Source organism: Thermomonas carbonis (genome assembly GCF_014396975.1).
Lineage (GTDB): Bacteria > Pseudomonadota > Gammaproteobacteria > Xanthomonadales > Xanthomonadaceae > Thermomonas > Thermomonas carbonis.
Genome location: NZ_CP060719.1, coordinates 1243017 through 1473702 on the forward strand (window position 1 = coordinate 1243017; position 230686 = coordinate 1473702).

Annotated in this window: 191 protein-coding genes, 1 tRNA gene and 7 pseudogenes (2 of these 199 only partly in view); 126 read left to right on the plus strand and 73 right to left on the minus strand. The window is 67.1% G+C overall.

What is annotated here, in order from left to right:
• The 11 genes and pseudogenes from H9L16_RS05710 to H9L16_RS05755 form a co-directional block, all read left to right on the plus strand.
• Nucleotides 1-1393 carry the 3' portion of a beta-N-acetylhexosaminidase gene (locus H9L16_RS05710; RefSeq protein WP_187553580.1) on the plus strand. The gene continues 971 nt to the left of window position 1, outside the view, so 1393 of the gene's 2364 nt are visible here — the last part of the coding sequence; its start codon lies off the left edge, out of view; its stop codon occupies nucleotides 1391-1393.
• 96 nt (nucleotides 1394-1489) lie between these two features.
• Nucleotides 1490-2686, plus strand: coding sequence for an EAL domain-containing response regulator (locus tag H9L16_RS05715; RefSeq protein ID WP_187553581.1), 1197 nt, complete (start codon nucleotides 1490-1492; stop codon nucleotides 2684-2686).
• A 45-nt stretch (nucleotides 2687-2731) separates the two neighbouring features.
• The gene (locus H9L16_RS05720) at nucleotides 2732-5650 is read left to right on the plus strand and encodes an ATP-binding protein (RefSeq protein WP_187553582.1); all 2919 of its coding nucleotides are present in this window, start codon (nucleotides 2732-2734) and stop codon (nucleotides 5648-5650) included.
• Nucleotides 5651-5715: 65 nt separating this feature from the next.
• A complete protein-coding gene (locus H9L16_RS05725) occupies nucleotides 5716-6345 on the plus strand; it encodes a ParA family protein (protein ID WP_187553583.1) in 630 nt (209 codons plus the stop codon).
• A gap of 28 nt (nucleotides 6346-6373) precedes the next feature.
• Complete coding sequence (locus H9L16_RS05730; RefSeq protein ID WP_187553584.1) at nucleotides 6374-6847, plus strand: SixA phosphatase family protein; 474 nt, start codon at nucleotides 6374-6376, stop codon at nucleotides 6845-6847.
• Nucleotides 6848-6851: 4 nt separating this feature from the next.
• The gene (locus H9L16_RS16135) at nucleotides 6852-7256 is read left to right on the plus strand and encodes a phospholipase D-like domain-containing protein (protein ID WP_233449415.1); all 405 of its coding nucleotides are present in this window, start codon (nucleotides 6852-6854) and stop codon (nucleotides 7254-7256) included.
• Nucleotides 7250-8797 (plus strand): phospholipase D-like domain-containing protein, encoded by a 1548-nt coding sequence (locus tag H9L16_RS05735; protein ID WP_233449416.1) that lies wholly within the window; start codon nucleotides 7250-7252, stop codon nucleotides 8795-8797. Before H9L16_RS16135 ends, H9L16_RS05735 begins: the two co-directional genes overlap by 7 nt.
• Nucleotides 8798-9631: 834 nt before the next feature.
• The gene (locus H9L16_RS16145; RefSeq protein ID WP_189375890.1) at nucleotides 9632-10006 is read left to right on the plus strand and encodes a hotdog fold thioesterase; all 375 of its coding nucleotides are present in this window, start codon (nucleotides 9632-9634) and stop codon (nucleotides 10004-10006) included.
• Between the two features lie 50 nt (nucleotides 10007-10056).
• Nucleotides 10057-10832 (plus strand): annotated as a pseudogene (locus H9L16_RS05745) (lysophospholipid acyltransferase family protein).
• Nucleotides 10829-11878: a YheT family hydrolase gene (locus H9L16_RS05750; RefSeq protein WP_187553586.1), complete on the plus strand. Its 1050-nt coding sequence runs from the start codon at nucleotides 10829-10831 to the stop codon at nucleotides 11876-11878. The pseudogene H9L16_RS05745 and the gene H9L16_RS05750 overlap by 4 nt, the downstream one beginning before the upstream one ends.
• Complete coding sequence (locus H9L16_RS05755) at nucleotides 11875-12483, plus strand: YbhB/YbcL family Raf kinase inhibitor-like protein (protein ID WP_187553587.1); 609 nt, start codon at nucleotides 11875-11877, stop codon at nucleotides 12481-12483. The genes H9L16_RS05750 and H9L16_RS05755 overlap by 4 nt, the downstream gene beginning before the upstream one ends.
• An 86-nt stretch (nucleotides 12484-12569) precedes the next feature.
• Here H9L16_RS05755 and H9L16_RS05760 read toward each other — a convergent pair whose 3' ends face one another.
• The gene (locus H9L16_RS05760) at nucleotides 12570-13445 is read right to left on the minus strand and encodes an META and DUF4377 domain-containing protein (RefSeq protein WP_187553588.1); all 876 of its coding nucleotides are present in this window, start codon (nucleotides 13443-13445) and stop codon (nucleotides 12570-12572) included.
• 44 nt (nucleotides 13446-13489) lie between these two features.
• Complete coding sequence (locus tag H9L16_RS05765; protein ID WP_187553589.1) at nucleotides 13490-14344, minus strand: undecaprenyl-diphosphate phosphatase; 855 nt, start codon at nucleotides 14342-14344, stop codon at nucleotides 13490-13492.
• Between the two features lie 200 nt (nucleotides 14345-14544).
• On the opposite strand from H9L16_RS05765, the gene glnA reads away from it, so the two are divergent.
• The 8 genes from glnA (at nucleotide 14545) to H9L16_RS05810 (ending at nucleotide 24024) form a co-directional block, all read left to right on the plus strand.
• Nucleotides 14545-15954 (plus strand): type I glutamate--ammonia ligase, encoded by a 1410-nt coding sequence (gene glnA / locus H9L16_RS05770; protein WP_187553590.1) that lies wholly within the window; start codon nucleotides 14545-14547, stop codon nucleotides 15952-15954.
• A gap of 322 nt (nucleotides 15955-16276) precedes the next feature.
• Entirely contained in the window at nucleotides 16277-17059 is a 783-nt protein-coding gene (locus tag H9L16_RS05775) for a TorF family putative porin (RefSeq protein WP_187553591.1), read from the plus strand.
• 21 nt (nucleotides 17060-17080) lie between these two features.
• Nucleotides 17081-17419, plus strand: coding sequence for a P-II family nitrogen regulator (locus tag H9L16_RS05780; RefSeq protein WP_187553592.1), 339 nt, complete (start codon nucleotides 17081-17083; stop codon nucleotides 17417-17419).
• A 19-nt stretch (nucleotides 17420-17438) separates the two neighbouring features.
• Complete coding sequence (locus H9L16_RS05785) at nucleotides 17439-19043, plus strand: ammonium transporter (RefSeq protein WP_187553593.1); 1605 nt, start codon at nucleotides 17439-17441, stop codon at nucleotides 19041-19043.
• A 140-nt stretch (nucleotides 19044-19183) separates the two neighbouring features.
• On the plus strand, nucleotides 19184-20641 hold the full coding sequence (locus H9L16_RS05790; protein WP_187553594.1) for a hypothetical protein: 1458 nt from the start codon (nucleotides 19184-19186) through the stop codon (nucleotides 20639-20641).
• A 212-nt stretch (nucleotides 20642-20853) separates the two neighbouring features.
• Nucleotides 20854-22317, plus strand: coding sequence for a putative Ig domain-containing protein (locus H9L16_RS05800; RefSeq protein WP_187553595.1), 1464 nt, complete (start codon nucleotides 20854-20856; stop codon nucleotides 22315-22317).
• Between the two features lie 152 nt (nucleotides 22318-22469).
• The gene (locus H9L16_RS05805; protein WP_187553596.1) at nucleotides 22470-23240 is read left to right on the plus strand and encodes an N-acetylmuramoyl-L-alanine amidase; all 771 of its coding nucleotides are present in this window, start codon (nucleotides 22470-22472) and stop codon (nucleotides 23238-23240) included.
• A 37-nt stretch (nucleotides 23241-23277) separates the two neighbouring features.
• Complete coding sequence (locus H9L16_RS05810; protein WP_229796670.1) at nucleotides 23278-24024, plus strand: sulfotransferase; 747 nt, start codon at nucleotides 23278-23280, stop codon at nucleotides 24022-24024.
• 4 nt (nucleotides 24025-24028) lie between these two features.
• On the opposite strand, the gene H9L16_RS05815 is transcribed toward H9L16_RS05810, so the two are convergent.
• Both H9L16_RS05815 and H9L16_RS05820 read right to left on the minus strand, forming a co-directional pair.
• Nucleotides 24029-24742 carry a M23 family metallopeptidase gene (locus H9L16_RS05815; protein ID WP_425507256.1) on the minus strand — a complete coding sequence of 238 codons (714 nt, stop codon included), beginning with the start codon at nucleotides 24740-24742 and terminating at the stop codon, nucleotides 24029-24031.
• Nucleotides 24743-24775: 33 nt separating this feature from the next.
• Entirely contained in the window at nucleotides 24776-25774 is a 999-nt protein-coding gene (locus H9L16_RS05820) for a L,D-transpeptidase family protein (RefSeq protein WP_187553598.1), read from the minus strand.
• Nucleotides 25775-25886: 112 nt separating this feature from the next.
• Between H9L16_RS05820 and H9L16_RS05825 the strand changes: the two genes are divergently transcribed.
• The 6 genes from H9L16_RS05825 to H9L16_RS05850 all read left to right on the plus strand — a co-directional run bounded on the left by H9L16_RS05825 (nucleotide 25887) and on the right by H9L16_RS05850 (nucleotide 30950).
• Nucleotides 25887-26912: a two-component system sensor histidine kinase NtrB gene (locus tag H9L16_RS05825; protein ID WP_187553599.1), complete on the plus strand. Its 1026-nt coding sequence runs from the start codon at nucleotides 25887-25889 to the stop codon at nucleotides 26910-26912.
• A gap of 68 nt (nucleotides 26913-26980) precedes the next feature.
• A complete protein-coding gene (gene ntrC, locus H9L16_RS05830) occupies nucleotides 26981-28399 on the plus strand; it encodes a nitrogen regulation protein NR(I) (RefSeq protein ID WP_229796668.1) in 1419 nt (472 codons plus the stop codon).
• A gap of 76 nt (nucleotides 28400-28475) precedes the next feature.
• Nucleotides 28476-29066, plus strand: a complete 591-nt coding sequence (locus tag H9L16_RS05835) for a superoxide dismutase family protein (protein WP_187553601.1) — start codon at nucleotides 28476-28478, stop codon at nucleotides 29064-29066.
• Between the two features lie 227 nt (nucleotides 29067-29293).
• Nucleotides 29294-29479 carry a hypothetical protein gene (locus tag H9L16_RS05840; RefSeq protein WP_187553602.1) on the plus strand — a complete coding sequence of 62 codons (186 nt, stop codon included), beginning with the start codon at nucleotides 29294-29296 and terminating at the stop codon, nucleotides 29477-29479.
• Nucleotides 29476-29895 carry an MASE1 domain-containing protein gene (locus H9L16_RS05845; protein ID WP_187553603.1) on the plus strand — a complete coding sequence of 140 codons (420 nt, stop codon included), beginning with the start codon at nucleotides 29476-29478 and terminating at the stop codon, nucleotides 29893-29895. The genes H9L16_RS05840 and H9L16_RS05845 overlap by 4 nt, the downstream gene beginning before the upstream one ends.
• Nucleotides 29892-30950: a GGDEF domain-containing protein gene (locus tag H9L16_RS05850; RefSeq protein ID WP_187553604.1), complete on the plus strand. Its 1059-nt coding sequence runs from the start codon at nucleotides 29892-29894 to the stop codon at nucleotides 30948-30950. The genes H9L16_RS05845 and H9L16_RS05850 overlap by 4 nt, the downstream gene beginning before the upstream one ends.
• 132 nt (nucleotides 30951-31082) lie before the next feature.
• On the opposite strand, the gene H9L16_RS05855 is transcribed toward H9L16_RS05850, so the two are convergent.
• Nucleotides 31083-31955, minus strand: a complete 873-nt coding sequence (locus tag H9L16_RS05855) for a hypothetical protein (protein ID WP_187553605.1) — start codon at nucleotides 31953-31955, stop codon at nucleotides 31083-31085.
• 78 nt (nucleotides 31956-32033) lie between these two features.
• Between H9L16_RS05855 and H9L16_RS05860 the strand changes: the two genes are divergently transcribed.
• Nucleotides 32034-33311, plus strand: coding sequence for an acetyl-CoA C-acetyltransferase (locus H9L16_RS05860; protein ID WP_187553606.1), 1278 nt, complete (start codon nucleotides 32034-32036; stop codon nucleotides 33309-33311).
• Between the two features lie 9 nt (nucleotides 33312-33320).
• On the opposite strand, the gene H9L16_RS05865 is transcribed toward H9L16_RS05860, so the two are convergent.
• Together H9L16_RS05865 and H9L16_RS05870 are read right to left on the minus strand one after the other, a co-directional pair.
• Nucleotides 33321-34964 carry an NAD(P)/FAD-dependent oxidoreductase gene (locus H9L16_RS05865; RefSeq protein WP_187553607.1) on the minus strand — a complete coding sequence of 548 codons (1644 nt, stop codon included), beginning with the start codon at nucleotides 34962-34964 and terminating at the stop codon, nucleotides 33321-33323.
• A 2-nt stretch (nucleotides 34965-34966) separates the two neighbouring features.
• Complete coding sequence (locus H9L16_RS05870) at nucleotides 34967-37342, minus strand: S9 family peptidase (RefSeq protein ID WP_187553608.1); 2376 nt, start codon at nucleotides 37340-37342, stop codon at nucleotides 34967-34969.
• Nucleotides 37343-37503: 161 nt separating this feature from the next.
• On the opposite strand from H9L16_RS05870, the gene H9L16_RS05875 reads away from it, so the two are divergent.
• From H9L16_RS05875 to H9L16_RS05895, 5 genes are all read left to right on the plus strand, one after another.
• The gene (locus tag H9L16_RS05875) at nucleotides 37504-38901 is read left to right on the plus strand and encodes a cytochrome ubiquinol oxidase subunit I (protein WP_187554070.1); all 1398 of its coding nucleotides are present in this window, start codon (nucleotides 37504-37506) and stop codon (nucleotides 38899-38901) included.
• 72 nt (nucleotides 38902-38973) lie between these two features.
• Nucleotides 38974-39264 carry a GIY-YIG nuclease family protein gene (locus tag H9L16_RS05880; RefSeq protein ID WP_187553609.1) on the plus strand — a complete coding sequence of 97 codons (291 nt, stop codon included), beginning with the start codon at nucleotides 38974-38976 and terminating at the stop codon, nucleotides 39262-39264.
• 132 nt (nucleotides 39265-39396) lie between these two features.
• Complete coding sequence (gene cydB / locus H9L16_RS05885; RefSeq protein ID WP_187554071.1) at nucleotides 39397-40410, plus strand: cytochrome d ubiquinol oxidase subunit II; 1014 nt, start codon at nucleotides 39397-39399, stop codon at nucleotides 40408-40410.
• 102 nt (nucleotides 40411-40512) lie between these two features.
• Nucleotides 40513-40782, plus strand: a complete 270-nt coding sequence (locus H9L16_RS05890; protein ID WP_187553610.1) for a YcgL domain-containing protein — start codon at nucleotides 40513-40515, stop codon at nucleotides 40780-40782.
• On the plus strand, nucleotides 40775-44101 hold the full coding sequence (locus H9L16_RS05895) for an ankyrin repeat domain-containing protein (RefSeq protein ID WP_187553611.1): 3327 nt from the start codon (nucleotides 40775-40777) through the stop codon (nucleotides 44099-44101). Before H9L16_RS05890 ends, H9L16_RS05895 begins: the two co-directional genes overlap by 8 nt.
• 24 nt (nucleotides 44102-44125) lie before the next feature.
• On the opposite strand, the gene H9L16_RS05900 is transcribed toward H9L16_RS05895, so the two are convergent.
• Entirely contained in the window at nucleotides 44126-45922 is a 1797-nt protein-coding gene (locus H9L16_RS05900) for a monovalent cation:proton antiporter-2 (CPA2) family protein (RefSeq protein WP_187553612.1), read from the minus strand.
• A 91-nt stretch (nucleotides 45923-46013) separates the two neighbouring features.
• On the opposite strand from H9L16_RS05900, the gene H9L16_RS05905 reads away from it, so the two are divergent.
• The 3 genes from H9L16_RS05905 to H9L16_RS05915 all read left to right on the plus strand — a co-directional run bounded on the left by H9L16_RS05905 (nucleotide 46014) and on the right by H9L16_RS05915 (nucleotide 48569).
• Nucleotides 46014-46880 carry an energy transducer TonB gene (locus H9L16_RS05905; RefSeq protein WP_187553613.1) on the plus strand — a complete coding sequence of 289 codons (867 nt, stop codon included), beginning with the start codon at nucleotides 46014-46016 and terminating at the stop codon, nucleotides 46878-46880.
• Nucleotides 46881-46882: 2 nt separating this feature from the next.
• Nucleotides 46883-47635: an energy transducer TonB family protein gene (locus tag H9L16_RS05910; protein ID WP_187553614.1), complete on the plus strand. Its 753-nt coding sequence runs from the start codon at nucleotides 46883-46885 to the stop codon at nucleotides 47633-47635.
• 79 nt (nucleotides 47636-47714) lie between these two features.
• A complete protein-coding gene (locus H9L16_RS05915; protein ID WP_187553615.1) occupies nucleotides 47715-48569 on the plus strand; it encodes a hypothetical protein in 855 nt (284 codons plus the stop codon).
• On the opposite strand, the gene H9L16_RS05920 is transcribed toward H9L16_RS05915, so the two are convergent.
• Nucleotides 48566-51244, minus strand: coding sequence for a serine/threonine-protein kinase (locus tag H9L16_RS05920; protein ID WP_187553616.1), 2679 nt, complete (start codon nucleotides 51242-51244; stop codon nucleotides 48566-48568). The genes H9L16_RS05915 and H9L16_RS05920 overlap by 4 nt on opposite strands.
• A complete protein-coding gene (locus H9L16_RS05925; protein WP_187553617.1) occupies nucleotides 51241-51822 on the minus strand; it encodes an ECF-type sigma factor in 582 nt (193 codons plus the stop codon). The genes H9L16_RS05920 and H9L16_RS05925 overlap by 4 nt, the downstream gene beginning before the upstream one ends.
• Before the next feature lie 331 nt (nucleotides 51823-52153).
• Here H9L16_RS05925 and H9L16_RS05930 point away from each other — a divergent pair, with 331 nt between their 5' ends.
• Nucleotides 52154-54280, plus strand: a complete 2127-nt coding sequence (locus H9L16_RS05930; RefSeq protein WP_187553618.1) for a YadA-like family protein — start codon at nucleotides 52154-52156, stop codon at nucleotides 54278-54280.
• A 53-nt stretch (nucleotides 54281-54333) separates the two neighbouring features.
• On the plus strand, nucleotides 54334-54879 hold the full coding sequence (locus H9L16_RS05935) for a GNAT family N-acetyltransferase (RefSeq protein ID WP_187553619.1): 546 nt from the start codon (nucleotides 54334-54336) through the stop codon (nucleotides 54877-54879).
• 66 nt (nucleotides 54880-54945) lie between these two features.
• Here H9L16_RS05935 and rho read toward each other — a convergent pair whose 3' ends face one another.
• Nucleotides 54946-56748 carry a transcription termination factor Rho gene (gene rho / locus H9L16_RS05940; protein WP_187553620.1) on the minus strand — a complete coding sequence of 601 codons (1803 nt, stop codon included), beginning with the start codon at nucleotides 56746-56748 and terminating at the stop codon, nucleotides 54946-54948.
• A 263-nt stretch (nucleotides 56749-57011) separates the two neighbouring features.
• Nucleotides 57012-57338 (minus strand): thioredoxin, encoded by a 327-nt coding sequence (trxA, locus tag H9L16_RS05945; protein WP_187553621.1) that lies wholly within the window; start codon nucleotides 57336-57338, stop codon nucleotides 57012-57014.
• A gap of 217 nt (nucleotides 57339-57555) precedes the next feature.
• On the opposite strand from trxA, the gene rhlB reads away from it, so the two are divergent.
• Entirely contained in the window at nucleotides 57556-59265 is a 1710-nt protein-coding gene (gene rhlB, locus H9L16_RS05950; RefSeq protein ID WP_187553622.1) for an ATP-dependent RNA helicase RhlB, read from the plus strand.
• Nucleotides 59266-59278: 13 nt separating this feature from the next.
• Here rhlB and H9L16_RS05955 read toward each other — a convergent pair whose 3' ends face one another.
• The gene (locus H9L16_RS05955; RefSeq protein ID WP_187553623.1) at nucleotides 59279-61642 is read right to left on the minus strand and encodes a serine/threonine-protein kinase; all 2364 of its coding nucleotides are present in this window, start codon (nucleotides 61640-61642) and stop codon (nucleotides 59279-59281) included.
• 110 nt (nucleotides 61643-61752) lie between these two features.
• On the opposite strand from H9L16_RS05955, the gene H9L16_RS05960 reads away from it, so the two are divergent.
• The 9 genes from H9L16_RS05960 to rpoH all read left to right on the plus strand — a co-directional run bounded on the left by H9L16_RS05960 (nucleotide 61753) and on the right by rpoH (nucleotide 71289).
• Nucleotides 61753-62316: a sigma-70 family RNA polymerase sigma factor gene (locus H9L16_RS05960; RefSeq protein ID WP_187553624.1), complete on the plus strand. Its 564-nt coding sequence runs from the start codon at nucleotides 61753-61755 to the stop codon at nucleotides 62314-62316.
• A 178-nt stretch (nucleotides 62317-62494) separates the two neighbouring features.
• The gene (locus H9L16_RS05965; protein ID WP_187553625.1) at nucleotides 62495-63727 is read left to right on the plus strand and encodes a hypothetical protein; all 1233 of its coding nucleotides are present in this window, start codon (nucleotides 62495-62497) and stop codon (nucleotides 63725-63727) included.
• Nucleotides 63724-64461, plus strand: coding sequence for a rhodanese-like domain-containing protein (locus tag H9L16_RS05970; protein ID WP_187553626.1), 738 nt, complete (start codon nucleotides 63724-63726; stop codon nucleotides 64459-64461). Before H9L16_RS05965 ends, H9L16_RS05970 begins: the two co-directional genes overlap by 4 nt.
• Nucleotides 64462-64747: 286 nt before the next feature.
• On the plus strand, nucleotides 64748-65437 hold the full coding sequence (ftsE, locus tag H9L16_RS05975; protein ID WP_187553627.1) for a cell division ATP-binding protein FtsE: 690 nt from the start codon (nucleotides 64748-64750) through the stop codon (nucleotides 65435-65437).
• On the plus strand, nucleotides 65430-66383 hold the full coding sequence (gene ftsX, locus H9L16_RS05980) for a permease-like cell division protein FtsX (RefSeq protein WP_187553628.1): 954 nt from the start codon (nucleotides 65430-65432) through the stop codon (nucleotides 66381-66383). The genes ftsE and ftsX overlap by 8 nt, the downstream gene beginning before the upstream one ends.
• 1 nt (nucleotide 66384) lies before the next feature.
• Nucleotides 66385-67224 (plus strand): response regulator, encoded by an 840-nt coding sequence (locus tag H9L16_RS05985; protein WP_187553629.1) that lies wholly within the window; start codon nucleotides 66385-66387, stop codon nucleotides 67222-67224.
• Nucleotides 67225-67341: 117 nt separating this feature from the next.
• Nucleotides 67342-68052 (plus strand): uracil-DNA glycosylase, encoded by a 711-nt coding sequence (gene ung / locus H9L16_RS05990; RefSeq protein ID WP_187553630.1) that lies wholly within the window; start codon nucleotides 67342-67344, stop codon nucleotides 68050-68052.
• Nucleotides 68053-68190: 138 nt separating this feature from the next.
• On the plus strand, nucleotides 68191-70239 hold the full coding sequence (locus H9L16_RS05995; protein WP_187553631.1) for a M3 family metallopeptidase: 2049 nt from the start codon (nucleotides 68191-68193) through the stop codon (nucleotides 70237-70239).
• Between the two features lie 168 nt (nucleotides 70240-70407).
• Nucleotides 70408-71289 carry an RNA polymerase sigma factor RpoH gene (rpoH, locus tag H9L16_RS06000; protein ID WP_187553632.1) on the plus strand — a complete coding sequence of 294 codons (882 nt, stop codon included), beginning with the start codon at nucleotides 70408-70410 and terminating at the stop codon, nucleotides 71287-71289.
• A gap of 63 nt (nucleotides 71290-71352) precedes the next feature.
• Here the strand turns inward: rpoH and H9L16_RS06005 are convergent, their stop codons facing one another.
• The 4 genes from H9L16_RS06005 to H9L16_RS06020 form a co-directional block, all read right to left on the minus strand.
• Nucleotides 71353-71976: a trimeric intracellular cation channel family protein gene (locus tag H9L16_RS06005; RefSeq protein WP_187554072.1), complete on the minus strand. Its 624-nt coding sequence runs from the start codon at nucleotides 71974-71976 to the stop codon at nucleotides 71353-71355.
• A gap of 5 nt (nucleotides 71977-71981) precedes the next feature.
• Nucleotides 71982-73241 carry an NAD(P)/FAD-dependent oxidoreductase gene (locus tag H9L16_RS06010; protein ID WP_187553633.1) on the minus strand — a complete coding sequence of 420 codons (1260 nt, stop codon included), beginning with the start codon at nucleotides 73239-73241 and terminating at the stop codon, nucleotides 71982-71984.
• A gap of 10 nt (nucleotides 73242-73251) precedes the next feature.
• The gene (gene tal / locus H9L16_RS06015; protein ID WP_187553634.1) at nucleotides 73252-74193 is read right to left on the minus strand and encodes a transaldolase; all 942 of its coding nucleotides are present in this window, start codon (nucleotides 74191-74193) and stop codon (nucleotides 73252-73254) included.
• A gap of 103 nt (nucleotides 74194-74296) precedes the next feature.
• Nucleotides 74297-76492, minus strand: coding sequence for a primosomal protein N' (locus H9L16_RS06020; RefSeq protein WP_187553635.1), 2196 nt, complete (start codon nucleotides 76490-76492; stop codon nucleotides 74297-74299).
• Nucleotides 76493-76936: 444 nt separating this feature from the next.
• Here H9L16_RS06020 and H9L16_RS06025 point away from each other — a divergent pair, with 444 nt between their 5' ends.
• The 4 genes from H9L16_RS06025 to H9L16_RS06040 all read left to right on the plus strand — a co-directional run bounded on the left by H9L16_RS06025 (nucleotide 76937) and on the right by H9L16_RS06040 (nucleotide 84447).
• A complete protein-coding gene (locus H9L16_RS06025; protein WP_187553636.1) occupies nucleotides 76937-78346 on the plus strand; it encodes a DUF3106 domain-containing protein in 1410 nt (469 codons plus the stop codon).
• A 102-nt stretch (nucleotides 78347-78448) separates the two neighbouring features.
• Nucleotides 78449-79117: a response regulator gene (locus H9L16_RS06030; protein WP_187553637.1), complete on the plus strand. Its 669-nt coding sequence runs from the start codon at nucleotides 78449-78451 to the stop codon at nucleotides 79115-79117.
• A complete protein-coding gene (locus tag H9L16_RS06035; RefSeq protein WP_187553638.1) occupies nucleotides 79117-80955 on the plus strand; it encodes a sensor histidine kinase in 1839 nt (612 codons plus the stop codon). The genes H9L16_RS06030 and H9L16_RS06035 overlap by 1 nt, the downstream gene beginning before the upstream one ends.
• A gap of 120 nt (nucleotides 80956-81075) precedes the next feature.
• A complete protein-coding gene (locus tag H9L16_RS06040; RefSeq protein ID WP_187553639.1) occupies nucleotides 81076-84447 on the plus strand; it encodes a putative Ig domain-containing protein in 3372 nt (1123 codons plus the stop codon).
• A gap of 80 nt (nucleotides 84448-84527) precedes the next feature.
• On the opposite strand, the gene H9L16_RS06045 is transcribed toward H9L16_RS06040, so the two are convergent.
• Nucleotides 84528-85706: a DUF3667 domain-containing protein gene (locus H9L16_RS06045; protein WP_187553640.1), complete on the minus strand. Its 1179-nt coding sequence runs from the start codon at nucleotides 85704-85706 to the stop codon at nucleotides 84528-84530.
• A 183-nt stretch (nucleotides 85707-85889) separates the two neighbouring features.
• Between H9L16_RS06045 and H9L16_RS06050 the strand changes: the two genes are divergently transcribed.
• The gene (locus tag H9L16_RS06050) at nucleotides 85890-87281 is read left to right on the plus strand and encodes an MATE family efflux transporter (protein WP_187553641.1); all 1392 of its coding nucleotides are present in this window, start codon (nucleotides 85890-85892) and stop codon (nucleotides 87279-87281) included.
• Nucleotides 87282-87354: 73 nt separating this feature from the next.
• Nucleotides 87355-89247 carry a signal peptide peptidase SppA gene (sppA, locus tag H9L16_RS06055; protein ID WP_187553642.1) on the plus strand — a complete coding sequence of 631 codons (1893 nt, stop codon included), beginning with the start codon at nucleotides 87355-87357 and terminating at the stop codon, nucleotides 89245-89247.
• Nucleotides 89248-89316: 69 nt separating this feature from the next.
• On the opposite strand, the gene H9L16_RS06060 is transcribed toward sppA, so the two are convergent.
• Nucleotides 89317-90339: a sugar kinase gene (locus tag H9L16_RS06060; RefSeq protein WP_187553643.1), complete on the minus strand. Its 1023-nt coding sequence runs from the start codon at nucleotides 90337-90339 to the stop codon at nucleotides 89317-89319.
• A 178-nt stretch (nucleotides 90340-90517) separates the two neighbouring features.
• Here H9L16_RS06060 and H9L16_RS06065 point away from each other — a divergent pair, with 178 nt between their 5' ends.
• Both H9L16_RS06065 and H9L16_RS06070 read left to right on the plus strand, forming a co-directional pair.
• Nucleotides 90518-93313 (plus strand): TonB-dependent receptor, encoded by a 2796-nt coding sequence (locus tag H9L16_RS06065; protein WP_187553644.1) that lies wholly within the window; start codon nucleotides 90518-90520, stop codon nucleotides 93311-93313.
• A gap of 106 nt (nucleotides 93314-93419) precedes the next feature.
• The gene (locus H9L16_RS06070) at nucleotides 93420-96377 is read left to right on the plus strand and encodes a TonB-dependent receptor (RefSeq protein ID WP_187553645.1); all 2958 of its coding nucleotides are present in this window, start codon (nucleotides 93420-93422) and stop codon (nucleotides 96375-96377) included.
• A gap of 56 nt (nucleotides 96378-96433) precedes the next feature.
• On the opposite strand, the gene H9L16_RS06075 is transcribed toward H9L16_RS06070, so the two are convergent.
• Together H9L16_RS06075 and H9L16_RS06080 are read right to left on the minus strand one after the other, a co-directional pair.
• Nucleotides 96434-98017: a carboxylesterase/lipase family protein gene (locus H9L16_RS06075; protein WP_187553646.1), complete on the minus strand. Its 1584-nt coding sequence runs from the start codon at nucleotides 98015-98017 to the stop codon at nucleotides 96434-96436.
• A gap of 7 nt (nucleotides 98018-98024) precedes the next feature.
• A complete protein-coding gene (locus H9L16_RS06080; RefSeq protein ID WP_187553647.1) occupies nucleotides 98025-99371 on the minus strand; it encodes a pectate lyase family protein in 1347 nt (448 codons plus the stop codon).
• 121 nt (nucleotides 99372-99492) lie between these two features.
• Here H9L16_RS06080 and H9L16_RS06085 point away from each other — a divergent pair, with 121 nt between their 5' ends.
• The 9 genes from H9L16_RS06085 to H9L16_RS06125 all read left to right on the plus strand — a co-directional run bounded on the left by H9L16_RS06085 (nucleotide 99493) and on the right by H9L16_RS06125 (nucleotide 108391).
• Nucleotides 99493-100299, plus strand: coding sequence for a 2-keto-4-pentenoate hydratase (locus H9L16_RS06085; RefSeq protein ID WP_229796647.1), 807 nt, complete (start codon nucleotides 99493-99495; stop codon nucleotides 100297-100299).
• Entirely contained in the window at nucleotides 100296-101282 is a 987-nt protein-coding gene (locus H9L16_RS06090; RefSeq protein WP_187553649.1) for a TRAP transporter substrate-binding protein, read from the plus strand. The genes H9L16_RS06085 and H9L16_RS06090 overlap by 4 nt, the downstream gene beginning before the upstream one ends.
• Nucleotides 101283-101301: 19 nt before the next feature.
• Entirely contained in the window at nucleotides 101302-101844 is a 543-nt protein-coding gene (locus tag H9L16_RS06095) for a TRAP transporter small permease (RefSeq protein WP_187553650.1), read from the plus strand.
• Nucleotides 101844-103127 (plus strand): TRAP transporter large permease, encoded by a 1284-nt coding sequence (locus H9L16_RS06100; protein WP_187553651.1) that lies wholly within the window; start codon nucleotides 101844-101846, stop codon nucleotides 103125-103127. Before H9L16_RS06095 ends, H9L16_RS06100 begins: the two co-directional genes overlap by 1 nt.
• Nucleotides 103124-104260: a pectate lyase gene (gene pelA / locus H9L16_RS06105; protein WP_229796646.1), complete on the plus strand. Its 1137-nt coding sequence runs from the start codon at nucleotides 103124-103126 to the stop codon at nucleotides 104258-104260. Before H9L16_RS06100 ends, pelA begins: the two co-directional genes overlap by 4 nt.
• A 42-nt stretch (nucleotides 104261-104302) precedes the next feature.
• A complete protein-coding gene (locus H9L16_RS06110; protein ID WP_187553652.1) occupies nucleotides 104303-105355 on the plus strand; it encodes a LacI family DNA-binding transcriptional regulator in 1053 nt (350 codons plus the stop codon).
• A gap of 136 nt (nucleotides 105356-105491) precedes the next feature.
• Nucleotides 105492-106340, plus strand: a complete 849-nt coding sequence (gene kduI, locus H9L16_RS06115) for a 5-dehydro-4-deoxy-D-glucuronate isomerase (protein ID WP_187553653.1) — start codon at nucleotides 105492-105494, stop codon at nucleotides 106338-106340.
• Nucleotides 106341-106400: 60 nt separating this feature from the next.
• Nucleotides 106401-107156, plus strand: a complete 756-nt coding sequence (kduD, locus tag H9L16_RS06120; RefSeq protein ID WP_187553654.1) for a 2-dehydro-3-deoxy-D-gluconate 5-dehydrogenase KduD — start codon at nucleotides 106401-106403, stop codon at nucleotides 107154-107156.
• Nucleotides 107157-107251: 95 nt separating this feature from the next.
• Nucleotides 107252-108391, plus strand: a complete 1140-nt coding sequence (locus tag H9L16_RS06125; RefSeq protein WP_187553655.1) for a GDSL-type esterase/lipase family protein — start codon at nucleotides 107252-107254, stop codon at nucleotides 108389-108391.
• A 4-nt stretch (nucleotides 108392-108395) separates the two neighbouring features.
• On the opposite strand, the gene H9L16_RS06130 is transcribed toward H9L16_RS06125, so the two are convergent.
• Nucleotides 108396-108602: a hypothetical protein gene (locus tag H9L16_RS06130; RefSeq protein ID WP_229796645.1), complete on the minus strand. Its 207-nt coding sequence runs from the start codon at nucleotides 108600-108602 to the stop codon at nucleotides 108396-108398.
• A gap of 66 nt (nucleotides 108603-108668) precedes the next feature.
• Here H9L16_RS06130 and H9L16_RS06135 point away from each other — a divergent pair, with 66 nt between their 5' ends.
• The 4 genes from H9L16_RS06135 to H9L16_RS06150 all read left to right on the plus strand — a co-directional run bounded on the left by H9L16_RS06135 (nucleotide 108669) and on the right by H9L16_RS06150 (nucleotide 116364).
• Nucleotides 108669-109448 (plus strand): SDR family oxidoreductase, encoded by a 780-nt coding sequence (locus H9L16_RS06135; protein WP_187553657.1) that lies wholly within the window; start codon nucleotides 108669-108671, stop codon nucleotides 109446-109448.
• A 63-nt stretch (nucleotides 109449-109511) separates the two neighbouring features.
• Nucleotides 109512-112427: a PAS domain S-box protein gene (locus H9L16_RS06140; RefSeq protein ID WP_187553658.1), complete on the plus strand. Its 2916-nt coding sequence runs from the start codon at nucleotides 109512-109514 to the stop codon at nucleotides 112425-112427.
• Nucleotides 112424-112822 (plus strand): response regulator, encoded by a 399-nt coding sequence (locus H9L16_RS06145; RefSeq protein ID WP_187553659.1) that lies wholly within the window; start codon nucleotides 112424-112426, stop codon nucleotides 112820-112822. The genes H9L16_RS06140 and H9L16_RS06145 overlap by 4 nt, the downstream gene beginning before the upstream one ends.
• Entirely contained in the window at nucleotides 112807-116364 is a 3558-nt protein-coding gene (locus H9L16_RS06150) for an EAL domain-containing protein (protein ID WP_187553660.1), read from the plus strand. Before H9L16_RS06145 ends, H9L16_RS06150 begins: the two co-directional genes overlap by 16 nt.
• 42 nt (nucleotides 116365-116406) lie before the next feature.
• On the opposite strand, the gene H9L16_RS06155 is transcribed toward H9L16_RS06150, so the two are convergent.
• The 5 genes from H9L16_RS06155 to H9L16_RS06175 all read right to left on the minus strand — a co-directional run bounded on the left by H9L16_RS06155 (nucleotide 116407) and on the right by H9L16_RS06175 (nucleotide 120705).
• Nucleotides 116407-117936, minus strand: coding sequence for an esterase/lipase family protein (locus tag H9L16_RS06155; protein ID WP_229796644.1), 1530 nt, complete (start codon nucleotides 117934-117936; stop codon nucleotides 116407-116409).
• A gap of 59 nt (nucleotides 117937-117995) precedes the next feature.
• Nucleotides 117996-118604, minus strand: a complete 609-nt coding sequence (locus tag H9L16_RS06160; RefSeq protein WP_187553661.1) for a M15 family metallopeptidase — start codon at nucleotides 118602-118604, stop codon at nucleotides 117996-117998.
• 159 nt (nucleotides 118605-118763) lie between these two features.
• Nucleotides 118764-119273 carry a Crp/Fnr family transcriptional regulator gene (locus tag H9L16_RS06165; protein WP_233449417.1) on the minus strand — a complete coding sequence of 170 codons (510 nt, stop codon included), beginning with the start codon at nucleotides 119271-119273 and terminating at the stop codon, nucleotides 118764-118766.
• Between the two features lie 323 nt (nucleotides 119274-119596).
• Nucleotides 119597-120379: an SDR family oxidoreductase gene (locus H9L16_RS06170; protein ID WP_187553663.1), complete on the minus strand. Its 783-nt coding sequence runs from the start codon at nucleotides 120377-120379 to the stop codon at nucleotides 119597-119599.
• Nucleotides 120376-120705 carry a nuclear transport factor 2 family protein gene (locus H9L16_RS06175; RefSeq protein ID WP_187553664.1) on the minus strand — a complete coding sequence of 110 codons (330 nt, stop codon included), beginning with the start codon at nucleotides 120703-120705 and terminating at the stop codon, nucleotides 120376-120378. Before H9L16_RS06175 ends, H9L16_RS06170 begins: the two co-directional genes overlap by 4 nt.
• A gap of 99 nt (nucleotides 120706-120804) precedes the next feature.
• Here H9L16_RS06175 and H9L16_RS06180 point away from each other — a divergent pair, with 99 nt between their 5' ends.
• Nucleotides 120805-121731: a LysR family transcriptional regulator gene (locus tag H9L16_RS06180; RefSeq protein ID WP_187553665.1), complete on the plus strand. Its 927-nt coding sequence runs from the start codon at nucleotides 120805-120807 to the stop codon at nucleotides 121729-121731.
• Between the two features lie 63 nt (nucleotides 121732-121794).
• Here the strand turns inward: H9L16_RS06180 and H9L16_RS06185 are convergent, their stop codons facing one another.
• Nucleotides 121795-122628 carry an AraC family transcriptional regulator gene (locus H9L16_RS06185; protein WP_187553666.1) on the minus strand — a complete coding sequence of 278 codons (834 nt, stop codon included), beginning with the start codon at nucleotides 122626-122628 and terminating at the stop codon, nucleotides 121795-121797.
• Nucleotides 122629-122742: 114 nt separating this feature from the next.
• Between H9L16_RS06185 and H9L16_RS06190 the strand changes: the two genes are divergently transcribed.
• The 7 genes from H9L16_RS06190 to H9L16_RS06220 all read left to right on the plus strand — a co-directional run bounded on the left by H9L16_RS06190 (nucleotide 122743) and on the right by H9L16_RS06220 (nucleotide 129798).
• The gene (locus H9L16_RS06190; protein ID WP_187553667.1) at nucleotides 122743-123516 is read left to right on the plus strand and encodes an alpha/beta fold hydrolase; all 774 of its coding nucleotides are present in this window, start codon (nucleotides 122743-122745) and stop codon (nucleotides 123514-123516) included.
• 300 nt (nucleotides 123517-123816) lie between these two features.
• Nucleotides 123817-124458 carry an aldehyde dehydrogenase iron-sulfur subunit PaoA gene (gene paoA, locus H9L16_RS06195; protein WP_229796665.1) on the plus strand — a complete coding sequence of 214 codons (642 nt, stop codon included), beginning with the start codon at nucleotides 123817-123819 and terminating at the stop codon, nucleotides 124456-124458.
• Nucleotides 124455-125405 carry an FAD binding domain-containing protein gene (locus H9L16_RS06200; protein ID WP_187553669.1) on the plus strand — a complete coding sequence of 317 codons (951 nt, stop codon included), beginning with the start codon at nucleotides 124455-124457 and terminating at the stop codon, nucleotides 125403-125405. The genes paoA and H9L16_RS06200 overlap by 4 nt, the downstream gene beginning before the upstream one ends.
• Nucleotides 125406-125410: 5 nt before the next feature.
• Nucleotides 125411-127612: an aldehyde oxidoreductase molybdenum-binding subunit PaoC gene (paoC, locus tag H9L16_RS06205; RefSeq protein WP_187554075.1), complete on the plus strand. Its 2202-nt coding sequence runs from the start codon at nucleotides 125411-125413 to the stop codon at nucleotides 127610-127612.
• Nucleotides 127613-127629: 17 nt separating this feature from the next.
• On the plus strand, nucleotides 127630-128679 hold the full coding sequence (locus H9L16_RS06210; RefSeq protein ID WP_229796643.1) for an XdhC family protein: 1050 nt from the start codon (nucleotides 127630-127632) through the stop codon (nucleotides 128677-128679).
• Entirely contained in the window at nucleotides 128652-129278 is a 627-nt protein-coding gene (locus tag H9L16_RS06215) for a nucleotidyltransferase family protein (protein ID WP_187553671.1), read from the plus strand. Before H9L16_RS06210 ends, H9L16_RS06215 begins: the two co-directional genes overlap by 28 nt.
• Nucleotides 129279-129408: 130 nt before the next feature.
• Entirely contained in the window at nucleotides 129409-129798 is a 390-nt protein-coding gene (locus tag H9L16_RS06220) for an HU family DNA-binding protein (protein WP_187553672.1), read from the plus strand.
• Between the two features lie 65 nt (nucleotides 129799-129863).
• Here the strand turns inward: H9L16_RS06220 and H9L16_RS06225 are convergent, their stop codons facing one another.
• The 10 genes from H9L16_RS06225 to H9L16_RS06270 form a co-directional block, all read right to left on the minus strand.
• Complete coding sequence (locus tag H9L16_RS06225; protein WP_187553673.1) at nucleotides 129864-130496, minus strand: DUF4124 domain-containing protein; 633 nt, start codon at nucleotides 130494-130496, stop codon at nucleotides 129864-129866.
• A gap of 28 nt (nucleotides 130497-130524) precedes the next feature.
• Nucleotides 130525-131217 (minus strand): DUF4124 domain-containing protein, encoded by a 693-nt coding sequence (locus H9L16_RS06230; RefSeq protein ID WP_187553674.1) that lies wholly within the window; start codon nucleotides 131215-131217, stop codon nucleotides 130525-130527.
• Between the two features lie 70 nt (nucleotides 131218-131287).
• Nucleotides 131288-132772 carry an FAD-dependent oxidoreductase gene (locus H9L16_RS06235; RefSeq protein WP_187553675.1) on the minus strand — a complete coding sequence of 495 codons (1485 nt, stop codon included), beginning with the start codon at nucleotides 132770-132772 and terminating at the stop codon, nucleotides 131288-131290.
• The gene (gltB, locus tag H9L16_RS06240; protein ID WP_187553676.1) at nucleotides 132769-137241 is read right to left on the minus strand and encodes a glutamate synthase large subunit; all 4473 of its coding nucleotides are present in this window, start codon (nucleotides 137239-137241) and stop codon (nucleotides 132769-132771) included. The genes H9L16_RS06235 and gltB overlap by 4 nt, the downstream gene beginning before the upstream one ends.
• A gap of 149 nt (nucleotides 137242-137390) precedes the next feature.
• On the minus strand, nucleotides 137391-137951 hold the full coding sequence (gene tsaC, locus H9L16_RS06245; protein ID WP_425507237.1) for an L-threonylcarbamoyladenylate synthase type 1 TsaC: 561 nt from the start codon (nucleotides 137949-137951) through the stop codon (nucleotides 137391-137393).
• Between the two features lie 50 nt (nucleotides 137952-138001).
• Nucleotides 138002-140572, minus strand: a complete 2571-nt coding sequence (locus H9L16_RS06250) for a DNA topoisomerase I (RefSeq protein WP_187553677.1) — start codon at nucleotides 140570-140572, stop codon at nucleotides 138002-138004.
• A gap of 178 nt (nucleotides 140573-140750) precedes the next feature.
• A complete protein-coding gene (locus H9L16_RS06255; RefSeq protein ID WP_187553678.1) occupies nucleotides 140751-141473 on the minus strand; it encodes an RDD family protein in 723 nt (240 codons plus the stop codon).
• The gene (locus H9L16_RS06260) at nucleotides 141470-141958 is read right to left on the minus strand and encodes a DUF494 family protein (RefSeq protein WP_187553679.1); all 489 of its coding nucleotides are present in this window, start codon (nucleotides 141956-141958) and stop codon (nucleotides 141470-141472) included. The genes H9L16_RS06255 and H9L16_RS06260 overlap by 4 nt, the downstream gene beginning before the upstream one ends.
• A gap of 38 nt (nucleotides 141959-141996) precedes the next feature.
• Nucleotides 141997-143127 (minus strand): DNA-processing protein DprA, encoded by a 1131-nt coding sequence (dprA, locus tag H9L16_RS06265; protein WP_187553680.1) that lies wholly within the window; start codon nucleotides 143125-143127, stop codon nucleotides 141997-141999.
• Nucleotides 143128-143214: 87 nt separating this feature from the next.
• Nucleotides 143215-144342, minus strand: a complete 1128-nt coding sequence (locus tag H9L16_RS06270; RefSeq protein WP_229796642.1) for a LysM peptidoglycan-binding domain-containing protein — start codon at nucleotides 144340-144342, stop codon at nucleotides 143215-143217.
• Between the two features lie 221 nt (nucleotides 144343-144563).
• On the opposite strand from H9L16_RS06270, the pseudogene def reads away from it, so the two are divergent.
• The 5 genes and pseudogenes from def (at nucleotide 144564) to H9L16_RS06295 (ending at nucleotide 150099) form a co-directional block, all read left to right on the plus strand.
• A pseudogene (gene def / locus H9L16_RS06275) lies at nucleotides 144564-145072 on the plus strand (peptide deformylase).
• 53 nt (nucleotides 145073-145125) lie between these two features.
• Entirely contained in the window at nucleotides 145126-146043 is a 918-nt protein-coding gene (fmt, locus tag H9L16_RS06280) for a methionyl-tRNA formyltransferase (protein WP_187553682.1), read from the plus strand.
• Nucleotides 146040-147323 (plus strand): 16S rRNA (cytosine(967)-C(5))-methyltransferase RsmB, encoded by a 1284-nt coding sequence (gene rsmB / locus H9L16_RS06285; protein WP_187553683.1) that lies wholly within the window; start codon nucleotides 146040-146042, stop codon nucleotides 147321-147323. The genes fmt and rsmB overlap by 4 nt, the downstream gene beginning before the upstream one ends.
• Nucleotides 147324-147346: 23 nt before the next feature.
• Nucleotides 147347-148999, plus strand: a complete 1653-nt coding sequence (locus tag H9L16_RS06290; RefSeq protein WP_187553684.1) for an ArnT family glycosyltransferase — start codon at nucleotides 147347-147349, stop codon at nucleotides 148997-148999.
• Complete coding sequence (locus H9L16_RS06295) at nucleotides 148960-150099, plus strand: glycosyltransferase (RefSeq protein WP_223158178.1); 1140 nt, start codon at nucleotides 148960-148962, stop codon at nucleotides 150097-150099. Before H9L16_RS06290 ends, H9L16_RS06295 begins: the two co-directional genes overlap by 40 nt.
• On the opposite strand, the gene galE is transcribed toward H9L16_RS06295, so the two are convergent.
• The gene (galE, locus tag H9L16_RS06300; RefSeq protein ID WP_187553685.1) at nucleotides 150060-151085 is read right to left on the minus strand and encodes a UDP-glucose 4-epimerase GalE; all 1026 of its coding nucleotides are present in this window, start codon (nucleotides 151083-151085) and stop codon (nucleotides 150060-150062) included. The two genes, H9L16_RS06295 and galE, sit on opposite strands and share 40 nt — an antisense overlap.
• Before the next feature lie 74 nt (nucleotides 151086-151159).
• Here galE and H9L16_RS06305 point away from each other — a divergent pair, with 74 nt between their 5' ends.
• Nucleotides 151160-152776: an ArnT family glycosyltransferase gene (locus H9L16_RS06305; protein ID WP_187553686.1), complete on the plus strand. Its 1617-nt coding sequence runs from the start codon at nucleotides 151160-151162 to the stop codon at nucleotides 152774-152776.
• On the opposite strand, the gene H9L16_RS06310 is transcribed toward H9L16_RS06305, so the two are convergent.
• Genes H9L16_RS06310 through H9L16_RS06320 form a run of 3 tightly spaced genes read right to left on the minus strand, consistent with a single transcriptional unit; the run spans nucleotide 152735 to nucleotide 155685 of the window.
• Nucleotides 152735-154252 (minus strand): PH domain-containing protein, encoded by a 1518-nt coding sequence (locus tag H9L16_RS06310; protein ID WP_187553687.1) that lies wholly within the window; start codon nucleotides 154250-154252, stop codon nucleotides 152735-152737. The genes H9L16_RS06305 and H9L16_RS06310 overlap by 42 nt on opposite strands.
• Nucleotides 154253-154255: 3 nt before the next feature.
• Nucleotides 154256-154768 (minus strand): PH domain-containing protein, encoded by a 513-nt coding sequence (locus H9L16_RS06315; RefSeq protein WP_187553688.1) that lies wholly within the window; start codon nucleotides 154766-154768, stop codon nucleotides 154256-154258.
• Nucleotides 154765-155685 (minus strand): lauroyl acyltransferase, encoded by a 921-nt coding sequence (locus H9L16_RS06320; protein ID WP_187553689.1) that lies wholly within the window; start codon nucleotides 155683-155685, stop codon nucleotides 154765-154767. The genes H9L16_RS06315 and H9L16_RS06320 overlap by 4 nt, the downstream gene beginning before the upstream one ends.
• Before the next feature lie 40 nt (nucleotides 155686-155725).
• On the opposite strand from H9L16_RS06320, the gene dtd reads away from it, so the two are divergent.
• The 4 genes from dtd (at nucleotide 155726) to H9L16_RS06340 (ending at nucleotide 160720) form a co-directional block, all read left to right on the plus strand.
• Nucleotides 155726-156166: a D-aminoacyl-tRNA deacylase gene (gene dtd, locus H9L16_RS06325; protein ID WP_187553690.1), complete on the plus strand. Its 441-nt coding sequence runs from the start codon at nucleotides 155726-155728 to the stop codon at nucleotides 156164-156166.
• Nucleotides 156167-156295: 129 nt separating this feature from the next.
• Nucleotides 156296-158155, plus strand: a complete 1860-nt coding sequence (gene rpoD / locus H9L16_RS06330) for an RNA polymerase sigma factor RpoD (RefSeq protein ID WP_187553691.1) — start codon at nucleotides 156296-156298, stop codon at nucleotides 158153-158155.
• Between the two features lie 110 nt (nucleotides 158156-158265).
• Complete coding sequence (locus H9L16_RS06335) at nucleotides 158266-160608, plus strand: GH92 family glycosyl hydrolase (RefSeq protein WP_187553692.1); 2343 nt, start codon at nucleotides 158266-158268, stop codon at nucleotides 160606-160608.
• 36 nt (nucleotides 160609-160644) lie between these two features.
• Nucleotides 160645-160720 (plus strand) — tRNA-Ile (locus H9L16_RS06340).
• A gap of 116 nt (nucleotides 160721-160836) precedes the next feature.
• Here the strand turns inward: H9L16_RS06340 and H9L16_RS06345 are convergent.
• Nucleotides 160837-161022: pseudogene (locus H9L16_RS06345) on the minus strand (HupB); the annotation flags it as partial.
• Between H9L16_RS06345 and H9L16_RS06350 the strand changes: the two are divergent.
• On the plus strand, nucleotides 161021-161668 hold the full coding sequence (locus H9L16_RS06350; protein ID WP_187553694.1) for a GIY-YIG nuclease family protein: 648 nt from the start codon (nucleotides 161021-161023) through the stop codon (nucleotides 161666-161668). The pseudogene H9L16_RS06345 and the gene H9L16_RS06350 overlap by 2 nt on opposite strands.
• A 73-nt stretch (nucleotides 161669-161741) precedes the next feature.
• Here the strand turns inward: H9L16_RS06350 and H9L16_RS06355 are convergent, their stop codons facing one another.
• The 3 genes from H9L16_RS06355 to H9L16_RS06365 all read right to left on the minus strand — a co-directional run bounded on the left by H9L16_RS06355 (nucleotide 161742) and on the right by H9L16_RS06365 (nucleotide 163503).
• Nucleotides 161742-162506 carry a glycine zipper domain-containing protein gene (locus H9L16_RS06355; protein ID WP_187553695.1) on the minus strand — a complete coding sequence of 255 codons (765 nt, stop codon included), beginning with the start codon at nucleotides 162504-162506 and terminating at the stop codon, nucleotides 161742-161744.
• Between the two features lie 137 nt (nucleotides 162507-162643).
• Nucleotides 162644-162799 (minus strand): hypothetical protein, encoded by a 156-nt coding sequence (locus H9L16_RS06360; protein ID WP_187553696.1) that lies wholly within the window; start codon nucleotides 162797-162799, stop codon nucleotides 162644-162646.
• Between the two features lie 143 nt (nucleotides 162800-162942).
• Nucleotides 162943-163503: a cysteine hydrolase family protein gene (locus H9L16_RS06365; RefSeq protein ID WP_233449424.1), complete on the minus strand. Its 561-nt coding sequence runs from the start codon at nucleotides 163501-163503 to the stop codon at nucleotides 162943-162945.
• A gap of 160 nt (nucleotides 163504-163663) precedes the next feature.
• On the opposite strand from H9L16_RS06365, the gene H9L16_RS06370 reads away from it, so the two are divergent.
• The 4 genes from H9L16_RS06370 (at nucleotide 163664) to H9L16_RS06385 (ending at nucleotide 166686) form a co-directional block, all read left to right on the plus strand.
• The gene (locus tag H9L16_RS06370; RefSeq protein ID WP_187553698.1) at nucleotides 163664-164266 is read left to right on the plus strand and encodes a DUF892 family protein; all 603 of its coding nucleotides are present in this window, start codon (nucleotides 163664-163666) and stop codon (nucleotides 164264-164266) included.
• 111 nt (nucleotides 164267-164377) lie between these two features.
• Nucleotides 164378-164968, plus strand: a complete 591-nt coding sequence (locus H9L16_RS06375; RefSeq protein ID WP_187553699.1) for a DUF421 domain-containing protein — start codon at nucleotides 164378-164380, stop codon at nucleotides 164966-164968.
• Between the two features lie 696 nt (nucleotides 164969-165664).
• Nucleotides 165665-165979, plus strand: a complete 315-nt coding sequence (locus H9L16_RS06380; protein WP_187553700.1) for a hypothetical protein — start codon at nucleotides 165665-165667, stop codon at nucleotides 165977-165979.
• A 182-nt stretch (nucleotides 165980-166161) separates the two neighbouring features.
• On the plus strand, nucleotides 166162-166686 hold the full coding sequence (locus H9L16_RS06385; RefSeq protein WP_223158179.1) for an MgtC/SapB family protein: 525 nt from the start codon (nucleotides 166162-166164) through the stop codon (nucleotides 166684-166686).
• A 13-nt stretch (nucleotides 166687-166699) separates the two neighbouring features.
• Here H9L16_RS06385 and H9L16_RS06390 read toward each other — a convergent pair whose 3' ends face one another.
• Nucleotides 166700-168016, minus strand: coding sequence for a PQQ-dependent sugar dehydrogenase (locus H9L16_RS06390; RefSeq protein ID WP_187553701.1), 1317 nt, complete (start codon nucleotides 168014-168016; stop codon nucleotides 166700-166702).
• 197 nt (nucleotides 168017-168213) lie between these two features.
• Between H9L16_RS06390 and ligD the strand changes: the two genes are divergently transcribed.
• The 4 genes and pseudogenes from ligD (at nucleotide 168214) to H9L16_RS06410 (ending at nucleotide 173737) form a co-directional block, all read left to right on the plus strand.
• Entirely contained in the window at nucleotides 168214-170775 is a 2562-nt protein-coding gene (ligD, locus tag H9L16_RS06395) for a DNA ligase D (protein ID WP_187554079.1), read from the plus strand.
• A 71-nt stretch (nucleotides 170776-170846) separates the two neighbouring features.
• Nucleotides 170847-171639, plus strand: a pseudogene (gene ku / locus H9L16_RS06400) (non-homologous end joining protein Ku); the annotation flags it as partial.
• 55 nt (nucleotides 171640-171694) lie between these two features.
• Nucleotides 171695-172717 (plus strand): SDR family oxidoreductase, encoded by a 1023-nt coding sequence (locus tag H9L16_RS06405; RefSeq protein ID WP_223158180.1) that lies wholly within the window; start codon nucleotides 171695-171697, stop codon nucleotides 172715-172717.
• Nucleotides 172718-172906: 189 nt separating this feature from the next.
• Nucleotides 172907-173737, plus strand: coding sequence for a hypothetical protein (locus H9L16_RS06410; RefSeq protein WP_187553704.1), 831 nt, complete (start codon nucleotides 172907-172909; stop codon nucleotides 173735-173737).
• 18 nt (nucleotides 173738-173755) lie between these two features.
• On the opposite strand, the gene H9L16_RS06415 is transcribed toward H9L16_RS06410, so the two are convergent.
• The 4 genes from H9L16_RS06415 to bufA2 form a co-directional block, all read right to left on the minus strand.
• Complete coding sequence (locus H9L16_RS06415) at nucleotides 173756-174184, minus strand: DoxX family protein (protein ID WP_223158181.1); 429 nt, start codon at nucleotides 174182-174184, stop codon at nucleotides 173756-173758.
• Nucleotides 174185-174269: 85 nt separating this feature from the next.
• Nucleotides 174270-175064, minus strand: a complete 795-nt coding sequence (locus H9L16_RS06420) for an HvfC/BufC N-terminal domain-containing protein (RefSeq protein ID WP_187553705.1) — start codon at nucleotides 175062-175064, stop codon at nucleotides 174270-174272.
• Nucleotides 175061-175906, minus strand: coding sequence for an MNIO family bufferin maturase (bufB, locus tag H9L16_RS06425; protein ID WP_187553706.1), 846 nt, complete (start codon nucleotides 175904-175906; stop codon nucleotides 175061-175063). Before bufB ends, H9L16_RS06420 begins: the two co-directional genes overlap by 4 nt.
• A 55-nt stretch (nucleotides 175907-175961) precedes the next feature.
• A complete protein-coding gene (bufA2, locus tag H9L16_RS06430) occupies nucleotides 175962-176252 on the minus strand; it encodes a BufA2 family periplasmic bufferin-type metallophore (RefSeq protein ID WP_187553707.1) in 291 nt (96 codons plus the stop codon).
• Between the two features lie 222 nt (nucleotides 176253-176474).
• Here bufA2 and H9L16_RS06435 point away from each other — a divergent pair, with 222 nt between their 5' ends.
• Nucleotides 176475-177395 (plus strand): AraC family transcriptional regulator, encoded by a 921-nt coding sequence (locus H9L16_RS06435; RefSeq protein WP_187553708.1) that lies wholly within the window; start codon nucleotides 176475-176477, stop codon nucleotides 177393-177395.
• Nucleotides 177396-177545: 150 nt separating this feature from the next.
• Nucleotides 177546-178553 (plus strand): TonB family protein, encoded by a 1008-nt coding sequence (locus H9L16_RS06440; RefSeq protein ID WP_187553709.1) that lies wholly within the window; start codon nucleotides 177546-177548, stop codon nucleotides 178551-178553.
• 14 nt (nucleotides 178554-178567) lie between these two features.
• Here H9L16_RS06440 and H9L16_RS06445 read toward each other — a convergent pair whose 3' ends face one another.
• From H9L16_RS06445 to H9L16_RS06465, 5 genes are read right to left on the minus strand one after another with little or no spacing between them, the layout of a single operon-like run.
• A complete protein-coding gene (locus H9L16_RS06445; protein WP_187553710.1) occupies nucleotides 178568-178969 on the minus strand; it encodes a group I truncated hemoglobin in 402 nt (133 codons plus the stop codon).
• 32 nt (nucleotides 178970-179001) lie between these two features.
• On the minus strand, nucleotides 179002-179886 hold the full coding sequence (locus H9L16_RS06450; RefSeq protein WP_425507238.1) for a DUF3034 family protein: 885 nt from the start codon (nucleotides 179884-179886) through the stop codon (nucleotides 179002-179004).
• Complete coding sequence (locus H9L16_RS06455; RefSeq protein WP_187553711.1) at nucleotides 179883-181460, minus strand: putative bifunctional diguanylate cyclase/phosphodiesterase; 1578 nt, start codon at nucleotides 181458-181460, stop codon at nucleotides 179883-179885. Before H9L16_RS06455 ends, H9L16_RS06450 begins: the two co-directional genes overlap by 4 nt.
• Nucleotides 181439-182260: a cache domain-containing protein gene (locus H9L16_RS06460; RefSeq protein ID WP_187553712.1), complete on the minus strand. Its 822-nt coding sequence runs from the start codon at nucleotides 182258-182260 to the stop codon at nucleotides 181439-181441. The genes H9L16_RS06455 and H9L16_RS06460 overlap by 22 nt, the downstream gene beginning before the upstream one ends.
• Complete coding sequence (locus H9L16_RS06465; RefSeq protein WP_229796639.1) at nucleotides 182257-182931, minus strand: methylamine utilization protein; 675 nt, start codon at nucleotides 182929-182931, stop codon at nucleotides 182257-182259. Before H9L16_RS06465 ends, H9L16_RS06460 begins: the two co-directional genes overlap by 4 nt.
• 123 nt (nucleotides 182932-183054) lie before the next feature.
• Here H9L16_RS06465 and H9L16_RS06470 point away from each other — a divergent pair, with 123 nt between their 5' ends.
• The 3 genes from H9L16_RS06470 to hemC all read left to right on the plus strand — a co-directional run bounded on the left by H9L16_RS06470 (nucleotide 183055) and on the right by hemC (nucleotide 185521).
• On the plus strand, nucleotides 183055-183726 hold the full coding sequence (locus H9L16_RS06470; RefSeq protein WP_187554083.1) for an alpha/beta hydrolase: 672 nt from the start codon (nucleotides 183055-183057) through the stop codon (nucleotides 183724-183726).
• Nucleotides 183727-183801: 75 nt separating this feature from the next.
• Nucleotides 183802-184551 (plus strand): LytR/AlgR family response regulator transcription factor, encoded by a 750-nt coding sequence (locus tag H9L16_RS06475; RefSeq protein ID WP_187553713.1) that lies wholly within the window; start codon nucleotides 183802-183804, stop codon nucleotides 184549-184551.
• A gap of 37 nt (nucleotides 184552-184588) precedes the next feature.
• A complete protein-coding gene (hemC, locus tag H9L16_RS06480; RefSeq protein ID WP_187553714.1) occupies nucleotides 184589-185521 on the plus strand; it encodes a hydroxymethylbilane synthase in 933 nt (310 codons plus the stop codon).
• Here the strand turns inward: hemC and H9L16_RS06485 are convergent.
• From H9L16_RS06485 to H9L16_RS06510, 6 genes and pseudogenes are all read right to left on the minus strand, one after another.
• Entirely contained in the window at nucleotides 185509-186144 is a 636-nt protein-coding gene (locus H9L16_RS06485) for a DUF481 domain-containing protein (RefSeq protein WP_187553715.1), read from the minus strand. The two genes, hemC and H9L16_RS06485, sit on opposite strands and share 13 nt — an antisense overlap.
• A 45-nt stretch (nucleotides 186145-186189) precedes the next feature.
• A complete protein-coding gene (locus tag H9L16_RS06490; RefSeq protein WP_187553716.1) occupies nucleotides 186190-187131 on the minus strand; it encodes a dimethyl sulfoxide reductase anchor subunit family protein in 942 nt (313 codons plus the stop codon).
• A 139-nt stretch (nucleotides 187132-187270) separates the two neighbouring features.
• Nucleotides 187271-187615: a heavy metal-binding domain-containing protein gene (locus H9L16_RS06495; protein ID WP_187553717.1), complete on the minus strand. Its 345-nt coding sequence runs from the start codon at nucleotides 187613-187615 to the stop codon at nucleotides 187271-187273.
• Nucleotides 187616-187652: 37 nt separating this feature from the next.
• The gene (locus H9L16_RS06500; protein ID WP_187553718.1) at nucleotides 187653-188396 is read right to left on the minus strand and encodes a 4Fe-4S dicluster domain-containing protein; all 744 of its coding nucleotides are present in this window, start codon (nucleotides 188394-188396) and stop codon (nucleotides 187653-187655) included.
• A 166-nt stretch (nucleotides 188397-188562) separates the two neighbouring features.
• A pseudogene (locus tag H9L16_RS06505) lies at nucleotides 188563-189030 on the minus strand (DsbA family protein); the annotation flags it as partial.
• Entirely contained in the window at nucleotides 189027-191927 is a 2901-nt protein-coding gene (locus H9L16_RS06510; RefSeq protein ID WP_223158183.1) for a molybdopterin oxidoreductase family protein, read from the minus strand. The pseudogene H9L16_RS06505 and the gene H9L16_RS06510, both read right to left, overlap by 4 nt.
• A 64-nt stretch (nucleotides 191928-191991) precedes the next feature.
• On the opposite strand from H9L16_RS06510, the gene H9L16_RS06515 reads away from it, so the two are divergent.
• The 10 genes and pseudogenes from H9L16_RS06515 (at nucleotide 191992) to xerC (ending at nucleotide 201825) form a co-directional block, all read left to right on the plus strand.
• Nucleotides 191992-192963: a helix-turn-helix transcriptional regulator gene (locus H9L16_RS06515; protein ID WP_187553720.1), complete on the plus strand. Its 972-nt coding sequence runs from the start codon at nucleotides 191992-191994 to the stop codon at nucleotides 192961-192963.
• Entirely contained in the window at nucleotides 192963-193877 is a 915-nt protein-coding gene (locus tag H9L16_RS06520; RefSeq protein ID WP_187553721.1) for a patatin-like phospholipase family protein, read from the plus strand. Before H9L16_RS06515 ends, H9L16_RS06520 begins: the two co-directional genes overlap by 1 nt.
• 62 nt (nucleotides 193878-193939) lie before the next feature.
• Nucleotides 193940-194212: a hypothetical protein gene (locus H9L16_RS06525; RefSeq protein WP_187553722.1), complete on the plus strand. Its 273-nt coding sequence runs from the start codon at nucleotides 193940-193942 to the stop codon at nucleotides 194210-194212.
• Nucleotides 194213-194285: 73 nt separating this feature from the next.
• Nucleotides 194286-196385: pseudogene (locus H9L16_RS06530) on the plus strand (prolyl oligopeptidase family serine peptidase); the annotation flags it as partial.
• A 169-nt stretch (nucleotides 196386-196554) separates the two neighbouring features.
• Nucleotides 196555-198717 carry a S9 family peptidase gene (locus tag H9L16_RS06535; protein ID WP_187553724.1) on the plus strand — a complete coding sequence of 721 codons (2163 nt, stop codon included), beginning with the start codon at nucleotides 196555-196557 and terminating at the stop codon, nucleotides 198715-198717.
• A 70-nt stretch (nucleotides 198718-198787) separates the two neighbouring features.
• Entirely contained in the window at nucleotides 198788-199159 is a 372-nt protein-coding gene (locus H9L16_RS06540; RefSeq protein WP_187553725.1) for a YbaN family protein, read from the plus strand.
• Nucleotides 199160-199184: 25 nt separating this feature from the next.
• Nucleotides 199185-199361, plus strand: a complete 177-nt coding sequence (gene lptM / locus H9L16_RS06545; protein ID WP_187553726.1) for an LPS translocon maturation chaperone LptM — start codon at nucleotides 199185-199187, stop codon at nucleotides 199359-199361.
• 7 nt (nucleotides 199362-199368) lie between these two features.
• The gene (gene dapF, locus H9L16_RS06550; protein WP_187553727.1) at nucleotides 199369-200238 is read left to right on the plus strand and encodes a diaminopimelate epimerase; all 870 of its coding nucleotides are present in this window, start codon (nucleotides 199369-199371) and stop codon (nucleotides 200236-200238) included.
• Between the two features lie 2 nt (nucleotides 200239-200240).
• Nucleotides 200241-200924 carry a DUF484 family protein gene (locus H9L16_RS06555; protein WP_425507257.1) on the plus strand — a complete coding sequence of 228 codons (684 nt, stop codon included), beginning with the start codon at nucleotides 200241-200243 and terminating at the stop codon, nucleotides 200922-200924.
• Between the two features lies 1 nt (nucleotide 200925).
• Entirely contained in the window at nucleotides 200926-201825 is a 900-nt protein-coding gene (xerC, locus tag H9L16_RS06560; protein WP_187553728.1) for a tyrosine recombinase XerC, read from the plus strand.
• A 194-nt stretch (nucleotides 201826-202019) separates the two neighbouring features.
• On the opposite strand, the gene H9L16_RS06565 is transcribed toward xerC, so the two are convergent.
• The gene (locus H9L16_RS06565; protein WP_187553729.1) at nucleotides 202020-202811 is read right to left on the minus strand and encodes a glycosyltransferase family protein; all 792 of its coding nucleotides are present in this window, start codon (nucleotides 202809-202811) and stop codon (nucleotides 202020-202022) included.
• Nucleotides 202808-203593, minus strand: coding sequence for a glycosyltransferase (locus tag H9L16_RS06570; RefSeq protein ID WP_187553730.1), 786 nt, complete (start codon nucleotides 203591-203593; stop codon nucleotides 202808-202810). The genes H9L16_RS06565 and H9L16_RS06570 overlap by 4 nt, the downstream gene beginning before the upstream one ends.
• Before the next feature lie 76 nt (nucleotides 203594-203669).
• Between H9L16_RS06570 and hslV the strand changes: the two genes are divergently transcribed.
• The 4 genes from hslV (at nucleotide 203670) to H9L16_RS06590 (ending at nucleotide 206376) form a co-directional block, all read left to right on the plus strand.
• Complete coding sequence (gene hslV, locus H9L16_RS06575) at nucleotides 203670-204221, plus strand: ATP-dependent protease subunit HslV (protein WP_187553731.1); 552 nt, start codon at nucleotides 203670-203672, stop codon at nucleotides 204219-204221.
• A gap of 131 nt (nucleotides 204222-204352) precedes the next feature.
• Nucleotides 204353-205738 (plus strand): ATP-dependent protease ATPase subunit HslU, encoded by a 1386-nt coding sequence (gene hslU, locus H9L16_RS06580; RefSeq protein ID WP_187553732.1) that lies wholly within the window; start codon nucleotides 204353-204355, stop codon nucleotides 205736-205738.
• A gap of 70 nt (nucleotides 205739-205808) precedes the next feature.
• Nucleotides 205809-206051: a YlcI/YnfO family protein gene (locus tag H9L16_RS06585; RefSeq protein ID WP_187553733.1), complete on the plus strand. Its 243-nt coding sequence runs from the start codon at nucleotides 205809-205811 to the stop codon at nucleotides 206049-206051.
• Between the two features lie 34 nt (nucleotides 206052-206085).
• On the plus strand, nucleotides 206086-206376 hold the full coding sequence (locus H9L16_RS06590) for a type II toxin-antitoxin system RelE/ParE family toxin (RefSeq protein WP_229796638.1): 291 nt from the start codon (nucleotides 206086-206088) through the stop codon (nucleotides 206374-206376).
• 14 nt (nucleotides 206377-206390) lie between these two features.
• Here H9L16_RS06590 and H9L16_RS06595 read toward each other — a convergent pair whose 3' ends face one another.
• Together H9L16_RS06595 and H9L16_RS06600 are read right to left on the minus strand one after the other, a co-directional pair.
• A complete protein-coding gene (locus tag H9L16_RS06595) occupies nucleotides 206391-208895 on the minus strand; it encodes a DEAD/DEAH box helicase (protein ID WP_223158184.1) in 2505 nt (834 codons plus the stop codon).
• Nucleotides 208896-209061: 166 nt separating this feature from the next.
• A complete protein-coding gene (locus H9L16_RS06600; RefSeq protein WP_187553734.1) occupies nucleotides 209062-210786 on the minus strand; it encodes a site-specific DNA-methyltransferase in 1725 nt (574 codons plus the stop codon).
• Nucleotides 210787-210964: 178 nt separating this feature from the next.
• Here H9L16_RS06600 and H9L16_RS06605 point away from each other — a divergent pair, with 178 nt between their 5' ends.
• Both H9L16_RS06605 and H9L16_RS06610 read left to right on the plus strand, forming a co-directional pair.
• Nucleotides 210965-211351 (plus strand): helix-turn-helix domain-containing protein, encoded by a 387-nt coding sequence (locus tag H9L16_RS06605; RefSeq protein ID WP_187553735.1) that lies wholly within the window; start codon nucleotides 210965-210967, stop codon nucleotides 211349-211351.
• 156 nt (nucleotides 211352-211507) lie between these two features.
• Nucleotides 211508-211774 (plus strand): BrnA antitoxin family protein, encoded by a 267-nt coding sequence (locus H9L16_RS06610; RefSeq protein ID WP_223158185.1) that lies wholly within the window; start codon nucleotides 211508-211510, stop codon nucleotides 211772-211774.
• 2 nt (nucleotides 211775-211776) lie between these two features.
• Here H9L16_RS06610 and H9L16_RS06615 read toward each other — a convergent pair whose 3' ends face one another.
• Nucleotides 211777-212598, minus strand: a complete 822-nt coding sequence (locus H9L16_RS06615; protein WP_187553737.1) for a D-hexose-6-phosphate mutarotase — start codon at nucleotides 212596-212598, stop codon at nucleotides 211777-211779.
• Between the two features lie 24 nt (nucleotides 212599-212622).
• On the minus strand, nucleotides 212623-213372 hold the full coding sequence (locus H9L16_RS06620) for a YkgJ family cysteine cluster protein (protein WP_187553738.1): 750 nt from the start codon (nucleotides 213370-213372) through the stop codon (nucleotides 212623-212625).
• A 66-nt stretch (nucleotides 213373-213438) separates the two neighbouring features.
• Here H9L16_RS06620 and ubiE point away from each other — a divergent pair, with 66 nt between their 5' ends.
• Nucleotides 213439-214200 (plus strand): bifunctional demethylmenaquinone methyltransferase/2-methoxy-6-polyprenyl-1,4-benzoquinol methylase UbiE, encoded by a 762-nt coding sequence (gene ubiE, locus H9L16_RS06625; protein ID WP_187553739.1) that lies wholly within the window; start codon nucleotides 213439-213441, stop codon nucleotides 214198-214200.
• 4 nt (nucleotides 214201-214204) lie between these two features.
• On the plus strand, nucleotides 214205-214396 hold the full coding sequence (locus H9L16_RS06630; protein WP_187553740.1) for a hypothetical protein: 192 nt from the start codon (nucleotides 214205-214207) through the stop codon (nucleotides 214394-214396).
• Nucleotides 214397-214429: 33 nt separating this feature from the next.
• Here H9L16_RS06630 and H9L16_RS06635 read toward each other — a convergent pair whose 3' ends face one another.
• Both H9L16_RS06635 and H9L16_RS06640 read right to left on the minus strand, forming a co-directional pair.
• A complete protein-coding gene (locus H9L16_RS06635; RefSeq protein WP_187553741.1) occupies nucleotides 214430-215071 on the minus strand; it encodes a DUF2306 domain-containing protein in 642 nt (213 codons plus the stop codon).
• A gap of 19 nt (nucleotides 215072-215090) precedes the next feature.
• The gene (locus H9L16_RS06640; RefSeq protein WP_187553742.1) at nucleotides 215091-217370 is read right to left on the minus strand and encodes a DUF5916 domain-containing protein; all 2280 of its coding nucleotides are present in this window, start codon (nucleotides 217368-217370) and stop codon (nucleotides 215091-215093) included.
• Between the two features lie 267 nt (nucleotides 217371-217637).
• On the opposite strand from H9L16_RS06640, the gene H9L16_RS06645 reads away from it, so the two are divergent.
• From H9L16_RS06645 to H9L16_RS06655, 3 genes are all read left to right on the plus strand, one after another.
• On the plus strand, nucleotides 217638-219701 hold the full coding sequence (locus H9L16_RS06645) for a M1 family metallopeptidase (RefSeq protein WP_229796637.1): 2064 nt from the start codon (nucleotides 217638-217640) through the stop codon (nucleotides 219699-219701).
• A gap of 11 nt (nucleotides 219702-219712) precedes the next feature.
• Nucleotides 219713-220675 (plus strand): alpha/beta fold hydrolase, encoded by a 963-nt coding sequence (locus H9L16_RS06650; RefSeq protein ID WP_229796636.1) that lies wholly within the window; start codon nucleotides 219713-219715, stop codon nucleotides 220673-220675.
• A gap of 91 nt (nucleotides 220676-220766) precedes the next feature.
• A complete protein-coding gene (locus H9L16_RS06655; protein WP_187553745.1) occupies nucleotides 220767-221489 on the plus strand; it encodes a hypothetical protein in 723 nt (240 codons plus the stop codon).
• 153 nt (nucleotides 221490-221642) lie between these two features.
• Here H9L16_RS06655 and H9L16_RS06660 read toward each other — a convergent pair whose 3' ends face one another.
• On the minus strand, nucleotides 221643-222578 hold the full coding sequence (locus H9L16_RS06660) for a carbohydrate kinase family protein (protein WP_187553746.1): 936 nt from the start codon (nucleotides 222576-222578) through the stop codon (nucleotides 221643-221645).
• Between the two features lie 230 nt (nucleotides 222579-222808).
• Here H9L16_RS06660 and H9L16_RS06665 point away from each other — a divergent pair, with 230 nt between their 5' ends.
• The 5 genes and pseudogenes from H9L16_RS06665 to rodA all read left to right on the plus strand — a co-directional run bounded on the left by H9L16_RS06665 (nucleotide 222809) and on the right by rodA (nucleotide 228598).
• Nucleotides 222809-223852: a rod shape-determining protein gene (locus H9L16_RS06665; RefSeq protein ID WP_187553747.1), complete on the plus strand. Its 1044-nt coding sequence runs from the start codon at nucleotides 222809-222811 to the stop codon at nucleotides 223850-223852.
• A 163-nt stretch (nucleotides 223853-224015) separates the two neighbouring features.
• Nucleotides 224016-224948, plus strand: a pseudogene (gene mreC / locus H9L16_RS06670) (rod shape-determining protein MreC); the annotation flags it as partial.
• Between the two features lie 38 nt (nucleotides 224949-224986).
• Nucleotides 224987-225466, plus strand: a complete 480-nt coding sequence (gene mreD, locus H9L16_RS06675; protein ID WP_187553749.1) for a rod shape-determining protein MreD — start codon at nucleotides 224987-224989, stop codon at nucleotides 225464-225466.
• A 13-nt stretch (nucleotides 225467-225479) separates the two neighbouring features.
• Entirely contained in the window at nucleotides 225480-227474 is a 1995-nt protein-coding gene (gene mrdA, locus H9L16_RS06680; protein ID WP_425507258.1) for a penicillin-binding protein 2, read from the plus strand.
• Entirely contained in the window at nucleotides 227471-228598 is a 1128-nt protein-coding gene (rodA, locus tag H9L16_RS06685) for a rod shape-determining protein RodA (protein WP_187553751.1), read from the plus strand. The genes mrdA and rodA overlap by 4 nt, the downstream gene beginning before the upstream one ends.
• 92 nt (nucleotides 228599-228690) lie before the next feature.
• Here the strand turns inward: rodA and H9L16_RS06690 are convergent, their stop codons facing one another.
• Together H9L16_RS06690 and H9L16_RS06695 are read right to left on the minus strand one after the other, a co-directional pair.
• On the minus strand, nucleotides 228691-228978 hold the full coding sequence (locus H9L16_RS06690; protein ID WP_233449418.1) for a cupin domain-containing protein: 288 nt from the start codon (nucleotides 228976-228978) through the stop codon (nucleotides 228691-228693).
• Nucleotides 228971-229894 carry a CPBP family intramembrane glutamic endopeptidase gene (locus H9L16_RS06695; RefSeq protein WP_187553752.1) on the minus strand — a complete coding sequence of 308 codons (924 nt, stop codon included), beginning with the start codon at nucleotides 229892-229894 and terminating at the stop codon, nucleotides 228971-228973. The genes H9L16_RS06690 and H9L16_RS06695 overlap by 8 nt, the downstream gene beginning before the upstream one ends.
• 358 nt (nucleotides 229895-230252) lie before the next feature.
• Here H9L16_RS06695 and mltB point away from each other — a divergent pair, with 358 nt between their 5' ends.
• Nucleotides 230253-230686: the beginning of a lytic murein transglycosylase B gene (gene mltB / locus H9L16_RS06700; RefSeq protein ID WP_233449419.1), read on the plus strand. It continues 616 nt past the right edge of the window; the window shows 434 of its 1050 coding nt (coding positions 1-434); the start codon lies at nucleotides 230253-230255; its stop codon lies beyond the right edge, outside the window.

The window sequence follows — 230686 nt, forward strand, 5'->3', positions numbered from 1 at the left end:
ACCCACGTTCGCCTTCATCGAGGACGTGCTGGATGAAATCGTCGCGTTGTTCCCCTCGCAATACATCCACATCGGCGGCGACGAAGCGGTCAAGGACCAGTGGAAAGCGTCGCCGGGCGTGCAGAAGCGAATGCGTGAGCTCGGCATCAAGGACGAGACCGCCTTGCAGAGCTGGTTCATCAAGCGCCTGCAGAAGCACCTGCATGCCAAGGGCCGGCGCCTGCTGGGCTGGGACGAGATCCTGGATGGCGGTCTGCCGGCGGAAGCGACGGTGATGTCGTGGCGCGGCATCGAGGGCGGGATCACCGCGGCCAACCAGGGCCACGACGTGGTGATGGCGCCCTGGGACAAGCTGTATCTGGATTACCTGCAGACCGATTCGCCGAACGAACCGCCGGGTCGGCCGACCCAGGTCACCCTGCGTGGCGTCTACGATTTCGAGCCGGTGCCGGAGGTGCTGGATGCGGAGCGCCGCAAGCACATCCTGGGCCTGCAGGCGAACGTCTGGACCGAGCACATGCGCACCTGGGAGCGCGTGCAGCACGCGATCTTCCCGCGCATCGCCGCACTCGCGGAGACCGGCTGGACGCCGAAGCAGGACAAGGACTACGCCGGCTTCCTCGCGCGCATGCCCGCGCAGTTGCAGCGCTATCGCGCGCTGGGCGTCGACTACGCGACCACGCCGTTCGAGGTGCTCGCCGATGCCAACGACAACCGTGCCGCCGGCACCGCCCAGGTCACCCTGCGCAACCCGCTGGGTTACGACGTGCGCTACACCGTCGACGGCAGCACGCCGGACACGTTGTCGCCGCTGTACGCCGGGCCGATCGCCACCCGCTTGCCCGTCACCATCCGCGCCGCGGCGTTCTCCGGCATCAATCTGCTGGAGGGTGCGAGCACGCATGCCTTCAGCGCCGCCAGCCTGCTCACCCGCACCGACGAGCAACTGGCGACCTGCCCCGACACCGGCCGCCTGCTGTTGCGGCTGGAAGACGATGGCCCGGTCGATGGCGAACGCGCGATCTTCAACGCGACGATCTTCTATCCGTGCTGGCTGTGGACGAATGCCGACCTGTCCGGCATCGCCGCGGTGAAGGTGCGGCTGGGGCGCATGCCCTACTACTTCCAGCTCGCGCACGATGAACCGGCGCGCAAGTTCATGCCGGCGCAGACCGCGCATGGCGAACTGCTGGTGCAGGCCGGTGGCTGCAAGGGCGACGTGGTGGCACGCCAGCCGCTGCCGGCGAAAACCGGTGCCGACGGATTCCTCGAGGTCACCACCGCGTTGCCGATGGGGCTCGATCGCAGCGACCTGTGCTTCACCACCACCGGCGACACCCGCCCGGCGATGTGGGTACTGGATCGCGCGACGCTGGTGCCGGCCACGCCCTGACCCGCGCGTCATTCGCGGGCGGCACGGCGGCCGCCCGCGCAAGCGGCCATCGGCTGCGGTAGGCTTGGCGTTCGACGCCTGCATCGGGGGGATGCCATGAGCGGGTCGGAACTGCAGGTGATGGTGGTGGAGGATCACGGCTTCCAGCGCCGTATCGCGCTGCGCCTGTTGTCCGAGCTTGGCATCGAGCGTGTGCTCGAGGGCGCTGACGGCCTGCATGCGCTGGAAGTGCTGCGCAAGCAGCCGACGCCGCCGGACGTGGTGCTGGTGGACCTGGACATGCCGGGCATGGACGGCATCGAATGCATCGGCCACATCGCCCAGGAGCGCCTGGCACGCGCGGTGGTTGTGGTCAGCGCGCTGGATCCGGCATTGCTCAATACCGTGCAGACCATGGCCCGCGCCTACGGCCTGCGCGTGCTCGGCAGCGTGGAGAAGCCGCTGACCCGCGACAAACTGGAAGCCACCCTCAACCGCTTCGAGGACAGCGCCGGCGAAGAGCAGGACGACGGCGAGGCCGACTTCAGCCTGCAGGCCTTGGCCGATGCGCTGGAGCGTGGCGAGATCGTGCCGTGGTTCCAGCCGCAGGTGGAATTCGGCAACGGCAAGGTGATCGGGGTGGAGGCGCTGGCGCGCTGGGAGCGCCCGGATGGCAGCCTGGTGCGGCCGAACCTGTTCGTGCCGATGCTGGAGCGCGAGGGCCTGGCCAACAAGCTCACCGACCGCATGCTGGACGCCGCCTGCCAGTGGAAGCAGCGTTGGGACCATGGCGGCCACCGCCTCAAATTGTCGGTCAATGTGTCCGCGGCCTCGCTGGCGGATCCGTCGGCCGCCGATCGCTACCAGGCGATCGTGGAAGGTTATGGGGTGGAACCCGAGGACGTGATCCTGGAGATCACCGAGAGCTCGGTGATGTCGGATGCCGCGCGCGGGCTGGGCCTGCTGGCGCGCTTGCGGTTGAAGGGCTTCGGCCTGTCGATCGACGACTTCGGCACCGGCTATTCCTCGCTGGCGCAGCTGTCGCAGATCCCGTTCACCGAACTCAAGATCGACAAGGACTTCGTGTTCGGCGCGCACGCGCAGCCGCGCAAGCGTGCCGTGGTCGAGGCCAGCCTGGACCTGGCGCGCAAGCTCGGCCTGACCGCGGTCGCGGAAGGCGTGGAGAGCATGGAAGACTGGCAGATGCTGGCCGAACTGGGCTGCGACATCGCCCAGGGCTACCTGATCGGTCGGCCGGTGCCGGGCAGCGAACTGCAGGCCGCGATCTCGCGCTGGCGCAGGCCCGCGCACTGAGCATGCGCGTCCGGCCGCTGCGCGCCCCCGGACGGGATCGGCTGCATGCGGTTTGACCCGTCGCGCCTCGGCCTTCGCCACCAGTTGCTGGGCCTGTTCGGCCTGTTCCTGGTGACCGGCGCGCTGGTGCTGGCGCTGGACGAAGTCGGCCAGCACTACGCCCAGCGTTCGATGATGGCGATGAAGGACGATGTGCTGGCTGGCATGGGCCGCATCCGCCGACTCGTCGATACGTATTCGCAGGACGTGGTCGACACCACGTTCCGCACCCGCAACCACCTGGTCGACTGGAAACAGGGGCAGGCAGTGGTGGCCGAGGCCCGCGCCAGCGCCGCGCGCGAATGGCATGCGCTGCAGGCGATGCCGCTGGAAGGCGAGGACAAGGCGCTGCTGGAGCAGGCCTTGCAGGCGCGGGTGCGCGCCGACCAGGCCGCCGATACCCTGCAGCGGATCCTGCAGGCCCGGGACATCCGCGCGCTCGGCCAGTTCGCCGACCGCGAGCTGTATCCCGCGGTGGATCCGCTGATCGAACGGCTGGAGCGGATCGACCAGCGCGGGCAACTGCGCGCCGAGGCGCTGGTGCAGGCGGAGCTGACCCGTGGTGAGCGGGTTGGGCACATCCGCATCGCCTTGTCGCTGCTGTGCTTCCTGCTGGTCGCGCTGTTCGGCCGGCGGATCCTGCGCAACGGCTATCGCGGGGTGGAAAGCCTCACCGAGCTGACCCGGCGGATGGCCCAGCACGACTACACCGCGCAGCCGCATTACACGCCCAACGGCGAGCTGGGCGAGGTGATGGACAGCTTCCTGCGCATGCGTGCCCATGTGCAGCGGGTCGAGACCCAGCTCAAGGACCAGCTGATCAGCAACGACCGCGTGCGTGGCGCGCTGGAGCGGCGCGAGCATTTCCAGCGACTGCTGCTGGAGGCCGCACCGACCGCGATCTTCGCGGTGGACGAAGACGGCGTGTTCTCGCAGGTGAACCCGTTCGGCGAGCAGTTGCTGGGCTGGCCGCCGGGGTCGCTGCTGGGCCGCGAGTCGATGGACGCGATCCTCGACCCGGAGGCGTTGCAGTCGCTGGCGCGTTCGCTGAGCGAGGCATACGGCCAGCGCATCGCGCCCGACTGGACTGCGCTGCGTGCGCTGGCCCAGCACCGCGAACCGCCGCGCGAATTCGTCCTGCGTCATCAACGCGGGCGCACCTTGCCGGTGCTGCTGGCGCTGTCGGCGATGCGCGACGACACCGGCGCGATGGTCGGCCTGCTCGCGGTGGCGACCGACCTCACCACGCTCAAGCGGCTGGAGCGCGCGCTGCGCGACAGCGAGACGCGTGCGCGCGACGCCAACCAGGCCAAGAGCGCGTTCCTGGCGGCGATGAGCCACGAGATCCGCACGCCGATGATCGGCGTCACCGGGATGATCGAGGTGCTGTCGCACACCGAACTCGACATCGAGCAGCGCCGCTCGCTCAACGTGATCCAGGCCTCGGCCGAGGCGCTGCTGCGGATCATCGGCGACATCCTGGATTTCTCGAAGATCGAGGCCGGGCGGATGGAGATCGAGCCGGTGCCGACCTCGCTGCCCGACCTGCTGCGCAGTGTGGTTGCGAACTACGCCGGTTCGGCCTCAAGCAAGGGCTTGGCGCTGGCCTGCCAGGTCGATCCGCGGATCGCACCGGCGCATTACGCGGACCCGCTGCGGATCCGCCAGGTGATCGGCAATTTCCTGTCCAACGCGATCAAGTTCACCGAACACGGCGGGGTGACCGTGGCGGTGGAGCCGGGCCGGCACGATCCCGGCGATGGCGCACTGGGCAGCGATGCGTTGGTACTCCGGGTCACCGACACCGGCATCGGCATCAGCGAGCAGGCGCAGGCGCGGCTGTTCCAGCCGTTCTCTCAGGCCGAGGTCGATACCACCCGCCGCTTCGGCGGCACCGGCCTGGGCCTGGCGATCAGCCGCCGCCTCGGCGAATTGATGGGCGGCAGCGTGGACATGGAATCCGTGCCGGGCGCGGGCACCACGATGCGCCTGTTGCTGACCCTGCAGCGCGCGCCGCCGGAGGAGTTGCCGGACCTGCTGTTGCCCGGCAAGCAGGTCGCCGGTTTCACTCCGCGCCGCCTGCCCACGGTCAGCGAGGCGGAAGCCGAGCGCAGCCTGATCCTGCTGGTCGACGACCATGCTACCAACCGCCAGGTGATCCAGCGCCAGCTCGCCCTGGCCGGGTATGCGTCGGAGTCCGCGGAGGACGGCATCGAGGGTCTGGAACGATGGCGCAGCGGCCGCTATGCACTGCTGCTGAGCGACGTGCACATGCCGCGCATGGATGGGTACCAGCTGGCGCGCGCGATCCGCGAGGAAGGGGCCCGCCGCGGGCTGCCGCCGACCCCGATCGTGGCACTGACCGCATCGGCGCTGAAAGGCGAGGCCGAGCGTTGCCTGGCCGCGGGCATGGACGACTACCTTGCCAAGCCGGTCGGCATCGCCACCCTCGGTGCCTGCCTGCAGCGCTGGTTGCCGCATACCGCCGGCAGCGGGACGATGGGGGCGGATCAGGGCGCGCGCATCCAGAGCGCCAACAACCGCCAGGCGGTGGCGACCGAAGCCGGCCTGCCGCAGCTGGAGGGTCCGCCGACCTTGCAGGTGTCGGTGCTGGAAGACCTCATCGGCGGCAATGTCGGCGAGGCGCGTGCGCTGCTGGAGGATTTCCTCGGCAGCACCGATGAAGACCTGGCGGTGCTGGAACAATTGCGGCTGGCCGGCGACCTGCATGGCATGACCCGCCAGGCGCACAAGGTGAAAGGCGCAGCGCGGCTGGTCGGCGCGCTGGAGCTGGCCGAGGCCGCCGCCGCGCTGGAAGGCGCGGGACGCGGTGGCGACTGGGCCAGCGTGCTGCCGCTGGCGGTCGACGTGCACACCGCCGCCGCGCGCCTGCGGCTGGATGTGGCGCAGCGCTATCCGGTCTGAACGCGGCGCATGCAGGGGCCATCCGCCGCGTGTACGCTGGGCTCATCCCGCAACGGAGCAGCGCGATGAAGACATGGCTGGTGGCCTGTTCGAAGGGTGGCGTCGGCAAGACCACGATCGCCACCCAGCTGGTGGCGAATGCCGCCTTGTCCGGCTTGCGCACGGTGCTGGTGGATGCCGACCCGCAGGGCTCGGCCACGCGCTGGTGCGAGCGCCGCGCCGGCATGGCCAGCGCCGTGCTACCGCTCGACGGCACCCGCAAGGCCTGGCGCAAGCGCGTGCCTGAGGACACCCAGAGGATCATCCTGGATGCCCCGGCGGGATCCATGGCCGACAACCTGGGAGAGGTGCTGGAGATCGCCGACGCGGTGGTCGTGCCGGTGCAGCCGTCCGCACTCGACATCGAGGCCAGCGTGCGCTTCCTGGAATCGCTGGGCCGGCATCCGCGCGTGCGCAAGGGCAAGCTGCGGGTCGGGCTGGTCGGCAATCGCCTGAAGCCGAATACCAATGCCAGCCAGCAGGCGATGGACGTGCTCCGCGCCTGGCCGTTCCCGCTGGTCGCGCAGCTGCGCGACAGCCAGGCCTATGTGGTCCTCACGGGCCTGGGCAAGAGCCTGTTCGACTATCACTCGGCGCAGGTGCGCGATCACCAGGCCGACTGGCAACCGCTGCTCAAGTGGCTGCAGAAAGACTGATGCCCTCGCGGGCGACCAAGGAGTGTCCATGCGTCAACTGATCCTGCTGCGCCATGCCCATGCCGAATCCGCCACGTCCGGCCAGGATGACCTGCAGCGCCCGCTGTCCGCGACCGGGCAGGCGGAAGCGCGCGCGGCCGGCGACTGGCTGCGCGAACACGGGCTGCAGCCCGATCGCGTGCTGTGCTCGAACGCCACCCGTACCCGCGAGACGCTGGCGGCACTCGCCGACATCGGTGATGCCGAAGTGCACGAGGACGCATCGATCTACGAGGCCAGCCCCGGCACCCTGGCCGCCCTGGCGGATGCCAACCGCGACGCCGAACGGCTATTGCTGGTCGGTCACAACCCCGGCCTGGAGCAGCTGGCGGCGCTGATGCACAGCGGCCAGACCGGCGATTACCGCGGCATGCCGCCGGGCGGCATCGCGGTGCTGACGCTGCCGGCCGACGTCAACATCGAACCCGGCATCGCCACCTTGTCGGCGTTCTGGTGGCCATGACCGGATGATCCACCGCGGCATGCGGCAGTTGCTGGCGGGCGCGTGCGCGCTGCTGCTGGCCGGCTGCGCCACCCTTTCCGACCAGCAGCGCGACGAAGCGGCCGGCATCGCCCGCGCCGCGCGCAGCACCCAGGTCGATTGCATGCGCGCGGATGCCTGCGCGCTGGCCTCGCCGTTGCGCGTGCTCGGCCAGCAGGCCATCGCCGATTCCACGCCGGCCGCGCCGCGCCATGTCGCACTGATCCTGGATGACGCGCCGGACGCCCTGCTGGTGCGCATCCACCTGATCCGCAGCGCGCAGCGCAGCATTGACCTGCAGACCTACATCTTCGACGAGGACGACTCGGCGCAACTGGTGCTCGACGAGCTGCAGGCCGCGGCCTTCCGCGGGTCAAGGTACGCGTGCTGATCGACCAGCTGGCCGCGCTGCGGCAGGTGGACAGCCTGGCCGGACTGGCGGCGGTGCATGCCAACTTCGAGCTGCGCGTCTACAACCCGGTGCTCGACCGTGCGCGGTTGCCGCTGCCGATGTACACCGTGGCCGCCGCCTGCTGCTGGCGCAAGCTCAACAGCCGCATGCACAACAAGCTGCTGCTGATCGATGGCGAGGTCGGCATCACCGGTGGGCGCAATTACCAGGACGACTATTACGACTGGGGTGCCGGCTACAACTTCCGCGACCGCGACCTGCTGATCGCCGGCCCGGTCGGTACCGAGATGGCCGCCAATTTCGAGGCGTTCTGGTCGTCCCGGCGCAGCGTGCCCGCCGAGCAACTGGGCGATGTCGCCCGCCTGCTGCACGCGCAGGGCGCGCCACCGCCACCGCACGCGCCCTACCGCAAGCCGGAACGCGTCCGCGCCCTGCTGGCGATGGTCGATGACGAGGCCGCGATCCGCGCGCGCTTCGTCGAGCCGGCGATGTCGGTGCGGGGCGTGCAGTTCATCGCCGACCTGCCGGTGAAGCACTGGCAGGACCGGCCCGCCGCCGCCGAAGCCGCCGCCGAAGCCGCCAGCATCGGCCTGCGCACGCTGATCGCCGGCGCGCAGGACGACGTGCTGCTGCAGACGCCCTACCTGGTGCTGTCCAAGCCCGCGCAGCACCTGTTCCGCGAATTGCACCGCCAGGAGGACGCGCCGCGCGTGCGCATCTCCACGAACAGTCTTGCTTCGACCGACGCCTTCATCGCCTACGCGATCTCGCACAAGTACAAGCGCCGCTACTTGCGCGACTTCGGTTTCGAGATCCACGAGTTCAAGCCGTTCCCGGCCGACGCGCCGTTCGAGCCGGGCGCGCTTGGCGCCGACCTGCCGATGCTGGACGAAGCCGCACCCGCCACGCCCGCTACCGCGCCGCGGCGACCAACCCTGCGCGAGCGGAGGCTGGCCGAGCGTGGCCTGCGCCGGGACCCGGACAGCGAAGCCGGGCGCTTCCGCGCGCTGGGTTCCGGCGGCATGCCGGTGCGGCTGAAGCAGGCCGGCATGCGCATGGGCCTGCATGCCAAGTCGATGGTGGTGGATGGCAAGGTCGGCGTGGTCGGCACCCACAACTTCGACCCGCGCGGCGATACCTACAACACCGAGAGCGCGGTGGTGATCGAGGATGCGGCCTTTGCCGCGCGCCTGGCCGCCAGCATCCAGCGCGACATGGCACCGGGCAACGCCTGGACGATCGGTCGCCGCGATTCCTCACCGATCCTGCCCGGGGTCGAGTACACCCTGGCGCGGATCTCCGAGCGCATGCCGATCTTCGACCTGTGGCCGATCAAGTACGCCACCAGCTACGAATTCGTCCCCGGCCCGGATTGCCCCACGCCGCCGTCGCCGTTCGATCCCGCCTTCCGCGCTTGCCACACCCCGGTCGGCAACTCGCCGGAGGTCGACATCGGCCTGAAGTGGCTGGGCGTGCGCGTGTTCACCGCGTTCGGCTCGGGGTTGTCGCCGATCCTGTGAACCCGCGGCGCGATCCCGTTCGCTTGGCCGGCATCGCGACGTGCTCGCGTCGGATTGACGCGCTGCGGCGCGCGCCCTAGTCTGCCGGTCTCTTTACGCGCGCCGGATGCCGCCATGTCGATCACCCTGAACTTCGAGCTCAATGACCGCGACCTCGCCCATTTCCAGGAAGCGGCGGAACGCTCCCGCAAGGCCGCCGAGGGCAAGTCCGAGCAGGAGATCGTCGATTGCGCGGTGGGCCTGCTGGCCGATGCACAGAAAGTGCACATCCCCGACTTCATCAAGGATCGCCTGCTGCGCCTGGACGACATGATCGCGATGGTGCGCGATACCGGCTGGGCGCTCCCGGAAGACGACAAGCAGCGCGTGCTGACCGCGCTGATGTATTTCTGCGATCCGCAGGACGTGATCCCGGATCATGTCGAGGTGCTGGGCTTCCTCGACGACGCGGTGATGATCGAACTGTCGGTGCGCGAGCTGAAGCACGAGCTGGACGCCTACGACGACTTCTGCGACTACCGTGCGAACGAAGCGAACCGTCGCGGCGTGGATCCGGCCACGCTGGGCCGTACCGACTGGCTGGACGGCCGTCGGGAGGAACTGATCGAGCGCATGCACCAGCGCCGCGATCGCGAGGTCGGCGGCGGCTACGGTCGCAGCAGCGGTTACGGCAGCACCGGGGCTACGGCGCGCCCGGTGGCAGCAAATCCTACACGCGCAGCTGGCGCCCGGGCGGGTTCAAGTTCGGTTGAACCGCGTTTGACCGCCAACACGTTCGCTTGGCCCGAAGGGGCGAGCCTGGAGGCGCTGAACGCGCGCTCCGCCGGCACCCTGATGGAGGCACTGGGGATCCGCTTCACCGAGCTCGGTGACGGATTCCTGCGCGCGACCATGCCGGTCGATGCGCGCACCCACCAACCGTATGGCCTGCTGCATGGCGGGGCCTCGGTCGCGCTGGCCGAGACCCTGGGCAGCAGCGCCGGCATGTTGATGGCTGGCGGCAATGCGGTGGTGGGGCTGGAGATCAACGCCAACCACCTGCGCGCGGTGCGCAGCGGCATCGTCACCGGTACTGCGCGGCCGATCCACATCGGTCGCAGCACCCAGGTCTGGGAAATCCGCATCGAGGACGAGGCCGCCAAACCGGTCTGCATCAGCCGGATCACCCTGGCGGTATTGCCGCAGCCGCCCGCCAGCGGCCACGCCTGATGCCTGTTTAGGCTGACTGCTCCAGCCTGCACCCGCTAAGGTTCCGGACCATGCCCGCGACGTCCCCCGCCGTCGAGTCTTGCCTGCGCGCCCTGCGCTACGGCTATCGCCTGCCGTTCCTGCTCTGGCATCTGTTCGTGCATTTGCCGATCGTGCTGCTGCTGATCGCAGTCGGCGACGACGGCCGCCGCCCGGTGGGCCACGCCGCGATCCGCTGGTGGGCGCGCGGCCTGCTGCGGGTATTCGGCATGCGCGTGGAGGGCGTTGGCACGCCGCGTACCGGCGGCACCCTGTTCGTCGCCAACCACATCAGCTGGGTCGACATCGTCGCCCTGCATTCGCAGCACATGATGGGCTTCATCGCCAAGGCGGAGATCCGCGGCTGGCCGGTGGTCGGCTGGGTGACCTCGCATGCGGAAACCATCTACCTGCAGCGCGGCAACACGCATTCGCTGGGTGGGGTGATGACCGAGATGAGTGCGCGCCTGCGCAGCGGTCGTGCGGTGGCCGCGTTCCCGGAAGGCGGTACCCGCGATGGCCGCGAACTCGGTGCCTTCCACGCGCGCATCTTCACCGCTGCGGTCGATGCCGATGCCACGGTACAGCCGGTGGCGCTCTGCTACGGCGATGGCTGCGAGGCGCAACCGATCGTCGCCTTCGCCCCGGCGAGAGTTTCATGGGCAATTTCGCCCGCCTGCTCGGCGAACCCGCGCGGCCGGTGCGGGTCTGCTTCCTGGAACCGATCCTGCATGCCGAACAGGCCGGCCGCCGCGGCATCGCCCAGACCGCGCGCGAGCGCGTCGAAGCGGCGATGGCGGCGGCATGAGCCTGCAGACCGTCAGCGCCTATCGCGCGCCGCGTTGGCTGCGCAGCCCGCACCTGCAGACCTTGCTGTCCAGCAGCCCGATACGGGTGGCGCGTGGCGGACGCGAACTGCGCAAGCTGGGTGCCGTGCATGGGGAACACCTGGTCGATGCCGGCGGCGGGATCCGCCTGCATGGCGTCCACAGCACCCTGCCGGCGCGCGCGCCGCGCGGGCTTGCGTTGCTGCTGCATGGCTGGGAGGGCAGCGCGGAATCGGGCTACATGCGGCTGACCTGCGCCCGCCTGCTCGAACGCGGCTTCGACGTGTTCCGCCTGAATTTCCGCGACCACGGCGATACCCACCACCTCAACGAAGACCTGTTCCATTCCAATCGGCTCGATGAAGTGCTGCAGGCGGCGCTGGCGGTGTCCGGGCGCTGGCAGCAGCCGGAGCAACCCATGGTCGTCGCCGGTTATTCGCTGGGTGGCAACTTCGCCTTGCGGGTGGCCCTGCATGCGCCAAGTGCGGGGCTGCGCCTGGCACGCGTGGCGGCGGTCTGCCCGGCGCTCGATCCCGAGCGCACCACCGCCGCGATGGAACGCGGCCTGCCGTTCTATGAGCGCTACTTCCTGAAGAAGTGGACGCGCTCGTTGCGGCGCAAGCGCGACCTGTTCCCGGAGCAGCATGCGATCGCCGAAGAGCAGCTGCGCAGCCGCCGCCTGCGTGAACTGACGGCATGGCTGGTGGCGCGGCATACCGGATTTGCGGACGTCGATGCGTATTTCGACGGTTACCGGATCAGCCGGGACCGCATGCGCGACTTGCAGGTCCCGGCCGACATCCTGACGTCGGCGGATGATCCGGTGATCCCGGTGGACGATTTCCACGACTGGCAGTTGCCCGCCAATGCGACGGTGGAAATCGCGGCGCACGGCGGTCACTGTGCGTTCCTGCGCGACGCCCGCCTGCGCGGCTATGCAGAGGATTGGGTGGCGGAGCACTTGTCGACGGCGCTTGAACCCGCTGCGGTGCAAACTCCGGCCAACACACCAGGTGAGTCCGCATGAAAATCCACAGCGACAGCTTCGAACACGGCCAGCCGATCCCGCCCGAGTTCGCGATGGGCGCGCGCGACGGCGACAACGGCTTCGGCGGCAACCGCAATCCGCATCTCGCATGGAGCGAAGTACCGGAAGGCACGCGATCGTTTGCCCTGCTGTGCATCGATACCGATGCGCCGACCGACGGCGCGCTGGTGGCCGACGCCAGCATCGACATCCCGGTCGCGCATCCGCGCGGCGACTTCGTGCACTGGGCCGTGGTGGACATCCCCACCGACATCGACGCCATCGCCGCCGGCAGCTGCAGCGAGGGCATCACGTCGCGCGGCAAGCCCGCGGGCAGTGATGCAGGTGGACGCTCCGGACTGAACGATTACACCGGTTGGTTCGCCGGCGATGCGGCGATGGGCGGCGACTATTTCGGTTACGACGGCCCGTATCCGCCGCCGCACGACGCACGCGTGCATCGCTATTTCTTCCGCGTGTTCGCGCTGGATGTGGCAACCCTCGACCTGCCAACAGCGTTCACCGCCGGCGACGTGTTCCGCGCCATGCGCGGCCACGTGCTGGCCGAGGCGAGCACGTACGGGACGTACAGCCTGCATCCTTGATCTGGGTACACCCCCGCGTCTGGATGCATGCAAGTTGCCAGGCCGCCGACACGATCCCCTTCGGAGTTACTGGCAGCTGATGCGCCTCAGTCAGCCTGGGCGCTTGCCGGCCGGGTCTCCAGTACCGCGTCCAGGATATAGACCGACGAGGGGCCGCCGACGGGCGCGTCGGCCAGTTTGCGCCGGTGGATCCGCAAGACGCTGCCGACACCCGGCACATGGGTGTAACCCTCGATATCGCCGTAGAAATTGAGGAAGCGGTCGAACCCCGTATCCCCGCTTCGATCCTTGCCGTTGGCTGCGTCGCCGGCCTTCTCAGGCGCGACTTCGCGAACCTGCAGGCACTGGTAGTCCGGAATCTCGGGATCGTTGCAACGCTTGGTCATGGCAGCGACTTCCAGCACGATTTCCTGCGCCGTACCGGTGTAGCGCCTTGGCACGATCGGTGCTGCAAGGAACACCAGGGCATCGCCGGCAGCATTTCGCAGCGTCATCCTGGGTTTGTCATTACCGGTCAGAGATGACGACAACTTTCCTGTGAGGCGCTGCTTCACCTCGAGGTCGAGCGCGATGCGCTCGGGGTCATGGCACTTTTTCATGGTGGATGCGAGCGCCTCGAGTTCCAGAACGTCGCCGTTGCGCCTGTATTTCCCGTACAGGGGGTTGCAGGCGTTGGTGACCGCCATGCGACCTCGGGCAAATTCCACTTGCAGCGGCCTGTCTGCTTGTGCAAACAGTGCGGCGATGCGCTTGCCGTTGGCATCGCTGGCCTGCAGCAGCTTCCATTGCCGTCCTGCGAGCGGTTCGGGAGCCGGGGCAGTTTGTGCAAGTGCAGGTGCCGAGAGAGCAGGGTTCGGGACGGCAACGGCATCCGGGCTGGACTTGGCGGGATCTGCAGGTGTCTCGGTGCCGACACAGCCGGCAAACAGGATGGGCAGGACGAGGGCGGGTAGTCGTTTCATGGCAATGCCTGGGCGTTGAGGCGGAGTGGATCCCACGAATCGTTTCAGCCGCCCGCCGGTACCCACAGCAGCAGGGCGATGCCGAGGATCAGGCGATACACCGCAAAGGCGGTGAAGCGGTGGGTCTCGATGTAGCGTAGCAGCCACTTCACCGCGACGAATGCGGTGATCGCGGAGGCCACGAAGGCCACGCCCAGCGCGGTCCAGTCCTCGCCGTGCAGGCCGCCGTCGCGGGCCATCGACAGCAATTCGTAGCCGGTCGCCGCGAACATCGTGGGGATGCCGACCAGGAACGCGAACTCGGTCGCCGCCGAGCGGCTGGTGGTGCCCGCCAGCAAGGCGACGAAGATCGTCGCCGCCGAACGCGAGGTGCCGGGGAACACCCCGGCCACGACCTGGGTCACGCCGACCAGCACCGCGGTGGTCCAGGAAATCGCGGTGCGTTCGCCATCGCGCGCGGCGCGTTTGGCCGCCAGTTGTTCGGCGACGACCATCCACACCGCGCCGATGATCAGCGCCCAGGCGATCGGCTGCACGGTATCCGGCAACTCCCAGCCGAACGCCTTGACCGTCAGGCCGCCGACCGCAGTGACGCCGAAGGCGACCAGCAGCTTGAAGCCGTATTCACGTGCCAGCTTCGGGCTGATGTCGATGCCCAGCGGGTCGTAGGGGGCGCTCATGTCGCGGCCGGCGAACGCCGCCAGCAGGCCGAGCAGGCGGCGGCGGTAGATCAGCACCACGGCGAGGATCGCGCCGGCCTGGATGGCCACATTGAACAGGTCGCTGCGGTGGCCCAGCCAGCGTTCGGCGATCAGCAGGTGGCCGGTGCTGGAGATCGGCAGGAATTCGGTGATGCCTTCGATGATGCCGAGCAGCAACGCGGCGAGCAGGTCGTTCATGGGCGGCGGGCAGTCGGTGGTGGCGCAGGATAACGCAGGCGCGTTCGCACCAAAGGAGTGCATCGACCCTGGAAATTGAACCGCAAGGGTGCTAAATCCGCGATTGCACTGCAGCAATGCCATGAAAATCAACAACTTGGATGTTGGCACGACGCTTGCGATAGCAACGGGTATCCCAACCGTCTGTTCCGGAGTTTGCCGTGTCGCTCGAGAATGTCGAAAAACTGATCAAGGACAACAAGGTCGAATTCGTCGACCTGCGTTTCACCGACGTGCGTGGCGTCCAGCACCACGTGACGTTCCCGAAGTCGATCGTCGACGCCAGCCTGTTCGAGGACGGCAAGATGTTCGACGGTTCCTCGATCAGCGGCTGGAAGGGCATCAACGAATCCGACATGGTCCTGCTGCCGGATGCATCGACCGCGATCATCGATCCGTTCACCGCCGACCCGACCCTGATCCTGACCTGCGACATCCTCGACCCGGCGACCATGCAGGCCTATTCGCGCGATCCGCGCGGCGTGGCCAAGCGCGCCGAGGCCTACCTGAAGTCCAGCGGCATCGCCGACACCGCATTCTTCGGCCCGGAGCCGGAATTCTTCATCTTCGACAGCGTCCGCTACGCCAACGAGATGGGCCACACCTTCTTCCATGTCGATTCGGAAGAAGCCGCATGGAACTCCGGTCGCGAATACGAAGGCGGCAACACCGGTTACCGCCCGGGCGTGAAGGGCGGCTATTTCCCGGTCGCGCCGCTGGATTCGCTGCACGACATCCGTGCCGAGATGTGCAAGGAACTCGAAGCCATCGGCATCGAGGTCGAAGTGCACCACCACGAAGTCGCGAACGCCGGCCAGTGCGAGATCGGCACCAAGTTCAACACCCTGGTGCAGAAGGCCGACGAACTGCTGTCGATGAAGTACATCATCAAGAACGTCGCCCACCGCAACGGCAAGACCGCGACGTTCATGCCGAAGCCGATCGTCGGCGACAACGGCAGCGGCATGCACGTGCACATGTCGCTGGCGAAGGACGGCAAGAACCTGTTCTCCGGCGATGGCTACGGCGGCCTGTCGCAGATGGCGCTGTGGTACATCGGCGGCATCTTCAAGCACGCCCGCGCGATCAACGCGTTCACCAACTCGACCACCAACAGCTACAAGCGCCTGGTGCCGGGCTTCGAAGCGCCGGTGATGCTGGCCTACTCCGCGCGCAACCGCTCGGCGAGCTGCCGCATCCCGTACGTGTCCAACCCGAAGGCCCGCCGCATCGAGATCCGTTTCCCGGATCCGATGAACTCCGGCTACCTGACCTTCGCCGCGCTGATGATGGCCGGCCTGGATGGCATCAAGAACCAGATCGACCCGGGCGCACCGAGCGACAAGGACCTGTACGACCTGCCGCCGGAAGAAGAGAAGAACATCCCGACCGTGTGCCACAGCCTCGACCAGGCGCTGGAAGCGCTCGACAAGGATCGCGACTTCCTCAAGGCCGGCGGGGTGTTCTCCGACGATTTCATCGATGGCTACATCGCGCTGAAGATGAAGGAAGTGACCGCGTTCCGCGCGGCGACGCATCCGCTCGAATACCAGATGTACTACGCGATCTGATGTGAGCGCAGCCGCCCGCGTGGCGGCAAGCGATGCAACAGGGCGAAGCAGGCTGATCCTCGCTTCGCTCCCTCCCCGGCGAGGATCGGATGGGGCCGGGAGGGCACATCGACGGATGTGCCCCTCCCGCGCCCTTGTGGCCGAGGAAGGGAACGATGCGGGCCAGGTGTGCGGTGGGGACCGCACGACGCGCAGGACGCGCATCACGCAAGGAGGAACAAACGGCGATCGACTATCGCCGCGAGCAGGACCAACCACCCTGCATCGCACGTGCACGCAACAAATGACTGGGGAGGGCTACCGCTTATCGAGGAGCCTTGTCATGCCGTCTCGCACACGCACCACTCGTTCGATCCGCAACACCGCGATGGCATCCATCCTGGCCAGCCTCGCGCTCGCGTCCAACGCACATGCCGGCACCACCGGCAGCGTCAGCATCACCAGCGATTACATCTTCCGCGGCACCACCCAGGCCAACCAGGGACCCGCGTTGCAGGGCGGCGTCGAGTACGCGGCCGATAGCGGCTTCTACGTCGGCACCTGGGGCAGCAACGTCAGTTGGCTGTCCGATCTCTCCAGCACCGCCGCACCCATTTCCAGCAGCCTCGAACTCGATGTCTACGGTGGCTACCGTGGCAAGTTCAACGACACCGTCAGCTACGACGTCGGCGCGCTGTACTACTGGTATCCCGGCGACTTCCCTTCCGGCTTCAACAGCGCCGACACCCTCGAGGTTTACGCGGGCATCAGCGTGGCCGCGAGCGAGAAGATCACCCTCGGCGCGAAGTATTCGGTGGCCACCACCGACCTGTTCGGCTACGCCGATTCCAGCGGCAGCGGCTACCTCGACCTGAGCGCGAATTTCGTGGTGGCGGAGGGCTGGACCCTGGGCGCGCACGCCGGCAAGCAGTGGATCCAGGGCAGCGGCAACGGCGCGTTCGAATACGCGGACTGGAAGCTCGGCATCACCAAGGGGTTCGACAACGGGTTCTCCGTGGGTCTGGCCTACACCGGCACCGACGCCGACGACACCCTCTACGTCAATCCGTACGGCAACAAGACCGCGCGCGACACCGTTGCCTTGACCGTCACCAAGGCGTTCTGACGCACCACACAGGGAGCCAAGATGAAACTCATCACCGCCATCATTCGCCCGTTCAAGCTCGACGAGGTGCGCGAAGCCCTCGGTGAGGTCGGCATCTCCGGGCTGACCGTCACCGAAGTGAAAGGCTTCGGCCGGCAGAAGGGCCACACCGAGCTGTATCGCGGCGCCGAATACGTCGTCGACTTCCTGCCCAAGCTGAAGATCGAGGCCGCGGTCAGCGACGACATGTTCGACGCCGCGCTCGAGGCGATCAGCAAGGCCGCCGGTACCGGCAAGGTCGGCGACGGCAAGATCTTCGTCGTCGCGCTGGACCACGTCGTCCGCATCCGCACCGGCGAGATCGGCGCCGATGCGCTCTAACCACACCACGGAGGCTCCAATGAAGACGCGTCGTTTCTCCGGGTGGAAGACCCGAGTCCAATCCGTGCTGCTGGCCGCGCTGTGCGGTGTGGCAGCCCTCACCGCGTTGCCGGCGTTCGCGCAGGATCCGGCAACCCCGGCACCTGTCGAAACCGCCGCCGCGCCTGCGGCCGAAGCGCCCTTGGTGGCACCCGAGGTGGCACCGGCCGACACCACGTCGGCACCTGCCGAGGTCGTCGCGACCGAAGCGGTTGCACCCGTTGAAGCCGCAGCCGCCGAAGAAGCTGCACCTGCAGAAGAGGCACCCGCACCGAGCATCAGCAAGCCCGACACCGTGTGGGTGCTGGTCTGCGCGGCACTGGTCATCTTCATGACCCTGCCCGGCCTGGCGTTGTTCTACGGCGGCCTGGTGCGTTCCAAGAACGTGCTGTCGATCCTGATCCAGAACCTGGCGGTGTTCTCGCTGGTGGCGGTGCTGTGGGCGCTGTACGGCTACAGCTTCGCGTTCACCGAGGGCAACGCGTTCATCGGCGGCACCAATCGCGTGTTGGCCGCAGGCCTCAACGCCTCGTCGATCGGCGCGACCTTCACCAAGGGCGTGTACATCCCGGAACTCGCGTTCTTCGTGTTCCAGGGCGCGTTCGCCTGCATCACCTGCGCGCTGGTGGTGGGTGCGTTCGCCGAACGGGTGAAGTTCGCCGGGGTGATGCTGTTCACCGTGCTGTGGTTCACCTTCGCCTACCTGCCGATGGCGCACATGGTCTGGTTCTTCCCGGGACCGGATGCGTTCACCAGCACCGAAGCGGTGGATGGCGTGCTGGCCAAGTCGGGCTACCTGTGGGCCAAGGGCGCGCTGGACTTCGCCGGCGGCACCGTGGTGCACATCAATGCCGCGATTGCGGGCTTGGTGGGTGCCTACGTGATCGGCAAGCGCACCGGCTACGGCCGCGAGGCGATCAAGCCGCATAACCTGACCCAGACCATGGTCGGTGCCTCGATCCTGTGGGTGGGCTGGTTCGGCTTCAACGCCGGTTCGGCGCTGGAGGCCGGCGGCGTGGCCGCGATCGCGTTCGTCAACACGTTCCTTGCCACCGCCGCGGCGGTGGTGGCGTGGCTGACCGTGGAGTGGATCGGCAAGGGCAAGCCGTCGCTGCTCGGCGCGGCCTCCGGTGCGGTGGCCGGCCTGGTCGCGATCACCCCGGCCGCGGGCCTGGTCGGGCTGAATGGTGCGCTGGTCATCGGCGCGATCGCCGGCGTGGTCTGCCTGTGGGGCGTGAGTGGGCTGAAGCGCCTGCTCGGTGCCGACGACAGCCTGGACGTGTTCGGCGTGCATGGCGTGGGCGGCATCACTGGTGCGTTGCTGACCGGCGTGTTCGCGGCGCCGTCGCTCGGTGGCGCAGGCATCTGGGACTACGTGACCGAGACCGGCGTGGCCGAGTATTCGATCGGCTCGCAGGTCTGGATCCAGGCGCAGGGCGTGCTCATCACCATCGCGCTGTCGGGCGTGGTCGCGCTGGTGTCGTACCTGATCGTGAAATACACGGTCGGCCTGCGCGTCTCCGAGGAAGCCGAGCGCGAAGGCCTCGACATCACCTCGCACGGCGAGGCGGCCTACGAGTCCTGATCACCAGGGGAATCCCGCAAGGGAGTGGTGGGCGGGCGACGGCAACGTCGCCCGCTTTTTTGCATGGTTTCGGGGATGTCGAAGCGGCAACTCGGTGTTAGGGTTGGCGAATGACCGCCGGGGGCGGCACGGGGAACACGATGATCACCACGATGCAGCGGCTGGGCCGCCGGTTTGCCTTGCCTGCCATGCTGGCGCTGTTTGCGACCTTCGCGTTCGCACCGCAGGCGTTGGCGCATGATGCGCCACACCCCATCGCCAACACCGAAGGCGGCAGCCAGGTAATGGCGGTCTCGGCGGGTTGGTATCACACCTGCGGCGTGAAGGCGGACGGAGGTGCGACCTGCTGGGGCTGGAACGGCAATGGAGTGTCGATGCCGCCGGCGGGGGTGTTTTTGGCGATCTCGCCGAGCCACTCGCACAGTTGCGGGCTGAAGGTGGATGGCAGCGTGGCCTGCTGGGGATACAACTACTACGGGCAGTCGACGCCGCCGGCGGGTGCGTTCGTGGCGGTCTCGGCGGGCTACTACCACACCTGCGGTCTGAAGGCGGAGGGCAGCCTCGCCTGCTGGGGCGATAACTACTATGGCGAGTCCACGCCACCGGCGGGCGCGTTCGTGGCGGTCTCGGCGGGCCAACACCACGCCTGCGGCTTGAAGGCGGACGGCAGCCTGGCCTGCTGGGGGAACAACGCCGATGGCCAGGCGACGCCGCCGGCGGGCGCGTTCGTGGCGGTCTCGGGGGGAGGACGCCACAGCTGCGGCGTTAAGGCGGACGGCGGCGTGTCTTGCTGGGGGCGGAACGCCGAGGGTCAGGCGACGCCGCCGACGGGCGGGTTCCTGGGAGTCTCGGCCGGCGCAAGCCACACCTGCGGCGTAAAGTCCGATGGAGGCACGACCTGCTGGGGTTTGAACGACAATGGCCAGTCGACGCCGCCGGCGGGGGCGTTCCTGACGGTCTCAGCGGGCTCTGCCCACACCTGCGGCCTGAAGGCGGATGGCGGTGTGCAATGCTGGGGGGCCGGCGGGCCGGGAACGAGTGGGTTCCCGAATCTTGACCAGACTACAGTGCCGGCAATGCTGGAATCCGCAGGGGCAGCGGGCTTTGGGCAGATTGCCGCGGGCAATGCGCATGCCTGCCAAGTGAACCGCGACGGCACCCTGGCGTGCTGGGGCAACAACGACGAAGGCCAGGCCACCGCGCCTGCAGGCCAGTTCACTCAAGTGGTGGCGGGCGACAGCCACAGCTGCGCGATTGGCACCGATAGCAAGATCACCTGCTGGGGCCGCAATGGCGCGGCCAATACGACGTCATTGTCCTCCTACACCTCGCGGCAACTGGCACCAGCTCCGGATGGTGCCTTGTGTTCCCTTTCTGTCGGCGGTTTTGATCCTTGCTTCCGGGGAACAGCGAGCTGGAGTTACAGCGAATTCCAGTTCCGCAATATCACCCACGATCGCAACAATGCATTTGAGGGCAGGCCGAATCTCTGCGGTGTGTCGTTGGCACATGCAGGCGCTGGATACTGCAACACCGGTTTCGATGCCCCAATACGGAAGCTACCGCCGGCCCTTGGCAGCGCCTGGAATCCGGTCTGAACCACCAATGCGGCCTGAAGGCCAACGGCAGCATTGAATGCTGGGGCGAGAATCTGGTCGATGACCAGCTGACCAACCTGCCTGCATCGAGCGACACCTTCCGCACCTTCAGTGTCGGCTGGAACCATGCGTGCGCGATCCGCGACAATGGAACCCTGGCCTGTTGGGGCAGCAACCTCAATGGCCAGGCCATACCGCCGGCCGGCTCCTATGTGCAGGTCGCCGCCGGCAACACCTTCACCTGCGCGATCCGCAGCGATGGCGTGCGCGTGTGCTGGGGCGACGATGGACAGGGTCAGGCCCCGCAATTGGCCTTGAGCCCCGGCAGCATCGCTGACGGCCTGGTGGGCAGCGCGCATGCAGGCGCAAGCTTTGCATTGGCCGATGCCGGCCCCAACGCCGATGGCGACTACGTGCCGCCGAGCCCGGTGTTCTACGCCAATCCGGCCGACCTGCCGCCGGGCCTGAGCCTGAGTGCGGCTGGCGTGCTGTCCGGCACGCCGACCAGCGGCGGCACTTACACGTTTACTGTGGAAGGCGAGGATGCCAACGGCTTCACGGCATCGCGCGAGTACACGGTGACCATCGCTGCCGACACCTCACCGCCGGTCATCAGCTACACGCTCAATGGCGAAGTCGCACCGCCGGCGACGCCGGACGGCGAGAACGGCTGGTACATCAGCAACGTGGCCGTGGCTTGGACCACGACCGATGCGGAGAGCGGCATCGCCAGCAGCAGCGGCTGCACGCCCAGCACCCTCACCGGTGATGCCACCGGCGCGACTGCGACCTGCAGTGCGACCAATGGCGTGGGTCTGGAGACCGAAGTCAGCACGGTCCCGGTGAACATCGACATCACCGATCCCGTGATCCAGGCCGCAGCCTCGCCGGCCGCCAACGGTGCCGGCTGGAACAACAGCAACGTGACGGTGAGCTACACCTGCAGCGATGCAACCTCCGGTATCGCGGGAGCCTGTCCGGCCAACCAGACCTTGAGCACCGAAGGCATCGGCATCGCCACCACGATCCAGATCGTCAAGGACACGGCCGGCAACAGCGGCAGCAGCAATGTGGTGATGGCCAACATCGACAGGACCGCACCGGTCTTGGCACCGACCTTGCCCGGCCTGATCCTGCAGGGCGGCAGCTACACCGCCATGGCCAACGCGACCGATGCGCTATCGGGCATCGACACGGCCAGCTGCACCCCGCTGGACACCAGCAGCGCAGGCACCCGCACGGCAACCTGCACCGCCACCGACAACGCCGGCAACACCGCTACGGCCACCGTCAGCTATACCGTGACGGGGTTGTACAGCTTCCAGTGGCAGCAGCCGCTGCTGCCGGTGCTGTACCAGGTCAGCCCGGGCCAGCGGATCCTGCTGCAGTTCCGCCTGGTGGGCAGCAATGGCTGGATCACCACCCTGGACAGCGCCACCACCAGCAGCACGTTGATCACCTGTCCCAGTCCGTATGCGATGAACCTGGCCGCCTACCGGGGCAGTGCGATCGACCTGCAGCACACCAACAACGGGATTTATCGCAAGACCTGGGATGCGCCCGGCATCCAGGGCGGCCCGCAACTGGTTCCCGGCGGACAGCGCGGCAGTTGCTACCGGATGACCCTGGACATCAACGATGGCCAGAGCCACAGCATCATGATCAAGCTCAAGTAAGCGGACGCCCGCGTCGAACCGCATGGAACAGCCCGGCATAGCCGGGCTTTTTCGTCGGCATGCATCTCCAATCCATGCGAGGGCAACGCGATGGCTGCACGCCCCTTTGCTTTACGCTTGCAATCGTGCATCCACCCCGCTGCAATGCCCGCATGACCACGCCACGCCTGACCCTTCTCGCCACGGCCTGCCTGCTGCTGTCGGCCTGTACCCATGCACCGCATCCACCCCGCAATCCGCTTGCGGAGTGGGTGCCGTCGCCGAATTTCGACGCGCGCCGGCCGGTGGTGATCGTGATCCATGCGACCGAGCAGGGCTCCGCCGAACAGAGCCTGGAGACGCTGCGCACGCGCAACCGCGGCGGCCCGGTCAGCTCGCACTACCTGGTCGGCGACGACGGCCGCACCTACCAGCTGGTGGCCGACGGCGATCGCGCCTGGCATGCCGGTGGCGGGCGCTGGGGCACGATCACCGACCTCAATTCGGCATCGATCGGCATCGAGATCGACAACGAAGTGGATGAGCCCTTCACCGAGGCGCAGATCGTGTCGCTGCTGCGCTTGCTCGAAGACCTGACCACGCGCCTGTCGATCCCGAAGACCCAGGTGATCGCGCATGCCGACCTGGCACCCACGCGCAAGCGCGATCCAGGCTCGCTGTTCCCGTGGCAGCGCTTGGCCGAGGCCGGCTTCGGGCGCTGGCCGCAAGGCGAGCTGTTGGATCCACCATCGGGTTTCGATCCGTGGCTGGCGATGGCGGCGATCGGTTATCCGTTGAACGATCGCGCGGCCGCGGTGCGCGCGTTCCATCGGCATTACCGTGCCCGCGACGACGGCGAGGATCCGCAGGCCGCGTTCGATGCCGAGGACTTGCGCATCCTGCATGCGCTCGCATCGCAAGTGACCCAGCCTGCGGCGAAATGATCGTTTTTCTTTCGATGACCAGGCGCGCGTGAGTCCGATGCAAGCACGCCATCCGCGTTTCATGATCGCCTGCGCGGCGCGCACCGGCAGCACGATGCTGGTGCGCACGCTGCGCAGCCATCCGCAGCTGATCGTGCATGGCGAAGTCTGGGGCGACAACATGGTCGGCGTGGACGGGCCGCTGGCGCAGGCGTGCGAAAGCGATCAAGCGCTGCGCGATGCACTGGAGGCGCTGCGCTTCGAGCAGCCCGAACGCGTGCTGCGCGAAACGTTCCTCGATCCGCACGGTGCGCAGGCGGTCGGCTTCAAGCTGAAGTACGACGAGCTGGTGCGGCCGCAATGGCAGGGGATTCGCCGACTGGTGGAAGCGGACAAGGATCTGGCGATCGTGTTCCTGCATCGCCGCGACTTGCTGCGGCGCTATCTCTCGCACCAGGTGGTGCTGCGCCAGACCGGTGTCACCGTGGTCGTCGCCGGTGGCACGCCGCCGCCGGTGCAACCGTTCGCTGTCGACATAGACGACCTGCTGCGCGACATCGCCGAGACCCGCCGGCGCACCCGCGAGTTCGAGGCAGCGTTCGCGGCGCATCCGTCATTGCACATCGCCTACGAAGACCTTGCGGTCGATCCGCAGGCGCAATGCGATCGCGTGTTCGAATTCCTTGGCGTGGGATCGGCACCGGTGCGGGTAGCGACCGAGAAGATCGTGCGCACGCCGCCGGAAACGCTCGTGCTTAATTATCCGGACGTGCAGGCCGCGTTGTTTGCCGCCGGCGAAGGCTGATCGCTCAGCGCGCGTCGCCGCGCAACTGCGGATACGGATTGATCGCAGTGCCCTTCCACCATTGCTGCTCCGGTCCCAGCTCGAAGATCGCGAAATGCAGGTGTGGCGCATCCGGATTGGCGTTGCCGGTGGCACCGACATAACCGATCACCTGCCCGCGCTTCAGCGATTGTTTCTCGGCGATGCCGGGCGCGTAGCCCTGCAGGTGCGCGTAGTAGTACGCGAGCGTGCGTTGCGGGTTGAACTGGTAGAGCGTGGTGCCGCCTAGCTTGCTGTCGAACAGTTTCTCGACGGTGCCGTCGGCCACTGCCAGCACCGGCGTGCCGGCCGGGGCCATGATGTCGATCGCATCGTGCACGCGACCACCGCTGCGGGCATCGGTGAAGGTGTCCTGCAACTGCTCTGCTGTGATGCCCTGCACCGGCAGCAGCAGCGTTGCTGCATTCGTCGCGGGTGCAGCGATGCCGGCATCGATCGACGCCGGACCGACGCCGGTGGCGCGCACTGCCGGTGGCGGCAACATCGGCGCGTTGCTGCCGACTGCCGGTGCTGCGGCAGGCGCGCCGGCATCGGCATCGTTCGCAGGCTGCGTGGGCAATGGCATTTGCACGCGATCATTACCGACGGCTGCTGCGGGTGGGCCACCACGGGTGATCGCGAAGTAGGTCGCGTTGGCACCGACCAGCGCGCCGAGCACGAACAGCAGCACTCCGCGCAGGAACGGACGTTGGCGGCGTTCGCGGCGCACGGCTTACTCCACCATGCTCACGGTCATGCCGACCGTGGAGGCCGCTGCAACCGCAGTCGCGCTCCAGTTGGTCAGGCGCACGCAGCCGCTGCTCTGGGTGCGGCCGATCAGGCCGGGCTCCGGCGTGCCGTGGATGCCGTAATGCGGCTTCGACAAGGCCATCCACATGGTGCCGACCGGGCCATTCGGGCCGGGCGGCAGCTTGGCCTTGCGATCGCCCTTGCGCGCAGTGACGATCAGCGCGGGATCGTAGTTGTACCAGGGGTCGGGGGTCATCGATTCGATCGTCCAGTCGCCGATCGGCAGCGGGAATTTCGCGGTGCCGCTGGTGATCGGGAACTGCGCGTAGGCCTTGCCGCTGGCGTCGAGCAGGCGCAGCGCGGCATCCGATTTGTCGACCTCGATCTTCGCCGCGGTCGGCATCGGCGCGATGTCCTGCACATTGGGCACGCGGATGCTGCCGCCAGCCACGTCGAGCGGGATGCCTGGATTGAGTGCGGCCAGCAGTTTCGGGCTGGCGTGGAATTTTTCGCCCAGTGCTTCGGCGGCGGACTGGAACGGGATCGCCTTCAGCTTGGCCTTCGCCATCATTCCCGACGGCGTGGGCGCGAACGGCCCGGCGACGTCGGCTTCGGTGAGCGTGTAATCGACCAATGCGGCGGTGCCGTCCTTGCGCAGTTCCGCCCAGGTCGCGGCATCCAGTTCACCGCTGACAGTCAACCCGCGCGCGAGCTGGAAGCCGGCCACGGCCTTGCGGCTCTTGCTGCCCCATTCGCCGTCGATCTCGCCGGGCGAGTACCACGCGCGTTCCAGCAGCACCTGCGCTTCCAGATGCTCGGATGCTGCGGCGTCGGTTTGCGTTGCTGGCGGCGTTGCCGGTGCGACCGCTTGCGGCGCGGTGGCTGCGGGTGCCGTGGTCACCGGCGTGGCCGGCTTGGGATCCTGTGCCTGCAGGGTGGCGGTGGCGAGCAGGAGCGAGACAAACAAGATCGATCGTTTCATGGGGTCACCTGAGGAATGCCCATGCAGGCTGCGGGAGCCGGGATCGCCGTCGCGTGAATGCGGCTTGGCCGCGAGCCGCGCATTCATGCGGGGTTTGCACTAGATTCCACCGATGCTCAGCGACCCATCGACGATCGAAGTGCTGGATGCGCTGGCCACGCCGGTGTTGCAGGTGGCGGGCGATGGCCGCATCCGCCACGCCAACGAGGCGGCCGGGCGCTGGTTGCGGGTCGGCCGCAAGCGGCTGATCGGTTTGCCGCTTGCGGCGCTGGAACGCGATGGACAGGCGGTGATGTCCGCGCTGGCGCAGACCGACGGCAGCCCGCACCTGCTGCGGCGCGTGCAACTGGCGTTCCCCGGTGCGAACGAATCGCTGTTCGCCGACCTGTGGCTGAGCCCGGTGGCGGATGGCGTCTGGTGCGAGGCGCATCCGGTCGATGAATTCGCCGGCAGCGATCCGTCCGAGGTGTTGCCGTTCGCGCTGTCGGCATCGCTGAAGGGACTGGCGCATGAATTGCGCAATCCGCTGGCCGGGATCAAGGGCGCGGCGCAGTTGCTGGCAAGGCGCGGCGATGCCGATTCACGCGAACTCACCGAACTGATCGAAAGCGAAGTGGAGCGCCTGGCCGGCCTGGTCGACCGCCTGCTGTCGCCGGCACCGGCGCGGCCGTTCGAGCCGGTCAACATCCACCTGGTGCTGGAGCGCGTGCTGCGCCTGGCCGAAAGCGAAGCCGGCTGGGCGACGCAATTGCAGCGGGATTACGACCCGTCATTGCCCGAATTCCCCGGCGATGCGGACCGGCTCACACAGGCGGTGTGGAACCTGGTGCGCAACGCGATCGAGGCCGGTGCCGCCAGCGTGCAGCTGCGCACCCGCGCCGAGCACCACGTGCGTATCGGCGAGGACGCCCATGCGTTGGCGGTGCGCCTGGAGATCGTCGACGACGGCCGCGGTGTGGCGCCGGACCTGGCCGAACAGGTATTCCTGCCGCTGGTCAGCGGGCGGGCGGAAGGCACCGGGCTGGGCCTGGCGCTGGCCCAGCAGGTGGCGCGCGAACATCGCGGCACGCTGGGTTTTCGTTCGCGGCCCGGGCATACCGTGTTCACCCTGTTGCTGCCGCTGGAACCGATCACCTGACGCATCGGCATCCCGACGAACTCGGCTAGGATGCACCTTGATGGTGCAAACCCGGCGGAGCAAGCATGATGACTGGCAGTGGGCCCGATGTCTGGGTGGTTGATGACGACCGTTCGGTCAGGTTCGTGCTGGCCACCGCGCTGAGCGAAGCCGGCTATCGCGTGTCCGCGTTCGGCGATGCTGGCGAGGCCCTCGACGCATTGGCCAGTCATCGTCCGCCGGCACTGGTCATCACCGACGTGCGCATGCCCGGCGACAGCGGCCTGGTCCTGCTCGACAAGCTCAAGCAGGCGCGGCCGAACCTGCCGGTGATCGTGATGTCGGCGCATACCGATGTGGCCAGCACCGCCGGCGCGTTCCGCGGCGGCGCGCACGAATTCCTGTCGAAACCCTTCGACCTGGACGAGGCGGTGGCACTGGCGCGCCGCGCGCTGCCGCAGGCCGAGGAGATTGCGGTGCCGACGTTGCCATCGGCGCAGGCGGTCGACCAGTTCCCGGCGCTGGTCGGCGATGCCCCGGCCATGCGTGCGCTGTTCCGGGCGATCGGCCGGTTGGCGCAGGCACCGCTGTCGGTGCTGGTGACCGGCGAGACCGGCACCGGCAAGGAACTGGTGGCGCGTGCGCTGCATCGCGAGTCGCCACGTGCAGCAAGGCCCTTCGTCGCCCTCAACACCGCGGCGATTCCGTCCGAGCTGCTGGAAAGCGAACTGTTCGGCCACGAAGCCGGCGCGTTCACCGGCGCGGGCAAGCGCCATGTCGGCCGCTTCGAACAGGCTAACGGCGGCACGCTGTTCCTCGACGAGATCGGCGACATGCCGGCAGCGCTGCAGACCCGCCTGCTGCGGGTGCTGGCCGAGGGCGAATTCTTCCGCGTCGGTGGCCGCGAACTGATCCGGGTCGACGTGCGCGTGGTCGCCGCCACCCACCAACCGCTGGAGGCGCTGGTCGAGCAAGGCCGTTTCCGCGCCGACTTGTTGCATCGGCTCGATGTGGTGCGCCTGCGCCTGCCGCCGCTGCGCGAACGCCGCGAGGACATCCCGCAACTGGCCGGGCGTTTCATGGCCGGTGCCGCGAAACGCCTGCAGGTATCGACGAAAACCCTGTCGTCCGCCGCGCTCGAACGGATGCGCTTGCATCACTGGCCGGGCAATGTGCGCGAACTGGAAAACGTCTGCTGGCGGCTGGCCGCGCTGGCCCCGGGCGAGGTGGTCACCGTCAACGATCTGGCGGATGTCTTGCCGGAAGCGCAAGCCGGTGCGGTCGATGCCGATGTCGCCTGGATCCAGCCGCTCGATGCGTGGGTTCGCCAGCAATTGCAGGCCGGCGTGGAAGACCTGCATGCGCAGGCCAGGCTCGCGTTCGACCGCACCCTGCTGCAGGCCGCGCTGGAACACTGCAACGGCCATCGTGGCGAGGCCGCCAGCATGCTCGGCCTGGGCCGCAACACGGTGACCCGGAAGCTCGGTGCGTCGCGCAAGCGCCATTGATCTGTGCTCCTTCATCGCGAATGAAGGACGCCGCTGGCACAGTCTCGTGCAACGACATTCCCAAGGACTTCTCCGCATGGCCCGCACCTCCATCGCATCGACATTCACGCTTGCCGCTGCGGCCGCATTGCTCGCCGGTTGCGCCAGCACCGGCACGCCGGCCACCACATCGGCCACCACGACGGCTGCCACAACACCCGCAAAAAGCACCGCCAGCCGCGCGATCGTCAACCTCGCGCCGGCGTCCGCCAGCCTGGTCAGCGGCAGGCTCACGTTGATGCCCATGGGCGATGGCGTGCACATCACCGGCGAAGTCGGCGGGCTCACGCCGGGCGACAGCCGCGGCTTCCACATCCACGAGAAGGGCGACTGCAGCGCGGCCGATGCCTCCACCGCCGGCGGCCACTTCAACCCCGCGGCGCAGGCGCACGGGCGCAGCGGCAACGGCGCGCATCATGCCGGCGACACCGACAACATCGTCGCCGACGCCAAGGGCGTGGCCCGCATCGATGCGCACGTGAGCGGAGTGACGCTGGGCGGCGGCGCAGCCAACGACATCGCCGGTCGCGCGGTCATCGTGCATGCGGCCGCCGACGACTACACCACCCAGCCGACCGGCAATGCCGGCGCGCGGGTCGCGTGCGGGGTGATCAAGGTCGCGCCTTGATCGCGAATTGCGGTGCGGGCACCCTTACGTGCCCGTGAAGGATCCGCAGCGCAACCCGTATCGATAGCGATGCGTCGGTGCCTGTGCGCCGCGTCCAAGTCCAGGCGTATCGTCAGGTGCGGCGATGTCGGCGGGTTCAACAGCGGGGGATCCGGCGACGGTGGCCTTCCGGCGTCGGGCACGTAGGTCGTTCAGACATTCGGCAAGCGATCAGGGTACGAATAGGCATGGGGCGCATCGTGATCGTTCGGTTCTGCGTGCTGGTGGCGGTTTACGTCGCCGCCACCTGGTTCGCGGAAGCGTTCATCAAGGGCCCTGCCGAGGTCACCATTTTCTGGCCAGCGGCGGGCGTGGCCTATGCGGCCGTGATTCGCTACGGGTGGCGATGGTCGTTGTTCATCCCCCGGCAGTGATCATCGCCCACGGTGCGCTGGTTCCGGTGCCCGACTGGTTCCTGCCGTTCTCGGTGGCCAGCAACCTGCTCGGCTCGCTGGCAGGCGCGTACGTGGCGCTGGGTCGCACTATGCGGCCGGACATGAAGGTGGAAAGCGGATTCGCGCTGCTGCGGGGTGCACTGGCGATGGTTGTGGTGGCCTCGGCGATCGGAACGGAGGGGCTGGTGAGTTCGGGCATGGTGCCGCGCGAGGCTGCCTTGGCAGCGGCGATCAAATGGGCGATGGGGGATCTGGTGGGCATCCTGTGCGTCACTCCGACAATGCTGCTGCTGACGGCACCGGCGTGGAACCACCCGGATGAGCCCCGGCGAGCGAGTTCTCGAAGTCCCATGAGATCGCGGCGTGGGCGGTCAGCTTGCTGGTGTCGTACTTGATCGTCTACTTCGGTGGGGAGCGCGACAGCTTCTACGCGCTGGGCATGGTGGCCTTGCCGCTGACCGTGCTCCTCTGGAGCGCATTCCGCTTTCGGCCGATCTGGACGGCTGCAGGCAGTGGCCTGTCGGTCATGTTCCTGACCTCGATGACCGGGCTCGGACTGGCCGGCTTCCAGCCCCCGCCCAAGACACTGGATGCGGTGCTACTGCTGGCATTCATGCTGCTCTTCGGTGTCGTGCCGCTGGCGGTAGCGGCACTGGTCAATCAGCAGCGAAGAATGAACAGGCGCATGTTGCGGCTGGCCATCCGCGACGCAGAAGCGCAACGGGTGGTGCTCGAGAGCGTAGTCGCAGACAGGACGCGCGAGCTCAACGAGGCGAATGCACGACTGGAAACCGCCAGCCAGACGGACCCACTGACCGGCCTGCGCAACCGGCGATACCTGGCCAACCAGATTCCGGCAGACCTGGCGTTCTATGAGCGGGAGCGGATGCGTACGGGGCGGGCGGATGCCTTGCTGTTCGCGCTGGTGGATATCGACCATTTCAAGCGCGTCAACGACACCTACGGTCACGCCGCGGGCGACAAGGTGCTGCAGCAGGTGTCCTGCGTGCTGACCCGGCTGGTGCGCTCCGGCGACTATGTGGTGCGATGGGGCGGTGAGGAGTTCCTGCTGGTGTTGCGCCCCGTTGCAAGGGAGTTCGTTCCGGTGCTTGGGGAGCGCCTCAGGGCCGCCGTGGAGGAGCATGAGTACGACGTCGGGGTGCCGGTCACGTGTTCGATCGGGCTGGCGGAATACCCCATGTTCATGGAAGGACAGCAAACCCCGGGGTGGGAGGAAATGCTCGAGCTCGCTGATGCGGCGCTCTACTGGGTGAAAGCCAACGGAAGGAACGGCTGGGCAACACTCCGGCCGACCACAGAGACGGACATCAAAAAGGTGATGACCGAATTGCGGGCGGGTGCGCAGGCCTTGCTGGAAAGCGGGCAGCTTTCGCTGATCAGCAGCCAACAGGCACAGCCACGGGACCCCGTTGGCCGCAGCGGACCGTGACGTTGTGCGGCGCGGCCGACGGGCATGCGGCGCTGACGACGGCATTACCCCGCGAAATGGCAACGCCGACGCACGGGTCGCTTGCGTGGCCATCAAGGTCGAATGCGCTGGATGACATGGCGCGCTGTTGCTTCAGCGCAGGCAGTCTTCGATGCCGTCGGCGCAATGCACGAACTGCACCGGCACGCCATGTGCGGCAAGCACCGCGGCGAACTGCCGTTGACGCGCCTGGAAGTATTCGAAGCCGCGTTCCAGCCGCGCGCAATCGGATTCGCCCGCGGCATTACGTGATCGCCATGCCGCCGGATCGAGCATCGCGATCCGCACTTCGCCATCGCCATAACGCGCCAGCGGTTCCGGAGATGCGTCCAGCCAGGCTTCGGCATCGGGTTGCAGCAAGGCCGTTTCCAGCAGCGGCCACAATGCGTCCAGGCCGCTGTTGCGATATTGCAGCGCGATCATCGCGGCGAGATCGTGCAGGCTGAGATAGCGCGCGTGTTCGACCTGCGCGCCCAGTCCGTCCTGCAACGCCAGCGCCGTATCCGCGGCGGCCATGCCGCGATCCAGCAAGACGTCTTCCAATGCATCGCCGGTTTGACGTGCAGCATCACCGTGCAGCACGAACGGCAGGATCCGCAAGCCGCCGCCGTGCAGGTCGGGATCGCATTGCAGCGGCATCGGCACGGTGCCGGCAGCATCAGCGCCGAAGCCGATCATGCGTGCGCTCTGTGCCTGTCCGGGGGCGCGCTGCAGGAGTTCCGACGCGCGACGATGCAGTGGCCAGCCGGGACGCAACGCCTCGGCCGGATCGAAATGCGCGGTGAGCAGCGCGAGATCGCAGTCGCGCACGCCGGGCACCAGTGCGGCCAGGTCGCGGCCGAGCATCGCCACCAGATCGCCCGCAGCGCCAGCAACAAGCGCCGCATGTTGCGGAGGCGCACCATCGCGCAGTTCCAGTGCAATCACGCCGCGGAAGATCGCGGGCTCGGCGGGCGTCAAGGGCATGTGGAGCTTCGGCTCGGGAAGGCGGCGTTAGACTGCAGCCATTATGCCCGCGGCTGCGGGCGCAGCCAGGTGAAGCCCATGCAACACGGCCGTCCCGTCGCCATCCTTGGGGGTGTCCGCATCCCGTTCTGCCGACAGAACACGGCCTATGCCGATGTCGGCAACCTCGGCATGTCGGTGCGCACGCTGGGTGCGCTGGTCGAAAAATACGGCCTGCACGGGCAGCAACTCGGCGAAGTGGCGATGGGCGCGGTGATCAAGCATTCGTCGGACTGGAACCTGGGCCGCGAGGCCGCGCTGAGTTCCGGCCTGTCGCCGCTGACCCCGGGCATCACCCTGCAGCGCGCCTGCGGCACCTCGCTGGACACGATCATCCATATCGCCGGCAAGATCGCGACCGGGCAGATCGAGGCCGGCATCGGCGGCGGCTCGGACACGACCTCCGACGTGCCGATCGTCTACGGCAAGGCGCTGCGCCATCGGCTGTTGCAAGCCGCCGCGGCCAAGACCACCAAGGCCAGGCTGGCGGCGTTCAAGGGCTTTCGATTCTCCGAGCTCAAGCCGGACTTCCCCGGTGTGGCCGAGCCGCGCACCGGCAAGTCGATGGGCCAGCACTGCGAGGACATGGCCAAGGAGTGGAACATCTCGCGCGACTCGCAGGACGAGCTGGCGGTCGCCTCGCACCACAAACTGGCGGCGGCGTATGCGCGCGGCTTCTTCGATGACCTGGTGGTGAGCTTCCGCGGCGTCTCCCGCGACAACATCCTGCGCCCGGACAGCAGCATCGAGAAACTGGCGACGTTGAAGCCGGCGTTCGACAAGACCTCGGGCAAGGGCACGCTGACCGCGGGCAACTCCACGCCGCTGACCGATGGTGCATCGGCTTGCCTCCTGGCCACCGATGAGTGGGCCGAACAGCATGGCCACGAAGTGCTTTGCCATCTGCGTGATGCGCAAGTCTCCGCCGTCGATTTCGTCCATGGCGAAGGCCTGCTGATGGCGCCGACCGTGGCCGTGGCGGAGATGCTCAAGCGCAACAACCTGACCCTGCAGGAGTTCGATTTCTACGAAATCCACGAGGCCTTCGCCGCCCAGGCGCTGTGCACGCTGCGCGCGTGGGAGGACGAGGCTTACTGCAAGAATCGCCTCGGTCTGGACGCACCGCTCGGCCGCATCGATCCCGCGAAGATCAATCCGAATGGCTCCTCGTTGGCCGCAGGCCATCCGTTCGCCGCGACCGGCGCGCGCATCGTCGCCGCGGCGGCGAAGGAACTGAAGCAGCGTGGTAGCGGGCGTTGTCTGATCAGCATCTGCACCGCCGGCGGCATGGGCGTGGTGGCGATCCTGGAACGCTGAGGATTCGCTTCAACCGCTGTTGACGATGCTCCGCGCCACCGCTTCCGCGATCTTGATCCCGTCCACGCCGGCCGACAGGATGCCGCCGGCATAGCCCGCGCCTTCGCCGGCGGGGAACAGGCCGCGGGTGTTGCGGCTCTGGCCATCCTCGCCGCGGGTGATGCGCACGGGCGATGACGTGCGTGTTTCCACGCCGGTCAGCAGCGCGTCGTCCATGGCGAAGCCGCGGATCTGTTTCTCGAATGCGGGCAAGGCCTCGCGGATGGCGTCGATCGCATAACGCGGCAGCGCTTCGTCCAGCGAGCCCAGGGTCACGCCCGGCGTATACGAGGGCAGAACCGCGCCGAACTCGGTGGACGGACGATTGCGGATGAAATCGCCGACGCGTTGCCCGGGTGCGCAGTAGTCGCCGCCACCGAGCGCGAACGCCTGCGATTCCCAGTGCCGCTGCAACGCGATGCCGGCCAGCGGACCCTCGCCATACGGAGCGTAGTCTTCCGGGGTGATCCCGACCACGATGCCGGCATTGGCGTTGCGTTCGTTGCGCGAGTACTGGCTCATGCCGTTGGTGACCACGCGGCCGGGTTCGCTGGCCGCTGCGACCACGGTGCCGCCCGGGCACATGCAGAAGCTGTACACCGAGCGCCCGTTGCTGGCGTGGTGCACCAGTTTGTAGTCGGCCGCACCAAGCAGTTCGTGGCCGGCCTGCGGGCCGAAGCGCGCCTGGTCGATCAGCGATTGCGGATGCTCGATGCGGAAGCCGACCGAGAAGGGCTTGGCTTCGACGAACACGCCGCGTGCGTGCAGCATCGCGAAGGTATCGCGCGCGCTGTGGCCGAGAGCCAGCACCACGTGATCTGCGCGCAGCTGTTCGCCGCTCGCCAGCGTGACGCCGCGCAGTTGGCGCACGCCGGCCGCATCGACCTCGACCAGCACGTCATCGACGCGACTGCTGAAGCGGATCTCGCCGCCCAGCGATTCGATCGTCGCGCGCATGCGTTCGACCATCGACACCAGCCGGAACGTGCCGATGTGCGGCTTGCTGACGTAGAGGATCTCCTCCGGCGCACCGGCAGCAACGAATTCGCTGAGGACCTTGCGGCCGTGGTGCAGCTTGTCGCTGATCTGGCTGTACAGCTTGCCGTCGGAGAACGTGCCCGCGCCGCCCTCGCCGAACTGCACGTTGGATTCCGGATCCAGCACCTTCTTTCGCCACAGGCCGAAGGTGTCGACCGTGCGCTCGCGTACCGCCTTGCCGCGTTCCAGGATGATCGGGCGGAAGCCCATCTGCGCCAGCACCAGCCCTGCGAACAGCCCGCACGGTCCCATGCCGATCACCAGCGGGCGCAGCGGCAGCTGCGGCGGTGCTTTCGCGACGAATTTGTACGTGGTGTCCGGGGTCGGGATGACCTTGCTGCCCGCTGTGCCCGGATCCTGCTGCAGGCGCGCCAGCAGTTCCGGCTCGCGCGGGGTGTCCACGTCCACGGAATAGATCAGCACGATCGCGCCGCGCTTGCGCGCGTCGTAGCTTCGCTTGGCGACGGTGTAACCGGTCAGCTCATCGGCGGCGATGCCGAGGCGCGCGACGATCGCCGTGGCGAGGGCATCGTCGTCGTGATCCAGCGGCAACTTGAGTTCGGTGATGCGCAGCATGGTCAGTCTTGTTTCAGGGTGCGCTCGAACAATTCGTGGATGCGCCGGTATTCGTCGTACCACGCATCCGGATGGGTGAAGCCGTGGCGTTCCAGCGGATAGCTGGCGAGTTCCCACTTGTCCTTGCGCAGTTCGATCAGGCGCTGCGCCAGCATCACCGAATCCTTGTAGAACACGTTGTCGTCGATCATGCCGTGCGCGATCAGCAAATGATCCTGCAGGCCTTCGGCGTATTCGAGCGGGCTGGAGCGCTTGTAGGCCTCGGGATCGAGCTCGGGGGTGTTGAGGATGTTGCTGGTGTATTCGTGGTTGTACTGCGACCAGTCGCTGACCGGGCGCAGCGCGGCACCGGCCTTGAACACGCCGGGCTGCTTGAACAGCGCGACGAAGGCCATGAAGCCGCCATAGCTGCCGCCGTAGATGCCGACGCGATCGCGGTCGCCTTGCTTGTTGGCGACCAGCCAGTCCAGGCCGTCCAGATAGTCTTCCAGTTCCGGCTTGCCCATCCAGCGATAGATCGCGGTGCGCCAGTCGCGGCCATAACCTTCGGATGCGCGATAGTCGAGGTCGAGGACGATGTAACCCTGGTCCACCAGCAGGTTGTGGAACATCTGCTCGCGGTAATAGTTCGGATAACGCGCGCTGACGTTCTGCAGGTAGCCGGCGCCGTGCACGAACATCACGATCGGATACTTCTTGCCCGGCTCCAGCGTTGCCGGCGCGTAGTACTTGCCCCAGATGGTGCCGGCGCCATGCTTGCTCGGCACCTGCACGAGTTGCGGCTGGATCCACGTGCGCGACTTGAAGTCGGCGGTGCGGGTATCGGTGAGTTGCCTGGCCTGCCCGCTGGTGGCATCGACGACCGACAGCTGCGGCGGCATGTAGGCGGATGAATGCCGGACCAGCAACTTGCTGCCGTCGGGCGAGGGAACAAAACTCTCCACGCCATCCAGCGATGTCACTTCGCTGATCGTGCCGCCGCGCGCGGGCACGCGGCAGATCTCGTAGTCGCCGGGCTGTTCGCGGTTGCACAGGAACCAGAAGGCGCTGCCATCGCGCGACGGAACGACCGACGAGGTTTCCCATTTGCCGTCGGTGAGCTGCGCTTTCTTCGCGCCGTCGAGCGTGTACAGATGCGAGAAACCGCTTTCCTCGCTCAGGTACCAGAGCGTGCGCCCATCGGCCAGCCAGCCGAAGTCGTTGAAGCCCCAATTGATCCACGCCGGGTCGGTGAGCCGATGCCGCGGCTGCAGCTTCGCGCCCGCAAGATCGACCGTCGCGATCCAGCGATCCTTGTTGTCGATCGCACGCACCATCACCGCGGCATTGCGGCCGTCGTTGCTCCACAGCAGGGTTGGCGCGCTGCCGTTGTCGCCACCGGTCGCGACCTGCACCGTGCGATTGCCCTTCAACGCGTCCTTGCCGGCGGCCTTGCGCATCGCGGCGAGCGGGTCGATGGCGATGCCGGGCAACAGGTCGAACTTGAGTTCGCTGACCTTGCCGGTGGCGACCTCGGCCAGCCACAGTGTCTGCGGCAGCGGATCGCCACGCCCGACGCGGGTGCGCACGTCCTCGAATTCCTCGTAGCCGGATTCGGTGACGTACTTCGGCATCTTGCCGAGGGTGCCGACGTCGGCACCCTTCGCGGTGGTTGCGACCAGCAGCCACGCGCCATCCGGCGACAGCGCGGAATCGACGATGTCGACGTCCTTGCCCAGGTAGATCGGTGCGGGCGCGCGGGTCGGATCGGCACTGCGCCAGGCCTCTGCCTGTTCGCGGGCGGCATCGCGGCGCGCGCGGTCGTCCTTCAGGGTGGCGATGAGGCGCAGCTGGCGATCGCGCAGGTCGTCGGCCTTCGGTTGCGTGGTCGGTGCGTCCTCGGCTTTCGGCACTGCGGCTTGGCTGATGATGCGGCCATCCCAGCGCTGCCAGGCCATGCCGCTGCGCCAGGTGAGCGCGCCATCGCGGCTCCATTGCAGGCGGCCGGCATCGCCACCGGTGCGGGTGAGTTGGGTCAGCGCGCCGCTGCGCAGGTCGCGCACGAACACGTCGCCATTGCGCACGAACGCGCTGCGCGTGCCGGCGGCATTGATCGCCGCATCGGCGGTATCGAGGTCGGCGCGTGCGCTGCCTTCCATCCGTGCCGGCGCGCCGCCATCGACGGCGACTTGCCAGGTGTCGCGGATCGTCGCGCCATTGCGCTTCAGCAGGTACTGCGCGGCCTTGCCATCCCAGCGCCACCAGCCGCTGTCCACCGGCGGCCCGATCCAGTCCGGATCCGCCATCGCCTGCGACAATGTGATCGGCTCGGCGGCGCTGGCCACGGGCGCGGCGACCAGAGTGGCGAGGAGGGCGAAGGCGAGCGGGGCAAGGCGCATGCGGCGGTCCTGAATCGAAGTCGGCGAAGGTTAGCAGCCGTGGCAATTCGCGCTTGAGCCGAAGGTTGCGGCACTGGCCCTGCGCGATGATGCGGCGCACAATACTCCGTGGGCGTCGCGCCCACGCGCGGCGCGGAGTGCCATGCGTGGATGCATTGCTGCTGTCGCCGCTGTTTCTTTCCCGAGTGCAGTTCGGATTCGTCATCTCGTTCCACATCCTGTTCCCGGCCTTCACCATCGGCTTGGCCAGCTGGCTGGCCTTCATCGAATGGCGCTGGCTGCGCACAAAGGACGACCTCTGGCGGGACCTGTATTTCTTCTGGCTGAAGATCTTCGCGGTCTCGTTCGGCATGGGCGTGGTCAGCGGCATCGTGATGAGCTTCCAGTTCGGCACCAACTGGGCGGTGCTCAGCGAGAAGGCCGGCAACATCCTCGGCCCGCTGCTCAGCTATGAAGTGCTGACCGCGTTCTTCCTCGAAGCCAGCTTCCTCGGGGTGATGCTGTTCGGCTGGAAGAAGGTCTCCGACAAGCTGCATTTCTTCGCGACGATGATGGTCGCCGTCGGCACCATGATCTCGACGTTCTGGATCATCTCCGCCAACAGCTGGATGCAGACGCCGCAGGGCTACAGCCTGGACGCGCAGGGCGTGTTCTACCCGGAAAGCTGGTGGGCGATCGTGTTCAATCCGTCGTTCCCGTACCGGCTGGCGCACATGGTGCTCGCGGCGTTCATCACCACCTGTTTCGTGATCGGTGGCGTCAGTGCCTGGTACCTGCGGCGCGGCGTGCACGTCGAGGCCGGCAAGCGGATGCTGAAACATGCGGTGGCCTTCGCAGCGATCGCGGTGCCGCTGCAGATTTTCGTCGGCGACCTGCATGGCTTGAACGTCGGCGAGCACCAGCCGGTGAAACTGGCGGCGATGGAAGCGCACTGGCGCAGCGAACCACCGGGCCATGGCGTGCCGCTGATCCTGTTCGCGGTGCCGAACGAGCGCGAGGAACGCAACGATTACGAAATCGCCATCCCGAAACTGGGCAGCATCATCCTGACCCACACGCTGGATGGCGACATCCAGCCGCTGACCGCGGTCCCGCGCGAGGAACGCCCGCCAGTGGCGCCGGTGTTCTACGCGTTCCGGATCATGGTCGGGCTGGGCATGGCGATGCTGCTGCTCACCCTTGCCTCGCTGTGGGCGTGGAGGCGCAAGACCTTGTTCACCTCGCGCTGGGTGCTGGACGGCTGGCGCGTGTTGGCACCGTCCGGCTTCATCGCATTGCTGGCGGGCTGGTACGTGGTCGAGATCGGTCGCCAGCCGTACGTGGTGTATGGCCTGTTGCGCACGGCCGATGCGGTGAGTCCGAACATCGTCGCGGCGGCGGTGCTGACCTCGCTGATCGTGTATGCCGCGGCGTATGCCTTCGTGTTCGGTGCCGGCATCTGGTACCTGCAGAAACTGTTGCGAAAAGGCCCGGTCAAGCAGCCGCCGAAGGACACCGAGGGCGGCGAGAAGACCCCGGCGCGCCCGATGTCGCTGCCGGACGAGAAAATCGAGGGGTGAATGGAGATCCCCATGCGCACTTGCTCGTCATTCCTGCGAAGGCAGGAATCCCGTGTCTTTGATCTTCGATAAATGAAACAACCGACTGTCTACATGTTGGCAAGTGAGCGAAACGGGACTCTGTATGTGGGTGTCACTAGCGATCTCATCGCCAGGACCTGGCAGCACAAGGAACACGCTGTCGATGGGTTCACCAAGCAATACGACGTGACGATGCTGGTCTGGTACGAGCTGCATGGGCAGATGGAATCCGCCATCCAGCGTGAGAAGCAGATCAAGGCATGGAAGCGGGAATGGAAGATGCGGTTGATTGAAGAGGCCAATCCATACTGGAAGGATCTTTGGCCGGATGTGATCGGGTAAGGCTTCAAAGACGCTGGATTCCTGCCTTCGCAGGAATGACGAGCAAAGGCGCAAGGCGTCTTTTCCTTCGCGGGAATGACGAGCCAAAACAGAAGGCGTTCCTGCCTTCGCATGCATGACAAGCAAGGGCTGATGCAAATGGAGTACTGGCTTCCCGTCATCTGGTTCGGCGTGATCGGCTTCGGCGTGCTGATGTACGTGCTGCTGGATGGCTTCGTGCTCGGCCTCGGCATCCTCGCGCCGTTCGCGGAGGACGAGCATCAGCTAGACCACATGATGAACACCGCCGCGCCGATCTGGGACGGCAACGAGACCTGGCTGGTGCTCGGCGGTGCCGGCCTGCTGGCGGCATTTCCGAAGGCGTATGCGCTGATCCTCTCCGCGCTGTACCTGCCGGTGCTGATGATGCTGATCGCGCTGGTGTTCCGCGGCGTGGCCTTCGAGTTCCGCTTCAAGGCGGAGCGTTCGAAGTGGCTATGGGGCTGGGCGTTCGCGCTGGGCTCGCTGTGCGCAGCGTTCTGGCAGGGCGTGATCCTGGGTGCGATCGTCGAGGGCATGCCGCTGCAGGAAGGCAAGTACGTGGGCGGGATGTTCGGCTTCTTCAGCCCGTTCTCGATGCTGACTGGTGCGGCGGTGGTGTTCGGTTACGCGCTGCTCGGTGCGTGCTGGCTGATCCTGAAGACCGGGGGCGAACTGCAGAAGACCGCGCGCACGCTGGCGCGGCCGCTGGTGCTGGTGGTGGTCGCCTTCATCGGCCTGGTCAGTGCATGGCTGCCCTTCCTGAGCTCGAAGATCATGGCGCGCTGGTTCGATACCGGGAATTTCTGGTGGCTGTCGCCGGTGCCGCTGCTGGTGCTGCTGGTCGCGTTCGCGCTGTGGCGCGCGGCGATGGAACAGGGGCGTGACGGCAAGCCGTTCATCCTCACCCTGTGCCTGTTCGCGCTGGCCTTCGCCGGGCTGGTGCTGGGGATCTGGCCGTACATCGTGCCGCCGTCCCTGACGATCTGGCAGGCGGCCTCGCCGCCGTCGTCGCAGGGCTTCGTGCTGGTCGGGCTGGTGGTCCTGCTGCCGGTGATCCTGGGCTACACGTGGTGGTCGTACCGGGTGTTCGCCGGCAAGGTGGAATCGGACAGCGGTTACCACTGAGCCGCTTGCAGCAGGCTTGCGAGGCCTCGGCGGTCGCGTCGCCGCGCGCTTTCCCGCACAATCGGGCCTGTTCCCGACACGGCGGTTCCCCCGGATCGCACGATGCACGCCTACGTCTACAAGAGCCTGAAAAAGGCCGATACCTACGCCTACCTCGCACGTCGCGACGACTTCGCGTGCCTGCCGGATGCCGTGCGCGCACAGTTGGGTGAATTGCGCTTCGTGCTGGACGTTGCCCTGGTCGAAGGCCGCAAGCTCGCCCTGGCTGACCCGGCTGTCGTGCGCAAGAACCTGGCCGGGCAAGGCTTCCACCTGCAGTTCCCGCCGACCATGGCCGATCCGATGAGCGAGGACTGGGGCACCGATGCCTGAGCGGCATCCCGGGATCGGCGTGGCCCTGTTGCTGGCCGGCCTGCTGCTCGCCGCGGCGTGCTGGTTCGATGTCGGCAGCGCCGGCGTGGCGGCGTGGCTGGCACAGGTGCCGGCGGCGCTGGGCATCGCCTTCCTGCGCGGTACCCGCAAGCGCGCGCGCCTGGCAGCCGACGCCGGCAGCCTGACCCTGTTGTGGGCGGGCGGATTCTTGCTGGCGGGCGCATTGCTCGCGTTTCCGCTGTATCGCCTGCTGGTGGCACCGGCGCTGTTGCCGGTACTGGCGCTGAGTACGGCAGCGGGCCTGCTGCTGGTGCTGCTGTGGCGGCACTGGCCGCTGTGGCACGGCAGCGAGCGCGAAGGCGGCCGGCTGGGGCTGCGCTTCGGCCGCCAGCACCTGCAGGATCGCCAGGCTTGGCGCGGATTGCTGCAAGTGGCCTTGCCGGCGTTCCTGCTGCTGGCCGGCGGCGTATTGCTGGCCTGGCCGGGCCTGCTGGCCGGCCAGGTGCGCATCGTCGCCACCGCGATCTACATCGGCCTGCTGCCCGTCGCCCACCTGCTGCTGCAGGCCTCGCCCGCTCTGGCGTTGGCGCACGGCCTGCCGGTGGTGGAGATGGACGCCATCGAAGACGAGGCCGACGAACTCGCCGTCGAGGTCGACGACGTGCCGGAACTCGCGCTGCCGCTGGTCACCGTGCCGACGGTCGACAGCGTGGCGCTGGGCCGCGAGTTGTACGCGGCCGCGCGCAACGGTCGGGTCGACAAGGGCTTGCAACTGCTCGACGCCGGTGCCGACCCGAACCTGCCGCCCGAGGTAGGCGCGCGCGATCGTCGCGGCTTGCCGGTGCTGGCCGCGGTGCTGCCCGACCTGCGCCTGCTGCGCGCATTGATCGAGCGCGGCGCCGACGTGAACCTCATGCTGGCCGGCATGAACCCACTGCTGGCGGCCACCCGCGACAGCTGGCACGGCCGCCCGGAAGCGGTGATGACCCTGCTCGCCAATGGTGCCGATCCGCGCGCCACCGACGCCGACGGCAACACTCCGCTGCACCACGCCGCGCGCAGCTCCGATCCCGGCGTGGCCGCACTGCTGCGCGATGCCGGGGCGGAGATGGATGCCCTCAACGTCGATGGCGTATCGCCGCTCGGCACGGCCTGCAGCAGTGGCAACTGGCGGCTGGCGCGCTTCCTGCTGGAGCGCGGCGCGAAGACCGAACCGGTCGGCGGGCAACCGGTCTTGCTGGCCGCGGCCGGCACCGAGGAAGACGATGCCGCCGGCGTGCAGCTGCTGCTGCGCCACAAGGCCCGCGTGGATGCCCGCGACGCCCGCGGCCGCAGCGCCCTGCACGAAGCCGCGTTCGCCGGCCACGCCGGCATCTGCGAAGCGTTGCTGGATGCGGGTGCGGATGCGAATGCGCGCGACAGCGAAGGCCGCACGCCATTGTTGGATGCTGCACGCGCCGGCGCGCTGCCGGCTCTGGAGGCGCTGGTCACGGCCAAGGCCGATACGCAGGCCAGCGATGGCCGCGGCGCCAACGCGCTGCACTTGGCCTGCGCCGCCGAAGCGCCCTCGGCGGTGCTGGTCCGCCGCCTGCTGGAACTGGGCGTCGACCCGCGCGCTGCCGACGCGCAGGGCCAGGGCGCGATCGACCTGGCGGCCTCGGCCGGGCGCTGGACGCTGGTGGCTGCGCTGGATCCGCAACGCGCGCTGCCGGTATCGATGGGCGAGGACGACGGCGCGCCTGACCGTCCGCCGCCGCTGCTCTTGCGCGAGCGCCTGCTGGACGAGGCGGCGATCGAGACGCAACTGGCGGCACTGCTGCCGCTGCTGGCCCGTGGCGACCTGGACGGCCTGCTCTGCGATGCCGATGTCGCCGCGGATCCCGCCCGCGTCGCCTGGCTGCTGGCCCGCGGTGCCAACCCGGAAGCGCGGGTGCGATCCGCGGTGATGCCGGTGCCTGCCGCATTGGCGCGCGGCACCGCCGGCATCGCCAACGCCCGCCTGCTGTTCGCGCGTGGCGGCTCGCCGGCCGGCGCGGGCGGGCTGGCCAGCTACCTCGCCGCCTGCCTGACCGAAGGCTTCACCGATGCGCAGGGCGAAGGCTTCGCCCTCGAACTGCTGGAGCGTGGCGCGGATCCCTACGCGGCCTCGCCGGCCGGCGATCCGCCGGTCGCATTGGCGGTGCGCCTGCACTGGCCGCAGCTGCTGCAGCGGCTGGTCGCGCACGGCGTGGACCTGGACGCGCGCGACAGCCACGGCATGAGCGCGCTGCACCTGGCCGCGGCGCTCGGCCGACTGGACGAACTCAAGCAATTGATCGCCGCCGGCGCGGCCCCGGATCGGCGCGCAGCGGACGGACAGACGCCGCTGGGCGTGGCCCTGGCCGCGGGTCGGCGCGACCTGGCCGGCTGGCTGGACTGGCGTGGCTGGCGCTTGCCGCGTCGCCCGCTGCAGCCGGTCGACCTGCCGGCCGCGGCGATCGTCGGTGACCTCGACGCGGTCCGCCGCCTGCTGGACCTGGGCTTGCCGGTGAATGCCGTCGACAACCAGGGCTGCAGCGCCTTGCTGCGGGCCGCGGGTGGTGGCCATCGCGCGCTGGTCGAATTGCTGCTGGAACGTGGTGCCGACCCGACTTTGGCCGCGAATACCGGTGCCACCCCGTTGTCGGCGGCGGTGAGCATGCGTCAGCTGGAGATCGTCGAGCGCCTGCTGGAGTCGGGCGCGGGCCTGGAGCAGCGGCTGCCGGGCGATGTCACCGTGCTGATGCTGGCCGCGGCGCTTGGCCTGCCGGAACTGGTCTCGCGCCTGCTCCAGGGCGGTGCCGACCTGCATGCGGTGGATGCGCAGGGACTCACTCCGCTGCATTGCGCCGCGCTCTACGGCTTCACCGCCCGCGACCGCACCCGCCTGCTGGCCTTGCTGGATGCGCTGCTGCTGGCCGGTGCCGATCCGCAACGCACCGCGACCGGTGGTGCCACCCCGCTGCTGCTGCTGCTCGGTGCACGCGCGGAACCCGGCACGCCGAGCGCCGAGGACGTGGTACTGGCGGGCGTGGAACGGTTGTTCGACGAGGATGTGCGCCTGGATGCGCGCGACCAGCGCGGCTTCGGCCCGCTGCATCTGGCCGGCCTGCACGGGCTGCTGCGGGTCGCCCAGGCGCTGCTGCGCGAAGGTGCCGATCCCGACCAGCGCGACCTGCTCAACCGAACCCCGCGCGAGATCGCGCTGATGCGCGGTTATGTCGACGTCGCGGCCGAACTGGCGTTGCCCGGCAACGCGCCGCAAGCGCCCGTCTCGATGGCGCGTTTCCTGCGCGAATAACGCGGTCGGGGCAGGCGTCCGGATTCAGTCCTTGCGTTCGACGATGCGTCCCAGCGTGCCTTCGCCGGCGTCCGCTTCGAACAACTCCTCGAGTTCGCGGCGCGCATTCTTTGCGCTTTGCATCAGGGCGTCTTCATCGTCCTGCATGAGTCGCTGTGCATCCAGCACCCGTTCGTCGAATTCGCGGAAACGGTTTGCGTACTCCGCGGCCCGCAGCGAATCCAAGCCCAGTGCGACCAGCACTTCGCGGCCCATCTCCAGGCTGCTGCCGAACAGTTCGCGGAAAGGCTTCACCCCCAGGTCCAGCAATTGCCACGCATGCCGACGGTCGCGCGCGCGCGCGAGCACCTGCGCATCCGGGTAGTGCTTGCGCAACAGCCGCACCAGCATGGTCGCCTTGTCCACGTCATCGATGGCGACCACGAACACCTTGACCCGTGCCGCGCCAGCGGAGCGCAACAGTTCGGGATGGGTCGGATCGCCGTAGTAGACCTGGTTGCCGAAGCGGCGGAAGAAATCGACTTGCTCGTCGTCCGGATCGATCGCGATGAACGGAATTTTCTGCGCCCACAGCAAACGCGCGACGATCTGGCCGAAGCGGCCGAAGCCGGCGATCAGTACCTGCGGGTGTTCGTCCGGGATTTCGTCGTACGCACGCCCCCGGCGCTTTTCCACCGCCGGCGCGAAGCGCGAGATCAGCAAGAGCAGCAGCGGCGTGACCGCCATCGACAGTCCGACCACGGCTACCAGCCGGTCACGCATCGCTTCGACCAGCAGGCCGGCTTTCATGGCTTCGGCGAACACCACGAACGCGAATTCGCCGCCCAGCGCCAGCACGCCGCCGAGCAACATCGCACCGCGCAGTTCGAGCTTGCCCGGGCGAAGCCCCAGTGCGAACAGCAACGCGAACTTCACCGCCAGCAACGCGCCGACCCACGCGGCGATGGCCAGTGGTTCCGCGGCGACTTGTTGCAGGTCGATGGTCATGCCGACCGCCATGAAGAACAGGCCCAGCAACAGGCCCTCGAACGGCTTGATCTGCGCTTCCAGCTCGTGCCGGTATTCGGATTCCGCCAGCAGCACGCCGGCCAGGAACGCGCCCAGGCCAGCGCTGAGTTCGGCCAGTTGCATCATCCATGCACTGCCCAGCACCACCAGCAGCGCGGCACCGGTGAACACCTCGGGCATGCCGGTGCGCGCGATGATCCCGAACAGGTGGCGCAACAGGTAACGGCCACCCAGCACCAGCGCGGCGATCGCCAGCACCGCCTTGGCCACCTCGTCCCAGCCCAGGCCCTCGCCGCTCGCCTTGCCGAGCAGCGGAATCGCGGCGAGCAGCGGGATCGCGGCCAGGTCCTGGAACAGCAGGATCGCGAACGCCAGCCGGCCGTGTTCGGCGGTCAGTTCCTTGCGCTCCGACAGCAATTGCAGGCCGACCGCGGTGGACGACAACGCCAGGCCCATGCCGACCACCAATGCCGCTTTCCAGCCCAGGTCCTGCGACATCGCCAGCGCGCCCAGCGCGAGTCCCGACAGCAGCACCTGCAACCCGCCCACGCCGAAGATCGGCTTGCGCATCACTTTCAGCCGCGGCAGTGACAGCTCCAGCCCGATCACGAACAGCAGCATCACCACGCCGATCTCGCTGGCCGCCAGCACCGGTTCCGGATTGCGCACCAGCCGCAGCGCATGCGGCCCGAGCAGCGCGCCGGCGACGAGGTAGCCGAGCACCGCGCCCAGCCCGAAGCGCTTGAACACCGGCACCGCGACCACCGCCGCGAGCAGGAATACCAGTGCGAGCTCGAGGCCTTCGCCGTGCATGCAGGATGACTCCGTTCAGGGACTTCAGTATCGGCGATCAAGGCCGTCGCCGGCACTGGCATACTCCGCCGGCACATCGGGAGATTGGACAATGAAGATGCGTTTGATGGCGGCCATCGCGTTGCTGGTCGGGCTTCTGGTCGCGATGCCGGGCTGGTCCGCCAATGCCCGCAGCGTGCGCAAGCAGCTCGAATCCAGCCTGCAGGTGTCGGGCACGGTCACGATCGGCAAGGACGGAAGCGTCATCGCCCACACCCTGGACCCCAAGGCACCGCTGGGCGAGACCTTGGTCGACTTCGTCAACAAGGCGGTCGCGGGTTGGCGATTTGCGCCGGTCATGGTCGATGGCCAGGCGGTCACCGCCCGTGTCCCGATGCACCTGCGTCTGGTCGCCAAGCGCGCCGAGGACGACAAGTTCAGCGTGACCATCGCCAGTTCCTACTTCGGCAGCAATGAGGCGGTGGCCCAGAGCGACAATCCGGGAAGCACCAGGCTTGCGCCTCCGCAGTATCCGAAAGTAGCGCAGCGGATGGGCGGCGAGGGCACGGTCTACCTGATCGTGCAGATTGATCGCGGCGGCAAGGTGGCCAACGTCGACGCCGAGCAGGTCAACCTGCGGGTCGCCGGCACCGCGAACGAGATGACCCGCCTGCGCGACATGTTGACGGCGGCGGCGGTCCGCGCCGCCCGTGACTGGAGCTTCACCCCGCCGACCACCGGCGAAACCGCGAACGACGACAACTGGCTGATCCGGGTGCCGGTCGACTTCGTGCTCCTTGGGCCGGGCGACAAGCAACGCAAGGAAGGCGAGTGGGATACCTACATCCCCGGCCCGCGCAACATGGGCATGCCGTGGGCGCAGGAAAAGCTGAAGACCGCGGGCAGCCCCGATGCGCTGCCAGGCAGCGGCGCCTATCCGCTGCGCCAAGGCGCCACCCTGCTCACCCCACTGGGCTGAGCATGAAGACGATCGCGTTCAGTTTCGCCATCGCCTGCGCGGCTGCCATGCCGGTCCTTGCCGCGGATACGCCGGTCCGGGACGTTGTCGCGTTCAACGTGGGCGTCAAGGTCGAAGTGGATGCCGTCGGGAAGCCGATCAGCGTCCAGGCACCGGCCGACTTGCCCGAAGCGATCCGCGCCTTCGTGGAAAAGCGGGTCGCGTCGTGGCAGTACACGCCGGCGCAGGTGGCGGGCGTACCGCAACCGGCAATCACCTATGTCGGAGTGAATGCGTGTGCCGTGCCGGTCGGAGCGGGCTATCGGCTCGGCCTTGATTTCGCGGGCAATGGGCCGCGCACCGCAGCGGACAGGACGCTGTTGCCACCGATGTATCCGCGTCTCGCGCAACGGAGCGGCACCTCGGCCGAGTTCGTCCTGATCCTTGGCATCGAGGCGGATGGCCGCGCGGTCATCGACCAGATCGAACGTGCGGACATCTCGGGGCGGCCGGGCGCGAGTGAGTTCGAGGCGGTCCTCCGGCAGTGGATCAAGACCGTGCGTTTCGATCCCGAGCAGATCGCCGGCAAGCCTGTCCGTGGCCAGGTTCGGATGCCGGTCGAGTTCAGCATGCGCGGGGACCGGCAGGCCCTGCGCGAGGAGCTGCAAGTCAAGGCGAAGACATCGCGCGAATGCCAGATTGCATCCGGCGAAAACGACATGAAGCCGGTCGCGTTGCAGCCGGTCGTCACCGTGATCCCGACGCCCGCGGGCTGACCAACGGCCCTCAGTCTGCGGCCGCTGTGCCGCCTGCCCTGCGTTGCTGCCTGTATCCACGGCAGATCGGGGCAAGGCCATGCACCACATCGTGCGAATCGGTTTCGGTGCGGCGGCGCTGTGCATTGGATTGGCGGTGAATGCCGCCGACCGCGGCAGTGGCCATTTCCGCAAGGGCGAGCTGCGCCTCGACACCACCCATGTCCTCGCGGTGGAGGTCGACGAAGAGGTCGATGCGGCGCAGGCGCAGACCTACGTCTACCTGAGCAGCGTGGTGCTGGACGCCGCCAAGATCGCCACCGCGTTCCAGCCCGGTTCCGCCGTCGACGGGCAGTTGGGCGATGGTAGTGCAGGCTACGTGCGGATCTGCATCAATGCCGATGGCGGCGAGTGCGGCCTGTACTTCTCGCACAACAACCCGAGCGCCTCGTTCAATTCGTCGGGCTACGGCGAATTCGAGTTGGTGGCGGCGCCTGCCGGCCGCATCGCCGGGCGCTGGGCACTGATCGAACCTGGTGATTTCTTCGGCGAAACCTACGATTTCGACCTGAACTTCGATGTCGCGGTCACCCCGCCACCCGGCAAGCCGTTGCCGGCGGACGGCGGTGAACCCGGCAAGGCGTATCGCGCCTGGACCACGGCGGTCGCCAAGGGCGACATCCCGGTGCTGGGTGCATTGGTCGGCGACGACTACAACAGCTGGCGGATCAAGTCCGACGACGAGAACGACGTCAAGGCCGCACTCAAGGACCTGCGCGATGGCACCCCGGTCAAGGCCACGATCCTGCGCGGCCGCATCGATGGCGACAACGCGGTGCTGTGGGTGGAAGGCAAAGATCGAGATGACATCCTGCGCCGTGGCCGCGTGCTGCTGGCGAAGGCCGAAGGCGACTGGCGCTTCATGGAAGCGGACCTGGACAGCGTGTCGGATTAAGCCGAGGCCAGCCGCAGTTCCTCACGCGCCAAGTCCTTGCGGCGCGTGCCGGGTTCGCGTTCCGCATCGGCGGCGGCCATCGCGCGTCGTGCCATCGAGGCGGCGGCATCGGGCAGGCCCGCCAGTCGCAGGGTTTCGGCGGCCATGGTCAGGTAGGGCGCGCGCAGCGTGGTCGGCACCGCGTCCCAGTCGCGGACGATGGCCTCGACCTGCGCGCGCAGGCGCTCACGAGGCAGCACTATCGCTTGCGTGCGCAACAGGCGCAGGCGCAGGCCCAACGCGCGGCGAAGGTCGCCGTTGTCGTCATCCGATGGCGTGCCCAACAGGGTCAGCCCATCCCGCGCGAAGCCTGCGGCAGCCGGGGCTTCCTCCTTCGCCCATGCGAGGTCCGATTGCGCGGTCAGCACCACCAGACGCACGCCGCGCGATACGCGTTGCGACGGATCCGGGCGGAACGTCGCCGCTTGCCGCAGTAACGCCTCTGCTGCCGCCAGGTCGCCCTGCTCGCGCAGCAGGTCGGCTTGCAGCGCCTGCAGCCAGGGCAGGTAGAACGGCAGCAGCCGTGCCTGGTGCCGGCGGGCAGTGGCTTCCGCCGCCTGCAATACCTGCAGTGCCTCGCGCGCGCCGCCGTCGGTCGGTCGCAGGGCCTCGGCCAGGCTCACGCTGGTGCTGATCTCATCCATCGGCGCGGCATGCTTGCCGGTACGGAAACGTTGCAGGGACTTCCGCAGCTGCGCCGCCGCCGCCGCATGTCGTCCGTCCAGGATCAGCGCGCGTGCATGCGAATCCCTGGCGATCAGGCTGCGCCGGTGCTCCGCGCCGTAGCGTTCGACCGTGGCATCCCAGGCCGCGCGCTTGGCTGCGACCGCGTCGTCGAAACGGCCGGACTGGTCCAGCGCCCAGCCGTATGAACGCAGCGTGCGCAGCCGCAGCTGCAGCATCTCCTCGTCGAGTGGGTGCGGCAGGGCATCGAGCAGGCGCAACAGCGGGGGCGCGAGCCGTTGCATCTCCGCGAGCTCGTGCCGGTTTTCGGCCAGCGTGAGTTGCACGTCGAGTTGCTGCGCCAACAGGCGCGGGCGCGTTGCGCCGGCGGCGGCGACCAGTGGCCGCACCTGCGCCAACATCGCGCGTTCGCCGGCTTCATCGCCCGCCGCGCCGATGCGCAACAGGCGCAGCAGCAGTTGAGCCCGCGCGGGTCCATCAAGCGTGTCGCCCTGCGTGCCCATCGCACTGGTGGCGTCGATCAGGTCGCGCACGCTGGTGCCGCGACCACCGTCCATCGCCAGCGAGCGCGCGAACATGCCGGTCAGCAGTTCCTGCACCGCCAGCGAACTGTCGGCCTGCATCCGCACCAGTTCGGCCTGGCGTTCGGCAAGGTGTTGCTGCACCTGCGCGCGTTGCGCTTCCTTGCGCGCGATGCCGGCCTGCCACACGGAGATGCCCGTACCGGCGAGCAATGCCAGCACGGCAATCATGGCGGCGGCGGATGCAACGGCATGGCGATGCAGGAAGCGACCCATGCGATAGCGCAGGCTCGGCACCTGCGCCGCCACCGTGCGTCCGTCCAGCCATGCCGTCAGGTCGGCGCGCAACGCATCGACGCTGTCGTAGCGCTGCTTCGGGTCGTTCTCCAGGCAACGCCCGGCGATGGCGGTGAGGTCGCCGTGCAATTGCGAGGCGAGTCGGGTCGGCGTGCCGGCGCGGCAGGCCGCGTCCTTGATCGAGGCTTGCCGCGCCGCTTCCCACAGCGGTTGCGGTTGGCCGTCCATGCGCGTCAGCCGCGTGCGCAAGGGCGTGTCGCCGGTCAGGCCATAGGGATGCGATTGCGCCAGCAACGCGTACAGCAGCACGCCCAGCTGGTAGAGGTCGGTGGCGGCGGAGATCGCCTCGCCATGCAGTTGTTCGGGCGATGCGTACTCGGGGGTGAACGCGCGGTCGCCGGTGCGGGTGTGGCCGTCGCCTTCCTCGCCCTCCATCAACTTGGCGATGCCGAAGTCGAGCAGGAAGGCCTTGCCGTTGGCATCGACCAGGATGTTCGAGGGTTTCAGGTCGCGATGCACCACCAGTTGCAGGTGCGCGAAGGCCACTGCGTCCAGCACCTGCAGGAACAGGCGCACGCGGCCACGCACGTCGAGCGTGCGCGCATCGCACCATGCGGTGATGCGCTCGCCCTGCACCAGCTCCATCGCGAAATACGGCGCGCCATCGGCATCGACCCCGCCATCGAGCAGTGCGGCGATGTTGGGATGCCGCAGCCGGGCGAGGATCTGCCGCTCGCGCAGGAAGCGCTTGCGCAGGTCCGGATGGTCCATGCCGATGCGGATGCGCTTGATCGCGGCCAGCTGCTGGAAGCCGCCTTCCACGCGCTCGCCGCGATACACCGCGCCCATGCCGCCGCTGCCGAGGATGCCGGTGACGTGCCACGGTCCGATCCGGCGCGCGATGACGTCGAGCTGCGCATCCGTTGCCGGCGTGATCGAGGACAGCAGTGATTGCGCGTCGCGTTCGAGCAGGCCGTCGGCGGCATCGGCTTCGAGCAGCGCGCGGACTTCCGCGTGCAGCGCGGGATCTCGCGCTGCGAGTTCGCCCAGCTGCGCCTGTTGTTGCGCGGCCGGCAGATCCACCCATGCATCGAACAGGTCGAGTGCGAGCCGTGCGCGTTGTTCGGAGGTCACGTCGGGTCGTCCTCCCCGCCGTCGCCGCCGCCCATCTCGCGATACAGGAAGGCACGGGCCTTGCGCCATTCGCGGCGCACGGTGCGCCCGGTGACGTCGAGCATGGAGGCGATCTCGGTTTCGCTCATGCCGCCGAAGTAACGCCATTCGACGATCCTGGCCAGACGCGGATCCAGCGCTGCCAGTTTGTCTAGCGCGGCGTCCAGCGACAGCACGTCGGCGTCCGCTGCCTCCATCTGCGCGACATTTTCGTTGAGGGTGACGCGGATGTCGTTGCCGCCGCGCTTCTCCGCCATCGCGCGGCGCGCCTGGTCGACCACGATGTGGCGCATCGCCAGCGAGGCAAGCGCGAGGTAGTGCTCGCGGTCGCGCACCGGCACCTCGGCATCGGCCAGTTTCAGCCAGGCCTCGCCGACCAGCATCGTGGTGCACAGCGTGTACTGGCCGCCGCGCTTGCGCAGCTGCTGGTGCGCGGCCGCGCGCAGGCGGTCGTAGATCAGCGCGTAGGCGCGGTCGTGCGCATCGCCATCGCCGTCGCGGGCATGCGCAAGCAATCGCGTGAACGATTCGGTTTCCATCGTGCGGCCCCGTGTGCGTTGCGCGACTAGGTTCGCCGATGCCCGATGTACGGGCAAGCAGTGCGCGCGGGCTTGCGATGTCCTGTGCCGACGCGGGAATGCGAGTGCGGACGTGGGGCGGTGGCGGCACGGGCCCGTGCCGCAGTCATCGGCCCGGCATGTACCGGGCGTTGGCCGTGCCGCCGCCGGCCCCTTGCGAACCCGATGTCCTGTTCTTTCGTTGGTTCGCGAGGTGGTTGTCCAGGCCGATGAAAACGGCGCGAAAGCGGCACCGGCCCGGCACGGCACCACGCATCCGACACCTCACACCTACACGACCAAGGAAAGCACCATGAACATCCGCATCAAACGTTGCCCGCTGGCCCTCGCGCTGTCCGCCCTCCTGCTCCTGCCCGCCGCGGCTCCCGCCGCCGACTTCGGGGGCTGCGCCATTTCCTACAACGAGATCCTCGACTGGACCGATGGCGGCTCCACCGCCAATGGCGGTAATGCGGTCGCCTGCGGAAACAACAACAAGGCGAACGGGATCAAGTCCACTGCATTCGGGCACACCAACACCGCCGATGGCGAAAGTTCCAGCGCGATGGGTCACCTCAACTACGCCAGCGGGCTCGAAAGCGCCGCCTTCGGCTTCCGTAACTTGGCGATGGCCGCGCATGCCTCGGCGTTTGGCTACTTCAACTCCGCGAGCGGCCTCGACAGCGCCGCGCTGGGCTTCAACAACACCGCCGAAGCCGAGGTCGCAGCCGCGGTCGGCGCACAGAACCGCGCTCGCGCGGCGGCCTCCAGTGCCTTCGGTCGCTCCAATGACGCCATGGGCCTGCGCAGCAGCGCGTTCGGTTATTCGAACGAGGCGCAGATGGACAACGCCAGTGCCTTCGGTTTCGACAACACTGCCGGCGGCCTGTACAGCGGGGCATTCGGCTACATGAACGTGGCCAGCGCGACCAGCGCAATGGCGTTCGGCACGCTCAACACCGCCAGCGGCGAAGCCAGTGGCGCCTACGGCCGCTTCAACACCGCAGAGGGCGCCCGCAGCGCGGCATTCGGTTACAACAACGATGCGCTGGCGAACGACAGCAGCGCATTCGGCAACGCCAACACCGCCGATGCGGAGTCCGCCAACGCGCTGGGTTCGTCGAACGAAGCGCATGGCCTGAAGTCCAGCGCGGTCGGCTACCTGAACGCCGCTTCCAATACCAACGCCAGCGCGTTCGGCACCAACAACATCGCCGGCGGGGCCAACAGCAGCGCATTCGGTGTAGGCAACAAGGCAACCGCGGTCAACAGTGTCGCCTTCGGCCTCAACAACACCGCCACCGGGGTGAATGCCATGGCCTTCGGCATCGGTAGCCTTGCAGGCAACACCGGGAGCGTGGCGCTGGGCTACCAGTCAGTGGCGGACCGCGACTACGCGATCTCCGTCGGCAAGAGCGGCGGCGAACACCAGATCATCCATCTGGCCGACGGCACCCAGGACACCGACGCGGTCAACCTGCGCCAGTTGAACGCGGCGATCGCCGGCGTTTCGCTGGGCGGCGGCGTCAACCTGTTGCCGGTGGCCAATGCGTTCGGCGGCGGCGCCAGCTGGAGCAACGGCACGTTCACCGGCCCGACCTTCACCATCCAGGGTTCGAATTACTCGAACGTCGCCGCCGCGTTCGCCGCGGTCGACGGCAAGCTCACCGAACTGGCCAACGCCGGTGGTGGCGGCCAGGGCCCCGCGGGTCCGGCGGGGCCGCAGGGACCGCAGGGCGAACCCGGGCCGATGGGCCCGCAGGGTCCGCAGGGCGAGCCCGGGGGCGGCAGTGGCGAGCCGGGTCCCGCCGGCCCGCAAGGCCCGCAGGGCGAACAGGGCCCGATGGGTCCGCAGGGTCCGGCCGGCGCGGATGCCGACCTGGGGCTGGTGGCGCAGATGATCGAAGCCGGCGACGCCGCCACGCTGGAGGCCGCCAACGCGCATGCCGATGCCGGCGATGCCGCCACGCTCGAAGCCGCGAATGCGCATGCGGACGCGGGCGACGCCGCGACCCTGGCGGCGGCGAATGCGCATGCCGATGCCGGCGATGCGGCCACCCTGACCGCATCGAAGTCCTACACGGACGGCAAGGCGACGCAGACGCTGGCTTCGGCAAATGCCTACACCGACAGCAAGTTCGCGGCCTGGAACGACACCTTCACCCAGTACCAGCAGCAGGTGGACCTGCGCTTCCAGCGAACCGACCGTCGCATCGACCAGATCGGGGCGATGAGTGGCGCGATGACCTCGGCGGCCATCAATACCGCCGGCCTGCCGGGCCAGAACCGCGTGGGCATGGGGGTAGGTGTGCAGAACGGCCGTTCCGCCATCGCGATCAGCTACCAGCGCCTGGTGCGTCCGCACGCCAGCGTGTCGCTGACCGGTGCGTTCTCCTCTGGCGAGAGCAGCGTCTCTGCCGGCGCGGGCTTCAGCTGGTGATCGCACGGCGGCCCGTCACGCGGCGGGCCGCCCTGCAGGCAACGGACATGAGCATGAAGAAGACACACCACGCCGTCGTGCGCCTTGCCGGCGAGGCGGATGCGCAGGCGCTTGCCTTGTTGTTGACTGAGCCGTTCATGGCGGTGAACGGGCAGGACGACGATGCGAAAGGCGGCCCGTTTCGCGATGGACAGAGACGGGATGACATTCCCCTGCAGGAGATCCGCAGCCGCCAGATCGATACGGTGGTGGCGGAGTGCGGCGAAGGCCTGCAGGGATTCCTGCAGCTTCGCTGGGGCGAACGGGCACCGGCAAGCGGCTGGATGCGCGGGTCGGTGGAACTGCGCCGCCATTACGTGCGGGCCCGCCATCGCGGTGCCGGCGTGGCCGGATGCCTGCTGGAGCGCGCGGTGGACATCGCCCGTGCCGGCGATGCGGTTTGCATCTGGTTGAAGGTGCGCAAGGACTCGCCGCAGGCGGTGCGCTTCTACCAGAAGCACGGGTTCCGGTTGGCCGGCACGGCGATGTTCCGCGACGGAGTGCGCCTCAGGGAAACATGGGTGATGCACCGGGTCGTCTCGCAGCGGCCCGCCACCTGAATCATGGTCGGATGAAAGCAAAAAGCCCCGCAGAGCGGGGCTTTTTGCTTGGAGCCGTTTGTTGCGTCAGCGCTTCATCGAACCGAAGAACTCGTCGTTGGACTTGGTGCTCTTCATCTTGTCGAGCAGGAATTCCATCGCCGCGATTTCGTCCATCGGGTGCAGCAACTTGCGCAGGATCCAGATCTTCTGCAGCAGGTCGGGCTCGATCAGGTAGTCCTCGCGGCGGGTGCCGGAGGCATTGACGCCGATCGCCGGGTACACGCGCTTCTCGGTGATCCGGCGGTCCAGGTGCACTTCGCTGTTGCCGGTGCCCTTGAACTCTTCGTAGATCACCTTGTCCATCGCGCTGCCGGTGTCGATCAGGGCCGTCGCGATGATCGTCAGCGAACCGCCTTCCTCGACATTGCGCGCGGCGCCGAAGAAGCGCTTCGGGCGATGCAGGGCGTTGGCGTCCACGCCGCCGGTCAGCACCTTGCCGGAGCTCGGCAGCACGTTGTTGTAGGCGCGCGCGAGGCGGGTGATCGAGTCGAGCAGGATCACCACATCCTTCTTGTGCTCGACCAGGCGCTTGGCGCGCTCGATCACCATTTCGGCGACCTGCACGTGGCGCGCGGCGGGCTCGTCGAAGGTGGAGGAAATCACCTCGCCGCGCACGGTGCGCTGCATCTCGGTGACTTCTTCCGGGCGCTCGTCGATGAGCAGCACGATCAGGTGCACATCGGGATGGTTGTAGCTGATCGCGCTGGCGATCTGCTGCATCATCATGGTCTTGCCGGCCTTCGGCGGGCTGACGATCAGCGCGCGCTGGCCTTTGCCTTGCGGGGCCATCAGATCGAGGATGCGGCCGGTGATGTCCTCGCTGGAACCATCGCCGCGCTCCAGCTTGAACTTCTTGCGCGGGAACAGCGGGGTCAGGTTCTCGAACAGCGCCTTGTTCTTCGAGGCTTCGATCGGCTCGCCGTTGATGGTATCGACGATGTTCAGCGCGAAATAGCGCTCGCCGTCCTTCGGCCAGCGGATGCGGCCGGAGATGTGGTCGCCGGTGCGCAGGTTGAAGCGGCGGATCTGGCTGGGACTGATGTAGGTGTCGTCCGGGCCGGCGAGGTAGGACGCCTCGGCCGCGCGCAGGAAGCCGAAGCCGTCCGGCAGGATTTCCAGCACGCCGTCGGCGGCCACGCCTTCACCGTGGCGGGTCAGCACCTTGAGGATGCCGAAGATGATGTCCTGCTTGCGCGCGCGGGCCACGCCCTCGCTGATCTGCAACTGGTCGGCGATCTCCAGCAGCTTGTGCGCCGGCATCCGCTTGAGGTCGCCCAGCGAGTACTGCGGGAAGCCTTCCGGCACCTGCGGGTGTGGGCGTGCGACGAAGCCTTCGCCGTTGCCGCCGCCGTTGTCGTCCGGGAAACCCTGCTGGTCGCGCGGGCGGTCACGGTTGCGATCGCGGCGGTTCTTGAAGCGGTCGCGGCGGTTGCCTTGCTGGTCGCCGCCCTGATTGTTCTGATTGTGCTGGGCGTTTTGGCCGTGCTGGCGGTTCTGGCCGTGGTGCTGGGCGTTGCCGCCGGCATCGCCGCCATCAATCGATCCGGTCGACGGTGCCGATGGCGCAGGCGTTTCGTGGGTCGCGTGGGACGCAGCGGCGGGAGCGGGAGCCTGCTGTCGGGCCGGCGGCGGAGACGGTGCCGAGGGCGGCACGGCTGCCTGCGGCGGCGAGGCCGGTGCTGGCGCGGGTGCAGCGGGCGGGGCTGCCGAAGCGGCGTCCAGCGGCGGGATGGTCAAGCTGTCCTTGGCGGCGGCGGGCTTGGCCACGCGGGTCTTGCGCACGCGCTTTTCGGCGGGTTCGCCGGGATCAACGGTCGGGTCTGACAAGGGAAATCCTCGCTAACGTTGCGAGCGCCCGCGAGTCGCGGGCGGGGTCGTGGGGAGTGGATCAGAAGGGGTGCGGCGCGCCCGAAGGCTGCATTTCGCGATGGATCGGCGCCGGGTTCAGCGGAAAACTAGCACTGGCGCGGCATGGCGCGCAACTAGGCGGCGGTGGATGGTTCAGTAGCCCGGACAAGGCCGAAGGCCGCATGCGGGTTGCGAGGCGGTTCCCGGGTGCGCTGCGCCTACCCGGGCTACGTCCGTCGAACTTACAGCGACTTATCGATCATTTGCGCCAGCTGTGCCTTGCCGACCGCGCCGATCTGGGTCGCCTGCACCTGGCCGCCCTTGAACAGCAGCAGCATCGGGATCGAGCGCACGTGGTAGCGCATCGCGGTGGCCTGGTTCTGGTCGACATCGACCTTCACGATCTTGGCGCGGCCGGCGTAGGTGCCGGCGAGGTCGTCCAGCGCCGGCGCGATCATCTTGCAGGGGCCGCACCAGGGTGCCCAGAAATCGACCAGCACGGGCTGGTCGGAAGCCAGGACCTGATGGTCGAAGTCGGCGTCGGTGACGTGCAGGACGGTGTCGCTCATGGTGTCTCCAATGGCTCACGGGGCCGTGCGCAAGGGGGCGGCGGCCGGGGTGATAGGATGATGGGGTTGCATCCCGCCACAACCAAGGCGGGTGCCGTGCCGGGAATGACCAGACCCGGAACCTGTCCCGGCAGTCTGCGTGGCTGCCCCCAATTCATGCAAGCGCGGATCGTGGCGTCCCCTGGAACGCCGCATCGAGTCCGCCGGAGGCCGCCCCATGTCCGACAAACCGCTGACCGACGTCACCTTTTCCTCGTTCGACCTGCATCCGGCGCTGATCGCCGGGCTGGAAGCCGCCGGCTTCACCCGCTGCACCCCGATCCAGGCGCTGACCCTGCCGCTGGCGCTGGCCGGCCGCGACGTCGCCGGCCAGGCCCAGACCGGCACCGGCAAGACCCTGGCTTTCCTGGTCGCGGTCATCGACCGCCTGCTGAAGCGCCCCGCGCTGGCCGACCGCAAGGCCGAAGACCCGCGCGCACTGATCCTGGCCCCCACCCGCGAGCTGGCGATCCAGATCCACAAGGACGCGGTGAAGCTGGGCGACCAGCTCGGCCTGAAGTTCGCCCTGGTGTACGGCGGCGTGGACTACGACAAGCAGCGCGAGCTGCTGCAGCGCGGTGCCGACGTGATCATCGCCACCCCTGGCCGGCTGATCGACTACGTCAAGCAGCACAAGGTGGTCAGCCTGCACGCCTGCGAGATGTGCGTGCTGGACGAGGCCGACCGCATGTTCGACCTCGGCTTCATCAAGGACATCCGCTTCCTGCTGCGCCGGATGCCGGAGCGCACCACCCGGCAGACGCTGCTGTTCTCGGCCACGCTCAGCCATCGCGTGCTGGAGCTCGCCTACGAGCACATGAACGAGCCGGAAAAGCTCGTGGTCGAAACCGAATTCATTACTGCGGCGAAAGTCCGGCAGAAGCTGTACTACCCGGCCGACGAGGAAAAGCTGCCGCTGCTGATCGGCCTGCTGTCGCGCAGCGAAGGCGCGCGGACGATGGTATTCGTCAACACCAAGGCGTTTGTCGAGCGCGTGGCCCGCGGGCTTGAACGCGCGGGTTATCGCGTCGGCGTGCTCAGCGGCGACGTGCCGCAGAAGAAGCGCGAGTCGCTGCTGAAGAAGTTCCAGGCCGGCCAGCTGGAATTGCTGGTGGCCACCGATGTGGCCGCGCGCGGCCTGCACATCGATGGCGTCTCGCACGTCTACAACTACGACCTGCCGTTCGATGCCGAGGACTACGTGCACCGCATCGGCCGCACCGCGCGCCTCGGTGCCGAGGGCGACGCGATCAGCTTCGCCTGCGAGCGTTACGGGATGTCGCTGCCCGACATCGAGGCCTACATCGACCAGAAAATCCCCGGCGAACACGTCACCCCGGAGATGCTGATCGCGCTGCCGCGCAAGCCGCGCGAAGGCGTGGAAGCCAATCCCGAAGATGGCGAGAGCATCGGCGAGATCTTCAAGGAAGTGCGCGAGGCACGCGCCGCCGAAGACGCCAAGCGCGGTGGTGGTCGTGGCGGTCCGCCGTCGCGCGGTCGTTCCGGCGAACGCAGCGGGTCCTCGTCCCGCTCTGGCTCCAGTTCGAGTTCCGGCGAACGCCCCGCGCGTGGCCCGCGTCCGCCGCGCAAGCCACGCGTCGAAGGTGAAGCGGTTGCCGCTGCCAATGTCGATGCCGTGATGCCCGCAGCCGCGGCACCCGCGCAGCAGGCAGTACCTTCGACCACCGGCATCGAGGACGACGCGCGCAAGCCGCGCAAGCGTCGCCGCCGCCGGCATGGCCGTCCGCTGGAAGGCGAGGCCGGCACCACGCCGAATGCAACGACTGCGGCTGGCGACAAGCCTGCGGCCACACCGGCATCGGGCGGCGACAAGCCTTCGCTGTTGAGTCGCCTCGGTCGCCGCATCAAGTCGCTGGTCGGCGGCTGATTCCGCCGGCGCGTCAGCGCGCCGGACACGCTGCGGGGGTCGTGCAGACCCGCGCGCGCACCTTCTCCAGATAGGCCAGCATGCTCGGCGCGGGATCCTTCACCGTGTCCCGCACCGTGTCCGCGCGTCGCAATGCGGCGGCGGCCCCGGTAGTGTCGCCATTGGCCAGGCGGACATCCGCCACGGTGGCCCAGGTCGAGGCGTGGCGGCCATTCGGTACCTCCGCATAGACGCGGTCGGCCATCGCCCCCGCGTCCTCCGCTATCGGCAGCGCCTGCCTGGCCTCACCCACGTCCAGCGACACCCGCGCGACATTGGTCAGCGCGGTCAGGGTCATCGGGTGCTCGCTGCTGAACACCTTGCGGCGCATCGCCAGCGATTGCCGATGCAGGGCGAGTGCCGCTTGCGTGTCGCCGCGATCTTCGGCCAGCAGCGCGCGATTGTTGAGCAGGATCGCCTGGTCCGGACTGCCTTGCGGATACGCCACCGCCATCGCCGCCTGTGCGCTTGCATACAGCGTGTCGGCACGGGGCAGGTCTTCCAGGCCGTGCGCGGCATGCGCCAGGTTGGACAGGATGTTGACCCGGTCCTTCTCTGCCGCGCCGGGATGCGCATCGAACCAGGTCATGCTCTTGCGCAGCCAGGGATCGGCCTGGCGATAGTCTTCGCGCACCAGGTACAGATTGCCCAGATTGCCCAAGACGATGCCGTACAGCGGATCGTCGGTCAGGCGATTGCGCTCCAGCCGCGCGATCACCTCGCGGAAACCGGCTTCGGCTTCCTTGCCGCGATCCTGTTCCTGCCGTAGGTAGGCGATCGCGTCGCCGATGCGCAAGCTGCGGATGTCGTCGTCGCCGAACGCCGCGCGACTTTCCGCCAGTGCCTTGCCCAGCTGCGCCTCCGCGGCGTCGAGCCGGTAGCGGCTGAGCATGCTGTAGGCGATGCCGAAGCGGATCTCCGCGGCCAGCTCCGGGCGGCTGCCGAAACGTTCGTCGATGCGAGTGGCGGCGACATCCAACGCTTCGCTCAAGGTCAGCTCGCGGTCGGCGTCGAACGGATCCGAGGCCTGCGTGACTTCCAGCAGGAAGTCGTTCATTTCGCGCAGGTCGGCGGCACCCTGGCGTGCCTGTTGCGCCTGCCACATCGCAATACCCGACGCGGCCAGCACCGCCGCCAGCGCCAACGTGCCTGCAGCCACGCCCAGCGGGTGCCGGCCAACGAACTTGCGCAGCCGGTAACCCGCCGAATCCGGATGCGCCAGCACCGGCTTGCCCTGCAGCCAGCGCTCGATGTCGGCGGCCAGCGACTGCGCGGTGGCGTAGCGGCGCGCGGCGTCCTTGTGCATCGCCTTGGCGACCACGTGCTGCAGATCGTCGGTCAGTTGCGATGCGCGTTCGCCGCGCGACGGATCAGCATCGCCGGCGCGCTGCAGCACACTGCGCAATGACGGCGGCTCGCCATCGCAGATCGCCCGTTCGGCTTCGGCCGGGGTCAGCCCGTCCAGCCGATACGGGCGCTCGCCGGCGACCAGCTGGAACAGCAGCACGCCCAGCGAATACACGTCGGACGCGGTGGTCAGCGGTTGCCGGCGCACGTGTTCCGGGCTGGCGTAGGCCGGGGTCATCGCGGTCAGCTGGGTCGCGCCGGGATCGCCATTGGCATCTTCGCCGAGGGTGCGCGCGATGCCGAAGTCGAGCAGCTTGGGTTCGCCGTCGCGGGTGACCAGGATGTTGTCCGGCTTGAGGTCGCGGTGCACGACCAGGTGGCGATGCGCTTCCTGCACGCCGGCGCAGACCTTCAGGAACAGGCGCAGGCGCGCGCGCAGGTCGAGCGCGTCGCGGTCGCAATGACCGGTCAGCGATATGCCGTCGACGAACTCCATCGCCAGCCACGGCAGGCCGGACGCGGTGCGCCCGCCGTCGAGGATGCGCGCGATGTTGGGATGCTGCAGGCGGGCCAGCAGGATCCGTTCCTGCTCGAAGCGCGCCAGCATCTGCCGGCGGAATTCGGGCGCCGCCATAAGATGCAGCGGACGGATCAGCTTGACCGCCACGTCCTGGTCGTAGCTGCCGTCGGCGCGGCGTGCGCGGTAGACCACACCCATGCCGCCGGCATCCAGCCGCGCCAGCAACTGGTAGTTGCCCACGTGCTCGCCGATCGCCGGGAAGCCTTCCGGCTCCGGCGCACTCGCGCTGTGTTCGAGGAAGCCGCCGAGCGAACATTCGGTGTCCAGCAGGCGTTGCACCCGCAACCGCAGCGCATCCGGCAAATCCTGCGCTGCGAGCCAGGTCTTGCGTTGTTCGCCGGGCTGCTCCAGTGCGCGTTCGAACCAGTCCAGCACGGCGCTTTCGGTCGACGTCTCTGTCGGCACTGTCATCGGTGCATCCCCTGTTGGCGCGCCTGTTCGCGCGTCGCGTCTCGGCGATGCCACCGTAGCAGGCGGCGATGCGCACCTGCCGTGCACGCACCGTTGCTAGACTCGGGTGCATGTCTTCGAGCGACGATTTCACTGCGCTGTTGGGTGCCTGGCGCGCGGGCGACCAGACCGCACGCGATCGCCTGGTCGGTATCGTCTATCCCGAGCTCCGCGCGATCGCGCGCCGGCAACTGGCCAACGAACGCGGCGACCACACCCTGCAGCCCACCGCGCTGGTCAACGAGGCCTACATGCGGCTCAGCCGGCTGGACCGCATCGACTGGCAGGATCGCGTGCATTTCGTGCGGATGGCGGCGCGGTTGATGCGCGAGATCCTGGTCGACCACGCGCGCCGGCATGGCGCCGGCAAGCGCGATGGCGGCGAACGCGTGCCGATCACCCAGGTCGACGTGGCCGCGTCGGTCGGCGACATCGACATGCTCGCCCTGGATGGCGCGCTGGATCGGCTGGCGGCGATCGACCCGGCGCGCGCGCAGCTGGTCGAACTGCGCTACTTCGGCGGCCTGACCATCGAGGAAACCGCAGAGGCGCTGTCGATCTCCCCGGCCACGGCCAAGCGCCACTGGCAGGCTGCGCGGGCGTGGCTGTTCGAGGCCCTGTCCGAACCGTCCTGAGCGATTGTTTGGCGATGTGGCGTGCATGGCTCCCGGCGCTGGGCAGTCCGTCGTGCATGCACAGGCGCACTCCGGGGCGAAGCCGGCTCATCGTCGCAGTGATCGCGATGACGTGAGCCGATTGGCCGGCGTCCTGCGCCTGTTGGTCTGACAGGACATTCCGTCCGGAGATCAGCGCATGGCACAGCATCGGGGAACGCAACTGGCATTGATCACGGCGCTCGCCTTGGCGGGTTGCCAGCAGGGCGGCAGCCCGGCGCAGGAGATCGTGGCGCAGGGCACAACGCCGCAAGGCATGACGGAGGGCTTCCCCGCGGTGGCGATGACGGACGCCGCAGCGCCTGCGGTCACCGAAGCCGGAAGCATGCCGCCGCTACTCGACACCAGCCGCATGCAGGCCGCGCAAATCGTCGACAGCAACGGTTTCGGCCAGCCGATGGTCGCCGCGGAGCTGCAGATTCCCGCCGGCTGGCAGGCGGTAGGCGGGGTCACCTGGAATGACGCCACCAACTGCATCGCCAACCAGTTGCAGATCGGCTGGAGCGCGATCGGGCCGGACAGCCTGACCGCGGTGGAAATCCTGCCCGGCTTCAACTGGCAGGTCGCGGGTACCGAGATCCAGATGAATCCCTGCCCGTCCGCGCCGTATCGCAGCACCCGCGAATTCCTCGAAGCCACCGTGCAGCGCACCCGGCCCGGTGCGCGCGTGCTCGACTACCAGGATCAGCCCGAGATCGCCCAGCAGATGGCGCGCGCCGCGCAGGCGCGACCGCAAGCCAACCAGCAGGCGCAGGTGCGCCATGACGCCGGCCGCCTGCTGATCGCCTACCCCAAGGATGGCGTGGACATGCGTGAGGTCCTCACCGCCACGGTGAGCTTCTCGTCGATGCAGGGCAACGTGGTGGGCGGCACCGCGACGATCAGCTCGATTCGCGCGCCAAACAACCGGCTGGACTTCGACCTCGGCACGCGCGTGCTCGCCGGCATGCGCGCCAACCCGCAGTGGTTGGACGCGATGAGGCAACGCAGCATGGCCAACCTGCAGCGGGTCAGCAACGCGCAGAGCAGCAGCATCAACGACTGGCACAACCGGCAGATGGCGATCATCAACGCACGCGGCGCCGCCGACCGCGCGGCGATCCGGATGCGCACCAATCAGGAGGTCTCCGGCATCTACAACGCGATCGCCGCCAACACCAGCGCGACCAGCGACAGCATGCACAAGACGACCATGTCCGGCGTCCGGGAGGTCAACAACTACGCCGGTGTGGATGGAAGCACGGTGCAGTCCAGCATCCATGGCGGCAGCCAGGTGTTCCAGGACACCGCCAATCCCGCCAATGCCTACAGCACCGATGCGCCGTACCCCAGTCCGCCGGCCGGTTATGTCGAACTGGAGCGCGAGCAATGAGCACGATGACCAGGTGGGCGGGATGTCTCTCGGTGGCGATCGCCGGTTGTCTCGCGATACCCGCTGCATTCGCCCAGGACAGCTTCGGCAGTCCGGCGCGCCCGCAAGCGCCGCCTGCACGCCCGACAACGGCGCAGCAGCCGATGCCGCAACGACCGATGCAACAACCCGCACCGACCTCGCGGTTGCCGGAAATGGCGATGCCGATCGGCCTTGCGAATGGCGAAGCGCAGGATTTCGGCGTGGCACCGACTGGCGAGCTGCGCGCCAGCCAGCAGCTGCACGGCCCCACCCCGACCTCGATCCCGGGCGGCAAGGTCATCGCGACCCGCCAACTTTCGCAACTGCTGCAAGGCGGCCAGGGCAACGTGCTGCTCCTGCATGCCTACGGCGCACCCGAACATCTGCCGGGCGCGCAGGCGGCCGGTCCGGCATCGCAGGGCGGCAGTTTCGACGACCAGGTCCAGCGCGAATTCGGCCAGTACCTGCGCCAGGCCACCGGTGGCGACACGTCGCGCATGTTGGTGGTGTATTGCGCGGGACCACAGTGCTGGGGTTCGTACAACGCGGCGCTGCGCGCCATCCGGATGGGGTTCCGCAACGTGCATTGGTATCGCGGCGGCGTCGAGGCCTGGCGACAGGCGGGTTTGCCGGTGCAGGGCGGGCAGGGTCGTCCGATGCCGCCATCGACCGCACCGGGACAGGGCACGGCACCCGCGCGCCAGGGATGGTGATTCCGCTTCCACGCCCGCGACACAGGGAGGTGTGCGGGCACCACGCGCAATGCGCAGCACCAGGAGGCTGGCCCGGATGGTCCTGGCGAATCGTTCGCCATGGTCATCCGGGCCAGGCCGTTTGCCGGCAATCGCGGATCCCGCTGATTGGTCTTGCGATGTAGCTGGCGGTTGCGATCAGCCGCTGCTGCGCGATCCGGCGGACGCGGTGCCGCGCTGACGTCGCGCTGGTCGCGGCCAGCGGCTCGGGCGATACTCCCTGTCCGCCCGCTCACGATCCCCCGCGATGACGGTCCTGCGTTTCGACAGCGTCAGCAAGCAATACCCCGGCGGGCACACAGCCCTGTCCGAGGTCAGCTTTGCCGTGGACGCCGGCGAGATGCTGTTCGTCACCGGTCATTCCGGTGCCGGCAAGAGCACCCTGCTGAAGTTGATCCAGCTCGCCGAGCGGCCCAGTCGTGGCGCGGTGCTGTTCGGCGACCGCAACCTGCTGAAGGTGCGCGGTGGCGCCATCGCCCGGCATCGGCGCAGCGTCGGCGTGGTCTACCAGAACCACCAGTTGCTGATGGACCGCAGCGTGGCCGAAAACGTCGCCCTGCCGCTGGTGCTGCGCGGGATGAAGCGGGCGGAAACCGGCAAGCGCGTGCGTTCGATCCTGGAACGCCTCGGCCTGGGCGCGCGTGACCGTGCGCTGCCCTCGCAGCTGTCCGCGGGCGAGCAGCAACGCGTGGGCATCGCCCGCGCGGTGGTCGCCGAGCCGACCCTGCTGATCGCCGACGAGCCCACCGGCAACCTCGATCCCACCCTGTCCGCCGAGATCATGGCGTTGTTCGCCTCGCTGCCCGAGCGCGGCACCAGCGTGCTGGTCGCCAGCCACGACCTGGGCCTGGTCAAGCGCATGAAGAAGCGCGTGCTGGTGCTCGATCACGGCCGGTTGCTGGACGACATTTCGCCGGAGGACCTGGCGGATGAATGAGCAGGCATCGGCGAACGCGCAGGCCAGTCGCTTCGGCGCATGGCTGGACCACCACGGCTTCAGCATCGTCGCCAGCCTCGGCCGGCTGCTGCGCAAGCCGTGGGCGACCCTGCTCACCGTCGGGGTGATGGCGGTCGCGCTGGCGCTGCCGCTGGGCCTGTGGGTAGTGATGCAGAACCTGTCGCGGTTGGGCGGCGAAGTGCAGTCCTCGCGCGATGTCGCCGTGTTCCTCAAGCCGGAAATCGACGCCGCCCGGGCGCAGGCCATCGCCGCCACCCTGCGTGCGCGCGGCGATGTGGCGAAGGTCGAGCTCATCGCCCCCGAACAGGCCTTGCAGCAATTGCGCGCTCGCGACGACTTGGCCGCGGCCATCGATGCACTGGGCGAAGAGGCGGCGCGCGCGGCATTGCCCAGCGTGCTGCGGGTCAGCCCGCGCGGCGACGAATTGCTGTTGGCGGAATCGCTCAAGGCACTGCCCGACGCCGAACGCGTGCAGCACGACGCGCTCTGGCGCGAACGCCTCGATGCGTGGCTGCGCTTCGGTGGTCGCGCGGTGCTGGTGCTGGCCGCGTTGCTTGGCCTCGGCGCGTTGCTGGTGGTCGGCAATACCGTGCGCCTGGACATCCAGTCGCGCCGCGAGGAAATCGGCGTGCTGCAGTTGCTCGGCGCGAGTGATGGATTCGTGCGCCGGCCGTTCCTGTATCTCGGTGCGTGGTACGGCCTCGGCGCGGGCGCATTGGCGCTGGGCGTGCTGACGCTGGCCTGGCTTGCGCTGCGCGAGCCGCTGGCCGACCTCGCCGCGCGTTATGGCAGCAGTTTCGCGTTGCAGGGCCTGCCGCCGTTGCCTGCGTTGGCAGTGCTGGCCGCTGCCGGATTGCTTGGCTGGCTTGGGGCCGGTGTCGTGACCGGCCACTATCTGCGGCAGACCCGCCCAGTGGAGCGCTGACATGGCCAACGATCTCCGTCACGTCGTCGGCGATGCCCCGCGGGTGATGGTCGTCGATGGCAGCAAGCTGGTGCGCAAGCTCATCGGCGACACCTTGTTGCGCGAATTGCCCGGCACCGAAGTGATCGGTTGCGCCGGCATCGCCGAAGCGCGCGCGATCCTGGCCAACGGCGCGGTCGACCTGGTGACCACCGCACTGGTCCTGCCCGACGGCGATGGCATGTCGTTGGCCCGCATCGTGCGCGAGGCGCAGGGGCAAGCCTACGTGCCGGTCATCGTGGTGTCCGGCAATGCGCAGGAGATGCTGGAAACGCGCGCGTTCACCGAAGACGTCACCGATTATTTCGACAAGTCGCTGGGCCATGGCGCGCTTGCCGCGTTCATCCGTGGCTATGTGCAGCCTGCACCGATCGAAGGCGCGCGGATCCTCTATGTCGAGGACAGCCGGGTGGTGGCGGTGGCGACCAAGCGCATGCTGGAGCGTCAGAACATGCAGGTGTTGCATGTCCTCAGCGTGGAGGATGCGCTGGAGCACCTGCACCGCTTCCGCGGGCGCACGGATGGCGATGTCGGTGCCGACCTGGTGCTCAGCGACGTGTATTTGAAAGGCATCCTCAACGGCCACGATCTGCTGGCGCAGATCCGCACCGCCTTCGGCTACGGCAAGCGCCGGCTGCCGATGGTGATGATGACTGGCGACGACAACCGCGATAACCAGGCTTCATTGCTGCGCGATGGTGCCAATGACCTGGTGCTGAAGCCGATCGAGGAACGGCTGCTGGTGACCAAGGTGCTGTTCCAGTTGCGCCTGGGCAAGTTGCCGGAGCCGGGGAAAGGGTGAGTCTCCAGAAATCTTCGCGTGTGCGCCGATCAGCTGGCGGTTGGCCGGGGGTTGCGCAACCAAGCGAGTATAGGGGAGCGACTTGCGCAACCCCCGGCCAGCCGGCTGCGACGCAACATGGCTGACATCCGCCTCGAACCCAGCTGGAAATCCCGCATCGGCGACTGGTTCGCGCGCGAGGACATGCAGCAGCTGTCGGCCTTCCTGCGCCAGCGCAAGGCGGCCGGCGCAACCGTGTATCCGGCCGGCGCGAACATCTTCGCCGCCTTCGACGCCACCCCGTTCGATGCGGTGAAGGTCGTGATCCTCGGCCAGGACCCGTACCACGGGCCGGGGCAGGCGCACGGGCTGTGTTTTTCGGTGCTGCCCGGTGTGGACGTGCCGCCGTCGCTGCAGAACATCTACAAGGAACTGGCCAGCGATGTCGGTTTCGCGCGTCCCGATCACGGCTGCCTCCTGCCGTGGGCGCGGCAGGGTGTGCTGCTGCTCAACAGCGTGCTGACGGTCGAAGCGGGCCAGCCCGGTTCGCACCAGGGCAAGGGTTGGGAAGGCTTCACCGACCATGTGGTGGACGTGCTCAACCGCGAGCGCGAAGGCCTGGTGTTCCTGCTCTGGGGCAGCTACGCGCAGGCCAAGGGCAAGGTCATCGATGCGCGCCGGCACCGCGTGCTGAAGGCCCCGCATCCGTCGCCGTTGTCGGCGCATCGCGGCTTCCTGGGCTGCGGGCATTTTTCCGCGGCCAACGAGTACCTCGCGCGCAACGGGCAGGCACCGATCGATTGGACCTTGCCATCGCGTGCCGCGCTGGATGTATCCGCCGTCCGCTGAATGCCTCGCGCGATCCGCATTGGGTGCGCAATGATCGATGTCGGATCTTCGTATTGCTGAGCTGCATTGCGCCGCGCGGTTGATTTGCCGCGCGGGCGCACGCATCTCGATCACATCGCAGAATTTTTGCAGGACGCCATGGACAACCCGCTGCTCGACTTCTCCGGCCTGCCGCGCTTCGACGCGATCCGCGCCGAACACGTGGCACCCGCCATCGACACCTTGCTGGCCGAAGCCGAAGCTGCGGTCTCGCATGCGGAAACCGTCGCGGCGGTGACGTGGTCGAGTTTCGTGACCCCGCTGGAAGACGCCACCGAGCGCCTGTGGCGGTCCTGGGGGCAGGTCGCTCACTTGCAGGCCGTGGCCGACACCCCGGAGCTGCGCGAGGCCTACAACGCCAACCTGCCGAAGGTGACCCGATTCGGTGCTGCGCTGGGCCAGAACCTGGCGCTGTTCGCGCAGTACCGCGCGCTTGCGACATCGCCGGAGTTCGCGCAGTACGACGCCACTCGCCGCAAGGTCATCGACAACGCGCTGCGCGATTTCCGCCTCGGCGGTGCCGAGCTGGACGATGCCGGCAAGGCCCGTTTCGCCGCGATCCAGGAAGAACTCTCGGCGTTGTCTGCGACGTTCTCGCAGAACGTGCTCGATGCGACCGATGCTTTCAGCCTGCACATCGACGACGAAGCGCGACTGTCCGGCCTGCCCGCCGACGTGATCGCCGCCGCGCGCGCCGCCGCCGAGAAAGCCGGCAAGTCTGGCTGGACGCTGACCCTGAAGATGCCCTGCTATCTGCCGGTGCAGGCGTACGCGGGCGACCGCGGGTTGCGTGAAGCGCTATATCGCGCCAGTGGCGTGCGCGCCTCGGAACAAGGGCCTGCCGCACTCGACAACAGCGGTCACGTCGACCGCATCCTCGCCTTGCGCGCGGAGCTGGCGGAGCTGCTCGGTTTCGCCAGCTATGCCGACTATTCGCTGGCGACCAAGATGGCGCAATCGCCCGCGGCCGTGCTCGCATTCCTGCGCGACCTCGCCAGCCGCGCGCTGCCGTTCGCGCGTCGTGATCGCGAAGAACTCGAAGCGTTCGCCCGCGACGAGCTCGGCATCGACGACCTGCAGCCGTGGGACGTGGCCTATGCCAGCGACAAGCTCAAGCAGGCTCGCTACGGCTATTCCGGACAGGAGGTGAAGCGCTACTTCACCGAACCGAAGGTGCTCGCCGGCCTGTTCGAGGTGATCGAGTCGCTGTACGGCGTGCGCGTGCGCGAGGACGGCGCGCCGACCTGGCATGCGGACGTGCGTTTTTTCCGGCTGGAGGATCGCGACGGTCGCTTGCTCGGCCAGTGTTACCTCGACCTGTACGCCCGCGAGGGCAAGCGCGGCGGCGCGTGGATGGACGATGGCCGTAATCGCCGTGTCATCGCCACCGACACGCTGACGCAGGCTGTTCAAACGCCCCTCGTATATCTGGTCTGCAATTTCGGCAAGGGTGTGGACAGCCAGCCGGCGACCTTCAGCCACGACGAAGTGACCACTCTGTTCCACGAGATGGGCCACGGCCTGCACCAGTTGCTGACCGCGATCGACATATTGCCGGTGGCCGGCATCAACGGCGTGGAGTGGGACGCGGTGGAGCTGCCCAGCCAGTTCATGGAGAACTTCTGCTGGGAATGGGCGCGGGTGCAGGCGATGACCGCGCATCTCGATACCGGCGCGTCGCTGCCGCGCGCGCTGTTCGACGGGATGCTGGCGGCGCGGAATTTCCAGAGCGGCATGGCCACCGTGCGCCAGCTGGAATTCGCCCTGTTCGACATGGCCATCCATGGCGATTTCGATGCGGTGCATGACAGCGTGGCCGCGTTGCTGGAGCGCATCCGCGACGAGGTCGCGGTCAACCGTCCGCCGGCCTGGCACCGCTTCCCGCAGCAGTTCAGCCACATCTTCGCCGGCGGGTATGCGGCCGGGTACTACAGCTACAAATGGGCCGAGGTCCTCAGCGCCGACGCCTACGCGGCTTTCGAGGAAGCCCCCGAGCGGCTGGCCGAAACCGGCGCGCGGTTCCTGGCCGAGGTCTTGTCGCGCGGTGGCAGCCGCAGCGCGCTGGAGAACTTCACCGCCTTCCGCGGCCGTCCGCCCAGCATCGACGCCCTGCTCCGGCATGCGGGCATGGCCGAAAACGCGGCCTGACGCGACCGGGATCCCGGGACTTGAGGTGGGCGAGGGGCATCCCCACGTCGGTTTGACGGGGCCTGTGCCTCAATGGGGTCTTTGGCGCGCCAGCGTTCCATGAATGCAACAGTAGTGAACTATTGGCAGGGTTAGCAGTCGGATATGTCGACTGCTAACATCGCCCACATGAACGGAGCAACCATGTCTACCGCCCTCGTCGCCAACAATCTGCCGATCCCGAGCGCCATGGGTTCGCTGGAGGCCTACATCGGCGCCGTGCACCAGATCCCCGTGCTCACCGTCGAAGACGAACAGCGCCTGGCCCATCGCCTGCGCGAAGACAACGACATCGCCGCGGCGCAGGAACTGATCCTGTCGCACCTGCGATTCGTCATCCACGTGGCCCGCGGCTACAGCGGCTACGGCCTGCAGATCGGCGACCTGATCCAGGAAGGCAACATCGGCCTGATGAAGGCGGTGAAGCGGTTCGACCCGACCGTCGGCGTGCGTCTGGTGAGCTTTGCCGTGCACTGGATCCGCGCGGAGATGCACGAGTTCATCATCAAGAACTGGCGCATCGTGAAGGTCGCGACCACCAAGGCGCAGCGCAAGCTGTTCTTCAACCTGCGCAAGAGCAAGACCCGCCTGGGCTGGCTCAACGCGGCGGAAGTGAGCGCGGTGGCGAAGGATCTCAACGTCTCCGAGCGCGAAGTGCTGGAAATGGAATCGCGGCTGTCCGGTCGCGACATCGGCTTCGATGCGCCGGACGATGCCGACGACGACAACGCGCCGCCGGCGCCGGCGAATTACCTGGTCGCCAACAACGACATCGATCCCGCGATGGCCTACGAGTCCGCCAACGACGAGGACAACCAGCTGGATCTGCTGCGCGAAGGCATGGCGCAGCTCGATGCGCGCAGCCGCGACATCATCAAGCGCCGCTGGCTGGACGCCGACAGCAAGGTGACCTTGCAGGAACTGGCCGACGAATACGGGGTTTCCGCCGAACGCATCCGCCAGGTCGAGGCCAACGCGCTGAAGAAGATGAAGGCATTGTTCGCGGCGTAAGTGCAGCCGCATCGATGCAATCAAGACGGCCCGGAGCGATCCGGGCCGTTTTCGTTCGGGCGATCAGGGCGTGTCGGCGTCGCGCGCCACCGGCAACCGCCACCCTCGCCGAATCGCCATGAAACGCAGGCCGAAACACAGCAGCGCGCCGACCACCATCGCCGGTGCCTGCGGCCAGCCGAGTGCGTGGGCGATGGCGACGATGCCGCCGCCGACCAGTGCGGCGACCGCGTAGAGTTCGGTCTGCTGCAGCACCACCGGCGTGCGTGCGACCAGCAGGTCGCGGGCGATGCCGCCGCCGATGCCGGTGATGATGCCGAGCAACGTCGCTGCGAACGGCGACAGGCCAAAGGCCAGCGCCTTGGCGGTGCCGAGCACGGCGAACAGGGCGAGTCCGGCGGCATCGAACATCAGCACCGGATTGCGCAGGCGTTCGATGATGCCGTGCCAATGGAACGTCACCACGCCCGCCAGCATCGCAGTCGACAGCAGCGTCCAGTCTGCCAGCGCGGCGGGCGGCACCGCACCGATCAGCACGTCGCGGACGATGCCGCCGGTCACCGCAGTGGCGCAGGCCAGCACCAGCACGCCGAACAGATCCAGCCGGTGGCGAACCGCCAGCACGCCGCCGCTGAGCGCGAACACGAAGATGCCGATGAGATCGAACAACTGGATCGCGAACGACATCGTGGTCATCGTCTTTCGCCGCGCCCCAGGATGATCCGCGCCGCGCGCTGGTAGCTCCAGTACGCCCACCACCAGTTGAGCAGCACCACCAGGCGGTTGCGGAAGCCGATCAGGAAGAACACGTGCATGACCAGCCAGAACCACCACGCCAGCACGCCGGAGAACCTGATCTTGCCGAGATCCACCACCGCGGCCATGCGACCGATGGTGGCGAGGTTGCCGTAGTCCTTGTAGGCGAACGCGCTGGTCTTGCCGCCCGACAAGCGCGCGCGGATGTTGCGTGCGACCAGGCCACCCATCTGCTTGGCCGCGGGGGCGACGCCGGGCACCGGCTTGCCGTTGGCTTGCGTGAGCGAAGCAAGGTCGCCGGCGACGAAGATGTCCGGATGGCCGGGCACGCTGAGATCCGGCTGCACCTGCACGCGCCCGGCGCGATCCAGCGGCGCACCGAGCAGTGCGCCCAGCGGTGAAGCCGCCACGCCTGCGGCCCAGACCACGGTCTTCGCGGGCACGAACGCATCGCCCAGTTGGTAACCGTCCGCGTTGATCTCTTTCACCGGCGTGCCCAGCGCGACGTCCACGCCGAGTTTCTCCAGTTGCCGTTTCGCCTTCGCCGACAGGTCTTCGGGGAATGCGGCGAGCACGCGCGGCCCGGCTTCGACCAGGCGCACGCGCGCCTGCGCGGGATCGATGTTGCGGAATTCATCCTTCAGCGTGTGCCTTGCGATCTCGGCGAGCGTGCCGGCGAGCTCCACGCCGGTCGGGCCGCCGCCGACGATCGCGAAATGCAACCACGCCTCGCGTTCGGCGGGATCGGTCGCGGCTTCGGCGCGCTCGAACGCGAGCAGCAGCTTGCGGCGCAGGTCCAGCGCATCGTCCAGCGTCTTCAGGCCGGGCGCATGTTCGGCCCAGTGGTCGTTGCCGAAGTACGCATGCGTCGCGCCGCTGGCGAGCAAGAGAGTGTCGAAGTCGAGCGCGCTGCCATCGTCCAGCGTGATGCGTTTCGTGTCGGCGTCGATGCCGGTGACCGTCGCCATCCGCACTTCGACGTTGCGTTGCGCGCGCAGGATGTGGCGCAGCGGCGCGGCGATGTCCGGCGCGGACAGGCCGGCGGTGGCGACCTGGTAGAGCAGCGGCTGGAACAGATGGTGGTTGCCGCGATCGACCAGGGTGATCCGCAGCTTTGCCGAAGCAAGACCACGCACCGCCCACAGGCCGGCGAAGCCACCGCCGATGATCACGACATGCGGCTGGCCTGTGGTCATCGCGGCATCCTCAACCGAGCTTGGCGGCCAGCAGCGCTTCCAGCTTGCGCTGGTCGGCGGCGAAGTTGCGGATGCCCTGGGCGAGCTTGTCGGTGGCCATCGCGTCCTCGTTGTGCTGCCAGCGGAACGCGGCTTCGCTGAGCGGCGCAGGCGGCGCGGCGCGTTCGCCGTTGTCGACCAGTGCGCGTTCGAGGCTTGCATCCGACGATTCCAGCGCCGCCAGCAAGTCCGGCGAAATCGTCAGCCGGTCGCAGCCCGACAGCGCCAGCACTTCGCCGGTGTTGCGGAAGCTGGCGCCCATCACCACCGTGCCGTAGCCGTGCTGCTTGTAGTACTGCCAGATGCGCTGCACGGATTGCACGCCGGGGTCGTCCTGCGGCGTCGCCGGCGTGGCCATGCCGTTGGCCAGGTGCCAGTCGAGGATGCGGCCGACGAAGGGCGAGATCAGGAACACGCCGGCCTCGGCGCAGGCGACGGCCTGTGCGAACGAGAACAGCAGGGTGAGGTTGCACTGGATGCCTTCGCGTTCCAGCCGCTCGGCGGCGCGGATGCCTTCCCACGTGCTCGCAACCTTGATCAGCAGGCGGTCGGTGCCGATGCCGGCATCCGCGTACAGCTGCACCAGCTTGTGCGCCTTGGCGACGGTCGCCTCGGTGTCGAAGCTCAGCCGAGCATCGACTTCGGTGGAGACGCGCCCGGGTACCAGCTTGAGGATCTCCCCACCGATCGCCACCGAAAGACGGTCACCTGCATCGCCGACCTTGTCGTCGCCGCTGGCCGCCGCGATCGCGTCGTCGATGTGCGACGCATAGGCCGGTAGCGATGCCGCCTTCAGCAACAGCGACGGATTGGTGGTCGCGTCCATCGGCTTGAAGCGGGCGATGGCCTCGATGTCGCCGGTATCGGCGACGACGACGGAATGCTGGCGGAGCTGTTCGAGTTGAGTGGTCACGTGGGCGGTCGCGAAGGGGCGTGCCGCGATTGTCGCCGATGCGGCGCACGCGACCAATGCGAAGTCGCGATGACCGCCGCCGGGAACGGCATGCCGCCGTCGCTCAGTAGAGCTCGACCGGATCCACGTCCAGCGACCAGCGCACCTTGCGCGCATCCGGCGCGGCGTACAGCGCGGGCATCACCACCTCGAGCGCCACATGCAGGTCGCGGCGCTGGGCCGCGGAGAGCACCAGTTGGGCGCGCTGGTAGCCGGCGCGGCGCGGCATCGGTGCCGGCAACGGACCGGAGGCTTCGATGGCGAAGTCCTTCGCCGCCGCCTTCGCCACATGCAGGAACTGCATCGGCGGATCGGCATGCCGGGCCTCCGCGCGCAGCAGGGCGAGATGCGCGAACGGCGGGAAGCCGGCGGCCTGGCGCAGTTCGAGTTCGCCCTCGGCGAAGGCGTGGTAGCCGCCATTGACCAGGATCTGCAACAAAGGGTGGTCGGGATGATGGGTCTGCAGCAGCACGGTGCCGGGCTTGTCGGCGCGGCCCGCGCGGCCGGCGACCTGCACCAGCAACTGCGCGAGCTTCTCGCTGCTGCGGAAATCGGCGGAGAACAGGCCTTCGTCGATGCCGACCACCACCACCAGGGTCAGGTTGGGCAGGTCGTGGCCCTTGGCCAGCATCTGCGTGCCGACGAGGATGCCGGGCTGCGCGCCGAGTTCGTCGAAGTGCTGCTGCAAGGCATCGCGATGACCAGTGCTGCCGCGGTCGATGCGCAGCACCGGCATGTCGGCGAAGCGCGCCTGCAATTCGGCCTCGATGCGTTCGGTGCCGTTGCCCTGCGGCTGCAGGCCCAGGCTGGCGCAATCGGGGCAGGCCAGCGGCGATGGCCGGCGATGGCCGCAGTGGTGGCATTGCAGGCGCCGGCCATGCGCATGCACGGTCATCGGCGTCGGTTTGTCGGGCGTGCTGCAACGCGGGCAATGCGCGCTCCAGCCGCAGTCGTGGCAGAGCAGCACCGGCGCGTAGCCGCGGCGATTGCGGAACACCAGCACCTGGCCGCCGGCATCCAGCGCACCGCGGATCGCCAGCAGCGCGTCCTCGCCAAGGCCGGCATGCAGCGGCCGCTTGCGCACGTCGAGCACGCGCACATGCGGCGGCCTGGCGTTGCCGGCGCGATGGCGAAGGCGCAGGTGTACGTAACGGCCGGCCTGTGCGTTGTGCAGCGATTCCAGCGAGGGCGTGGCGCTGCCCAGCACTGCCGGCACGCCGAGCGCGCGGGCGCGGACGATGGCGACGTCGCGGGCGTGGTAGCGGATGCCGTCGAACTGCTTGTAGCTGCCGTCGTGTTCCTCGTCGACCACGATCAGGCCGGCGTCCGGCAGCGGCACGAACACCGCCGAGCGGGTGCCCACGATCACCCGCGCCTGCCCGCGCGCGGCGGCCAGCCAGACCCGCGCGCGCTGGTTGTCGTTCAAGCCGGAATGCAGGGCATGGACCGGCACCCCAAGACGCTTGCGGAAACGCGCAAGCGCCTGCGGGGTGAGGCCGATCTCCGGCACCAGCACCAGCGCCTGCTTGCCACGGGCGAGGCAGTCGGTGATCGCGTCCAGGTAGACCTCGGTCTTGCCGCTGCCGGTGACGCCGTCGAGCAGGAACGCGGCGAAACCGTCGGCGGCGCGGACGGCGTCGGCGGCGACACGCTGTTCGTCGTTGAGCGAAAAAGCGGGGTCAGAGTCGCCTTTCCGAGGGAAAGGCGACTCTGACCCCGCTTTCTCCCGCTCCACCAGGCCGCGCTCGCGCAGGCTGCGCAACGACGCGCGCCAACCGGGAACTTCGTCGTCCAGCCAGTCCTCGGCGCGCACGCTGGCCAGCAACGTCGCCAGCGCCTTCGGCTTGCCGTTGCGCATTGCCGGCAGGGCGGTGTGGCCGGCTTCGGTCAGGACCCAGCCGTAGGCGGTGGTGTCCGCCGCCGGTTCGCCACGGCGCAGCGCGGCCGGCAGGGCGGTGGCCAGCACTTCGCCCAGCGGCGCATGCAAATAACCGGCCAGCCACTGCAGCGAGGCCAGCAACTCGCCACGCAGGAGTGGCTGCGGATCCGGCAGGGCCAGCGCCTGGCGCAGTTCCACGCCCGGTTCGGCATGGCCATGGCCGATGACGATGCCGCAGGCCTCGCGCGAGCCGAACGGCACCTGCAGGCGCTGGCCGACAGCAATCGCGTCGGTGGCCAGCCCGATGGGCGGCAGGTAGTCGAACAGCCGCGGCAGCGGCACCGGCAGGGCCACGCGCAGCACGGGGGTCGGGGCCGGCATCGCGCCAGTCTAGCGGGGCGGCGCCGGGGCGCTGGCCAGTTGCAGCGCAATGCTGAGCCAGCGCGCACCAAAGTGCCCCAAGTGCCTGTTCCTGCTGGGAAAGCCTGTTTATCCACATCGCATGTGGATAAGTCTGTGCACGGACTCCGGATGAGCCTGCGCGAGGGCCGCCACATGGGCCTTGTCCGGCCGCTGGCGAAAAAACCGCCATTCGGGTCATTCCCTTGAAAATCAATCACTTGGTCGTGAAACACGGTTGTCATGATCCGTTCCAATCGCGTGAAACCGGGATCCGTGACGATTTATTGACGGCTGTGCACAACTGGTTTGCCCACAGCCCGCGCCACTGCTCGCGGAGCCACCCATGCGGGGCGTGTCAAGCGGTTTTTCGGACGGCTTGCGGCAGGTCGCCCGGCTAAGATGGGGCGTGCCCGTGACTTGCCCATGACCCCGGCTGCGCCCGACACCCCTTCGCCGGCGGCGGTGACCGCGTTCCTGCGCGGACTCGACCGTCGCGCCCGCCTGTTTGCGGGCGTGCAGGCCGGCGACGAGGCCTCGGCCCGGCATGCGCTGGCGGTGGTCGCCCGCGTGTTCGCCGGCGAGGCCGGGCAATGGCCGCTCGCTGAATGGCCGCGCCAGTACTGGCGCCTGCTGCTGGCCGCGCCGTCGATGCGCAAGCCGCCGGCCGAGGCTTCCGCGCCACGCTTGCCGGGGATCGCCCGCCTGGCGGTGGAGACGCGTGCGGCGGTGCTGCTGCACCTGGTTGCCGCGCTGGACGATGCGGATGCGGCCGGCGCGCTCGGCATCGACACGGCGGCCTACCAGGCACGCATCCGCGACGCCCTGCCGCTCGACGCGCTGGGCCAGCCCGATGTGGATGTCTGGCGCACCTGGCGCGCGGCGGCGGAACGCGAACTGGCGCAGCTGGCAGAACCCGAAGCGCCGAAAGTGGGGTCAGCGAAAGTGGGGTCAGAGTCGACTTTCCCCCGGAAAGTCGACTCTGACCCCACTTTCGCTGACCCCACTTTCGATACCCGCCACCGCCATCGCCTGCGCTGGCTCTGGGCCGGCGTGGTGTTGTGCGTGCTGGCGTTGATGGCCACGTTCTTCCTGCATCCGCGCGGGCGCGAAGTGCTCGATCAGTGGCGCGCGGAGATCAAGCGCGAACCGCTCGATGCCGCGGCAGCGCCCAAGGCGCGTTTCGATGCCGGCGACCTTGCCCTGCATCCCGACCGCGAATTGCTGTCGATGCCGGGCGAACTCGGCTTCGCCGTGCAACTGCCGCTGCTCGCATGGCTGGAGGTTGCCGGTGCCGATCCGCGCGCGGCCGATGCGGTGCGCTTGCCGGTGATCGTTGCGGCGACGGATGCGGGCATGTCCATCGCAGCGGACGACGCGGCGCCGTTGCCACGCGTGCAGCGCTGGGATGCCTTGTCGCCGACATCGCGCGCCACCCGGCGTGGTGCCTGGCAGGCCTGGCGCACGTTGCGGCCTGCAGAGCGCGTGCGCCTGCGTGCCATCGCCACGCGCTGGCGTTTGCTGGGCAGCGAAGAACAAGCCGCATTGCGAGCGCGTTTCGATGCGCTGCCGGCGGATGCCCGCCACGGCTGGTGGCTGGGGCCGGACATGGGCCGGCATTGGCCACGGGTGGCCGCGCTGTTTGCGTTCGCGCCGGCAAGCCAGCGCGATGCGCTGTTGGCGTTGCTGCGCGCCGCGGATGCCGAAGACATCGACGCACTGGAACGGCTGGCGCAGATCACCCCGCCGGAAGAACGCGATGCCTTGCGGCTGGATTTGCTGCGGGTACCGCTGGCGCAACGGCGGGCGTGGATGCTGGCGAAAGTGCAGGGCTGACCGTACCTGCTGTTGCGGCCGCGCGGGGCCTATGCCGAAAAGCGTCTGCGTATGATGCAGGCCGTGACTCGCAACCCACCCGATGATTGCTCTGGATCAAGCATGCAAGCGCAGGTCATCGCCCTGCAGACGGTGCTGGTCGTCGAAGACGATCCGATCGCGCAGGTGCGTGCAATCCGCCTGCTGCGTGAGGTCGCCGGCGATGCCGTGCAGGTCGATGTGGCCGGCGATATCGCATCGGCGCAGGACGGTCTCGATGCCGGCAAACGCTATGACCTGGCGCTGGTCGACATGCAGTTGCCAGACGGCAACGGCATCGACTTCATCGCCTGGATGCGCGCGCAGCGACCGACCTTGCCGGCAGTCGTGGTGTCCTCGTGGGCGGAGGAGGAGACCATCCTCGCCGCCTTGCGCAATGGCGCGATCGGCTACCTGCTGAAGAACGCCGAAGACATCGAGTTGGCGATGCACCTGCGCAGCCTGCAACGGGGCGGTGCCGCGATCGACCCGATCATCGCGCGGCGCCTGCTGGAACTGATGCCGCAGACGCCGCCCACACCAGCGCCGCGCGACGACATCCATCTGTCCGCGCGCGAAACCGAAATCCTGCAATTGGTCTCGCGCGGGTTGAGCAACCGCGAGATTGCCGATGCGGTCTCGCTGTCGCGGCTCACCATCGAAAGCCACGTGCGCAACATCTACCGCAAGCTGGCGGTCGGGTCGCGCACCGCCGCGGTGTTCGAGGCGCAATCGCTGGGCCTGCTGCATTGATGCGGGCAGTCGCGGGTTTGCTGGTCGGCCTGCTGCTGGCCTGTGCGGGGTGTGCCCAGCGCGTGGACGACAAGACGCCCGCACCTGTGCTGATCGAGCGCGCGGAGGCCGTGCGCGGCGACTGGCAGGACAGCGCGCCACCCGCGAGCGGCTGGACGCCGGTCGCGTTGATGGATGTGTGGACCACGCGCTGGCCGGGCCACGACGGCGTGGTCTGGTATCGCGTCCGTTGGCAGCAGGCCGATGCGACGATGCCGACCGGGTTGATGATCGATTACATCTGCATGGCCGGCGCGATCTACGTCAACGGCAGCCTGGTGTCGCGCGATCACTCGCTGGTAGAGCCGCTGTCGCGTGCATGGATCGCCCCGAAATACCTGCTGCTGGACGCGCCCTTGCTGAGGCAGGGCGAGAACGAGTTGCTGGTGCGGGTGTCCGGCCTCTCTGCCTATCAGCCGGCGTTCGGCACGGTCACGGTCGGCGACCCGGCACAGGTGGAAGCGATGTATCGCAGCGACAAGCGCGTGCGCTTCGACCTGCAGATGCTGGATACCGCCATCGGGGCGGTGCTGGCGGCCGTGTTCGGCCTGTTCTGGCTCCTGCGGCGGCAGGACACGACCTACGGCTGGTACGCCGCCGGCGGTCTGTTCGGGATGCTGTATGGATTGAACTGGGTCGTCGCCAGCCCCTGGCCGTTCCGCACCACCGATGGCTGGCAGGCGTTCATTGCCGCCTGCTACGTGGCGCTGGCCGCCTGTTACGTCATCTTTCTGCTGCGATTTGCCGATCGGCGATGGCCGCGCATCGAACGCAGCCTGCTTGCGCTGGCCGCACTGGTGTTCGCGCTGGCCCTGCTGCTTCCGTCGCTCATGGGGCCGCAGCGCGACCTCTACGTCGTCCCGATGATCGCCTTGCACTATCTGGCCAGCGTGGTGTTCATGGTCTGGGCGTTGCGCGTTGGCGGTACTGCGCAGAAGGTGCTGGGGCTGTGCATCTGCATTCCGTTGCTGATCGCGCTGCACGATTTTGGCGTCTACATCGGTGCGATCCGTGGCGATGGATTCGTCGGATCCTTCGCTTCGCCGATCATGCTGCTGGGCATGGGCTTCGTGCTGGCGCACCGCTTCGCGACCACGATGAAGCGGGTCGAGGGTTTCAACGTCGAATTGCGCAGCGAAGTGCACGCAGCCACCTCGCAGCTTGCGGACACGCTCAACCGGCAGCATGCGCTGGAGCTTGCGCATGGCCGCGCGGGCGAACGCCTGCAACTGGTGCGCGACCTGCACGACGGCTTCGGCGGCACCCTGGTCGGCGCAATCACCCGCTTGCAGCAGGCCTGCATCGATACACCGAAGGCAGAGGTCGTCGACCTGCTCAAGGAGATGCGCGACGACCTGCGCCTGGTGATCGATACCACCGCGCAGGAACACGCGGAACTCGCTTCGTTGATTGCCCCGTTGCGACATCGCGCCACGCGCCTTTTGGAAGCCGCCGACATCGAGGCCCACTGGCAGATCGAGGGGATCGACGGCTTGCATCTGGAGCCCGCCCGGACCCTGGACCTGCTGCGCCTGTTGCAGGAAGCACTGACCAATGTGTTCAAGCACAGCCGCGCCAGTCGCGTGTATGTGCGCATCGTCCGCGAAGGTGATCGCCTGCACCTGCAGGTGGCCGACGATGGCGTGGGCATGGCCGATGCGGTGGCGTCGCCAATCGCGGGTGGTGGTGCCGGCATGTCCTCGATGCGGTTGCGCGCGCAGCGGCTGGGCGGGGAGCTGCGGATCGAGCAGCGCAAACGCGGCACCGAGCTGCATGTGGACATGCCGCTGGCCGCCTGACGCAACATCGCCGCCGATGCGGCCGGTACCCGACTACCTGATTTCGTGGATGTTCAAGCCCTCTGCACCGCCGTAGCGTGATCGCGGGGACGTGCCTGTGCACGCCGATCGGGAATCGCGATGACGACACATGCATGGATCTGGATGGGTTTGCTGGCACTGGTGTTGCCGTTGGCCGCGGCGGCCGGCGAGGGCAGTGCCACGCCCATCAGCGTGACCGAAGGCAGTAGCCGGGTGGTGGCGGTGACGGCTGGTGGCAACCACAGCTGCGGCCTCCGTGCGGACGGCAGTGCGGTGTGCTGGGGCGACAATCTTGCGGGCCAGGTCCTGCCTCCCGCAGCCGGTGACCGAGCCAAAATGGCTGGTCCTTTTGTATCGCTCAGTGCCGGCCTGGACCACACGTGCGGCTTGAAATCGGATGGCACTGCGGCCTGTTGGGGCAGCAATGGCTGGAACAAGGCAACACCAGGTTCGAACAGCGGCTACGTTCAATTGGGTGCTGGCGATGACTTCACCTGCGGCCGCAAATCGAGTGGCAGTCTCGTCTGCTGGGGCCACTACAACCTGACGTCACCGCCATCGGCCGGGCGGCAGTTCATCGATCTGGCAACCGGTTCGGCACACGCCTGCGCGCTGATGGCGAATGGCAACGCATATTGCTGGGGCAGCGACACATCGGGGGAAGCGCCTGGTTACACATCGACCCAGTCTTCGAAGACCGGTCCCTTCCTGGCGCTGGCGGCGGGCAAGGCCTTTACCTGCGGGTTGAAGGCGAATGCCGAAGTGCAGTGCTGGGGTGCGGGTATTGGCGGTAACCCACCTGCCGGATCGTTCATCGCATTGGCCGCGGGCGATGCTCACGCGTGCGCGTTGCGCACGGATGGCGAGGCCGTCTGCTGGGGTGACAACAGTCAGGGCCAGGCACAGCCCGCAACCGGTGGTCCATTCCTCGCACTGGCCGCCGGCGCGGCGCATGCATGCGCGTTGCGGGCCGATGGCGCAGTCGATTGCTGGGGCAGGAACGATGAGGGCCAGCGCGTGGTGGCGACCGAAATGGGCGAAGCCGCATTCGGCCAGATCGCTGCCGGCAACGCCCATGCCTGTCAGGTGCTGCGTGATGGCCGCCTGGGCTGCTGGGGCCGGAATGACGCCCTCCAGGCAACCGTTCCCTCCGGCACCTACACCCAGGTTGCCGCAGGCGATACCCAGAGCTGCGCCATCGACAGCACGGGCACTATCGTCTGCTGGGGTGCAGATGCGGCGAACCTCGCCGCGGCATTCAGCGACAAGGCGTGGCGGTTGATCTCGATGGGCCAGTCGGGCGGATTGTGCGCGGTGCCGGTGATCGGCGAACTGGTTCGCTGCAGGACGCCAGCGGGCGTGGTCAGCAATCGTGCCGGCAAGCTCGGTGACAGCATCGTCGATGCGCCCGTTCGCACCATGACCTACGTATCGAATCCTGCGGGCGGCTTCTGCGCGGCCATCGCACCGGGAAGCACGACCAGCACGACAACCTACACAACCGGTTACTGCACCCCGGGAATCAGCTATCCGGGTGGGCGCTGGCAGTCGCTCGCATCCGGGCTGTGGCACACCTGTGCGGTACAGACCAACGGCGTCCTGCAATGCTTCGGTGCCTTCAGCCAGCAAACCACGATTCCCGCTCCCCACAACACCTACCTGTATCGCGCGGTCAGCGTGGGAACCAGCCACAGCTGCGCAATCCGCGACAACGGCAGCCTGTACTGCTGGGGCGATTCGACCAACGGAAAGTTGAATGCGCCACCCGGCACCTTCGTGCAGGTCGCCGCCGGCAACACCTTCACCTGTGCAATTCGCAGCGACGGCATCCGGCTCTGCTGGGGTGATAACGCCGCGGGTCAGGCGCCGCAGCTGAGCCTGCAACCAACGACCATCCAGGGCACCGCAGAAGCGGGCATTGCCTACCCGGCCACGACCTTCGGCCTGGTCGTGGCGAACGGCAACTATTCACCGCCCACGCCTGCCTACGGGGTGCTGTTCGGCAGCCTCCCGCCAGGTCTGACGCTCGCTGCGAACGGCAGCCTGAGCGGCACGCCAACGGCTGGCGGCGACTTCACTTTCACCGTGGAAGGTGAAGACGCCAACGGGCTTGCTGCACGTGGCACCTACACCATCAGCATCCCCATCGCCGACAGCACGCCGCCGGCGATCAGCTACACGCTCAACGGCATCGCCGCGCCGCCTGCATCGCCCGATGGCGGGAACGGCTGGTACGTGAGCGACGTGGCGGTGGCGTGGACGGTGATCGATCCGGAAAGCGGGATTGCCAGCAGCACCGGCTGCGCCGCCAGCACCCTGACCGGTGATGCCACGGGCGCATCTGCCAGCTGCACCGCGACCAATGGTGTCGATCTGGACGCCGCAGTCACCACGGTGCCGGTGAACATCGACGTCACCACGCCCACGATTGCCGTGAGTGCCGCACCTGCGGCCAACGGTTCGGGCTGGAACAACAGCGACGTGACGGCGAGCTACACCTGCACAGACGGCACCTCCGGCATCGCCAGCTGCCCGAACGACCAAGTGTTGTCCACCGAGGGCATCGGCATCGCCTCCACGTTCCAGACGGCGAAGGATGTGGCCGGCAATGTCAGCGAGGCCAGCAACGTGGTGACGGTGAACATCGACAAGACCGCACCGACCATCACCGCCGCGGCCACCACCGCGCCGAATGCGAACGGCTGGCACGACGGCGACGTCACCATCCGCTTCAGCTGCAGCGATGCGACATCGGGCCTGGCCAGTGCGTGCCCGGCCGATCAGACCCTGACCGGCGAAGGCACCGGCATCGCCAGTACCGCGCAGACAATCCAGGACACGGCCGGCAACAGCGGCAGCAGCAATGTGGTGATGGCCAACATCGACAGGACCGCACCGGTCTTGGCACCGACCTTGCCCGGCCTGATCCTGCAGGGCGGCAGCTACACCGCCATGGCCAACGCGACCGATGCGCTATCGGGCATCGACACGGCCAGCTGCACCCCGCTGGACACCAGCAGCGCAGGCACCCGCACGGCAACCTGCAATGCCACCGACAACGCCGGCAACACCGCTACGGCCACCGTCAGCTATACCGTGACGGGGTTGTACAGCTTCCAGTGGCAGCAGCCGCTGCTGCCGGTGCTGTACCAGGTCAGCCCGGGCCAGCGGATCCTGCTGCAGTTCCGCCTGGTGGGCACCAATGGCTGGATCACCACCCTGGACAGCGCCACCACCAGCAGCACGTTGATCACCTGTCCCAGTCCGTATGCGATGAACCTGGCCGCCTACCGGGGCAGTGCGATCGACCTGCAGCACACCAACAACGGGATTTATCGCAAGACCTGGGATGCGCCCGGCATCCAGGGCGGCCCGCAACTGGTTCCCGGCGGACAGCGCGGCAGTTGCTACCGGATGACCCTGGACATCAACGATGGCCAGAGCCACAGCATCATCATCAAGCTCAAGTAAGCGGACGCCCGCGTCGAACCGCATGGAACAGCCCGGCATAGCCGGGCTTTTTCATGGGCGGTGCGCAGGCGGGCTCAGGATTACATCCACACCAGACTGGCGATCGCCGCGCCGCTGATCGCGAAACCGAGCAGGGTCATGTAGGCGGTGCCCAACGCGAAATATTTCAGCAGGGTCATCGGCCAGCCCTGTCCGTAGACGCGCTTCTGCATCAGCAGCAGGTAGATCGGCATCCAGGTGATCAGCAGGCCGATGCACCAGCCCAGCAGATCGGTCGCCAGGCCGTTGGCCGGCACCAGTCGCTGCAGCGCCATGCAAGCGAACACCAGCAACAGGTTCAGGCTGAGAAAGGCATGACTGTGCAGCGACACCACCAGGTGTTCCATGTACAGCCGGCGCTTGAACGCATAGACCAGCTTCAACATCAGCGCGAAGATCGGCACCAGCACGAACAGCGCGGTCGGGATCGAACTGACGAAGGTTTCCACGTATTGCGCCGGCTCGGCCTTGATCCGCTTGATGTTCTGTTTTGCGCGGCCGATCTTCTGGTTGAACCAGCCATCGACGAACTTCGGCGCGCCCGGCACGTGCACCGGATTTTTCTTCTCGTCCCAGGCACCGTTCTTGCCGAAGCTGAAGGTGTCGTCCATCGCCGCTGGTGCCGGTTCTCCCTTTGCAGCGGCGTCGCGCAGCTGCTTGATGCGTGTCTCTGCAGTGCTGCGTGCCTGGTCGGCTTGCACGTCGAAGCCGACCTCGGCACCGCCCTTGCCGGGGCTGTCGGGGATCTTCGCCTTTGCGTCGTTGAATCGCTTGAGTGCTGCGTCGCGCCGGACGATCACCTCGGCTTCGGTCATCGCCGCGCCGATCTCGCCGGCCTCGGGATCGTTGATGTTGACGTCGAGGCCGTCGCCACTGTCGATCGCCAGCCGCGCCACGAAGAACGCCAGGATGCACAGGAAGAAGAACAGCCTTACCGGTGTGACGTAGCGCACCTGGCGACCGGCGAAGTATTCGGTGGTCAGGAAACCGGGCTTGGCGAACAGTGGCGGGATCGTGCGCAGCACCCGCGTGTCGATGTTGAACACGCTGTCCATGAGGTCGCCGAACAGATTGCCCAGTGGCCGCACCAGCCCCTTCACCGGCTGCCCGCAGGCGTAGCAGTGCGGGCCGTGCAGGGTCGAGCCGCAGTTGCGGCAGGCGGCCGGTGGCGGGGCGGCAGGGTCGGTGGCGGGCGTGGCGGTGTCGGCGGTTTCGTTCATGGGCTTCCTTCCATCGGTCGTTAAGATGGCAGCCCGCGCGCGCGCGCGCCAGCGCGCGGAGCGTCATCACTGTCTTCAGCTCGTCATTCCGGCGAAAGCCGGAATCCAGCTCCTGGCCATACATCGCAAATGCTGGATCCCGGCTTTCGCCGGCATGACGGCGAGAACCCACGCACCGCACGCATGTCCAATAGGAAAAACCCGCCGCGCTTCCGCGAGGAAGTCGCCCGCACCGCGCGCCTGGCCGCCCCGCTCGCGGCCGGGCATCTGTCGCATGGGCTGGTCGGCTTCGTCGACACCGTGGTCGCCGGCCACCATGGCACCGACACCCTGGCGGCAGTCGCGGTCGGCACGGCGATGTTCTGGTTGCCGATGATGCTGCCGATGGGCGTGCTGATGTCGCTGCCGCCGGCCGTGTCGCAGCTGGATGGTGCCGGTCGTCGCGGCGAGATCGGCCCGCTGTTTCGCCAGGCGCTGTGGCTGGCATTGGCGCTGGGCGTGTTGCTGTTCGGACTGATGACGCTGGCACCACTGGCGCTGGCCCCAATGGGCATGGCCACGGACATCATTCCCGGCGCGACCGATTTCATCCACGCGATCCGTTGGGGCATCCCGGCGTTCACCCTGTACCTGGCGATGCGCTATCTCAGCGATGGCCTGCACTGGTCGATGCCGACGATGGTGCTGGGTTTCGGCGGCCTGCTGTTGCTCGCGCCGCTGGGGTACGTGCTGGCCAATGGGCGCTTCGGCTTTCCCGAGATGGGCGCGGCGGGCCTGGGCATCGCCTCCGCGCTGATGTTCTGGGCGCAGGCGATCGCGTTCGCGCTGTACCTGTGGCGCTCGCGCCGCTTCGCCGACCTGCAGCTGTTCTCGCATTGGCAGCGCCCGCGTCGTGCCGTGCAGCGCGAGCTGCTGCGCACCGGCCTGCCGATCGGGGTGATGGTGGCGATGGAGGGCAGTCTGTTCATCGTCACGGCGCTGCTGATCGGCCGGCTGGGCGAACTGCCGGTGGCCGCGCACCAGATCGCGATCAACGTGGCCTCGATGTGTTTCATGATCCCGTTCGGCGTGGCCGAGGCCACCACGATCCGCGTGGGCCATGCGCTCGGCCGCGGCGATCGCCGCGGCCTGCGCTACGCGTATTTCGCCGGATTGGTACTGGTGCTGACCACGCAGACGATCTCCGCGATCGTGCTGTTGACCGGTAATCACGCCATCTCCGCGCTTTACACCAGCGATGCTGCGGTGGCCGCACTGGCGGCATCGCTGCTGCTGTACGCCGCGCTGTTCCAGTTCCCGGACGGCATCCAGGTGCTCTCCGCCGGTGCGTTGCGCGGCCTCAAGGACACCCGCATCCCGATGCTGCTTGCGATGCTGGCGTATTGGGGCATCGGCATGCCGGTGGGTGCTGGCCTGGGCCTGGCGCTGGGCTGGGGGCCGCGCGGGATGTGGCTCGGCCTGACCGCCGGGCTGACCGTCGCGGCATTCCTGATGGCGCGTCGATTCTTGCGCAGCAGCCTGCGTGTCCCCATCGTGTCCACTTCGCCATCGGTCACGGTGACCGACGGCGGATGAGCGTTTCACGCATGCCCGCTAGCATGTCCATGTCCACGCGCCGCATCGGCGTTGCCTTTCCCGGAGTTACCGCATGAACGAACCGCGCCGTCGCGGACCCATCGCCCGCATCGCCATCGGCCTGTGGGACACGGTCAATTTCACCCGCCGGCTGGTGTTCAACCTGCTGTTCCTGGCGCTGCTGGTCCTGGTGCTGGCGATGATGTTCGGCGGCGGCAAGCTGGCGCCGCTGTCCGAGCGTTCCACCCTGGTGATCGCGCCGGAAGGCCGGCTGGTCGAGCAGTTCAGCTGCGACGCGCTGAGCCGCAACATCGCCCGCGCCACCAACAGCAACGATTGCCGTGAAGTGCGCCTGCGCGACCTGCTGCGTGCGCTTGACGCCGCGCGCACCGACACCCGCATCGAGCGCGTGGTCCTGCATCTGGACGACCTGCAGCCCAGTGGATTCGCTTCGATGCGCGATGTCGCCGCGGCGATCGCCAAGGTCAAGGCGGCGAAGAAGCAGGTGGTCGCGTACGGCGACAACTACAGCCAGGGCCAGTACCTGCTGGCCGCGCAGGCCAACGAGATCTACCTGGACCCGATGTCGCAGGGCGGGGTGATGCTGGAAGGCCTGGCCTCGTACCGCCAGTACTTCCGCGAGGCACTGCAGGACAAGCTCGGCGTGGACATGCACCTGTTCAAGGTCGGCGAATACAAGTCCGCGGCGGAGCCGTACATCCTCGATGCGGCATCACCGGAATCCAAGGAAGCCGACCTGTTCTGGATGAACGACCTCTGGCAACGGATGCTGGCCGATGCCGGCAAGGCGCGCGGCATCGCGCCGGCCGCGCTGGCCGCGCAGGCCGACGCGCTGGCCGAACAGGTGAAGGCGGTCAATGGCGACCTTGCGCAGCTGGCACTCAACCAGAAGCTGGTCGATGGACTGAAGACCCGCGAACAGGTCGAGGACCTGCTCGTCGAACGCGGCGTGGCCGATGACGGCGCCGCCGGTGGTTTCCGCCAGGTCGCGCTGGACACCTACCTGCAGCATCTCGATGGCGCGTTGCCGCAGGCCGATGCGCGTCCGCAGGTCGCGGTGGTGGTGGCCGAAGGCGGTATCGCCGGTGGCGAGCTGCCGCCGGGCCAGGTCGGTGGCGAATCCACCGCGGCGTTGCTGCGCGATGCGCGCGACGACGACAACGTGAAAGCGGTGGTGCTGCGGGTGAATTCGCCGGGCGGCGAAGTGTTCGCGTCCGAGCAGATCCGTCGCGAGGTGGCCGCAATCAAGGCGGCCGGCAAGCCGGTGGTGGTATCGATGGGCGATGTCGCCGCGTCCGGCGGTTACTGGATCAGCATGAACGCGGATCGCATCTACGCCGACCCCTCGACGATCACCGGTTCGATCGGCATCTTCGGGTTGTTCCCGACCATCGACCGCAGCCTGGACAAGATCGGCGTGCATACCGATGGCGTGTCCACCGCGAAATACGCCGGCGCATTCGACATTACCCGTCCGCTCGACCCGGGCGTGGCGACCACCGTGCAGGCGGTGATCGAGAAGGGCTACCGCGACTTCACCGGCAAGGTCGCGCAGGCGCGCGGTCGCAGCGTCGAGCAGATCGATGAAGTCGCGCGCGGTCGCGTCTGGAGCGGCGCGCAGGCCAAGGAACGCGGCCTGGTCGATGTGCTCGGCGGCCTGGACGCCGCGCTGGCCGATGCCGCCGCGCGCGCCAAGCTGGGCAAGCCGGACGCCTGGCAGGCGCGCTACATCGAGGACAGCGCCACGCCGTTGTCGCAGTGGTTCGGCGGCATGCTGCAGAGCCGCGCCGGGCTGTCGCTGTTGCAGGCGTCCGGCATCGGCGAGCTGGTGCTGGCCCGCCAGTTGCAGGCGCAGGCACCGCTGCGTTTCATCGAGAACGCGTTGCGCAATCGTGGCAATGTGCGGGTCACGCCGCTGGCCTACTGCTTCTGCACCGTGCAGTAGCCGTTCCTGGATGTGCAAAGACGACGCGCCGCACCTGCGGCGCGTTGTCGTTTGCAGAACCGCGGATCCTCAGCGACGCACGTCCAGGCGCTCGCCGTTGACCAGTGCCATGACCTCATCGATGCCGAGGGTGCAGGCGTCGCCCGGCAGGTAGTGCTTGAGCACGCCGCTGGCCAGGCCGAAGGCCAGGCTGTCGGCATCGTCCATCGCCGACAACACCCCGTGCAGCACGCCGGCCGCGAACGCATCGCCGGCACCGATGCGATCGACGATCCCGGCGAGTTCCATCGATGGACAAACATGCAGCGCGCCATCACGGGTGGCCATCAGCGCGCCCAGCCGGTGGTGATCCACGCTGGATTGCGTGCGGGTGGTGCAGGCGATCCGTTGCAGGTGCGGGAACGCGGCAAACGCAGCGCCGGCCGCCGTGGCGAAGCGCGTCTGCGGATCGTCCGCCTCGAACGTGGTGCCCAGCACCAGGCCGATGTCGCGATGATCGGCGAACGCGATGTCGGCCTGGGCGAACAGGCCGCGCAGGATCGTCGGCGGGTCGCTGTCCCAGGCCGCCCACAGCTTGGCGCGGAAGTTGCCGTCGAAGCAGACCAGAGCGCCGTGCGCACGTGCCGCGCGTGCGCCATCCAGTGCTGCCTGCGCGGTGCCGGGCCCCAATGCGGGCGTGATCCCGGACAGATGCAAAAGCCGCGTGCCGGCGACCAGCGCGGGCCAGTCGTGGCTCTGCGCTGGTGCGTCCGCGAAGGCGGAATGCGCGCGGTCGTACAGCACCTCGCTCGGTCGTTGCCCGGCCCCTGTCGTGTAGAAATACAGGCCCATGCGCCCGGGTGCGAACGCCAGCGCCGTGGTGTCCACGCCGTTGCGCCGCAACTGGTCGCGCGCCGCGCGGCCCAGCGCGTTGTCCGCCAATGTCCCGGCCATCGCCACTGCATGACCGAACCCGGCCAGCGCCACTGCCACGTTCGCTTCGGCACCGCCCACGTGCACGTCCAGATGCGGCCGTTGCAGCAGCAATTCGTTGCCTGGCGCGGCCAAGCGCAGCAGGAGTTCGCCGAAACACAGCACCCGATCCGTCATCACCCACTCCCTGTTTGAGGTTGCACCTTACCGGCCGTTGCGCACTGCAGCATGCCTTGTCGTCCGGCTTTTGCTACGGTTTTGACCAGCGGTGTCATTTTCGCCGCTCGGAACCTAAGCAACTGCGCCTGCCACGTCAAGGCACGCATCAAAACAATCGCTGACCCGGGAGGGGATTCAGATGCGCCGCACTACGAACAACAGAAAGACACCGGTTTCCATCCTGGCGGCGTCGATCGCCATCGCGTTGCACATGGTGCCTGCCACCGCCCTTGCCCAGGACGCCGCGGCAGCCCCGCAGACCGCGACGGACGACAAGGTCACCGAGCTCGACACCGTGCAGGTCGTCAGCAGTTATCGCGCCAGCCTGGAAAAGGCGCTCGACATCAAGCGCAGCGAGAAAGGCGTGGTCGATGCGATCGTGGCCCAGGACATCGGCAAGTTCCCCGACCTCAACCTGGCCGAATCGCTGCAGCGCATCCCCGGCGTGGTGATCGCGCGCGATGCCGGCGAAGGCCGCAGCATCACCGTGCGCGGCCTCGGCCCGCAGTTCACCCGCGTGCGCCTCAACGGGCTGGAAGCGATGAGCTCGGTCGGCAGCAGCGACGGCCAGGGTGGTGCGAATCGCGGCCGCGGCTTCGATTTCAACGTGTTCGCGTCCGATCTGTTCTCGCAGCTGATCGTGCGCAAGACCGCCTCGGCCGATGTCGAGGAAGGTTCACTGGGTGCGACCGTGGATCTGCGCACCGGCCGCCCGTTCGACTACGACGGCTTCACCGCGAGCGCCAATCTGCAGGGCAGCTTCAACGATGCCGCCTCCACCACCAGCCCGCGTTTTGCGGGCCTGGTGTCCAACAGTTGGGCGGATGGCAAGTTCGGCGCGTTGGTCTCGCTGGCGTATTCCGAGCGCCAGACCCTGGACGAAGGCACCGGCACCGTGCGCTGGGCGGGCGGCACCACCAACGGCGGCTTCAGCCCGCTCTCGCCGTACCAGCCCGCACTTGCGTCAGACGTCTACGCGCCGCGCTTCCCGCGTTACACGCTGCAGGAACACGACCAGAAGCGCCTGGGCATCACTGCTTCGCTGCAGTTCAAGCCCGCGCCGGACACCTTGTTCACCCTCGACGCGCTGTATTCCAAGATCGACGCAGTGCGCGACGAGAAGTACATCGAAGCGAATGGCCTCAGCGCCAGCGGGACCACCGGCAAGCGGCAGATCCTGGTACGCGATGGCGTGATCGAGAATGGCGCACTGGTGTACGCACTGATGGATGACGTGGACATCCGCTCCGAGAGCCGCCACGACGAATGGACCACCACGTTCAAGCAGCTGAGCCTGGACGGGGAGCACCGCTTCAGCGACAGCTTCCGCGTGACCGGCAAGATCGGTACCTCCAAGTCCGATCACAGCAACCCGGTGCAAGCGACGGTGATGATGGACAAGCTGAATGTCGATGGTTACAGCTACGACTATCGCGGCAATCCCAACCTGCCGGTGTTCGATTACGGATTCGATCCCACCGATCCGGCGGGCTGGAACCTGTCGGTGATCCGCCTGCGCCAGAACGAGGTCACCAACAGCTTCGACACCGGCCAGTTGGACTTCGAGTGGTCGCTGAATCCATCGCTGACCCTGCGCGGTGGCATCCAGGCCAAGAACTACGCGTTCGGCTCGAAAGAGCGCCGTCGTACCGGCGCGGAAACCGTGGTTCCGACCTTCAGCGGCGGCACCGTCGCGGTGCCGGCCGACATGACCGAACTGGCCAGCCTGAGCGGCCTGCAGGGCTCGCCCAACGATTGGGTGGTGCTCAACTTCGCCAAGATCGCGGAGACGTTCGGCATCCTCAACGGCACGGGCATCTTCGCACTCGACAACTTCGCTGCCAGCGATCAGGCCGTCAGCGAGCAGGATCGCGGTGCCTACGTCATGGGTGAGTTCAACACCGACCTCGGTTCGATCCCGTTCTCCGGTAACGTCGGCGTACGCTACGTGCGCACCAGCCAGACCTCGTTCGGCATCGCCACCACGCGCGTCAACAACGTGTCGGTGTTGACCCCGACCACGGTGGAAAGCGAGTACAGCGATGTGCTGCCCTCGATGAACCTGGTCGCCGAAATCCGCCCGGATTTCCTGGTCCGTTTCGGCGCGGCCAAGGTGATGTCGCGGCCCCCGCTGGGCAGCCTCAGCCCCGGCGTGACCGTGAGCGTGAGCGGTTCGGCAAAGACCGTCACTGCCGGCAACCCGTTGCTGGAGCCGGTGCGCGCCAAGACTGCCGACCTCGGTTTCGAGTGGTATTTCGATGAAGGCGCGATGCTCGGCCTGGGCCTGTTCTACAAGGACATCGAGAGCTTCATCCAGAACACCCGCGAATCGCGCCCGTTCAATACCAGCGGCTTGCCTGACGACATCCTGGTGGGCACGGGTGCCAGTCCGACCGACGACTTCCAGTTCACCGTGCCGCTCAACACCCCGGGCGGCGAGCTGACCGGATTCGAGGTCAACTACACCCAGCCGTTCACCTTCCTGCCTGGTGCGTTGAGCAACTTGGGCATGCAGTTGAATTACACGTATGTCGATTCGAAGATCCAGTACCTGCTCACCTCCGGTGCCTTGGCGCAGAAGGAAGACTTGACCGGCCTGTCGAAGACCTCGTGGAACGCCACCCTGTACTACGAGGGCGATCGTTTCTCGGGCCGCGTGTCGGCGACCAACCGCGCCGACTACCTGATCCAGGTGCCGGGCAGCGAAGTCGGCTTCAACAGCGATGCCAGCGGTGTGCATGGCCAAAGCGGCACCACGGTGCTGGATGCGTCGATCCGCTACAAGATCAACGATCATTTCGAGGTCAGTCTGGAAGGCAGCAACCTGACCAACGTGGCGCAGGAATCGTGGGTCGCCAACCCGGCCCTGCAGTTGCCGCTGGAATACAGCAAGGCCGGCCGCCAGTACCTGCTGGGCCTGCGCTACAAGTTCTGATCCATGCGGACACCCGGCCGGATGGGGATCCGGCCGGGTCGTCCTGGCAACAATCATCACGATTTCGACACAGGCCGCGATGCGGCCTGCTCCGGGGAGGGACGAAATGCGATCCAAGCACGTTGCAAAAAAGACACCGGTGTCCTTGCTGTCCGCAGCGATCGCCACAGCGCTGTTCGCGATGCCGGGCCTCGCCCTTGCGCAGCAAGCGGCCACTGCCGAACAGAACAAGCCCGAACCGAAGGATCTGGACAAGGTCACCGTGGTCGGGGGCAGTTATCGGGCCAGCCTGGAAAAGGCGCTCGAAGCCAAACGCGACAGCGCCGACCAGATCGACGTGGTCATGGCCGAGGACATCGGCAAGTTTCCCGATCTGAATCTCGCGGAATCGCTGCAACGCGTGCCCGGCATCACCATCGACCGCGACGCCGGCGAGGGACGCTCGATCAGCGTGCGTGGCCTTGGCGGCGATTTCTCGCGGGTGCGCATCAACGGCATGGAAGCGTTGTCCACGACCGGCGGTACCGACAGTTCCGGCGGTGCCAACCGCAGCCGCGGCTTCGACTTCAACGTGTTCGCCTCGGAACTCTTCAGCAGCCTGACCGTGCGCAAGACGCAGTCGGCGCAGGTCGATGAGGGCTCGCTCGGCGCGACCGTGGATCTGCGAGTGGCGCGTCCGTTCGACTACGACGGTTTCACCTCCACCATCGCCGTGCAGGCGGCGCACAACGACCTGTCCGGTGCGACCAAACCGCGCGTCTCCGGTCTGATCGCCAACACCTGGGCGGACGGTCGCGTGGGCGGCCTGCTGTCGGTGTCGTACAGCGAACGCAGCCTGTACGAGGAAGGCTTCAGCAGCGTGCGCTGGGGCGAAGGCGGCACCTCCGGCACGACCACGTTTTGCAGCCCGCTTGGCTATGATCCGCGCCTGCCCGGCAACAACAGTGGCCGCGGCTCCTCGGCGACGCATTGCCACAACTCCGGTGGCGTGGTGATCCCGCGCCCGGCGAACACGGCGGACAGCGTGGCGGCCTACGAGACCGCGCGCGACTCGTTCCACCCGCGCCTGCCGCGCTATGGCCGACTGAGCCACGAACAGACCCGCACCGGCATCACCGGCTCCCTGCAGTTCAAGCTGGCCGACGCCACCACGCTCAGCGTCGACGGCATGTACTCCAAGCTCGACGCGACCCGCGCCGAGAATTTCCTGCAAACCATTTCCTTCAGCCGCAACTCTTCGCAGGGCGGCAAGGCGCAGACCATCGTCCGCGAGGCCGAGGTCAACGAGCGCGGCGACCTGGTCTATGGCGTGTTCGACAACGTCGACGTGCGCTCGGAATCGCGCTTCGACGAGCTGAGCACCGAGTTCAAGCAGTTCAGCGCATTGCTGGAGCATCGCTTCAACGACCGCCTGAGCATGAGTGCGCTGGTCGGCACCTCGAAGTCGGTGTTCGACAATCCCGTGCAGACCACGGTGACCTTCGACATCCAGAACCTGCAGGGTTACAGCTGGGACTTCCGCGACAATCCCGACTTGCCCGACATCACCTACGGCACGTTGGATCCGGCCAATCCGGCGTCGTGGAACTGGATCAGCAATCCGGTCGCCAACAGCACCGGTTCGGAGATCCGCATCCGTCCGCAAGCGACCAGCAACCAGTTCGACAACGCCAAGGTCGATTTCGAGTTCCGCGGCAACCAGACGTTCACCTTCCACGGCGGACTGTCGTGGAAGCGCTTCGACATGAGTACCAGCGACTTCCGCCGCGCCAACGAACTGCTGATCCCGGCGTTGCCGGCCGGCACCTCGATCGCCGACATCAGCATGCTGCTGACCGGCTTCGGCAAGGGGCTTGGCTCCAGTTCGCCGTCGTCATGGCTGGTGCCGGATCTGGAGAAACTCGCATCGATGTTCGACATCTACTGCAACTGCAATACCGGCGTGCCGGGCGGCGACTTCAGCCTGACCAGCATCACCAACGGCAATGCGCGGGTGAACAACTTCGGCGTGCGCGAAGAAGACACCGGCGGCTACTTCCAGACCAACTTCGACATCGACCTGGCCGGTCGTCCGCTGCGCGGCAATGCCGGCATCCGCTATGCCAGGACCGAGATCGACACCGTCGGTTACTCCTCGGTCGGCGGCGGCACCGCGGTCAACTACAACCACAGCTACAACGACTGGCTGCCGTCGGTGAACCTGGCATGGGATGCCGCCGAGACGCTGGTGCTGCGCTTCGGTGCGGCCAAGGTGATGGCGCGGCCGCAACTGGGCGCGCTGAATCCCGGCTCCGGCATCACCTTCAATTCGACGGGCGGGACCAGCACCGCGCGCGTGGGCAATCCGTTCCTGGATCCGTTCCGTGCCACCACCGTGGACCTGAGCGCCGAGTGGTATTTCGCCAAGGATTCGCTGTTGTCGGTCGGTCTGTTCTACAAGGACATCGATACCTACATCCAGGAATTCCGCGCGACGATGACGTATGCGGAGACCGGCCTGCCGGTCGAATGGGTGCCGGCCGGCTTCGACCTGCAGAACGAGGTCGATCTGCGCCAGTGGATCAACACGCCGGGCGGTCCGTTGAAGGGCGTCGAAATCAACTACCAGCAGCCCTTCACCTTCCTGCCTGGCTTCTGGAAGGATTTCGGCCTGCAGTTGAACTACACCCACGTCGAATCGACGATCACCTACGGCAACTCGGACGTGGCCAATTCCGACGTCACCTTCGAGAACGACCTGGTCAACCTGTCGCCGGATTCGCACAACGCGACCGTGTACTACGACAACGGCACGTTCAGTGCGCGCGTGTCGACGGCCTATCGTTCCAACTACCTGCAGCGTGTGCCGGGCCAGAACGGCAACGACGTAGAAGGCAAGCGCGGAACCCGCAGCGTGGATGCCTCGATGTCGTACAAGCTCAACAAGCAGCTCAGCTTCAGCCTGGAAGGCATCAACCTGACCGATGCCTACAACCAGCAGTTCGTGGATTCGGTCCGCGACAGCACATCGGTCTACCACCACACCGGCCGCGAGTTCCTGCTGGGCCTGCGCTACAAGTTCTGATCCACAACCCCTGGGCCGTCGGACGTTCGCGTCCGGCGGCTTTTTGTGGTCCGCGATCAGAACGTCCCGCGCTGCACGAATGGCACGCGTTGATACAACGCGCGTTCGCCGCCGCGCGGGTCGTCCTGCATCGCCGGCGTCGCGCCGAACACCATCGTTTCGCGACGCGGCAGCGAATACGGCGACCACGTCGTGGTCGCACCGGTGCGCGGATCGCCGCTGCGGGCGAAGGCGAGTAGGGCATCACGCATTGATGTCGCCACGGCACGCGCTTCGTTGCTGATGCCGGTGCGCGAACCAGGCTGCGCGATGGTGTCGAACACCAGCGGGATGTCGAGTGTGTGGAACGCGCGGCATTGTTCGCCGCCCTCGACATCGCGCGGATACCAGTCGAGCTGATAGGCCCAGGTGTTGCCGCGACCATCGCGTGCGCGCACTTCGAGTTCTTCCACCGCGCCGCGCCAGGAACGGCCGGCAGTGGTAGCGGCGAAGAAGACCTCCGACGGCGTGTACTGCGGATACAGGCGACGGTATTCGGCGATGACATCGTTCGGGTCGAGGTCGACGAATTGCTGCGCGCGCAGTTTTGCCGGCAGCGTGTCCCATGTCAGCGCGAAATTCCCGGGATCGTTGCCGAGGAAGGCGCGGGTTTCGTCGCGGGTATTGCCGATCACCATCGGGATCGAGGCCGATTGCGATGGCGCATCCGGCCAGAACGGATGCCGCGGCAAGGCCTCGCCGGCGAGTACCGGGCCGAAGTACAGCGCGGTGTCTTCGACCCGCGAAGGATCGCGGGTGCGCAGCGCTTCAATCAATGTCGCTGCAGGGATGCGCAACAACGCATCGACATCGCGCGCGCCGAGCGCGTCCATCATCAGCTTCGCGCGTTGCGCGGCGGCACGCGGCCCGGCGGCGGTGACCTGCTGTCCGCTCATCGTCCATGCGCGATGGAACAACCCGCGCGCGGCCGGCATCGCCATCAGCGTGGCGATCTTGGCGCCGCCCCCGGACTGGCCGAACACGGTCACGTTGCCGGCATCGCCACCGAACTCCGCGGCGTGCTCGCGTACCCACTGCAAGGCTGCGATCAGATCCAGCTGGCCGACATTGCCGGACTCGGCGAAACGCTCATCCAACTCGCCGAGGTAGAGATAGCCGAATGCGTTGAGGCGATGGTTGACGGTGACCACCACCACGTCGCCATGCGTGCACAGCTGCCTGCCGTCGTACAGCGGATCGCTGCCGCTGCCGTTGTTGAAGCCGCCGCCATGGATGTAGAACAGGATCGGTCGCCGCTTGCCGTCGCGCAGGCCGGGCGTGGTGACATTGAGGAACAGGCAGTCCTCGCTGCCCGGCCCGTCGTTGCCGCCTTGCGGTGCGCTGCTGCCGAACGCGCTCGCATCGCGCGCGCCTCGCCATGGAGCTTCGCGTTGCGGAGGCTGGAAGCGATGCGTCGAGGTGTCCGCGCCGTAGCGGATGCCGCGGAACACGTGCAGGTCGCCGCTGCGCAGGCCGAGGATGCGGCCGCTGCGCGTGCGTGCGCTGCTGCGTTCGATGCCTGTCGCAGCGAAGCCAGGCGCGGAAGCGGCCAGCGCGAGTGCGAGCGACGCTTTCAGCAGGTGCCGGCGATCGCGATCCATCGCCGCCTCAGCGCAGCGGTTCACGGCGTGGAAGTGGTTTCAGCGGTTCCATCGTGTCCAGGTTCCAGTCCGCGGGCACGAACGCCTGCCGCGTCTCCGCGACCTTCGGATAGCCGCCCACTTCGGCTTCGCTGTCGATGTGCTTGCCGCGGCCTTCGATGGCGTTCTCGAGGATGCGCCGGTCGATGTCATCGCGATCCCACGGACGCGCGCCGGCGTTGGCCAGCACGCTGTCCTGCACGTCCTTGGCCGGCATCGGCTTGACTCCGAACGGCAGCGGCGGACGCGTCTTGAGCATGCGCCAGCCGGCGCTGTTGCTGCTGTAGCGGCCGGTCTGCGGCAAGGTCTCGCCATAGCGATCCACCGCCAGGTTGTCTTCCATGTACAGGTCCAGCCAGCCGGAGCCACCGAACTGGAAGAACGGCGTGCGCTCCGGCGTGTTCGGGCCGCCGCGCATCGAATTGCCGACCAGCACCAGTTGCCCGTCCTGATAGGGATGGCCGTCCCATTCGGCGGCGATCAGGTTGTAGTGCACCGCGCGCTGTCCCGGATTGTTGATCAGGTTGTTGACCACCCACCCCTGGGTGCCGCCCTTGAACATCGGATTGCGTTCGCGGTTCTGCGAGTAGAGGTTGCCGATGATCAGGATGTCGCGCGCGTTGTCGTGGATCAGCGAACCCTTCGAATGTTCGCCCTTTGCGTGCGTCGCGTAGCCGAGGCCTTCGGCGAGGATGTTGTTGCTGAAGGTGATCCGGTGCGAAGTGCCGGCGCGCCACTGTTCGGGCGTGTCGCCCTTGAAGCGGGTGCCGGAGGCCGACAGGTTCTCGTCGCTCGACCAGGTCAGCGAGCAGTGATCGACGATCACGTCGTGCGCGCCGACCGTGCTGATCGAGTCGAAGTCGGTGCCGGCCATCTTCGCTAGCCCGGCTTCGCCCGGCCGCACGCGCAGGTGCTGGATGATCACGTTGTGCGCGCTGAGGTCGATGCCGCCGCGGACCAGGGTGATGCCCGGCTGCGGCGCGGTCTGTCCGGCGATGGTCAGAAAAGGTTCCTTGATCTTCAGCGACTTGACCCCGAGGTCGATCACGCCGCCGACTTCGAACACCACGATCCGTGGGCCCTTGGCGTCGATCGCTTCGCGCAGCGAGCCGGGGCCTTCCGTGGCCAGGGTGGTGACCCGGATGATCCTGCCGCCGCGCCCGCCCGGCGTGTGCGCGGCCCAGCCCATCGCGCCGGGGAAGGCGAGTTGCGGCGGCGGGGCTTGCTGCGCGGCGAGCGGCGTGGCGCAGGCCAGCAGCAAGGCCAGGCCGAGCTGGCGGATGGTCGACGTGCGACCGGTGATGCGATGGGTCATGGCGTTCCCTCCCAGGAGACGTTGCCGATCATAGTGCAGTGCACATTGTCATTGACACCGGTTTCCTATACAACCTTTCCGCACATGCAGGAGGGGGTCGGGGCAGGGGATGGATCGGATCGTGGACATAGACAGTCGGGCAATCGCGCAGCAGCTGGTGGAGGCCCGCCGGCTGGCCAGCGCATTGCCGCAGTATCCGGGGACGATCCCCGCAAGCCTTGATGCAGGCTACGCTTGCCAGGATGCGGCGATCCCGATGTGGCCATCGTCGATCGCCGGCTGGAAGGTCGGCAAGATCCCGGACACGTGGGTCGACAGGTTGGGCGAGGATCGCCTGGTCGGGCCGATCTTCGAAAACCGCGTGCAGCGACCTCATGACCATCGGGGGACATTTCCCGTGATCACCGATGGCTTCGCCGCGATCGAGGCCGAATTCATCTTCGTGCTGGGCGCGGATGCGGCGGCCGGCAAGACCGATTGGACCTTTGACGAAGCCGCGGCGCTGGTCGACAGCCTGCGCGTGGGCGTGGAACTGGCAGGCAGTGCGCTGCCCGATATCAACCGTCTCGGTCCGCCGGTGGTGGTCTCCGATTACGGCAACAACGCCGGCCTGATCCTGGGCCCGGCCATCGCCGACTGGCAGCAACGTTCGATGGACGAGCTGCCCTGCGAAACCTTCATCGACGGGATGTCGGTCGGCAGCGGTCGCGCCAGTTCGATTCCCGGCGGTCCGCTGGCCGCGCTGGTATTCGCCCTGTCGCGCTGCGCGCGACGCGGACTGCCGCTGCGTGCGGGTCAATACGTGTCCACCGGCGCGGCCACCGGCATCCATGACATCGTGGCCGGGCAACAGTCGCGGGTGGAATTCCCGGGGCTGGCCTCGTTCCAGATCACCGCGATCGTCGCCCAACCGCAGGAGTGGCCATGAACACGCGTCGACAGTTCCTGACCGGCGCGGTCGCTGCTGCCGGCGCGGCCATGCTGCCGCGCACGTGGGCGGCGGATACCCGCCTGCTCACGGCCACCGACGTGCACGTCAAGGACTACCCGACGGTCGAGGCGGTGCGCTGGATCGGCGAGACCCTGGAACGCGAGACCGACGGCCGCCTGAAGCTGCGCCTGTACCACTCCGGCCAGCTCGGCCGCGAGTCAGAGGCGATCGACATGGCCCGCTTCGGTGCCATCGACATCACCCGCGTGTATTCGGGCGCACTCAACAACGCGTTCCCGCTGACCCGTGCGCTGTGCCTGCCGTACGTGTTCGATTCGGTCGCGCACATGCGTCGCGCGCTGGACGGCGGCCTGGCGGAGTCGGTGCTGGCCGGGTTCGCGTCACGCGATCTGGTCGGGCTGGCCGTGTACGACAGCGGTGCGCGCTGCTTCTACAACACCAAGCACCCGATCGTGATGCCGAAGGACCTGCATGGCCTGAAGCTGCGCGTGGCAAGTTCCGACATCTTCATCGAGCTGGTTCGCCTGCTCGGCGCGAATCCCACGCCGATGTCGCTGGGCGACACTTTCTCCGGCATGGAGACGCACATGATCGATGGTGCCGAGAACAACATGCGCAGCTTCCATTCCAGTCGCCACTTCGAGGCCGCGCAGTACTGGTCGCAGACCGAGCATTCCTACGCGCCGGACATCCTGCTGCTGTCGCGCCGCACCTTCGACGCGCTGTCGCCGGCCGACCGCCAGCTGGTGCGCGAGACCGCGCGCGCCTCGGTCGCGGTGATGCGTGCGAAGTGGGACGAGTCGGAAGGCAAGGCGCGCCAGGCCGTGCTCGATGCCGGCATCCGCAGCAACGAGGTCGACATGGCCGCGTTCCACGCCGCCGCGCGACCGCTGCGCGACCGCTACCTGCAACAGCCCGAGATCCAGGCCCTTTACCGTCGCATCCGCGACGCCGCCTGAGCAGCCCAGGAACCAACGGATGTCCGAACCCACGACCGCTCCGCCGTCCAGCGCCGTCCAGCGCGCCCTGGACAAGCTCGCCGGCCTGACCATCGGCATCGCCGCCACCGCCCTGCTCGGGCTGGTGGTGGTGCAGGGCTGGCAGGTCTTCGCCCGCTATGTGATCAACGATTCGCCCAGTTGGACCGAGCCGGTGACCCTGCTGTTGCTGGCCACCGCCACCAGCCTGGGCGCCGCTTGCGGCGTGCACACCAACCGCCATTTCGGCTTCTTCCTGCTGCATGACCACGTCAGGCCGGGCGCGCGCCTCGCCATCGACCTGATCGTGACCCTGGTCATCGTCGCCATCGGCGCGGTACTGGCCTACTGGGGCGCGGTGCTGCTGGTCGACGGACTTGGCATCAAGGCCGCCGGTGCCAACCTGCCGCAGAGCATCAATTACCTGCCGCTGTCGCTCGGTGGCGCGCTGATGGTGGTGTTCGCGCTCAACCGGCTGGTGCTGGCGTTCGGCCCACAGGGACCGGCCGTGCCCGAACCCGCGGCGCAGGAAGGAGACCTCTGATGGCGATCTCCCTGCTGTTCCTGGTGTTCGCCTTGCTGCTGATCATCGGCGTGCCGGTCGCGTACGCGCTGGCGGCCTCCGCACTCGTCACCCTGCTGTACCTCGACCTGCCGTCGGTGGTGCTGGTCCAGCAGATTTCCGCCGGCACCGGTTCGGCATCGCTGATCGCGATCCCGCTCTTCATCTTCGCCGGCGAGATCATGATGCGCGGCGGCATCTCCGAGCGCCTGATCGCGTTGGCGGCGTCGCTGGTGGGCCGCCTGCGCGGCGGGCTGGGGCAGGTCTCGATCCTGTCCTCGCTGTTCTTCGGCGGTGTGTCCGGTTCCGCGATTGCCGATGTCTCCGCGGTCGGCGGCACCATGATCCCGCAGATGGTCAAGCGCGGCTACGACCGCGACTTCGCGGTCAATGTCAGCGTGACCGCAGCGCTGGTCGCGTTGCTGGTGCCGCCGTCGCACAACCTCATCCTGTTCTCGGCCGCGGCCGGTGGCGGCCTGTCGATCGCCGACCTGTTCGCTGCCGGCATCGTCCCGGCGTTGCTGATGACCGTGGTGCTGATGGTCACCGGCTACGTGGTGGCGCGCCATCGCGGCTACGGCGTGGAGCCGTTCCCCGGCTGGCGTGCGGTGGCGGCACGGATGGTGTCGGCGCTGCCGGGCCTGGGCCTGGTGACGCTGATCTTCGTCGGCATCCGTGCCGGCATCTTCACCGCGGTGGAGTCGGCGGCGATCGCGGTGGTCTATGCGTTGCTGGTGACCAGCGTGCTGTACCGGCAGCTCGACGTGCGCGAGTTCCTGGCCACGGTGGTGCATGCCGCGCGCAGCACCGGCGTGATCCTGTTCGTGATCGCCACCGCGGCGGTGTTCGGCTGGCTGCTGGCCTACCTGCAGGTGCCGGCGGCGGCGGTCGAGTTCCTGCAATCGTTTGCCCACAGCAAGTCGATGGTCCTGCTGATGATCATCGTGATGCTGCTGTTGCTGGGCACCTTCATGGACCTGGCGCCGCTGATCCTGATCTGCACGCCGATCTTCCTGCCGGTGGCCAGGGCCTACGGCATCGACCCGATCCACTTCGGCCTGGTGCTGGTGCTGGCTGGCGGCATCGGCCTGGTGACGCCGCCGGTGGGCTCGGTGCTGTTCATCGGCACCGCGATCGGCAAGATCACGATTGCACAAAGCCTGCGCACGATCTGGCCGTTCTGGCTGGCCGGCGTGGTCGTGCTGCTGCTGGTCGCGTTCGTGCCCGAGTTGTCGATGTGGCTGCCGAAGGCACTCAAGGCGTGACCCTGCCTGCGGCGCTGCTGCATGCGGTGCTGGGTGTCGCGGTCATGCTGCCTGCGGTCGCGCAGGCGCAGGACGCGCCATCGCTGGCCGGTTTCGGCGACGCGATCCATCACTGGCGCAACGTGCATGGCGACAAGTACCCGCGGCATGCGCCGGATGAGGTCGCGAAGATCGCCGACACCCTCCTGCTGTACCAGCGCGTGGACGGTGGCTGGAAGGAGAACGAGGATCCGGCACGCATCCTCGACGCCGACACCCATGCGCGCTTCGCCGAAGAGGCGAAGAAGACCGGCGGCAGTTTCGACAACCGCAACATCTACACGCAGCTGGATTACCTGGCCACGGCGTGGGCGATCACCGGCAATGCGCGTTATCGCGATGGCAGCCTGCGCGGCCTGCAATTCACCCTGGCGCAGCAGATCGCGAGCTGCGGCGGCTGGCCGCACACGGTGCCGGCACGCGAGTCCTACTATCCGCATATCACCATTGCCGACGATGTCACCGCCGGCGTGCTCGGCACCTTGCGCAAGGTGCTCGATGAGCGCGCGCGCTACGCCTTCGTCGACGCCGCCACGCTGGCCCGCGTGCGCGATGCGGTCACGCGCGGCGACGACTGCCTGCTGCGCCTGCAGGTGCGCCAGGGCGATCGCCTCGCCGGCTGGGTCGGTCAGTACGACGCCACCACGTTGCAGCCCGCGCAGGGCCGCAAATTCGAGCTGCCATCGATCACCGGGCAGGAAACTGTCGGCGTGGTGCGCTACCTGATGTCGATTCCGTCACCGTCGCCAGAGGTGATCGCGGCGGTGGATGGCGCGGTCGACTGGCTGCGCCGGGTCGAGCTGAAAGGATGGCGCATCGAGACCTTCGACGCCCCGCCGGAGCAGTTCCGCTATCACGGCACCGACAAGGACCGCAGGCTGGTTGCCGACCCGAACGCCAGCACGTGGGCGCGCTTCCACGACCTGGCCGACAACAGCGCCGTGCTCGCAGACCGCGAAGGCCGCAGGCTGGCGCGCTATGAAGATGTCACCCGCGAGCGCCGCACCGGCTACGAGTGGTACGGCAGCTGGCCACGCGCACTGCTGAAGACCGAATATCCGCGCTGGCGCGCCGCGCTTGGCGGCGGTCGCTAGAATCGAACCATTCCACCGCTTTCCGAAGAGTCCGCCCCGTCCATGACCGTCCGCAGGAAATCCGCCGGTTCCGATGCCGCTGCATCGGGCAAGGCCTCCACGATCAACGACATCGCCCGCTTGTCGGGAGTGTCGAAGAAGACCGTGTCGCGGATCATCAACGACTCGCCGCTGGTGCGGAAGGACACCCGCGACCGCGTGGAAGCGGTGATGCGCGAGGTCGGTTATTCGCCGGATCCGATGGCGCGCGGGCTGGCGTTCCGCAAGTCGTTCCTGATCGGCATGGTCTACGACAACCCGACCGCGCAGTACATCGTCAACATGCAGTACGGCGCGCTGGACGCGTTGCGCGATTCCGGCTTCGAGCTGGTCGTGCATCCCTGCGACAGCCGCAGCCCCGGCTACATCGACGGCGTGCGCCGTTTCGCCCAGCAGCAGAAACTGCACGGGGTGATGCTGGTGCCGCGTGCGTCGGAAGACCAGGCGCTGGCCGACATGCTGGCCGACATCGATTGCCGCTACACGCGCATCGCCTCCGTGGCGATGGATGAGCCGTCGCGAATGGTGGTCACCCACGACCGCAACGGCGCGGCCGAAGTCGCCGATTACCTGCTCGGCCTGGGCCACACCGACATCGCCCTTATCACCGGCCCGCAGGCGTATCGCTCGGCGATCGAGCGCACCCAGGGCTTCATCGAGGCGATGGCCAGCAAGGGCGTGCAGGTGCCGAAGGCGCGCGTGGTCGAAGCCGGCTACACCTTCGAGTCCGGCGTCGCCGCGGCGGAGAAGCTGCTGTTCGGCAAACAGCGCCCGACCGCGATCTTCTGCGGCAACGACGAAATGGCCGCAGGCGTGTACAAGGTCGCGATGCGCGCCGGCATCGCCATCCCGCGCCAGCTCTCGGTGATCGGTTTCGATGACAGTCCGTTGGCCTCGCGGTTGTGGCCCTCGCTGACCTCGGTGCGCCGCCACACCCGCGACACCGGCCGCATCGCCGCGGCGATGCTGATCCAGCCGGAAGCGGCGGTGGCGCTGTCCGCGGCCAGCATCCGCCCGCACCTGATCATCCGCGACTCCGCCCAGCCGCCCGAATGACCCCCGTGGATCGCGTTCGACGGCTTTTGTCGCGCCGCAAAATGACACCGGTGTCCAGGACTCGCTAGAATCCGCCAAACCCCTCACGTCCGATGCCCGATCACGGGCACCACGAAGCACCGCCGGAGCACCCTGCATGTTCAGCAAGACCTACCACGCCACCCATCCGGACATGATGTCCGGCGCCAGCAACGACCAGCTCCGCGACCGCTACCTGGTCGGCGAGATGTTCGTCGCCGACGACATCCGGTTGAGCTACTCGCACAACGAACGCTTCGTGATCGGCGGCGCGGCCCCGGTGAGCAAGTCGGTCGAATTGCCGAAGCAGACCGAGCCGGCTTCGGCGGCCGGCCATCCGTTCCTGGAGCGTCGTGAGCTGGGCGTGATCAACGTCGGCGGCGGCACCGGCACGGTCACCGTCGATGGCAGCAGCTTCGAGCTGGGCCCGAAGGATGGCCTGTACATCGCGATGGGCAGCAACGACGTCTCGTTCGCGTCGGCCGATGCGGCCAACCCGGCGAAGTTCTACCTGGCCTCGACCCCGGCGCATGCGCGCTTCGAGACCAAACAGCTGTCGATCAAGAACGCCGTATCGCTGGAGCGCGGCGCGCTGGAGACCAGCAACGAGCGGACCATCTACCAGTTCATCGTGCCGGCGACCTGCCAGTCCTCGCAGTTGCTGCTGGGCCTGACCGTGCTCAAGACCGGCAGCGTGTGGAACACCATGCCGCCGCACCTGCACGACCGTCGCAGCGAGATCTATTTCTACTTCGACCTCGCCGCCAACGATCGCGTCTACCACTTCATGGGCGAGCCGGACGCGCAGCGCCACATCGTGGTGCAGAACGACGAAGCGGTGATCTCGCCGCCGTGGTCGATCCACATGGGTTCGGGCACCAGCAACTACGCCTTCATCTGGGCAATGGGCGGCGAGAACCTGGACTACACCGACATGCACGTGCTGGACATCTGCCAGCTCAAGTAAGCACCACGCATCGCCGTGCCCGCGTGCGGGCCGGTGCCAACACAAGGGGAAGGGCTCGTCATGGCAAATCCGTTCAGTCTCGAAGGCAAGGTCGCGCTGGTGACCGGCGCCAATACCGGCCTCGGCCAGGGCATCGCATTGGCGCTGGCGGAAGCGGGCGCGGACATCGCCGGCGCCGGCATCGTCCCCGCCGATGAAACCGCCGAGAAAGTGCGCTCGATCGGCCGTCGCTTCGTCAACATCGATGCCAACCTGATGAGCATCGAGCCGGTCACGCGCATCGTCGAGGAAACCCTCGCCGGCCTTGGCGGCTTCGACATCCTGGTCAACAACGCCGGCCTGATCCGCCGCGCCGACGCAGTCGATTTCACCGAGAAGGACTGGGACGACGTGATGAACGTCAACATCAAGTCCGCGTTCTTCATGTCGCAGGCGGCGGGCAAGCACTTCATCGCCCAGGGCCGCGGCAAGGTCATCAACATCGCCTCGATGCTGTCGTTCCAGGGCGGCGTCCGCGTGCCGTCGTACACCGCGTCCAAGAGCGGCATTGCCGGCATCACCCGCCTGCTCGCCAACGAGTGGGGCAACAAGGGCGTGAACATCAACGCCATTGCGCCGGGCTACATGGCCACCGACAACACCGCGCAGCTGCGCGCCGACGAGGACCGCAACAAGGCGATCCTCGACCGCATCCCGGCGGGTCGCTGGGGCATCCCGGCCGACCTCGGCGGCACCGCGGTATTCCTGGCCTCCAGCGCGTCCGATTACGTCAACGGCGCGGTGATCCCGGTCGACGGCGGCTGGCTGGCGCGCTGAGGCACACGCATACGGGACAGGCGGGGCGAAATGGGCTCCCTCTCCAGGACATCACCCCTGTCTGTCCCGCTCTCTTCCGCTTCGGCGAGGTGCATATGCGCATCCTGTTGCTGATCCTTGCCGTATTGCTCGCGATGTCGAGTGCGACGGCCGAAGCGCAATCGCCGAAGCGCGTCTTCATCGTCGGCGACTCCACCGCCAGCGAGTACGGCTCCGAGCGCGCACCGCGCCAGGGCTGGGGCATGCAACTCCAGTCCTTCCTCGATCCCGCGGCGTGGCAGGTAAAGAACCACGCGCAGTCCGGGCGCAGTTCGCGCAGCTTCATCGATGAAGGCTGGCTGAAGCCGGTGGAGGCATCGCTGACGCGTGGCAACGTGCTGCTGATCCAGTTCGGCCACAACGACGAGAAGGCCGAAGACCCGACCCGCTACAACGAACCCGCGCAGGCGTTCCCGCAGTGGCTGATGCGCTACGTCGCGCTGGCGCGCGAGAAGGGCGCCACGCCGATCCTCATTACCCCGCTGGCGCGACGCAAGTTCGAGCGCGGCAGCAAGATCGACCAGTTGCTGGACACGCACGGTGCGTACTCGATCGCGGTGCGCGAATTGGCGAAGCGCGAGCAGGTCGGATTGATCGATCTCGATGCCGCAAGCACTGCATGGTTACGCGCGCTCGGCGACGACGCATCGAAGCCGTTTTACATGCACGTGCCCGAGCAGAAGCTCGCCGACGACACCCACCTGCAGGCACGCGGCGCGACCGCTGTGGCATGCCTTGTCGTAGGCGCCTGGAAGACGCTGGATCCGGCGCTTGCGAAAACCGTGGTGCGCGATACCGACTGCGGCGCACGCGACACCGCATTGGCGGATCGCGCCGCGCAGGCGCATCCCTCGCAAGTCGTGCACGAAGCCGACATCGCCCGCCAGCAGCCCGGCCCGCACGGCGGTGCCGGCACCACCACCGCGTATCCGTTCTTCGCCGATGCGCCCGGCCTGAGCTTCTTCTTCCGCAAGCGCGTGCTGCACAAGGGTGCCGGCATCGGCATGCACCAGCACGACAAGGACGAGGTCTATTACGTCGTCAGCGGCAAGGGCCGCTACATCATGGACGGCACGATCCGCGACGTCGGCCCGGGCGACGCCATGCTCACCCGCACCGGCAGCACCCATTCGCTGATGCAGGCCGGCGAGGACGATCTGGTGATCCTGCTCGCGTATCCGAAGGCCGCGAACTAGCGGCTCACCGTGTCGCGGCGTCGAGCGCCGCTTTCTCCTTCGCCGCCGCGTGTTCCGTATTCGCCACAGCCGCACGCGCTGCATCCTTGTACGCATCCGCGGCCTGCACGACCGCAGCGGCCTGCGGCTCGGGACGACGCTCCTCTTCCGGCGGCTTCGGCGGCGAACATGCCGCAACCAACAAGCAGGCAATCGACAGGATCATGCGCATGGTGATCTCCGAAGCGGGCGAGCCGTGGCCTATCCTACGCCCGACCCTACGCATCGGAGCCCGCGCATGTCTTCACCACGCTGGACCCTGGATGGACAACGCGCGCTGGTGACCGGTGCCAGCGCCGGCATCGGCCTGGCGATCTGCCGCGAATTGCTGGGCCTGGGCGCGCAGGTGCTGATGGTCGCGCGCGACGCCGCCGCGCTGGAGCAGGCGCGCGCCGAACTTGAAGACGAATTCCCCGGTCCCGAGGACGCGGTGCTGGCGCTGCCTGCCGATGTCACCGACGAAGAACAGCGCAACGAGATCCTCGATTGGGCGACGGACCTGGGCGGCCTGCACCTGCTGGTCAACAACGCCGGCGGCAACATCACCCGCCCGGTGCTCGACTACGGTGAAGACCAGTGGCGCGGCATCTTCGAGGTCAATCTGTTTTCCGCGTTCGAACTCTGCCGCGGCGCGTACCCGTTGCTGGCGAAACACGCGTCATCGGCCATCGTCAACGTGGGCAGCGTATCCGGCATCACCCACGTGCGCAGCGGTGCGCCCTACGGCATGAGCAAGGCCGCGCTGCAGCAGATGACCCGCAACCTCGCGGTGGAATGGGCGGAGGACGGCGTGCGCGTGAACTCGGTGGCCCCGTGGTACATCCGCACCCGCCGCACCAGCACCAAGCTGGCCGATCCCGACTACCTCGATGAAGTCCTCCTGCGCACCCCGCTGGGCCGCATCGGCGAACCCGAGGAAGTGGCGGCCGTGGTGGCATTCCTGTGCATGCCGGCGTCCAGCTACATCACCGGTGAGTGCATCGCGGTGGATGGCGGGTTCTTGCGTTACGGGTTCTGACGCGCGTCGGGCCTGACAACAGCTCAAGGCTTGAAGCGTCGTTTGGGGGTAGGATGCAAGCGCATGCACGCCGGATCCTCCAGCGGACCTTCGGAGACGGAAGCCTCGATCGGCACGTCGGATCAGGGCGCGGCTACGGCAATCGATGCGCACAACCGCACCTTGTTCGAGCTTGCGCCAGACGGCCTGCTGATCGCTGATCCGCAGGGTCGCTACCTTGATGCGAATCCGGGCATCTGCAGGATGCTCGGCTACAACCGCGACGAGCTGGTCGGCATGCGTTCTTCCGACATCGTGGCGGCAGACGAGGCGGAGTACATCGCCCCGGCGCTGGATGCGATCAAGGCCTCATCCGGCTACCAGCGCGAATGGACGTTTCGCCGCAAGGATGGAACGACCTTCGATGCCGACGTGCACGCCACCCCAATGCCCGACGGCAACCTGCTGGCGGTGGTGCGGGACGTCTCCGACAGCCGGCGTGCGCACGAATATAGCGAGCACCTGGTGGCCATCGTCGAATCCTCGGGCGATGCCATCATCGGCAAGGACCTGGACGGCATCATCACGAGCTGGAACGGCGGTGCCGAAGCGATCTTCGGCTATCCGGCGGACGCGGTGGTCGGGACGTCGATCCGCCGGTTGATCCCCGGCGATCGGCAGCATGAGGAGGACGCGATCCTGGCCAGGCTCCGGTCCGGCGAGCGCGTCGAGCATTTCGAGACACGCCGACAGGCGCGGGATGGACGGATCATCGATGTCTCGATCACCGCATCGCCGATCCGGGATGCCCGCGGCCAGGTCATCGGTGCTTCCAAGATCGCGCGGGACATCACCGAGCAGAAGGCGCGCGAGCACGACCTGCAGCGCATCACCCGGCTCTACGCGGCGCTCAGCCAGGTGAACCAGGCAATCGTCTGGCTGCGCAGCCGCGACGAATTGCTGCCGAAGGTTTGCCAGGTCCTGGTCCAGTTCGGTGGGTTCAAGATGGCATGGATCGGCTGGCACGACCCGATCGGCGGCCGCCTGCTTCCGGTGGCCAGGTGCGGGGACGACAGCGGATACCTCGACAGCATCGAGGTCTTTGTCGACGAGCGTGCCAAGGGTCACGGCCCGGCCGGCATGGCGTTTCGCAGCGCTGGAACCTGCATCAGCAACGACCTGCTGAACGATCCGTCGGCGTTGTCGTGGTGGGCGGAGCAGCAACGCCAAGGCCTGCGTTCGGCGGCCGCGTTTCCGATTCGCCTGCACGGCATGGTGTGCGCGACGCTGAACGTGTATTCCGAGGAAGCGGGGTTCTTCCAGAAGGAGGAAATCGCCCTGCTGGAAGAGGCTGCTGGCGACGTGTCGTTTGCCCTGGAGAACGAGGCGCGCGAGCAGGATCGCCAGGCGGCGACGGCATTGGCGCTCAACGAGAAGCGTTTCTCCGAAGCGATGATCGACAGCATGCCCGGCATCGTCTATCTGTACGACGAAGCGGGGCGCTTCCTGCGCTGGAACCGGAATTTCGAAGCGGTTTCCGGCTATTCGAGCGAAGAGATCGCGGGCATGCATCCACTGGATTTCTTCCCGCAAGCGGACAAGGCGCAGGTGGCGGGGCGGATTGCCGAGGTCCTCGCTGGTGAGTCTGCATTCGTCGAGGCGGATTTCCTCGCCAGGAACGGCAGCACCACGCCGTATTTCTTCACCGGCCGACGGGTGGAGTTCGAGGGTACGCCGTGCCTCGTCGGGGTCGGCATCGACATCTCCGGGCGCAGGCGAGCCGAAGAGCGCCTCAGCGAGAGCGAACGCAAGTATCGCGAACTGGTGGAACATGCCAACAGCATCATCCTGCACTGGTCGCGCGAGGGCCGGGTTCTGTTCCTCAACGAATACGGGCAGCGATTCTTCGGCTTTTCCGAAGACGAGATCCGCGGCCGTAGCGTCGTCGGCACGATCGTTCCGGAGACGGACTCGGAAGGACGCGACCTCAAGCAGGCGATGGAGGAAATCTGCAGGAACCCGGCCGCATTCGAACAGAACATCAATGAAAGCATGCGCCGCAGCGGTGAACGGGCCTGGATCGCCTGGACCAACAAGACAGCGCTCGACACGAAGGGAGAGGTCGCGGAAATCCTCAGCATCGGCACCGACATCACTGCGCAGATCAAGGCGGAGGAAGCGCTGCGCGCGACCCAGGCGACCCTCGAACAACGGGTCATCGAACGCACTGCCGAACTGGAATCGGCGATGCACGCCGCCACTGCTGCCGATCGCCTCAAGTCGGCCTTTCTCGCCACGATGTCGCACGAACTACGCACCCCGCTCAACTCGATCATCGGATTCACCGGCATTCTCATGCAAGGCCTCGCCGGTCCGCTGAATCCAGAACAAGCCAAGCAAATGGGCATGGTTCGCACGAGCGCCAACCACCTTCTCGAATTGATCAACGACGTCCTCGACATCTCCAGAATCGAGGCCGACCAGTTGAACATGCAGGCCCAATCATTCGACTTGCGCGGAGCGATCGAGCGCGCGATGACCACAGTCGGGCCGCTGGCGGAAAAGAAGGGACTGGCCCTGAATCTGATCGTCGAAACACCGTTGGGCGAGATGGTCAGCGACCGCCGCAGGCTGTCGCAGGTGCTGATCAATCTGCTTGGGAACGCCATCAAGTTCACGGAACGCGGCTCGGTGACGCTGTCGGCTGCGTATGTGCAGGCACCGGATGCGCCGGCGGACCAGGCGACCGCAGGGACTGTACGCCTGCAGGTCACCGACACGGGCATCGGCATGCGTCCCGGCGAGTTGGCCACGTTGTTCAAGCCCTTCCATCAGCTGGACTCGGGACTCACGCGGCAACACGAAGGCACCGGCCTGGGCCTGGCCATCAGTCGGCGCTTGTGCCGCTTGCTCGGTGGCGACATCGCCGTCTCCAGCGAATGGGGCAGGGGCAGCACGTTTACCGTAACCTTGCCACGACATTGGACGGCTCAGGCATGAACCGCACCATCCTGCTGATCGAGGACAACGAACAGAATCGCTATCTGGCGACCTATCTGCTTGAGCGCAACGGCTATCGGGTGGTGCCGGCCGTCGACGGGCCGTCCGGTATCGAAGCAGCGCAGCGGCAAGTGCCTGACCTGATCCTGCTCGATATCCAGCTGCCCGGCATGGATGGTTACGCGGTGGCCAGCGCCTTGCGTGGCAATGAATCGCTGCGCGATACGCCGATCATCGCGGTGACCTCGTATGCAATGATGGGCGATCGCGAAAAATCGCTCGCGTCCGGCTGCAATGGCTACATCGAGAAACCAATCAATCCCGACACCTTCGTGTCCGAGATCCGACGTTTCGAACCGAACGCGAGCGGAGAATCTCCATGCGGAACGTCCTGATCGTTGACGACAAGGAAGAGAATCTCTATTACCTGAAAGTCCTTTTCGAGGGTCACGGCTACCGAGTCGCCACCGCGCAGCACGGTGCCGAGGCGCTGGTAAAGGCGCGCAGGGATCCTCCCGCGATCATCGTCTCCGACCTGCTGATGCCGGTGATGGATGGCTACACCCTGCTGCGGCACTGGAAGGTCGATGCGCACCTCCGGCACATTCCCTTCGTGGTCTATACCGCTACCTATACCGAAGCCGAGGACCAGGACCTTGCGCGCAGCCTGGGTGCGGACGGGTTCATCCTCAAGCCGTGCGAACCCGACGTCTTCCTCGCCCGGATCGAAGAGATCGGCGCTAGCGTTGCCGGGGCCGACGCGATCGGCGCCGACATGCCGAGCGGAAACGAAAGCGATCTGATGCAGGTCTACAGCAGGACCCTGATCCGCAAACTGGAGCAGAAATCGCTGCAGCTCGAAGACGCCAATCGCGCACTGCAGGAAGACATCGCCGAGCGCAACAAAGCCGAGAACATGCTGCGGCTGCTGATGTCCGCCGTGATGCAGTCGAAGGAATCGATCCTCATCACCGATGCGCAGCTCGACCTGCCGGGGCCTCGCATCCTCTTTGCCAATCCCGCGTTCACCACCCTCACCGGCCATGCCAACGAGGAGGTCATCGGCCAGACTCCGCGGATCCTGCAAGGGCCACGCACGGATCGCGCGGTTCTGCAACGCCTTCGAGAGAACCTGAAACAGGGCGAGCAGTTCGAAGGTATCGTCACCCAGTACCGCAAGGACGGAAGCGAATACGAACAGGACTGGCAGGTGGCGCCGATCCGCGACGCCGACGGCACGATCACCCACTACGTCGCTCTGCAGCGCGACATCACCGAGCGCAAACGTACTGAGGAAACGCTGCGAGAGAGCGAAGCCAGCCAGCGGCAACTCGCGCAGGCACTGGAGGGCAAGCACGACCGCCTGCTCGCAGCCCAGCGCGTGGCGAAGATCGGCGACTGGGAGACCGACCTGGCCACGATGGACGTGACCTGGTCGGAGGAGTCCTACCGGATCCATGAGGTCGACCCCGCCACCTTCCGCCCCACGCATGACGCCTTCCTGGAGCTGGTGCACCCGGCGGATCGCGATCGGGTCGCGAAGGCGTTCGCCGCTTCGCTGGACCACCACCTGGCGTGCGAGATGGAGCACCGGTTGCTCCTGCGCAACGGCAAGGTCAAGTACGTGGAAGAGCGCTGGACCACCGAATTCGACGCCAGCGGTGTTGCGGTGCGCGTCACCGGGACCTGCCAGGACATCACCGAGCGCAAGCTGGGGGAACTCCAGGTCCGCGAAAGCCGCGACCGGCTGAGCCTGGCCACGCAGTCGGCGCGGATCGGCATCTGGGAGTGGGACGTGCGCAGCGATGCGCTGGTCTGGGACGACCTGATGCACGAGCTGTACGGGATCGACGAGGCCCGGTTCGGCGGTGGCTACGAGGCATGGCAACAGTGCGTGCATCCCGACGACCGCGCACGCGTCGATGCCGACATCCAGGCAGCGCTCCGGGTCAGCGGCACCGTGGACACGGAGTTCCGCGTGCCCTGGCCCGACGGCGAAGTGCGCCATCTCAAGGTGCATGCCCTGGTCCAGAGCGACGACAGCGGCTCGCCCATGCGCATGATCGGGATCGGCACGGACGTCACCGAACGCAAACTCAGCGAAGCCCGGATCCGCTACCTGAGCCGCGTGCACGCGATGCTCAGCGGGATCAACACGTTGATCGTGCGCGTGCGCAGCCGTGACGAGCTGTTCGCGGGGGCTTGCCGGATCGCGGTCGAGGACGGCAAGTTCAGCATGGCGATGATCGCGATCGCCGATCCGGTCAGCGGCGTTGTCACGCCGGTTGCCTGGGCCGGAGATGACGACGGGATCGTCGACGCCATCCGCGCAGTGCTGGCTTCCCCCGAGCGGTCACCGAACAGCATGATCGTCCGCGCGATGCGCGGAAATACCGAGCTTGTGTCGAACAATTCGATCGACGACCCGCAGTTGCTGCTTGCGCGAGAGTGCGCCGATGCCGGAATCCGGTCGGTGGGGGTCCTGCCGCTGATCGTTGCAGGCGAAGCGATCGGCGTGTTCGTACTCCACGCCAGCGAACACGAGTTCTTCCACGCCGAGGAAATGAAGCTGCTGAGGGAAGTGGCGGGGGACATCGCGTTCGCGATCGCCCATATCGCCAATCAGGAACGACTGGAGTATCTGGCCTACTACGACGAGCTCACAGGCTTGGCTAACCGCACCCTGTTCCTCGAGCGGGTGGCGCAGACCCTGCGAAGCCATTCAGGCAGTGGGCGCAAGCTCGCCTTGTTCCTGTTCGATCTGGAACGCTTCAAGAACATCAACGACAGCTTGGGTCGCGCCGCCGGCGACGCCTTGCTCAGGCAGGTCGCGGGCTGGTTGACCCGTAATGCAGGCGACCCGGCGCTGCTCGCGCACATCGATGCCGACCATTTCGCCTTCGTGTTGCCGGAAGTGATGCCCGACGGGAACCTGGTCGGACTGCTGGAAAAGACCCTGGAGCGGTTCGAGCAGCATCAGTTCGACTTGGGGGGAAGCCCGTTCCGGATCGCTGCGAAGGCGGGCGTGGCGGTGTTCCCCGGGGACGGCGAGCATGTCGACGTGCTGTTCAGGAATGCCGAGGCGGCGTTGAAGAATGCCAAGGCCAGCGGCAACCGCTACATGTTCTACCAGGCCTCGATGAACGAAAGCGTGGCGGTGCGCCTCACTCTGGAAAACCAGTTGCGCCTCGCGCTGGAGAACGACGAGTTCGTATTGCACTACCAGCCCAAGGTAAGCCTGGCTACCGGACAGATGACCGGTGCTGAAGCCTTGATCCGGTGGAATCGGCCGCAGGTCGGATTGGTGCCGCCAGGCCAATTCATCCCGGTGCTGGAAGAAACCGGCCTGATCCACCATGTCGGGCGCTGGGCCCTGCAGCAGGCCATCGCCGATTACCTGCGCTGGAAGCGTGCGGGTCTTCCGGTCCAGCCGATTGCAGTCAACGTGTCATCGCTGCAACTGCGCAGTCCCGGTTTCATCGCCGAAATCCAGCAACTGGTCGGCATCGACCCCGCCGCCGCGTCCGGCCTGCAACTGGAAATCACGGAAAGCATGGTCATGCAGGATATCCGGCAGGGCATCTCCACGCTCCAGGCGATCCGCGAAATGGGCGTGACCGTCGCGCTGGACGATTTCGGCACCGGGTTCTCCTCGCTCAGCTACCTGTCGAAGCTGCCGTTGAACATGCTGAAGATCGACCGTTCTTTCATCAACGACATGAGTGACACGCCAGAAGGCATGTCGCTTGTTTCCAGCATGATCACCCTGGCGCATACGCTGAAGTTGAAAGTGGTGGCTGAAGGCGTCGAGACCGAAGAGCAGGCGCGTTTCCTGCGGCTGTTGCGCTGCGACGAGATGCAGGGCTACCTCTACAGCAAGCCGGTGCCCGGTGACGTGTTCGAAAGCCGGTTCCTGGCGCAGCCCGTCGGCGGATGATGCTTGCGCGTCGTGCAACGACCTTGCTGTCCGAAGCGCAGCTCACTGCCACGCAGACAACGAAATCGCCAGGTTCGCGGTGAAGCCCTTCGCGGACGCAAGCGGGATCGAGAACACCGACGCCGCATCCTGTTCGATGCCGACCGCGCCGCCGCCCAGGCGGATCAAGTCCGCTTCCGATTTCGATCCCGATGCCCAACGATCGTCGGCCCAGACGTAGCGCAGTTTCCACTGCTTCGCTTCGTCGCGCCTGGCGAACAGCACCAGGGTATTGCGGAACAGGTACTCGCCGGGGATGTGGCTCTTGAGGAACAGTGCGCCGTCGATCTCGTAACCCGCGTTCGACACGGCAAGGTCGATCGAGAATGCGACTTCCTTGCCGGTCTCGATCTTCGATGAATCCAGGAACACGGAGAACAGCACCGGCGAGCGCGCCGCCGCGCTGAGGTTGCCGTCCTTGTCGAACAGTTCGGCGTACTCGCGTCGCACCGCGCTGGCATGCGCCTGCGTGCGTGAGGTCAGGTCGTAGGTGTAGGCGCCGCGCGGGGCCACCGTGGCCTCGATGTAATAGGACGAGGCGATGCGCTTGCCGCGTTTGCGCGCCTGTTCGATCTCCGGCGGGAACGGCAGCGCGGCGATCTCCAGCCGCGCGGTGGCGCTGATGTCGCCGAACAGGAAGCGCACCAGGTTCTGGTAGCCCTCCTCGGAATTGACGATGCCGAAGTGGCCGCTGTGGCTGCGGTTGACGAACGCGCGCGGGCTGCGGTCCACGTAGGCGTTCTCGATCCTCACCAGGCCATCGCTCATCGGGCCTACCGCGAACGACGACAGTCCGTTCGCGACGGCGTAGTCGCGGCTGTTGGTGCCGACCAGGCAGAAGAATCGCTCCTCGGGAAAACCCGAGCCCTCCAGCGTGTTGACCTTGTCCTTCGGCACCTTCAGGTACTTGGCCATGTTGGTACGGCTGAAATTGTTCATGTCGTTCATCGACAGGAAGCTCGGCACGTTGATCCCGCCCATCTCGATGCCGTTGTGTGGCGTCGCGTAGGTAAAGACCTTGTCGACCATGCCGCGCACTTCCGCCGTGGTCACCGTCTTGTTCTGCAGCAGGCAACGGCAGATCAGGCCGCCCATCGAGTGCGCGACCAGGTAGACCTTGAAGTCGCGGCGCGCCGTCTCGGAGGTTCCGCAGATGCGGTCGCGCAGGTCCAGGATCTTCTGCGCGAGCGCGGCGGCGGCATCCGGAATCGATGGCTTCCTGCCATCGCCGAACGCGGGATCGGCGGGATCGTAATAGCGGTGGATCGCGATGGTGCGCGCAGGCATCTTGTTGTCGCGGCGCTCGGCGCCCGCCGCGTAGTTGTCCACGTAGCCGTAGTCCTTCATCAACCGCACCAGCGGCGACTCGAACACGAACTTCAGGATGCGGCCGTCGTGCGCCTGCCGGATCTTGGTCGAACCCGCCTCGAAGCCCATGAACGGGGTCGAGGTGGTCTGCACGATCTCGTCCTGCGTCATCGCATAACCGCGCACATAGATGATCGGATAGAAGGGTCGTTCGATCCTGGCCACGTCCGTGTCCTGCTGTTGAAAGGGGAAGGTTTCGCTGCTCGCCCTGCAGATTGCTTCGCCTAGGCGATGTCCTCGCCTTGCTGTGTCCGCCGGCGCAACTCCGCCAGCATCGCGCGATCGGTCATGTCGCCTGCCCATGCCGGGCGCAGCTGGAAATGCGGCTGGTCGACGATGGTCTTCCAGTTGCCGCCCCATTCGAGCCCCAACTCCATCCCCAGCGCACCGACCGCCTTGTACAAGGGCGATTCCGGCAGATAGCGGTTGCCGCTGAACACCCCGATGTCGAACGCGATGCCGAAGTTGTGGTTGGAATACCCGCCGCGTGCGTTGGTGACGATGTCGCCGGCGCTGGTGCGCCCTTGCGCGTACAGCGCGTCCTGCTCCGCGTAGGTGCGGGTGCCGCTGATGATGTTGATGCTGATGCCGTTGTCGCGCGCCTTGAAGTAGAGCGCCCGTGCGTACGGCCGGACATGCGGCAGCAGGGTGGCGATGAGCCGTTCGCTCCTGGCATTGGCGTGATCCCGTGGCCCCGTGAACGCGACCGAGGGCGTTGCTCGTGGACGGACGATGGCCTGGTAAATGGCGCCCCACGTCTGCGGTCCCGCCCGTCCATCCACTTCGATGTCGAGGTTCTGCTGCACCGCTCGGATCATTGCCTCGGTCTTCATGCCGGACGCCTCGCTGATTGATCGCTCGCACTGCATTCAACGCAGGCATGCGCGATGCTCGGTCAGGTTTGCACGAGACATCGAGAGGCAATATGAACACCACCGCCGGTGGTGATCGACATGGCGAACCACCGGCCCACGTGGTGCGGTACTCGCGAGTTACCAGTGCTTCGGCAGCGCCTTCACGATGGTCATCCGGTGCTGCTTGTCCTTCAGGATGAAACCGCCGCGCACCAGGTCGCGGAGCACGTGGTTGACCATCTCGCGGCTGGCACCGACGCGGGTCGAGATTTCCAGCTGGGTGAACGAGCGCGGCACGCGCAGCACGTCGCCGTCCAGCACCGCCGCATCGGCCAGCAATGCCGCTACTCGTTCGTACACGCCATCCAGCGCCAGGCTGCGGATCTTGCCGGTGGCGTTGCGCAGCCGCGAGATCAGCGTCAACACCAGGCACTCGGCGAACTCGGGATGCGCAAGCAGCATGCCGCTCAGTTCATCGGCGGGGACCAGCACGCACTCCGAGTCGACCACCGCCTTGACCGAGGCCGAGCGTGGCTCGCCGTCCAGCATCATCTCGCCGAAGAACTCACCCGGCTCCAGGATGTTGTAGACCACCTCGCGGCCCTTGCTGTTGCCGGAGTAGACCTTGAGCTGCCCCTGGATCAGCACGTACAGGAAGTCCGCGGAGTCGCCTTCGGTCAGCAGCGTCGTGCCCGCGGGAAGCGTTGCACGGGCATGCTCGCCGCGAGTTCGCGGAGCAGGTTGCCTGAGAGGCGGCGGGTGGTCGCGTTCATGGTCGTGGGGTGTCGCATGCCGGCGATGGCGCGACTGCATACAGTGACCAAGTCGGGTCGGAAGGGGAAGCGGGCCGGTGGGCTGTGTGAAAAATTACCGTCGTGGAGGTTGCGGCGAGCATCACGTCTCTGATCGACCCAAAGCAGCGTCTGCGCCGTCGGGAGGCTCGCCGCCGGCGCGAGTCGGGCAGTGGGCGATCAGAGCGATGGGACGGTGCCGCCGTCGATGCGGTACTCGGTTCCGGTGATCGCACTGGCGCGTGCAGATGCGAGGAAGACGATCAAATCGGCGACTTCACGTGGCGCTGCAGGCCTGCCGAGCGGAATGCCGCCCAGCCAATCCATGACGAGCTTCTTGCCGCCTTCGTAATCCGTCCCAGCGTTTTCGGCCATGCGTTCCGCAAAAACCACGGACGCCTCGGTCTCGATCCACCCCGGCGCGACCGAAAGCACCCGCACACCCTTCGGTGTGACTTCCTTGGCGAGCGACTTGCTGTACGTCGTCAGAGCCGCCTTCGCGGCCGCATAGGCAGTCGTTGATTCGGGCAAGGGCATCTCGCGCTGGATCGAGCTCACGTGGACGATCACCCCTGAGCCCTGCGCGAGCATCGACGGCAGCAGCGCGCGATCGAGACGCACCGCCGGCATCAGGTTCAGGCTCAGCTCGGCGAACCAGTGCTCGTCGCTGATCGCAGCAAAGCCACCCGGCGGCGTGCTCGAACCACCGAGTACATCGATGACGATATCGACGCCTCCCCAAGTCTCGAGAGCGGTCTGGGCAAGATGCGAGACGCCCTCCGCCGTCATCAGGTCCGCGCACACGTACCTCACGCCATCCAACGGTTGCGCCGGCATCTTGCGGGCGGAGGTCAGCACCTGCGCCCCTGCGTCCACGAGTCCTTGCACGACGGCAGCGCCAAGGCCCAGCGTGCCGCCGGTGACCACGGCCCTCAGGCCACCGAGTTGCAGGTCGAAGCTCATGCGCTGATCTCCAGGCTGGCGATCAGGCCGCGCTCCAGGCGGAAGGCCAATGTCATGTCGATGGGGCTCCCGGGAAAGCTCCCGGCCACGTGGCTGCTGACGACATGCAGCCCGTCGACCTGTTCGATGGCGAAGGGCTCCTGTGTGTACGTGTACAACGTAGACGACTCGGCCTTCCACGCCTTGATGGCGTCACGGCCGACGTGCGTCTGGCCTTCGTCCCTCACGATGCCCTGGGCTGTGAAACAACGGGCGACGTCGTCAGGACCTAGTTTGTCCGCCTCGAGATAGGCGGCGATCGGATCGGGGAGCGTTAGAGCGGTCATGGGTGAACTCCGTGGTGAGGACGGTTCACAAATTGCGCCCCGGCAGCTATTTAGGGAATATCCTAGAATTCGAATGAGTCATGAAGAAGCGAATGCATAATGCGTGGATCGGACTTTGCCGAGCTCAAGGCCTTCGTGGCCATCGTGGAGCGCCGGAGCTTCGCCCGCGCGGCAGAGCATCTGGGCTTGTCGCCCTCTGCGCTCAGCCAGACCATCCGGCAACTCGAGGGTCGCATCGGCGCGCGCCTGCTGAATCGGACCACCCGCAGCGTGGCGCCCACTGCAAGCGGCGAGCAGCTCTACATGCGCATCGCGCCGCTGTTCCGGGACATGGCGGCCGCTGTTGCCGAGGCGAGCGAGTCGACCGCCCAGATCCGCGGCACGCTTCGGATCAACACGCTCGGGATGGCGGCGAGGACCGTCATCGCGCCGCGGCTGGCAAGGTTCCATCAGGAAAACCCCGATGTCGTGCTCGACATCGTCGTCGACGACACGCTGGCCGACATCGTTTACGGGCGCTTCGACGCCGGCATCCGCGTGGGCGGTCGGCTCGAGAAGGACATGGTGGCCGTCCGCCTCACGCCGGATCTCGCCATGGTTGCGGTGGCGTCTCCGGCATACCTCGCGCGGCACGGCTTGCCGAAGTCGCCTGCCGACCTGCACGACCATGCGTGCGTCAACTGGCGGCTGCAGGCGGACGGCAGCAACTACCGGTGGGAGTTCGACAAGCGGGGGCAGCGGATCGAGGTGGCCGTCGACGGCCCCGTCGTCACCAACCACGCAGACATCGGTGTTGCGGCTGCGTTGAACGGGCTCGGCATCGCCTATCACTTTGAGCAAGACGGTGTTGGTGATCTATTGGCGCAGGGGCGATTGGTACGCGTGCTCGCGGAGTGGTCGGTGTCGCGCCCCGGTCTTTACCTCTATTACCCGAACAGGCAGCACCAACCCGCTGCGCTGCGTGCATTCATCGACTGCCTGTTGGATCGAACCCCTCCTGCGCAACCGCGTTCGCCCGGGGGCTAGCGCGCGGCGTCTCGCGACGATGCCCTCGACGTCACACGAACCTGCGCCGGCGAAGGCAGCACATCAAGCCGCTCGCACATGCGCGCGCCTCCACTCCCTGGGCGTCACGCCCGCCTGCACCTTGAACGCCCGCGACAACGCCGACTCGCTGGCATAGCCGACGGCATCCACCAGCACCTTCAACGGCTTGCCGCCGCGCAACCCCTTCTGCACCAGCAGGATCCGCCACCGCTGCAGGTACTCGCCCGGCGTGCATCCCACCGTCGTCCGGAACGTCTGTGCGAAAGAACTGCGCGACATGCCCGCGACCGCCGCCGACGCTTCCAGTGTCCACTCGTCGCGCGGCCGCTCGTGCATCGCGACGATCGAGCGTCGCAGGCGCGGATGCGCCAAGCCCGCCATCAGGCCGGACTGCAGCTGTGCGCTTTCCATCTGGTGGCGCAGCACCTGGATGAGCACCAGTTCGAACAACCGGGCCAGCACCTCGCGGCGGCCGCAACGCTGCTCGAACGCTTCCTCGAACAGCAGGTCCAGCAGCGGGCGGGTGCCGACCAGTTGCTCCAGCGGCAGGCAGAGGTACGTCGGTAGCGCGGACACCAGCGGATTCTCGGCGGCGGACTCGAAGCCCAGGGCCGCGCAGGCCAGGTCGGCACCGTCCTCGCCTTCCACCACGAAACGGTGGTCGCAGGGCCGCGGGTACAGCAGCAGGCTGGGTGTATCGATGGTGATCGGCTTGCCTGCGGCGTGGTGGACCACCACGGTGCCGCGCTTGATCAGGTGCAGTTGGCCAAGCGTGCCTTCCGCCGGCAGCTCGTGGATTCCGCAGATATTCCCGGTGTGGCTCACCGTGGCCCGCACGGGGAAGTTGCCCAGCAGCGCATCGAGCCTGTCGGCCATGTTTGGACTCAAAGACAAGTTTTCTGGACTTTACAGCACATATGGTCTGGTCGACTCCGGGATAGTGGCCTCACCGGGAACGACCCGGCCCACTCGATCCCAAGGAGCTCCGCCATGAACATCCTCGCCCCGCTGGTCCTCGCCTCCGCCCTCGGCCTGAGCACTGCCGCTTCGGCCGCCACCCCGGCGCCGGTCGCCGACACCCGCCCGACCGTCGTCCTGGTGCACGGCGCCTTCGCCGACGGCTCGTCCTGGAACAAGGTCATTCCGCTGCTGCAGGCCGAAGGCCTCAACGCAGTCGCGGTGCAGAACCCGCTGACGTCGCTGGAGGACGATGTCGCCGCGGCCAACCGCATCATCAATGCGCAGACCGGCCCGGTGGTGTTGGTCGGACATTCCTGGGGCGGTGCGGTCATCACCCAGGCCGGCGGGCACGACAAGGTCAAGTCGCTGGTCTACGTCGCAGCCTTCGCGCCGACGCTCGGTGCCCATTCGGCGGCAGACACCACCGCCTTCCCGGCGCCTCCCGGCTTCGCGCACTTCATCGCCGACGCCGACGGTTTCCTCACCCTGCCCGCCGACGCCATCGCCCGCGACTTCGCCCAGGACGTGAGTGCCGAGGACGCCAACCTGATCCATGCCACCCAGGGCCCCGTGCGCGGCGCGAACTTCGAACAGCCCGTCACCGTGGCCGCATGGACCGGCAAGCCGTCGTGGTACATCGTCGCCGGCCAGGACCGCATGATCGATCCCGGCGCGCAACGTGCGCTCGCGAAGAAGATCGGCGCCACGACCACCGAAGTGCCGACCAGCCACGTGCCGATGGTGTCCAGCCCGGAAGCGGTGGCGAAGGTGATCATCGAAGCGGCGCGCGCCGCCGCCAGGTAATCCTGCATCGAGCGGTACGTTTACAAACCTACAAAACCGGGACGGAGGTAGTTAAGTTCGCTTAACTGCCTCCGTCCCGGTTTTGCCGGGTTGCGGCGCGTCGCACGGACGTCCCACAAGACGGGTAATCTCCGAAGTGCGGGGAGCTTCACCGGACGCACCGAAGGGGTTCGACTTTCACGTCCATCCAAGACCCAAGCGCGCATGGTTGGCATCGCCCCGCCAATCCGCGTCCACCAAGCCACGGGCAACACCCAGAGCCAGGAGGTCGATGTGCACCAGCCCGATGAAGGGTTCAAGCTGACACGCCGCGAATTGCTGCTCACCAGTGCGACCTCGGTCGCGGTGACCCTGGCACCGAGTGCCGCCGCCGTCGCGGACAAGGCGATGGCACCCAGTCCCCAGAAGGCCCCCGTGAACGCCAAGGTGTCGCTGACCGTCAATGGCAAGCAGCACGCGCTGGAGCTGGATACGCGCACGACCCTGCTCGACGCCCTGCGCGAGCACCTGCGCCTGACCGGCACCAAGAAGGGCTGCGACCACGGCCAGTGCGGCGCCTGCACGGTGATCGTCAATGGCGAGCGGATCAATTCCTGCCTCAGCCTGGCGGTGCAGCACGAGGGCGATGCGGTGACCACCATCGAAGGCCTCGGCACGCCGGACAAGCTGCATCCGATGCAGGCCGCCTTCGTGAAGCACGATGGCTACCAGTGCGGTTACTGCACGCCGGGCCAGGTCTGCTCGGCGGTCGCGGTGCTGGACGAAATCAAGCGTGGCATCCCCAGCCACGTGCAGGACGACATCACCGCACGCCCGCGCGCGACCAACATGGAAATGCGCGAGCGCATGAGCGGCAACCTCTGCCGCTGCGGCGCCTACTCCAACATCGCCGATGCCATGGCCGAAGTGGCCGGTGGCAAGGCGGGGAGGGATCGCACATGAGGGCTTTCAGCTACGAACGTGCGAAGACCCCCGCCGACGCGGCGAAGGCAGTAGCCGGTACCCAGGGCGCGAAGTTCATCGCCGGCGGCACCAACCTGCTCGACCTGATGAAGCTGGAAGTCGAAACGCCGACCCACCTGGTCGACGTGCAGGACATCGGCTTGGACAAGGTCGAGAAGACCGACGACGGCGGCTTGAGGATCGGCGCGCTGGTCAGTAACACCGCATTGGCCGCGCATGAGCGCGTGCGTCGCGACTACGGCGTGCTCACCCGCGCGATCGTATCCGGCGCGTCCGGGCAGTTGCGCAACAAGGCGACCACCGGCGGCAACCTGCTGCAGCGCACGCGCTGCCCGTATTTCTACGACACCAACATGGCCTGCAACAAACGCCAGCCGGGCTCCGGTTGCGCGGCGATCGACGGGTTCTCGCGGCCGCTGGGCGTGATCGGCACCTCGGATGCCTGCATCGCCACCTATCCTGGCGACATGGCGGTGGCCCTGCGCGTGTTGGATGCCACGGTCGAGACGGTCAAGCCGGACGGCAGCACCCGCAGCATCGCGATTGGCGATTTCCATCGCCTGCCCGGCGACAAACCGCAGCAAGACAACGTGCTGGAGCGCGGCGAACTGATCACCTACGTGACGCTGCCGAAGCCGCTCGGCGGCCGGCACGTCTATCACAAGGTCCGCGACCGCGCGTCCTACGCGTTCGCGCTGGTGTCGGTGGCGGCGGTGGTGCAGAAGGATGGCTCGGCGCGTTTCGCATTCGGTGGTCTCGCCCCGCGACCCTGGCGCGTCGACGCCGCGGAAGCCGCGCTTGGCAGCGGCGTGCAGGCAGCAGCGGCGAAAGCGCTCGAAGGCGCGCGTCCCACCGAACAGAACAAATTCAAGCTCACCCTGGCGGAACGCACGCTGGCGGCGGTACTGGTCGAGGGAGGACGCTGATGGCCATGAAATTCGACGCACCATCGGGCGCCAACCTGTTTGACAAGGCGAAGGTGGTCGGCAAGTCGACGCCGCGCATTGACGGCCCGCTCAAGGCCACCGGCACCGCGCCGTATGCCTACGAGCGCCATGACGTGATCGCCAACCAGGTCTATGGCGACGTTGTCGGTGCCGGCATCGCCAAGGGCCGGATCAGCTCGATGGATGTGACGCAGGCGCGCGCCGCGCCCGGCGTGCTGGCGATCATCACCGCACCCGCGACCAAGCCCGTGGGCAAGGGCATCGGCAACAACGCACCCCTCTTCGGCGGCCGCGACGTGACCCACTACCACCAGGCGATCGCCTGCGTGGTCGCCGAGACCTTCGAGCAGGCACGCGCCGCCGCGGGCCTGATCAAGACCCGCTACGACGTCGGCAAGGGCGGACGCTTCGACTTCCCGCGCCTCGCGCCGTCTGCGCCGTTGGCGAAGGGACGCGAAGGCAAGCCCGACAAGCAGACGCTCGGCGATTTCGATGCGGCATTCGCTGCCGCGCCGGTCACGATCGATGCGACCTACCAGACCGCCGACGAAAGTCACTCGATGATGGAGCCGTTCGCCACCATCGCCGCGTGGGAGGGCGACAAGCTCACGCTATGGACCGCGAACCAGATGATCCAGTGGGCGCAGGACAGCATGGGCAAGATCCTCGGGATCGACCCGAAGAACGTCCGTGTCGACTCGCCGTACATCGGCGGCGGCTTCGGCGGAAAACTGTTCATCCGCGCCGATGCCGTGCTCGCCGCGCTGGCCGCCAAGGAAGTCGGCCGCCCGGTGAAGATCGCCCTGCAGCGCCCGCTCATCGCCAACAACAGCACGCATCGACCGGCGACCATCCAGCGCCTGCGCATCGGTGCCGGTCGCGACGGCAAGATCACCGCGATCGCGCACGAGAACTGGTCGGGCAACATCAACGGCGAGGATGGCGAGAACGGCACCTACCAGACGCCGAAGCTGTATGCGGGCGCGAATCGCCTGGTCGCCAACTACACCGCCGCGCTCGACCTGCCGGAAGGCAATGCGATGCGCGCTCCTGGCGAAGCGCCGGGGCATATGGCGCTGGAAGTGGCGATGGACGAGCTCGCCGAACAACTCGGCATCGATCCGATCGAATTGCGCGTGCGCAACGAGCCGGACCGCGTGCCGGGCGATCCGACCAAGAAGTTCTCGGACCGGAACCTGGTGCGTTGCCTGCGCGAGGGCGCAGAGCGCTTCGGCTGGAACCGTCGCAATGCCAAGCCGGCGCAGGTGCGCGATGGCCACTGGCTGGTCGGGATGGGCGTGTCGGCGGGCTATCGCGCGGCACCCATCACCAAGTCCGCGGCGCGGGTGCGGCTGGATGGCGAGGGCCACGTCGTCGTCGAAACCGACATGACCGACATCGGCACCGGCAGCTACACGATCCTCGCGCAGACCGCGGCGGAGACGATGGGCGTGCCGCTGGATCGGGTGAAGGTGATCCTCGGCGACTCCGATCTGCCTGCGTCGTCGGGGTCCGGCGGCCAGTGGGGCGCTGCAAGTTCCACCGCCGGCGTGTATGCGGCCTGCGTCAGCCTGCGCCGCAAGATCGGCGAGAAGCTCGGCTTCGATGGCGATGCGGCGACGTTCGCGGACGGGCGCATCCGCGCCGGCGAGCGCACGTTCGCGCTGAAGGATGCCGGCGAGCTGTCCGCCGAAGACCAGATGGAGATCGGCGAGTTCATGAAGGAATACGACGTCGGCACCTATGCCAGCCACTTCTGCGAAGTCGGCGTGCATGCCTACACCGGCGAGACGCGAATCCGTCGCATGCTCGCTGTCTGCGATGGCGGCCGCATCCTCAATCCGCTGTCGGCGCGCAGCCAGGTCATCGGCGGCATGGTGATGGGCGCGGGCGCGACGCTGATGGAGGAACTCGTCGTCGACAAGCGCTTCGGCTTCTTCATCAACCACGACCTGGCCGGCTATGAAGTGCCGGTGCATGCCGACATCCCGCACCAGGACGTGGTGTTCCTGGATACGCTCGATGCGGTGATCTCGCCGATGAAGGCGAAGGGCGTCGGTGAATTGGGCATCTGCGGCGTGGCCGGCGCGATCGCCAATGCCGTCTACAACGCCACCGGCGTGCGCGTGCGCCACTACCCGATCACGCTGGACAAGTTGATCGGGCAACTGCCGCCGATCGCCTGACACGCAGACGCATGGACTTGGAGCCGCCCGCGAGCCGGCACATCGCTACCGGCGATGCGTTCGATCCGTTGACCGTGGGCGCGTCGCCGGGGCATGCGTTCCTTGCCGCCGGCAATCCGCGCACGGTGCTGGAAGCGGCGGCGGCCTCGATCCGTCGCGGCGATCGCGGTGTGTTGGCGCTGGTGCTCGAGACCGAAGGCTCCACCTATGCCGGTGTCGGCGACTTGGTGCTGTTCGACGATGACCTGCAGGTCGGCTGGCTGAGCGGCGGCTGCCTGGAGCCGCAGCTTGCGAAACGCGCACGCGATGTCGCCGATAGTGGCGGCATCGACTTGGTCGAGATCGACACCCGCAGCGACGACGATCTGCTGGCCGGGTCTGCCCTGGGTTGCCGCGGCCGCCTGCGCATCGCGATGCTGCCGCTGCGGTCGATGCCGGGTGTCGATGCGCTCATCGATGCGTGGTTGCACGGCGGCGTTTCGCTGCTCGCACGCATCAGCACCGATGCCGAAGTCGAATTCCAGGCGGGCTCGCAGCGCGCGCAGTGGCGACTCCGCAACGAGCATCAGGCTTGGCCGGGCGATGCAAGATCGTGGCGACTATTGTTGCAGCGGCTTCCGCGCTTGCTGGTGCTTGGCGCGGGTCCGGAAACATCGACGCTGATCCCGCTGTTGCGCGAATTGGGATGGTTCGCATGCCTTGCGGAGCGGCGTTCGCGCTGGAGTGTCATGGGGCATTCGGCGGATGCGCACCTGCAACTCGCGCCCGCTTCGGCGATTCACGACGTGACGCCCGATGCCGTGCTGGTCATGCACCACGACTTCGAGCTGGACCGCGAAGCACTGGACGCACTTGCCGGCACCGACATCGACTTCATCGGCCTGCTCGGCCCGCGCCGCCGCCGCGATGATCTGTTCAAGCTGCTGGCACCGAATCAGTGCGAATCGCTGGTGCCGCGCCTGCGTTCGCCGGTGGGTCTCGATCTCGGCGGCCGCGGCCCGGAGGCGATCGCACTGAGCATCGCCGCGCAACTGCAGCAATGGCGGGTCGTGGCGGCGTCGGCGTGAGCCAATCGCATGCCGTGGTCGTGCTGGCGGCGGGCGGCAGCACACGCCTCGGCCAACCCAAGCAATTGCTGACCCGCGACCGCGAGACGCTGGTACATCGCGCCGTGCGCCTGGCGTTGCAAACAGCGCCCGCGCAGGTGCTGGTCGCAGTGGGCGCACAGGCGGATGTCATCGCAGAGAACGTGGCTGATTTGCAGTGCGAAATCGTTCGCAATGCCGAGTGGCAGTCCGGAATGGCGGGCAGCCTGCATGCCGCGGGAACCCGTCTGATCAAGGACATTCAACGGGTGCTGGTGCTCGTCTGCGATCAGCCGGGACTGGAGCGCCAGCATCTTGATGCCTTGCTCGAAGGCGCTGGTGCAGCGGAAAGCGGCTGTGCCGCCACCGTGCACGGCGATACGCTGGGCGTGCCCGCCGTGATCCCGCGGGGCTGGTTCGGATCCATGCAGATGGCGGGCGACCGCGGCTTCGGCGTCCGCCTTGGACAGCAGCGTGCGGCTGGCGTTTTTCAGCTGGAAGCGCCGGAACTCGGCATGGACATCGACAACCTCCATGACCTCGCGTGCGCGCGAAAACAGGCCTGGTTGGACGATGAATGACCCGAATCGCGGGTATTTTGCCGTTTTCAAGGCAGAATCCGCCGAGTAGTGCGTGTGTGCCACATGACAGATCGACCAGACGGTGATCCAATCCGCGTGCAGTCCTGACAACCCCGAGGAGAAATCGAACATGGCAGCGAAGAAAGCGGCTCCGGCCAAGAAGGCCGCTCCGGCCAAGAAAGCAGCAGCGAAGCCCGCAGCACCGAAGCCGATCAAGGAAACCATGAGCAAGTCCGGCCTGGTCGCGCACCTGGCCGAAGCCAGCGCCGTGGCAGCCAAGGACGTCCGCGCCGTGCTGGCCGCGCTGGAAGGCGCGATCCACGGGTCGGTCAACAAGAAGGGCGCCGGTGCATTCGTGTTCCCGGGCATCCTGAAGATCACTGCGGTGAAGGTTGCGGCCAAGCCGAAGCGCAAGGGCATCAATCCCTTCACCAAGGAAGAAGTCTGGTTCGCCGCCAAGCCGGCTTCGACCAAGCTGAAAGTGCGTCCGCTGAAGAAGCTCAAGGACGCGGCGCTCTGATCGCTTCGCCGATCCGCAGCAACTGATGGTTCGCGTGGCGTTGGGCAGTGATGCCCAGCGCCGCGTTACGGTTTGGATTTCGCCGGGTCTTCCTCCGGTGCCACAGTCGAGCAATGGCTCGCCTTGATCTTCTTGTCGATGCTGTCGAACGCGGCCTGCCTTTCGCGGCGGCTGTCGTTGCCGGCGTATTTCAGCTTGAACTCGGCATCGTCCAGGTGCCTGTACCACGACGCGCATAACTGCTCGGCGGGAACCGCAGTGCAGGTGTCGTATTTCATCTCGCAGGCGGCACCCATGCCCAGTGCGGTGCTGCCGTCGATGCCGACGACCTCCAGCCGGGCGCAGGTGGGTTCCGGGCTGTCGGTTTCGCCCAGATAGTCCTTGTTTTCCCAGGTGCGGCACTGGAACAGCGCGGGTGGCGCGGGCAGTGCGGCCGCTTCCGGTGCCGGTGCGCGCTTCATCGCCGGGCCGCGCACCATCACGAAGTCGCCGTATGCCGGTTTTTCCTCTGGCGCTTCGACCGCAACGGGTTTCTTCGCCGGCACCGGCACGGTCTTCACCTCGCCGATGCGTCGCACTTCCTGCTTCATGCCGGCGGCGCAGGGCGTGCCGTTCTGCATCGACACATTGCCCTTGGCGTCGGTGCATTTGTAGAAGACGGTTTCCTGCGCACAGGCGGCATGTGCGGCAAACAACATCATGATGGCGAGTAAAAAGCGACGCATCTCAGCGGCTACCGCAGTCGTCGTGCAGGCGGGCGTTGATCCCGCGTTCCTCGATGCGCAAGCTGTCGCGTTCCTTTTCCTGGGCATTGAAGAAGCGCGTGCGGATCGCATCGCGACGATCTCGCAGGCGCGCGCAGGTTTCGCGTGGCGGCAGCATCGCGCACTGGTCGCGGATCCAGGTGCCGCCACCGCCGATCACCGGCCGATGGATGCCGCCGTGTGGTGGACGCATCGAGCCGTTCGGTTGCTGCAAGGGCGGTTGCGCGATGCCGCTGCCGGAGGATCGTGTCGGCCGTCCCACCGCGCGATAGCCCAGCGTCCACAGCGGCACCCAGCGCGGATTGCCGGCACCGTCTTCGCTGGTGTAGCGGTCGCCGTCGGGCGTGGTGCACTCGTACATCGGACGCGGTGGTGCCAGGTAGACCGTGCGCACCGGGGGCGTGGGCGCGACCGGGCCGGGGACGGGTGCCGGCACCGGGGCCGGCTTCGGCTTCGGCGCGTCCTGCGGGCGCAGCATCTCGCGCGCCTGTTGCTGCTGGCCCTTGGGGCAGGGCGTGTCGCGCAGGCTCTGCTTGCCGCCGGCATCGGTGCAGCGATAGACGGTGACCGTGCCGCTGGCGGGTTTCGCCTGTGCGAATGCGGTGCCGGTGAACGGCAGCAGCAGGCTCGTCAGCAGGAGAGCGGCGATACGCATCGCCCTATCTTGGCCGCGCACGCGCCGGCGCGGAAGTCCGCGCGTCGGTGGCGTTCAGCGTTCGCCGCGATCAGGCCGACTCCAGCGCCGCCGGGATCGCCTTGATCCCGCGCAGCACCATCCGCGCGATGCTGGCGGCGGCGTCGCGGCCTTCCTGCACCGCGGTCACCACCAGATCGGCGCCGCGCACGCAGTCGCCGCCAGCGAACAGCTTGTCGTGGCCGGTCTGGTAGGCCAGTCGGCCCTGCGCGCCGACCGCCAACCGCCCGTTGGGCTGGGCGTCGACACCCTGCGCGGCCAGCCACTCCGGCACCTTCGGCGAGAAGCCGAAGGCGATGATGACGATGTCGGCCTCGACCACCGATTCGCTGCCGTCGATCGGCTCCGCGTTGCGGCGCCCTCTGGAGTCGGGTGCGCCCAGCCGGGTCTCGACCACGCGCACGCCGCTGGCGGCCTTGCCGTCGCTGCTTTCCACCGCCAGCGGCTGGCGGTTGAACAGGAACTGCACGCCTTCCTCGCGCGCGTTCGCGACTTCGCGCGCGGAGCCGGGCATGTTGGCCTCGTCGCGGCGGTAGGCGCAGGTCACGCTGGCCGCGCCCAGGCGGATCGCCGAGCGCACGCAGTCCATGCCGGTATCGCCGCCACCGAGCACGACCACGCGCTTGCCTGCCAGATCCGGCATCGCCAAGGTGTCTTCCCAGCCGGCGATCGGCCGGCCGTGCGGGTCGCTGCCGGTGACGATACGGCCGTTCTGCACCAGGAAGGGCAGCGCAGGCAGCACGCCGGCCAGGTCCTGCCCGGGCAGGCCGCCATCGGTGTAGCGGTACGCGCCAAGCCCGAGGAACACCGCGTCGTAGCCGGTCAGCAGATGCTCCAGCGTGAGGTGGCGGCCGATCTCCACGCCAAGCTTGAACACCACGCCCATGCCTTCCAGCACCTCGCGGCGGGTGGCGATCACCGACTTGTCCAGCTTGAAACTGGGAATGCCGAACTGCATCAACCCGCCGATCTGCTCGTAGCGGTCGAACACGGTGACCGCGATGCCGCTGCGCACCAGGCGATCCGCGCAGGCCAAGCCAGCCGGTCCCGCGCCGATCACCGCCACATGTTTGCCGGTGGCCACCACCTTGGACAGGTCGGGTCGCCAGCCCTGCGCGAAGGCGGTGTCGACGATGTATTTCTCGACCGCACCGATGGTGACCGCGCCGAAGTCGTCGTTGAGCGTGCAGGCGCCTTCGCACAGGCGGTCCTGCGGGCAGACCCGGCCGCACATCTCGGGCAGTGGGTTGGTCTCGTGGCAGAGCGCTGCGGCTTCCAGGATCCGGCCTTCCTGCACCAACTGCAGCCAGTTGGGGATGTAGTTGTGGACCGGGCACTTGGCTTCGCAATACGGATTCCCGCAATCCAGGCAGCGGCCGGCCTGGTGGCTCGCCTCCGGCTGCGCGAACGCGCCGTACAACTCGTTCCAGTCGCCGGCGGTGCGCAAGGCGAGCGGCAACTTGCGCGGCATCTCGCGCGGCGCGTCGAGGAACTGGAAGACCTGCTTCTTGCTCATGCGGCTCGCCTCAGTTCGTTCGCCAGCGCTTCCAGGCTCGCCGCCTTCGGCTTCACCAGCCAGATCTTGCCGACGTAGTCGCGGAAGTTCTCGAGGATCCGCGCGCCCCAGGCGCTGCCGGTCAGGCGCACATGCGCGGAGACCAGGTCGGTCAGGTGCTGACGGTAGTTGTCGAAGCCTTCCGGGGTGATCCGCACGATGTCGATCAGTTCGTGGTTGTAGCGATCGACGAAGTCGCGCTCGAGGTCGAGCACATAGGCCAGGCCGCCGGTGAAGCCGGCACCGAAGTTCAGCCCGGTGCGACCGAGCACGACCACCGCGCCGCCGGTCATGTATTCGCAGCAGTGGTCGCCGGCGCCCTCGATCACCGCGGTGGCGCCGGAGTTGCGCACCGCAAAGCGTTCACCGGCGCGGCCTGCGGCGAACAGCTCGCCGCCGGTGGCACCGTACAGGCAGGTGTTGCCCAGGATCGGCGCGTCCTGCGAGGCGAAGCGGCTGCCACGCGCCGGCCGCAGGACGATGCGCCCGCCGGCCATGCCCTTGCCGACGTAGTCGTTGGCCTCGCCCTCCAGGTGCAGCTGCAGGCCGCCGGCATTGAACGCGCCGAAGCTCTGCCCGGCGCTGCCGCGCAGGCGCAGGGTGATCGGGTTGGTGGCCATGCCGGTGTCGCCGTGCACGCGGGCGATGCGCCCGGACAGGCGTGCGCCGATGCTGCGGTCGGTGTTGCGGATGCTGTCGCTGTGTTCGCCGCCGCCACCGCGTTCGATGGCGCCGGCCAGCGCGGTTTCCAGGCGCGCGGCCAAGCCGTTCGGCGGGGCCTGCAGCGCCGGCGAGCCGCAATAGGCGGCGGCATGCGACGGGTCGCGCTGCAGCAGGCGGGACAGATCGACATCGACATCTTCGCGAGTCGCGTGTAACGCCTGTTCCAGCAGGTCGGTGCGGCCTACCGCTTCGTCCAGGGAACGCAGGCCAAGCACCGCCAGCCATTCGCGCACGTCCTCGGCGACGTTGCGGAAGTAGCACTCGGCGCGCTCGGGCAGGCCCTTGAAGTGGTCGCGGCGCAGGCGCTCGTCCTGGGTGGCGACGCCGGTAGCGCAATTGTTGAGGTGGCAGATGCGCAGGTACTTGCAGCCCAGCGCGATCATCGGCCCGGTGCCGAAGCCGAAGCTGTCGGCGCCGAGCAGCGCGGCCTTGATGACATCGAGGCCGGTCTTCAGGCCGCCGTCGGTCTGAAGCAGCACGCGCCCGCGCAGGTCGTTGTGCTGCAGCGCCTGGCGGGCCTCGGACAGGCCGAGTTCCCACGGCACGCCGGCATAGCGGATCGAGCCGACCGGGCTGGCCCCGGTGCCGCCGTCGTGGCCGGCGATGGTGATCAGGTCGGCCCCGGTCTTGGCGACGCCGGCGGCGATCGTGCCGACGCCCGCATGGCTGACCAGCTTCACCGAGATCAACGCGTCCGGGTTCACCTGGCGAAGGTCGAAGATCAGCTGCGCGAGGTCCTCGATCGAATAGATGTCGTGGTGCGGCGGCGGCGAGATCAGGCCGATGCCGGGCTTGGCATAGCGCAGCCGCGCGATCAGCGGATTGACCTTGCTGCCCGGTAACTGGCCGCCTTCGCCGGGCTTGGCGCCCTGCGCGACCTTGATCTGCAGCACTTCGGCGCTGACCAGGTAGGCCGGGGTCACGCCGAAACGACCGGAGGCGACTTGCTTGATCTTGCTGCGCTTCTCGGTGCCATGGCGCGCGGGATCTTCGCCGCCTTCGCCGGAATTGCTGCGCCCACCGAGGCGGTTCATCGCGATCGCCAGCGCCTCGTGCGCTTCCGGCGACAACGCGCCCAGGCTCATCGCCGCACTGTCGAAGCGGCGCACGATCGATTCGATCGGCTCCACCTCGTCCAGCGGCAATGGCGTGGCCGCCAGCTTGAGGTGCAACAGGTCGCGCAAGGCGGCTGGCGGGCGCTGGTTCACGGTGTCGGCGTAGAGCTTCCAGTCGGCGCGGTCGCCGGTCAGCACCGCGTGCTGCAGCGACTGCACCACGTCCGGGTTGTACTGGTGGTATTCGCCGCCGTTGACGTAGCGGAGCAGGCCGCCCTGTTCGGGCAGCGCGCAATCGTCCCAGCCGAGCGCGGTGACATGCCAGGCATCGGCCTCCAGGCGCGCGAAGCCGGCGCCACCGATCCGCGACGGCGTGCCATCGAAACAACGCGCGACAACTTCGTCGCCGAGGCCGACGATCTCGAACAACTGCGCGCCGCGATAACTGGCGATGCAGCCGATGCCCATCTTCGACAGGATCTTCAGCAGCCCCTTCTTGACCCCGCGCCGGTAGCTGCGGCCGATCTGCTGCGGCTCGCCGCTGGCCTTGCCGCCGAGGATGCCGCGCCGGCCCAGCGCGTGCAGGGTCTGGTAGGCCAGGTACGGATACACCGCGGTGGCACCGAAGCCGACCAGGCAGGCGAAGTGGTGCGGGTCGCGCGCGGTACCGGTCTCGATGATGAGGTTGACCTCGCAGCGCAGGCCGGTGCGGACCAGGTGCTGGTGCACCCCGCCGGTGGCGAGCAGGGCGTGCACCGCGGCGGTATCGCGACGCGGGCGGCGGTCGCTGAGGATCAGCAGTTCGATGCCGGCGCGCGCTGCCTCTTCCGCTTCGGCGCAGATGCGCTCGAGCGCCAGTTGCAACGAAGAGTCCGCATCGAAATACAGGTCGATGTAGCGGTGCGAGGCGGCGAAGCGTGGCAGCGCCAGCAACTGGTGCAGCTTGCGCTGCGACAGCACCGGCGAATTCAGCAGCACGTGGTCCACGTTCTCCGGACCGTCGTGGAAGATGTTGCCCTCGCGCCCGATCTGGGTGGACAGCGACATCACGCAGTCCTCGCGCAGCGGGTCGATCGGCGGGTTGGTCACCTGCGCGAATGCCTGCCGGAAGCAGTCGTACAGCGGCCGCACCTTCTTGCTGACCGCGGCCATCGGGATGTCGTCGCCCATCGAGCCGATCGCTTCCTGCTCGGTCTCGGCGAGCGGGCGCAGCACGCCTTCCTGTTCCTCGCGGGTGAGCTGGAACAGCTTCTGGAAACCGAGCAACGTGTCGTCGGCGAAGGGCGCGTCGGCAAGCGCCGGGTCGATCAGCTCGGTGTGCAGGTAGGTCATGCCGCGCTTGAGCCACTGCTTGTACGGGCGGCGCGCGCGGTTGACCGCGTCGATGGCGTCGTTGTCGAGCAGGCGGCCCTCGACCAGGTCCACCGCGATCATCTCGCCGGGGCCGAGCTTGCCCTTGGCGCGCACGCGCTCGGCCGGCAGTTCCCACACGCCGGCCTCGGAGGCGATCACGAAGATGCCGTCCTCGGACAGCGTCCAGCGCGCCGGGCGCAGGCCATTGCGATCGAGCGCGCAGGCGGCGTGGCGACCGTCGCAGGTGACCACGCCGGCGGGCCCGTCCCACGGCTCGGAATTGATCGCGTAGTACTCGTAGAACGCGGCGAGGTCGGTGTCCTTGTACTCCAGCGACTGCGTCGCCGGCGGCATCAGGATGCGCATCGCCTTGGGCAGGTCCATGCCGCCCAGCAGCAGCCACTCCAGCATGTTGTCCAGGCTCTGCGAGTCCGAGCCGTGCTGGGAGACGACCGCCTCGAATTCGGCGACATCGAGCAGCGGCGAACGCCACACGTTCTTGCGCGCGTTCGACCAGCAGCGGTTGCCCTCGATGCTGTTGATCTCGCCGTTGTGGGCGAGCCGGCGGAACGGATGCGCCAGCGGCCAGCGCGGCAGCGTGTTGGTCGAGAAGCGCTGGTGGAACACCACCGCGCGCGCCTCCAGCTCCGGACGTGCCAGGTCCGGGAACAACTGGCGCAGGTGGCTGGGCAGGACCATGCCCTTGTAGCCCAGCAGCCGCGGCGACAGCCCGACCACGTGGAAATCCGCATGCGCCTGCAGGGCGTCCTCGCTGCGCTTGCGGGCGAGGAACAACGCGCGCTCGAAGGCGTCGGTGTCGGCGTCGTCGCACTCCACGAAGACCTGCTGGACGCGCGGCATCGAGGACTGCGCCAGGGCCCCGCAGGCGGACGGATCGACCGGCACCTCGCGCCAGCCGGCCACGCGCACGCCGACTTCGGCCAGCTTGGCTTGCAGGATGCTTCGGCAGTCAGCCGTAGCGTTGTCGTCGTTCGGCAGGAACACGTTGCCGGCGGCGATGCTGCCGGGGTGCAGCGCAATACCGGCTTCGTCCGCCAGCGTGCGCAGGAACCGTTGCGCGCCGTGGATCAGCACGCCGCAGCCGTCGCCGGACAGTCCATCGGCGGCCACGCCGCCGCGATGCGCCATCCGCGACAAGGCTTCAAGCGCGATATCGACGATGGCACGCGATCCGGAACCCTCGACCTGGGCGATGAGGCCGAAGCCGCAACTGTCGTGTTCGCTGGCGGGGTCGTAGAGGCCCCGATCCGGGCTGGGCCGCATCGTCGTGATCGTCATTGGGAGGGGGGCGACAGCGCGACGTGGCGGAGGCCACGAAACGTATCGCTTCATCCGAATAGAACACATTTTGTGCGCTGCGACAACCGAGTTTCCGCAGAAAATTTCGTTGCCGCAGAAACTACTTACGCGACATTCGGCGGGACGCCTCAGCGCAGGCTGCGGCCATCGCGGGCGTCGCGGATCGGGGTGGCCTGCAGCAGTCCGCCGGTTTCGCCGGGGGCGATCTGGTCTACCCCGGACACGATGCGCGGATCGAGTTCGGACCGTGCGCGCGGCGACGGCAGGGTCGCGATGTTGGCGCTGGTGGAGACCACGGCACCCCCGAAGCCGTCGCAGAGCGCGACGACGATTGGATGTGCACTCACTCGCACCGCGATGCCGTCGTGGTCGCCGGTGATCCACGCCGGCGCATCCGCGGAGGCCGGCACGATCCAGGTGTTCGGGCCCGGCCAGCTGGCGCGCACGGCATCGCGTTGATCGGGTGCCAATGCGTCCATGGCGACGAAGGGCGCGAGCTGCGCCTCGCTGGCGGCGATCAGGATCAGGCCCTTGCCGACCTCGCGTTGCTTCAGCGCGAGCAGGCGCAGGGTGGCGGCTTCATCGCGCGGATCGCAGCCCAGGCCCCACACGCCTTCGGTGGGGTAGGCGATGACGCCGCGGTTGCGCAGGGCGGCGATGGCGGTTTCGAGGTCAAACATTGCGATCACGCGTTAATGCTCGTCATCCCGGCCTTCGCCGGGATGACAAGCCAAGGCAATCAGAACGGCGCTTCTTCCCGCGTCGCCTTCTTGATGATGCGTTTCTTGCCCGGTTCGACCTTGCTCGCGGTCAGCAGCGGCTTGGCCGGTTCCGGATGCGGGCTGACGTAAGCCTTCTTCGCTGCAACTTTTTTCGTCGCTTTCTTCGCAGTCTTCTTCGTGGCCTTCTTCACCGCTTTCTTGGCGGCGGCCGGCTTCTTCTCGGCAGGCACCTTCTTGGCGACGACTTTCTTCGCCGCCTTCTTGGCGCCGAAACCCTTGCGCGCCGGCTTGCCGGTTTCCGCCATGAACTGCTGCGCTTCCTCGAGGGTCAGCGAGGCCGGCTCGCGATCCTTCGGGATCTTGCCGTTGAACTTGCCGTCGCTGAGATACGGGCCGAAGCGACCGTTGAGCACCTGGATCTCGCTCTCCGCCCATTCCTTGATGATGCGGTTGCGCGCGATCTCTTCCTTCTCCTCGATGAGGAACACCGCGCGGGCGAGATCGATGGTGTACGGATCGTCTTCCTTCTTCAGCGAGGCATACACGCTGCCGCGCTTGGCGAACGGGCCGAAGCGACCGATGCCGACGCTGACCTCCTCGTCCTTGTCCTGGCCGAGCTTGCGCGGCAGCTTGAACAGTTCGAGCGCGTCCTCGATCGAGATCGTGTGCATCGACTGGCCGGGGCGCAGCGAGGCGAATTCGAGCTTCTCGTCGGTGTCCTTGTCGCCGATCTGCGCGTACGGGCCGTAGCGGCCCAGGCGCACGCTGATCGGCTTGCCGGATTTCGGGTCGGTGCCGAGTTCGCGCGCGCCAGTGGCTTCGGTACGGTCCACCGATTCGGATTTCTCGTCGACCAGTTGCTTGAACGGGCCCCAGAACTTCTCCATCAGCGGGATCCAGTCCTCCTCGCCGGCGGCCACCGCGTCGAGTTCGTCCTCGAGCTTGGCGGTGAAGTCGTAATCGACATAGCGGGTGAAATGCGAGCTCAGGAAATTGCTCACTGCGCGGCCGACATCGCTGGGCCGGAAGGCGCGACCTTCCATTTCCGCGTACTTGCGGAACAGCAGGGTCTGGATGATCGAGGCATAGGTCGATGGGCGGCCGATGCCGTATTCCTCCAGCGCCTTGACCAGCGAGGCTTCGGTGAAGCGCGGCGGCGGCTGGGTGAAATGCTGGTCGGCGTGGATGCGCTCGAGCGGGATGGTGTCGCCGGGCTTCATCAACGGCAGCTTGCGGCCTTCATCGTCGTCGTCGCTGGCCTTGCTGTCCTTGCCTTCCTCGTACACGGCGAGGAACCCGGACACCACCACGGTGGTGCCGCTGGCGCGGAAGCTGTGCTCGGCACCGGCGGCCAGTTCCACGGTCACCGTGTTGAGGGTAGCCGGGATCATCTGGCTGGCGACCGTGCGCTTCCAGATCAACTCGTACAGCTTGCGCTCGTCGTCGCTCAGGAACCTGCCCACTTGCGCGGGCGTGCGCAGCGCCGAGGTCGGGCGCACCGCCTCATGCGCTTCCTGGGCGTTCTTGGACTTGGTCTTGTAGACGATCGGCTGGTCGGGCAGGGCATCGGTGCCGAAATCCCGCGCGATCACGTCGCGGATCTCGACCAGCGCATCCTGCGACAGGCTCACCGAGTCGGTACGCATGTAGCTGATCAGGCCGACCGTGCCTTCCTCGCCGATCGCCACGCCTTCATACAGCTTCTGCGCCACCTGCATGGTCTTGCGGGTGGTGAAGCCGAGCTTGCGCGCGCCTTCCTGCTGCAGGGTCGAGGTGGTGAACGGCGGCGACGGACGGCGCTTGCGCTCCTTGCTGGTGACGTCGGTGACGTGCAGCGAACCGCCTGCCGCCTGCTGGATGCGCTTGCGCGCGGCTTCGGCATCCTCGCCGTTGGTGAGGCTGAACTCGAGGTTCTTGGTGTCGCTGACGAACTTGTTGCCGTCGAGCTTGGACAGCCGTGCGGTAAAGCCCTGCGACGGATGCGCGACTTCGGCCTCGATCGACCAGTATTCGTTGGCCTTGAATGCTTCGATCTCTTCCTCGCGCTCCACGATCATGCGCAATGCCGGCGACTGCACGCGGCCGGCGGACAGCCCGCGCTGGACCTTGCGCCACAGCACCGGCGACAGGTTGAAGCCGACCAGGTAGTCCAGGGCGCGCCGCGCCTGCTGCGCATCCACCAGGTCGGTGGCGATCGCCCGCGGGTGCTGCATCGCTTCCTTGATCGCGCGCGGAGTGATTTCGGTGAATACGACACGCTGCAGCGGCTTGTCGCCGACCAGCCCGCGCTCGCGGAGGATTTCGGCGATGTGCCAGCTGATCGCCTCGCCCTCGCGGTCCGGGTCGGTTGCCAGGAACAGGTTGTCGGCACCCTTGGCGGCCTTGGCGATCGCCTCGACGTGTTTCTCGTTTTTCTCGATCAGGTCGTAGCGCATCGCGAAGCCCTGCTCGGGATCGACCGCGCCTTCCTTCGGCACCAGGTCGCGCACGTGCCCGTAGCTGGCCAGGACGGTGAAGTCCTTGCCGAGGTATTTGTTGATCGTCTTGGCCTTGGCGGGCGATTCGACGACGAGCAGGTTCTTGGGCATGCGGCGCAGCTTCCGGTGGGTCGGTGAAGGCGGTGTGACTCTCCGCCGCAGAAGCCAACGCCCGGGGTGGTTGGCCCCGGGCGTTCGATTCATCTCTTTACAGTGGACTCACGGGCCGGGGGCTGTGTCAAGCATTTGCTGCCGGCCGGCAGCAGGAGCAGCCCTGGCCGGAGCCGTTTCAACTCCCCGCAGCGGCGGCGCGCTCGATGTAGGTCTGGTAGGCCGGTATGGCAATCGCCAGCATGATCGCGATGTAGGCCACGATCAGCAGGGCACCCAGGATCAGGACGATGATCGCGACCGTGCCCAGTCCCTTCTGCTGGCGCCCCGGGTCATGGGTGAAGGCCCAGCGATCCACCACCAGCGTACTCGCGACCATGTCGTGCAGGCCGCGCTTGCGCTCGGTCAGGCCGGCCATGATGTAGCCGATGTAGAGGGTGAGGTAGCAGAGCAGGTGCGAGGCCCAGCGACCCAGCGCCCGGCCACGGCTCAGGCGGTGGCCATCGCTGTCGGTGACCTTGATCCCCACCGCCATCTTGCCCAGGGTGGCCTGCGTGCCCGAGGACTCCATGCCCACGTAATACAGCCCGCTCACGAGCGGGTAGGCGAGGTAGATCACGGCGATGAAGCCGCCGATCGCACCGCCGCCCAGCGAGTCGAGGTTCTCCAGCGCGCCCAAGCTGCCGATCCCGATCACCAGCATCCCGACGATGACGATCGCGTAGTAGGCGATGCCGACCAGCATCGAGTCGATGAAGAGTGCCGCCGTGCGCCGCCAGAAGCCGGCATAGACCACCTTCTCGCCGGCGCGGAAGCCATCGCCCACGTCCTCGACGACGGCGGTCGGCGGGGCGTACAGCGAATCCTGGCCTTCGGCCGGTGACGTTTCGATCGTGTTCAATGCACCGGCTCCGGTTCGTCGAGGAACATCTGCGTTTCCATCCAGGCGTAAGCCGCTTCCGACCCCGGCTGGTTGAACAGCACCATCAGCACCACCCACTTGAGGTCGTCGAGGTCCAGTTCGTCCTGGTCCAGCGCCATCGCCCGGTCCAGCACGAGTTCGCGCTGGCCGGCGTCGAGCACGCCGTTCTGCTCCAGGAACAGCAGGAAGCCGCGGGATTCGACATCCAGCTTGTCGAGTTCGCTGCCGTGGAAGATCCGGGTCGGCCCGTTCACCCTCTGCTGGCCAGTAGTGGGCCGTTGGCGTGCCAAGGTGTCGAGCCAGTCGAAGGCGTTGCGGATCTCGGCGCCGGAGAACCCGGCTTCGGTCAGCTCGCTGACCAGCGGACTGTCCAGCGCGGTGAAGTCGTCGCCGGTCAGGATCGCGTCGTTGGCGAAATAGTGCTCGAAGAGGTACAGCAGGACATCCAGGATGCTTTCTTTCATGTCCCCCGGCCTGCGCCCTCGGGCGCGTTGAACCGCTGTCAGGACCCGATCCGGGCGTAGCGTCCGTGTTCCGCCGCGATCCGCCCGTCGAGCTCCAGCGCCAGCAGCATGGAGGACAGGGTGGCAGCCGTCAATCCAGTGCGCGCCACCAGGTCATCCATACCGGTTGGGTCGTGGCCGATCGCTTGCCACAAGCGGTTGTAGTCGCCGTCGCTTTCGGGTGATGTCGGCGCAGGTGCTGGAGGAGTCTCCGGCAGCGGCTCCAGCTGTCCGCGCAAGGCCCGAGCGAGATCGACCACCAGCGGTGCTAGCGCGTCCAGCACCTCGGCGGGCGATTCCACCAACTGGGCACCTTCGCGCAGCAAGCGGTGGCAGCCGCGGGCCATCGGGTTGTGGATCGAACCGGGAATGGCGAAGACCTCGCGGCCCATGTCCGCTGCCAGTCGTGCAGTAATCAGTGCGCCGGATTTCTCCGCGGCTTCCACCACCAGCGTGCCCAGACTCAGGCCTGCCAGGATCCGGTTGCGGCTGGGGAAGTGCTGGCGCAGCGGCCCGGTGCCGGGCGAGTGCTCGCTGATCGCCGCACCGGCGCTGGTGAGCCGATCCAGCAATGGGCGATGGCGCACCGGGTAGGCGATGTCGGGCCCGGTGCCCAGGACCGCCACGGTCGGGCCGGCCACGTCGAGCGCGGCTTCGTGCGCAGCCGCGTCGATCCCGGCAGCCAGTCCGCTGGCCACGCACAAGCCGGCCTGGGCGAGGGCGCGGGCGAACAGGGCGGCATTGGCGCAGCCGCCGGCGGTTGCCGCCCGGCTGCCCACCACCGCCACCGACGGCCGCCACAGCAGCCCGGGATCGCCGGCCAGGAACAGCATCGCCGGCGGCGAGGCGATTCGCCGGAGCAGCGGCGGATAGGCGTCGTCGCGCCAGCCCAGAAGATGATGGTTGGCGGTATCCAGCCAGTGCTCGCCACGGGCAAGTGCTGCCGGATCGGGCGCGCGAATCGCCTTGCACGCTTGGCTGTCCAGGCCATGGCTGGTCCAGTCGCGCTGGCCTGCTCGGTAGGCATCCTCGGCGCTGCCGTGGGTGTCCAGCAGGCGGCGCAGCGCGCTGGCCTGGGCACCGCTGAGCAGCAGGCGGAGCAGGGACGCATGTTCGGGCGTGATCGGCATGCCGCCAGCATCCGCCGCAAACGACGACGGCGCCCTGGGGCGCCGTCGCGTGCTGGGGTCGGAAAACCCCGCTACCTCAAGCCGCAATCAGTACGGCGCGTCAGGATGCTTCAGCTCGTAGCCGATCTGGGTCGGTTTGACGCTGCTCATCACCAGCGCGTAGCTGACGTTGTTGAAGGTACGGAACACCATCGCATGGCCGGCGAACTCGTCCGGCAGGCGCACCTTGGACTCGAACAGGGTCAGCGACTCGTCCTTGTCCAGTCCGTCCCTGACGTTGTCCACCGTGGAGCTGCCGCGCCGCCACATCGAGAACACGGTGCCGTTGTCGATGCCCTCACGGGCACCGCCGGAGATCGCGATCACGTCGCGCGGGCCGCCGGTGCGGTACTTGTCCGCCACCGACATCACCGTCAGGCGGCCGTACTTCTGCTGTTCCTTCGGCGGATGCGGGAAGAACTGCAGGTCGTATGGCTGCGCCTCGACGGGCACAAGGCGATCGCCGACGCGGACGTCACGGCCCTCTGCGTCGAGCAGCAGGGTCGAGGCCTGGATCCCGGCCACTTCACCGCGGGTCACCGTACCGGTGGTCTGGGTGATCAACTCGTAGCCGAGCATCTCGGTGTTCTTGCTCGGGAAGACTGCGTTGGTCCAGAACTCGCCGGTGCCGCGGAAGGTGTCGCCGCGCGCATCGAGATCCTCGCTCTGGAACAGGTCGCAGCACAGGCCGGCGCGCTCGACGAAGCGGTAGCGCTTCTCCGCGCGAACCACCAGGTAGCGTTGACCCGCCGGAATGCCTTCCAGTCCCTTGATGTAGGCGACCTGGCCACGCGTGCTGCGCAGGCGATCGTCTTCAAGCCCAACCACATAGGGCAGGCCGTCGATGCTGTCGACGATCCGCAGGTCCTTCAGGAAGGGCTCGATCTCGGACAGGTTGACCGCATTGACCGGGCCTTCCGCGCGCTGGCCGGGCTGCACCGCGACGCGGTCCAGATAGGCCAGGCTGAGCACGTCGCCGGGATAGATCAGGTGCGGGTTCTTGACCTGCGGGTTGGCCTGCCAGATCTCCGGCCACAACCACGGCCGCTGCAGGAAACGACCGGCGATATCCCAGAGCGTGTCGCCACGCTTCACCACGTAGGTGTCGGGATGGTCGCCGCGCAACTCCACCGCGGCAGCGAAACTCGCCACCGTCAGCAAGGCGACGGCAAACATCGTGCGTACGCCGCGTGCACGAGGCACGACAGGACGCAACGTCTTAGAAACACGTTCAAGCATGACGGCCATCTCCCCGCTTCCCTTGGTAAAAAACCCCCTGAAGCCGACTCACTATAGTCCACAAACCGCCTGCGCTGGCAAGCGCCGGCTCAGTCCGGGGCGGGTACAATCGCGAAGACTGTCGCAAATACGGACGATGACGTCCCGGACGCACTGCCATGGCCCTGCTCCCCATCCTCGAATTTCCGGATCCGCGCCTGCGTACCAAGGCAGTCGCGGTGGCCCCTGCCGAACTGGCCGAACCCGCTTTCCAGCGGTTGTTCGACGACATGTTCGAAACCATGTACGACGCCCCGGCATCGGCCTTGCGGCCAGCCAGGTGGACGTGCACAAGCGCTTCATGGTGATTGACGTGACCGAGGACAAAAGCCGGCCGCTGGTGTTCGTCAATCCGGTGATCGGTGCCCGTCAGGGCGAGCAGGTGTACCAGGAAGGCTGCCTGTCGGTGCCCGGCATCTATGCGGACGTGACCCGCAGCGATGTGATCACCGTCGATGCCCTCGACCGCCATGGCGTGCCGTTCACCCTGGAGGCCGACGGCGTGCTCGCGGTGTGCATCCAGCACGAGATGGACCACCTCGACGGCAAGCTGTTCGTCGATTACCTCAGCCCGCTGAAGCGGGAGATGGTGCGCAAGAAGCTGGCCAAGGCGCGCCGCGCCGCCTGACCCGCATCGGATCGGCTGTCGCCACGTCGCCGTCCACGTTTGGAGAACCGCGTTTGAAGATCGTCTTCGCCGGCACGCCGGAATTCGCCGTGCCCTGCCTGCGTGCCTGCGCCAATCTGGGCGAGGTCGTGGCCGCCTACACCCAGCCGGATCGGCCGGCCGGGCGTGGTCGTGGCCTGCAGCCGTCGCCGGTCAAGCTGGAAGCGATCAAGCGCGGCATCCCGGTCCACCAACCCGAGAACTTCCGCAGCGTCGCATCGAAGGCCGAACTGCGCGCCCTGCAGCCGGACGTGATGGTGGTGGTGGCGTATGGCCTGCTGCTGCCGCAGTCGGTGCTCGACATCCCGGTGCATGGCTGCTGGAACGTGCATGCCTCGCTGCTGCCGCGCTGGCGTGGTGCCGCGCCGATCCAGCGCGCGATCGAAGCCGGCGACACCCGCAGCGGGGTCTGCCTGATGCAGATGGAGAAAGGCCTGGACACCGGCCCGGTGTTGCTGGCGCAGGCGCTCGACATCGGCCCCACCGAGACCGGCGGGCAACTGCACGACCGCCTGTCCGAACTTGGCGCGCGCGTACTCGGCGATGCGCTGGGCCTGTTGCGCGCCACGATCCAGTTGCCGCCGCATCCGCAGCCGGAGGATGGCGCGACCTACGCCCGCAAGCTCGACAAGGCCGAAGCGCGACTGGACTGGTCGCTGCCGGCGACCACGCTGGCGAACAAGGTCCGTGCCTTCAATCCGTGGCCGATGGCCGAGGCGATGCTCCTGGGCGAGCGGGTGCGCATCCACGGGGCGGTCGCCCTGGATGAAGCGCATGGCGCAGAACCCGGCCGAGTCCTGCGCAGTGGCCGCGACGGCATCGACATCGCCTGCGGCAGCGGCGTGTTGCGGATCCGCGTGCTGCAGCGGGATGGCGGCAAGGCGATCACTGCGGCGGATTACCTGAACGCACGTCGCAATCCCGCCGCATGAGCGCAGGGGTCAACGCCCGGGTCAGTGCCGCCCGCGTCCTCGACGTGGTCCTCCATCGTGGTCGTTCCTTGAAGGCGACCCTGGCCGCGGCCTTGCCCGCGCTGGAGGATCCGCGCGACCGTGCGCTGGTGGAAGCCATCGTGATGTGCGCGTTGCGCCAACGCGCGCGTTTCGATGCGGCGCTCGCGCAATGGGTGGCCAAGCCGCTGGAAGCACGCGACCACGAACTGCGCGCGCTGCTGCATGCGGGTTTCGCCCAACTGGAAATCGGCCTGCCTGCGCATGCGGCGGTGGCGGCCAGCGTGGACGCCGCGCGCGCGCTGGGTCGCCCGCACCAGGCCGGCCTGGTCAATGCCGTGCTGCGCCGCGCCCAGCGCGAAGGCCTGCCGCAGGCCGGCAACGAGGCGGCGTGGCCGGCCTGGCTGGCACGGCGCATTCGCGACGACTGGCCCGGACAGGACCAGGCGATCTTCGCCGCCAGTGCGCAGGAAGCGCCGATGTGGCTGCGGGTGAATCGTCGCCTGCAGTCGCGCGATGCCTATGCCGAGCGCCTGCAAGAGGCCGGTATCGCTGCGCAGACGCTGCCCGCACTGGCCGATGCATTGCGCTTGGACACGGCGTTGCCGGTGCACGCATTGCCGGGCTTCGATACCGGCGCGGCATCGGTGCAGGACGCTGCCGCACAGGTGGTGGCCGATGCACTCGCACCGCCACCCGGCGCACGCGTGCTGGATGCCTGCGCCGCACCCGGGGGCAAGGCCGCGCACCTGGCCGAGCGCGATCCGTCGTTGCGCATCACCGCGCTCGACGTGGATGCGCGGCGGGTGCGACGCATGCAGGAGACCTTTGCGCGGCTCGGACTCGCCATCGACGCGCGCACCGCGGACGCCCTGCGACCGGAAGCGTGGTGGGATGGCGTTGCCTACGACGCGATCCTGGTCGATGCGCCGTGCAGTGCGACCGGCATCGTGCGCCGGCAGCCGGACATCCTGCTGCACCGGCGCGAGGCCGACATCGACGCGCTGGTCGAGACCCAGGCGAAGCTGCTGGACGCCGCGTGGCCGTTGCTGGCATCGGGTGGCACGCTGCTGTACGCCACCTGTTCGATCCTGCGTGCGGAAAACGCGGCGCAGGTCGAGTCCTTGCTGGCACGCACGCCGGCCGCCGTGCTGGAACCGCTGGATGCAGCCTTCGGCCGCGACACCGGCTTCGGCCACCAGCGACTTCCCGGCGAAGAGGGCATGGACGGCTTCTTCTACGCGCGGCTGAGGAAGTCGTAACCGCGCGTCGCTATGATTCCGCGATGACCCAAACCCGTCGCGAGACCTGGCTGTTCTGGCTGTTCGCCCTGCTGATCCTCGGTGCCGGGCTGGGGCTGCGCGATCCGTGGCCGGCGGACGAACCGCGCTTCGCGCTGGTGGCGAAGCAGATGGTCGAAAGCGGCGACTGGCTGTTCCCGCATCGCGGCAGCGAGCTGTATTCGGACAAGCCGCCGTTGTTCATGTGGTTGCAGGCGAGTGGGTTGTGGCTGACCGGCAACCTGCGCATCGCCTTCCTGCTGCCGTCCCTGCTCGCCGCGCTGGGCACGCTGTGGTGCGTCATCGACCTCGGCACGCGACTGTGGACGCGGCGCATCGGCGTGTATGCAGGCTGGGCCGTGCTGCTCACGATCCAGTTCACCTGGCAGGCGAAGAAGGCGCAGATCGATCCGCTGGTGGTGTTCTGGATCACCCTGTCCTGCTACGGCCTGTTGCGGCATGCGTTGCGCGGGCCCGACTGGCGACTGTGGGCGCTGGGCTGGGCGGCGGCCGGACTGGGCACGATCAGCAAGGGCGTAGGCGTGATCGCGCTGTTCATGCTGCTGCCGATGGCGTTCGCGGCGCTGCGTGGTTGGCCGGGTGTGCGCCTGCATGCACGCGATGCCAGATTCTGGCTCGGCCCGCTGGCCTTCCTCGCTGCCTGCGGGGTATGGCTGGTGCCGATGTTGCTGGCCGCGCTTGGCAAGGGTGGCGATGCCTACGCCGCCTACGTCGACGACATCCTGCTGCGACAGACGCTGACCCGCTATGCCGATTCCTGGCACCACGGCCAGCCGGCCTGGTATTTCATCGAGGTCGCGCTGACCGCCTGGTTGCCGACCATGTTGGCGTTGCCGTGGGCGATTCCGGCGTGGCGTCGACGGTTGCAGCGTCGTGATGCGCGCTACCTCCTGCCGCTGGCGTGGGTGCTGCTGGTGTTCGTGTTCTTCAGCATCCCGTCGGGGAAGCGCGACATGTACATCCTGCCGGCGTTGCCGATGCTGTGCCTGGCGCTGGCGCCGCTTCTGCCCGGAATCCTCCGCAAGCCGAGTGCGCAGCGCCTGCTGGCGGGGTTCGTCGCGCTTTTCTCGCTGGCACTGCTGGGCGCGGGGCTGGCGATGCTGTTCGGCGAGCCCGGCTTCGAGCGCAAGTTCATGGACGGCCGCGATGCCGCGGTCGCGCATGGTCTTGCAGCGATGTTCGTGGCGTCGGGTGCCGCAGGGCTCGGTGCGCTGCTGTGGTTCGGCCGCCGCCGCGCGCAGACCGCGCTGGTGGCGATGCTGGCCACGCTGTGGGTGCTGTATTCGCTGGTCGGCGCGCCGCTGTTGAACGACGGTTCGTCCTCGCGCGGATTGATGCGAGACGTAGGCGCAGCGCTTGGGCCCGAAGCGCAACTCGGCCTGGTCGGCTGGCGCGAGCAGCAATTGCTGATGGCCGATCGCCCGGCCGCGGATTTCGGTTTCAAGCGTGACCCGAAACTCCAGTTCGTCGATGCGCTGGCCTGGCAGCGGCAGGCGTCGGCTTCGCCACGCTGGCTGCTGGTCGAGGGCAGCGCACTACCAGCCTGCGTGGACACGGCGCGCGCGCGCGACATGGGCAATGCCAACCGCCGACGCTGGTGGTTGCTGCCCGCCGCCGCGACTCGGGCCTGCCGATGACGCCGGTGCGCGTGCTGCATTTCGTCACCGGTGGTTTTTCCGGCGGCGCGACCCAGGTGGCCGTGCAACTGGTCAATGCCGCGCGCGAAAGCGATGCGATCGAGCCGCTGCTGGTGTTGCGCCGGAAGCGCCACGCGGATCCGGCGCGCATCGAAGAACTGCGTGCTGCCGGGGTGCCGTTGGAACTGGTCGCGGGCTGGTCGCATGCGGCGACCATCGCCGCGCTGGTGAGCGTGTGCCGGCGCTTCCAGCCCGACGTGCTGGCCGCGCATGGTTTCAGCGAACACCTGTGGGGTCGCTACGCGGGTTTGTTGGCGAAGGTGCCGCACCTGGTGCATGTGGAGCACAACACGCGCGAGCGCTACAGCGCATGGCGGCGTGCGCAAACGCGCTGGCTGGCGAAGCGCACCGACCGCATCGTCGGTTGTTCGGAGGGCGTGCGCCAGGCATTGCTGGCGATGGGCATGCCGGCCGAGCGCACGATCGCGATCCCGAACGGCGTGCGCCTCGAACCGTTTGCAAACGCCGATGCGCATCCGTTTGCGCAGCGCATCCCCGGCATCGTCATGGTCGCGCGCTTCTCGAAGCAGAAAGACCACGCCACGGTGCTGCGCGCGCTCGCCCTGTTGCGCGAACGTGGCCTGTCGCCGCCGCTGCTGTTTGCGGGTGGTGGCAAGGACCTGCATCGCAGGCCGCTGGAACGATTGGCCGATGAGATCGGCATCGCTGCCCAGGTGCAGTTTCTTGGCGTGGTCCGCAACGTGCCCGAACTGCTGATGACGCATCAGCTGGCGGTGCTCGGTACCCATCACGAAGGCATGCCGCTGGCCCTCTTGGAAGGCATGGCTGCCGGTTGTGCGGTGGTCGGCAGCGCAGTGCCCGGCGTGCGCGAAGTGCTGGAAGACGGCGTCGATGGCTTGCTTGTGGCGGAATCGGATCCGGTCGCGATGGCCGATGCACTGGAGCGCGTCCTGCGCGATCCGGAGCGCGCCGCGCGGATGGCGGCGACCGCGCGTGAAGTTGCCCTGCAACGCCACGGTCGCGAGTTGATGAACCAGCGTTACGAGGATCTGTTCGTGTCGCTGGCGGGGCGCGCGTGATCCAGCTCGGCCGCGATCCGCTGCTCGCAGGCCCAGGCGTGGCCGATGATGGTGTGCAGATCCGCGTATCGCGGCGTCCACCCAAGCGCGGCGCGCGCGGCCGCGGCATCGGCCACCAGCGACGGCGGATCGCCGGCGCGGCGCGGCTCCATCACCACCGGGATCGGGTGGCCGGTGATCCGGCGCGCGGTGTCGATGACCTCGCGCACCGAGAACCCGTTGCCGTTGCCCAGGTTGTAGCGCGCGCTGCCGGCGCCGCCCAGCAACTGGCGCAGGGCCAGCAGGTGGGCATCGCAGAGGTCGGCCACGTGCACGTAGTCGCGCACGCAGGTGCCGTCCGCGGTCGGGTAGTCGTCGCCGTACACGCCGATGTGCGGGCGGCGGCCGGACGCGACCTGCAGGATCAGCGGCACCAGGTGGGTTTCCGGATCGTGGCGTTCGCCGATCTCGTTGTCCGGATCGGCGCCGGCGGCGTTGAAGTAGCGCAGGCAGACCGACTTCAGGCCGTAGGCGTGGTCGTAGTCTTCCAGCAGTTGCTCGACGAACCATTTGCTGCGCCCGTACGGATTGATCGGCGACTTCGGGTGGGCCTCGTCGATCGGCACATACTGCGGATCGCCGAAGATCGCCGCGGTGGACGAGAAGATGAAGCGCAGGATGCCGCGCGCACGCATCGCGTCGAGCAATGTCTGGGTGGCGGTGACGTTGTTGCGGAAGTACTTGCCGGGATCGGCCACCGATTCGCCGACCTGGATGAAGCTGGCGAAATGCATCACCGCCGCGGGCTGCACCTCGGCCAGCACGCGATCGACGAACGCGGCATCGCCCACATCGCCCACATGCAGTTCCTCGCCGCGCACCGCGTTGCGATGGCCGCTGCTGAGGTCGTCCAGCACCACCGGGCGGTAGCCGGCCTGGCGCAATGCCTTGACCATCTGCGAACCGATGTAGCCGGCACCGCCGGTGACCAGGATGGTGTCTGTCATGGGGAATCGACGCGCGATCTCGGGTGCTCGATTGTCGCCGATGCGGGTGCGCCCGTGCCCTATCCTTGCGCGCCATGATCCGCGCCATCGACTTCCGCGACCTGCGCCTGCCCTTGCTCGTCTGGGGCGCGGTCGCGCTGGTCTCGATTTTCCTGCACGGGCCGCTGCCCTTGTATTCCACCCGCAGCCTGGCGGTGGCGTGGGAGATGTGGGACCGCGGCAGCGGGCTGGTGCCGCTGTTCAACGGCGCGCCGTATTCGCACAAGACGCCGCTGCTGCAATGGTTGATCCATGCCGGCTGGCTGGTGACCGGCGTCAACGACATCTGGCCGCGCCTGCTGATGGTGCTGCTGGGGATGGTGGCGATTGCCCAGACGGGCGTGCTGGCGCAACGCCTGTATCCCCAGCGCGCGGGCATCGCCGCGAATGCCGCGTGGGCCATGGCGGGTTTCTGGTATTTCTTCCTGTTCGGCCTGCAGGTGATGTACGAGTTGCCGCTGACGGTGGCGGTGCTCGGCGGCATGCTGGCGTTATGCCGACGACAAGGCGATGCATGGCTGCCGTGGTGGCCGGGCCTGGCGCTGGCGATCGGCTTCGGCCTGCTGGCGAAGGGGCCGGTGGCGTTGCTGCATCTGGGCGTGCCATTGCTGGCGGCGCGCTGGTGGCATCCGGCTGCGCAGGCAGATGCCAGGCGCTTCGCGCGGTCGGCGTTGCTTGCCACGCTGGGCGGCATCGGTATCTTCGTGTTGTGGCTGGTGCCGGCGCTGTTGTTGGGCGACCCGGAATACCGCCGGGCCCTGTTGGTCACCCAGACCGCCGGGCGGATCAAGGACAGCTTCGACCATGCCGAGCCCTGGTGGTGGTACGCGTCGATGCTGATGGCGCTGATGGCCCCGTGGTGGTGGCAGGCCTGGTGGTGGCGGCAGGTACCGGAGCTTTGGCGCGATCCCGGCAATCGTTTCGCGTGGATCTGGGTGGTCGGGATGCTGTTCTGCTTCAGCCTGATCAGCGGCAAACAGCCGTACTACCTGCTGCCGGGCTTCGCCGGCTTCGCGCTGTTGCTGGCGGTCGCCGCGGACGCGCGTCCACGGCTCGGCGTGATGCCCGGGATTGCGGTGGTGACGCTCGCGGGGTTCCTGTTGGCCTTCCCGCTGTATGCCGATCGCATCAAGCTGCCATTCCCGGCGCAACTGGGTTGGTCATTCCCGTTGGCCGGCGGCGCGATATTGCTGGTCGGAATCGCGATGCTGCGCTGGCGGCGACTGCCGGTGCTAGCCGCCGGGTCGCTGGTGGCGATCAGCTTGCTGCATGCCGCGGTAACACCGTTGCTTCGCGCGCAGTTCGATTTCACCCAGACCGCGCGGGTATTGGGCGAAGCACAACGCAACGGCGCGCAGGTCGCGTTCCTGGGCGAATACCAGTTGCAGTTCCATTTCGCCGGCCGCCTGCACGATCCGGTGAAGGTGCTCGATGAGGGGGCGGCGCGCGATTGGGCGCTGCGGCATCCGCGCGACATGATCGTGGTCAACACGCGCGATGCGTGGACGCACCCGGGGCCGCAGCCGCTCGTGCAGCAACGCTTTCGCAAGCGCTGGATCCAAGCCTGGCGGGCAGGCGACTGGCGCACCCTGCCGGCGCAGCAGATTCCGTTAAGGCCGGCGACGGGCCAGCTGCCCGAGCAGCCGCGCTGACAGGTCGCGGGCGACATCCACCGGCAATTGCCGCAGGTACAGGGGCGCGCCGAATGGCGAGGCCCCGGCGGTATCCAGCAACAGGCTGGCCATGCCCAGCCTGCGGTCCAGCGGCGATTGCGCCAGCCGGACTGCCTGGATCTTGCCGATCTCGGCGAAATTCCAGGTCTTCGACAGCCAGCCGCTGCGCCAGGCGACCAGCTGGTCGTTGCAGGCATGGCCGCAGGCATCGGCGATGCGACGCGCGCGCCAGAGCTGCAACGGCAGCAGGGCCGGCATGGCGAGTCCGATCAGGCCGAAGTGCCAGGTCAACACGGCGGTGCCCGCCAGCAGCATCAGCACGCCCGGCACGGCGATGCGCCACCACGCATGCCGATGCAACGGCCGCCAGTGCAGCGCATCCCAGCCGGCCGCGGGCAGGAAGTGCTGGATCAATGCATCGCAATGCGCGGGGGTGGCGATCGGCGCGAGTTCCTTCAGTGATTGCTGGGCCCCTTCGCCGCGCTGGCCGGATGCGGTCTGCACGCGCAGGCTGCGCCGGTCGAACCAGCGATGCAGCACGCCTTCGTGCAGCGACCACGACTGGATCCGCCGGCGCTTCGCGCTGGAGCGGGTGCGGGCCAGCAGGCCGCGCTCGACGCGGATGCGGGCGTCGTCCTCGCGCAGGGTGAAGCCGTGGTACTGCAGGAAGGCGAGCAACACCGACAGCAGCCGCACAAGCAGCAGCGCCACCAGCACCAGGCTGGCCACCGCCAGGCCGACGACGACAGGGTTGTCGTCCGCATGCGCGCCGGCAAACCCGGTGAACCAGCCGAACGCGACCTCGCCCCAATGGTCGATGAGCACGCCGAACACGTTGTCGCCGGTCTGCGCCAGCGCGCCGAACGCGGCGGCGACCACCAGCATGCCGCGGTTCGAGATCAGTCCCAGCCGGAGCACCTCGGCGTTCGACATCGCCAGCAAGGGCGCGGCTTCGAGCGCATCGACCTGCGGCGCATCGTTGCTGGTGGCATGGCCACGCTGGCGGATCAACGCCTCCAGCGCTTCCGCCTGATCCAGCCGCAACACCCGCATCTGTGCCTCGGGCTTGATTCCGCCGGCGGATTCCAGGCGCACCTCGGCCACGCCGAACAAGCGGTGCAGCAACGACTGGTGCAGGTTGACGTTGTGGATGCGCGCGTACGGGATCTCGCGCACGCTGCGATGCAGCCAGCCGCTGCGGATCACGATGGCATCGCCGCGCAGGAGATAGCGGTAGGTGAAGTACTGCGCCAGCGACACCGCGACCAGCACGACGACGGCGATCAGCCCGTACAGGTCGGTTTGATCGCCGCGGCCCGCGAACAGCAGCACGATCAGCGCCGGGATGAAATTCTTGAGCTGGGCGATCAGCACGAACAGCCAAGACAGCGGATGCAGGCGATGTTCCTGCCCGTCCTGCGGCAAGGCGGCGGTATCGGTGGTCGGGTCGTTCATCGCTTACAGCGCGTCGCCGGCATCGTCGAGCTGCTTGGCCAGGGCGTCGCGCAGGTGCTGCGCATCGGCATCGTCCAGCCCGCGCACGGTGATTCCGCTCAGGTGCACGGCAGCGGTGTGTACCACCAGCGTGGCCAGCCCGAAGCGGCGTTCCAGCGGTCCGTGCTTGAGGTCGACATGCTGCACCCGGCTCACCGGCACCCGCGTTTCCCGCCACCACAGGCGACCCTGGCGCAGCCACAGGCCGGCATCGTCCAGCACCCAGCGCTGGAAGCGCAGGCGCGCGCCCAACAGCAGGCCCGCAATTGAGGCCAGCAGCAACGCACCCAGGCACCAGCCCAGCCGGCGCCACAGTTCATCGACATCGGAAGTGAAGAGCACTGCCGCGCATGCCAGCAGCGGGAATGCCGCAAACCCCAGCGCCACGCTGGCGGCATGCAGGCGCACCGCGCGCGCCGGCGGTGCGCGCCAGTCGGTGGCTTCGGCGGTCGCGCGGTCGAGGTCGGCGTCGCTCATCGATACAGATCCAGGTAGGGATTGGCTTCGCCGCTGCCGGGCGGGCGCAGGGTATAGCGCTTGTAGGTCCATTGGTACTGCGCGAAGTCGCGCCGCGCGATCGCCTCGATGCCGGCGTTGAGCGCGGCCACCGCATGCGCCGGATCGGCATCGCCGACGGCGTCCGGCGCGGCCTGCACGTGCAGGGCGAAACGCGGCGGTGAGGTCCCCGGCAAGCGTTCGCACCAGGCGAACAACACGCGGGCGTCGCTGCGTGCGGCAAGCCGGCCGAGCAGGGTCATCGTCAATGCCGGCTTGCCGAAGAACCGCGCGAACTCGCCCTCGCCGGCCTTCGGCTGCTGGTCGGGCAGGATCCCGACCACGCCGCCCTTCTGCAGCCGTTTGAGCAGGGTGCGCACGCCGGCGGCTTCGGCGCGGACCTGTTCGACATCGCCACCCGCATTCGCCCGCACGCGGCGCAGGAAGGCCTCGCCGATGGCGGATTCCGGCGGCCGGTAGAGGATCGCCAGCGCGGTCTTCATCGCCAGCCACTGGTTCAGCAATTCCCAGTTGCCCATGTGCGGCGCGGCGACGATCAGTCCGCGCGGATCGTCCAGGGCGGCATCGAACAGCACCTCGCCGTGGACTTCGGCGATCTCGGCCAGGTTGCGCGCGACCGGTCGGGTCCACAGACGCATCGTCTCGAAGGCCTGGCGCGCGGTGGTGCGCAGGATCTCGCCCAGCAAGCGCTCGCGTCCCGTCGCATCGAGGTCCGGGCGGATCAGTTCGAGGTTGCGCCGCGCCACCCGGGCTTCGCGCGCATTGGTCGCGATCCACAGCCGGGCCACGCCATCCGCCAGCAGGCGCAGCAGCGTCCATGGCAGGCGGGCCACGGTCCAGGCCAGGGCATACAGCAGGGCGGCGGCGAGTTCGCTCATCCGGTTCAGTCTATCCGGCACCACGGGTTAGGCTTGCCGGATGCTTGCCCTGATCCAGCGCGTGACCTCCGCCTCGGTGGCCGTGGACGGCACCGTTATCGGCGCCATCGGCCCGGGCCTGCTCGCGCTGGTCGCGGTCGAGCCGGGCGATACCGACGCGCTGATCCAGCGCATGGCCGAGCGCCTGCTGGGCTATCGGGTGTTCGCGGACGCCAACGGCAAGATGAACCGCTCGCTGGCTGATGCCGGCGGCGGCCTGCTGCTGGTCAGCCAGTTCACCCTGGCCGCCGACACCCGCAGCGGCATGCGCCCCAGCTTCACCACTGCCGCCCCGCCCGCCGACGCTGAACGCGGCTTCGACCGGCTGGTCGAACTGTGCCGGCAACGGCACCCGCCGGGGGTGGAAACCGGCCGCTTCGGTGCCCATATGGTGGTGAGCCTGGTCAACGACGGCCCGGTGACGTTCCTGCTGCGCCCCTGAGCGCACGGGGCGTGACGCCAGTGGCGGCCGCCGTTCAGGCGGGCCGCAAGCCAAGCACCCGGCAGCGCAGTATAATGCTGGGTTCCCTAGCGTCGTCCGCGACGCATCCTCGAAACGGTAGCCCGATACATGGCCAACGAACGGCAGACAGCCCCCCAGTCCGACATCAAGATCCTGATCAGCAAGGGTCTGGAGCAGGGTTACCTGACCTACGCCGAAGTCAACGATCACCTGCCGGACGACATGGTCGACCCGGAACAGATCGAAGACATCATCGGCATGATCAACGGCATGGGCATCGAGGTCCATGAAGTCGCGCCCGATGCCGAAACACTGCTGCTGGCCGGCCAGTCCGCCAGCGGCCGCGAGGTCGACGACACCGCCGCCGAGGAAGCCGCCGCCGCGTTGACCGCGCTGGATTCCGAGGGTGGCCGCACCACCGACCCGGTGCGCATGTACATGCGCGAGATGGGCACGGTCGAGCTGCTGACCCGCGAGGGCGAAATCGCCATCGCCAAGCGCATCGAGGAAGGCCTGGCGCAGATGAACGCTGCGCTGGCCAGCTTCCCGGGGTCTGCGCAGCAGTTGCTCGAAGACTACGAGTTGCACAAGGCCGGCAAGAAGCGCCTGGCCGAGATCGTGGTCGGCTTCAACGATGGCGAGCCGGAACCCGAGCCGGTTGCGGCGGTAGTCGTGGCCGATGACGACGCCGAAGCCGACGACGCCGACGATGCCGAAGAGACCACCGACGAAGCCGACGAGCCGGGCCCGACCGGTCCGGATCCGCTGGAAGTCGCGGCGCGCATGGAGGCGATGGGTGCCGCGTTCGCGCGCTTCCAGAAGGCCTACGCCAAGGGCGGCCCGACCGCCAAGCCGGCGCTGAAGGCACGCGAGGAGATCGCCGAAGTTTTCGTCACCTTCAAGTTGCCGCTGCCGCTGACCGACGTGCTGGTGCGCCGCCTGCGTGAAGTGGTGGGCTCGGTGAAGGAACACGAGCGCCGCATCCTCGACCTGTCCACGCGCCAGGCCAAGATGCCGCGCAAGGATTTCCTGAAGGCGTGGGAAGGTAACCAGACCAATCTCGAGTGGGTCGATGAACTGCTCAAGCGCAAGCAGAAGTGGGGCTCCGCCCTGCGCGACGTGCGCGAGAAGATCATCGCCGAGCAGGAAGCCACCATCGCGATCGAGAACGCGATGCACGTGACCCTGGCCGACCTCAAGGAAATCAACCGTGCGATGGCCTATGGCGAAGCCAAGGCACGCAAGGCGAAGAAGGAAATGGTCGAGGCCAACCTGCGCCTGGTGATCTCCATCGCCAAGAAGTACACCAACCGTGGCCTGCAGTTCCTCGACCTGATCCAAGAGGGCAACATCGGCCTGATGAAGGCGGTCGACAAGTTCGAGCATCGCCGCGGCTTCAAGTTCTCGACGTATGCAACGTGGTGGATCCGCCAGGCGATCACCCGCTCGATCGCCGACCAGGCGCGCACCATCCGCATCCCGGTGCACATGATCGAGACGATCAACAAGCTCAACCGCATCTCCCGCCAGATGCTCCAGCAGTACGGCCGCGAAGCCACGCCGGAAGAGCTGGCGAAAGAAATGGACATGCCCGAGGACAAGATCCGCAAGGTCATGAAGATCGCCAAGGAACCCATTTCGATGGAGACCCCGATCGGCGACGACGAAGACTCGCACCTCGGCGACTTCATCGAGGACACCAACGTGATGTCGCCGGTCGATGCGACCACCGACATCAACCTGACCGAGACCGTGCGCAGCGTGCTGGCCGGGCTGACCCCGCGCGAGGCCAAGGTGCTGCGCATGCGCTTCGGCATCGACATGAACACCGACCACACCCTCGAGGAAGTCGGCAAGCAGTTCGACGTCACCCGCGAGCGCATCCGCCAGATCGAGGCCAAGGCGTTGCGCAAGCTGCGCCACCCGAGCCGCTCGGAAACGCTGCGCAGCTTCCTCGACATCGACTGATCGAAGCCGTTTCGCCAGTTCGCAAAACCCCGCTCCGGCGGGGTTTCGCGTTTCTGCCGACACGGCGTCGCGTGCTAGCGTTTGGCCTCACACGTGGATTGGGGCATGGCATGCATAACGCTTCGTGGACCCTGCTCGCCGGCATGGCGATGCTGTTGTCGTTCGGTGCACAGGCCGCGGATGCGCGCGATGCAGGCCATCTCGCCTTCACTGCGGTCGATCCCTTCATCGGTACCGGCGGCGAGGGCCACACCTTCCCCGGCGCGACGGTGCCGTTCGGGATGGTCCAGCTCAGCCCGGACACGCGCATCCAGGCGCGCAAGGACGCCTACGGCTGGGCGGCGGGCTACCGGTATTCGGACAGCACCATCGTCGGGTTCTCGCATACGCATTTCTCCGGCACCGGTCATTCCGACCTCGGCGACGTCTTGCTGATGCCGGTGGCCGGCGAAGCGAAGATCGAACGCGGCGACCCGGACGTCCCCGGCAGTGGTTACACCTCCCGTTTCAGCCATGCCAGCGAACGTGCGGAGCCCGGCTACTACGCGGTCACCCTCGACGATGCCGGCGTGCGCGCCGAACTCACCGCAAGCGCGCGGGTCGGGGTGCATCGCTATGCCTTCGCGCCCGGCAAGCCGGCGCACGTGCTGCTCGACCTGCGTACCTCGATGTACGACTACCCCGGCAAGGTGTTGTGGTCGCGCATCCGCGTGCGCGCCGACGGCACCGTGACCGGCTTCCGCGAAACCCGCGGCTGGGCACCGGGGCGGCAGCTGTATTTCGCGATGCGCTTCTCGCAACCACTTGTTGGCCACGCGCTGCACAACACGGAAACCGACATCGCCTACAAGGGCTTCCCGCCGCCGGGCGAAAAGGATCCGACCCGGCGTGCTCAGATCGAGGGCCGGCAACTGGTCGCCAGTTTCGATTTCGGCACGGGCCTGCGCGCGCCGCTCATCGCCAAGGTGTCGATCTCGTCGGTCGACGAAGCAGGTGCCATCGCCAACCTCGATGCGGACATGCCGGGCTGGGATTTCGATGGTGTGCGCACGGCGGCGAAGGCGCAATGGGCGCAGGCCCTGGGCGTGGCCGACATCGATGCGCCGGAACCGATGCGCAAGGCCTTCTTCACCGCGCTGTACCACACGCTGCAGGCGCCCAGCCTGTTCATGGACAGCGACGGCCGCTATCGCGGCCCGGACAACGCCGTGCACCAGGCCAAGGGCTGGACCAACTACTCCACGTTCTCGCTGTGGGATACCTATCGCGCGCTGCATCCGCTGCTGACCATCGTGCAGCCGGAGCAACGCAACAACGACATCGTGCAATCGCTGCTCGCCGCGCGTCGCGAAAGTCCGTACGGCGTGCTGCCGGTGTGGGCGTTCCACGGCCAGGAGACGTGGTGCATGATCGGCTACCACGCGGTGCCGGTGATCGCCGACGCGTACATGAAGGGCATCCGCGGCTACGACGCCAACGAAGCGCTCGATGCGATGGTGGCCAGCGCGAACTACGGTCCCTACGATGGCATCGCCCAATATCGCGAACTCGGTTACGTGCCGATCGACGAAGAAGGCGAAGCGGCATCGAAGACGCTGGAGTACGCCTACGACGACTGGACCATCGCGCAGGTCGCGAAGTCGATGGGGCGAAAGGACATCGCCGCGGAATTCGGCAAGCGCGCGGCGAACTGGAAGCACGCCTTCGATGCCGAAACCGGCTTCATGCGCGCACGCAAGCGCGATGGCAGTTTCCGCGTTCCGTTCGATCCGGATGCGAGCGGTTACGGCACCGACTACACCGAAGGCAACGCCTGGCAGTACTCGTGGTACGTGCCGCAGGACGTGGCCGGGCTGGCCGCTGCGCATGGCGGCACCGACAAGCTCCTGAAGCGGCTCGACGATGTCTTCGACGCCAAGGTCGATCCGAAGGTGTTTGCGCACATGGAAGACATCACCGGCCTGATCGGCTGGTACGCGCACGGCAACGAACCCAGCCACCACGTCGCGTATCTCTACTCGCATGCTGGCCAGCCGTGGCGCACGCAGGCGCGGCTGAAGCAGGTCATGGACACGCAATACAAGCCCACACCCGATGGCTTGGCCGGCAACGACGACCTCGGCCAGATGTCCGCCTGGTTCGTGTTCACCTCACTGGGCTTTTATCCGGTTGCGCCGGGCAGCAACGAATACATCCTCGGCCGCCCGTTCGTGCGCAGGGCCAGCCTGAACCTGCCCAACGGCAAGCGCTTCACCGTGCTCGCCGACGGCCTGGACGATGGGCACACCTACGTGGACAGCGTGATGCTGGACGGGAAGCCGCTGGATCGCGCGTTCATCACCCACCAGGAATTGATGGCCGGCGGCGAGTTGCGCTTCAAGATGCAGGCCGCGCCGAACAAGGAATGGCCGGGCAACGGGGCGAAGTCGCCCTATTCGATGTCGAACGAATGAGCGGCGTGCACGCCCGGTAGAATTGCGAACTGATGCGGGCCTATAGCTCAATGGTTAGAGCAGAGGACTCATAATCCTTTGGTTCCAGGTTCGAGTCCTGGTGGGCCCACCACACTGCACCGCCCGGTTTGCGAGCTTCCGCTAAGGCTGCGCTGTCGATTCTTCCGGGGACGCCGGCTCAGCGGCGTGTGTCGGATTCACCGGAGCAATCCACTAGCTGGTCGACCGCGTCGTTTTCTTCGCAGTTTTCCGGGCAGCCTTTTTCTTGCCGCCACCATCCTGTTTGTTGACGGTCGCCCAGGCGATGCGCTCTGCCGCGTCGGTGGAGCGACCTTGGGCTTTCTCGCTCTCTTCGATATGCGCAGCCTCTCGCTTCTGCTTGTCGGTATAACTGGATTTGTCGCCACGGGGCATGATTCTTCTCCTTGGGACAACGGTGACTCAGGATTTCAGGCACGTCGTGACGAACACGCCAAAAACAGAAACGCGACGCGGGAGTGGATACCGTGGAAGGGCCTTCCTTTATGTCCTTTTGGCCCGCGGTCCGGAAGATATCCTCAAGGTGGGCATGACCCATGATCCGCTTGAACGCTGGTCGTCTTTCCATCCTCGCTGGTTCAGGACGTTCGACCTCGATCACAGCCTTCTGGTCGAAACCGAAACGCGCGCGGACGCACAGGCGCTTGAGACTTCGCTGCATCGAAGCCTGGCCGCGCATCGGTGTCCCATGCCCCTTGCGATGTTTGCCCCTGCTGGAGGCGCAACAGAGTGGTATCGGGGTGCATACGACACGGCCGTTGGCTTCGTACTTCACTGCGAACAACAGGGGTATGTCATCCACCAGCAGGTCCGGGAATGGCTGGCCCCGGCAATGTCGGAGGAACGTGCCCGGTTGGATGGGATTGTTCGTGAAGCCTTCGAACGCCAGTGCGCAGGCTTGCTGAGCCCGGATCAGCTGGACCTCGTGCGTGCGCTTGTCGAGTCGCATCGTGAATTCGCTCCTGACATTCAAAACATGTTCCCGTCCGTGCTTGTCGAAGCCCTGCGCCTCAACGGTTGAGCGAGGGGCCCGCCACAATGAAAACAGGCCCCCGAAGGAGCCTGTTTGTGTGTCGCCATGGTGGTAGTGCGGCTTAGCGACCGTCGCGGTCGGCATCCCCAGGCAAAGCACGCTCGACGCCATGCCATGCGTCACGCACGGCGTGCTTGGCGTCGTTCCATGCCAAGCGAGAGGTGCCCTTGGCACGATCCCAACCGCGTTCGAGATCGCCCTCGCTGGCATCCCATGCCTTTCCGGCACTGTTGCTGCGAGCCTGGGTGCCGTAGCGGTAAGCAGGCTTGTAGTCCTGGTCGTAATCGTAGACGGGCTTGTAATAGTCAGTGCCCGCGTAGCTATCGGCGTAATAGCGATCGGTCGCGTTGTAGGTGCGATAGGTGCGATCCGTGCGATCAAACGCATCGCGCACCGCATCCTTCGCCTTCTCCCACGTCAGGCCAGACTCGGCCTTGACGTTCTCCCAACCGTCTCGGGCGCGCGATTCCAGGGAGTCATCCCAGGCCAAGGCACCGGAGGAAGCACGCAGATCGCTGCCGTACTCGTAGGCCGGAGCGTAGTCCTCGTACCTGTAGTTGCGGTCGTAGTACGGGCGAGCGGCGTATTCGGTGCGCCAGTAATCCGCCTCGCCGGTGGGATCGACCCGTTCGGCGACGCCCTTGCCAACCGCCGCGCCGGCAAGCGTGCCCACCGCGCCACCTACCAAGGTGCCGATCGGTCCAAGCAGCGAGCCAATGGCTGCGCCCGCCACGGCACCGCCGGTTCCGCCCAAACCAACGCCCACGGGATGGGCACCGGGCGCGCCAGAGATGGGATCGAGATTCATGTCGTTCGTGTTGGCCATGATGATGTCCTTTTCAATGAGCTGGTTCGTTCAACGAGCTGGTTCGGCCGTGAATGAGGCATTCGTTTCCGAGCGGAACCAAGCAGTAAGCGAAAGGTGCGCCACGCGCACCTTTCGCACCCACACCAAAGCGCAGTTCAGCGGTTCTGCTGATCGTCGCGCTGCGGCGCATCCTTGCGCTGCTGGGACTGATCGCGATCACCGGTGGCCTGCTGCTTGTTGCCATCTTCGTTCTGCTGCTTCTGTTGATCGCGCTTCTGATTCTGGTTGTTCTGGTTGTTCTGATTCGCCATGTCGAAATTCCTTCTTCAAGTTGGGAGGGCGGCCATCCGACCGCGGGAAGAGAGTGCCTCGGCGTCTGTCGATACCAAGCGAAAAATTCGTAGTCGATCGGTGAATTGGAAACACTTGTCGCATTCACCCTGAATAGTTCAGGTCAGAGTGACGATGTCAGGGCGGTCTGGGGTGAGGCAGGCGCATCCGGAAAAAGCGTGCGTATTGCACGAGTGCCGCGGATATCCCCGCCGAGAGATGCCTTGATCAGCGACAAGGCCTTTGCTTTGCGATCCCGAGTGATCGCTGCAACGGCATCCCCAGGAATCCACAACTCCATTTCCCGCATGTTGGCATCGGTCGCCGTGGACAGGATGCAGGAATCGGCCGAGATGCCAGTAAGCACCAACCGCTGGACGCCAAGCTTCGTCAGCAAGATAGCCAAGGGTGTGCCAAGAAAAGCGGAATGCTTCGGTTTGAGGATGTGGTAGTGCCCTGCACGTGGCGACAGTGCACGCGAGATGGTGGATGAGGGGCCGTCGGATGTCTGGCAGGCCGCGATCAATTCGCGGAAGTCGCCTTGCCAGTTCGAAAAGTTGTCGTTGACATAGATGACTGGGGCACCGGCTTTGTCGAAGCGATCGCGAAGTCGGCGAATCGCGCGGCTACACGTGATTGCCGACTTCGCCAGCGCGGTGCCCCCGTCGAAATCGAACAAGTTCATCATGTCGATGACGAGAAGCGCGGTCTCGGATGGCGGGGATGGGTGCATCGGAATAGCGTGAGTGATGGACTGGCTCGCAAGTATTCATGGGCGATGTCATCACGCCGTCTTTTCGCGCCACTGGGTTAAAAAAATGCCCCCCCAGAGGAGATTGCCCAAGATGGCCAAGCAAGCCGATAGCGCGCAAGTCACCGAACTCCTGCTGCAGGCTCTGGAAACGGAGCGCGGTGGGATCAAAATCTATACAGCCGCAATTCAGGCCGCCCAGAACGACGACCTGCGCGCGGAATGGGAGGAGTACCTCGAAGAAACCCGTACACATGAGCAGGTTCTCACACGGGTGTTCGAAGCGATGGGCCTGGATACCGAAGCCAAAAGCCCGGGGCGAGATGTCGTCGCCCATCAAGGAGCTTCTCTGGTGGCGGCAATCCAGATGGCGATGGCAAACGCGACCGCCGAGGCGGCGGAGCTGGTCGCCGCTGAATGCGTTGTGCTGGCCGAGACGAAGGATCACCAAAATTGGGAACTGATCGGCAAGGTGGCCGAACAGGGTGGTCCAAGTGCCAAGGTGCTGAAGGCCGCGCATGAAGCGGTCGAACAAGACGAGGATCATCACCTCTACCACACGATGGGATGGTGCCGGGAACTCTGGATCCAGAGCCTGGGGATGCCTGCAGTCCTTCCGCCACCGGAAGAGATCAAGAAGGTGGAGACCGCCATTGGCGCATCGCGTGCGGAACAGGCACGCGAGGAGTACCTCTGACTCCCCAGGCAAGTGGCGCGCCTTTTGGCATGAAAGGGGCAGCCAGGCGGGTCGATGTCACCCCGCGGGTCCGCGCTGACGCAAACGTTCTGCACGATTCGGAGCGACGCGATGGAAACAGACTTCCGGCCGTTCGACTGGCATCGCATCCTGCTGGGAGAGCAGCCTCCCGCATACCTGCTCGAAGTCGCCATCAAGTGCGTGCTGGTGTTCTGCCTCCTCTTGCTCGTCATGCGGCTGATGGGCAAGCGAGGGCAGAACAACCTCAGCCCGATGCAGCAGATGCTGCTGATCGCTCTTGGCTCTGCCGCAGGTGATGTCCTTCTCTATCCATCGGTAGCCCTTTCCTATGCGGCGCTCGTGTTGGTGGGGATCACGATGCTCACGGTGGGACTGGAAGCGTGGACTCAGCGCTCCAAGCGGGTACGCGAGCACACCGAATCGCGTCCCAGTGTGCTTGTGGTGAATGGCGTCATTGACCATGACGCACTTAGGCGAGAACGCACGACGCTTCGGGAATTGCATGCGGAACTGCGCGTGGGCGGGGCGCGTTCCTTGTCGCAAGTCAGGTATGCAATTCTGGAGATGACAGGGGAGTTCAGCGTGTTCCTCAACGATCGTGAGCCGGAAGACGAAGATCTCCTGGCGATCGCATCCGATGAGCAGACGAATGTCGATTCCAGGCGTGCACCTGGGACTTGATGCGCAGAGAGGCCAGCGCAGTTCCCGCATTGTGGTTTAGCGAAATTTTCACTCGGGTTTGCTAGATTTCCGGTGCGCCGATGCAGGGGCGCGGCGCAGCCTGAACCAAGATGCGAGGCTGCCGATGAAACTAGCGGTGTACGTTCCCGATAGTCGTCCCTACCCTTATGTCCTGACACCGGACTGCTTGCAGCCCTCCATTGCGTGCGAGCACGAACATGGACGACTTCACCTGGAAGGTGTCGTGAAGTTGGACGAAGGGATGTTGCCGGCGATTGCTCACTCGATATCAAGCGAGCCTGACTTCGAGTACGTGATCTACAGCGGATACGGGATGTGGACGATCGAAGCCCTGTTGGGTCACGCGCCCCGGCGCGTTCCCGAGGAAAATCAGGATTCTCAATGCCGGTGAGTGCGCGGAACCGGGGCGCTCGGCCATCCGAGACCGCTATGCGAGTGTGCGGTGTTGTCGATGTCTCCCGAGACCGATTTCGAGTATGTCATCCACGACGATGTCGGCATCAGGATCGTGGATGCGCTGATGGCGCGCCCGGATGGGTTCCAACATCACGCCGTGATGGCGTGGCCGACGGCTGAAGCGCGCGCGTACGGTGAAGACGCGTTGCTGAAACCTTCATGCCGCGATGCGGCGACAGTGGATAGGATTCTTCCCGATCCAAACTCGGAGGACGCCCGATGCCGATCCGGATTTACACCACCGCGCCGGCGCGCGACCTGTCGGACGACAGATCCTTCGGCATCGTGGCGTGGGAGGATGGAGGTGCCAGTGGCGACGCTTACCTGATCGTGTACCTCCCCGACGGCACGCCTGTCCTTCGCGGCGCTCGCGTCGAGTTGACGCAGGACGAATGTCCCGGAAGCGTCGAGCACGCGATGCGTATCCGTCTGCAACGACTTTGGGATGTTCCGCCGCAAGCGCAGGGACGACCTTTCGAAGAACTGCGCGAAAAGAACTGCGCGAAGAGATTCCGGTTGAGGAGTTCGTGCTGACGCAGCGCGACAAATCGATCCTCAAGGGACTGGTCGGACAAATGAGCATCGAGGCGCAGACCGAAGAACTCGCGAAGGCGTTCCTCGAATTCCGGTAAGCACGGAGGCTGGAGATACCTGCAAAAGGCAGTGATCCGCTGACCGGCCATTCGTGACATCGGCATGACCCTGCACATGCTTGCATGGGGCTTTCGGAACTGGACAGCCCGATGGACAGGATCCTCGACGCGCTGGCAGCGGAGTTCGCACTGCCCGAGATGGAACTCCTGGTGGCCGCCTTGGTGCGACTGGCCATGGCGGCGCTGCTGGCGGCGGTGATCGGTTGGGAACGCGAGCAGAAGGGGCGCGCTGCCGGGCTCAAGACCCACATCCTGGTCTCCACCGGATCCGCGCTTTTCATCCTTGCGCCCGTCATGGCCGGTATTCCTGGTGCCGAAAACACGCGGGTGATGCAGGGCATCGTGTCCGGGATCGGCTTGCTGGGCGCGGGTGCGATCCTGCGCAACCGCGAGGGCACGCAGGTCGAGGGCCTGACCACGGCGGCGAGTATCTGGATGACGGCGGCGATCGGCATGGCCGCAGGCATGGGCCTGGAGGTGCTGGCGATCACCGCCACGGTTTTGACGTGGTTGGTGGTCGCCGCGATCCCGAAGCTGATCGGCAGCACGCCGGCGCACCGCGGTGGCCCGGGGCCGGATCAGCGCTGATTTTTGCCTACATTCAGGGATCGCGCGCAGGCGCGGCACGCCAGACCGCATTCCCCACGTCATCGGCGACCAGGATCGCGCCGTCCGCCTGCACCGCGATGCCAACCGGTCGACCGCGTGCATTGCCATCGGCATCTAGGAAGCCGGTGAGCAGTGATTGCATCGGTCCAGCGGGTCGTCCATCGCTGAATGGAACGAATACGACTTCGTAACCGGTAGCGGGCCTGCGGTTCCACGAGCCATGCAGGCCGATGACGGCACCGGCGCGTCCGCCGCTCCAGACGCCTCCGGGCGAGAACGCCAAACCCAAGGGTGCGACGTGGCTGCCGAGTGCGTAGTCCGGCTTGATCGCCTTGGCAACCAAATCGGGCTGCAGCGGCTTGACCCGCGGATCGAGATTCTGTCCGTAGTAACTGTACGGCCAGCCGTAGAAGCCGCCTTCGCGCACTTCGGTCAGGTAGTCCGGAACCAGGTCGTTGCCGAGTTCGTCGCGCTCGTTGACCACGGCCCACAACGCACCACTACGCGGTGCGAACCCCAACCCGACCGGGTTGCGAAGTCCCGATGCGAATACCCGCATCGTGCCTGCGACCGGATTGACTTCAAGGACGGCGGCGCGGTTCGTTTCGACGGCCATGCCGTTCTCGCCGACATTGCTGTTGCTGCCCACGCCCACATACAGCAGCCGGCCATCGGCGCTGGGGATCAAGCTCTTGGTCCAGTGGTGGTTGAGTTCGTCGCCCTTGCCCGGCAGTGCGACAACGCGCCTGGGTTGCGCGGTGATCCGCGTGTCGCCGGCGCGATACGGAACCACCACCAGCGCATCGGCATTGGCCACGTAGAGGGAGTCGCCGATGAGGGCCATGCCGAACGGCGAATGCAGGCCGGTGAGGAAGGGTCGGGCGATTTCGGCGATGCCGTCGCCATCGACATCGCGCAGCAGGGTGATGCGGTCGGCACTGGGAACGCCCGCGCCGGCGCGTTTCATCACCGAGCCCATCACCTTGCCCTTGATGCCCTTGACGCCACTCTTGCCGGGTGGCGCATTGGATTCCGCCACCAGCACGTCGCCATTGGGCAACACAAGCAGCCAGCGTGGATGCTGAAGGCCGGTGGCGAAACGGGTGACGCGCAGCCCTGCAGCGGGGATCGGTGCCGCATCGGCGGGCCAGCCGGTGGCGGGCGCGATCCTGACCGTGGGAAAGAGATTGCGTTCCGGCGGCGGCAGCATGGGATCCGGGCCGGTGCGCGCTTCCGGTGCCACCGATTGGCCAACTGCGCAGGCGGACGTCGCAAGAACGAACGCGATCACTAGCGCCAGGGCACGCATGCTCAGGTATCTCCATGCAGCCGGTTGTTCCGGCCGCTTGTCATGCGAGAGCATCATTCACGCCGTGTCGCCCCGGGGTGAACTGGCCTGCACGACAGCATTCGACGGGCGATGCGCATGCCGGGAGGCTCATTCACGGATCGATGATCGAGACCGGCCCAATCTGGACTCAACGCAGCCGGATGACCGCGAAACGGATGGCACTGGACGACTATCGAGGCAAGCGCGAGTTCAAGTCGACGCCGGAACCCGTCGGGCGAGCGCGCAAGCGCACCGGCGCGCGACCGATCTTCGTGGTCCAACTGCACCACGCAAGTCATCGCCACTACGACTTCCGCCTGCAGGTGGGTGGCACGCTGAAAAGTTGGGCGGTGCCGAAAGGGCCGAGCTTGGATCCCCAGGTCAAGCGCATGGCGGTCGAGGTCGAGGATCATCCGCTCGACTACGCGGGCTTCGAAGGCGACATTCCGAAGGGCAACTACGGAGGCGGTCACGTCGCCGTCTTCGATCGCGGGACATGGACCACGGATCTGGATGTCGAGGCACAACTGGCGAAGGGACATCTGCGCTTCGAACTGCACGGCGAAAAGTTGAAGGGCGGTTGGCATCTGGTGCGATCGGGCAAGCCTGCGCGCCAGCCGCAGTGGCTGTTGTTCAAGCAGGACGATGCGTGGGCCGGTTCTGGCGAGGCAGATGACATGCTGGACGATGTGGCACCCGCGCCAGCCGAAGACGCCAAGCGCGCGCGACGTCCGGGCACGAAGACCAAGACAGTGCGCAAGCCCCCTGCACCCACCAAGAAGCGAGCGCGCTCAGCGAACAGCGGCAAGAGCGATTGGCATGCCGAAGCACTCGAGCTGCCGGGCGCACGCAGGCGCAAGCTGGCGGCAACACCGCCGGTACCCCAACTCGCCAAGCTGGTCGACGATCCACCCGACGGCGACGACTGGCTCCACGAACTCAAATGGGATGGTTACCGCCTGGTGTGCGCGATTCGCGCAGGCAAACCCAGCCTGTTGTCGCGCAATGCGCTCGACTGGAGCGAACGCGTTTCCGAAGTTCGCGATGCCATCGAACTGCTCGGATTGCAGGAGGCGGTGCTGGATGGCGAACTGGTGGCGGGACAGGGCAGTCGCGAGGATTTCAACGAACTCCAGCAGATCCTGTCCGGCGAAATACAGGGCACGTTGCGCTATGTCGTGTTCGACCTGCTGCATCTGGAAGGCGTGGATCTGTCGGAGGTGCCATTGCTGCGGCGCAAGCAGTTGCTCGAACGATTGCTGGCCACGGCACCGACGCGGTTGGCGTACAGCTCGCATGGCATCGGCAACCCGAGCGACGCGTTCAAGGCGGCGGTCGATGCCGGGTTCGAAGGCATCGTGTCCAAGCGCATCGACGCGACCGTGCATCCGGGTCGCAGCGATGCCTGGCGCAAGACCAAGGCGCTCGGCAGCGACGAATTCGCGGTGGTCGGCTACACGCCGCCGAAGGGGTCGCGAACCGGCATTGGTGCGCTGCTGCTGGCGACGCCCGACGAACAGCATGGCTGGCGCTACGTCGGGCGGGTCGGCAGCGGCTTCAACGACGCGCAACTCGCGTCGTTGGGCAAGCGCTTGCAGGGAAAGGGCTCCACGAAGCCCAGCGTGCATGTGCCGGAGAACGACACCGACCTGCGGCAGGCGCGCTGGTTTCCGAAGCCGGCCTTCGTGGTGGAAGTGTTCACCCGCGGACTCGGCGGGCGCGGCTTGCTGCGGCAGGCAAGTTTCAAGGCTATGCGTGCTGACAAGACCGTTGCATCGCTGCATGACAGCGATCTCGGCACGGCGAGTGACAGCAAGACAACCGAGGCGAGGTCCGTGGCGAAAAAACCGACCAAGTCCGTCCGCAAGACCGGCAAGGCCCGGCAGGCACCGGAACTGAGCAGTCCAGGCAAGCTGCTGTTTCCCGACAACGGCATCAGCAAGCAGAGCCTGGCCGACTACTACAGCGCCGTCATGGACTGGCTGTTGCCGGAGATTCGCGACCGACCGCTGTCGCTGGTGCGCTGTCCCAGCGGCATCGGTGCGCAGTGCTTTTTCCAGAAGCACGCCACGCCCGGCTTCGAACTGGTGTCGCTGGTCCCGGTCACCGAATCCGACGGCGGCAGTGAGGACTACTTGGCCGTCACCGATGCCGCCAGTGCCATGGAACTGGTGCAGTTCAACGCGATCGAGTTCCATCCGTGGGGCTCGAAGGTGGCCGATCTCGAGCATGCGGATCGGTTGGTCTTCGACCTCGATCCCGACGAGGCGGTGGCGTGGAAGGACGTCATCGTCGCGGCGCGGCAGCTGCGCGATTTCTTGGAACAAGCGGGCCTGCAGTCGTTCGTGCGCACGAGCGGCGGCAAGGGCCTGCACTTGGTGGTGCCGCTGGCACCCGCCGCACCGTGGGAACGTGCGCGCGCCTTTTCGCAGGCGGTCGCGGAGGCCGCCCGCGAGATGGATCCGCTGCGCTACATCGCCACCGCTTCGAAGCAGAAGCGCAAGGGCAAGATCTTCATCGACTGGCTGCGAAACGGGCGCGGTGCGACCAGCATCGCCAGCTTTTCGGTGCGCGCACGCCCGGGTGCACCGGTGGCGATGCCGCTGCGCTGGGAGGAACTCGGCAAGGTCGCCAGCGGCCATGCCTTCGACATACGCAATGTGCCGGCACGATTGAAGCGGCTGAAGTCGCATCCCTGGGAGGGCATCGAGAAGGTACGCCAGTCGTTGCCGGACTAAGGACGTCGACAAGGCCGTGACACCGCCCGGTGCAGGCTCGGGATCCTGTCCCCGTCAATGAGTCCCTCGCCATGGCCCGACCCATCTGGACCGGAAACCTGTCGTTCGGCCTGCTCAACGTCCCGGTGTCGCTGATGTCGGGCACGCGCAGCACCGACCTGTCCTTCCGCATGCTCGACGCGCGCGATCGCAAGCCGATCCGCTTCGAGCGGGTGAATGCGGACACCGGGGAGGAAGTGCCGTGGAAGGAGATCATCAAGGCCTTCGAGTACGACAAGGGCAGCTATGTCGTCATCGAAAAGGAGGACATCGCCTCCGCCGCGCCGGAAACCCATGAATCGGTGGAGATCGAGACCTTCGTCGACGAGGACGCGATCGACGTCCGCTTCTTCGAGAAGCCGTACGTGCTGGTGCCGGGCAAGAAGGCGGAAAAGGGCTATGTGCTGCTGCGCGAGACGTTGAAGAAGGCGAAGAAGATCGGCGTGGCGCGGGTGGTGATCCGCACGCGCGAATATCTTTCGGCGGTCATGCCGCTGGGCGATGCGCTTGTGCTGGTGCTGATGCGCTATCCGCAGGAACTGGTGGATCCCGTCGAGTACAAGCTTCCGGCCGGCAAGGCCAGCACCTACCGGATCGCGCCCAAGGAACTGGCGATGGCCACCCAGCTGGTGGATTCGATGGCGAGCAAGTGGAACCCGGAGGATTACCACGACGAGTTCCGCACGCGGTTGTCGGAGATCATCCGCAAGCGCATCAAGCAGAAGGGCAAGACCACCAAGGTGCTCGACGAGGCGGAGGACGCCGCGGAAGGGACCGCGACGAACGTGGTCGATTTCGTCTCGCTGCTGCAAAAGAGCCTGGGCGAGAAGGGCGGCAAGTCCACGAAGCCCGCGAAGTCGGCCAAACCACGCAAGAGCGCATGAGGACAAGCCGCATGGCCAAGAAAACGAAGAAGGTCGCACCCTCTCCCGGCAACGTGCGAGCGGATCGCGTTGCGGCCAAGCAGCGCGCGTTGCAGCAAGTGATCGATCGCGAGGATGGCGCGCGTGGAAATGTGGAAAAGCCTAAGACGGTCGTGCAGGCAGGCGTCCGCCCGCAGCCTTCGCGGATGCCTGCGCAGCACCTGGCCAAACCGGGGAAGGAAGCGGATCTGGCATTGGCACCGCGCTTCGAGGCACCCGGTTATCAGGGCAGCGAGAAACTGCAGGGCATGAAGGCGATCGTGACCGGCGCGGACTCGGGCATCGGTCGAGCTGTGGCTGTGTTGTTCGCCCGCGAGGGTGCTGATGTCGCGATCTTCTACCTCAATGAGCACAAGGACGCACGCGAGACGGCGCGTTGGGTCGAGAGGGAGGGCCGCGAGGCGATCCTCGTGCCGGGCGATGTGTGCGATCCCGCGTTCTGCAACCGCGCCGTGAAGCGCATCGCTAGGCGCTTCGGCCACATCGATGTGCTGGTCAACAACGCCGGTTTCCAACTGCATGCGGGTTCGCTTGAAGACATCAGCGATGCGCACTTGCAGCTGACCCTGCAGACCAATATCGCCGGCTACTTGCACATGGCGCGCGCCGCCCTGCCTCACATGCAGGCGGGCGCTTCGATCGTGAATTGCGGATCGGTGACCGGCCTGTTCGGCAGCCCCAAGCTGATCGACTACTCGACCAGCAAGGGGGCCGTCCACGCCTTCACCAAGGCGCTGGCGGCCAACCTGCTCGACCGCGGCATCCGGGTGAATGCGGTGGCACCGGGGCCGGTGTGGACACCATTCAACCCCGCCGACAAGCCGGCGGACGAGGTGGCGGAATTCGGCAAGGACAGCGCGATGAAACGGCCCGCGCAACCGGAGGAACTGTCTCCCGCTTTCGTGTTCCTGGCATCTCCGGTGACTGCGTCCTATATCAACGGCATCGTGCTGCCGGTGATGGGTGGCCCAAGGGGCTGACACGGTCAGATCGCTGTCTGGGTCGACAACGCCGGCATGCCGATGCGGGACGCGACCCTGTCTTGCCTGTGACGAACGGTTCCACGTGCGGGGCGAACCGCATCGATTGAGCGGCGACTTGCGAACGGGCACGACGACAGGACTAGGATCCTCGACCGTCATCCACGTCATCCGTGTAGGTTCGTCCACATGCTCAAGCCGCTCGCAGCCCTCTGTTTGCTGTCGCTCGCAACACCTGCCCTCGCCGGCGAATGCGAGGCGAACTTCAAGAAGTCCGGCAATCCGCTGGTGATGACCACCTGGAGCAGTGCGGTCACTGTGCCGAACCTGTCCACCCGCGATGCGCTGGCACAGATGCGCGGGATCCTGGTGGCCGAGAAGATGGACGTGATGGCCGAGGATGCCGACGGTGGCACCTTGCTGGTGGAGCAGCGCCAGGACAAGGCCGCGCGACCGATCCCGACCACCATCACGGTGAGCGAGGTGGCCTCCGGCACCCGCATCGAGATGGCGGTGAAGATGGAGCGCGGCGTGTTTTCCAAGGCCGAGCAGATCCAGCCCTACATGTGCGGCCTGTTCGCCAAGGTCAAGGGCGGCAAGGAAGGGATTGCAGCGGCCAGGAAGGGCGCGGGTGCGTCCAACAACGAGGCCACCGGCAACCAGGACGTCTTCATCTTTTCGCGGATGATCGCGGGCGAGGCCAACAAGAACGCGATCGCGGTGAACGCGCGCCACAAGGGTCGCAAGTACACACTCACCGGGCGTATCGAAATCCTGATGGAGGATGGCGAGGACTACAACCTGATTTTCGACATTCCCGAGATCAGCGAGATGGCACTCAAGCCGTTGCCGTTCGATGCGCAGTTCAAGGTCAGTGTGTCCTGCCTGTTCAAGCCGAACCAGCTGACCACCGTGCTCGCCTTGCGCGAAGGCCAGAAGGTGACCCTGACCGGGACCGTGAAGCGCTATGACGACATCAGGCGGGTGATCTGGCTGGAGAACTGCGTCAAGGCCAAATGACCTGCAGCGGCAGCGGCCTCAGCGCCGATGGCGCCGTGCCAGGAAGTGATCCAGGCTGGCCTTGCCGGGGCCGGCCATCAATAGCCAGAACAGCACGGCGACGTACAGCACTTCGTCCAGTTCGACGAATTCGTTCACCGTGGAAATGGTCGGCAGCACCACCACCGCCAACGCCACCAGCATGTTCACGATCATCGGCACTGCAGCCAGGCGCGTCCACAGGCCGACGATCAGCAACCCGCCGCCGATGAGGTCGGTGGCGCCGGACAGGGTGGCGCTGAGCAGCGGGAACGGGATGCCCCACTCGACGAAACGGGCGGAAAAGAACTCGAGGTTGTGCAGCTTCGCCCAGCCGGTTTCCAGCCAGAAGTAACCGAACACCAGCCGCAGCAGCAGCGGACCCAGCCACTCGTACGCAAGCATGCGGTCATGGAGCATGTCGAGCATGCGCATCGCGGGGCTGGACGGTGCCGTCCCGGCGGCGCGTGCGCGCCGGTTCGCATAAGTGGCGCAACCTTGCATGGGTGTGTCCTCAATCAGGATGGGAGTGGAAGACGTCGGCAGCGAGCACGCCGTCGGCAAGCCAGCGCTTGAGCAGGCTGGCGGCACGCAGGGCGCCGTCGGCGTGGCGTGCGTGCGATCGTTCGCACAAGCGGGCGAAGGTGTCGCCGCACTGGATGGCCTGCAGGGCCTCGGCTTCGTCGAGGTCGAGCCTCCGCCAGTGCACGTCGGCCGCGTTGCGCCACAGCAGCCAGTGCGTGGTCGCGCGATCACGCAGTCGCGGCAGCGGCAGGCCGCGCGCGCGTGCATCGACCACGTCGGCTGCATTGGTGCGCAGTGCGAGCAGGCGTGTTGCGGGATGCAGTTTCAGCTGCAATGCAGGCCAGGACTGTGCGGGCAGCGTGGCGATGGCATCGAACCCGAGCGCATCCGCATCCGCGGCATCGAACACCTCGCCCTGCTGCCATTCGAAACGGGCGAGATCGCTGATCTTGCGCGGCACCTCGCGACGCGACGCCAGCCAGTCGGCGAACGCGTGTCCGAAGTGCCGAACGGACGGTCGCGTGGAGGGATGCGCGCGCAGGTACGCATCGGCGAGCGCATCGAACCGCGCGTCACCGAGTACGGCCTGGGTTGCCGGATAGTCCTGGCCGAGGACGTCGGCCAGGCGCAGTCGATAGGCATCGGCGTAGATGCGCAGGCGATCGTCGCGGGTTTCGCCATGCAGGCGCGCTGGGTCGATGGCACCGGCGAAGCCGGCATCGCCATGCAGCAGCCAGGCCTGCATCGCCGACTGGCGCTGCTGCAAGGTCGGCACCGCGTTCATGCGGCGATTGCCTGCCGCGCATCGCTGGCGATGCGGCGGGCGATGTCGAGTTCCTGCAACAGGTCGTGCAGCGGCGGGATATCGTCGTCGCGCTCGATCATCGTCGGTACTTCGCCGAAGCGACGCAACGCGTGCGCATACAGCGCCCACACGCCGTCGCAGACCGCGGCGTCGTGGGTATCGATCAGCAGGCCGGAGCCGAGCGCGTCCTCGCTGTGCCCGGCAAGATGGAGTTGTTTCACTGCGTGTCGCGGCAAGGCATCGAGATAGGCGGCCGCATCGATGCCGTGGTTGTGCGCGTTGACGTAGACGTTGTTGATGTCGAGCAGCAGGCCGCAGCCGCTCGCTTGGACGAGCGCGCACAGGAATTCGGCTTCGCCCAGGGTGTCGCCGGCGAAGCGCAGGTAGCTGGACACGTTCTCCAGCACCAGTTGCCTGCCCAGCGCGTCCTGCACCTGCTGCACGCGCGCGGCGACATGGGCGAGGGTTGCCTCGTCGCGCGGCAGTGGCAACAGGTCGTGCAGTTGCACGCCGTCATGGCGCGACCAGCACAGGTGATCGGAGATCAAGGCGGGCCGCACCCGCTTCGCGAGTGCCGACAGCGCACGCAGGTACTCGCGGTCGAGCGGGTCGCTGCCGCCGATGTTCAGCGCCACCCCGTGCATCGCCAGTGGCCAGCGTTCGGCGATGCGGTCGAGCATCGCGAGCGGGCGGCCGCCATCGACCAGGTAGTTCTCGCTGACGATCTCCAGCCAGTCGACGACGTTGCGGTCGGCCGACAGCAAGGCGTCGTAGTGCTGCGGGCGCAGGCCCAGGCCAAAGCCTTGCAGGGGGCTATTCATCGGCATGTCCGGTGAGGTGGGCGCGCCCGTTCGGCACGGGCGCGCTGGCGGAGGCTCAGGCCTTCTTCGCTTCCGGCTTGGCCGGCTTGGGCATCTCGAACTTGCCGCCGGCGACCTTGCAGTCCTTGGCATTGGTTGCGGTGAAGCCCTGGCCCTTGCAGGCGTTCTGGCCCTTGCACGCATTCGCGGCGCTCTTGCATGCGCCGTGGCCCTTGCAGGCGTTGGCACCCATGCAATGACCGGTCTTGGCGGTGCCGGTCTCGCCGGCATTGGCGATGGGCGCACCCATGAACAGCGCGGCGGCGGCGATGGCGAGCGACAAGCCGGAAACGGTGGTGGTCTTCATGCGGGGATCCTCGGTTCGGAAGGGAGTTGGGGCGCCGCAGGGGGAGGTCCGCGGCGCCTGTGTATTCCATCCGGATGCGGGCAAGCGGAATATCCCGCGAGTCCGGGGGATATGCCCCGCGTCCGCAGGTGCGATGCGTTCCAGCGGTCGTGGACGCGCGCGCATGAAACACCGGGCGAACGGTCATGGCCGGCAACGCGGGGCTGGCCTAGGATGCAAGCCGTGGACACCCTTCCCGACAGCGCGGCCCTCGACATCGATCGCGACAACGTGCTCGAGACCGTGCTCGGCGCATATCGCATGCGCGTCGAGATCACCGCCGACGTGCGCTACTGCGGCACCTGGTACGACCAGGAGCCGGCCACGCGCCATGGCCAGTTCCACCTGCTCACCGAGGGCACGTGCTGGGTCAGTGGCGCCGCGCTGGACACGCCGGTGCAACTGCATCGCGGCGACCTGATCGTGTTCCCCGCCGGCGTGCGCCACCTGCTGTCGTCGAGCGCGGATGCGCACCTGCCCACGTCCAACGAAATCGAGCCGGACGACACCGCGATGCTGTGCGGCGAACTGGAATTCATCACCGGCACCAGCAACCCGATCTTCAACGCGCTGCCCGCGTATTTCGTGGTGCGATCCGACGCCAGCAGCGACGGCTTCCGCCAGCTCGCGGCGATGCTCACCGAAACCAGCCGCGACCGCCGCTGGGGCCGGCAACTGGTGCAGAACAAGCTGGCCGATTCGCTGTTCACCATGGCCGTCTGCGAATACGTGCGCTGCGCCGATCGCCCGCGCGGCTTGCTTGCCGCGCTGACCGATGCGCGGTTGTCGCGCGCGCTGGCCGCGGTGCACGAACGCCCCGGCCAGGACTGGACGATCCAGTCGATGGCGCAGCAGGCCAACATGTCGCGCACCGCCTTCGCCGAACTGTTCACCGCCACGGTCGGCGTGCCGCCGATCCAGTACCTGGCGCAATGGCGGGCGACCGAGGCGCGTCGACTGCTGCGGAACCGGCGTTTCTCGGTGGGCGCGATCGCGGAGATGCTGGGCTATCGCAGCGAGGCCGCATTCCGGCGTTTCTTCAAGCGCATGGAAGGGATCGGCCCGGGCAAGGCGCGCAGCGGCGGCGATGACGCGGATCCCTGAGTCGCTTCAGCAGTGAAGGCATGCGGCGGCCGGTGAATCACGCGCGGCAGGCGTGACCTGTTTCGCGTTTCCGCGCTGTGCCATCCGGCCAACATCGCGCTGTCATGATCCCGCGGCAGGCTCCCTCGACTTTCCACGGGGGAACGGGTCATGCACCACCTGCACCGCGCCGGCGCGATCGCGCTGGCCACTCTTCTGCTTGCCGCATGCGGTGCCGCGCCGGGCCCGGACGCCGCCATCTCCTCGGCATCGCCCGCGGCCAACGCATCGGCGGACGCGCAGGTGGCGGATGATGCCGATGCATTGCGCGAACGCGCGCGCCAGGCGATGCAGGCCTCGCGGATGTTCGCGCCGGCGGGCGACAACGCGCTGGAGCATTACCTCGCCCTGCGCGCCCAGGCAGCGGACGATGCGAGCGTGCGCGCCGCATTGGTCGACCTGCAGCCGCAGCTGGTGATCGCGATCGAGCAGGCGATCGCACGCGGCGAATACCCCGAAAGCCGTCGATTGCTGGACTTGCTGGCGCGCGCGGATACGCAAGCGCCCGCGTTGCCGCGGCTGCGCGAAACCGTGGCCAGCGCCGAGACCGCTGCGCGCGATCGCGAGCTCGCGGTGGACGCCGAGACACGCGCCGAGGCCGAGCGCGCCGAAGCGGAACTCCGCCGCGTCGCCCAGGAAAATGCCACCCGCCTGGCCACAGAACGCGGCAACGCACCGGTGCGTCCTTCGCAGCCATCGGCGACCGGCAATCCCGCACCGTCGCAGCCCACCGCGACCAGCGTCGTGCCCGCTGCAGATGCACCCGCCCGCACCGTGGCCACGCCGCCGGCAAGACCGGTGGAAGCACCGCGTCCTGCGCCGCCACCGGTCCAGCAGGTCGCGGCATCGATGCCAGCACCGTCGCCGGCGAAACTGCTGCGCGACGTCGCCCCGCGCTATCCGGAGGGCGCGTTGCGCCAGCGCCAGTCCGGGCAGGTGCAGGTCGCGTTCACCATCAATGCGCAGGGCGGCGTGGAGTCGCCGCGAGTGGTGTCATCGGATCTGCCGACTGCGTTCGATCGCGCGGCACTCGCTGCGGCGTCGCGCTGGAAGTTCGAGGCCACCGGCGGCAGCCAGCCGGGTTCGCGCACGGTGCGTTTCGATCCGCCGGGCGGCTGAGCCGCTCAGGCGATTCAGGGTTCGACGATGTCGCCGTGCATCGGCGCGAGCCGCTTGAGCAGGCGGTTCTGCGTGCCCACCGGAACCTTGCGCACGGTCATCACCTCGATGAGGTCTTCGACCAGTGCGTTGAATTGCGCGTCGTCGATGTTGCGGCCGGCGTGCGATTCCTGCATCGACAGGCCACTGTAGGTGCACGGCCCATCCGACTCCGCGCAGAACTGCTCGATCAGCATGCTGCGCAGGCGGACGATGTCGGCATCGGCGAACTGGAAGTTGATCCGCTCGTCCTCGACGATCTTTTCCAGCAGGGCATCGACGATGCCTTCGATGCCGGATGCGCCGCCGAGTTGGTCGTAGGTGGTGGCCTTGGGCGAGGTGGCACAGGCGGCCAGGAAGACCGACAGTGCCAACATCAGCCCAGCGCGATGGAGTGGATGCCGTGCCATCAGAACGACGCCTGCACGGAGAGGTAGGGGCCGCGCTGCTTGTCCAGCGTGGCGATCGAGCCGAGGTCGGCATACGCGGCGACCACCGCGACATGCTTGTTCGGGAACCACGCGACGAAGGCGTCCTTCCAGTCGTCCTCGCGGGCGAAGCCGAGGTTGTCCGGCTTCTGCCGATACTCCACGCCGACTGCCCACTGCGGATCCAGCAGCAGTGCCACCGAGGATTCCAGCACCAGCGAACGGCCGGCCCTGCGGTCGCCGCCGAAGCCGAGCAGGCCTGCCTGGTTCGCGCTGGTGCTGCGCAGGGTCGCGTTGACCAGCAGATGCCGATCGAAGGCCGCGGCCAGGAACAGCTTGCTGGCCGCGAGGTACACGTCGGTGCCACTGTCGTCACGCGCGCCGACCGCGGACGGGATCGCGAAATCAAGCTGGCGCTTGTGCTGAACGCCGAAGGAAATTTGCGGCATCGCGGTGTACAACAGGTCGCCGCCGAGGCGGACCTTGGCACCGATCACCTCGGCATCGAAGCGTCCCGTCGGCAAAGAAAGCCGACGTTGCAGTTCGCCCAACCCGAAGCGCTGCCGCGCATACGAGAGTTCGACCCGGTTGCGGAATGTGTAGGCGACACCCGCGGCATCCAGCGAGTAGTCGCCGGTATCGACGCGAGTCGCGAACGCGGTGCCGCCGTTTTGCGCATCGGTGCCGTAGCCGGACAACACCGCCCATGGCACCAGCCCGCCGCCCGCACTGCCCTCGAACTGGGTGGCACCGCCGGTCGCCAGCAGGCGGCCATCGGCGGCGATGGCGCAGGCCGGCATCGCGATCAACGCGGCAAGCGCGATGGCGAAGCGACGATGGCGCGGCAGGTGGTGGGCACGTGTCATGCGATCTGTTCGCTCCGCGTCGATGCGTTGGCCTGGAAGTCGTCATGCCAGCGACGGAAATCCTCCGCAGGCACCGGCTTCGAGAAGAAATAGCCCTGCACCATGTCGCAGTGCAGGCGTTGCAGGATTTCCAGCGAGCCGGACTGCTCCACGCCCTCGGCGATGACCACCAGGCCCATGTTGTGACCGATCTCGATCGCCGATCGCACGATCACGGTGTCCTCGGGGTTGGTGTCCAGGCGCATCACGAAACTCTTGTCGATCTTGATCTCGTCCACCGGCAGGCTGCGAAGTTGCGCCAGCGACGAATGGCCGGTGCCGAAGTCGTCGATCGACAGACGCACGCCCAGCGCGCGCAACGCGCGCATGGTGATCAGCGCCGACTGCACATCGCGCATCACCGTGCTTTCGGTGATTTCCAGGATCAGTTCCTGTGCCGGGAAGCGATGCGCCTGCAGCAGGCCGGCCACGCGATCAGGCAAGCGCGCATCGAGCAGATCCATCGGCGACAGGTTCACCGCCAGGCCGATCTCCAGTCCGTCCTCGCGCCACGCGGAGGCCTGCTGCAGGCCGGCAGCGAGCACGAAGGCGGTGATCTCGTGGATCAGGCCGCAATGCTCGGCCAGCGGGATGAATTCGTCCGGCGAGATCGTGCCCAGCGCCGGGTGCTGCCAGCGCAGCAGCGCTTCCGCATGGGCCACGCGGCCGCTGCGCAGGTCGACCTTGGGCTGGTAGAACACCCGCAGTTCGTCGCGCTCGCGCGCCCTGCGCAGGTCGCTGATCAGTCCGATCCGGCGCAGGTGGGTTTCGTCATGGCCGGTCTGGTAGACCGCGACCCGCCGCTGTGCCTGCTTGGCCTCGTACATGGCGATGTCGGCGCGGCGCAGCAGCGCATCCGCACTGGTCGCATGCAGCGGATACAGGGTCAGGCCGATGCTCGCGCCGATGCTGACCTGCGCCTGTCGTTCGCTGAGGTCCAGCGGCGCTTCCAGCGCGCGGATGATCGACCACGCGCGTTCCTGCGCGCTCGCTTGGTCGGTATCGCCGATCAGCACCAGGAATTCATCGCCGCCGAGCCGGGCCAGCCGGTCATCGCTGTCGATCGCATTGCGCAGGCGCCGCCCGACTTCCTCCAGCACGCTGTCGCCGAAGGCATGGCCCAGGGTGTCGTTGATTTCCTTGAACCTGTCGAGGTCGAGCAACAGCACCGCGCATCGGGTGTCGCTGCTGCGCGCGTGTTCGAGAGCGGCTTCGAGCAGGGACAGCGCATGCACCCGGTTGGGCAGGCCGGTCAGGGTGTCGTGCTGGGCCTGGTGGCGGATCCGCTGTTCGCGTTCGGCGATGCCGCCCTGCATGCGATTGAACGCATTGGCGAGGTCCGACAACTCATCGTCGCCCGCGACGGCCAGGTTTTCCGCGTAGTCGCCGGCTTCGATCCGCCGTGCGGCATCGGCCAGCCGCGCCACCGGGCGGGTCACGCTGCGGCCCACGACCACAGACACCACCAGCGCCAGCAAGGCGGCCAGCGTGGCCAGCAGCATGATTTGCCGCTTCAGCTGCTGGTACGGCTGCATGGCTGCGTCCACGCCGGCCAGCAAGAGCACATCGATCCTGCCCGGGTGCGCGGGTCGGCCGGGGTGATGCCGGCGTGGAACTGCTGCTCGCCCAGCGCGATGCGGGTGCGCTCGCGCGGCAGTGCGGGCAGTTGCGCTAATGCGTTTGCGGATTCGATGTCCAGGCTGCTGGCGACCAGCCGCCAACCTTGCGCCTCGCGCGCGCCGATCGCCGCATCCAGTCCGGTCAGCGAGTGGTAGTCGCGTGCTTCGCGCGCGCCGAACAAGCGGCCCATCGCCACCCAGCCGATCAGCCGCGGCGCCAGGACCGGCACCACCACCAGCGAATACGGTTTGTCGCCGAGTTCGACCACGCCCGCGCTGCTGCCTTGCGTGCGCGCCGCCTCCAGCAACGGTGCCAACGCGACGGCTTGCGCGGTCTCGTCGCCGTCCAGTGTGCTGGTCTGCAGCTTGCCGTCGACATCCAGCAACAGCGACGCATCCGCACCCATGCGTTGCCCGTGGTTGAGCAAGGCGGACAGCACGGTTGAGGCATCGCCGGTGGCCAAGGCCTCGCGGAAGGCGAAGTCCGATGCCAGCGCACCGACCGCCAGCGTCAGTTCCTGTCCGCGGTCGCGTTGCAATTGCCGCCAGACCTTCTCGCCCACGTCGATGCGTTCGGCCAGTTGCCGATGCACGTCGCGATTCACCGCGACATCGACGATCAGCAGCGTGGCCAGCTGCATCAGCACCAGGATCGCGACCAGCACTACCACGATCCGCGCACCGAAGCTGAGCCGGCCGATCCCCGGCACTCTCACCGATTGTCCTTGAGCTTGCGGAATTTTTCCTGCAGCGCGCGCAGCTTGTCGTCGGCCGGCGCGGTCGCTTCCGGGGTGGCCACCAACGACAGCGACACGGCCCGCTCGAGCGGTGCATCCGCCAGCACGATGCGCTCCTCGTGCAAGGTGCCGCCTTTCAGTCCCGGGTGCCAGACCCGCAAGGTGTAAGTGCCGGCGGGCGCGTCGATGCGGCCCAGGCCACGGGCATCGGTGATCGCGTGATGCGGCGTGTCCAGCACGACCACGTAGGCCAGCATCCAGTCGTGGATGTTGCAGCCCAGTTCGACCACGCCCGGCGTGGCGAACACCACCGGCGCGGCGGGCTTGCCCGAGTACAGCGGCAACTCGAAGCGCTTGGCAGGCGAGAACGAATACACCTGGTGGCGCACGTTGTCGCTGTTGGGGAACACCACCGGCGTGCCCACGGTGACCACCGTGACCCGCGGCACGAACTGACTCTCGCGCTGGTCGATGGTGCCGCGTCCGGCGCGGGTCGCTGCCACCGCCGCCGGCGAATGCAGGCTGACCACCGCATCCGCGGCCGGCGCGCCCTGGCCGGTGACCACGACCTGCAACCTGGCTGCGTGCACGCTGCCGGCGAAACCGCACGCCAGCGTGCACAACGCAGCGATGCTGCGTGCGTTGCGCACGGATCCATTGTTCGATGCCAAGCCGATGCCCCCTGCACGCGGTGCTTGCAGGAGTCGTCATCGCGACTCCCATCCCGGATACTTAAGCATGATCCTCGCCAACTCACGAAGATGAATTCGACAATCCTGCTCGACGCGATCGAACACGAAACCGCCGCCGATCCACGCTGGTGCGTGCTGTGGCTGCACGGCCTGGGTGCCGACGGCAACGACTTCGCGCCGATCGTGCCCGACCTGGTGCGCCGCGACTGGCCGGCGATCCGCTTCGTGTTCCCGCATGCGCCGGTGCGCGCGGTGACCATCAACAATGGCGCGCGCATGCGGGCCTGGTACGACATCCGCGACTTCGACCTGGCCAATCGCGCCGACCACGAAGGCGTGGCCGAATCGGTGGCGCAGGTCGATGCGCTGATCGCCCGCGAAGCCACCCGCGGCATCCCGCCGGAGCGGATCCTGCTGGCCGGTTTCTCGCAAGGCGGCGCGGTCACGCTGGCCGCGGGACTGGCGCGCAGCAAGCCACTGGGCGGGCTGGTCGCGCTGTCCACTTATATGCCGATGGGCCTCGAACAGGCGCGGGCATCGCTGCAACCCGCCGCTAGCGCGCAACCGGTGTTCATGGGCCATGGCGTGTTCGATCCGGTGGTCCCCGTCGCCGGTGGCGAGGCCGCAGCGCGCGCGTTGCGCGACTTCGGGTTCGAGGTGCTGTGGCGGCGCTATCCGATGCAGCATTCGGTCTGCGCCGAGGAGATCCAGGACCTCGGCGACTGGATGACCGCGAGGTTCGTCGCCGGCTGAGATGGCCGGCCCGTGCTGGCGGGGCTACTATCCGCCGGGACGGGCAGCGTGCTCATGCTGCCGGGGAGCGTCGCGATGGGAGCCGAGCCGATGCGTGTGCTGATCGCGGACGACGAGCCGCTGGCGCGCGAACGCCTGCGCGCGATGCTCGCCGCGCAACCCGGCGTGGATGTCGTGGCCGAAGTCGGCGATGGCCATGCGGCCCTGCACGCCTGCGCCGAGCACCACCCGGACATGATCCTGCTGGACATCTCCATGCCCGGCATCGACGGGCTGGAAACCGCGCGCCACCTGGCCGAGTTCGATCCGCGCCCGGTAGTGGTGTTCTGCACCGCCTACGACCAGCACGCCTTGTCCGCGTTCGATGCGCAGGCGGTCGACTACCTGGTCAAGCCGGTGCGACCGGAACGCCTGGCTGCTGCGCTGGAACGCGTACGCATGTTCACTGCCGGACGCGCGCCGACGGTGGCGGCCGAATCCGATGCCGTCCGCAAGCGCACGCATCTGTGCGCCCGCCTGCGCGGCAGCCTGCGACTGATCCCGATCGAGGATATCCGTTACCTGCAGGCGGAAGAAAAGTACGTGGTGGTCCACCACGCGCGCGGCGAGGACCTGATCGAGGAATCGCTGAAGGCGCTGGAGTCCGAATTCGGCGACCGATTCGTGCGCATCCATCGCAATTGCCTGGTCGCGCGCGGCGAGATCGTCGAGTTGCGCCGTGGCGGCGATGGCCATACCCAGGCGGTGCTGCGCCATGGCGCGCATCCGCTGGAAGTCAGTCGGCGCTGCGTGGCGCAGCTGCGCGAGACCCTGAAACACCTGTGAGACCCGCAGGCCGTGGGCAACACGCGATAATGCCCGCATGACCACGCTGCGCATCGCCACCCGCAAGAGCCCGCTCGCCCTCTGGCAGACCGAACACGTCGCGGATCGCCTGCGCGCTGCGCATCCCGGCCTGGTCGTCGAACTGGTGCCGATGAGCACCCGCGGGGACGAAGTGCTGGATCGCTCGCTGGCGGCGATCGGCGGCAAAGGGTTGTTCCTCAAGGAACTGGAAGTGGCGATGCAGCGCGGCGATGCCGACTGCGCAGTGCATTCGCTGAAGGACGTGCCGATGGAGCTTGAGCCGGGCTTTGCCCTGCCGGCGATCCTGGCCCGCGCCGACCATGCGGACGCTTTCGTGAGCAATCATTTCGATGGCATCGAATCGCTGCCGCAGGGCGCGCGCGTCGGCACGTCGTCGCTGCGCCGGCAGGCGCAGTTGCGCGCGCTGCGCCCGGACCTGCAACTCGTCGACCTGCGCGGCAACGTCAACACCCGGCTGGCGAAGCTGGACGCCGGCGACTACGACGCCATCGTGCTCGCCTGCGCCGGCCTGCAGCGGCTCGGCTTCGATGCACGCATCCGCGCGCGGCTGGATGCGCCGCAGTGGTTGCCGGCACCCGCGCAGGGCGCGATCGCGATCGAATGCCGCGAAGGCGCCGATACCGTCATCGCACTGTGCGCGGCACTGGACGATGCCGACACCCGTACCTGCGTCACCGCGGAGCGGGCGATGAATCGCGCCCTGCATGGCAGTTGCCACGTGCCGGTGGCGGCGTATGCGCGGCTTGATGGCGATGCGCTGTCGCTCGCCGGCCTGGTTGGTTCGGCGGCGGATGGGAGTCGTGTACGCGCGCAAGCGCAAGGTCATCGCAACGCTGCTGAAGCCCTCGGCATCGAAGTGGCCGGATTGTTGCTGGAACAGGGCGCGCGCGAACTGATCGACGCGCGGGACGACACTCAGAATGCGTAACGAAGATTGAGTGTCGCGTCGGTCTGGTTGCGGCCGCTGGCGTCGCTGTCGCGCCGGAACTCCACGCCGGAACTCAGGGTCAGGTCGGGTTGCAGCTGCAGGTTGAACAGCAGGCTGTTGCGCAGGTAGGTGCCGTGCTGGCCGGTCTCGACGCGGGTGGTCTGCGACAGTCGCGCGCGTTCGCCCAGCGCCTGCCGCCATTCCAGTTGCCCGCGCAGCACCGGGCCGGTGCCGGCGGTGCCGTCATCGGCATAGGCCTGCAGGCGATAGGCGGTGTCCACCGAGAACGCCACGGTCGCCTCGTCGGTGCTCAAGGCCTGGACGCCAACCTGCATGCCCACGCGGTCGTTGCTGCCCTGCGGCTTCATCCAGTCGCTGCGCTTGCGGTCGGCGATGTGCAGCACGGCACCGTTGCCGGGCAGGTCGCCGCCGTCGATGCGGCGCTGGCCGGCGGGAATCTCCGGCATGCCGGACACCTGCCATTCGCCACGGACGCAGGCGGCGGCCAGACACTGCGGCGGTGCCAGTAAACGCTGCGCCACCATCGGTTCGATGAGTGGCGCGGGCACATGGTCGAGGGTGATCGGCGGCGCGGTGAACGCCAGCCACAGCAACGGCAACATGGGTCAGTCGTCGCGGGAGACAGGACGCGATTCTATCGCGCGGGGTCAGTAGTACAACGTGACCATGTGCTTTGCCTGGGCGAAGAACAGCCAGCGCTCGGCGAACGCTCCAAGCAGTGCGCTTCCGATCGCCAGCGGCAACGGCCAACCCGCGCCGGCGGTGGCGTGCCAGGCGAACAGGCACAGCAGCGGGATGCAGGCGAACAACAGCACCGATGCGATCCGCAGCAGGCGGGCGTGGCGGCGCGCCACCGCGAAGGCCATCTCGCGGGTGATGTAATTGGCTTCGGTATGCGGACGCTCGAACACAGAAGGCTTGCGATGCGGCAGGCCGATGGCGTCACCACGCGACTGCGGCAGCGGGCTTCGGTCGATGTCGCGCCAGTAGGCCAGCTTCAGCACGAGCAGGACGAGCGCGATGGCGGCCAGCAGCCAGGGCAGCGTGCCATCGAAACCGCCCGCGCCGGGCCAGGTCGACAACAGCATCGGCAGGCCGCCGGTGAGCAGCGCGAACAGGATGTACCCGGGCACCACCAGCCGATGCCGCCAGGCCGGGATCGGCTTGAGCGAGGCATAGATCATCGCGGTGCAGGCGATCGTGGCCAGGCTCAGCAGCGCCACCGCACCGGCCATCACCCGCACGCCCATGTCGGTGCGTCCGGGTCCGGTGCCTTCGGACAGCATCAGCAGCAAGGCTGCGGCGGGAACGAAGGTGGCGACCGCCAGCACGCCCTCGCGCGACAGCCACGAGGTGCGCCATTGCGAGAACGCGCGCCACGCACGCAGCGGCTTGCCCAGGTGCCAGAACGAGGCCAGCAGGCCCAGCGCCACCGCGATCCCCGCATAGAACAGCAATAAGATCCAGCCCAGCGCCTGGAAATCGCGCGGCGGTTCGCCCAGCGCAATGCGCAGGCCCAGCCAGGTCCACAGGCCCAGGCCGGCACCGGACAGGGTGGTGAAGATCAAGACAGAAAAAGCAGGGTTCATGCGCTGCACGCGTGCGCGGCACTGCCGCGCGCATCGCATGGACGGGCAGGCAGGACGCCTGCCCCGGGCGTTCCGAAGGCGAGCATGTTGCGCCATGGATGGCTGCGGGATGGCCCCATCGAACGGCGCGGAACGAAGCTCACTCGAGCACCACCGCCGTGCCCGACACCGACACCATCAGCATCGCGCCACCGTCCTGGACCTGCACGGTTTCGTAGTCCAGGTCCACCCCGACGATCGCGTTGGCGCCGCGTTCGCGGGCGGACTCGATCATGTCCTCCAGCGCCTGGGTCTTGGCCCCGCGCAGCACTTTCTCGTAGCTGCCGGCGCGGCCGCCGACCAGGTCGCGCAGGCCGGCGAACATGTCGCGGAACATGTTGGCGCCCAGGATCGCATCGCCGCCGACCAGGCCCTTGTATTCGACGATGCGGCGGCCTTCGACGCTGGGGGTGGTGGTGACGAGGAGCGGGGTGTCCTTGGCCATGTGGCGTGTCCTTGTGTGGGTTGCGGGTATGGTTCGATCAGCGCTTGAGGATGCGATGCAACCAGCGCGAGGCGAGGTTGCCCGTGTCGCTCGATGCAGGTGCATCGTCTGCGTCATCCGCGTCGGTGCGTCGCGGGCGCGGAGGCAGGTAGCGATTGACCGGTTTGTAGTCGAGTTCCGGCATCAGCGTCACGCCGCCGCGATCGGCGACCAGCAGCGAGACCTTCGAGGTCGGATCGCCGAGGTCGCCGAAATGCCGCGCCTTGGTCGGGCAGGCCTGCACGCAGGCCGGCTGGCGATCTGCCTCGTCAAGCTTGTCGTTGTAGATGCGGTCCACGCACAACGTGCATTTCTTCATCACCCCTTCGACTTCGCTGTACTCGCGTGCGCCGTATGGGCAGGCCCACGAACACAGCTTGCAGCCGATGCACTTGTCCTCGTCGACCAGCACGATGCCGTCCTCGGCGCGCTTGTAGCTGGCGCCGGTCGGGCACACGGTCACGCAGGCGGGCGTCTCGCAATGCAGGCAGGAACGCGGGAAATGCAGGGTCTGCGCGGGCTGCTTCGTGGCCGCATCCGCTTCGAGTTCGTAGCTGTGCACGCGGTTGAACCACACGCCCTGCGGATCCTTGGCGAACGGGCGCTCGTCGGTCAGCGGCCCGGCGATGCCGCCCGCATTCCATTCCTTGCAGCTGGTCGCGCAGGCATGGCAGCCCACGCAGGTGTCGAGGTCGATGACCAGGCCGAGCTTTTTCTTCGACGGTGGAGGCAGTGTCGTCACGCGGGCTTGCGCCTTTGCACCGCTTCCGGAATCGCGTCGACGCGGCGCATCTCCGCATCCAGGGTGTTTTCGTCATCGCGATACGCCAGCGCGAGTTCGGTCGCGTCATTGCCCAGAACAGTTCGTCGCGCACCTTCAGCGTCGGCACACCGAACACGCCGAGGCGCATCGCTTCCTCGCCATTCGCCAGCAGCTCGCGCTTGACCTCGTCGCGGGCAATCGCCGCGGCAAGATCCTCGATGCCGAGCGAGCGGGCGACATCGGCCAGTGCCTCGATGCTGTCGGCGGCGCGGCCGTGTTCCCAGATATGCGCGAACATCGCATCGATCGCCGCCATCCGATCCGGCGCGGCCAGGCACAGGCGCAGCGCCGGCAACGGGTTGAACGGATGGGCGGGCGGGAACACCAGCGGGATCCCGGCCTGGCGCGCCTGCCACAGCACGATGCGGTAGGTATGCCGGCGCTTCTGCGGGATTTCCGCCGGGCCGAGCTGGCCGACATGGTTGAGGATCGCGGCGAACAGGATCGGCTTCGGATTCAACGCCACATCGGCATGGTCGCGGCGGAGGCGTCGCCACTGCAGGTAGGCGAACGGCGAGATGACATCGAAGTACCAGTCCAGCGATTCGCTCATTTCGAATTCCCCTTGCGCGACATGCGCTCGCGAAGCTGCGCGCCGTAGCGCAGCGGCGCTTCGTTCGCTTCGGTGAACGCGAGCGGCTTGAATTGCGGTTGGCTTTCGTCGACCTGCGCGCTCGCCTTGCGGATCGACACGCGCAGGTCGAACCATGCGGCCTGCCCGGTGACCGGATCGGCATTGGCGTAGTCGCCCTTCGGGGTGACGTCGGAGATCAGGTGATTGAGCAGGAAACCCTTGGTGCTTTCCGGCGCGTTCTTCGCCAGTTTCCACGCGCCCTTGCGCTTGCCGATCGCGTTCCAGCTCCACACCGTGTCCGGCTGCACGTTGGCGGCGAACTTCGCCTGCACGGTGATCGTGCCGTTGTGCGAGGTCACCTCGATCCAGTCTTCGTCGGCGATGCCGTACTGCGCGCCAGTGTCCGGATGCAGATACAGGTAGTTGCGCGTGGCGATCTGCCGCAGCCACGCATTCTGCGAACCCCAGGCGTGATACATGAACATCGGGCGCTGGGTGATTGCGGAAAGCGGGAAACGCGATTCCGTTCGCACCTGCCGATCGGGAACGGCTGCATTGACTTGTTCGTGCTCGAACGGCTCGTACCAGATCGGCAGCGGATCGAAATACGTGGCCACGCGCTGGCGATGTTCCGGCGGCGGTTGGTGCGGGCCGTGGCCCTGTGCGGCGAGCCGGAACTTCTGCAGGGTCTCCGAATACAACTGCAGCACGATCGGCTCGGCGGTGGGCACGAAGCCGAAGCGCTGCGCCCACTGCAGGTAATCGCGGTTGGCCATCTTGAAGTAGCGCGCCGACGCCGGCACCGGCGAATGCCAGAAGCCGCCGTGCTCGATGTAGCGCTGCAACTGATCGGGGTTAGGCGCGCCCTTGCCTTCGCTCTTCCCGTCTTCGCCGCGCCAGCCGGCCAGCAATCCCACTCCGGGCGCGCGTTCGTGGCGGACGATGTAGTCGGCATAGTCGCGATATTTCGGCGAGCCGTCTTCGTCGAGCAAACCGGGCAGGCCGATGCGCGCGCCGAGTTCGATCAGCACCGACTGGAAGCCGCGCACATCGCGCGGCGTGCCGTCTTGGCCGAGTTGCGTTGCCGGATCGAACACCGGGTGACGGATCGCATCGCTGGCGGCGTCGGCATCGCTGATCGGACGATCGAGCAGGCTGATCGCGTCGAAGCGTTCCAGGTAGGTCGTGTCCGGCAGCACCAGGTCGGCATACGCGACCATCTCCGACGCATACGCATCGGAGTAGATGATCCGCGGAATGCGGTACTCGCCAGCCTCGTCCTTGTCGGTGAGCCAGTGCATGGTCTCGCCGGTGTTCATCGCCGAGTTCCAGCTCATGTTGGCCATGAACATCAGCAGCGTGTCGATCCGGTACGGATCGCCGGCCCAGGCGTTGCGGATCACCGTGTGCATCATCCCGTGCGCGGCGAGCGGATACGCCCACGAATACGCATGGTCGATGCGCCGTGGCTGGCCGTGATGGTCGACGACCAGGTCCTCGGGCCCGTGCACGAAGCCGAGCGGCGCGGCATCCAGCAGGCCATCGGGCTTGCGAAGCTTGCCGGGACGGTTGGCCGGCGGGATCGGTTTCGGGAACGGCGGCTGGTAGCGGAACGAACCGGGCGCATCGATGGCGCCGAGCAGCAACTGCAGCAGGTGCAACGCGCGGCAGGTGTGGAAGCCGTTGCTGTGCGCGCTGATCCCGCGCATCGCATGCATCGACACTGGCCGTCCCACCATCTCCGCATGCTCGCGGCCCCAGCTGTCGGTCCAGGCGATCGGCAATGTGAGGTTGGAATCGAACGCGGCCTCGGCGAGTTCGCGCGCGATTCGGCGAATGGTCGATGCGGGGATGCCGCAGCGTTCGCTGACCGCCTCCGGCGCGTACTGCGGGTCGAGGTAGCGATCGACGATCAGCTGGAACACCGGGCGCGCGCTACGACCATCGGCAAGTGTGTAGTTGCCGACGACGGCGGGGGAGATGTCGATGCGGCCGGCATCGACAGCGACATTTTTCTCTGCATCCCAGCACAACGAACCGCCGTCCGCGTCGCGCGCGAACATGCCATCGTCCGCGCCGCCGGGATTGCCGATCACCAGCCAGTGCGCATTCGCATAGCGCACCAGGTAGTCCAGGTCGATGCGGTCCATCCGCAGCAATTCGTGGATCAGCGCAAAGGCGAACAGGCCATCGGTGCCGGGACGGATGCCGATCCATTCGTCGGCGATCGCGCCATAGCCGCTGCGCACCGGGTTGACCGCGATGACCTTGGCGCCACGTTCCTTCAGCTTGCCCAGGCCGAGCTTGAGCGGGTTGCTGTCGTGGTCCTCGGCCACGCCCCAGAGCATCAACAACTGCGTGTGCTCCCAGTCGGGCTCGCCGAACTCCCAGAAGCTGCCACCGACCGAGTACAACCCGCCAGCGGCCATGTTCACCGAGCAGAACCCGCCATGCGCGGCGTAATTGACCGTGCCGAACTGCTGCGCCCACCAACCGGTCAATGCCTGCGACTGGTCGCGGCCGGTGAAGAACGCGAGTTCATCGGGATTGCGTTCGCGGATCGGCTTGAGCCATGACGTGGCGATGTCGAGCGCCTCGTCCCATTCGATCTCGCGGAACTCGCCCGCACCGCGTTCGCCCACGCGCAACAGCGGCTTGCGCAGCCGCGCCGGCGAGTAGTGCTGCATGATCCCGGCCGCGCCCTTGGCGCAGAGCACACCCTGGTTGACCGGATGGTCGCGGTTGCCCTGGATGTAGCGAATCTTCCCGTCGGCCAGCCAAACCTTGATGCCGCAGCGGCAGGCACACATGTAGCAGGTCGTCGATTTGACCTCGTCGCCTGGCGAGGGCGAGAGGTTGAGGGCGGGATCGGCCATCCGCGCATTGTGCCCGCGTGCGCCGGGCACGGCCACGTCGCGCGGCACACGGCATAATCGTCGCATGGACCGCTACGAACGCATCATCGGCCTGCATCGCGTGTTGCAGGCTTCCCGCCGCCCGGTGACGGTGGCCCGGTTGCAGGACGAACTCGGCTGCTCGCGCGCCACTGTCTATCGCGACCTCGCCTTCCTGCGCGACGGCCTGATGGCGCCGCTCATCGGCGATGGCGAGGCCGGCTTCAGCTACGACAAGACCGAGTCCGATCGCTTCGAGTTGCCCGGCCTGTGGCTGAACTCCGAGGAGTTGCACGCGCTGCTGGCCGCGCAGCAACTGCTGTCGCGCAGCACCGGCGGCATGTTGTCGGCGGCGATGGCACCGCTGCAGCAGCGTGTCGAGAAATTGCTGGACGCGCATTCCGGCGGCAAGACCTGGCCGGTCGAGCGCGTGCGGGTGATTCCGCATCGCATCCGCCGGATGGACGAGCCTGCGTTCCGCATCGTCGCGTCGAGCGTGCTGGAGCGTCGCAAGCTGGCGTTCGATTACCGCGCCCGGTCGACCGACGAGAAAACCCGCCGCACCGTCAGCCCGCAACGGCTCACCCACTACCGCGACAACTGGTACCTCGATGCGTGGGACGAAACCAAGCAGGAGTTGCGCAGTTTCTCCATCGACCGCATCACCGGCGCGCGCTTCGCCGATGGCGTGGCCCGCGACGTCGCCGACGACGAACTCAACGCACACCTGGCCGGTAGTTACGGGATTTTCTCCGGCGCGCCGAAGGGCTGGGCGACGATCCTGTTCAGCGCCAAGGCCGCGCGCTGGGTCGCCGATGAACACTGGCATTCGCAGCAGCAGGGCCGTTTCCTGCCCGACGGTCGCTACGAACTGAAGGTGCCGTATTCGGTGCCGCGCGAACTGCTGATGGACGTGCTGCACTACGGCGCGGATGCCGAGATCGTGGAGCCCAAGGTCTTGCGCGAACAGGCGCGCGCGCACCTGCAGCTCGCCCTCGGCAACTACCAGCAATCGTGATGGGCGGCGTACCGGTCAGCGCGGCCTCGCGCGACGAACCGATCGCCTTGGCGCTCGGTGCGGGTGGCGCGCGCGGGCTGGCGCAGATCGGCGTGATCGAGGCGCTGCAGGCGCGCGGGCTGCGCATCGTCGCGATCGCCGGTGCGTCGAGTGGCGCGTTGGTCGGCGGTGCCTGCGCGGCGGGCAAGCTGGATGCGTTGCGCGACTGGCTGCTGGGCACCAGCCGCGGCTCGATGCTGCGCCTGCTCGATCCCGGCTTCGGCCGGCCCGCGTTGTTCACCGGCGACCGCCTGCTGGAGAAGCTGCGCGAGGTCGTGGGCACGCCCCGCATCGAGGACCTGCCGATCGATTTCACCGCGGTCGCGGTCGACCTGATGCGCCAGCGCGAAGTCTGGCTGCGCCGTGGCGACCTGTGGGATGCGCTGCGCGCGTCGTTCGCGATTCCCGGCATCTTCACCCCGTTCACCCTGGGCGGGCGCGAACTGGTCGATGGCGGCCTGCTCGCGCCGTTGCCGATCACCGCGACGCGCCTCTCGGGCGCGCATCGCCTGGTCGCGGTCGACATGCACGGCTGGCCGCAATCGCCGCCCGAGGAACTCCCGCAGGAATACGACGACGCGGAAGGCAAGAGCGCGCCCGGCGTCATCGGCCGCTGGATCGGCAAGCATTTCGGCGGCGATGCCGATGGCGACGGCAAGCCCGACCACCACATCGGCCTGACCGAAACCATGTCGCGCTCGCTGGACACCATGCAGGCGCAGATCGCCCGCGTGCAGCTGGCGCTGGATCCGCCGGAACTGCTGATCCGCATCCCGCGCGACGCCTGCCAGTTCTACGAATTCTGGCGCGGCGAGGAACTGATCGAGATCGGCCGCACGCAGGCCGACAAGGCGCTGGACGCGGCGGGGTATTGAGCGTCGCAGCCCGTGAGAAGCACGCCTTGCAACCTGTCCTCCACACGACAGGAAGCGCCGCCATGACCCGCGAAGACCTCGATTCCGCCCTCCGTCACGCCGTCATCCTCGGCACCTTGGCCGTGCTGCTTATTCCCGCTGCGCGCGGCAGTAGCGAGTGGCTGGGCTGGCTGCCATTGTGGCTGGTCGGCATGCCGTTGGCGGCGTGGTGGAGCCTGCGCGGGTTCCCGCTGCCGGAGATCGCCGTTCGCATGCCGCGGCGGCGGCGCGTGCAGGCAACCCGGCGCTCGCTGCGCCGGCTGCCGCAGCAGGCGTCGCTGGCACGCCGGGCCTGAGCTTCCGGCACATCGGCTGGGCGTGGGCCCTGTGCTAGCGTTCCGGGTTTCCCGTGACGCCCCGGAGCCGCCCATGTCCCAGCTGTCCAATGCCTGCCACATCATGAGTGTGGCTGCCGGCCTTGCCCTTGCCGGCGGTGCCGCCGCGCAGAACTCGCCAGCCGGCGATGATCCGTACGCTTGGCTGGAAGACGTGCAGGGCGCGAAGCAACTTGACTGGGTGAAGGCACGCAACGCCAAGGCCGAAGCCGAGATCGCCACCACCGCCGAGTTCAAGTCGTTGGAGGCGGAAATCCTCGCCATCCTCGATTCCGACGCCAAGATCCCCGGCGTGCAGAAGATCGGCGATTACTACTACAACTTCTGGAAGGACAAGCAGCACGAGCGCGGCTTGTGGCGCCGCACCACGCTGGCCGAATATCGCAAGGCCAATCCCGCGTGGGAGACCGTGCTCGACCTCGACGCCTTGAACAAGGCCGAGGGCACCAAGTGGGTCTGGCACGGCGCCGACTGCCTGCGCCCCGCCTACGAGCGCTGCCTCGTGGCGCTGTCGCCCGGCGGTTCCGATGCCGACGTCACCCGCGAGTTCGACCTCACCACCAAGCAGTTCGTGCAGGACGGTTTCTTCCGCGCGGAGGCCAAGGGCGGCCTGTCGTGGATCGACCGCGATACCGTCTACGTCTACACCGATTTCGGCAAGGGCACGCTCACCAGCTCCGGCTATCCGAACATCGTCAAGGAATGGAAGCGCGGCACGCCGCTGGCCAGCGCGAAGACCGTGTACGAGGGCAAGCCGGGCGACATGTACATCGCCGCCGGCCACGACCACACGCCCGGCTACGAACGCGATTTCGTCAACCGCACCCTGGCGTTCTACAACGACGAGTTGTACCTGCGCGGCGCCGACGGCAGCCTCGCCAAGGTCGACGCGCCGAATTCCGCACAGAAGGGCGTGCACAAGGACTGGCTGGTGCTGGAACTGCGCGAGCCGTACGAAGCCGGCGGCAAGGCCTACAAGCCCGGCTCGCTGATTGCCACGAATTTCAACGAGTTCATGGCCGGCAAGCGCGAGTTCACCGCGCTCTTCGAGCCCACCGACAAGTCGTCGCTGGCCGGCTACACGTGGACGAAGGACCACCTGGTCCTGAATGTCATGGAAGACGTGAAAAACAAGCTCAGCGTGCTGACCCCGGGCAAGGGCGCGTGGGCGAAGCAGGACTTCGTCGGCGCACCGACCATCGGCACCGTTGGCGTCGGTGCGGTGGACGATGAGGACAGCAATGCGGTGTGGCTGACCGCCACCGATTTCCTGACCCCGACCACGCTGTCGATCGCCGATCTTGGCAAGCAGCCGGAAGTGCTGAAGTCGAACCCGGTGTTCTTCGACGGATCGAAGAGCGTCATCGAGCAGCACTTCGCCACATCGAAAGACGGGACGAAGGTGCCGTACTTCCTGGTGCGTCCCAAGGCGCTGGCGTTCGACGGCAAGGCGCCGGCCCTGCTTTATGGCTACGGCGGTTTTGAAATCTCGATGACCCCCGGCTATTCCGGCGGGATCGGCAAGGGTTGGCTGGAGAAGGGTGGCGTGTATGCGCTGGCCAACATCCGCGGCGGCGGCGAGTACGGCCCGCGCTGGCACCAGGCAGCACTCAAGGCCAATCGGCACAAGGCCTACGAGGACTTCGCCGCGATCGCCGACGACCTGGTCGCGCGCAAGATCACCTCGCCGCAGCACCTGGGCACGATGGGCGGCAGCAACGGCGGCCTGCTGATGGGCAACATGCTGACCCAGTACCCGGAGAAGTTCGGCGCGATCGTGGTGCAGGTGCCGCTGCTCGACATGAAGCGCTACAGCCACCTGCTGGCCGGTGCTTCTTGGATGGCGGAGTACGGCGATCCGGACACGTCGGACTGGTCGTTCATCCAGGGCTTCTCGCCGTACCACCTGTTCGATGCGAAGAAGGACTATCCCGCAACGCTGTTCACCACCTCGACCAAGGACGATCGTGTCCACCCGGCGCATGCGCGCAAGATGATGGCGTTGATGGAAGCGGCCGGTAAGGACGTGCGCTATTACGAGAACATCGAGGGCGGCCACGGCGGCGCGGCGAACAACGCGCAGTCCGCGCACATGACCGCGCTGGCGTACACCTTCCTCTGGCAGCAGTTGAGCCAGCCCGCCAAGACCGCTGCCAGCGGTGATGTCGAGGATGCGAAGCCGCAGCGCCGCCCGCGTGGCGGCATATCGGGATCGCGCCTCTGAACCTCGGAGCACACCTCCCCAACCCTCCCCTGCATTCGCAAGGGAGGGAGCTTGCACGACGCAACCCAAGGCCCCATCCATGAAGTCCACCACGATCATCGCCGGTCTTTTCCTCATGAGCAGCATCGCCAGCGCACAAGCCCCGTCCACCCCGCCCGATGCGGCGAAGAAATCGCATGTGGTCAAGGCCCCGCATGGCGCAGAGCGGCAGGACGAGTACTACTGGCTGCGCGACGACAAGCGCGAGGACAAGGCGATGCTCGGCTACCTCAATGCCGAGAACGCCTACGCCGATGCATTGCTGGCGCCGCTGAAGCCGGTGCAGGACAAGCTCTACGACGAGATCGTGGCGCGCATCAAGCAGGACGATGCCAGCGTGCCGTTCCGCGAGCGCGGCTGGTTGTACTACAGCCGCTTCGAGGCGGGCAAGGATTACCCGATCCATGCGCGCCGCAAGGACGCCGCAGGCATCGATGCGAAGACGATTTTGCAGGCCAACGAATCCGCCGACTTTACCGGCGAAGAGGTGTTGCTGGACGTCAACGCGATGGCGACCGGCAAGGACTATTACGCGGTCAGCGGTCGTACGGTGAGCCAGGACAATCGCTGGCTGGTGTACGGCGACGACACCAATGGCCGCCGCCAGTACACCCTGCGGATCAAGGACCTGCAGACCGGCAAGGTGCTGGACGATGCGATTCCCGGCACCGCCGGTTACGGCGTGTGGGCCGACGACAACAAGACGTTCTTCTACGTCGAGAACGACCCGGAAACGCTGCTCAGCACCAAGGTGAAGAAGCACGTCGTCGGCACCGATCCGAAAAGCGACGTGCTGGTCTATGAAGAGAAGGACGATACCTACTACATGGGCATCGGCCGCACCCGCGACGACGAGTACATCGTCATCGTGCTGGACAGCACCGTGTCCAACGAGACGCGTTACGCATCGGCCGCAACTCCGGCCGAGTTCAAGGTGCTCGCACCGCGCGCGCGCGATGTCGAATACGACGCCGACCACCACGGCGGTCGCTGGGTGATCCGCACCAACGATGGTGGCGCGAAGAACTTCAAAGTCGTCACCGCCGCCGACGGCAGCGGCTCGCGCAAGGACTGGAAGGACTGGATCGCGCACGACCCGCAGGTCTTCCTCGAAGGCATCGAGTTGTTCGACGGTTTCGCCGCCGTGGCCGAACGCTCCGGTGGCCTGGAGCGCGTGCGCGTGCTCAAGGACGGCGGTGCCTCCGACTACGTCAAGGCCGACGAGAGCGCCTACTCGATGGGCCTGGACGTCAACGCCGAAACCGACACCGACTGGCTGCGCTACAGCTACACCTCGCTGGCGATGCCGGCGACCACCTACGAGCTCAACGTGAAGACCGGCGAGCGCCGCGAACTCAAGCGTCAGCCGGTGCCCGGCTACGACCCCGCCAACTACGCCACCGAACGCCTGTGGGCGACCGCGCGCGATGGCGTCAAGGTGCCGGTCTCGATCGTCTACCGGAAGGGCTTCGCGAAGGATGGCAAGGGTGCACTGCTGCAGTACGGCTACGGCAGCTACGGCGCGTCGATGGATCCGGGTTTCAGCGTCACCACGGTCAGCCTGCTGGATCGCGGCATGGCCTACGCCATCGCCCACATCCGCGGCGGCCAGGAAATGGGCCGCGCCTGGTACGAGGACGGCAAGCTGCTCAACAAGAACAACACGTTCACCGACTTCATCGACGTCACCGATTTCCTGGTGAAGGAAGGCTATGCCGCGCCGGACCGCGTGGCCGCGCTGGGCGGCAGCGCCGGCGGCCTGCTGATGGGCGCGATCGCCAACATGGCACCGGACAAGTACGAGGTCATCCTCTCGCAGGTGCCGTTCGTGGACGTGGTGACGACGATGCTCGATGCCACTATCCCGCTGACCACCAACGAATACGACGAATGGGGCAACCCCGAGCAGAAGAAATTCTACGACTACATGCTCAGCTACTCGCCCTACGACAACCTCAAGGCGCAGGCCTATCCGGCGACCTTCGTCGGCACCGGCCTGTGGGATTCGCAGGTGCAGTACTGGGAGCCGGCGAAGTACGTGGCGCGGCTGCGCGACCTCAACACCTCCAGCGAGCCGGTGGTATTCCGCACCAACATGGAGGCCGGCCACGGCGGCAAGTCGGGTCGCTTCCGCCGCTACCGCGAACAGGCGGAGATGTACTCCTTCATGCTCGACCAGCTGGGTGTCGACGCCGGCAAGTGACGCGTGTCCCGCCCCCTGCCTTGCGGCAGGGGGCTAGGGGAGAGCCGCTGCGGTTGGCGATACTCCCCGCATGAGATCGCGCTTTCGCCTGCTCTGGTGGTTGCTGGCCTACGCCAGCCTCGGTATCGGCATCGTCGGGATCGTGGTGCCGGGGCTGCCGACGGTGCCGTTCGTGCTGCTGTCCGCGTTCGCCGCCGCACGCGGCTCACAGCGCCTGCATGCATGGTTGCTGGCGCATCGCCAGTTCGGTCCGATGATCCGCGACTGGGAACGCGAAGGTGCGGTCAGCCGCCGCGCCAAACGCCTGGCCATCGCGATGATGGCGCTGTGCGCGCTGGTGATGTTCCTGACCGTGCCCAAGTGGTGGATGGCGGCCAGCGGCACCGCATTCATGGCCATCGTCGCGACGTGGCTGTGGCGGCGGCCCGAGCCGCGACAGTGAGCAGGGCCGCGGGTACACTGCCGGCATGATCAAGCGCCTCGCATTCGCCACGTTCCTGCTCTGCCTTCTCAGCGCCTGCGGCAACAAGGGCCCGCTGGTGATGCCGGATGCACCGGTCGACCTGCCGGCCCCGCCTGCGGACACGCCTGCGCCTGCCACCACACCGGAAAGCGCCAGCGGAACGCCTGCCGCGCGCCGCTGAGGCGTCGATGCCGCTGCACTTCACCAAGATGCATGGTGCCGGCAACGACTTCGTCGTGCTGGACCTGCGCGATGGCGCGCCACCACCTGATCCCGCCACCTGCGCCCGCATCGCCGACCGCCACATGGGCGTGGGCTGCGACCAGTTGCTGACCGTCGAGGCACCGCGCGAAGCGGGCTCGCTGGCGTCGTACCGGATCTGGAATGCCGATGGTTCGCCGTCCGGGCAGTGCGGCAATGGCGCGCGCTGCATCGCCGCCTGGCTGGTGCGCGACGGTGCGGCACCCGCGCAGGGCGAGTTCGTCATCGACAGCCCATCGCGCAGCCATCGCGTCGCGCATGATGACGAGGGTGGCTTCCTCATCGAGATGGGAACACCGCGGTTCGCGCCCGACGAGATCCCGCTGGCCGGTTTCCTGCAGGCGCAGGACGATTACGCGGTGCAACTCGCCAATGGCGAGCGCATCGAGCACCTGCGCTTCGGCGCAGTGTCGATGGGCAATCCGCATGCGGTGATCGAGGTCGCCGATGTCGACACCGCCGACGTCGCCCGCATCGGCCCGGCGCTGCAGCGACATGCGGCGTTCCCGGACTCGGCGAACATCGGTTTCGCGCAGGTGTTGTCGCCGGGCCACATCCGCCTGCGCGTCTTCGAGCGCGGCGTCGGTGAGACCCTGGCCTGCGGCAGTGGTGCCTGCGCGGCGGTGGCGGTGCTGGCGGCGCGCGGTCGCATCGACGGCGAGCGCGAGGTCGCGGTGGACCTGCCCGGCGGTCGCCTGCGCATCCGCTACGATCGCCACGCAGGAACGATATCCATGGGCGGCCCTGCTGCCTTCGTGTTTGAAGCAACGATGCAGCAACAAGGGAGTGGCGCGTGACGATGGGCCTGGACAACACCAACGAAAAACTCGGCGCGCATGAAGTGGCCGCATGGCTGCGTCGGCACCCGACCTTCCTGCAGCAGTTTCCCGACCTGGCGCTGACCCTGGTGGTCCCGCGCGAGGACGGCCCGGCCGCATCGCTGGCCAGCTACCAGTTGGAAGTCCTGCGCGACAAGAACCGCGAGCTCTCGCGCCGCCTGCACGACCTGTTCGCGAATGCGCAGGAGAACGAGCGGCTGGCGGTGCGCACGCACCAGCTGACGCTGGCGCTGATGAAGCAGGGCAGCGCTGCGGACACGCTGCGCGCAATGGCCGCATCGCTCGCCGAAGATTTCCAGGGCGACCTGGTACGCATCGTTGCCTTCCATCCGGTCGATGGCATCGGCGATGTCGACTGGTTGCAGGTGATCGCCCAGGACGACCCGCGCCTGGCCGGTTTCCGCGACATCCTCGGCAGCGGCGAACCGGTCTGCGGCCGCCTGCACCCCGACAAGAACGCGCTGCTGTACGGCCCGCGCGTCGACGAAGTGCAGAGTTCGGCGTTGCTGTCCTTGCCCGGCGTTGGCGTGGTCGCGGTGGGCAGCCGCGATCCCAATCGCTTCTTCCCCGGCATGGGCACGCTGTTCCTGCGCATGATGGGCGAGGCGCTGGCGACGGGGCTGCAGCGGTTCCCGCGCGGATGACATGAACGCGACGGGTCCGGTCGAGGCCTTCCTCGCGCACCTGTCGGTCGAGCGGCAAGGTTCGCCGCACACCCTCGACGCCTATCGTCGTGACCTCGGCGTACTGCAGGCCTGGGCGGACGGCAATGGCCGCGCCTTGCTCGACCTGCAGGGTGATGACATCCGCGCCTTCATCGCATCGGAACATCGTCGCGGGTTGTCGCCGAAATCATTGCAGCGACGCCTGTCTGCCTGCCGCAGCCTGTATCGCTGGCTGCTGAAGAATGGGCAGGTCGCGGCCAGTCCGGCCGAGGCGATCCGCGCACCCAAGGCACCGCGCAAGTTGCCGCAGGTGCTCGACGTGGACGAAGCCGTGCAACTGGTGGAAATCGCCACCGATGCCCCACTCGGCCTGCGCGATCGCGCCCTGTTGGAATTGTTCTATTCGTCCGGACTGCGCCTGGCGGAAACCTGCGCACTGCGCTGGGCAGACCTCGACTTCGAACAAGGCTTGGTCAGCGTGCTCGGCAAGGGCAGCAAGCAGCGCATCGTCCCGGTGGGTTCGCATGCGCGCGCAGCGTTGCAGGCATGGCGCGAGGCGTCGGGTGGCACGACCGCGTCGCCGGTGTTCCCGGGCCGCGGCGGCAAGCCGATCACCCCGCGCGCTGTGCAACTGCGCCTGCGCCAGCTGGCGATGCGCCAGGGCGTGTTCAAGCGCGTGCATCCGCACTTGCTGCGCCACAGCTTCGCCAGCCACATGCTGGAGTCCTCCGGCGACCTGCGCGGCGTGCAGGAACTGCTGGGCCATGCGGACATCGCCACCACCCAGATCTACACGCACCTGGATTTCCAGCACCTGGCCAAGGTCTACGACGCCGCGCATCCGCGGGCGAAGCGGAAAATCCAGGGGGCGCACGAGTAGCTCGGCCTCTGCTCGTCATTCCTGCGAAGGCAGGAATCCAGCGTCTTGGCTTTCAACAACCTAAAGTCACTGGATCCCTGCCTTCGCAGGGATGACAGCCTGTTTGTCCAGGGGCTCCATCGTCATTCCTGCAATTTCAACGTGTTCCCGGGTTTCGCTTCGCTCTACCCGGGCTACGATTGGCTACGGTTGGCTCAGCCCCAATTCCCCACGCCGCCGAACGGCCGTGGCGGTTGCAGCGGTTGCAGGATGTGCCAGCTGTCGATGTGCAGGGCGACGTCGTACGTCGCGTCCAGGCCGCGTCGCTTTACCGCATCGACGAACGCGCCGTAGCGCGCCTCGATGCCTTCGGCCCAACGCGCGATCTCGGGTGCCTGCGGGTGGATGCGACGGCGGTACAAGGCCTGCGGCACGTGCACGATGCCGGCGGTTTCCGACAATCGCAGGCAAAGGTCGTAATCGCTGGCATCGGCATGCGCGCTGGCGAAGCCGCCGGCATCGCGACATGCCTGCATGCGCATGATCCGCAGCGGCCCGGTCATGAAATCCAGCAGCAGCGCGTCCGCCGAATACGGCAATTCGCAGAGAGGACCGGGGCCGAGCACGCGGTTGTTGGCATCGACCAGTACATGTCGGCTGTAGGCCATGCCGGCGGCGGGATCGGCCGCCAATGCGTCGAGCAGCGCCGCGAACGCGCCCGGTTCCAGCGCGTCGTTGCCATCAAGCACGCTGACGAAGCCGGCGTTGCTGGCGCTTGCCGCGTGCGCAAGAGCGCCGGCCTCGGTCATGCCGACGGTTGCGGCGATACGCAGGCGTGGATCGGCGGCGATGGAAGACACCGCGACGACATGCGCCGCCTCATCGAGCGGGCAGAGCGTGGCCTGCCAATCGGTGAATGCCTGCGTGCACAGGCTCTCCAGTGCGCTTGCAAGAAAGCGTGCGTCGCCACGCACCGGCACCAGGACCTGCAACATCGGCGCGGTCATGCGTCGCCACCTTTCGACGATGCATCCTTCGGCCGCAGCACATGCCGCGCACGCACGCCCAGCGACAGCGCGAACTTGCCCTGCAGGCCGCGGCGCTGCAGCGCGCGCTGGGCGGCGTCGAAGCTCGCGCGCACCTGGCGCAGGCGGCTTGCATGGGAAATCGACTCGTCGCGCATGCGGTAGCGGTACAGCGACTTCGGCAGATGACCCACCTCGACCCGTTCGGACAGCCGCAGGCAGAGGTCGTAGTCGTAGGCGACCGGCATGCTGGCATCCACGCCGCCCACCGCGCGATAGGCGTCGGCGCGGATCAGCCGGAACTGGTAGGTGATGAAATCGACCAACAGGTCGTGCGCGGAATACGGCCTGAGGAAGCGTCGACCCGGCGCCAGGTAGGTGCCGTCTTCCGCGACCTCAACGTACTCGGAATAGCCCATCCCCAGCCGCGGATTGGCTTGCATGAAGGCCAGCATCGAGGACAGCGCGTCCGCTTCCAGCATGTCGTCGCTGTCCAGGATCGCCAGGTACTCGCCGCGTGCATGCGACATCGCGGCGGCGCAACTCGCGCTCACTCCACGGTTGCGGCCATCGCCGAGCACGCGAAAGCGCGGATCCCGTGCGGCGTAGGCGGCCGCGACCGCGCCGGAGCCGTCGGTCGAACCGTCATCCCACAGCAGGCATTCCCAGTGCGGATAGTCCTGCGCCAACAGGCTGTCCAACGCCGCCGGCAGGAAGCGGGCGGTGTTGAACATGGGAGTGGCGATGCTGACCAGGGCAGACATGCCGCAAGTGTGCCCGAACCGGTCGGCTTGAAGCACGGGGCCGCGACCCCACATCGGGATTTCACAGGAGATGCCGATGGACCCCAGCCAGAATCCCACCGTGTTCCATGCCACCACGATCGTTTCCGTCCGCCGCAACGGCCAGGTGGTGATCGCCGGCGACGGCCAGGTCACGCTTGGCCACACGGTGATGAAGGCCAACGCGCGCAAGGTGCGCCGGCTTGGCAAGAACGGCCACGTGCTGGCGGGTTTCGCCGGTGCCGCCGCCGATGCCTTCACCCTGTTCGAGTTGTTCGAGGCCAAGCTGGAAAAGCACGGCCAGTTGCAGCGCGCCGCGGTCGAGATGGCCAAGGACTGGCGCACCGAGCGCCGCTTCGGGAAGCTGGAAGCGCTGCTGGCGGTGGCCGATGCCGAGACCAGCCTGATCATCAGCGGTACCGGTGACGTGATCGAGCCGGAAGACGGCCTGATCGCGATCGGCTCCGGCGGCATGTACGCGCTGTCCGCGGCGCGCGCGCTGCTCGCGCATACCGAATTGGATGCCAAGTCCGTCGCCACCGAGGCGCTGAACATCGCCGGCGACATCTGCATCTACACCAATCGCAACATCGTCTGCGAAGTGCTTTGAAGCCTGTCAGTTTTTTGCTGTCATTCCTGCGAAGGCAGGAATCCAGCGACTTTGATTCTCCGAAACAAGACACTGGATCCCTGCCTTCGCAGGGATGACGAGCCAGAACAGCAGGGATCACGAGCAAACCCATGCACAAGATCGACAACACCTCCACCAACATGACCCCGCGCGAGATCGTCGCCGAGCTCGATCGCCACATCATCGGCCAGCACGCGGCCAAGCGTGCCGTCGCCATCGCGCTGCGCAACCGCTGGCGGCGCGCGCAGCTTGCCCCCGAGCTGCGCAACGAGGTGATGCCGAAGAACATCCTGATGATCGGCCCCACCGGCGTCGGCAAGACCGAGATCGCGCGCCGCCTGGCCACGCTGGCGAATGCGCCGTTCGTGAAGGTCGAAGCGACGCGCTTCACCGAGGTCGGCTACGTCGGCAAGGACGTCGAGCAGATCATCCGCGACCTCGCCGACACCGCGGTCAAGCTGTATCGCGGCCAGGCCAAGCAGCGCGTGCGCACGCAGGCCGAGGACCGTGCCGAAGACCGCATCCTCGATGCCTTGCTGCCGAAGCGCGAGGCCGCGCCGGCGTTCGGCTTCAACCCCAATGCGACCACCACCGTCGACATCGGCGCCGAGCCGTCGTCGCAGGAATCGACGACGCGGCAGAAGCTGCGCAAACAGTTGCGCGCCGGCGAACTGGACGAGCGCGAGATCGAACTCGACCTCGCCGCGAATGTCGGCGTCGACATCATGACCCCGCCCGGCATGGAAGAGATGGGCCAGCAATTGCGCCAGGTGTTCGGCCAGTTGGCCGGCGGCAAGACCCACAAGAAGTCGATGACGATCAAGTCCGCGCGCCCGCTGCTGATTGAGGAAGAAGCCGGCAAGCTGGTCAACGAGGACGAGGTCCGCGAAGCCGCGATCGAGGCCTGCGAGCAGCACGGCATCGTCTTCATCGACGAGATCGACAAGGTCGCCAAGCGCAGCGAAGGCATGGGCGCCGATGTCAGCCGCGAAGGCGTGCAGCGCGACCTGCTGCCGCTGGTCGAAGGCAGCACCGTCAGCACCAAGTACGGCGCGGTGAAGACCGACCACATCCTGTTCATCGCCAGCGGCGCGTTCCACCTCGCCAAGCCCAGCGACCTGATTCCGGAAATGCAGGGGCGCTTCCCGATCCGCGTCGAACTCAGCGCGCTGGGCAAGGACGAGTTCGTGCGCATCCTGACCGAGCCGAAGGCCTCGTTGACCAGGCAGTACGTGGAGCTGATGGGCACCGAAGGCCTGCAACTGGAGTTCACCACCGATGCCGTCGACCGCCTCGCCGAGATCGCCGCGCATGTCAACGAACGCCAGGAAAACATCGGTGCCCGCCGACTGCACACCGTGCTGGAACGCCTGCTGGAGACGTTGAGCTTCGAAGCCCCGGACAAGGGCGGCAAGCTGGTGATCGACCGCGCCTACGTGGATGCGCAACTGGGCGAGCTGGCGCGGGATCCGGATTTGAGTCGGTACATTCTGTGAAACCACTGCGCTTGCCTGTCGACGCGGGCGAGCGCACTATGCGTTGCAATTGCGATGCATGGAGTCCGCGATGAAAACCGCCACCCTTCCCTCGTTGCGGGTCGAACCCGCCCTGCGCGAAGCCGCCGAAGCCGTGCTCAAGGACGGCGAGACGCTGTCGGGGTTCGTCGAGGCGTCGGTGCGCGCGCAGGTCCGCCAGCGGCAGTTGCAGGATGAATTCATCAAGCGCGGGTTGGCTGCGCTGGAATATGCGCGCATCAATGATGCCTACTTCACCCCGAGCAATCGCTGGCTCGGCTGGATGTCATGCTGAAGCCGCGCATCTCGGAGATGTGATGGCCTATCGCTTGCGGATTTCCGCCGACGCTCAGGCCGACATGGAACGGCTCTTTGCATTCTTGGTGGAGAACGACATCGATGCTGCCCTGCGCGCCCGCGCAGCCATCGAACGCGGATACGTCCAGTTGCAGGAATTTCCCTTCGCTTATCGCAAGAACAGCGAGGGCGGCAACCCGTTTCTGCGCGAGTTGCTGGTGCCGTTCGGCACTGCCGGTTACGTGATCCTGTTCGAGATAGGCGGCGATGCCACGGTCACTGTGGCGGCTGTGCGGCATCAGCTGGAAGACGATTACCGCTGAGTCTGCGAGAGATCTCAGACGAGTTCGGCTTCGATCTGTCCCCACTGGCGATCGCGGACCATCACGAACCGGCATTTGCCGCTGCTCAATTCCGCCCACAAACCGCCGATGTCGCGGTCGTCCTGCGCATCCGTCCAGCCATGCGCGCCTTTGTATTCAACGACCAGGAGCGTCCCGTCTTTCAAGGCGCAGACGAAGTCGGGATAGAAGCGGCCATTCGCCTTTTGCAGGAAGAACGAACCGCCGCCACGATTGACAAGGTTGCGCAGCCAGAACCGGATCCGCCCCGCCTGCGCCAGCATGTCCAGCTGGACCGCGCACTCGAATTCTTCTTTGCTGTCGAAGTCGCCGATGCGCCCGTGGAAGTGCTTGCGGAAATCCCAGTGACCGTATTCGCTCTTGCGGGGGTCGTAGTCCCGGCTGGGCGCATAGCCTTGCGGGTCGAACTCGAAAAGGAACGCATCGTTCACCGCGACTCGATCTTCGCGACCTGGTCCGAACAGGACTTGCTGATAGGCACGGTTGACGGCTTCCCTGCGCAGACGCTTGATGTTCTCGTCCAGCAGCTTGCGGAGAGTGAACTTCAACTGGTTGGCACGCGCCAGGTTGAACCCGTCGGTTCCCAGCAACGCGCGCAACCATGCAGTGACGAAGGCCTGCTTGCTGGCGTGCGTCAGCGAGGGTTCCAGCAGGTTGCGGCACAGCCATGCGGCCAGTCGGGTTTCGTCCCAGTGCTCCGGCGTATAGCTCAGGCCGAGGTCGCGTTGCAGGTCGGGCAGAAAGCCCACCTTGACCTGTCCCTCCGCACTCACGTCGATGGTGCCGCCGCCAGCCACGCGTGATGCCAGCCCCAGCGCGGACAGGTCCTCCGGAGTGGGCGCGGCCTGGTAATACGACAGCGCCCCCGGGTATTCCAATACCTCGGCGTCATCGAACAATTGCAACTCGCCTTGCTGGTACAGGGCGAGTTGGGGTACGCACAGGCGTTCGCCTGTTTCGGCGGGCGTCTGAAAAGGCTCGATGGCGGTGGTGCGGCTGGTCTCTGCTGCCTGCACGATCGCCGCACGGACTGCTTCGTCAGAGACCGCTTGCGCCACTTCCTCTGCTTCCGTTTCGGAAAGCGGAGTGGTGATCGTCAGGGTCTTGCTGCCCTTGTCCCAATGCAACTTGTCCTTCAGCGCATCGGGTATGACCGGCTTCTTCGGTAGCGCAACAGCCACCGGCGTGAACACGATCTTCGCGCGCCCGCCGAAATCCATGCCCGCCTGGTCGGCTCTCTGCGCGGCGACGAACTGGTTCACGTCCCTGCGCTCGAACCCCGCGCCACGCACCAGCCCATCGCGCAATTCGCTGGCAACGCGCGCGAAATCGCTGGATCGGATGAAAGCGTACGACTGGTTGAGTGCCGGCGTGGCGCGCGCCTTGGCATCCGGCTGACGCAACACGCGGCCGATCAGCTGCTCAACCGCCGTGCCGGATTGTTGCGAACTCAGGCCGACGAGCACGTATGCGAACGGACAATCCCAGCCTTCGGCCAGCGCCTTCTGGGTGATGACGAACTTCACCGGACAGGTCGGATCGGAAATCCCGAGCTTGTATTGCTTTTCGATGGCTTCCAGCCCGCGTTCCTCGCCCGTGGCGATCACGATCTCTGTGGCGGGAATCCGCTGGTTCTCGACCAACTCTTTCTTCACCCGCTCCGCGTCGAGCGTCTCCATGCCTTGCCGGCGTGGTTCGGACTGGATGAGCGCCAGCGGGCGCAGGTAGGGCGCGCCATTGCGATGCTCGTCGTCGGCGAGCTTCTGCAGTTCGTCGCGTCGCGCTACCGCATCGCCCAGGCACTGCTGCCAGTCAGGTTCCGCTTCCAGCAGGACCGGCAGCTTGATCATCTGCTCGGCCTTCAGTTCCGCGGCACCCACGCTGTGCAGCACATTGCTCGGCTGCTTCTCGGTGTCGGGCGTGGCGGTCAGTTCCATCACGCCGCTGGGATGGAAGCGTTCCAGCGTGTTGAAGCGGATCTCGGTGCGCGCGTTATGCGCTTCGTCGATGACCAGGAACGGGCGACGCATGCGCAGGACGTTGGCCAGCGAATACGGGATGGTGCCGTCGTCGTTCCTCAGCAGACTCTCGCGCTGGACGGAAGAAAGGTTGTCGAAGTGCTGCATGAGCGAGCCGCTCGACGCATACACCTTGAGGTCCTTGGTCTCCTCGCGGGCGAAGGCCTGCGCAGTGGCGACGATGACGACGGTCGACGTCTCCAACGTTGCCCGCGTGATCGACTTGGCCTCGTCCAGATCCATTACGGTGACCGGGCCGGCCTGTTTCAGCGCGTGGTGGTATGGATGCTCGAGTTGGCGCAGTGCCTTCAGCGTCTGCTCTCGGATCGCGTCGCTGGGCACCAGCCACAACACAACGCTGTGCTCGCTGCGCAGCAGGTGGGTGTTGACCAGTACAACCGAGCTTGCCGCCAGGAAGGTCTTGCCGCCGCCGGTGGGCACGCGCAGGCAGAAGTAGGGCATGTCTGGCGCGAAGCCGGGTAGCGGGTTGAACGGCTGGTGCCTCCCCACAGTTCGCCAGTGAGTTGGTAGAACGCGGTGTTGGCATTGCCTGTCGCGTTGCAGGCCTCCAGATATTTCCGCACCGATTCCAGCACGCGGGTCTGGTAGTCCTTCGGCGCGAATGCGCTCACGGTGAGACGTCCAGCGCATAGGGCGTCTGCTTGAACACGATGCCTTCGCGGTTGAGGCGCGGCGTGCCGAGGCGGCAGGCCGCGGCGTAGATCACGCGTGGTCCGTCGTGCTTCGGCAGTTTGTCCAGCACCACGCCGGTCAGCACGTTGCCGCTGTCGATGGCGAGGTCGTCGAGGATGCCGTTGTAGAGCAGGTAGATGGCGCGGCCTTGGTGCACTCCGAGCTTCGCGGATTTCTTGCCAGTGGATTTGTAGCCGGTCCCGGTTTCCGAGAACCAGACGAATTCGGCGAGTTGCGCGAACGTCACGTCGTCGCGGATCTGGCCGTCGGCGGTGAACAGCGGTTCCTTACTGAGCTTGCAGAACTGGAAGCCGCCGCCGAGTCCGGCGACGTGGACTCGCTTCTTGCCGGCGAGCGGCGTGTAGCCCTCGATTGCCTTTCGGACGCGCTCGCGCGTCTTGTTCCTCGCAACGTCGTCGTTGAGTTCGACGAGGATGTGGTGAACGGGTTCCTCGAAGTCCTGATTCAATCTGAGCACAGCGTGCGCCGTTGTGCCCGATCCGCCAAAGCTATCGAGTACGAAGTCACCGGGCTCGACCACCATTCCCAAGAGGTCGGCAATAACCTCTGAGTCCTTCGGAAACGGAAACGCTCCTGCGCCAAGGATGGCTTCGACCTCCAGCGTGGCTGCCCGCCCGTCCTTGTAGAACACGCTCATCATCGGCTCTTCGTCGATCTCGAACAGGTAGCTCTTGCGGTTCGGGATCGTCGTGTGATCCTTGCCGAAATGGATGCGAGGAGGATCCTCAGCCAGTGCCGCTTTCGTGGTGTCCTCTTCCCATCGCCAGCCGGTCGATGGCATGGCGCAGGGCAGCTGGGTGACGGGGTGCGAGATGGGATAGCGCGGGCGGTTCTCGCGGCCGTCATCAGGGCCTGCAAAGTCCGCCGCGAAGTAGAGCCCGCGGTTGTCGGACCAGTTGTAGTGCTTATGCCCCTTGCGCGGATCACCCTTCGGCAGAGCCCGATACCAAGCCATCATCTCCTTGCGGATCGTGGTGTGGCCGTCACCGTGCTTCTTACACAAACTCTCGTAATGCTCGAGTACGGCGTCGACGCCAGGCTTCTTGCGCCTCCAGCGGACCTTTTTCTCCTTGAGCAGAGCCTTGTTACGCGCGAAGGCGACGATGTACTCATGGGTAACGGAGACCAGCTTCGAATCGCCCTTCTTGCCTTTCTCCCAGACGATCGTGGCGACCTCGTTCGCGCCACCAAAGACTTCGCGCATCAGGGCTTGCAGGTTGCCAACCTCGTTGTCGTCGATGGACACGAAGATCGCACCGTCATGCCGTAGAAATTGCTTCAGCAGCACCAACCGCGGATACATCATGCAAAGCCAGCGGTCGTGCCGGTCGAGCGTCTCGCCTTCCTTGCCGACGACTTCGCCCAGCCAGCGACGGATCTCCGGGCTGTTGACGTTGTCGTTGTAGACCCAGCCCTCGTTGCCCGTGTTGTACGGCGGATCGATGTAGATGCACTTCACCTGCCCCGCGTAACGCGGCAGCAGCGCCTTCAGCGCATGCAGGTTGTCGCCCTGGACGATCAGGTTGCCGCTGTCCGGATCCCCGCATGACAGCTGGGGCACCGGTTCAAGCAGTCGATAGGGCACGTCCTTGTGATGCTTCACCACCGCGGACTTGCCGATCCAGTTGAGCGACGGCATCCAGCGCTACCCCGCCTGCCGGCAGTCGTAGGCAACGATCTCCGGCAGTTGTTCGAGCAGGGACTTGGGCAAGCGACGTCCGCGAAAGCGAATCTTTCGCGGACTATAAAGCAATTCTTTGCTTGCTCATCAAGCAAATATTGGGCGTGTGCGGGCGAGCCGCCTCTACGTTTGCGCGATGAAGAGCGAACAGGCCGCCTTTGGCGAACGTTTCCGTGCCGCGCTGAAAGCGCAGGGGCAGAGCGAGAGCCCGAAGGAGATCGCCGACCTGCTGCCGCGCTACGGCGGCACGCCGGTCTCCGCGCAGGCCGTGTCCGGTTGGCTCACCGGCAAGAGCGTGCCGCGCCAAGCCAATGTGCGGGCGTTGGCGAAGATGCTGCGGATGGATGCGCATGCCTTGCAGTACGGGGACGCGGCCGGGCACCAGGTGCGCGAACCGGGCAAGGCATGGAAGATCCCCGCCGCCGATCAGCTCGCCATCGATGCCTTCCTTGCGCTACCCAATGCGCAGCGCAAGGCGATCCGCGATTTGATCGCCACCTTGGCGGCCTCTGTCCCCACCTGAGTCCCTCAGGCATGGGTGTACAGTGTATTGACAAAGTCATTACACGCGAACACGATGGGTGCACATGGACGAGCGGCACCACATCGGCGGCAGTGATTTGGTCTGGGATGCCGACAAGGCTGGTGCGTATTGGCAGAAACTATGCTCAATGAGACATTGAAGAAGCGCCTGGCCAAGGATCGGCCGGTCACCAGCATCACCCTGCGCATCCCGGTGGACGTGGTCGACAGCCTGAAGGCGATCGCCCCGCACAAGGGCTTCAGCGGTTACCAGACGCTGCTCAAGTCCTACATCAGCGAAGGCTTGCGCCGGGACGAGGCGATCCATGCGGACGATCTGGTCGAGCGCCTGACGCAGGCGCTCAAGAAGCGCGGCGTGTCGGAAAAGGTGCTGGGCGAAGCATTGCGTGACATGGCCGGCTGAGATCACCCCAACCGCTGCATACCCGCCCAGCGTTCGCCGGGTGCAAGCACCACCGGCTGCACCACCTGCGCCGCTTCCACGCAAACGAATCGCCGCCAGTCGTCCGCTGCGAGGTCGGCGATGCGGGCACACAGCGACGCGCCGGGATTCCACACCACCACATCGCCGAAGCCCTCCTGCTCGATGGCCAGCGTGCCGTTGCCGTCGATGACCGCCAGCGGTGCGACCACGTCGCCATAGATGCGGTCGACCTCACCGTCGAACGTCACTTCGTAATTGTGTTCGCGATGCAGGGTGCCGCCGTTGGCGCTGTCTTCGTAGTCGCAGCCTTGCAGGCCTTCAAGGGTGACGTTGGCGATATCGGCCACGCGCAGGTAGGTGTGCAGGGCGGCGGTGAAGGCGAACGGCTCGTCGCCGGTGTTGGCGATTTCCAGTGTCACCGACAGCCGCGTTGCGTCGAGATGCAGGCGCAGGCGGGCACGGAACGGATGCGGCCAGCCGGGGAAACGGGTGCCATCCTCGGCGAGTTCGAACAGGGCCGCGTCGTCGTCGATGCCGTGGAAGGTCCATGGCGTGGTGCGGGCGAAGCCGTGCTTGAGCAGCGGGCCGCGTTCGGCGAATTGCGGGAAGATCACCGGAACACCACCGCGGATCGCGGCCTGCCCATCGAACACTGCGCGTTCGCTGAGGAACAGGCGTTCGCGGCCGTCTGCAGGAATCCACGACAGCATGTGCGCGCCATGCAGGGCGACCAGCGCGTTCGCACCGTCGGCGTGCAGTCGGATGCAGGGTGTGTCGCGGAACGTGGTGGGCTCGGCATGCATGCGCAAAGTCTCGCATGTGGTGGCTCAGCCCGAGGACAGGGCCTGCAGCCAATGGCGGAACACCGGTTCGGCATCGACCCGCTGGCGCAGGGCAGCGCGGTGCAGGCGCGCATGTTCCAGTGCGAGGGTCAGTGGCACGGTGTGCTGCGGCGTCGACATCACGGCCGATGCAGCGGAGAGCATCGCGATGGCCGCCTGCAACGGCATCGGCACCACGTCGACGGGGTTCTCGAACGGATTCGCGCACAACGCCGGATCGGACGTCACCAGGTATTGCCGGCACACGAACGGGCGCTGCGGATGGATGCTGCAGGCATCGTCCTCCAGGAACGGACAGGCCAGCCCCAGCGCGAAGTAATCGCGGGCGAGGGTGCGTGCACCGTCCAGCGAGAGGTCGGGATCGCGATGCAGGAACGCATCGGCCAGGCCGGCATCGCGCAGGCGGGCGACGCGGTCGGCGAAGCGGGCTTCGATCTCGCGCCGGCGCGGCGCGGGCATCGCCTCGACCAGCAGGAGCAGGGCATGCGCCTCGGGCGGAGTGACCGGCACCGGCTGCGCGCGGCAGCAGGCGGAGCAGCCCTTGGCGCAGGTGACGTAGGCGCCGGTGTTGGCCTCGTTCTTGCGGACCGCGTGGTCGATGGCGGCGTTGTCGATGGCCTGCATCGCCGGCAGCAGCTCGTCCAGGCGCGCGCGGGACGGCGGTTGCGGGGCGGAGACGCGCAGCGCTTCGCCGTCGATGCGCAGGACCAGTTCGATGCGGCGAGGGGCAGGCATGCCGGGATGGTACGTGCTGGCGGGACGCGGGCGGCCAGCCGCGGCCACCGGTGCGATAATCCCGGCATGAGCGAATCCGACAACAAGGCCGACACCACCCACTTCGGCTTCCGCGACGTGCCGGTGGGCGAGAAGCAGAAGCTGGTCGGCGAGGTGTTCTCGTCGGTGGCCGGCAAGTACGACCTGATGAACGATGCGATGAGCCTGGGCATCCACCGCGTGTGGAAGCGCTGGTTCGTGGCGACCGCGCAGGTGCGCAAGGGCGACCGCGTGCTCGACCTGGCCGGCGGCACCGGCGACATCGCCGCGCTGCTGAAGGATCGCGTTGGCGATGCCGGCGAGATCGTCCTCGGCGACATCAATGGCGAGATGCTTCGCGTCGGCCGCGACCGCATGACCGACCGAGGGAATGTGCGCGGCTTCGAATACGTGCAATGCAATGCACAGTACCTGCCGTTCCCGGATGCCAGCTTCGACCTGGTGACGATCGCGTTCGGCCTGCGCAATGTCACCGACAAGGACATGGCCCTGCGCGAGATGCTGCGGGTCTTGCGCCCGGGCGGACAGGCGCGGGTGCTGGAGTTCTCCGAAGTGCAGGCCGAGTGGTTCAAGCCGATCTACGACTTCCACAGCTTCAAGGTGCTGCCGAAGCTGGGCAAGCTGTTCGCCGGGGATTCGGACAGCTACCAGTACCTGGCCGAGTCGATCCGCAAGCATCCGCCGCAGGCGCAACTGAAGGCGATGATGGAAGCGGCGGGCTTCGACCGTTGCGAATTCCGCAACCTCACCGGCGGCATCGTCGCCGCGCACACCGGCTACAAGGTCTGATGCGATGAACGACCAGAAGCCCCTGCGCAGTTTCCGCGAAAGCCCGTGGCGCTATTCGCAATTCGTCGTGCTCGGCCTGATCGTCGCGGGGCTGGTGAAGTGGCTCAGCCCGTTCGGCTGGGTGCCGGCGCTGGTGGTCGGTGCGGTGGTGGGTGCCGGCTACCTGTTGCTAGAGAAGAAGCGCGGCGTGATCTGACGCGGTCAAGGCGCATGCCGGGACAGTACTCCGTCACCCGGATGCGACCGCTTCGTGTCGGAGATCCGGTCTGACGGCCGGGATCTTGCGCACGACCGCCCACTCGGCGACCAGCAGGTTCGGGACCCAGCTCAGCCACGCGATGACCGGATAGGCCAGCGCGAACGGAATCCCCGAGATAGCGGACACCGGCAGCAGGATGCGCAGGGTCACGGCGGCGAGCGTCAGGGCGAAATTGCGGGTCATCCAGCGGCGGTGTTCGGCGACGTTGCCCGCGCGGATCGCGCGATAGGCACGCCACCCGCTGTATAGCCAGGCCAGCGCCAGCGCGGCGAATCCGGATTTCGAGACGAGGCCACCGTAGGCGAATGTGGACATGTACAGGCCTGCAAGACCGCCAAGCCCGACGCCGGCGCCGAGGTAAATACGCCCCGACGTCCGATGCAGGCGCGGAAACCTGCGACGCAGGCGCTCGGAGAACTGGAACGGCCCGAGCGCAAGCGCGATCGACGCCGCGAACACGTGGGTGTAGATGCCGAAGCGGTGCACCTGGAAATTCGCGCGCATCTCCGGCCCGACCAGTTGTCCCAGCGGCAGTGCGCCATAGGCAACGAGCGCGTAGGCGGACACGACCAGCGCGAGCACCACCATGCATCCGAAGGCGAAGCGCTTCATTCGTGGAGGCCTCGCTTGTTCATGGCTGCCAGCCGTAGCTCAGCTTCACGAACACGCTGCGGGTGCTGCCGAACAGCTCCAGGTTGTCGTCGTCCATGAACGCGCCGTAGGACGCGCCGGCGTACAGCGCGGTGCGCGGGTTGACCTTGTACGAGTAGACCACCTGGCCAGCCCAGTCGCGCGCGGTCTCGTTCACCGTGGTGGTGTACAGCGCCTGGTCGCGCAGCACCTCGCTGCCCTGCAGGGTCAGGCGCAGGCGTTGCTGCGGGGTGAACTGCCAGCCCAGGCGCAGGTCGGCCACGCTGGCGTCGAAGGCCACGCCGCCGTCGCGGTGCAGGCGCTGGCGGCTCACATCCCATTCCACGTTGATGCCGCGACCGATCGAGGTATTGCCCCAGGTGCCGATCATCTCGCGACGGCCTACACGCGCAGCGGTCAGGTCGAGCTGGCGGCCGAAGTTCATGTAGGTGCCCAGTTGCAGGCGACCGGTCGGGCGGAAATTGCCCCACAGGTTGATGTTGTGTTCGTCGAACATGTTGCCGCGCCAGAAGCGCTCGCGCAGCAGCGGGGCGATGCCGAAGTTGCTCTGCTTCGCGCCCTGGAAGCCCAGCTGGAATTCGAGTTCGCGTTCCAGCAACTGGCCGTCGTAGCGATGGGTGACGTCGTAGTCGCCGTACAGGAAGAAGCGATGGATGGACTTGCCGTCGCGGTACCAGGTGCGCTGGCCGCCAATCAGAGATTTGTCCACGCCGACCTGACCGATGAAGCCAAGATCGGCGCGGAAACCGGGGTCGATCTCGACGTGGTTGATGTCGAAGTTCCAGTTGCGGTTGCTGAAGGTGTAGCCGGCGCGCCAGGCGTTGCCGGTCGGTGTGGCGTCGGAGAAATCGAGATCGGTAGTCCTGTTGTCGACAACCCGGTCGATGAACTCTGCGGAATACTCGGACTGGCTGTGCAGAAACTGCGCGGTTGCCGTATGTGCGCCCTTGCGCCAGCGACCGTCGACCCCGACCAGATCGTTGCCGTAATCATCGCCATGACGGAACGTGCCGATCGCGCCGAGGCTGAGCTGGTCGTTGAAGTCATGGCGATAGCGACCCACGGCCACATTCGCCTTCTGGTCGATCGACTCGAACCCCGAGCGAAGCACGCCGGGCACCAGCACCAGGGTGGTCGCGTCGCGCGCCACGATCGCGCCGTAGGCACCGCTGCCAGTGCGGCCGGTGACCCGCAAGCCGAAGTCGGGGTCGGCGATCTGGCGGGTGTAGAGCACATCGAACTGGGTGGTGAAATTGTCCGCGCCTTCCAGGAAGAACGGCCGCTTCTCCTGGTAGAACAAGGCAAAGCTGCTGTTGAAATCCAGTTGCAGCTGGTCGGTTTCGACCTGCGAGAAATCCGGGTTCAACGTGGCGTTCAAGGTCATCGCCGGCGATGGCGCCCAGCTCACGTCCACGCCCGGTTCGATGCTGGTGTCGGTGCCGCCCCACGGGGTGCCGGCCGCCGGGCGCGACTGGATCGTGCCCATGGTCAGCGTGGGCACGACTTCGAGGTTGCGGCCCTGTTTCACCCCGGCGATGCCGGTGTACTTGCCCCATTCGCACTGGAAGCAGTTGCTGTCGCGCGGAACCTTGTGGCTGGTCATCTGGAAGCGCTTGTCGCGCGGCCAGGTGCGGATCAGCGACACGCCCCATGTCTGATCCTGCGCGCCGGTCGGGAAGCGCAGGGTGGAGAAGGGGATGCGGATCTCGACATCGAAGCCTTCTGCGGTGAGCTGGCCGGCGCTGGTCCACAGGCCGTCCCAGCTGGCATCTTCCTGGTTGCTGGTATTGGTCTCGTCGCGGATCAGGTCGCCCTGCACGCCCAGCGGATTGACCACCATCTCGTAGCCGCGGCGGTTGTCGTTGAAGGTGTCCAGGAACACGCCGACCCAGTCGTCGTTGAACATCGCATCGCGGTCGCGCAGGTTGGCGCGCACCGAAGACGGATCCGGGTCCATCGCCTTGAACGAGACGTACAGCGCGTCGTCGGTATAGCCCAGGCGCACCCGGGTCTTGGCCTGCGCGGGGGTGTTGTCGCCGGGACTGATTTCGTAGTCGATCGACTGCTCCAGCGCACCTGCCCACCCGGCATCGTCCAGCTTGCCGTCGATCACGATGTCGCCCTGCAGGCGCGGGATCGCACCCGCGGGAATGCGCGACGTGGTCGGCGCGGCGGGCGTGGCGTCCTGCGCCTGCGCGAACGGCGCGCACAGCAGCAGGGCGATGGTCAGTGCGCGGGGTTTCGGTGCGAACAGATTCAAGCGGCTCTCTCCATGAGTCGTGCGGTCAAGTGGTGCAATCGATGGCGCAATGGGTGGATGGATGCAGGCGGATGCGATCCGGTTGCCATGACCAATGGCAGGGGGCGCGTTACATGGCGCGCGTGCTGCGCCTGGCGTTAACGATGCCGATGCGCGATGTCTTGCACGCAGTGCTGCAGGTGGGCCTGACCGATGGCACGGGGCGGTTGCGGCGGTCTCACGCGGGCGGCGCTAAACTCGCGGCTTTCCGTTGCAAAGGCCTTCCCCATGCGCCCATCGAATCTGAGCCGGCTTGTCCTGAGCCTGTCCATTGCCGCCGCCCTCGGCCTGCCCATGGCGGCTTGCACCAAGAGCCCCGCACCGGAAGCGGCCGCCACCGCCGCCAAGCCCGCCGCCAGCGTGGAGAAGGTCGTGGACGAACATTCCTATGCCGAGCCGGACAAGGTGCGCACCACCGACCTGGCGCTGGACCTGAAGGTCGACTTCGCCAGCAAGACCATCAGCGGCACCGCGACCTATGCGCTGGAGTGGATCGACAAGGCCGCGACCCAGCTTGCGCTGGACAGCCGCGACATCAGCATCCAGAAGGCCGAAGGGCTGGGCGCAGACGGCAAGTGGAGCGACCTCAAGTTCGCACTGGGCGGCAAGGATCCGATCCTGGGCAGCAAGCTGACCATCGAGACGCCCAACCGCCCGGCCAAGGTGCGGGTGACCTATGCGACTTCGCCCGAGGCCTCCGGCCTGCAGTGGCTGGAGCCGTCGATGACCGAGGGCAAGAAGACGCCTTTCATGTTCAGCCAGTCGCAGCAGATCCACGCGCGCTCGTGGGTGCCGTTGCAGGACACGCCGATGATCCGCTTCACCTACAGCGCCAACGTCAAGGCACCGGCGGACGCGATGGTGCTGATGAGCGCGGACAACGATCCGGCCGCAGTGCGCGATGGCGATTACAGCTTCAAGATGCCGCAGAAGATCCCGTCCTACCTGCTGGCGATCGCCGCCGGCGACCTGGTGTTCAAGCCGATCGGCGCGCGCAGCGGCGTGTGGGCGGAACCGACGATGGTGGACAAGGCGGTGGCCGAATTCATCGACACCGAAAAGATGATCGATACCGCCGAGAAGCTGTACGGCCCGTATCGCTGGGGTCGCTACGACCTGCTGGTGCTGCCGCCGTCGTTCCCGTACGGCGGCATGGAAAATCCGCGCCTGACCTTCGCCACGCCCACGGTGATCGTCGGCGACAAGTCGCTGGTCTCGCTGATCGCGCATGAACTCGCGCACAGTTGGTCGGGCAACCTGGTGACCTTCGCCACCGACAAGGACGCGTGGCTCAACGAAGGCACCACCACCTACGTGCAATCGCGCATCACCGAGTCGCTGTACGGCCGCGACATGGCGGCGATGGAAGAGGTCATCGACCGCAACGAGCTCAAGGAAGAATTCAAGGAGCTCGATCCCAAGCTGCAGCGGCTGTCGCTGAAGCCCGGCGACCTGGCCGATCCCGACAATTCCTCCTCCGCCACCGTCTACACCAAGGGCGCGTGGTTCCTGCAGTTCCTGGAGCAGCGCTACGGCCGCGCCGTGTTCGATCCGTGGCTGAAGGGCTACTTCGACCACTTCGCCTTCCAGAGCATCACCACCGCGCAGTTCCGCGATTACCTGAAGGCCAACCTGGTCGACAAGCATCCGAACGTGGTGACGATGGCCGAGGTCGATGCGTGGCTGTTCGATGCCGGCATCCCCAACGGTGCACCTGTCGTCGAGTCCGGCAAGTTCAGCACGGTCAATGCCGCGCGCATCGCCTGGCAGGGCAGCAACAACCTGCCGAATCCGATCGTCACCGACGAGTGGACGACGCAGGAATGGGTGCACTTCCTCGAAGGCATGCCGGACACGCTCAAGCCGGAGCAACTGGCGCAGCTCGACACCGCGTACAAGTTCACCGGCACGCCGAACGGCGAGATCGCGATGCGCTGGTATCCGCTGGCCGAGCGCAGTGGCTATGCGGCGGCGCGTCCAGAGCTTGGCAAGTTCGTGGAGCGGGTCGGCCGGCGCAAGCTGATCATGCCGATCTACACCGCGCTGGTCGCCACGCCGGAGGGCCTGGCCTTCGCCGAGCAGTCGTTCGCCCGCGCCAAGCCGGGCTATCACCCGATCACCACAGGTTCTGTCGAAGGCGTGATCGCCAAGGCGAAGGACAAGGCGGCCTCGACGACGGTGCCGTTCCAGCCCGACGCGCCCGCGGCCACGCCGGGCAAGATGGAATCGATGGAAGTGCCGCAGGAACTGCATCCGGTCGATCCGGCACCGCAGACACCGCCCGAGAGCTGATCGCCAGCGTGGTGAAACGGGCGAAACGTTTCGCCGCGATCGCCGTGCTGGCGATCGTGGCGACTTCGTTGATTGCGGCGGTCGCGTTGTGGCGCGATCCCTTCCTGCTGGTGCGCGGCGAGTTCGCGCGCCAGCGGGTGGCGGCAGGATTGTCGCGTGCGAGTGTGGACGTGGCCGGTCATCGCTGGTCGTACGCCTATCGCGATGCCGATGCGGCCGATGCACCGACCGTGGTGATGCTCCACGGCTTCACCGGCAGCAAGGAAAACTGGTACCCGCTGGCTGCGCAGCTGGAAGGCCGCTATCGCCTGCTGATCCCCGATCTGCCCGGTTGGGGCGAAAGCGAACGCAAGCCGGGTGCCGTCTACGGGTTCACCCAGCAGGCGGCCAATGTGGTGGCCTTCGTGCGCGCGCTGTCGCCCGGCAAGCCGGTGGTGTTGCTTGGCCATTCGATGGGCGGTGGCATCGCCGCGCTCGCCGCGGCGCGCTACCCGCAAGACATCGGCAAAGTCGGCTTGCTGGATGCCGCCGGCGTGCGCTTCAAGGACAACCAGTTCGGACTGGACGTGCTGGCCGGCAGGAATCCGTTCGCGGTCGAGGACGACGCCTCGCTCAAGCGCTACATCGACATCGTCTTCCATGACGCGAACGCCAAGCCATGGCTGCCGTGGCCGGCCTCGACCGCGATCATCCGCAAGCGCCGCGCCGACGCCGAATTCGAGCAGGGTGTGCTGACCCGCATCGGTCGCAGCGAGGAAATGCTGTTGCCCGGCAAGGAAGCCACCAACATCCGCCAGCCGGCACTGTTGTTGTGGTGCAGGCAGGACGCGGTGATCGATGCCAGTGCGCTGGAGTTGTACGCGCAACGCATCCCGCAGGCGCGCAAGGTGCTGCTGGACGGCTGCGGGCACATGTCGCTGATGGAGCGGCCGGCCGAGGTCGCCGATGCGGTGGTGGCGCTGGTCGATCGCTGACGGCGTCGCGCGGCGATGGGCGTGCTTGTACGATCGGCGTCGGCCGGCGAATCTCCTTCGCCCGCGACGACAACGCAAACGGAGTTGCCTCATGAAGACCGCATCGCTCGCCATCGCCGCCGTGTTGCTGCTCCCCGCCTGCAAGGGCGAAGATCCGCAGGCCGCCGCGCAAGCCGCCGCCGCGCAGGCCGCGGCGAAGGACCAGGCCGCCGAGGCGATGGCGAAGCAATTCGACGATGCCGTGACCGCGCAGAACTGGACGCTGGCCAAGGCGCATGGCGAGATCCTGCAGATCGAGCATCCCACCAGCGCCGCTGCCGAGCGGGTCAAGCCGAAGCTCGACGAGATCAAGGCCAAGGCCGAGGCGACCCAGCAGGAGGCGCGGCTGGCCTCGTTGTGGGCCTATGGCGATGAACCCGTCGGCAAGAACGGCCACCAGCTGTCGGCGGCGATTTACTCGCAGGAACCGGTGGATACCGACGGCAGCGGTGCCAAACCGGTGCGGCTGATCTTCCGCGACCATCCCGAATGGGGCCGCAGCAGCTACCTCGTCCTGGAAGCCGGCGACTTCGACTGCTACGCGGGTTGCAAACTCAAGGTCACCGTGGACGGCAAGGTCCACACCTTGCCGGGCTCGCGGCCGAAGACCGATGACGCCATCGCCATGTTCGTCGAAGACTGGAAGGGCCTGTGGAAGCTCGCCAAGTCCGGCAAGCAGCTGTCGATCGAGTTCCCGACCAAGACCGTCGGCAAGCGCACCGCCGAATTCGAGGTCGGCGGGCTGGATGCGTCGAAGTTGCCGAAGTGGAATTGAGTGCGCCGACAGCAGCACCGTAGCCCGGACAAGCGCAGCGCATCCGGGGTTTCGTACGTCGGATGTCGCGATACCCCGGATGCGGCCGTTGGCCTTGTCCGGGCTACAAGATCTTGACCGCTCTCCCGCAGGCGCGGGAGAGGGAGTCCCGGTTCACGCCAGCGCGTAACCGAACTGCTGGCGGAACTGCTGCGAGAATTCGTCGTGGTCGAAGCGCTGGTTCTGGGTGCCGGGGTGTTCGACCTTGAGCGCGCCCATCAGGTTGCTCATGCGGCCGATGGTCATCCAGTCGTAGCCTTTCTCGATGCCGAAGATCAGGCCGGCGCGGAAGGCGTCGCCGCAGCCGGTGGGATCGGTGACGCGGCGTTCGTGCGCGGGCGGGATGCGGTGGGTGATGCCGTCGGCATGGATTTCCGCACCCTGCGGGCCACGGGTGGTGATGTACGCCTTCACCTTGCCGGCGATCTCCTGCTCGCTCCAGCCGGTGCGTTCCTGCAGCAGGTTGGATTCGTAGTCGTTGACGGTGACGTACTGCGCCTGTTCGATGAAGTGCCGCAGCTCCTCGCCGTTGAACAGCGGCATCGCCTGGCCGGGATCGAAGATGAAGGGGATGCCGGCTTCGGCGAATTCGGACGCGTTCTGCAGCATGCCTTCGTAACCGTCCGGGCTGACGATGCCGATGGTCACGCCGGGCACGTCGCGCACATGGTTCTCGTAGCTGCGCATCATCGCGCCCGGATGGAAGGCGGTGATCTGGTTGTTGTCGAGGTCGGTGGTGATGAACGCCTGCGGGGTGAACAGTTCGTCGATCACCTTGACCCGGTCCAGAGTGATGCCCTGTTCCTGGAACCACTCGCGGTACGGGCCGAAGTCGGCGCCGACGGTCGCCATCGGGATCGGGTCGCCGCCCAGCAGCTTGAGGTTGTAGGCGATGTTGCCGGCGCAGCCGCCGAATTCGCGGCGCATCCGCGGGACCAGGAACGACACATTCAGGATGTGCACCTTGTCCGGCAGGATGTGGTTCTTGAACTGGTCGGGGAACACCATGATGGTGTCGTAGGCCAGGGAACCGCAGATCAGGGCAGCCATCGGGGCCTCGCGGGCGCGTGGACGAAAAGGGCGCACAGGGTAGCGTCGGCATCGCCCGGCGGCCAGCGACGGCTGAATCGGAGCGCGGCGCTGCCCGGCAATCTCCTTGCCGGGCAAGGGGGCATTGCTAGATTAGCGGCCCCGGCGTCAGCCGCGGTCTCCGCGCTCCCGACCAGCCTTTCGGCCCCGCGTCCCCCGACGTGGCCATTCACTTTCCTGGCATCTCCCGCATGTTCAAGTTCCTCAGGGGCTATTTCTCCAGCGACCTGTCCATCGACCTCGGCACCGCCAACACGCTGATCTACGTGCGCGGGCAGGGCATCGTCCTCAACGAACCCTCGGTGGTCGCCGTGCGCCAGGATCGCGATGGCGGTGCGCGCCGGGTCGCCGCGGTGGGCAGCGAGGCCAAGCAGATGCTCGGCCGCACCCCGGGGCACATGAGCACGGTGCGGCCGATGAAGGATGGCGTCATCGCCGACTTCACCTACACCGAAGAAATGCTCAAGCACTTCATCCGCAAGGTGCACAAGTCGCGCTTCCTGCGTCCCAGCCCGCGCGTGCTGGTCTGCGTGCCGGCCGGCAGCACCCAGGTCGAGCGCCGTGCGATCAAGGAGTCGGCGGAAGAAGCCGGTGCCCGCGAGGTCTACCTGATCGAGGAACCGATGGCTGCCGCAATCGGTGCCGGCATGCCGGTGACCGAGGCGCGCGGTTCGATGGTGGTCGACATCGGCGGCGGCACCACCGAGGTCGCGGTGATCGCGCTGAACGGCATCGTGTATTCGCAGTCGGTGCGCATCGGTGGCGACCGCTTCGACGAATCGATCGTCGCCTACGTCCGTCGCCACCACGGCATGCTGATCGGCGATGCCACCGCGGAGCGGATCAAGCTGGAGTTGGGCAACGCCTATCCGCAGCAGCACGTGCGCGAGATCGAGATCTCCGGCCGCCACCTGGCCGAAGGCGTGCCGAAGATCATCACCATCAATTCCAACGAGGTGCTGGAGGCGCTGCGCGAGCCGCTCTCCGGGATCGTCGCCGCGATCCGGCTCGCCCTCGAGCAGACTCCGCCCGAGCTTTGTGCGGACGTGGCCGAACGCGGCATCGTGCTGACCGGCGGCGGCGCACTGTTGCGCGACATCGATCGCCTGATCAGCGAGGAAACCGGCCTGCACGTGCAGGTCGCGGACGATCCGTTGACCTGCGTGGCACGCGGTGGTGGACGTGCGCTGGAGCTGGTCGACATGCACGGCAACGAGTTCTTCACGCCGGAGTGAGTCTGTATCCGGAGATCGGCCATCCATGGCCGACTCCGAAGCCGCGTAGCGAAAAACGTGGTTTTCGCTAGGCTACGCAAACGTCGTTGCCGTTTGCGTTGGTCCCTCCCGGGCCAAACCGTCGCTTCGTTCCTTCTCCCAAAGCCCTCGCCGACTCGCCCACGTGCCGCCTTACGCCGGACCTCCCGCAGCCCGCCCTGGCGATGTCGCCGGCGTGCTGCGCCTGCTGGCGTACCTGATCCTGGCCACCGCGTTGATGGTGCTGGACTACCGCAGCGGCTGGCTGCGCGCCGTGCGCACCCAGGCGGAAGTGGCGGTGCAGCCGTTGTGGTGGCTGGCCGGGTTGCCCTCGAAAGTCGGTACCGGCCTGCGCGAGGAAGCGGTCACCCGCACGCAGCTTGCGCGCGACAACGAGCGCCTGCGCAATGCCCTGCTGATCCAGTCCGCGCGCAACGCCCGTATGCGCACTGCGGCAGCGGAAAACGAGCGCCTGCGGGGCCTGCTCGGCAGCGCCGAGCGTGGACGGCTGGATGTGCAGCTGGCCTCCATCCTCGATATCGACCTGGACCCGACTCGCCAGCGCCTGTTGCTGGACAGCGGCAGCAACGGCGGGGTGCGCGTGGGTCAGGCCGTGATCGATGCCGGCGGTCTGATGGGGCAGGTGATCGCCACCACTCCAACCACGGCCAGCGTCCTGCTGCTGACCGACCCGGATCATGCGGTGCCGGTGGCGGTGGCGCGCAGCGGCATTCGCCTGGTGGTGTATGGCAGCGGCCGCAGCGACGCGTTGCACCTGGCCGACGTGCCGCTGTCCGCCGACGTGCGCGCCGGCGACCAGTTGTTGACGTCCGGCCTGGGCGGACGCTTCCCGCCCGGTTTCGCGGTGGGCACCGTGGGCGCGCTGCGGCCGGACGACAGCCGCGCCTTCCTGGAAGCCGACGTGACGCCCGCCGCGCAACTCGACCGCGGGCGCGACGTGCTGTTGCTGCGCGGCTACAAGCCGGTGCCGGCGATCAATCCCGCCGGCATCGCGCCACCTGCCACCAACGCATCCGCACCTGCATTGACGACTCCTGCCGCGCCGATGAATGCCGTCGTGCCGCCACCGAGCGCGCCCGCGCCGGAGCCGCGCCGATGAGCCGCGCACGCAACGGCTGGGTGCTGCCGGTCAGCCTGCTGCTGGCGCTGCTGCTGGGGCTGGTGCCCTTGCCGGGGATGTTGCAGCCGTTGCGGCCGTACTGGCTGGCGCTGGTGCTGGCCTACTGGTTGCTGGAAGAACCCGAGCACATCGGCCTGGGCGTGGCGTTCGCACTGGGCGTGCTGGCGGACCTGGTGTTCGGCGGCCTGCTCGGCGAGCAGGCGATGCGGCTGGTGGTGATGGCCTTCATCCTCGATCGCTTCCGGGCGCGCATGCGCTTTTTTCCGCTGTCGCAGCAGGCGCTGGTGATCGGCGTTTTGCTGCTCAACGACCGCGTCATCAGCGCCGCCATCCACGTGGTGATGGGCGCTCCGCAACTACCGTGGTTGTACTGGCTGGCACCGTTGCTGGGCCTGCTGCTGTGGGCGCCGCTGCATTTCGCGCTGGACACCCTGCGCCTGCGCCGGCGGGGTTGAACGCACGCCGATGATCCGTCGCGCCCGCCAACTCAAGGACCATGCGGTCGAGGCCGACCTGTTCCGCCGGCGCGCGCTGGTCGGGTTTTTGCTGGTGCTGCTGGCGTTGGGTGGCTTGGCCGCCTGGTATTTCCGCCTGCAGGTGATCCAGCACGCCGAGTTCGCCACCCGCTCGGAAGCCAACCGGCTGCGGCTGGTGCCGGTCGCGCCCGCGCGCGGCCTGATCTACGACCGCAAGGGCCGGCTGCTCGCCGACAACGTGGCGGCATGGAGGTTGGACGCGGTGCCGGAGCGCGCCGGTAACGCCGAAGCCCTGCTGGCGAAGCTGCAGTCGGTGGTGGTGCTGGACGACGAACAGCGCAGCCGCTTCCTGCGCGACTACAGGAACAGCCGCCCGTTCAAGCCGGTGACGATCAAGTTGCGCGTCTCTGACGATGAAGCCGCCCGCTTCGCGGTGGATCGCTGGCGTTTCCCCGGCGTGGAGCTGGTGCCGTACCTCGGGCGGGTGTATCCGCAGGGCGCGCTGTTCGCGCACGTGGTGGGCTACGTCGGCCGCATCGACGAGAAAGACCAGGCCGCACTGGGCGATGCCGGCGGCGCGTACTCGCACACCGGCAAGACCGGGCTGGAGCGCTATTACGAAGCGCAGCTGCGCGGCAAGCCCGGCTTCCGGCGGCTGGAAACCAACGTCGACGGGCGCACCGTGCGCGCGCTGGACACCGTGCCGGCCACGCCGGGTACCGACCTGCGGCTGTCGATCGACATCGACCTGCAGCGGGCGATGGTGGACGCCTTCGCCGAACTGGAAGGCACCGCGGTGGCGGTCGACCCGCGCAGCGGCGAAATCCTGGCGATGGTCAGCCTGCCGTCCTACGACCCCAACCTGTTCGTCAACGGCATCAGCCATGCCGACTACCAGGCGCTGAACGACAACCCGTCGCGGCCGCAGTTCAACCGCGCGGTGCTGGGCGGCGTCGCCCCCGGCTCCACGATCAAGCCGATGCTCGCCCTGGCCGGCCTGGACAGCGGCGTGCGCCGGGCCGAGGACAAGACCCTGTCGACCGGCATGTTCTACCTTGGCGGCCAGCGCCGCGGCTATGGCGATTCGCATCGCGGCGGCCACGGCTGGACCGACGTTCGCAAGTCGATCTATGAATCGGTCAATACCTACTATTACCGGCTGGCGCTGGACATGGGCATCGCCAGGATCGACGAATACCTGGGCCGCTACGGCTTCGGCAAGCCGACCGGCGTGGATCTGTCCGGCGAGATCGGCGGGATCCTGCCGTCGCCGGAATGGAAGGCGGCGAACGCGTCGAAGCAGGGCAAGTGGTATCCCGGCGACACCGTGATCACCGGCATCGGCCAGGGCTTCTGGAAGGCCACCACCCTGCAACTGGCGCAGGCCACCGCGATGCTGGCCAACAACGGCTGGGTGCGTCGCCCGCATCTGGTCAAGGACATGCGTGCGGATTTCGCCGCGGCGTGGATGCCGGTCGAGCTGGTACCGCCGACCCGCGGCAGCGACAGCGCCGCGCATCTGCAGGCGGTTCGCGAGGGCATGATCGCGACCGTGCACGGACCCGGCACCGCGACCAACATTCGCCACGGTCTGACCTACCTGATCGCCGGCAAGACCGGCACCGCGCAGGTGGTCAGCCGCCGCGGCAGCGCGGCGATGAACCCGCGCAGCCTGCCGATGCACCTGCGCCATCGCGGCCTGTTCATCGCCTACGCGCCGGCGGATGCGCCGACCATCGCGATCGCCGTCGCGATCGAGGGCGGCGGCTACGGCGCATCCAGTGCGGCACCGGTGGCGCGCAAGGTGTTCGATGCCTGGCTGCTGGGCAAGGCCGTGGCACCGCCGCCGCAACAGGAACAGGCCGCGGCGATCGATGCCAATGCCGATGCTCAGGCGGCGTTGCCGCCGGATTTCTCCGGCGTGCAAGGCAGTCCCGGCGCGGCGATGCCGGCAGCCGCACCCGCAACGGCGGCATCGCGCCGATGAGCACCCTGCTGCGCCTGCTCGCCGACCTGCTGCTGCGTTTCCTGCGCACGCTCGACCTGCCGCTGCTCGCCGCCCTGCTGGCGGTCATGGGGATCGGCTTGGCCACGCTGTACAGCGCCAGCAACGAATCGATGCGCCTGGTGACTGCCCAGGGCGTGTTCTTCTGCGTTGGGTTGAGCGCATTGTGGGTGGCCTCACGGATCCCCGCGCACATTCTCAAGCAGGCCACCCCGGCGATTTTTGCGTTGTCGATGATGCCGTTGGTGCTGGTGCTGTTCATCGGCAGTGGCAAGTACGGCAACCACTGGATCAGCCTGGGCTTCTTCAATTTCCAGCCATCGGAACTGGCCAAGCTGACCCTGCCGATGATGCTGGCCTGGTACCTCGACCGCCAGCGCCTGCCGCCGCGTCTATCCACCTTGCCGGTGGCCTTGCTGATCATCGCCTTGCCGGTCGGCCTGATCCTGTTGCAACGCGACCTCGGCACGGCGGTGCTGGTGCTGGCCGCGGGTGTGTTCGTGCTGTTCCTGGCCGGGGTGTCGTGGTGGTGGTTCGGCACCGCCGGCGTGTTCGCCATCGGCGGTTTCGCGGTGGCGATGTTCGCGCCGATCAGCTGGTTCTCGTTCCTGCGGCCCTACCAGCAGAACCGCATCCTCACCTTCCGCGATCCCGAGAACGACCCGATGGGCGCGGGGTGGAACATCCTGCAGAGCAAGATCGCGATCGGTGGCGGCGGGCTGACCGGCAAGGGCTGGGGGCAGGGCACGCAATCGCATTTGGACTACTTGCCGGAGCACACCACCGACTTCGCCTTCTCGGTGCTGTCGGAAGATTTCGGTTGGATCGGCGTGATCGTGGTACTGGCGTTGTACCTGTTCGCGGTCGCGCGCTGCCTGTGGATCGCGGCGGATTCGCGCGACGGCTATTCGCGCCTGCTCGCCGGCACCATCGGCCTGTCGCTGTTCGTGTATGTGCTGGTCAACGCCGGGATGATCTCCGGCCTGCTGCCGGTAGTCGGCGTGCCGATGCCCCTGATCAGCTACGGCGGCACCTCGTCGGCGACCCTGCTGCTCGGCTTCGGCGTGGTGATGGCGTTGAAGGGGCGGCGCGTGCTGAATCGCTGAGGCGAAGGGTCAGACCGGCCGCAGTTGCTCGGCCCGCGATCGCGTCCTCTCGTTGACCACGTCGCCGCTGTGCAGGGTGCTCTTGCGCTCGATCAGCATGACCAGGCATTCCTGCTGCGCGCTGGGGTTGTGGCGGACCCCTTCGGCACGACGAACAGCTCGCCCTCCTGCAGGAGGACCGTGTCGACCTCCATTTCGATGCGCAGGCAGCCGCGCAGGACCAGGAACAGCTCGTCTTCGTGCTCGTGGCGATGCCAGCCGAAGGTGCCGTGGACCTTGGCGACCTTGACGTAGTTGTCGTCGACATCGGCGACCACGCGTGGCGACCAGAGCTCGGTCAGGGAGGCGGCAATCGTGAGTGGGGACACGCTGTCAGGCATGACCGGGTTCCTTGTGCGCAGGCGCTGGGGACTCGATGGCGGCGGCACCGGCCGGCACCAGGCGATGGTTGCGCCTGGCCCAGGACAGCATAGCCAGCACGCTGGCCGCGACCATGGCGGTGGTGACAAGCGAATCCTCAGGTCCGAACACGCCACCGGTCAGCCAGCCAGGGCCGCAGAGATGCTCCCTGCACTCGGTGGCAAGCGGTGCCAGACTGCGCCAGCCGTCGATGCCTGAAAGCGGCACGCCGGCGAGGATGACCGTGTAGTTCCATGCCGCGTGGTTGGCGGCGACCGTCCAGAGATTGCGCGTGTGCACGAACACCAAGGTCCAGAACGCGCCGATCAGGGTGCCGGCCACCACGGTCATGGCCAGTTGCTGCGTGCTGGCGCGATCCTCGATGTTGGCGATGTGCATCAGCGCGAACACCAGCGATTGCAGCCACAGCGCAGGCAAGCTGCCGATGGCGTTCTCGAGGATCCGGAACAGGATGCAGCGATAGACCAGTTCTTCCAGTACCGCCGCGACCACGATCAGTCCGGCGATCCCGAGCAGGCCCTCCTGCCAGCCGCGATAGGCACTCACTTCATAGGCGCTGGCCGCGAACATCAGCAGCATCGCGATGCCGATCAGCAGGCTGCCGGCGATTGCGGCCAGCATGATCGGCAACGGCGCGATCCGCAGCTCGCGGGCGTCGCGTTTCTCGAACAGGCGCACGTAGGCCCAGTAGGCCAGCACCGCGAACACGAAGATGCCGATCCGCCGCAGCAGGCTGGTGGTCGCGGCGTCGGCATGCAGGACCGACTGGATCACCGGCAGCAACAGCAGGCGGAACAGTTGCACGGCGCCAACGATGGCGGCGAATGACACGAGCAATTGCAGCAGGGCCTGTCGTGCGATGCGGACGTTGGACAAGGGGTACTCCGGGACGTGCCGAGGGCGGGAAGCGGTCGCGTGGATGGCGACGCCGGTGGTGAGACTAGGTCGAACCAATCCGCGCGTTCGCGGTCTCCGATGAAGTGGCGGTTTTGCCGGATCAGGGCGAACGGACAGCCGACCAGTCCGATCCCGCGGCGGCCTTCCGCCGGCGCGGCGGCCAGGATCGGGCGGTCGTGGTGTCGTCGCGGGCCTTCGGGTGGCCCGACGCAGCGTGCCTGGAGCGAGCCGCGCAAGCTGAATCGGCCGTTCCGGGGCGCTTCCGGGCCCGTGCTACCCTCGCGCCGATGATCCGACGCGCACTTGTCCCCAGCCTCGCCGCGCTCGCGCTTGCCGCGTGCGCCGTCCCCCGCCCAAGCCGATGCCCTCGCCGCCGGCGACCCCAGCGCCGGTGGTCGAAGCCCCGCCGCCCGCACCGCATCTGCGCGACATCGGCCCGGCCCGCGCCGAGTTCGTGCGCAGTACCGCGCAACGCTTCAACATCCCTGCCGCCGAGATCGAGGCGGTACTGGCCAACGCGCAGATCCGCGAGTCGATCATCAAGGCGATGTCCCGGCCGGCGGAAGCCAAGCCGTGGCGCGATTACCGCCCGATCTTCATCCAGCCGAAGCGGATCAACGACGGCCGCGCCTTCCTGTCCACCCATGCCGCCGCGCTGCAGCGCGCAGAAGATGCGCACGGCGTGCCGAAGGAAATCATCGTCGCCATCCTGGGCGTGGAGACCAGTTACGGCGGCAACAAGGGCAGCTTCGCGGTGGTCGATGCGCTCTA

Bases quoted from the DNA above. Each gene is read 5' to 3' on its own strand.
- H9L16_RS05715 (WP_187553581.1), top strand. From the start codon at position 1,490: ATGAGCGGGTCGGAACTGCAGGTGATGGTGGTGGAGGATCACGGCTTC.
- H9L16_RS05720 (WP_187553582.1), top strand. From the start codon at position 2,732: ATGCGGTTTGACCCGTCGCGCCTCGGCCTTCGCCACCAGTTGCTGGGC.
- H9L16_RS05725 (WP_187553583.1), top strand. From the start codon at position 5,716: ATGAAGACATGGCTGGTGGCCTGTTCGAAGGGTGGCGTCGGCAAGACC.
- H9L16_RS05730 (WP_187553584.1), top strand. From the start codon at position 6,374: ATGCGTCAACTGATCCTGCTGCGCCATGCCCATGCCGAATCCGCCACG.
- H9L16_RS16135 (WP_233449415.1), top strand. From the start codon at position 6,852: ATGATCCACCGCGGCATGCGGCAGTTGCTGGCGGGCGCGTGCGCGCTG.
- H9L16_RS16145 (WP_189375890.1), top strand. From the start codon at position 9,632: ATGGAGGCACTGGGGATCCGCTTCACCGAGCTCGGTGACGGATTCCTG.
- H9L16_RS05750 (WP_187553586.1), top strand. From the start codon at position 10,829: ATGAGCCTGCAGACCGTCAGCGCCTATCGCGCGCCGCGTTGGCTGCGC.
- H9L16_RS05755 (WP_187553587.1), top strand. From the start codon at position 11,875: ATGAAAATCCACAGCGACAGCTTCGAACACGGCCAGCCGATCCCGCCC.
- H9L16_RS05760 (WP_187553588.1), bottom strand. From the start codon at position 13,445: ATGAAACGACTACCCGCCCTCGTCCTGCCCATCCTGTTTGCCGGCTGT.
- H9L16_RS05765 (WP_187553589.1), bottom strand. From the start codon at position 14,344: ATGAACGACCTGCTCGCCGCGTTGCTGCTCGGCATCATCGAAGGCATC.
- H9L16_RS05775 (WP_187553591.1), top strand. From the start codon at position 16,277: ATGCCGTCTCGCACACGCACCACTCGTTCGATCCGCAACACCGCGATG.
- H9L16_RS05780 (WP_187553592.1), top strand. From the start codon at position 17,081: ATGAAACTCATCACCGCCATCATTCGCCCGTTCAAGCTCGACGAGGTG.
- H9L16_RS05785 (WP_187553593.1), top strand. From the start codon at position 17,439: ATGAAGACGCGTCGTTTCTCCGGGTGGAAGACCCGAGTCCAATCCGTG.
- H9L16_RS05790 (WP_187553594.1), top strand. From the start codon at position 19,184: ATGATCACCACGATGCAGCGGCTGGGCCGCCGGTTTGCCTTGCCTGCC.
- H9L16_RS05805 (WP_187553596.1), top strand. From the start codon at position 22,470: ATGACCACGCCACGCCTGACCCTTCTCGCCACGGCCTGCCTGCTGCTG.
- H9L16_RS05810 (WP_229796670.1), top strand. From the start codon at position 23,278: ATGCAAGCACGCCATCCGCGTTTCATGATCGCCTGCGCGGCGCGCACC.
- H9L16_RS05820 (WP_187553598.1), bottom strand. From the start codon at position 25,774: ATGAAACGATCGATCTTGTTTGTCTCGCTCCTGCTCGCCACCGCCACC.
- H9L16_RS05825 (WP_187553599.1), top strand. From the start codon at position 25,887: ATGCTCAGCGACCCATCGACGATCGAAGTGCTGGATGCGCTGGCCACG.
- ntrC (WP_229796668.1), top strand. From the start codon at position 26,981: ATGACTGGCAGTGGGCCCGATGTCTGGGTGGTTGATGACGACCGTTCG.
- H9L16_RS05835 (WP_187553601.1), top strand. From the start codon at position 28,476: ATGGCCCGCACCTCCATCGCATCGACATTCACGCTTGCCGCTGCGGCC.
- H9L16_RS05840 (WP_187553602.1), top strand. From the start codon at position 29,294: ATGGGGCGCATCGTGATCGTTCGGTTCTGCGTGCTGGTGGCGGTTTAC.
- H9L16_RS05855 (WP_187553605.1), bottom strand. From the start codon at position 31,955: ATGCCCTTGACGCCCGCCGAGCCCGCGATCTTCCGCGGCGTGATTGCA.
- H9L16_RS05860 (WP_187553606.1), top strand. From the start codon at position 32,034: ATGCAACACGGCCGTCCCGTCGCCATCCTTGGGGGTGTCCGCATCCCG.
- H9L16_RS05865 (WP_187553607.1), bottom strand. From the start codon at position 34,964: ATGCTGCGCATCACCGAACTCAAGTTGCCGCTGGATCACGACGACGAT.
- H9L16_RS05870 (WP_187553608.1), bottom strand. From the start codon at position 37,342: ATGCGCCTTGCCCCGCTCGCCTTCGCCCTCCTCGCCACTCTGGTCGCC.
- H9L16_RS05880 (WP_187553609.1), top strand. From the start codon at position 38,974: ATGAAACAACCGACTGTCTACATGTTGGCAAGTGAGCGAAACGGGACT.
- cydB (WP_187554071.1), top strand. From the start codon at position 39,397: ATGCAAATGGAGTACTGGCTTCCCGTCATCTGGTTCGGCGTGATCGGC.
- H9L16_RS05890 (WP_187553610.1), top strand. From the start codon at position 40,513: ATGCACGCCTACGTCTACAAGAGCCTGAAAAAGGCCGATACCTACGCC.
- H9L16_RS05895 (WP_187553611.1), top strand. From the start codon at position 40,775: ATGCCTGAGCGGCATCCCGGGATCGGCGTGGCCCTGTTGCTGGCCGGC.
- H9L16_RS05900 (WP_187553612.1), bottom strand. From the start codon at position 45,922: ATGCACGGCGAAGGCCTCGAGCTCGCACTGGTATTCCTGCTCGCGGCG.
- H9L16_RS05905 (WP_187553613.1), top strand. From the start codon at position 46,014: ATGAAGATGCGTTTGATGGCGGCCATCGCGTTGCTGGTCGGGCTTCTG.
- H9L16_RS05910 (WP_187553614.1), top strand. From the start codon at position 46,883: ATGAAGACGATCGCGTTCAGTTTCGCCATCGCCTGCGCGGCTGCCATG.
- H9L16_RS05915 (WP_187553615.1), top strand. From the start codon at position 47,715: ATGCACCACATCGTGCGAATCGGTTTCGGTGCGGCGGCGCTGTGCATT.
- H9L16_RS05925 (WP_187553617.1), bottom strand. From the start codon at position 51,822: ATGGAAACCGAATCGTTCACGCGATTGCTTGCGCATGCCCGCGACGGC.
- H9L16_RS05930 (WP_187553618.1), top strand. From the start codon at position 52,154: ATGAACATCCGCATCAAACGTTGCCCGCTGGCCCTCGCGCTGTCCGCC.
- H9L16_RS05935 (WP_187553619.1), top strand. From the start codon at position 54,334: ATGAAGAAGACACACCACGCCGTCGTGCGCCTTGCCGGCGAGGCGGAT.
- trxA (WP_187553621.1), bottom strand. From the start codon at position 57,338: ATGAGCGACACCGTCCTGCACGTCACCGACGCCGACTTCGACCATCAG.
- rhlB (WP_187553622.1), top strand. From the start codon at position 57,556: ATGTCCGACAAACCGCTGACCGACGTCACCTTTTCCTCGTTCGACCTG.
- H9L16_RS05955 (WP_187553623.1), bottom strand. From the start codon at position 61,642: ATGACAGTGCCGACAGAGACGTCGACCGAAAGCGCCGTGCTGGACTGG.
- H9L16_RS05960 (WP_187553624.1), top strand. From the start codon at position 61,753: ATGTCTTCGAGCGACGATTTCACTGCGCTGTTGGGTGCCTGGCGCGCG.
- H9L16_RS05965 (WP_187553625.1), top strand. From the start codon at position 62,495: ATGGCACAGCATCGGGGAACGCAACTGGCATTGATCACGGCGCTCGCC.
- H9L16_RS05970 (WP_187553626.1), top strand. From the start codon at position 63,724: ATGAGCACGATGACCAGGTGGGCGGGATGTCTCTCGGTGGCGATCGCC.
- ftsE (WP_187553627.1), top strand. From the start codon at position 64,748: ATGACGGTCCTGCGTTTCGACAGCGTCAGCAAGCAATACCCCGGCGGG.
- ftsX (WP_187553628.1), top strand. From the start codon at position 65,430: ATGAATGAGCAGGCATCGGCGAACGCGCAGGCCAGTCGCTTCGGCGCA.
- H9L16_RS05985 (WP_187553629.1), top strand. From the start codon at position 66,385: ATGGCCAACGATCTCCGTCACGTCGTCGGCGATGCCCCGCGGGTGATG.
- ung (WP_187553630.1), top strand. From the start codon at position 67,342: ATGGCTGACATCCGCCTCGAACCCAGCTGGAAATCCCGCATCGGCGAC.
- H9L16_RS05995 (WP_187553631.1), top strand. From the start codon at position 68,191: ATGGACAACCCGCTGCTCGACTTCTCCGGCCTGCCGCGCTTCGACGCG.
- rpoH (WP_187553632.1), top strand. From the start codon at position 70,408: ATGAACGGAGCAACCATGTCTACCGCCCTCGTCGCCAACAATCTGCCG.
- H9L16_RS06005 (WP_187554072.1), bottom strand. From the start codon at position 71,976: ATGTCGTTCGCGATCCAGTTGTTCGATCTCATCGGCATCTTCGTGTTC.
- H9L16_RS06010 (WP_187553633.1), bottom strand. From the start codon at position 73,241: ATGACCACAGGCCAGCCGCATGTCGTGATCATCGGCGGTGGCTTCGCC.
- H9L16_RS06020 (WP_187553635.1), bottom strand. From the start codon at position 76,492: ATGCCGGCCCCGACCCCCGTGCTGCGCGTGGCCCTGCCGGTGCCGCTG.
- H9L16_RS06025 (WP_187553636.1), top strand. From the start codon at position 76,937: ATGACCCCGGCTGCGCCCGACACCCCTTCGCCGGCGGCGGTGACCGCG.
- H9L16_RS06030 (WP_187553637.1), top strand. From the start codon at position 78,449: ATGCAAGCGCAGGTCATCGCCCTGCAGACGGTGCTGGTCGTCGAAGAC.
- H9L16_RS06035 (WP_187553638.1), top strand. From the start codon at position 79,117: ATGCGGGCAGTCGCGGGTTTGCTGGTCGGCCTGCTGCTGGCCTGTGCG.
- H9L16_RS06040 (WP_187553639.1), top strand. From the start codon at position 81,076: ATGACGACACATGCATGGATCTGGATGGGTTTGCTGGCACTGGTGTTG.
- H9L16_RS06045 (WP_187553640.1), bottom strand. From the start codon at position 85,706: ATGAACGAAACCGCCGACACCGCCACGCCCGCCACCGACCCTGCCGCC.
- H9L16_RS06050 (WP_187553641.1), top strand. From the start codon at position 85,890: ATGTCCAATAGGAAAAACCCGCCGCGCTTCCGCGAGGAAGTCGCCCGC.
- sppA (WP_187553642.1), top strand. From the start codon at position 87,355: ATGAACGAACCGCGCCGTCGCGGACCCATCGCCCGCATCGCCATCGGC.
- H9L16_RS06065 (WP_187553644.1), top strand. From the start codon at position 90,518: ATGCGCCGCACTACGAACAACAGAAAGACACCGGTTTCCATCCTGGCG.
- H9L16_RS06070 (WP_187553645.1), top strand. From the start codon at position 93,420: ATGCGATCCAAGCACGTTGCAAAAAAGACACCGGTGTCCTTGCTGTCC.
- H9L16_RS06075 (WP_187553646.1), bottom strand. From the start codon at position 98,017: ATGGATCGCGATCGCCGGCACCTGCTGAAAGCGTCGCTCGCACTCGCG.
- H9L16_RS06080 (WP_187553647.1), bottom strand. From the start codon at position 99,371: ATGACCCATCGCATCACCGGTCGCACGTCGACCATCCGCCAGCTCGGC.
- H9L16_RS06090 (WP_187553649.1), top strand. From the start codon at position 100,296: ATGAACACGCGTCGACAGTTCCTGACCGGCGCGGTCGCTGCTGCCGGC.
- H9L16_RS06095 (WP_187553650.1), top strand. From the start codon at position 101,302: ATGTCCGAACCCACGACCGCTCCGCCGTCCAGCGCCGTCCAGCGCGCC.
- H9L16_RS06100 (WP_187553651.1), top strand. From the start codon at position 101,844: ATGGCGATCTCCCTGCTGTTCCTGGTGTTCGCCTTGCTGCTGATCATC.
- H9L16_RS06110 (WP_187553652.1), top strand. From the start codon at position 104,303: ATGACCGTCCGCAGGAAATCCGCCGGTTCCGATGCCGCTGCATCGGGC.
- kduI (WP_187553653.1), top strand. From the start codon at position 105,492: ATGTTCAGCAAGACCTACCACGCCACCCATCCGGACATGATGTCCGGC.
- kduD (WP_187553654.1), top strand. From the start codon at position 106,401: ATGGCAAATCCGTTCAGTCTCGAAGGCAAGGTCGCGCTGGTGACCGGC.
- H9L16_RS06125 (WP_187553655.1), top strand. From the start codon at position 107,252: ATGCGCATCCTGTTGCTGATCCTTGCCGTATTGCTCGCGATGTCGAGT.
- H9L16_RS06130 (WP_229796645.1), bottom strand. From the start codon at position 108,602: ATGCGCATGATCCTGTCGATTGCCTGCTTGTTGGTTGCGGCATGTTCG.
- H9L16_RS06135 (WP_187553657.1), top strand. From the start codon at position 108,669: ATGTCTTCACCACGCTGGACCCTGGATGGACAACGCGCGCTGGTGACC.
- H9L16_RS06140 (WP_187553658.1), top strand. From the start codon at position 109,512: ATGCACGCCGGATCCTCCAGCGGACCTTCGGAGACGGAAGCCTCGATC.
- H9L16_RS06145 (WP_187553659.1), top strand. From the start codon at position 112,424: ATGAACCGCACCATCCTGCTGATCGAGGACAACGAACAGAATCGCTAT.
- H9L16_RS06150 (WP_187553660.1), top strand. From the start codon at position 112,807: ATGCGGAACGTCCTGATCGTTGACGACAAGGAAGAGAATCTCTATTAC.
- H9L16_RS06160 (WP_187553661.1), bottom strand. From the start codon at position 118,604: ATGAAGACCGAGGCAATGATCCGAGCGGTGCAGCAGAACCTCGACATC.
- H9L16_RS06170 (WP_187553663.1), bottom strand. From the start codon at position 120,379: ATGAGCTTCGACCTGCAACTCGGTGGCCTGAGGGCCGTGGTCACCGGC.
- H9L16_RS06175 (WP_187553664.1), bottom strand. From the start codon at position 120,705: ATGACCGCTCTAACGCTCCCCGATCCGATCGCCGCCTATCTCGAGGCG.
- H9L16_RS06180 (WP_187553665.1), top strand. From the start codon at position 120,805: ATGCGTGGATCGGACTTTGCCGAGCTCAAGGCCTTCGTGGCCATCGTG.
- H9L16_RS06185 (WP_187553666.1), bottom strand. From the start codon at position 122,628: ATGGCCGACAGGCTCGATGCGCTGCTGGGCAACTTCCCCGTGCGGGCC.
- H9L16_RS06190 (WP_187553667.1), top strand. From the start codon at position 122,743: ATGAACATCCTCGCCCCGCTGGTCCTCGCCTCCGCCCTCGGCCTGAGC.
- H9L16_RS06200 (WP_187553669.1), top strand. From the start codon at position 124,455: ATGAGGGCTTTCAGCTACGAACGTGCGAAGACCCCCGCCGACGCGGCG.
- paoC (WP_187554075.1), top strand. From the start codon at position 125,411: ATGAAATTCGACGCACCATCGGGCGCCAACCTGTTTGACAAGGCGAAG.
- H9L16_RS06215 (WP_187553671.1), top strand. From the start codon at position 128,652: ATGGCGGGTCGTGGCGGCGTCGGCGTGAGCCAATCGCATGCCGTGGTC.
- H9L16_RS06220 (WP_187553672.1), top strand. From the start codon at position 129,409: ATGGCAGCGAAGAAAGCGGCTCCGGCCAAGAAGGCCGCTCCGGCCAAG.
- H9L16_RS06225 (WP_187553673.1), bottom strand. From the start codon at position 130,496: ATGTTGTTTGCCGCACATGCCGCCTGTGCGCAGGAAACCGTCTTCTAC.
- H9L16_RS06230 (WP_187553674.1), bottom strand. From the start codon at position 131,217: ATGCGTATCGCCGCTCTCCTGCTGACGAGCCTGCTGCTGCCGTTCACC.
- H9L16_RS06235 (WP_187553675.1), bottom strand. From the start codon at position 132,772: ATGAGCAAGAAGCAGGTCTTCCAGTTCCTCGACGCGCCGCGCGAGATG.
- gltB (WP_187553676.1), bottom strand. From the start codon at position 137,241: ATGACGATCACGACGATGCGGCCCAGCCCGGATCGGGGCCTCTACGAC.
- H9L16_RS06250 (WP_187553677.1), bottom strand. From the start codon at position 140,572: ATGCCCAAGAACCTGCTCGTCGTCGAATCGCCCGCCAAGGCCAAGACG.
- H9L16_RS06260 (WP_187553679.1), bottom strand. From the start codon at position 141,958: ATGAAAGAAAGCATCCTGGATGTCCTGCTGTACCTCTTCGAGCACTAT.
- dprA (WP_187553680.1), bottom strand. From the start codon at position 143,127: ATGCCGATCACGCCCGAACATGCGTCCCTGCTCCGCCTGCTGCTCAGC.
- H9L16_RS06270 (WP_229796642.1), bottom strand. From the start codon at position 144,342: ATGTTTGCCGTCGCCTTGCTGACGGTGGCGAGTTTCGCTGCCGCGGTG.
- rsmB (WP_187553683.1), top strand. From the start codon at position 146,040: ATGAGCGCAGGGGTCAACGCCCGGGTCAGTGCCGCCCGCGTCCTCGAC.
- H9L16_RS06290 (WP_187553684.1), top strand. From the start codon at position 147,347: ATGACCCAAACCCGTCGCGAGACCTGGCTGTTCTGGCTGTTCGCCCTG.
- galE (WP_187553685.1), bottom strand. From the start codon at position 151,085: ATGACAGACACCATCCTGGTCACCGGCGGTGCCGGCTACATCGGTTCG.
- H9L16_RS06305 (WP_187553686.1), top strand. From the start codon at position 151,160: ATGATCCGCGCCATCGACTTCCGCGACCTGCGCCTGCCCTTGCTCGTC.
- H9L16_RS06310 (WP_187553687.1), bottom strand. From the start codon at position 154,252: ATGAACGACCCGACCACCGATACCGCCGCCTTGCCGCAGGACGGGCAG.
- H9L16_RS06315 (WP_187553688.1), bottom strand. From the start codon at position 154,768: ATGAGCGACGCCGACCTCGACCGCGCGACCGCCGAAGCCACCGACTGG.
- H9L16_RS06320 (WP_187553689.1), bottom strand. From the start codon at position 155,685: ATGAGCGAACTCGCCGCCGCCCTGCTGTATGCCCTGGCCTGGACCGTG.
- dtd (WP_187553690.1), top strand. From the start codon at position 155,726: ATGCTTGCCCTGATCCAGCGCGTGACCTCCGCCTCGGTGGCCGTGGAC.
- rpoD (WP_187553691.1), top strand. From the start codon at position 156,296: ATGGCCAACGAACGGCAGACAGCCCCCCAGTCCGACATCAAGATCCTG.
- H9L16_RS06335 (WP_187553692.1), top strand. From the start codon at position 158,266: ATGCATAACGCTTCGTGGACCCTGCTCGCCGGCATGGCGATGCTGTTG.
- H9L16_RS06350 (WP_187553694.1), top strand. From the start codon at position 161,021: ATGATTCTTCTCCTTGGGACAACGGTGACTCAGGATTTCAGGCACGTC.
- H9L16_RS06355 (WP_187553695.1), bottom strand. From the start codon at position 162,506: ATGGCCAACACGAACGACATGAATCTCGATCCCATCTCTGGCGCGCCC.
- H9L16_RS06360 (WP_187553696.1), bottom strand. From the start codon at position 162,799: ATGGCGAATCAGAACAACCAGAACAACCAGAATCAGAAGCGCGATCAA.
- H9L16_RS06365 (WP_233449424.1), bottom strand. From the start codon at position 163,503: ATGAACTTGTTCGATTTCGACGGGGGCACCGCGCTGGCGAAGTCGGCA.
- H9L16_RS06370 (WP_187553698.1), top strand. From the start codon at position 163,664: ATGGCCAAGCAAGCCGATAGCGCGCAAGTCACCGAACTCCTGCTGCAG.
- H9L16_RS06375 (WP_187553699.1), top strand. From the start codon at position 164,378: ATGGAAACAGACTTCCGGCCGTTCGACTGGCATCGCATCCTGCTGGGA.
- H9L16_RS06380 (WP_187553700.1), top strand. From the start codon at position 165,665: ATGCCGATCCGGATTTACACCACCGCGCCGGCGCGCGACCTGTCGGAC.
- H9L16_RS06385 (WP_223158179.1), top strand. From the start codon at position 166,162: ATGGGGCTTTCGGAACTGGACAGCCCGATGGACAGGATCCTCGACGCG.
- H9L16_RS06390 (WP_187553701.1), bottom strand. From the start codon at position 168,016: ATGCGTGCCCTGGCGCTAGTGATCGCGTTCGTTCTTGCGACGTCCGCC.
- ligD (WP_187554079.1), top strand. From the start codon at position 168,214: ATGGCACTGGACGACTATCGAGGCAAGCGCGAGTTCAAGTCGACGCCG.
- H9L16_RS06405 (WP_223158180.1), top strand. From the start codon at position 171,695: ATGAGGACAAGCCGCATGGCCAAGAAAACGAAGAAGGTCGCACCCTCT.
- H9L16_RS06410 (WP_187553704.1), top strand. From the start codon at position 172,907: ATGCTCAAGCCGCTCGCAGCCCTCTGTTTGCTGTCGCTCGCAACACCT.
- H9L16_RS06415 (WP_223158181.1), bottom strand. From the start codon at position 174,184: ATGCTCGACATGCTCCATGACCGCATGCTTGCGTACGAGTGGCTGGGT.
- H9L16_RS06420 (WP_187553705.1), bottom strand. From the start codon at position 175,064: ATGAACGCGGTGCCGACCTTGCAGCAGCGCCAGTCGGCGATGCAGGCC.
- bufB (WP_187553706.1), bottom strand. From the start codon at position 175,906: ATGAATAGCCCCCTGCAAGGCTTTGGCCTGGGCCTGCGCCCGCAGCAC.
- bufA2 (WP_187553707.1), bottom strand. From the start codon at position 176,252: ATGAAGACCACCACCGTTTCCGGCTTGTCGCTCGCCATCGCCGCCGCC.
- H9L16_RS06440 (WP_187553709.1), top strand. From the start codon at position 177,546: ATGCACCACCTGCACCGCGCCGGCGCGATCGCGCTGGCCACTCTTCTG.
- H9L16_RS06445 (WP_187553710.1), bottom strand. From the start codon at position 178,969: ATGTTGGCACTGTCGGTCTTCCTGGCCGCCTGTGCCACCTCGCCCAAG.
- H9L16_RS06450 (WP_425507238.1), bottom strand. From the start codon at position 179,886: ATGACACGTGCCCACCACCTGCCGCGCCATCGTCGCTTCGCCATCGCG.
- H9L16_RS06455 (WP_187553711.1), bottom strand. From the start codon at position 181,460: ATGCAGCCGTACCAGCAGCTGAAGCGGCAAATCATGCTGCTGGCCACG.
- H9L16_RS06475 (WP_187553713.1), top strand. From the start codon at position 183,802: ATGGGAGCCGAGCCGATGCGTGTGCTGATCGCGGACGACGAGCCGCTG.
- hemC (WP_187553714.1), top strand. From the start codon at position 184,589: ATGACCACGCTGCGCATCGCCACCCGCAAGAGCCCGCTCGCCCTCTGG.
- H9L16_RS06485 (WP_187553715.1), bottom strand. From the start codon at position 186,144: ATGTTGCCGTTGCTGTGGCTGGCGTTCACCGCGCCGCCGATCACCCTC.
- H9L16_RS06490 (WP_187553716.1), bottom strand. From the start codon at position 187,131: ATGAACCCTGCTTTTTCTGTCTTGATCTTCACCACCCTGTCCGGTGCC.
- H9L16_RS06495 (WP_187553717.1), bottom strand. From the start codon at position 187,615: ATGGCCAAGGACACCCCGCTCCTCGTCACCACCACCCCCAGCGTCGAA.
- H9L16_RS06510 (WP_223158183.1), bottom strand. From the start codon at position 191,927: ATGGCCGATCCCGCCCTCAACCTCTCGCCCTCGCCAGGCGACGAGGTC.
- H9L16_RS06515 (WP_187553720.1), top strand. From the start codon at position 191,992: ATGGACCGCTACGAACGCATCATCGGCCTGCATCGCGTGTTGCAGGCT.
- H9L16_RS06520 (WP_187553721.1), top strand. From the start codon at position 192,963: ATGGGCGGCGTACCGGTCAGCGCGGCCTCGCGCGACGAACCGATCGCC.
- H9L16_RS06525 (WP_187553722.1), top strand. From the start codon at position 193,940: ATGACCCGCGAAGACCTCGATTCCGCCCTCCGTCACGCCGTCATCCTC.
- H9L16_RS06535 (WP_187553724.1), top strand. From the start codon at position 196,555: ATGAAGTCCACCACGATCATCGCCGGTCTTTTCCTCATGAGCAGCATC.
- H9L16_RS06540 (WP_187553725.1), top strand. From the start codon at position 198,788: ATGAGATCGCGCTTTCGCCTGCTCTGGTGGTTGCTGGCCTACGCCAGC.
- lptM (WP_187553726.1), top strand. From the start codon at position 199,185: ATGATCAAGCGCCTCGCATTCGCCACGTTCCTGCTCTGCCTTCTCAGC.
- dapF (WP_187553727.1), top strand. From the start codon at position 199,369: ATGCCGCTGCACTTCACCAAGATGCATGGTGCCGGCAACGACTTCGTC.
- H9L16_RS06555 (WP_425507257.1), top strand. From the start codon at position 200,241: ATGGGCCTGGACAACACCAACGAAAAACTCGGCGCGCATGAAGTGGCC.
- xerC (WP_187553728.1), top strand. From the start codon at position 200,926: ATGAACGCGACGGGTCCGGTCGAGGCCTTCCTCGCGCACCTGTCGGTC.
- H9L16_RS06565 (WP_187553729.1), bottom strand. From the start codon at position 202,811: ATGACCGCGCCGATGTTGCAGGTCCTGGTGCCGGTGCGTGGCGACGCA.
- H9L16_RS06570 (WP_187553730.1), bottom strand. From the start codon at position 203,593: ATGTCTGCCCTGGTCAGCATCGCCACTCCCATGTTCAACACCGCCCGC.
- hslV (WP_187553731.1), top strand. From the start codon at position 203,670: ATGGACCCCAGCCAGAATCCCACCGTGTTCCATGCCACCACGATCGTT.
- hslU (WP_187553732.1), top strand. From the start codon at position 204,353: ATGCACAAGATCGACAACACCTCCACCAACATGACCCCGCGCGAGATC.
- H9L16_RS06585 (WP_187553733.1), top strand. From the start codon at position 205,809: ATGAAAACCGCCACCCTTCCCTCGTTGCGGGTCGAACCCGCCCTGCGC.
- H9L16_RS06595 (WP_223158184.1), bottom strand. From the start codon at position 208,895: ATGCCCTACTTCTGCCTGCGCGTGCCCACCGGCGGCGGCAAGACCTTC.
- H9L16_RS06600 (WP_187553734.1), bottom strand. From the start codon at position 210,786: ATGCCGTCGCTCAACTGGATCGGCAAGTCCGCGGTGGTGAAGCATCAC.
- H9L16_RS06605 (WP_187553735.1), top strand. From the start codon at position 210,965: ATGAAGAGCGAACAGGCCGCCTTTGGCGAACGTTTCCGTGCCGCGCTG.
- H9L16_RS06615 (WP_187553737.1), bottom strand. From the start codon at position 212,598: ATGCATGCCGAGCCCACCACGTTCCGCGACACACCCTGCATCCGACTG.
- H9L16_RS06620 (WP_187553738.1), bottom strand. From the start codon at position 213,372: ATGCCTGCCCCTCGCCGCATCGAACTGGTCCTGCGCATCGACGGCGAA.
- ubiE (WP_187553739.1), top strand. From the start codon at position 213,439: ATGAGCGAATCCGACAACAAGGCCGACACCACCCACTTCGGCTTCCGC.
- H9L16_RS06630 (WP_187553740.1), top strand. From the start codon at position 214,205: ATGAACGACCAGAAGCCCCTGCGCAGTTTCCGCGAAAGCCCGTGGCGC.
- H9L16_RS06635 (WP_187553741.1), bottom strand. From the start codon at position 215,071: ATGAAGCGCTTCGCCTTCGGATGCATGGTGGTGCTCGCGCTGGTCGTG.
- H9L16_RS06645 (WP_229796637.1), top strand. From the start codon at position 217,638: ATGCGCCCATCGAATCTGAGCCGGCTTGTCCTGAGCCTGTCCATTGCC.
- H9L16_RS06655 (WP_187553745.1), top strand. From the start codon at position 220,767: ATGAAGACCGCATCGCTCGCCATCGCCGCCGTGTTGCTGCTCCCCGCC.
- H9L16_RS06660 (WP_187553746.1), bottom strand. From the start codon at position 222,578: ATGGCTGCCCTGATCTGCGGTTCCCTGGCCTACGACACCATCATGGTG.
- H9L16_RS06665 (WP_187553747.1), top strand. From the start codon at position 222,809: ATGTTCAAGTTCCTCAGGGGCTATTTCTCCAGCGACCTGTCCATCGAC.
- mreD (WP_187553749.1), top strand. From the start codon at position 224,987: ATGAGCCGCGCACGCAACGGCTGGGTGCTGCCGGTCAGCCTGCTGCTG.
- rodA (WP_187553751.1), top strand. From the start codon at position 227,471: ATGAGCACCCTGCTGCGCCTGCTCGCCGACCTGCTGCTGCGTTTCCTG.
- H9L16_RS06690 (WP_233449418.1), bottom strand. From the start codon at position 228,978: ATGCCTGACAGCGTGTCCCCACTCACGATTGCCGCCTCCCTGACCGAG.